Source organism: Virgisporangium aliadipatigenens, from assembly GCF_016863615.1.
GTDB classification, from domain to species: Bacteria; Actinomycetota; Actinomycetes; order Mycobacteriales; family Micromonosporaceae; genus Virgisporangium; species Virgisporangium aliadipatigenens.
In genome coordinates this window covers 169,033-399,718 of the sequence record NZ_BOPF01000004.1, presented here as the reverse complement: position 1 = coordinate 399,718, position 230,686 = coordinate 169,033, and the positions used below count along the sequence as shown (strand labels likewise).

Genomic DNA, 230,686 nt, shown 5'->3' with positions numbered 1-230,686 from the left:
CGCCGGCCCGAGGCCGTCAAGATCGCGGCGAATGCTACGCGTGCCACGTAACGCAGCGCGAAGTACGTGGCACGCGTAGCATTCCGCCAACCGATCACCTTCGGCGATTCCCGTAAGTACCCACAACCGGAATCGCGTTAACTTTCTCCGCGCTCAGGAGGTCCGGCATGATTCCGGTCGGACGGCGCCGGGGTGCACACACGATCACCTCGTCCGGCGTCACGACAAGGTCCACGCGGAAGTCATGCGCAGCCTCAGGCAACTCTTCGTCCGCGACCTGAAGAGGATGCACGGTCGTGGCGATGGCAGTCCCCGGCCCGATCAGTCCGGCCTCGATCAGCAGCGCGACCTCGATATCCGAGCGCCTCGGCGCCGGTGGGCTCGAACGCCTCGCTCAATACGGCCGGTTCGAGCATGTAGAACGGCTTCGCTTCGGCCAGTCTCGGCACCGCCATGTAAAGCAACTTGCGGTCACGTAACGCACGCACCCGCGCGGGAAGCTGCGCCATGTCGAGGTTTGACTCGACCGTCCGGGCCCGGCGCCGGACGTCGAGATCGGCAAGGCGCGCAGCGGCTCGACCGGCACCTTCGAAGTCGGGGATGTGGCCGTGGACGCCAGGCGGCGCCGCGTGGTGCCGCTCCAGAAGCGCCCAGATCTGGTCACGTGTCCTCTGCTTGGCACGGTCGATGTCAGGCGTCATCTCCGCCACTCCTAGGCGGCGGCCATCAGGGCCAACAACCGGTCGTCGACCTCCTGCACGATTCTCTCGTTCCGCCATGGGCGGAGCTCGCGAGCTGCCGAGAAGGCGATATTGAGACCGCCTCCGAGCGGTGGTCCTGCTCAGTCGGTCTCGGCGGCCCGGGCGCGGTCGATCCAGCGGAGCGTGGCCTCCCTCAGGAGGGCCTCGGCGTCTGCGCCCTGCTCGCGGAGGAGCGCGACGATGCCCAGCAGGCCGTCGCCGTCCACTGTGGACGGCGCGGGAACGGGTTCCGCGAGGCCGGCGCGTTCGGCTCGCTGGAGGGCTTTCGCCGCCAAGGAGAGCGCGGGCTGGGCGAGCACCATCCCGTCGAACGCGGACTTGCGCGACTTCTCCGCCTTCTTGATCTGCTCCCAGTTGGCGGTGATCTCGTCGATGCCCTCGACGGGCAAGCCGGCAAAGACGTGCGGGTTGCGCCGGATCAGCTTCTCCACCAGCCCGCCGGCGACGTCGTCGATGTTCCAGCCGCCGGCGTTCTCCGACAGGCCGGCGTGCAGAACGACCTGGAGCAGCACGTCGCCGAGTTCCTCGCGCAGGGCGTCGGGGTCGCCGGACAGGATGGCGTCGTAGGCCTCGTACGCCTCCTCCAGCAGGTACGGCGCCAGCGAACGCGGCGTCTGCGCACGCTTCCACGGGTCTCCGTCGGGCGCCACCAGGCGGGCCATCACGTCCACCGCCTCCAGCAGACGCGCACCGGGCGGATCCCAGGAGCCGTAGAGCAGTTCCAACTCGGCCAGATCCGGCTGGCGGGCGACCCGCATGCCGATCGCGCGGGCCAGGTCCTGATCGCCGTCGGGGCTAGCGAGCCACACGGCGGTGCCGTGCTCCCGCGCGGCCGCGAGGAGCTCCTCCGCGGAAGAACCCCCGACGCTGACGACGGCGCCGGCGAAGCGCAGGGCCGTCACCTGGGCGCTGTCGGCGGCCGTGTACACCGGGAACGCCCGCACGACGTCCCAGGCCTCCGCCGTCAGCAGGCCCGCTGGCAGCCGCGGCGAGGTGACCAGCAGCACCACCCGCGGGCGCTGGTCCTCAGCCGGCAACGGCAAGGTCGGCGACCGCGTCGGAGCCGGTGGCCAGCACCAGCGGAACGTCACTGAGGCTCGCGATCAGCGGCCGGTAACGCGGGTTGATGACGACGTCCCGCTCCTGCGCCACCTCGGCCAGCGAGTTGCGCACCGTCACGACCTTGAGCACCGACGGGTTGCGCCGCAGCGACGGGGCGACCTCCTCGAACGGCGTCCCCGGCGGCACCTGGCCGTTGCGCTGCAGGCCGAGGATGATCGCCCGCAGGTCCAGCTCGGTCGGGTTGGCCGTCGGCGCGGCCGCCTCGAACAGGGCGTTCATGGTCGTGTACCAGTCGCCGTAGACGTGCACCAGCTCGCTGCCGGCGGGCAGGCCCAGCGTGGCGGCCGCCCCGGCGTAGTCCGGCGCGGGGACTGTGGTGCCCTGCTTCGCGGCCGCCCGGCGGCCCAGGTCGACCATCACCAGCCAGCTGACCAGCGTCGCGCGGGTGACCACCGAACGGATCCGCGCGTCGGTCCCCTGAGCCTCCTTGAACAGGCTCTCCACCCGGTCCTCGGTGATCCGCGAACCGCCCACATAGGCCGCCGTCCCGGGCTGTGCCCGACCGCACGCGGTGAGCGCGACGGCGGCCGTCAGCGCGGCGACGGCGAGTAGGACGCTTCGGCGGGTACGCGGCATGGTGCTCACTTTCTCACGATCCCCCCAACCGGGACGGAACCGGGTGGGTCGCCGCGCCGACGAGCAGACCCGCATGCGCCACGATCAGCAGCCGCACGATGACGATCGTGTGCACCTCCGACCCGGCGAGCAGCGGCTGCACGAGCACACCCAGCGCCCACGCCGCCCCGACCGCCGTCCAGAACCGCCGCGGGTCCCGCGCCACGGGCGGCACCTCCGCGCCGGCGCGGATCAGGTCGTTCCGGCCCGCGTAGAGCATCGCCGCGAGCACCGCGAGCGCCCCCGCCGCCGTCGAACCGAAGAAGAGCCACGAGTACAGCGGGCGGCCGTCGACCGTGTGCCACAGGGTCTCGATGACGATCCGCCCGTCGTCGAACGACCGGTGCGTGACGATGTCCCACAGCCGGTGCGAGAGCGCGCCGACCCACGCGCAGCCGGCCGTCACGTACCAGCGCGGCCGGACGTTCCCCAGCACCGCGTAGTCGCGCAGCGCCAGCGGCCCCAGGGGCGGCAGGTGGGCGCAGACCGTGGGCGCCGCCCACCGGGTCAGGGCCGCCAGCGCCATCGTCACCGGCACGCAGAACCACACCAGCCCCCACCAGCTGTGCGCCTCGATGTCGACGTAGGGCGCCAGCGCGTACGGGAGATCCGGCGCCGTCGAACCGAGCACCAGCGCGACCCGGTCGCACCACCACACCCGTCGGCGACGCAGCATGAACGGGAGGACCGCCGCCGCGTGCGACGGGAACGTCAGCGGCATCCCCCCAGTCTCAACGGCCGGCGGCCGGCGCGGGCGGATCTCCGAGAACCGACGTCAGAAGTTCGGCGCACCAGTCGAGCAGAGCGGTGTCGCGCATCGGCTCGCCGCCGACCCGGCGCGTGCTCGGCCGGGGCAACGACACCTGGTCGGCCGCCGCCTTGTACACCGCGTCCGGGTAGAGCCGCTTGAGCCGCAGCTGCTTGGAGTCCGGCAGCGGCAGCGGCGCGAACCGGATGTGCTTGCCCTGCAACGACACGTCGGTGAGCCCGTACGCGCGGGCCTTCAGCCGGAAGCGCGCCACCGACACCAGGTTGGCCACCTCGGCCGGCGGTTCGCCGTAGCGGTCGCGCATCTCGGCGGCCACCTCGTCGAGCCGTTCGGTGTCCCGCGCACCGGCGATCTTGCGGTACATCTCCAGCCGGAGCCGCTCCGCCCCGATGTACTCCAGGGGCAGGTGCGCGTCGATCGGCAGGTCGACCTTGACCTCGGTCTCCTCCTCCGGCGCCTCGCCCTTGAACTGCGCCACGGCCTCGCCGACCATGCGCACGTACAGGTCGAAGCCGACGCCCTCGATGTGCCCGGACTGCTCGCCGCCGAGCAGGTTGCCGGCGCCGCGGATCTCCAGGTCCTTCATGGCGACGTACATGCCGGCGCCCAGTTCGGTGTGCTGGGCGATGGTGGCCAGCCGCTCGTGCGCCTGCTCGGTCAGCGGCTTCTCCGGCGGGTACAGGAAGTAGGCGTAGGCGCGTTCGCGGCCCCGGCCGACCCGGCCCCGGATCTGGTGCAGTTGCGACAGACCCAGCATGTCGGCGCGCTCGACGATCAGCGTGTTGGCGTTGGGGATGTCGATGCCGGACTCCACGATCGTCGTGCAGACCAGGACGTCGAACTCCTTCTCCCAGAAGCCGACCATGATGCGTTCGAGCGCCTCCTCGCCCATCTGGCCGTGCGCGACGGCCACCCGGGCCTCGGGGACCAGCTCGCGCAGCTTCCGCGCGGCGCGTTCGATCGACTCGACCCGGTTGTGCAGGTAGAAGACCTGGCCGTCGCGGAGCAGTTCGCGGTGGATGGAGGCGGCCACCTGCTTGTCGTCCTGCGCGCCGACGTACGTGAGGACGGGATGCCGCTCCTCCGGCGGGGTGGCGATGGTCGACATCTCCCGGATGCCGGTGATCGCCATCTCCAGCGTGCGCGGGATCGGCGTCGCCGACATGCTCAGCACGTCGACACTGGCCCGCAACGCCTTCAGGTACTCCTTGTGCTCGACGCCGAAGCGCTGCTCCTCGTCCACGATGATCAGACCCAGCTGCTTGAACCGGGTCGACTTCTGCAGCAGCCGGTGCGTGCCGATGACGATGTCGACGTTGCCCTCGAACAGCCCCTCGATCGTCTGCTCGCTCTCCTTCGGCGTCACGAACCGGGACAGCTGCTTGATGTTGATCGGGAACTGCGACATGCGTTCGGCGAAGGTGTTGTAGTGCTGCTGGGCCAGCAGGGTCGTCGGGACGAGCACGGCGACCTGCTTGCCGTCCTGCACCGCCTTGAACGCCGCGCGCACCGCGATCTCGGTCTTGCCGTAGCCCACGTCGCCGCAGATCAGCCGGTCCATCGGCACCTGCTTCTCCATGTCGCCCTTGACCTCGTCGATCGCGGCCAACTGATCCGGCGTCTCCGTGTACGGGAACGCGTCCTCCAACTCCCGCTGCCACGGCGTGTCCCGCCCGAACGCGTGCCCCTTGGCGGACTGCCGCGCCGCGTAGAGCTGGATGAGCTGCGCCGCGATCTCCCGAACGGCCTTGCGCGCCCGCGCCTTCGACTTCTGCCAGTCGGAGCCGCCCATCTTGTGCAGCGTCGGATTTTCCCCGCCGACGTAGCGGCTCAGCTGGTCCAGCGCGTCGGTCGGCACGAACAGCCGGTCGCCGGGCTGGTTCTTCTTGCTGGCCGCGTACTCGATCACCAGGTACTCGCGCCCGGCGCCGTTGACCGTGCGCTGCACCAGCTCCACGTACTTGCCGATGCCGTGCTGCTCGTGCACGACGAAGTCGCCGGCGCGCAGTTCGAGGGGGTCGATGGTGTTGCGCCGGCGGGCCGGCATCTTGCGCATGTCCTTGGTGGACGCGCCCCGGCCGCCGGAGATGTCGTTGCCGGTGAGCACGACCAGCCGCGCACCCTCGTCGACGAGGCCGTGGTTGAGCCCGCCGGTGCAGACGGTCACCACGCCCTCGGCCGGCGGCTCGCTGATCGTCTCGACCAGCGTGGTCCCGATGCCGGCGTCGCGGAACACCTCCGCGGCGCGCTGCGCCGGCCCGTGCCCCTCGAACACGACCGCGACCCGCCAGCCGTCGCCCGACCAGCGCTTGAGGTCGTCGACGACCCGGGCCGTCTCGCCGTGGTACAGCGGCACCGGCTGCGCGCCCAGGGTCAGGCCGACCGCGTCGTCATCGGTGATCGCCACCTCCTCCGCGGCGTCGAGCCACGGGGTGTCGTCGGCCGGCTTGCGCTCCGCCTCCACCAGACCGAAGGGGCTGAGCGTCCACCAGCGCTGACCCCGTGCCGCCACCTCCGTGCGCACGTCCGCGAGGCTCCTGAACGACGCCGCGCCCAGATCCACCGGCGCCCGACCCCCGGAGGCCGCGGCGGCCCAGCTCGCTTCGAGGAACTCGGCACTGGTGCGCACGAGGTCGTGTGCGCGCGTGCGGATCCGCTCCGGGTCGCAGAGCAGGACATGGGTGCCCCGCGGGAGGCAGTGCACCAGCAGTTCCAACGAATCACTGCCGTCGAGAAGGGCGGGGGCGAGACTCTCCATGCCCTCGACGGGGATCCCGGCGGCGATCCGGTCGAGCATCTCCGACAGCTGCGGATGCTCCGTGGTCAGCTCGTTGGCCCTGGCCCGCACGGCGTCGGTCAGCAGCAGCTCGCGGCACGGCGGCGCCACCATGGCCTCGCGCTTCTCCACGGTCCGCTGGTCGGCGACGGAGAACGTGCGGATCTCCTCGACCTCGTCGCCCCAGAACTCGATCCGGAACGGGTGCTCCTCCGTCGGCGGGAAGACGTCGAGGATGCCGCCGCGCACCGCGAACTCGCCCCGCTTCGTCACCAGGTCCACCCGCGCGTAGGCGACGTCCACCAGGTGGGCGACGACCTCGTCGAGGTCGGCGGTGGCACCGGTGGACAGCTCGATCGGTGTGAGGTCGCCCAGCCCCTTGAGCTGCGGCTGCAGCACGGCGCGCACCGGCGCCACCACGACCCGCGGCGGGTTGGGGTCGTGCGCCAGCCGCCGCAGCACGGCGAGGCGCCGCCCGACGGTGTCCGAACGCGGCGACAACCGCTCGTGCGGCAGCGTCTCCCACGACGGATACACCACCACGCTGTCCGGCGGCAGCAGGCAGCCGAGCGCGTCGGCGAGATCGTCGGCCTCCCGTCCGGTGGCCGTGACGGCCAGCACCGTCGCGTGCCGCGCGACAGCCGCCGTCACGAACGGCCGCAGCGCCGGCGGCGCCGTCACGTCGACGCGTTCGGACCCGGCATCCGCCGCCAACGAAGCGGTGCGGGCCAGGGCACGGTCGGCGAGGGCTGCGGGCAGGAGTCCGGCGAGTTTCACGGCGATGCCACCTTCACGAGCACGCGAACAGGCCCCCTAAGACGACGGCCCAGGGGGTTGTGTCCACCAGCCTAGCCCGCGGGTCGGACAATCCTGCGGTGTCGAACACGCGACGGGCCGCCACCGTCATCACCGAGGCGCTCGCGCCGGCCGTGCTCGTGGCGGTCATCTCGCCGATCATCGCCTGGCACGCCGGTTCGCCCGGGTGGGGTGTGGCCACCGCCGTCTTCACCGCGGGCGTGCCCATGGCGTACGTGCTGCGCGGGGTGCGGCGCGGCGAGTACGACGACCACCACGTGGGCGACCGGGCCAAGCGGCCGCTGATCCTGGCCTTCGCGGGCGGGTCGGTCGGCGTGCTGCTCGCGCTGATGGTGCTGCTCGACGCGCCGCGGGACATGATCGCGCTGGTCATCGCGATGCTCTGCGGGCTGGCGCTGACCCTCGCCGTCACCTACCTCGCCCGGTGGAAGGTGTCGCTGCACACGGCCGTCGCGTCGGGGACGGTGACGACGCTGGTGCTGACGTTCGGCCCGTGGCTGAACGTCGGCTGGGCGCTGGTCGGCGCCATCATGTGGTCGCGGGTGACGCTCCGGGCGCACACGCCGATGCAGACCGTCGTGGGGCTCCTGCTCGGCCTGCTCGCCGCCGGCGCCATCTACCCCGCCCTGCGCTAGCGGCACCACCAGTCGGGGTCGGTGGTCGCGAACGCACGGCGCAGGTAGTCCTCCAGATCGCGCGCCACCCACCAGCGCCCGTCGGTCTCGTGGTCCCACACGAACACGTCCGGCCGCACCGGCTGCCGCACGAACCCGAACTGGCTGGCGTCCGGCGCGTCCCCGAAGAACATGAGCGGCTCGAACGGCATGTACAGGGAGCGGTAGTCCGCGTCGGCGCGGAAGGAGCGGTTGTCCCGCAGGATCCGCGCCGCCGACCAGACGACCTCGGTGCCGTAGGAGTCCCGCACGCTGCCGACCTCGCACAGCAACGCCGTCAGGTCCTTCGGCACCGGCTGGCCCAGCCCGTCGACGATCGCCCGCACCTCGGCCCCGGTCGCCGGCTCGCCGAACGTCGCCTCCGGCAGCAGCCCGGCGACGAGCTCACGCCACCCGGTCATCGCTGCTGCATCAGGCCGATCTGGTGGCCGTCCGGATCCGTGAGGAAGACCATCCACAGCTCGCCCGCGTCGTCCCGGTGCACCACGTGCGGTGTGTCCAGGAACGTGACCCCGGCCTTCTGGAGGCGTTCGTACTCGGCGTCCAGGTCGTCGACGCGGAAGTACAGCACGCACTTGCTGGTGAACTCCGGGTGTTCCGGCGTGCCCAGGTACAGCCGCACCTCGCCGGCCTGGAAGAACGCCATCGGCTGCCCCGGCACCCGGAACAGGAACGGGATCTCCAGCACGTCCCGGTAGAACTCGACCGCCCGGTCGACGTCGCGCACGCTCACGTGGATCTGCCCGAGGGCTCCCAGTGCCATGCGGACCTTCATAACAGAAGCGGGGCGGCCGCGGTGTGCGCGGCCGCCCCTCGCCTGCGGTTTCTAGCAGCCGAGGCCTCTGCTGCGGAACGACGAGACGCTCAGCCCGCTCTGGCACAGGAACGGCGTGAAGCGGGTGTCGTCGTCCAGGTAGCGCTTGAACGTCGACACGATCGCCCGCGAGGCGACGGAGTTCGGCAGCTGCGGGAAGAAGTGGCTGCCGCCGGCGACCTCCACGTAGCCCTTCGCCGAGCTGCCCAGCGAGTTGTAGAACGGCACCGAGTGGATGGCCGGCGCCGCGATGGTGTCCAACTGCCCACCGACGATCATGACCGGCTGCCGCACGGAGCCCCACAGCGTGTTGAGGTTCCACGGCGCCAGCGGCACACCCGCCTTCAACGACGAGCGGGAGCGCAGCGCTTCGAGCGTTCCACCGCCACCCATGGAGTGGCCGGCGACGCCGAGGCGCGTCCGGTCGACGCGACCGGCGACGGAGCTGCGGCCGGTCAGGTAGTCGAGCGCGGCGAGCAACTGGTCCCCGCGCTGCCCGGGCTGGTCCAACGTGGTGTTGGTCTCGATGCCGATCACGACGATGCCCCACGACGCGAGGCGGGGACCCAGCCAGCTGATGCTGGACCAGTACGCCGTGAACCCGGGCGAGATCGCGACGGCCGGGTAGGGCCCGTCGGCGGTGCTGGTCGGGTAGTAGATCTCACCGCCGCCGAAACCGGTCACCGCGAGGCGGGAGACGTTGACGCTGGCGGTGCGGTAGCCGCCGTCGCCGGTGATGTTGAGCGACGTGGGGGCGATACCGCGTTCGGCGGCGAGGGCGTTGGGCGCCACGGCGACGCCGGCACCCAGCAGGACCGCCAGCGCGGCGGTGATGGACAGGATGCGGGCGCGGCGGGTGCGCCAGGGTCTGAACTGCACTTTCGGCTCCCTGCGGGGGGTCAGGAGATTGGTGCCGATGAGTCTGTTACTCCCGCGTAGCCGACGCATCGGCAGAATTACCGGCCAAAACGCGTCCGGTAGGTGGACTTCGTCGGCTGCGTCACATCCGGAGGAAACCTCGCGCCACTAGCATCCCGAGCGTGGACGCTGACTTCGACGCCGCTCTCCGATCCGACATCCGCCGCCTGGGAACGCTGCTCGGCGAGTGCCTGAGCCGCCAGGAAGGCCCGGCGATGCTCGAACTGGTGGAGCAGATCCGGGTCCTGGTCCGCACCGACGGCGACGCTGCCGCACATCGGCTCGCGGCCCTCGACGTGCCGACGGGGACTCTCCTCGCGCGCGCCTTCTCGACCTACTTCCACCTGGCGAACATCACCGAGCAGGTGCACCGCGCCCGGGACCTGCGCCGCGACCGCGGCCAGTCCGGCGGGTGGCTGGACCGCGCGGCGAAGCTCATCGCCGACCGGGGCGTCGGCGTGCGCGAGGTGAGCGCCGCCATCGGCCGCCTCGCCATCCGCCCCGTCTTCACCGCGCACCCGACCGAGGCGGCGCGGCGTTCGATCCTGACGAAGCTGCGTGCCGTGGCGGGTGTGCTGGAGAAGGAGGCCACCGCGCAGGCGGTCGACGGGTGGGCCGACCGCGCCCGGGCCGACCGGCGGCTCGCCGAGCTGATCGACCTCCTGTGGCAGACCGACGAGCTGCGCCTGGAACGCCCCGAGCCGACCGACGAGGCCCGCAACGCCGTCTACTACCTGGCCGACCTGGCCACCACGACGGCTCCCCGGGTGCTGACCGATCTCGCCGAGACCCTGGCCGACCTGGGAGTTCCGCTGTCGCCGACGGCGCGGCCGCTGACGTTCGGCACGTGGATCGGGGGCGACCGGGACGGCAACCCGTACGTGACGCCGGCCGTCACGCGGGACGTTCTGCTGATGGCGCACGAGCACGGGCTGCGCGCCGCCGAAGCCATGATCGACAAGATCATCGACGAGCTGTCCGTGTCCCGGCGCATCCGTGGCGTCTCGCTCGACCTCGCCGCCAGCCTCGCCGCCGACCTCGACAAGCTGCCCGAGATGAGCGAACGCTTCCGGCGGGTCAACGCCGAGGAGCCGTACCGCATGAAGGCCCGCTGCATCCGGCTCAAGCTGGAGAACACCCGCGAACGCCTCGCGAACGGCACCGAGCACAAGCCCGGCCGGGACTACCTCGGCACCCACGGCCTCATCGCCGACCTCGAACTGATGCGCGCCTCCCTGGCCCGCAACGGCGGCGCGCTCACCGCCACCGGACGGCTGGCGTCGGTGATCCGCACGCTCTCCGCGTTCGGGCTGCACCTGGCGACCCTCGACGTACGGGAGCACGCCGACGCGCACCACGAGGTGCTGTCCCAGATGTACCGCCGGGTCGGCGAGGTCGACTACGCCAAGCTCGACCGGGCCGGTCGCCTGGAGACCCTGACCCGCGAACTGGACAGCCGGCGGCCACTGTCCACGAGGGACACCCCGCTCTCGGCGGCCGCGTCGAAGACGTTCGAGGTGTTCCGCACGATCCGCCACGCGCAGGAGCGCTTCGGGCCGGAGGTGGTCGAGTCCTACATCGTCTCCATGACGCAGGGCGTCGACGACCTGCTCGCCCCGGTCGTGCTGGCCCGCGAGGCGGGGCTGGTCGACGTGGCGGCCGGGACGGCGCGGATCGGGTTCGTGCCGCTGCTGGAGACCGTCGCCGAGCTGAACGCCGCCGACTCCCTGCTCGATCACCTGCTGAACATCCCCGCCTACCGGGCGGTGGTGCGGGCGCGCGGCGACGTTCAGGAGGTGATGCTCGGCTACTCGGACTCCAACAAGGAGGCCGGGATCACCACCTCGCAGTGGTCGATCCACCGGGCCCAGCGGGCGCTGCGCGACGTCGCCGCCCGGCACGGCGTGCGACTGCGGCTCTTCCACGGCCGCGGCGGCACGGTCGGGCGCGGCGGCGGCCCCACCCACGAGGCGATCCTGGCGCAGCCGTGGGGCACCCTCGACGGCGCGATCAAGGTGACCGAGCAGGGCGAGGTGATCTCGGACAAGTACACGCTGCCGAGCCTCGCGCGGGACAACCTCGAACTGACCGTCGCGGCGGTCCTGCAGAGCGCGCTGCTGCACACCGAACCGCGCCTGCCGGCCGAGGCGCTGGAGCGCTGGGACGCGACGATGACCACCGTCTCCGACGCCGCCTACAAGCGCTACCGCTCACTCGTGGAGAACCCGGACCTGCCCGCCTACTTCTGGGCCTCCACGCCGACGGAGCTGCTCGGCGCGCTGAACATCGGCTCCCGGCCGGCGAAGCGGCCCGACACCGGCGCCGGCCTCGGCGGGCTGCGCGCCATTCCGTGGGTCTTCGGCTGGACGCAGACCCGGCAGATCATCCCCGGCTGGTTCGGGGTGGGCAGCGGGCTCGCCGCCGCGCGGGCCGCCGGGCTCACCGACCAGCTGGCCGAGATGCACGAGCGCTGGTTCTTCTTCCAGACCTTCGTGTCGAACGTCGAAATGATGCTCACGAAGACCGATCTCGACATCGCGGCGCGTTACGTCAGCGAGCTGGTACCCGAGCCGTTGCAGCCGATCTTCGACACGATCAAGGAGGAGTTCGAGCTGACCAAGCGCGAACTGCTCGCGGTCACCGGCGAGTCGGAGTTCCTCGAACGGCAGCCGGTGCTGGGGCGCACGCTCGCCGTCCGGGACAGCTACCTGCAGCCGTTGCACCATCTGCAGGTGGCGCTGCTGGCGAGGTACCGCGCCGAGCACGACCCGCGCGCCGACGGCGACCCCGCGTTGCAGCGCGCCCTGCTGACCACCGTGAACGGCATCGCCGCCGGGATGCGCAACACAGGGTAACGATGCTGTAAGGGTCGTCGGTGGTCCCGATCCGGTTCACTTGGCTTGTGTTGAGGAAGCCTCTGTTCTGGGTCGGGATCGCATCGGTGGCGGCTGTGGTCGTCGCGTTCGGGCTGTACTGGTTCCAGCCCTGGAAACTCGTGACGAACGAGACCGCGGACGATCCGCTGGCGGCCGTTCCGCCCGCGGCCACCGCGCCGGCGACGCCGGGGGCGCCGTCGGGAAGCGCCACCGCCGCCGCTCCGCCGGCCGGGCCGCGGGTACTCCTCAAGGGTGAGTTCATCACGCACGAGCACGACACCAGCGGATCGGCGCGGGTCGTGGTCCAGCCGGACGGCAGCCGCACCCTGGAGATCGCCGACCTCGACACCTCCAACGGGCCCGACCTGCGGGTATGGCTCAGTGACCAGCCGGTGAAGCAGGGCACCGCCGGGTGGACGGTGTTCGACGACGGCAAATGGGTCGAGCTGGGGAAGCTCAAGGGCAACAAGGGGAATCAGGTATACGACATCCCCGCCTCGGCCGACCTTGATTCACTGCGCAGCGTGACGATCTGGTGCAAGCGCTTCTCGGTCAGCTTCGGCGCCGCCGCCCTCGCCTGACGCCCGCCGCGTCCCCCGCTCAGTAGACGAACCTCGCCACCAGCCGCTGCAGGTCGCCGGAGAGTTCGGCCAGCTCGCGACTGGCGCGCTGACCGGCGTCGACGGTGCGACTGGTCTCCTCGGCCGCCGCGGCCACCTCCACGATCGTTCCGGCGATGCTGGTGGCGCCCTCGGCGGCCGAGGCCACGTTGCGGGTCATCTCGCCGGTCGTCGCCGTCTGCTGGTCGACGGCCGACGCGATCGACGTCTGGTAGTCGCTGATCCGCCCGATGATCTGACTGATCTCGCCGATCGCGGCGACCGCGCTGCCCGTGTCGGCCTGGATCGCCTGCACCCGCCGGGCGATGTCCTCGGTGGCGCGGGCGGTCTCCTGGGCCAGTTCCTTCACCTCGCCGGCCACCACGGCGAAGCCCTTGCCGGACTCCCCCGCCCGGGCCGCCTCGATGGTGGCGTTGAGGGCGAGCAGGTTGGTCTGCTCGGCGATCGAGGTGATCACCTTGATGACGTTGCCGATCTCCGCCGACGAGTCGCCGAGCTGCGCGACCGTCCGGTTGGTCGCGTTCACCATCGACACCGCCTGCTCGGCGACGCGCGCGCCGTCGCTGGCGTTGCGGGCGATCTCGCCGATCGACGCGGCCATCTCCTGGGACGCCGTCGCGACGGTCTGCACGTTCTCCGACACCTGCGAGGCGGTGCGATCCGCCGCGTCGGCCCGCCGGGAGACCGTCTGCGCGCTGGCGACGACGCCGGCGGTCACCGAGTCGAGCTGCGCGGAGCTGCGGGCCACCAGGTCGGCGCTGTGTTTCAGGGCGGCGACGGTCTCCCGCACGCCGGCCGTCGCGCGGTTCACCGCGGTGGCCATGGCGCCCACCTCGTCCCGGCCGCTCACGTCGGCACCGACCGACAGGTCGCCGGCCGCCATCGCGTCCATCGCGGCGATCACCGGACGCAGCCGGCCGGTGATCGAAGCGGCGATCAGCAGCGCCAGTCCGACGGCGGCCAGCAGCCCCAGCACCAGCGCCACCAGCACCTGGGTCCGCGCGGTGGCGTAATCGTCGTGCGCCTCGGCGACGGCGGCGTCCACCTCGGCCGCCTCCGCCCGCGAGAGGTTGGTGACGGCCTCCTCCATGCCCTCCATCACGGCGTTGAAGTCGATCCCGGGCGGGCGGCCCGCCGAGGCGTTCTGCACGCCGGTGTTGAACTGCTGCCACAGGGTCTTGAAGCGCTCGATCTCCCGCTGGATCTCCGGCGGTTCGGATTCGGCGGCGTACGTGTCGAGCAGGGCGTTGAGCTGCTTGACCGCGGCCGCCGCGCCCTGGTCGGCGGTGGCCTGCACGGCGGGGTCGGTCGGGGCGTTCAACCGCAGCGCGGCGAAGTGGTTGATCATCGACTGGGCGCCGCGGATGTCGCTGAGCAGCAGCACGTCCTGAACGTTCTCGGCGCGCAGTTCGGCCACCTCGCGGTCCATCGCGGCCATCCGGGTCAGCGCCAGCACGCCGGTGAACAGCGCGGAGAGCGCCATCACCCCGATCGTGAGCAGGATCTTGGTCCGGATCCGTCGGTCGGCCAGCCAGCCGGTCACGCCACACACCTCCATCAGGCAGCACCCTCGTCGCAACCGCCCATCGTCAGTGCGGCTGCCGGTAAAAGTGGAATCCGGGCGGCTCCGCGCCTTGGCCCTGAGATGACGCCCACACAGCGGGCTGGAAGACTTGCTCCCCATGACCAACGGCTGGGTGCTCCCCGAGGGCGTCCTGCGCGACGCGCCGACCTACACACCACGTCCCCACGAGCTCGCCGACCTGGAACTGCTGCTCTCCGGCGCCTACGCGCCGCTGACCGGGTTCCTCGGCAGAGCCGACCTGGCCAGCCTCGCCCGCACGGGACGGCTGGTCGACGGGTCGCCGTGGCCGGTGCCGGTGACCCTGGACGTGCCGCACACCGTCGTCGCCCAGCTGGACATCAACAACCCGTTACGCCGGGTGCTCGTGCTCACCGACCTCGAGGGCGCACCCGTGGCGGCGCTCGACGTCGTGGAGACGTGGCAGACCCGCGACGAGGGCGTGGGCGTCGGCGGGCGGGTGCGCCGGCTCGGCGACGGGGGGCACGGGGCGTTCCGCAAGCTGCGACGCAACCCGGAAGAGGTGCGCGAGCTGCTGCCGCCCGGCCGGGTCCTCGGGGTCTTCGCCGACCGGCCGCTGCACCGGCCGCAGTTGGCCCAGTTGGCGCACGCGGCGCGCACCCTCGCCGGCCACCTGCTCGTGATGATCCCGGTGGGCGGGCCGACCCAGGACGGCGTGTCGGCCGAGTCGCTGGTGCGCTGCGTGCTCGCCGCCCGCGACCGGATGCCCCCGGCCACGATCATCGCCGTGCCGGTCGTCCCGCACGGCGACGAGATCCGCGACGCGCTCCTGCGCGCCCGCGTCGCGGCCGCGTACGGGGTCACCCACCTGCTCGCGACCGGCGGTTCCATGCTGTCGGGGGGCGGCCTGCGTGTCCTCGTTCCCCGGGAACTGGCTTATGACTCGCGCGACGGACAGTGGCGATCCCGCGACGACATCCCCCCGCGGCACCGCCGCCTGCCGCTCACGCAGGCCGAGATGACCGACCTCCTCGACCGCGGCGCGCCGCTGCCGGAGTGGCACACGCCGCCGGCGGTCGCCCGCGAGCTGGCCCGCGAACGCCCACCGCGCCGCTCCCGCGGCCTCGTCGTCTTCTTCACCGGCCTTTCCGGCTCCGGCAAGTCGACGGTGGCCCGCGGGCTCGTGGCGTCGCTGCTGGAGAGCGGCGAGCGTTCGGTGACGCTGCTCGACGGCGACGTGGTGCGCCGCCACCTCTCCGCGGGGCTCGGCTTCTCGGCCGCCGACCGGGACACGAACGTGCGCCGCATCGGCTGGGTCGCCGCCGAGGTGGCCCGGCACGGCGGCCTCGCCGTCTGCTGCCCGATCGCGCCCTACGAGTCGGCCCGGCGCGCGGCGCGGGAGTTCGCGCGCGCCACGGGTGCCGGGTTCGTGCTGGTGTACGTGTCGACACCGCTCGCCGAGTGCGAACGCCGCGACCGCAAGGGCCTGTACGCGAAGGCCCGCGCCGGCCAGCTGACCGGGATGACCGGCATCGACGACCCGTACGAGGTACCCACCGACGCCGACCTGGTGCTCGACACGAGCCGCATCACCCCCACCGAGGCCGTGAACGCCGTGCTGCGCCACCTCGGCGCGAGCGGCTGGATCGAGCCGCGTCAACCCGCGGAAACACCCGTGGAGGTTTAACCCTCACAGTCTGTCCGTTACGTCCCTCCGCTGGACCGCGTTAGCCCTTCGGGGCGGCTGCCGGCCGCCCGCCGCGGACGGCCACCGCGCCGGCTGCGCCGAACGCGGAGGGGTGGCGGTGGACTCAACGACGTACGACGTGTCCGATCTTCTGGGCATGGTGCGCCGGCACTGGTGGATCGTCGTGCTGCTCACCGCCTTCGGGGTGATGGGCGGCTGGGAGTACACCGCGCAGCAGCCGAAGGTGTACGAGTCGAACACGTCGGTGCTGGTGCAGCCGACCGGTGCCGGACAGGACACGAACGTCTCCGGCGGGCGCACCAAGGGCGAGATCAACCTCGACACCGAGGCGCAGCTGGTGCGTTCGACCGCGGTCGCCACGGAGGCCGCGAAGGCGCTGCGCAGCACGGCTCCGCCGGACTCGCTGGCCGCGAACGTGGCCGTCGAGGTGCCGCCGAACACCAGCGTCCTGGTGATCACCTACCGGGCCGCGAACCCGCAGGTGGCCCAGGCCGGCTCGCACGCGTTCGCGGAGGCGTACCTGGCCAACCGGGAACAGACCGCAGAGGGCGAGCTCCAGGGCCAGATCGCCTCGGTCGACACCAAGCTGAAGCAGCTCAACGCGCAGCTGACGCCGATCAACCAGAAGCTCGCGACCCTGCCGGCCAACAGCGGCGAACGGCCGAGCCTGGAGAGCCAGCGTTCCAACCTGGCGGCGCAGGTCAACACGCTCGCCACGCGGCTGAACCAGCTCACCACGACGACCGTGAGCGCCGGCAAGATCATTCGTGACGCGAAGCTGCCGGACCGGCCGAGCAAGCCCGTTCTCCCGCTGAACCTGGGCAGCGGCGCCGCCGTCGGCCTCCTGCTCGGCGTCATCGCCGCCGTCGTGCGCGAACGCCTCGACCGGCGGGTGCGCCGCCCCGGCGACGTCACCCGGCGGTGCGACGTTCCGGTGCTCGCCGCGCTGCCGGTGAAGGTGCGGCCGCGCCTCGACGACGTCTTCCCGCCGTTCGGGCTCGGGGGGCGGCTGTTCAACCGGCTGCGCAACGAGGTGGTCGCCGGCGCCGGCATCGAACGCGGGCGCCAGGGCCGGGTCATCGTCGTCGCCGGGGCCAGCCGCGGCTCCGTGTCGACCGTGGTGGCGGCGAACCTCGCGGCGGCGTTCGCGCGCACCGGCGGGCAGACCGTGCTGGTCAGCGCGCACCTGCCGGACAGCGCGTCGGACCTGGCGCCGGTCACGAAGCTGCTCGGCGTCAAGGCCGACCCGGGCCTGTCGGACGTGCTCGCCGGCCGGGTCAGCCTCTCCCGCGCCGTGCAGCGCGCCCCGCGCCAGCCGCGCCTGACGGTCATCACCACCGGCGGCACGGCCAGCGCCGGCGGGCTCCTCCAGACCCAGACCCTCCGCGAGGTGCTCGCCGCCCTGCGCCGCGAGGCCGAGTACGTGGTCATCGAGGCGCCGGCCACCTCCGCCAGCGCCGACGCGCAGAGCGTCGCCAGCCTCGCCGATCTCGCCCTTGTGGCGGTCGAACTGCGCCGCACCCGCTACGCCGACGTCGCCGACGCCGCCGAGCAGCTGCGCCGGGTCGGCACCCCGCTGCTCGGTGCCGTCGTGCTGCCCCGCCTGACCCGCGGCCGCGACGAGCCGCCACCCGCGCCGGCCCAGCCGGTCGAGGACGAGTTCGACGAGGAACTCGACGAGGCGCCCGAATACGGCGAGTACGTCGACGAGCTGCCCGACACCCGGGACGCCGAGACGCTCATCCTGCCGCTGGCCGGCCGCTCCCGCGCGGGCGCCGAGACGGTCGAGGCGCCCACCACCCCACCGATCAAGACCGACGGGGTGGACACCGCCGTCCTCGCGCTGACCGGCATCGACATGAACGGCATCGAACGCCGGCGCGCGCGGCGCCCGCAGCGCCCCGTCCGCGGCGACAAGCCCGCCCGCGACACCGAGACGCCCGAGGCCCCCGTCCAGCGCGTCGAACGCCCGAAGGCCCAGCGGCTGCAGCTCGCCAAGGGCGTGCAGCGGCAGGAGAAGCCGCGCGGCACCGATCCCGCGCCGACCGAGCAGTGACCGCTATTCAGGTCGATCCCACCGCGCCCGCGAAGGCTCCGTCTTCGAAAGACAGGGTGCCCGACGGCAAGGGGCGGCTGCTGGCCGTCACCATGCTCGGCTACCCGGTCTGGTGGGCGCTCGGGCTCGGCGTGCTCATCTTCCCGCTCATCGCGCCGCTGATGATCGTCGCGCTGGTCCGCCAGCACCGGGCGGGCCGGCGGATCGAGCTGCCGCCCGGCTTCGCGCTGTGGCTGTGCTTCCTGGCGGTGGTGGTCGTCGGCGTCGCCGCGCTCGGCGCGGAACCCGAGGGTGCCGTGTCGAGTTCCGCCGCGAGCCGCATGGTCGCGGTCAGCTACCGGCTCGTGCAGTACGTCGCCATGACGATCCTCCTGGTCTACGCGGGGAACCAGCGCGGGCTCGTCGGGCGGCCGCTGGTGCGGCTGCTGTCGTGGCTGTTCGTGGTGACCGTCCTCGGTGGACTGTTGGGCACCTTCGCGGGGCACTTCGAGTTCACCTCGCCGGTGGAGATGCTGCTGCCGAAGCACGTCGCGAAGACCGGGTTCGTCAAGTCGCTGGTGCACCCGTCGGCGGCGCAGGTGATGGACCTGCTCGGCGACCCGATGCCGCGCCCGGCGGCCCCGTGGGGCTACACGAACACCTGGGGCAACAACTTCGTGCTGCTCGTCGTGTGGTTCGTCGCGTGGCACTGGGGCGGGCTGTCGCGCACCCGCCGTTCGCTCGCGGGTGTGGTGCTGGCGCTGAGCGCGATCCCGGTCGTGCACTCGCTCAACCGGGGGCTGTGGATCGGGCTCGGCGTCGTCGGCGTGTACGTGGCGCTGCGGCTGGCCGTGCGCGGCCGGTTCCTGGCCCTGGGGGCCGTGCTCGCCGCGACGCTGGCGCTCGCCGTCGCGCTCGTGGCGACCCCGCTCGGCGACGTCGTCAGCGCCCGGCTCGACAACGGCAAGTCCAACGGCGTGCGGATGTTCCTCACCGAACGGGCGCTCGCCGGCGCCGCCGAGTCGCCGCTCATCGGGTTCGGGTCGACCCGCAACACCATGGGCGGCCGGCAGTCCATCGCCGTCGGCGAGAGCGCGGGTTGCGAACGCTGCGGCAACTTCACCGTCGGCGGCAACGGCCAGCTGTGGCAGCTGCTGTTCGCCCACGGGCTGCTCGGGACGGCCACGTACCTCGGCTTCTTTCTGTACGGGCTGTGGCGGTTCCGGCGCGACCACAGCGCCATCGGGATCGCCGGATCGTCCGCGATCGTGGCCGGCCTGGTCGCGATGTTCTGGTACAACGCGCTGGTCACCCCGCTGGCCTGGACCTTCTGCGCGTACGCCCTGCTGTGGAGGAACTCCTTGAGGGGGAATGAATGAGCCCGCATCGTGGTGGCGCGGTGTCGCCTGGACCGAGGAGCGTCGGGAGCGCAGCGACCAGAGCGACGAGGGAAGGCGACGCCCGGAGCGGCGCCACGAGCCTGGGCGGGGGGCGGAGCTAATGCCGGTCAGGACCGCACCCGCGAGCCTGTCGTCGGCCGACGCCAACCTGCGCGCCGCCTACGTGCGGGAGGTGCTGGACCTGCTGTACCCGGGCGCGGATCCGGGCGGCGGCACGGAGTTCCTGATGATCCCGGACCGGCGGCGGCCCCGGCTGCTCGTGCCCTCCGCCGATCGGCGCATCGCCGCCGCCGCCGTGGCCCGCTACGCCGAACCGCAGTCCCGGCTGGCCCGCGTCAAGCGCGACGCGGTCGTCATGGCCCTGCGTTCCGGCGCGTCGAGCGCGCTGCTGCGCGACCGCGTGCGGGCGAACAACGGCACCGACACCATCGAGACGTACCTGCGGCAGGTGCTCGGCACCGACCTGTACCTGAGTGTCCACATCGGACCGGCGCGGGCCAACCGCAAGCCCATCGTGCAGGTGCTCGCCGCCGACGGGACCACGCTGGCGTTCGTGAAGCTCGGCACCAACGAGCTGACCCGCCGGCTGGTCCGCGACGAGGCGGCCGCGCTGCGCACGCTCGGCGCCACCACGCTGCGCGCGGTGCGAGTTCCGGACCTGCTGCACACCGGCACCTGGCGCAGGCACGAGGTGCTCGTCCAATGCGCGCTGCCGGTCTGGGAACCGCGCGTCGCCCTCGCGTCCGACGGCTGCGCCGAGGCCATGCGGGAGGTCGCCCTCTCCTGCGGCATCACCCGGGCGCGCCTCGCCGGCAGCGCCTACTGGGCCACGCTCGGCACCCGGCTGGCGGCCGTCACCGAACATCCCGAGGGGCACCAGCTCAGCCGCGCCGCACGCCGGATCGGCACCGCCGCCGGGGACGTCGGGCTGGAGTTCGGCTCCTGGCACGGCGACTGGGCGCCGTGGAACATGCGACCCGTCGCCGGCGAACTGCTCGTGTGGGACTGGGAACGGTTCACCACCGGCGTGCCGATGGGGTTCGACGCGCTGCACTACGACCTGCAGCAGCGCATCAGCACCCAGTCCGACGGGACGGCGGCCGTGCGGCAGACGCTGCTCGCGGCCTCTTCTCTCCTCGCGCCGTTCGGCGTGACGGCGCCGTCCGCCGTGCGCCTCACCGCCCTGCTGTACCTGATCGACCTGGCCGCGCGGTACCTGGCGGACCGGCAGGCCGAGGCGGGCGCGCGCCTCGGTGTGCTCGGCCGCTGGTTGCTGCCCGTGCTGCTGTCCACTGTGGAGGATCTATGAAGTCGAACGTTCCCGCTCCGGTCAAACGGATCGTCCACATAGGATCCCGGGGCTACGGCAAGCTGACGGCCGCCCGGCGGATCCTCCCGTCGTTCCTCATCTGCGGCGGGCAGCGCTGCGGCACCACCTCCATGTACCGGGCGCTCGCGGCGCACCCGACGATCCTCAAAGCGGTGCTGCACAAGGGTGTGCACTACTTCGACGTCGGCTACACCCGCGGGTTCCGCTGGTACCAGGCGCACTTCCCGAGCCAGCGCCAGGCCGCCAAGCTCGAACGCCGGCACAGCGTGCGGGTGCACACGTTCGAGTCGAGCCCGTACTACATGTACCACCCGCACGCGATCGGGCGGATCGCCACCGACCTGCCCGACGTCAAGCTCGTCGTGCTCGTCCGGGACCCGGTCGAACGGGCCTACTCGCACCACGCGCACGAGGTGGCGCGCGGCTTCGAGTCCCAGGTCGACTTCGCCAAGGCGCTCGCCCTCGAACCGGCCCGGCTGCGCGGCGTCAGCGAACGCATGCGCGACGACCCGCACCACTACAGCTTCGCCCACCAGCACCACGCCTACCGGGCCCGCGGCGAGTACGTGCGGTACCTGCGGCGCATGGCGCGTTACGTGGGGCGGGACCGGATCCACGTGGTGGACAGCGCCGCGTTCTTCGCCGATCCGAAGCCGGTCTACGACGGGGTGCTGGACTTCCTCGGCCTGCCCTACCCGGACGAACTGCAGAGCCCCTACCCCCTGTTCGAACAGCACAACGCCCGGCCCCGCGCACCCATGCGCGACGAGTTGCGGGCGGAGCTGACGGCACACTTCGCGCCGTTCGACGCCGAACTGGGGCAGTGGCTGGGGCGCACGCCGTCATGGCGGTTGTAACGCCGGGCGGCGCACCGCCCGCGCCCCGGCCGGCACCCTCGGGGGCCGCCCCGCCGGTGCCTTCGCCGGCCGGTCCCGCGGTCGGCAAGTCCGACCCGGACGCCCTACGCGGGGCCGCCCGCGGCGGTCTGGTCAACCTCGTCGGGGCCGGGGTCGCCGGGGCGGCCGGATTCGGCGCCACGTGGCTCGCCACGTGGGGCATCGGCGACCAGGCCCGGGTCGGCGCGTTCTTCACCGCCGTCGCGTCGTTCACGCTCGCGGTCGCCGTGGCGAAGCTCGGTTCGCAGACGTCGCTGGTGTACTGGCCGGCCCGGCTGCGCACGCTCGGCGCCCGGCAGGAGCTGCTCCGCTGCCTCCACTGCGGACTGTCGCCGGTGGCGGTGCTGTCGGTCGCCGGATCGGCGGTGCTCGGGATCGCCGCCGGCCACGCGCCGCACGACGTCGCGGGGCCGCTGCGCGTCATGGCCGTGTTCCTGCCGTTCGCCGTTCTGACGGACACGCTGCTGGCCGCGACGCGTGGCTATCGGGCGCTGCGGCCCACCGTCATGCTGGACCGGCTGCTGCGGCCCACCCTCCAGCTCCTCGTGCTCGGCGGGCTGACCCTCTCCGTCCACAGTGGAACGTCCGTGTTCGCCGCCGCGTGGGCCGCCCCGTACGTGCCCGCCGCGCTGCTCGCCGGCTACGCGCTGGCCCGCGTGCACCGCGCCGACACCTCCCCCGCGGGTGCGCACGTCTTCACGGCCGGCCGGTACTGGGCGTTCACCGCGCCGCGTGCCGTCGCCAGCGTGGCGCAGCTCGCCCTGCAGCGGGTCGACGTGCTCCTCGTCGCCGCGTGGGGCAGCCTCCCCGCCGCCGCCATGTACGCCGTCGCCGGCCGGTACGTGGTGCTCGGGCAGATCGTCAACAGCGGGCTGGCACAGGCCGTTCAGCCCCGGCTGGCCGAACGCCTCGCCGTGCACGACCTGCCCGGCGCGCGCCAGCTGTACCAGCACGCGACCGCCTGGCTGGTTTTGTGCACGTGGCCCATCCACCTGCTCGTCGCGGCGAACGCGGGCGCCTACCTCGCCCTGTTCGGCCCGTCCTATGTGGACGGACGGCCGGTCGTGTGGCTGCTCGCCGGCGCCATGCTCGTCGCCACGGCCTGCGGCACCGTCGACATGGTGCTGTCGATGGCCGGCCGCACCCGGTGGAACCTCACCAACGTGCTGCTCGCCCTGGGCACCATGATCGTCGTCGACTTCGCGCTGGTGCCGCGCTTCGGGGCGACCGGCGCCGCCGCGGGCCTCGCATCCGCCGTACTCGTGAACAACCTTGTGCCGTTGGCGCAGATCCGTCACCTGTTGGGGCTGCACCCGTTCGGGTCGGCCACGCGGTGTGCCTTTCTCCTGACAGCATGTACATGTGGCGTTCCCCCGTTGGTCGCCGACCTTCTCGGGGCGGGTCCCGTGGTAGTCGCGGCCGTCAGCGTCGCCGGGCTCGGCTGCCTCGGGATCGGCGCATACCTCCTGCGCCGGCCGCTCACATTGCACCTGTTGAAGGGAGTTCGCCGATGAGGGCAGATTATGCCCAGGTCTTCCAGAACGTCGACGCCGTCGCCAAGTACACCGACGTCGTGTACGCACCGGAGAGCTACTCCACCCACGTCAACGCGCGCCAGCGGGCGTTCCTGCGGGGGCTGGTGCACGAGTCGTTCAAGGGCCGGCGCCCGGTGCAGCACGACTTCGCCTGCGGCACCGGGCGCGCCATCCGGCTCCTGCACGGGCTGGTGCGCGAGTGCCACGGCTACGACACCTCCGAGGCGATGCTGGACAGTGCGCGTGAAGCGGGGGTCTACGCGACACTGCACACCGTCGCCGAGAACGGCCCCGTGCCGGCACCGGCCACAGTGGACGGTCCCGCGCTCGTGACGATGTTCCGCTTCCTGTTGAACGTTCCCCCGGAGGTGCGGGACCGGGGAATCGCCTTCGCGGCAAAGGCGTTGCCCGACCCCGACGCGGGCCTGCTCGTCATCGAGAACCACGGCAACCGTCAATCCCTGCGCCATCTCGCGGCGCGGCGGCACGCCGGCAAGGCGTGGTTCTCCGAACTGGCCCACACCGAGGTCGTCGAACACCTCGACGCGCACGGCTTCGACCTGGTCGACGCGCGGGCCTTCGCGCTCAGCCCGGACGGGGCGTACCGGCGGGGCTGGAGCCGGCCGGCGGCACGGGTTGTCGACGACGTGACCGCACGGGTGCCCGGCCTGTGGCGCTGGGGCACCGACGTCCTGTACGTGGCGCGGCGCCGCTGAGCTCCGTAGGTAGGGGCCGTGTCCACTGTGGACACGGCCCCTTCTTCGTTTCAGCGCGGGCGCGGGCGGGGCCTCGGACGTTCCCCCGGAGCGCGTCGGCGGGGCGCGGGCCCGGCGGGGACGAACGGCGGCGGCGCGTCGGCGGGCAGTGCCAGTCCGCTGCTCGGGGCCTGCCGCTTGCGCAGACCCGCACCCGACGCCGGCGCGAACGCCCCCGCCGCCGCGAAGTCGTCGTTGGTCGCGAAACCCGCGGACATCGAGATCCGGAACTTGGGCAGGGCGGAGTTGCGGGCGGCGAGTTCCTCGACGTTCTCGCGGGCGGCCACGACGCGCGGGTCCCGTTGGCTCTGCCTCTGGTTTTGCTGCTCGGCCTCCACTGGCGCCGCCGCCCCGGCCCGCGCGGGCTCGGCTCGGGCGGTCTCGGCCCGAGCCGGCGCGGCCTCCTTGATCGGGGCGAGTGGTACGTCAGGCACGCTATTCGGCTCGGGATAGGTGGCTGGTGTACCACTCATGGCCGTCGGGACCCACGGGAGGATGACGGTGTCCTCGTCGGCCCAGGCGGGCAGGGGGTCCGGGGTCAGGCTGACCACGGGGTTGGCGGCGCTGGGAGTCGCGGCCCAGGCCGGGCGCTCGCCCTCGGCCCACGTCCCGGGGCTCTCCTCCTCCGCCCAGGCCTCGTGCTCGCCCTCCACCCAGGCCCCGGGTCCGTCCTCCGGGCGGTCGTCGTCGGACTCGTCTTCCGCCCACGCCCTGTGTCCGTGCTCCGGCCGGGCCTTGGATCCGTGCTCGGTCCGGTCCTGGTGCCCGTCCTCCGACCACACCGTGGGGCCGTAGCCCGACCACGCCTCAAGTCGGTCCGGCAGCAGTGCCTCCGTCGGCCCGTCCGCGGATTCGGCCATCTCCGCGGGCTCGTCCTCCGACCACCCCGTGGGTCCGTCGCCCGACCACGCCTTACGTCCGTCCGGCAGCAGCGCCTCCGTCGGCCCGTCCGCGGATTCGGCCGACTCTCCGCGATCGTCGTCCGACCATGCCGAGGGTCCGTTTTCCGCCCAGGCGCCGGCGTCGCCCTCCGACACCGAACCCGGCTCCGTCGACCAGGCCGAACGCCCCGCCCGGAAGGTCACATCGACCCGCGCGCCGGGCCGATCACCGGACCACGCGGTGGGGCCGTCCTCCGTCCAGGCCTCGAACCCGTCCTCGTCGCCCGACGTCGAATAGGCGCCCGCCGACCAGGCCGAACCCCCCGACCGGGACCTCACATCCAACCGGGACTCTTCGTCCGACGACGCCGAAGGTCCGTCTTCCCTCCAGGCCCCGGACCCGTCCTCGTCGTCCTCCCCCGACACCGGACCCACTCCGGAGGACCAGGCCGAACGCCCCGCCCCGGACCTCGCGTCCACCCGAACCTCGGGCCGATCGTCCGACGACGCCAAGGTCCCGTCCTTCGCCCAGTCCGTGTACTCGTCCTCAGGCACCGAACCCAGGTCCGCCGACCAGCCCGAACGCCCGGCCCGGAACGTCACGTCCACCCGGGCCGCAGGCCGATCGCCCGACGACGAATCGTCCCGGGACCAGACCGACCGCCCGGCCGCGGACCGCGCCTCGGCCCGGGTGCCCGTTTCATCGCCGGACCGCTCCTCGGCCCACTCGTCCGACTCATCGGCCAACCGCTCCGAGCGCCCACTCCCCACCCGGAGTTCCTCCGGCCCGGCGACCCGAACCGCGGGCGCATCGGCAGACCGTCCGGCGCCGGTGCCCGCAGGCCGCCCCTCGGCCCCCTCGCCCGCCGACAGAAGACGCTCATCCTCGGCCCGGGCGGCGAGCGCGGACACCTCGCCGCCGATCCCGGACCCGGCGTCGGCCCAGCTCTCGGGCTCCTCCGCAGACCACGCGGCACGCGCGGACGCCACGCCCGTGCCGCCGATCCCGGACCCGGCGTCGACCCAGCTCTCGGACTCCTCCGCAGACCACTCCGAGGACCCGTCACCCGACCGGCCCGCGGCGTCCCGCGCCCCCTTCCCCGGCGGCGCGCCGATCGGCCAGCGCTCGTCCAGTTCGTCGATCCACGCCCCCGACTCCGCACCGGCCGGAGTTGCGGCGACAGCGGGCTCGGCCTCCTCCCGCGCACCGGGCTCCCGCCCGGCAACCGCCGCCGTGGCGAGGAGCCGCAGCGCGTAGGGCGCGTCGCGGCACAGGTAGCGGCCGGCGAGCCGGGTGGGCTCGTTGGCGAGCCGGTGCACCCACTCCAACCCGCCGCGCTGCATCCACAGTGGAGCGCGGGTCTGGTCGCCGGCGACGAAGTTGATCGCGGCACCGCAGCCGAGGAACCAGGTCGCGGGTAGTTCGGGCCGTAAGAGTCCGATGATGCGTTCCTGTTTGGGGAAGCCGAGCCCGACGAAGACCATGTCCGGCTCCGCGAGGATCACCCGTTGGAGGATGGCGCGGAACGTCTCCTCGTCGCGGTCGAAGCCGTGCGGCGGGCTGGCGTGGCCGGCGATGCGCAGCCCGGGGAAGCGGTCCACGAGGACCTCGGCCGCGCGTTCGGCGCCGGAGTAGCGCTCGTCGACGGGGCCGGGTTCGCCGCCGAGCAGGTACACGGAGCGGCCGTCGAGGGCAAGCCCCGCCGAGAGGGACCAGATGAGGCCCGATCCGGTGACGCGTTCCGGCAGGGGTTGACGGGCGAGGCGGGAGGCCCAGACGAGCGGCGTCCCGTCGGCCACCAGCAGGTCGGCGGTGTCGAGGTCCGCGCGGACCTGCGGATCTCGGGCCGCCTGGCGGAGGATGTCCACGTTGGGCGTGGCGATCCGGCCCCCTTCGCCCCGATCGAGCGCGGCGCGTACCCGGTCCACGACCTCGGTTTCGGATAACGCGGCGAAGTCCAACCCTGCGAGCGTGATCTTCGTGAATTCCGACATAACGTCTCTAAACCCCGCAATCCTCGTTATGTAACCAGAACGAGACAAGGAGGGTCCGTGGTACGCGTACTCTTCCTGGGCGGCTTAGGCCGCAGCGGGACGACACTGATGGAACGACTGCTCGGCCAACTACCCGGAGTCTGTCCGCTCGGTGAGGTTGTCCACCTGTGGCAACGGGACCTGCGACACGACGAACGGTGTGGCTGTGGGGACCGCTTCTCCGAGTGCGGCTTCTGGCAGAAGGTGGGCGTCGAGGCGTTCGGCGGATGGGAGAACATCGATCCCGACCGGCTCTCCACCCTCGCCGCCTCGACCGAGCGCACCCGGCACATCCCGCGACTCGCGTTCGGGCCCAAGCCGAAAGGGCTCGCCGAGTACAGCGGCTACTACAGCAAGGTCTACCGGGCCGCCGCGGCGGTCAGCGGCGCACAGGTCGTGGTCGACTCCTCCAAGCACAGCGCGCTCGCCTACTGCCTGCGCCACATCGAGGACATCGACCTGCGGGTGATCCACGTCGTGCGGGACAGCCGCGGCGTGGCGTACTCCTGGACGAAGAAGGTGCCGCGGCCGGAGTCCGACACCGACGAGCAGATGACCCGCTACACGCCCGCCCGTTCGGCGCTGCTGTGGAACGGGCACAACGCGTCGTTCAGCCTGCTCGGCCGGCTCGGCGTGAAGGTGCGCCGCGTGCGGTACGAAGAGCTGCTCACCGATCCCAAGGCGACGTTGCGGTCACTCGCCAGGTTCGCGGGGCTCGAGGAGTCCGCCACGGAACTGTCGTTCCTGCGCGCGGAGGGCGAGGGCTACGTGGCCGACCTCGGCCCCGGGCACAGCGCGGCCGGCAACCCGATGCGCTTCACGATCGGTTCGGTGCCGTTGCGGCGCGACGAGGCGTGGCGGCGTTCGCTGCCCGTCCGGCAGCGCCGGATCGTCGGGGCGCTCACCGCTCCGCTGCTCGCCTCGTACGGCTACCCGCTCGCCGGGAGGACCGCGTGACAGCGGAGTGGCCGTCCATCGGGGTGATCATCCCGACGCGGGACCGGCCCGCCATGCTCGCCCGCGCTATCGACTCGGTGTCCATCCAGGACTATCCGGGCCGTCTGCGGATGATCATCGTTTACGACCAGGCGGAACCCGACTACATGCTCGCCCGTTCCGGTGAGCGACCGCTCATGGTCCTGGTGAACTGGCGTACGCCCGGCCTCGCCGGTGCCCGCAACACCGGCATCCTCGCGCTCGACACCGAACTGGTGGCCTTCTGCGACGACGACGACACGTGGGCGCCGGACAAGCTGCGGCGTCAGGTGGAGACGCTCGGCGGCGCGGAGTTCGGCACCTGCGCCATGGAGGTCGAGTACGCCGATCGCATCACGCCCCGGCTCGCCGGGATCTCCCTCGTGGGCGTCACCGACCTGGTGCGCTCCCGCATGGCCATGCTGCACGCGTCAAGCTTCCTGATTCGGCGTTCCTCCCTCGTGAACGCCGACCAGCTCGGACTCGTCGCCGAGGACGCACCCGGCAGCCAGAACGAGGACTGGGATCTGCTCCTGCGCGCCGCGAAGCGGGGCGCGATCCGCCACCTCGACGAACCGCTCGTGCGGGTGGCATGGGGACGCACGTCGTACTTCGCCTACGAGTACGACACCAAGGTGGCCTCCCTGCGCTGGATGATGGAACGCCATCCCGAGATCGCGCGCAGCGACATCGGCGCGGCCCGCGTCTACGGCCAACTGGCCTGCTGGTCAGCGGCGAACGGCGACAAGGAGTCCGCGCTGCAGTACGCCCGTCAGGCGGTGCGTTCGAACTGGCGCGAGCCCAGGGCGGCCATCGCGCTCGCGGCGGCCACGGGCGTCGTCAAGGTCGAGAACGTCCTCAGCGCCCTGCACAAGCGCGGCCGCGGTATCTGAGGCGCTGCACGGTGGCGTTCGGGCTCACCCGAGCGTGAACGCCACCACCAGCACGATCACCAGGAGCAGCACCGCGCCGCCCACGATCGCGACCGGCACCAGGGGGAAGCTCTTCGGTCGTTGCACCGGCCCGATCGGCGGATACGCGCTCCGGATGGAACTCCCACCGTCCAGCGCGTCGTAGTTCCAGCCCGGTGAACCGGCCGGCACCGCCTGGTCCCAGCCACCACCCTGCTGCGGCTGCGGACCCCCCGACCCACCCGGCGCCTGATACGCCTGCGCCGCGGGCGCCTGAAACTGCTGCCCCGCCGGCGCCTGATACTGCTGCCCGGCGGGCGCCTGGACCTGATGGCCCGTCGGTGCCGCATAGGGCTGACCCGCCGGTGCCTGATACTGCTGCGCGAACGGCGCCGCGAACTGCTGTCCGGCCGCGCCCTGCGTCCCGGGCCCACCGCCGGCCGGGTACTGCGGCGCCGACCCCGCGTCCGGCGCCGTGGGGACGACCTGGGTCCACTCACCACCGGGCGGACCGGCCGGGGCGTCGGCCACCCACGGCGGGACGGGCCGCCCCTGGGCATCGGTGCCGCCACCCGCCCGGGCGCCCGGGTCGGAAGCGGGAGCCGCAGCCGTCCCTGCACGTTGCGCGTGCGGCGCACCGCCGGACGCGGGCGCAGGACCGTGCGCCCCGGGATGAGCCACCCCGGACACCGGCGCCACACCATGCCCAGCGGCAGGACCCGACGTCGGAGCCACCCCGGAAGCCGCACCCGGCCCCGGCGAATAAGCCGCCCCGGCGGAAGACGCCCCACCGGCCGCCGTGCCCGGAACCGGCGCCGACCCCCCGCCGGACGTACCGAATGTCGAAGCCGCCGCATGCCCCGCGGTCGGCACGGCGGCCGCCCCCGAGTTCACCCCACCGGGAGAAGCCGAGCCCACCCCACCGGACGCCTCGATCGGCACCCGCTGCGTAGCCTCGCCGAAACCGCCGGCCCCGCCGGTCCCGCCGATGACCTCGGTGGCCGGTTCGGCCCGCGGGAGGGACTCCACCGGAGGCGTGGTCGAGACGATCCGCATCGGCCCGGTGGGTTCGCTCAGCGCCTCGCGCAACTGGACCCGCTGGGTGGCGTCCGCCGCGTCGACCGGCTCCGGGCTGATCGGGTCGGCCGTGTACAGCAGCCCGAGCGACGCGAAGATCTGTGCCGCGCCCGGCCCGCCGTCGGCGACGCACGCGATCCACGCCACGGCCCCGTTGGGGTCGCCGGTGGCGATCTGGATCATCGAGCCGGCGTTGGGCGGCGCGAGTGCGAGGGCCGTCCCGCTGAACGCCTGGCGCCAGCGCGGGTCGGCGGCGACGACCGGTTCGAGGACGGCGATGCTGGCGTATCCGCCGGAGGCGTCCACGCCCCACCAGACCTGGCCGGCCGGGCAGGTACCCAGCCGACGGAGCACCTGATAAGGCCCGATCGCTTGCACCGGCGGAGTATCCACCAACGCGTACTGCCCTCACAAACTCAGACGCAAACGGGCCCCGGCCAGGTGCGGCCGGGGCCCGTCGACGGGAAAACTACGACAGCTTCTTGGCCAGGTTGTCGGTCAGCGCGTTGAGGAACTCGTCCGTGGTCAGCCACGGCGCGTCGCGGCTGATGAGCAGCGCGAGGTCCTTGGTCATCTGGCCGCTCTCGACCGTCTCGACGCAGACCTGCTCCAGCTTGTTGGCGAATTCGGTGACGGCCGGCGTGCCGTCGAGCTTGCCGCGGTGGGCGATGCCCCGGGTCCAGGCGAAGATCGAGGCGATCGGGTTGGTGCTGGTCTTCTCGCCCTTCTGCCACTGCCGGTAGTGCCGCGTCACCGTGCCGTGCGCCGCCTCGGCCTCGACGGTCTTGCCGTCGGGCGCCATGAGAACGGAGGTCATCAGGCCCAGCGAGCCGTAGCCCTGCGCCACGGTGTCGGACTGCACGTCACCGTCGTAGTTCTTGCAGGCCCACACGAAGCCGCCCTCCCACTTGAGCGCGGCGGCGACCATGTCGTCGATGAGCCGGTGCTCGTAGGTGATGCCCGCCTTGGCGAACTCCTCCTTGAACTCCGTCTCGAAGACCTCGGCGAACAGGTCCTTGAACCGCCCGTCGTAGGCCTTGAGGATGGTGTTCTTGGTGGACAGGTACACCGGGTAGCCACGGTCGAGGCCGTAGCGGAACGACGCCCGCGCGAAGTCGCGGATCGAGTCGTCGTAGTTGTACATGGCCATGCCCACGCCGCCGCCGGGGAACTTGGCGACCTCGAACTCCATCGGCGCGGAGCCGTCGTCCGGTGTGAACGTCACGGTCAGCGTGCCGGGGCCGGGCGCCACGAAGTCGGTGGCCTTGTACTGGTCGCCGTGTGCGTGACGGCCGATGATGATGGGCTTGGTCCAGCCGGGTACGAGCCGCGGCACGTTCGACATGATGATCGGCTCGCGGAAGACGACGCCGCCGAGAATGTTCCGGATGGTGCCGTTGGGCGAGCGCCACATCTTCTTGAGGCCGAACTCCTCGACCCGCGCCTCGTCCGGCGTGATGGTGGCGCACTTGACGCCGACCCCGTGGCGCTTGATCGCGTTCGCGGCGTCGACGGTCACCTGGTCGTCGGTCTCGTCGCGGTACTGGATCGACAGGTCGTAGTACTCCAGGTCGACGTCGAGGTACGGCAGGATCAGCTGCTCCCGGATCTGCTTCCAGATGATCCGGGTCATCTCGTCACCGTCGAGCTCGACGACCGGGTTCGCAACCTTGATCTTGGCCATCGGCGTGGCGCTCCTCTCGCGGGATCTCTAAGCAGTACGAGCGTACTGGATCGCTCGGCGGGGCCGCATCCCAGCCTGCCACGGCCGGCAGCGCGGTTCCGGCGTCCCGCCGAAATAGGAAAGAATTGATATAGCTCAAGCGCCGCCTAAATAAGTACGCGCACAATGCGATTCCCGTTCGCAGAGAAATAGCCTTCCCCTCACATTCGCCCGACGGAGGGAATCCGAAATGACGAGGGCAAAGCGCACACCGGCCGCTATCGCCGCGATGCTGGCGACATCCGTGCTGTTCATCGGCGTGATGAGCAGTCCCGCGGCGGCGGCCGACATCTGTGAGGGGGCGACCTGTAACGGAAAGGACCCGGCGGCCACCCATTGCAACGACGACGCCGTCACGGTCGACGACGTCACCACCGCCGCCGGAATTCGCCTGCGGCTGCGTTACAGCTCCAACTGCCGCGCGATCTGGGGCCGGGTCGACAATGCGCGAGCCGGTGACCGGGTACGCGTCCAGCGCCACCCGAACGACGTGAACCCCGACCTCAACTACGTCGCCACCGTGCCCAGCGGCGAGCGGTCGGTGTACACGCCGATGCTCAACGACAAGAACGTCCGCGGCAACGCCTGCGTCCGGGACGTCAGCAACGGCGCTCTCACCTGCACCGGCTACTTCTAGGAACGCGGCCGCACCAGTCCCAGGTCGTACGCCCGGATCGTGGCCTGCACCCGGTCCCGCACACCCAACTTGGCGAACAGCCCGTTGATGTACGTCTTCACCGTGCCGGTGGCGATGCCCAGTTCGGTGCCGATCTCGGAATTGGTGAGACCCCGCGCGACCAGCCGCAGCACCTGGGCCTCGCGCGGGGTCAACGCGTCGGGCACCGGCGACGGTTCGGTCCGCGGCGCGAGCGATCCGTCGACGAACGCCTCGATCAGCCGCCGCGTGACGGGCGGGGCGATGAGCCCTTCGCCGGCCGCGACGACCCGCACGGCGTGCACCAGTTCGGCGGGGTCGGCATCCTTGAGCAGGAACCCGGACGCGCCGGCGCGCAACGCCCGGTACACGTACTCGTCCAGGTCGAACGTCGTCAGCACCAGCACCCGCGGCCGTTGCCCCGCCTCGGTGAGCTTGGCGGTGGCGGTCAGCCCGTCCATCCCCGGCATGCGGATGTCCATCAGGACGACGTCGGGGTCGTGCGCGCCCACCCCGTCGAGTGCCTCCTGGCCGTCGGCCGCCGTCGCGACGACGGACAGGTCCTCCTCGGCGTCGAGGATGGCGGCGAACCCGGCCCGCACCACCGGCTGGTCGTCGACCACCATCACGCGGATGACGATGCCCGCACCCCCTCCCGGCCGATCGGCTCCCGAGATGCCGGAAGGTAGCACGTGACGGCGCCGGCCGGATCGAAGGTCGCCACGCCGCCGAGCGCACCGGTGCGGGCCCTGATCCGCGCGGCGACGACCCCGCCGGCGGCGGAGGGCACACCGGTCACGGAGACCACGAGCACCTCCTTCTCGTAGGTGACCCGCACCGCGCACGGCTGGGTGTCGTCGGTGTCGAGCGCGGTGTCCACGATCCGGTAGCCGGACAGGTCGACGGCCACCGGCAGCGGGCCCGGTACCGCGCCGACGCTCAGCTGGACGTCGCGGCCCTCGGAACGGTGTTCGGCGCAGAGCGAGTCGAGGTCGGCCATGCCGCGCGGGGGTGCGCTGCCGGCCGCCGGCTCGGGGTGCAGGGCGCCGAGCAGTTCCCGCATGGCGGCGAGCCCGGTGCGCGCCTCGGCGATCACGGCGTCGAGCGCGTCGATCCGCGCCGCGCCGTCCGGGTCGGGGCCGTCCGCGGGCGGGGACGACGACGGCGGGGCGGCCGCGGCGATAAGACGTTCCGCCGGATCGAGAACGGAGGCGCGAAGACCCGAGGCGAACCGCGCACGCTGCTCGTCCACGACGACGACGGCCCGGGCCGAGGCCCGGGCGAGGGCGGCCCGCTCGTCGGCGAGGGTCCGGTCGCGACGGCGACGCACCAGCAGCCCGGCGAGCCAGATCGGGCCGGTCATCGCCGCCATCGGCACCATCGACACCAGGCACACCGTGACGACCGCGGCCGGATAGGCGCGACCCGACTCCTCGATCTCGTCCGCCAGCACGATCGCGGTGGTGACGAGCAGCCCGAACGTCACCGAGACAACCGGCACCGCCGCCCAGCTCGCCCACGCCGGCCGCCCGTAGGTGGCGACGGCGTGCACGGCCACCATCTCGGTGCCCAGCCCCAGCAGGAGCAGCCACAGCGCGTCGGGCGGCAGCCCCACCGACACCACGGTCACCCCGTAGGTGACCGACCCGGCGGCCACGGCGCCGAGGGTGCGCCACGGGGCGCGGCGCCGCCACCAGATCGGCGCGCCGTGCAGGATCAGCAGCAGCGAGAGCAGAACGAGCACCGACGGCCGCCGCAGGTCCTGGAAGTCGGACTCGGCTTCGGGGTCGGCATAGAGGATCACCAGCGGAAATCCGGTGGTGGCGACGACGATGGCGGTGTCGAGGAGGCGTTCGTCGAGGTTGTGCCACCAGTCGGCGATCCGTGCCAAGACGCCGCGGGGCTCCTCCGCCGCGGTGGGTACGGCGGCCGCGGCGCCCAGCGGGAGGGAGACCGTCACCACCCAGCCCCCGTCGGCGGGGCCCGCGCTGAAGCCGCCGCCCAGTTCGCCGACGCGGGCCTCGAGGCCGGCGAGGCCGCGGCCGGAGCCGAGGCGTTCGCTGCCGGAGGTGGCCGCGTCCGGCGCCGCGTTGGCGACGCGCACCCGCACCTGCTCCTCGTCGCAGGAGACGGTCACGGTCACCTCGGTGCCGGGGGCGTGGCGCATGGCGTTGGTGGTGGCCTCGCGGGCGACGGCGTGCACCGCGTCGGCGACGTCGGGCGGGCAGCCGTCGATGCCGGCGCCGACGGTGTGCCGGACCACCTGCCCGGCCTGTGCGGCGGCGTCGACCAGGCGGTCGAGGCGTTCGGTGAGCGGCTCGGCCGGGGCCGCCCCGGGGGTGATCACGGCGACGAGCCGGTGCAGTGCGGCGAGCGTGCGGGTACCGGTCTCCCGGGCGAACTCCAGCGCCTCGGCCGCCAGTTCGGGCCGCTTCTCGGTGAGCCTACGGGCGGCGGTGGCGTGCACCAGGATGGCGGTCAGGTGGTGGGCGGTGACGTCGTGCAGCTCGCGGGCGAGGCGGTCGCGTTCGGCGACGGCGGCGCGGCGGCGTTCCTCCTCGGCGCGGGCGAGCTGCCGGGCGGCCTCCTCACGACCGTCCCGCCAGCGTCCCCGGGCCCGGCCGAGCCCGACGGTCAGCACGTAGATGAGCAGCCCCATCGCGAACGTCATCCCGCGCTGGGCCGGCGGCACCGCGGGCAGCTGAATGATCTGCGAGGTCAGCCCCAGGGCCGTGGCGCCCAGCAGAGCCCGCGGCGGCCGGCGGGCGGCGACGGAGTAGAGCGCGATCAGGTCGGCGAAGATGATCGGGATGATCGTCTCGTCCGGCAGCGAGTACACGGCGGTGGTGACCCCGACGATGCACACCACGTAGGACGCGAACGGCGCCCGCAGCCGCCAGGCGAGTGCGCCACCGAGCACGAGCGTGAGGATGACGTGCACGGCGGTGCGCACCGGGTCGAGCGGCCGGTGATCGATGAGGTTCCACCCGGGAAACACGGCAAACTGCCCGCTGACCAGCAGAACGGGCAACCACCAGGTACGCACGAGTGACATTTGCCTAGACCCTAAGCGGGGACGCCCGGATCGGTCGTCCCCGCGAGGTCTGATGCCCGACTCCACCCACAGATGGAGGCCGTCACAGGTTGGCGACGTCCGCCTGCTTGGCCCGGACGGCCTCGGCGGCCTCCTTGAGCCCGGCGAGTTCCCCGTCGGTGAGCGGCGTCTCGACGACCCTCTTGACGCCGCCGGCGCCCAGTTCGGCCTCGACGCCCAGGTAGACGCCGGAGATGCCGTACTCGCCGTCGACCCAGGCGCACGAGGGGATGACCGCGCCGCTGTCGGTGGCCACGGCGAGCGCCATCCGGGCGGCGGCGGCCGACGGCGCGTAGTACGCCGAACCGGTCTTCAACAGGCCGACGATCTCGGCGCCGCCGTTGCGGGTGCGCTTGACCAGTTCGTCGACCTTGTCGGCGGGCAGCACGTCGGTGAGCGGCCGGCCGTCGACGGTGCACCGGGACGGCACCGGCACCATGGTGTCGCCGTGCGACCCGAGCGTGAGCGTGCGCACCGAGCCGACCGGCTTGCCGGTGGCCTCGGCGACGAAGTGGGCGAACCGGGCCGAGTCGAGCACGCCGGCCTGGCCGACGACGCGGTTCTTGGGGAAGCCGGTGGCGAGCTGGGCGAGGGCGGTCATCTCGTCGAGCGGGTTGGAGACCACGATGACCACGGCGCCGGGCGCGTACTTGGCGACGTTCTCCGCGACGCCGCGCACGATCTTGGCGTTGACCTCGAGCAGGTCCATGCGGCTCATGCCCGGCTTGCGCGGCAGGCCGGCCGTGATCACCACGACGTCGGAGCCCTCGATCGCCTCGTAGCCCTCCCCGTTGGGCCCGGTGGTGGCGCCGACCACCAGCGTCTCGAACCCCTCGATCGGGCGGGACTGGCTGATGTCGAGCGCGATCCCGGCGGGCCTGCCCTCGATGATGTCGGTGAGCACGACGGTTTCGAAGACGTTGTACTCGGCGAGGCGCTGCGCGGTCGTGGACCCGTAGAAGCCGGCGCCGACGACGGTCACCTTCTTGCCCATGTCTGATCCTTCCGATTCGGCCGGGCCGCCGGTCGGATGGCGGCTGAACGACGCCCAGGCTCTCCGTTCCCGCACCATAACGCCTTGCGTGTGGCAATTTGCCGGCTGGGGCATCCTGTGTCCCGTGGACCGCCGTTGGATCAGCGTGCTGATCGCGCTTCGTCATGCCGTGCGCCCGACCGGGCCGGCGTTCGTGGTGGTGGGTGCCGTCATGACGGTCGCCGCGCTGCTCGGGCCGTGGTCGTGGCGGCAGGGCGAGGCGCACGGCAAGCCGGACGTGGCGGTGCTGCTGGCGATCGCGCTGCTCGGGCCGGCGCTGTCCGCGCTCCGCCCGGCGGCGCTGCGGGTGGGCATCCCGCCGCTGGTGTCCGCGCTGGTCGCGGCGGGCGGTGCGGTCGGGGCGGCGCTGTTGGCGGCGCGCACCGCCGCGGGCGAGGCGACGTTCGACGGGCTCGCCCCGGGCGGCCCGATCTGCGTCCTCGGCTGCGTGATCACCGCCGTGGGTTGGCTGATCGTCGCCGGCACGGTGCGCCTCACCGCTCCGGTCACGCGCCGCGCCTATGCCGCGGCCGGCGTCGTGGTCCTCGTGATCGTTCTTATGTTGAACGGCTTCACGGCCTGGATCGGCACCAGAAACCTCGACGCGCGCGTGCTCCCCGCGGGCACGAGATCCCCGGAGGCACTCCCGTCGTCGATCGCCACGGAACGCTGGCGCGCCACCGTCAGCGGCACTCCCGTCGGCACGGCGGCCGGCCTGCTGGTGCTCCGCGACCGGACGGGGATCTTCGCTCTGGACGCCTCGACGGGCACACCCGGCTGGCACTTCCGCCGCTCCGACGCGACCCTCTCGGCGGCCGGCCTCTCCGCGGACGGCACCACAGCCCTCGCCTCCTGGGTAACCGGCACCGAGCGCACCGTCGCTGCCTTCGACGCCGCCACCGGCGAACGCCTCTGGCAACGCATCGTCCCCCCGGGCTCACCCGCCCCCGGCGCGGCTCCGGGCGGCCCGGCCAGCAGCACCGGCCCCGGCGGCGCGGCCAACTCCGGCGGCGGCGCACCCGGCGGCCCCGGCCCCGCAGCCACGGCCGGCCCAGGCGGCTCCGCACCCGGCGGCTCCGGTCCCGCGGCCACGGCCGGCCCGGGCGGCGGCGCGACCGGCGGCGGCCCCGGCGCGGCGTCGGCCCTGGTCGCGAGCGGCCCCTCGTGGGGCGGCGCACCGGCGGGCGGCGGCGCGAGCGCGACCGGCACCGGCGACCTCGTGGCCGTCGGCCCCCGGCCCGGCGCCACCGCCGGCAACAGGCCCGGCGACCGGCCCGGCACCAGGCCCGACGGCGACGGCGCGGCGACCGCCCGCAGCGACAGCGGCGTCGCCGTGATCCGCCCCGCCCGGGGCCGTCCGCTGCTCGCGCTGGACCTGTCGACCGGCCTGCCCCGCTGGGAGTGGCTGCCGGGCGACCCCTCCTGCACCATCGCCGATCTGGTGCCGGTCGCCGACGACGTGCTCGCCACGCTGCTGGAGTGCCCCGGCGGCTTTCGGGTCGCCGGCCTGACCACGTCGGGAGCGGCCCCGGCGATCCGCTGGACGTGGGTGCCGCCCGAGCAGTCGACCCGCCCGGTGCTGGTCCGCACGGACGGCGGCGTGCTGGTGCGTTCAGGGGCGGGCGGGGTCGTGCTCGCGGCGGGTACCGGCACGCCGGGGGCGACGCATGCCGCGCCACCGGGTGGGCTGGTCGCGTCGGTCGGGGCGCGGGCCGTGTACGTGGACGCGGCGAGCAGCGTCGTCGACCTGGCGTTCGGGCGTCCACTGTGGACGGTGGAGGCGCCCGGGCCGGGGCAGGTCGGCGTGGCGCTGGCCGGCCGCGACACCGCGGCGTACGTGCTGACCCGCGCGTGGGACAACCCGCTGGCCGCGCGCATCCTCCGCGTCGACCTGAACACCGGCCGGGTCACCGAGGACCGCGCCGTCCCGGCCCCCACCCAGCTGCTGTACGTCGGCCCCGGCGTCCTCATCGCGGCGACCCCGTCCCCCGCGGGACCGACCACCCTGACGGCCCTCGGCTGACCCGGGCTGCGCCGATCTTGCAGTTGTGGCGGGGACACCGTGGGGCGAAACCGGGCACCCCGGGCACCACAACTGCAAGATCGGCGGGGTCAGCGAGCGGGCTAGGCGCGTTCGGCGGCCTCTACCACGTTGGTCAGGAGCATGGCCCGCGTCATCGGGCCCACGCCGCCGGGCATCGGGGCGAGGTACCCGGCCACGTCGCGGACCTCGGGGTGCACGTCGCCGACCATCCGCGCCTTGCCGTCCGCGCCGACCACCCGCGTGGAGCCCACGTCCAGCACCGCCGCGCCCGGGCGGACCATGTCGGGCGTGAGCAGGGCCGGGACCCCGACCGCCACGACCACGATGTCCGCCGCCCGGGTGTGTGCGGCCAGGTCGACGGTGCCGGTGTGGCACGAGGTGACGGTGGCGTTCTCGCTGCGGCGGGTGAGCAGGAGACCGAGCGGCCGTCCCGCCGTGACACCACGGCCCACCACGACGACCTCCTTGCCGGCGATCTCCACGTCGTAGCGGCGGAGCAGTTCGACGATGCCGCGCGGGGTGCAGGGCAGGGCGCCGGGCTTCTGCAGCACCAGCCGGCCGAGGCTCACCGGGTGCAGGCCGTCGGCGTCCTTGTCGGGCAGCATGCGTTCGAGCACGCGCTGCTCGTCGAGGTGCTTCGGCAGCGGCAGCTGAACGATGTAGCCGGTGCAGGCGGGGTCGGCGTTCAGCGCGTCGACGACCGCGTCGACGTCGGCCTGGGTCGCGTCGCCGGGGAGTTCCCGCTGGATGGAGGCGATACCGACCTCGGCGCAGTCCCGGTGCTTGCCGGCGACGTAGGTGTGCGAGGCGGGGTCGTCCCCCACGAGCACGGTGCCCAGCCCCGGCACGCGGCCCCGGTCGGCGAGCACCTTGACGCGTGCCCGCAGTTCCTCCTTGATCGCCGCCGCCGTCGCCTTGCCGTCCAGAATCGTCGCCGTCACGCCAGCCAGATTAAAAGACCGCTAACGGGCGGCCGCACGGAGTGCGGCAAGGCGAGGGGCTCTCGACTTCGGCGAGTCCAGGGAGAAGCTGCGCGCGTCACCGACCTGCGTGCGCAGGTACTCCTCGGTGCGGGCCACCGCCTCGTGCACCGCGTCCCCCGCCGGCCCGAACGTCCACCACACGACCTCGCCCTCACCCGGGTCGAACTGCCACAGCCCGATCAGTCGCCCCCGGTCCACGATCGCGTGGTCCGGCAGGTCGGCCAGGGTGCCCAACCGCTCACCCGTGCGCCCTCCCGGCAGGGGGCGGATCATGTCCGGCGCGTCCAGCAGTGTGCCGAGGTCCCGGCGCAGCAACAGCAGCCCGTCGATCCCGGCCAGGAGGGAGATCCGTGGAGCCGGTGCCCGTTCGAACGAGTCGTAGGAGGAGTCGGCGGGCCGGAAGAGGCCTCCACCGAGGTCGACCAGGTCGAGCGCCGCCATCGCCTGTCGCGCGACCGCGGCGCCGAACCCGCTGAACCAGCGGAAGTGCGCGAGCGTCGCGGCCCCGGTCCAGTCGAAGTAGCGACGGGCCAGCTCCACGCGCGCGGCCGCGTCGTCGAGGCCGGTGCTCGGTGCGCTCCACCTGCGGTAGGCGTACCGCTGGCGGTCCAGCCGCCCGTCCACCGGCACCCGCCGGATCTCCCCGGCGGCCTGCAACATGCCGAGAACGGCCGGAAGCGTGGTGCTCTGCCCGCGCCGCCGCCCGTCCTCGCCGAGGTGCCGGACGGCCTCGCCCAGCTCCTCCCGCAGCGCGAGCGGGTCGAGCGCCCGGTCGGCGCCCAGCACCTCCAGCACGGCGTCGGCCAGTTTCGTCAGCTCCGCCCGCTCCACGCCCAACTTCGCGAGCGTGCGCACGTCGGCCTCGGTGGCGTGCCGCCCGACCTGCAGCGCCAGCGCGTAGTCGGCGGCCGGCACCACGTACGTGCACCCGCGGGCGGCCGGCAGCTCGTGGATCTCCACGGCGGCGACGTCGGCGTCGACGGCCTCCCGGCCGGCGCCTGCCCGGGAGAAGAGCGTCAGGTAGGGGTTGACGCCACCGACCGAACGGGCCCAGCCGGTGCGCGCCAGCACCTCGGCCGGCGCCGCACCGGTGAACGCCCCGTCGAGGCCCTGGCGGTGCCACCACCACGCGCGGAGCTTGTCGAGGTCCATTCCGCACATTCAAGCGGCCCGGCGCCACCGGAACGGCGAACTTTCGTCTCACTCTCCGCGGCCCTGATCCGGCATTGCGGCCGGGAGGGGCGGCTAGCGCTCGCTGTCCAGGTGCGCCATGTACGGCGTCGCGTACCGGGTGCCGGCGGCCGAGTCCTTCGGCACCGCGGCCTCGATCTCCCGGCGCCGGCGGTCTCCTCGATCGGCACCGCCGGGTCGACCTAGTGGAAGAAGTGCCGCGTCCCGGTGAGGTACATGGTGACCCCGGCCTTCGTGGCGGCCTCGATCACCTCGTTGTCCCGCACGGAACCACCGGGCTGCACGACCGCCTTGACGCCGGCCGCGAAGAGCACCTCCGGCCCGTCCGCGAACGGGAAGAACGCGTCCGACGCCGCCACCGAACCGACGGCCCGCTCACCGGCCCGCGAGACGGCCAGCCGGCAGGAGTCCACCCGGTTGACCTGACCCATCCCGACGCCCACCGAGGCGCCGCCGGAGGCGAGCAGGATCGCGTTCGACTTGACCGAACGCAGCGACCGCCACGCGAACACCAGATCGGCGAGGTCGGCGTCGCCCAGCGGTTCGCCGGCGACGAGCTTCCACGCGGCGGGGTCGTCGCCCGGCGCGTCGACCCGGTCCCGCATCTGCACCAGCAGCCCGCCGCCGACCTGGCGGTACTCGGCCGCCGCCGGCCCGTACGCGGGCGCCTTCAGCAGCCGGATGTTCTTCTTGGCGGTCAGCACGCCCAGCGCGTCCTCGTCGAACGCCGGCGCCACCACCACCTCGGTGAAGATCTCCTTGATCTGCTCCGCCAGGACCAGATCGACCGGCCGGTTGACGGCGATGACGCCGCCGAACGCCGACACCGGATCGCACGCGTGCGCCTTGCGGTGCGCGTCGGCCGCATCCGTCCCGACGGCGATGCCGCACGGGTTGGCGTGCTTGATGATCGCCACGCAGGGTTCGGTGAAGTCGTGCGCGGAACGCCACGCGGCATCGGCGTCGACGTAGTTGTTGTACGACATCTCCTTGCCGTGCAGCTGCGTCGCCTGCGCCAGGCCGGCCGGCGCGGCGGGGTCGGCGTAGAGCGCGGCGGGCTGGTGCGGGTTCTCCCCGTAGCGCAGCACGGCCTGCTTGACGGCCCCGATCCCGGCGAACGCGGGCCAGCCGTCGGCGGGGTCCTCCTGCACGGCGAACCAGTTCGCCACGGCGATGTCGTACTCGGCGATCATCGTGAACGCGCGCGCCGCGAGTGAACGCCGCTCTTTCAACGTCAGGCCACCGTCGGCCAGAGCGCCGGTGACAAAGGCATAGTCGGCGGGCGAGGTGACAACGGCGACCGACGGGAAGTTCTTCGCCGCCGCCCGCACCATCGCCGGCCCGCCGATGTCGATCTGCTCCACGCACTCGTCCGGCGTGGCCCCCGACGCGACGGTCTGCGTGAACGGGTAGAGGTTGCTGACGAGCAGGTCGAACGGCGCCACACCCAGCTCGGCGAGCTGCTCGGCGTGCGACTCCTTGCGCAGGTCGGCGAGGAGCCCGGCGTGCACCTTCGGGTGCAGCGTCTTCACCCGCCCGTCGAGACACTCGGGGAACCCGGTCAGCTCCTCGACCGCCGTCACCGGCACACCCGCCGCGGCGATCTGCCCGGCCGTCGAACCGGTCGACACGATCTCCACGCCGGCGTCGTGCAGCGCGGCCACCAGCTCCGCGAGCCCGGTCTTGTCGTAGACGCTGACCAGCGCCCGCCGGATCGGACGTCGCGTGTCCGTGGTCTCCGCCATGCCGATGCGCACCTTCCGTCCCTCTACCGTCCAGCCGTCGCGGACCAGCCGGCCCACGTAGTCGACGAGCTGCTGCCGTTCCGCTTCCTTGATCCGCTCGGTGAGCGTCTCCTCGGTGTCGTCGTCGAGCACCGGGACCGTGACCTGGGCGATGATCGGACCGGTGTCCACGCCCGCGTCCACGAAGTGCAGCGTCGCGCCGGTCACCTTGACCCCGTAGGCCAGGGCGTCACGTGGTCCGTGCATTCCGGGGAACGCCGGCAGCAGCGCGTTGTGCGTGTTGACGTAGCGCCCGCCGTACTCCGCGAGGAACGCCGGCCCCACGAGCTTCAGGAAGCCCGCCGAGACGATCAGGTCGGGCGCGTGCTCGCGGCACATCGCGGTGAGCGCCGCATCCCACTCGTCGCGGCTCGCGTAGTCGCGCACGACCGCCTCGAACGTGGGAACTCCGCGCTCCGCGGCCCGTTGCACCCCGCGCGTGCCGGCCCGGTCGGCACCGACCGCCACCACTTCGGCACCGAACGCCGGATCGGCGCACGCATCGAGCAGGACCTGCAGATTCGTGCCCGAACCGGAGACGAGGACGACCAGTCGGGCCGGGGGGCCAGAGCGCACGCGTGCACCCTACCGACCTCGCAGAACGCCGGCCGCAGCGCACCGGGCGGGGTGGTGTGGACAGGGTATGGTACGGCTGACTTACTGAGCGCTCCGCACGGAAACCCATACAAGGAGATACTGATGCAGCCTGGCTACCCGCCCTCGGGACAGGACCCGTACGGCCAGCAGCCGGGCCAGCCGGATCCATACGGTCAGCAGCAGCCCCAGTACGGCCAGCAGCCGCAGTACGGGCAGCAGCCCGATCAGTACGGCCAGCAGCAGCCGCAGCAGTACGGACAGCCGCAGTACAACGACCCGTACGCGCAGCCCAACCCGACGTCCGGCACGCCGTACCCGACCTCGGGCAGCGGCGGATATCCGACGTCCGGCGGGGCCTACCCGCAGCCGACCTCCGGCGGGGCGTTCGTGCCGCCGACCTCGGCGGACCCGTACCAGCAGCAGGGGCAGCCGTTCGCGCAGCCCGGCCAGCCCTACGGGCAGCCCGCCTACGGCCAGCCCGGGTTCGGTGGCGGCTTCGGCGGTTCCGGCGAGACCAACACCCTGGGGATCATCTCCCTGGTCACCGGCATCCTGTCGGTGCTGTCGATGTGCTGCTGGATCGGCATCGGCATCTTCGCCACGGGTCTGGTGATCCTGCTCGGGGCGCCGGCCATCGTGACCGGTTACCTCGGCATGAAGAAGGCGCAGAACGGCGAGGTGGGCCAGAAGGGCCTCGCGATCGCGGGTATGGCCTGCGGCGCGGTCTCGATCGGCCTCACCGTGCTGATCACGGTTCTGCTGATCGCCGGCGTGGCCTTCTTCTCCACCCTCGGCACCAGCTGACCGTTCCACCTCTCGCCGATCTTGCAGTTGTGGCTGGGACACCGCGGGGCGAACCCGGGCACGCCGGGCGCCACAACTGCAAGATCGCGCCGCCCACCGGTCTGAGGGCGGCGTACCGCTAGGGCTTGCGGCGCACGCGGGCGAGCATCTTCGTGGCCGCGGCGGCGATCACCGTTCCCGCCGCGACGACGACCGTCGTCACGCCGCCGAGCGGCCACGCGTCGGCGCCGATCTCGGCCATCCGTTCGGCGCCGATCGCGCCGCCGGAGATCGCCGCGGCGAGGGCGATCGCGAGCCCGGCGACGGGTCCGGCGAGCGCCGCGGAGCCGAGCAGCGCCGGCCAGTCCGGGTCCCCCTCCGCGCGCAGCTTGCGCCGCATGAGGAGCCAGCCCGCGACCATCCCGGCCGCGAGGGGCACCGCCAGGAGGAGGGCGCTCCAGGTCGGTAGAGCCTTCTCGGGAACGGCGGCCAGCAGCGGCACGGCGGGTACCTCGCCCAGGACGACGGCGGCGCTGCTGACCTTGGTGCCGACGCCGATGACGAACCCGGGCCCGACCAGGTAGCTGGCGGCCCACACGGCGGCGTTCGGCGCGTAGACCAGCGAGACCGCCACCAGCCCGGCCTGCCCGACCACTCCCGTGCGGTACTCGGCGATCATGTCGCCCGCGGCCCCGGCCGAGAACGCCAGCGCCAGCCCCGTGGCGGCGGCCCCGGCCCCGAGCACGAGCAGCGCCGCGACGCCCCCGGTGCGCAGCCCGTCCCGCAGCGGCAGCGGCAGCGTCGCCATCCACCGGCCCGGCCAGCCGCCCTCCCGCAGCGCACCCGCCAGCCCCGCCACCAGCCCGAACGCCGTCAGCGTCAGCGCCGCCCGCCACGCCGACACGCGCATCCCGTCGGTGGACACGGCGAGCCCGATGATCCCGCCGTACACCCCGTACGCGACACCCACGGCGACTCCCGCGCGCACCGCCGGCCCGACCGCGGCAGTGCGCCGAACGCCCACCGCCCGCGCGGCGTGCACGCCGGCCCGCATCACCCGCCAGGCGGCGAGCCCGGTCACCACCAGCGGCACGAGCGAGATCGGCCCCAGGTCGGTCGTGATCGGCACCCCGTGCCCGAGCAGCCACGCGGCGAACCCGGCCCGCAGCACGGCCTCGGAGTCGGTCGGGTTCGGCGAGATCAGCAACAGCGCACCCACCGCGAGCAGAACGGGCGTGACGGCCACGAGCACCGCCCACGCCGTGGTGACCGCGGCGGCCAGCGGCAACGGCGCGCCACTCGCGGCGCTCGGACGGCTTCGTACGCTCGACGGCGAACGCCGCTGCGCGGGAGCCGTCGTCCGGCGCGGAGCCGCACCGTCGGCCCGGCGCGCGGCCGCACCATCGGCGCGCCGCGGTCGCGACTGCGGGCGCGGTTCGGGGCGCGGAGAGGCCTCGGACTCCGCCTCGTCCGGGCGGGCCGGCGGCTGGTCGGAGTTGCCGGACATCGCGAACACTCTCCCAAAACGGCGACGGCCGGTCATCTCGACCGGCCGTCGCGTGAAGCAGTTTCCTGACGCCTAGGCGCCGGTCACCACCTGGCGCATCAGGTTGGCGGTCTCGGTCGGCGTCTTGCCGACCTTCACACCGGCCGCCTCCAGCGCCACCTTCTTGGCCTCAGCCGTGCCGGACGAGCCGGAGATGATCGCACCGGCGTGCCCCATCGTCTTCCCGGGCGGCGCGGTGAAGCCGGCGATGTAGCCGACCACCGGCTTGGTGACGTTGGCCTTGATGAAGTCCGCGGCCCGCTCCTCGGCGTCGCCACCGATCTCGCCGATCATCACGATCGCCTCGGTCTCCGGGTCGTCCTGGAACGCCGCGAGCGCGTCGATGTGCGTCGTCCCGATGACCGGGTCGCCACCGATGCCGATGCAGGTGGAGAACCCGATGTCGCTCAGCTCGTACATCATCTGGTAGGTCAGCGTGCCGGACTTGCTGACCAGGCCGATCTTGCCCTGGCCCGCGATGTCGGCCGGGATGATGCCCGCGTTGGAACGCCCCGGCGTGATGATGCCCGGGCAGTTCGGCCCGATGATGCGCGTCTTGTTGCCGGTCGCACACGCGTGCGCCCAGAACTGCGTGCTGTCGTGCACCGGGATGCCCTCGGTGATGACGACGGCGAGCCCGATCTCCGCGTCGATCGCCTCGAGCACGGCGCCCTTGGTGTGCCCCGGCGGCACGAACACGACCGTGGTGTCGGCGCCCGTCTCCTTGATCGCGTCGCCCACGGAGGCGAAGACCGGCAGCTTCGTACCGTCGAAGTCGACCTGCTGGCCGGCCTTGCGCGGGTTGACGCCGCCGACGATGTTCGTGCCGGCGGCGAGCATCCGCCGGGTGTGCTTCGTGCCCTCGGAACCGGTCATCCCCTGCACGATGACCTTGCTGTTCTCGGTCAGCCACACCGCCATGTCAGGCCCCCTGCGCCGCGAGCTCGGCGGCACGACGCGCCGCACCGTCCATTGTGTCCACCCGCGTGACGAGCGGGTTGGCAGCCGTGTCGAGGATCCGACGGCCCTCCTCGGCGTTGTTGCCGTCGAGGCGCACGACCAGCGGCTTGGTGACCGCCTCGCCGCGCTGCGCCAGCAGGTCGAACGCCGACGTGATGCCGCGCGCCACCTCGTCGCAGGCGGTGATGCCGCCGAAGACGTTCACGAAGACGCTCTTGACCGCGGGGTCGGAGAGCACGATCTCGAGGCCGTTGGCCATGACCGCGGCGCTGGCGCCACCACCGATGTCGAGGAAGTTGGCCGGCTTCACGCCGCCGAACTCCGCACCGGCGTAGGCGACGACGTCCAGGGTGGACATCACCAGGCCGGCGCCGTTGCCGATGATGCCGACCTCGCCGTCGAGCTTGACGTAGTTGAGGTCCTTCTCCTTGGCCCGCTGCTCCAGCGGGTCCACGGCCGCCACGTCGGCGAACTCGGCGTGCTCCGGGTGCCGGAACTCGGCGTTGGCGTCCAGCGTGACCTTCGCGTCGAGGCAGAGCACGCGCCCCTCGGGGGTCTTCGCCAGCGGGTTCACCTCGACCAGCGTGGCGTCCTCGGCGACGAACGCCTGCCACAGCTTCACCGCGATGTCGACCACCTGGTCGGCGACGTCGGCCGGGAACTTCGCCTCGGTCACGATCTCCCGGGCGAGCGCCTCGTCGACGCCCTTCACCGCGTCGATCGGCTTCTTCACGACCTTCTCGGGAGCCTCGTGCGCGACCTGCTCGATCTCCATGCCGCCGGCCACGCTGGCGATGCACAGGAACGTGCGGTTCGCCCGGTCCAGCAGATAGGAGAAGTAGTACTCCTCGGCGATGTCGGCGGTGGTCGTGAGCATCACCTTGTGAACGGTGTGCCCCTTGATGTCCATGCCGAGGATGTTGGTGGCGTGGGTGACGGCCTCGTCGGCGCCCTCGGCGAGCTTGACGCCGCCGGCCTTCCCGCGACCGCCCACCTTCACCTGGGCCTTGACGACCACCCGTCCGCCGAGCCGGTCGGCGATCTCGCGGGCCTCCTGCGTAGTGGTGGCGACCCCGCCGTCCAGCACCGGCAACCCGTGCCGGGCGAACAGCGCGCGCCCCTGGTACTCGTACAGGTCCACAGCTACCTCTGATTCTGCCTCTTCGGCTCCGCGCTGAGTCCGCGAGAGCGACGCATTCAGGCGCAGCCTAGCGAGCCGCGTTCGGGTCGTTACGGCGTGGGTGCGAGCTGTGCAAGGGCCCACACCACTTGTCCCACTCCGGCCACTCGCACCCCGTTCGGGGGGCACGCGTAACCGCCCGGAGCAGGCGTCGTTGAGATCAGTGCCGGTCCGCCAGCGGGTCGGCACCAGAGGCGGCCGATGCCCTGTCGGTCGAGGGGTGGCGGCGGGGCATCGTGCATAGAGGGGCCGGGCGCGTGAGGGGTGCGTCCGGCCCCTCCCTATTGCCCGCATCTGTTTCCCGCGCAAGCGCTGGGGGCGCCCTGTTTCCCGCGCAAGCGCTCGGGGCGCCTTTCGGCGCCGTCTTCCCTCGTCGCTCCGGCCGCTGCGCGACCTGCGCTCCTCAGTCCAGACGGCGCCGCGCCCCTCCCGCGCGCTCGGCCTGGCGGGTCAGGCGTTGGCGCCGGCCACGTTGGACCGGACCCACTCCACGATGGACTCCATCGTCGCGCCCGGCGTGAAGACCGCGGCGACGCCGAGGCGTTCCAGTTCCGGGATGTCGGGGTCGGGGATGATCCCGCCGCCGAACACCACGATGTCGTCGGCCCCGCGCTCGGCGAGCAGCGCCAGCACCCGGGGGAACAGGGTCATGTGCGCCCCCGAGAGAACGGAGAGCCCGACCGCGTCGGCGTCCTCCTGGATGGCCGTCTCCACGATCTGCTCCGGCGTCTGGTGGAGTCCGGTGTAGATGACTTCAAATCCCGCATCGCGCAAAGCGCGGGCCACGACCTTCACGCCGCGGTCGTGCCCGTCGAGTCCGGGCTTGGCAATGACAATGCGGATGCGAGACGAAGCTGTCTGTATATCCACCCCGAGTCCTTCCTGCTGAACGGCCTATCGCGAAACCTACCCCCGATTTCAGTGAGCTGCGCAACAGTCACAGTCGGTTGCGAAGAGGGGCGGTTTGCGGGTAACGAATCCCCTAGTGGTCGGTGACGCGATTTCACTAGTAGACGGACAATCGCACTGCGTAGCCAGACGTATTCACCGCTTGGCTTGTGGCAGTAATACGTTCACCGCTACCGTGTCTCGGGGCAACCGCGCGAACGGTTCTCCGGGACATGGTGTCAAGCGCTTTAAGACAGGTCTCAACCTGGCTCAACGCATGTGTCCCGACCGCCGACCAAGGAGATTGGGTGGAGGAGCTCCGGGAGCAGCGAGGCCGCTATCGCGGCCGGAGGCGCGTCCCGTGCGCACCGCGGAGCAGGTATGCCGCGGTGATGACCACCGCTTTCGTCGGCGCCGGCGTGGTGGCTCTGGTCTCCGGCACGATGATGCCGGAGTCGCAGCAGCCCAGCGATCTGGCATTGGTTGACGCAAATGCTGCCGTCGACGCCGATCGCGCCAAGACACTGGCCGGCGATCGCGCCAGCCGCGACAACGGCCGTCAGGGAGCGGGGGTCGGGGCTTCCGCCGACCAGGCGAACTCCAATCGCTATGTGCTCCCGCTCGCCCCCGGCCAGTACGTCGTGACGTCGCAGTACGGCCACACCGAGATGGCCGGCGCCAAGGGCATCGACCTCGACGCCCGGCACGGCACCACCTACCACGCGGTCGCCGGCGGCACCGTCAAGCTGGCGCGGTGGAACGGCGGCCTCGGCTACTGCATCATCATCGACCACGGCAACGGCGTTCAGTCCGTCTACGGCCACTCCTCCGAGCTGCTCGTCACCGAGGGGCAGATCGTCGAGGCCGGCCAGGCGATTGGCAAGGTCGGCAACAGCGGCTACGCCTTCACCCCGCACCTGCGCCTGGAGATCCGGGTCAACGAGAAGCAGGTCGACCCGCTGGCCTGGCTCAAGGACAAGGAAGCCGACGCCACCGGTCAGAAGGACCCGCTGGCCGCCTGATAGATATTTCCCGCGCAAGCGCGGGACGGCGCGGCGCGCTCAGGCTCCCGCGCCTACAGCTTTTCGATCGGCGCGTGCCGCAGCACGAGCCATACCACCTGGTCGCCGAAGTCGATCTGGGCCTGCGCCCGCGCGCCGCTCCCCTCGATCGCGACCACGCGCCCCATCCCGTAGCGCTGGTGCGTGACCCGGTCCCCGGCCTGCAGCGAGGGAACGTCCCGGCGCTGCAACTCGCTCGCGGTGGACAGGTTGCGCGGATCGAGCCCCAGCCGCTGCGCCAACTGGGCCGCCTTCGGCGTGTTGCCGACGAACGTCGACGAGGGGCGCACCGCGTCGCTGCGCCCACCGACACCGCCGCGCCCCGACCAGCTCGTGTACGACGCCTCCGTGCGCTCCCAGCGCACCAGCTCCGGCGGCAGCTCCTCCAGGAAGCGCGACGCCGGGTTGTACTGCGGCTGCCCCCACGCCGAACGGGTCACCGCGCGCGAGATGTACAGCCGCTGCCGGGCGCGGGTGATGCCGACGTAGGCGAGGCGGCGTTCCTCCTCCAGCTCACGCTTGTCGCCGAGGGCCCGCAGGTGCGGGAAGACCCCGTCCTCCAGCCCGGTCAGGAACACCACCGGGAACTCCAGCCCCTTGGCGGTGTGCAACGTCATCAGCGTAACGACGCCCTGGTGGTCGGGGTCGTCCTCGGGGATCTCGTCGGCGTCGGCGACCAGCGACACCTGCTCCAGGAAGCCGGCGAGCGTGGGCAGCGGCAGCTGCGCGCCCTCCTCGTCGTCCTCGGCGGCGGCCGCGGTCGCCTCGATCCGCTCGGTGTACTCCCGGGCGACGCTCACCAGCTCCTGGAGGTTTTCCACCCGGCCCGCGTCCTGCGGGTCGAGGCTCTCCTCCAGCTCGGTCAGGTAGCCGCTGCGCTGGAGAACGACCTCCAGCACCTCCTCGGGCGGCGCCGTCAGCGCCATCTCGCGGGCGTCGTCGAGCAGCTGCACGAACTCCGCGACGGCGTTGGCCGCCCTGGTCGAGATGCCGGTCGCCTCCTTGGCCCGCCGGCACGCCGCCCCGAACGAGATACGGTCCCGGCTCGCCAACGCCTCGATGCACGCCTCGGCGCGCTCCCCGATCCCCCGCCGGGGCGTGTTGAGCACCCGCCGCACGCTGACCGTGTCGTCCTCGTTGGCCACCGCGCGCAGGTACGCCAGCGCGTCGCGAACCTCCTTGCGCTCGTAGAAGCGCACCCCGCCGACCACCTTGTACGGCAGCCCGAAGCGGATGAACACCTCCTCGAACACGCGGGACTGTGCGTTGGTGCGGTAGAAGACCGCCACGTCGGCCGGGCGCACGCCGTGGTTGTCGCAGAGCCGGTCGATCTCCCGGCCCACCCAGTCGGCCTCGGCGTGCTCGCTGTCGGCGACGTACCCGACGATCCGCTCGCCGTCGCCCTCCTCGCTCCACAGCCGCTTCGGCTTCCGCTCGGTGTTGCGGTCGATCACCGCGTTGGCCGCCGAGAGGATGGTCTGGGTGGAGCGGTAGTTCTGCTCCAGGAGGATGGTCGTGGCCTGCGGGTAGTCCCGCTCGAACTCCATGATGTTGCGGATGGTGGCGCCGCGGAACGCGTAGATCGACTGGTCCGCGTCGCCGACCACGCACAGCTCGCCGGTGTCCCCGACGATCTCCTTCACCAGCACGTACTGCGCGTGGTTGGTGTCCTGGTACTCGTCGACCAGCACGTGGCGGAACCGGCGCCGGTACTTGTCGGTCACCTCGGGATGCCGCTTCAGCAGCTCCACGGTCGACATGATGATGTCGTCGAAGTCCAGCGCGTGCGCCTCGCGCAGCCGCTGCTGGTACAGCTCGTAGGCCTCCGCAAGGGCCCGCTCCAGCGGCCCCGACGCCTTCGCCGCGAACTCCGCCGGCCCCACCAGCTCGTTCTTCAGGTTGGAGACCTGGGCCGCCAGCGCCCGCGCGGGATGGCGCTTCGGGTCGAGGTCCAGCTCCCGCGCCACCAACGTCATGAGTCGCCGCGAGTCGTCGGCGTCGTAGATCGAGAAGCTGGACTTGAGGCCCGCGTGCTCGTGCTCCGCGCGCAGGATGCGCACACACGCCGAGTGGAACGTCGACACCCACATCAGCCGCGCCCGCCCGCCGACGAGCTGGGTGACCCGCTCCTTCATCTCCCCGGCGGCCTTGTTGGTGAACGTGATCGCCAACACCTCGCCGGGATGCACGTCGCGCGCCGCCAGCAGGTAGGCGATCCGGTTGGTGAGCACGCGCGTCTTGCCGGAACCGGCACCCGCCACGATGAGCAACGGGCCGCCGGCGTGCACGACAGCCGCCCGCTGCTGGTCGTTGAGCCCCGTGAGCAGGGCGGACGGGTCCTGACCGCGGGGCCTGGGACGCGGCGGCGTGGCGGCCACGGCAGGCATGTCGAGGGGCAGGGCCGTCTGATTTTCCGGGGAAGCACGCATGGCACCGGCGAGTCTATGCCCGGGGTGAGACAGTTTCCGTCCGCCGCACCCGATCCCATTCTTCGGATGACCCCTGGCGGGTTTGCCGTCCCGTGGCATACTCGTCCTCGTGATCCAGAGGGCGCGATTTTTTTACTACGGCACCGGAAGTCCGGCAGCCGTAGGTCGCGCCTGAGCACAAGACCTACCGACCCCGGGCCTCCACAAGAGCCCGGGGTTTTGACGTTCCCGGGCAAAGAAGGCCAAGACCCGAAGGACGTTGACATGAGCGCCACCACCGTCACCACGACGAGCACCGGCACCGAAGAGCCCGTAGCCGCCACGCACATCAGCGGTCTGCGAGAACGCCTCGACGAGATCGACGCGCAGATCATCGCGCTGTGGCAGGAGCGCGCGGCGATCTCCCGCGAGGTCGGTGCCACCCGCGTCGCCTCCGGCGGCACCCGCCTCGTCCTCTCCCGCGAGGGCGAGATCCTCGACCGCTACCGGCAGGAGCTCGGCCCCGACGGAACGCAGCTCGCCCTCTTGATCCTCCGGGCGGGGCGCGGGCCGCTGTAGGTTGATCACGTGACCTTCGCGCCCTCACCGCCCCCACTGGACGACGTCAGCCGCGTGCTTTGCGTCCTCGCGCACCCGGACGACGTCGACTTCGGTGCCGCCGGCACCGTCGCCCAGTGGGTCGACCAGGGGCTGGAGGTGTCCTACCTCCTGGTCACCCGGGGCGACGCGGGCGGCTTCGACGAGGCCGTTCCGCGGGAACAGATGCCGATCATCCGCGAGGCGGAGCAGCGCGCCGCCGCCGCGGCCCTCGGCGTCAAGCAGGTGGACTTCCTCGACGGGTACGCCGACGGCACCGTCACGCCCACCCTCGGACTGCGGCGCGACATCGCGGCCGCGATCCGGCGTGCCCGTCCCGACCGCGTGCTCACCAATGCGCCGCTGCGCCGGTGGGACCGCCTCACCGGGCCGTCCCACCCGGATCACCTCGCCACGGGCGAGGCCGTCACGTGCGCGGTCTACCCGGACGCGCGCAACCCGTTCGCGTTTCCGGAGCTGCTGCGCGACCACGGGCTCGCCGCCTGGACGGTGCGCGAGATCTGGTTCGCCGGCGGGCCGGCACCGGATCACGTCGTGGACATCACCGACACGGTCGACCGCAAGATCGCCGCGCTGCGGGCACACGAGTCGCAGACGTCCCACTTCGACATCGGCGAGCGCATCCGCCCCTGGAACGGGGCCACGGCACGGGCCGCCGGCCTGCCCGAGGGCCACCTGGCCGAGGCGTTCACGATCGTCCGGACCACCTGAGGGTCACACCAGCCGGCGGTCGGCCGCCCAGCGGGACAGCTCGTAGCGGTTGGACATCTGGAGCTTGCGCAGCACGTTCGACACGTGCGTCTCGACCGTCTTGATCGAGATGTACAGCTCCTTCGCGATCTCCTTGTACGCGTAGCCGCGGGCCAGCAGCCGCAGCACCTCGCGCTCCCGGTTGGTCAGCTGGTCCAGCTCCGGGTCGGCGACCGGTGCGTCCGGCCGCGCCGCGAACGCGTCGAGCACGAACCCCGCCAGCCGCGGGCTGAACACCGCGTCGCCGTCGGCGACCCGCCGGATCGCGTCGGCCAGCTCGTCCGGGGAGATCGTCTTGGTGACGTAGCCGCGCGCACCGGCCCGGATCAGGCCGATCACGTCCTCGGCCGCGTCGGACACCGACAGCGCGAGGAACTTCACCTGCGGATGGCTGCGCCGCATCGTCTCCAGCACGGCCCGGCCCCCGCCGTCCGGCATGTGCACGTCGAGGAGCACGACGTCGGGCAGCGCCGCCGCGATGCGGCTCACCGCCTCGGCCACGGTGCTCGCCTCGCCGACCACGTCGACGTGCACGCCCAGTTCGGCCCGCACGCCGGCCCGGAACATCGCGTGGTCGTCCACCAGGAACACCCGCAGGCGCTGCTCAACGACAGGCTCAGACATGTCGCTCATCCTTTCTCCGCGGCCTGCCGCGCCGGCACGCGGGGTGCCTCGCCGCTGCCGAGCCAATCGCTCCCGTTGCTCTTGCGTGGCATGTGCAGCCGCACCTCCGTCCCGTCGCCCGGTTCACTGCGGATTTCGGCCTTGCCGCCGTGGCGTTCCATGCGGCCCAGGATCGAACCTCGCACGCCGTGGCGCATCTCGTCCACAGCGGACAGCTCGAATCCCTTGCCCCGGTCGCGCACGAACACGCTCGCCTGGTCGTCCTCCACCTCGGCGTAGAGCGAGACGGTGGCGACCCCGGCGTGCCGGCCGGCGTTGACCAGCGCCTCGCGGGCCGCCTGCACCAGCGCGCGCATGCGGTCGTCGACGTCGCAGTCGCCGACCACCACCGTCTCGACGGCGATCGCGTAGGTGTCCTCGACCTCGGCCGCGGCCGCCTCCAGCGCGGCGGAGAAGCGTTCGTCCGGGGAGGCGGTCTCCTTGTAGAGCCAGTTGCGCAGGGTGCGCTCCTGCCCGCGGGCGAGCCGCAGGACGGCGGTCGTGTCGCCGGAGTTGCGCTGGATCAGCGCGAGCGTGTGCAGCACCTGGTCGTGGATCATGGCGGCCAGTTCGGCGCGCTCCTGCTCGCGGATCCGGCCTTCCCGTTCCATCCGCAGCTGGCTGAACATCCGCCACAGCACCGGTGCCAGCGCCAGCCCCACACCGGCGAGCCCGACCACCGCGAAGATCATGCCGTTGACGATCGCCCGGAACCCGTCCTGCGACAGCGGCTCCGCGAAGAACGCGAAGATGCCGATCAGCCCCAGCGCCACCAGGACGGAACCGCCGGCGATGCGCACGATGGCGCCGCGGCGGTCGTTGTCCAGGATCGCCCCGACCCACGGCAGGCCCGGCATGGTGTCGCTCCACCGCTTGCGCCGGCTCGGGCTGGCCTGGTGCCAGATGAGGCCGGCACCCAACGCCACCACGGCCGCCAGCCAGCCCAGCACGCTGCTCGCCAGCGGGACGCCCCGCACCTGGAAGTCCGCGAGCGCGATGCCCACCGCCAACGCCAGGAACGGCACCAGCTGCTTGAGGTTGCGCCGCCCCTCGCTGGCGTCCGCCGGCAGCACCGCCCAGAAGACGGCGTACATGATCGCGCCCATCCCGTCGAGGAACGCGAGCAGGAAGAACCCGATCCGGAAGGCCAGCACGGGCGCGCCCAGATGCCGGGCCAACCCGGCCGCGACGCCGCCGACGACCCGGCTGGTGGGGTCGCGCAGTAGTCGCTTGGCCGGTTGCACCTGTTGCAGTGGCACGGTCATCGATGCGGTCCGTCCTGGGATACTCGGGCGGGATTGGCAAACCCGTCCCAGCGATCGTCACACGGCGGAGCACCTCCGGACCACAAGCCGCATCCCCGAACCGGCATTTCAGGGTCGGCTCAGGGTCGTTTCCTGAGGTGTGTCGGCCGGAGCAAAGGACACCATCAACACCATGACGAACGAGCCTGCCGACACCCCGCGCCGGCCACCGCTTTCGGGTGAGAACGAATCGGTGGACGAGTTCGCCCCGGAAACCTCATCGCCCGCCGCAAACGCTGACAGCCAGGTCGACGCCGCGCCACCGGCCGACGCCTGGCCCACGCTCGACCTGCCCGCCGACGCCCGGCCCGGCACCAACCCGGCCCGCGACGGCCACACCGCCGAACTCCCGGCCACGCCCGACCCGGCCGTCACGGATCCGCCGGTCGGACCCGCGAACGCCGAGACCGCCCGGCCCGCCGAGACCGCCGAGGCCGACCGCGTAGCCGCCGCGCCCGAGGCAGCGACGGCCCGGGCCGACGAGCGCGACGCCGCGCCCGCCGACCTCGCGGCCGCCGCCGCGGACCGGTCGGACGACCCCGAGCCGGTCGCCCTCGTCAAGCCCGGCGACCCGCCGCTCGCCCCGCCGACCCCACCGCCCGGCCCGCTGTGGCCGGACGCCGACCGCCTCGCCGCCGCCCAGGCGTCCGACCCCGCCGAGGATCTCGCCGCCGCCGCGGCCGCCGGAGCGGGCGCCGCACCCTCCGCAGCCGAAGCGGGCGTAGCTGCCGGAGCAGGCGTAGGTGCCGGCAGCGCGGGCAGGGGCGCCGAAGCCGGCGCGGGGACCGGCGTCCGCACCGACTGGCCCCCGACAGCCGACCCGTCCTGGGCGAACGGCGCGTACCCCGGGGCCGTCCCGGGCGCCGGCCCCGCGTGGCCCCCGTCCGACGCCACCTGGCCCCCGACCGGCTCCGTCTCCGGGCTCACCGCCCGGTTCGGCCTGGCCCGCCCGCTGACCGGCCGCTACCTCGCCGGCGTCTGCGCCGCCGTGGCCCGCGCGACCAACACCGATCCGGTGCTGTGGCGGGTGATGTTCGCCGTGTTGACCGTGTTCGGGGGGATCGGGCTGCTGGCGTACCTGGTCGGCTGGCTGCTGATCCCGGCCGACGGGGACACCGCCTCGCCGGCCGAGGCCGTCCTGGGCAAGGGGCGTTCGCGCACCTCCGGCCCGGTCGCGGTGATCGGGGCGGCCGCCACGCTGCTGATGTTCCTCGCGGTGGCGAGTGCGGGGCTGCGTCCGGCCGTGATCGGCGCGCTCATCATCCTCGGCGTCGCCGTGCTGCTCAGCCGCGGTTCGCGGCAGCGCACGAGCGCCGGTGGGCAGATGCCGGAGTTCCCGCCGCCGGTGCCGCCGTCGGCGGACATGCCGGCCGGAGCGGGGCCGACGGCGGGACACCCGTACCCGGGGACGCCGGTGACGCCGCCGCGCGTGCCCGAGACGCCGCCCGCGCCGCCGCAGACCGCACGGCCGCCGCTGGCGCCGCACGGGCCGTTCGCGCCGCTGGGGCCGATGCCGCCGCTGGGGCCGACCGCCGTTCCGCCGTGGACGCCGGCCGGGGCGACCCGCCCGCCGTTCGCGCCGCACGGGCCCTACGGGGGCTACGCGGGGTACGGCACGCCGGTGTCGGGCGGGCCCGTTCTGGCCTACCCGGGGCTGCCGCACTCGGCGCCGCCCGCGTCCGCACCGCCGAAGAAGAAGCCGAAGCGGCCGCGTTCGCGCCTCGGTCGGGCGACGATCTCGCTGGCGCTGCTGGCCGTGGGTGTCCTGGCCGTCTTCGACGTGACCGCGGTCGACCCGGACCCGTCGGTGTACCCGGCCGTCATCCTGACCGTGCTCGGCCTGGGACTGGTCGCCGGTGCCTGGGTGGGGCGGGCGCGGTGGCTCATCCCGTTCGCCGTGATCACCTCTCTGGTCCTCGCGGGAACGACGGCCGACGAGATGGACGGGCCCGGATACGGCGGCAACGAGGAGACCTGGCGGGTGACCTCGGTCGCGACGCTGCAGCAGGAGTACGTGTTCCGGCAGGGTGAGACGCGGCTGGACCTGTCCGAGATCGACTTCACCGCCACGACCCCGAACACGCCGCCGGCCCAGACGTACACGGTGCGCGTCTCGAAGCAGTACGGCGATTTGCGGATCACGCTCCCGGAGGACGTCGACGTGGAGATCACCGTGGAGCTGCGCTACGGCGAGGCGCACGTCTTCGACAACCGCTGGTCGGCGATCGGCAGCGACACGCCGAAGGTCATCCAGGACGTGGGCGACGACGGCCCGGGCGGGCCGAAGCTCATCATGACCATCGACATGCAGGGCGGCGAACTGGGAGTGGAACGATGAACATCCACCGCACCGACAACGTCTCCCTGGGCTTCGGCCTGACCTTCCTGGCGATCGCGCTCTGGTGGTTCCTCTCCGCCCAGCTGAACGTCGTCCTGCCCACGGCCAACTGGTTCGTGGCGGGCGGACTGATCCTGTTCGGCGTGCTCGGCCTGGTCTCCTCGCTGCGTCGCAAGGAGATCGCACCGGCCGAGGAGCCGGAGGCACTCGACGGCCCGGACCCCTGGTAACCGACAGCGACCACCGGCGGCCCTATCGGTCAGCGAATATGCTGGCCGATGGGGCCGTTTTCGGGTCCCGTGACACCCCGAGGAGCTGAGCGTCCCGATGAGTGAGTTTCCCGTGCTGCGCCGTCCCGTCCAGGTGGGAGCGCGTGCCGCCGCCACCCTGGTGGGCGAGCTGGCCCGGCACAACGGCCCGAAGACCGGCCTGCTGATCGGGGCCGCTACCGCGTCACCGGTGCTCGCCGCCGCGATTGACGCCCTGCTGCCGGAGGACCGGCTGGTCGTGGTGGGCGACGACGGCACGCGGGCACACGTGTCGGCCCAGGGCCGCTGGGTCGCCGAGCGGGTGCGCGTGGTCGACTCGGCCAACGCCGCCGACCCGGCCGACGTGGTGATCTACGCGGAGCCGCTGACCGGCACCGCCGACCAGACCCGTTCGACGGTCGAGGAGCTCGGCAAGCTGATCAACCCGGGTGGCGTCCTCACCGTGCTGGTGCCCGCGACGACCCGCCCGAGCGGCGCCGCCGACGAGATCGAACGGCAGGTGGCGCTCTACGGCGTCGGCAGCGACCTGGTGCTGCGCAACGTGCCGCCGGTCCGGGTGCACCGGCTGCGGTACACGGCCGTCGACCACTCGATCGCGACGCGGTTGGCGCCGGCGGTGCGCCCGTCGAGCGTTCCGCTGACCCGGGGGATGCACATCGACTCCAACGGTGTCGCGGCCGCCGGTATCGCGTTGGGCCTCGCGGCGCTGGCCAAGGCGGCCCGCCCGAAGTCGAAGCTGTGGATGGTGCCGGCCCTCGCGGCGGCGCCGGTGGCGGCGTTCTTCCGGGATCCCAACCGCGACGTGCCGGACGACCCGCGAGCCGTGGTGGCCGCGAGCGACGGCAAGGTGCTCGGGGTCGAACGCCTCAAGGAGGACCGCTTCGGCGACACCGAGTTCCTGCGGATCTCGGTCTTCCTCTCGGTGCTGGACGTGCACGTCAACCGTGCACCGGTGGCCGGCAAGGTGCTCGACTACTTCGTGGAGGACGGCGGCTACGCCAACGCCATGACGGCGGCGGCCGAGCACAACGTCGCGGCGTACACGGTCCTGGAGACGGCACACGGCAAGGTGGTCGTGGCGCAGCGGACCGGCCTGATCGCCCGCCGGATCGTGCAGCGCGCGCCCGTCGGCTCGCTGCTGGCGAAGGGCGAGCGGATGGGCCTGATCCGCTTCGGCTCGCGCACGGACGTCTACCTGCCGGCCGACCGGGCCGTCCCGAAGGTCTCCCCCGGCGAGCGCGTCATCGGCGGCGCCTCGGTCATCGCGAGCTGGACGAAGTAACGCGAAAGGCCCCCGCGAGAGCGGGGGCCAACTCGGCGATCTTGCGCTAGGCGGTGCGGCGTTCCTTCAGCCAGAGGAGCGGGCCACTTGCCAGGTACGCCACCACCACCAGCACGAACGTCGTCTGGTAGTCGATGAACACCCCGACGACCGGCACCACCAGCAGCCACGCGGGCAGGCGCAGCACGCGGCCGATCTTCACGTACGGGAAGCTCGACACCATCGCCAGCGCGAGCAGCACCACGGCGCCCACCTGCGCGGCGACCGGCACCTCCGGCGAGATCACCATGGCCAGCGCCAGAACGGCCGCCACGAGCGTGGTCGGCACGCCGCAGAAGAACCGCCCGTCCTTCGGCGAGACGTTGAACCGGGCGAGCCGGATCGCGGCACAGATCGCCACCAGCGCGCACGCGGGCACCACGAGGGCCGGCGACGCGGAGCCGGAGAGCCCGGCGTAGACGACGACGGGCGCGGCGACGCCGAAGGAGCACATGTCGGCGAGCGAGTCCATCTGCGCACCGAACGGCGAGGCGACCCCGAGCTTGCGCGCGAGCGCACCGTCGAGCCCGTCGAAGACGACGCAGGCGATGAGGCAGAGGGCGGCGAGCCGCACGTCGTCGCCCTGCATCGCGATGAAGATCGCGGAGACGCCGAGCAGCAGGCTCATGATGGTGCAGCCGTTGACCAGGGCGAACCGGATCCGTCGGCCGGTGGTCCGCTCGCCGGGCAGCAGCGGGATGGCCATCGCGGCCGCGACGGGGGCACCGCCGGCGGGCGCGGGGATCTCGATCGTGTCCGCGGTGTCGGGCTCGACGACGTCGGACGTCACGGGATCGACCTTGGTGCTGAGTCGCGGCCGCCGGAGCGGGAAACGCCCGCGCGGCGCGTCGGGGTGCACCAGTGCCGTCTCACCCTGCCTGCGGCCGACGCTGCGGACCAGCACCTGGCGGGCTAGCGAGCCGCTGCGGCGCAGCCCGGCCCAACGGCGCCCTCCCGGGCGCGGACTGTCGGTGACACGACGCCGTTGCCAAGGGGCTCTCGGCACGTAATCCTCCATGAAGGAAACGGGTTCCCACCCTGTCGCGGCATACACCATCGCACATCATCGACTCGCTTGGCGATGGCCGACTGGGTTCACTTTTTAGTGAAAACTGGACAAAACTGTGAAATTACCCGCAACTCAGGGTAACGAACTCGGCGCTATAAGTCCACTCGGCTAACCTACGCCCGCCTCTGCCAGCGCAGACCCGGCAAAGTCGGTCAACTCCGACGTCGGAATGTCCTCCGGCCGGAACCACGCCGCCGACGCCGTCGACCCGCCCTTCCCCTCGGTCACCCTAGGGTCCGTCGGATGCGGCACGTGCACGCGGTAGATCACCCGCACGGTGTGCCAGTCGATCGGGTAGCCCTCCCGGCCCTGCGCCGTCGGGTTGTGCCGGTGCGAGACGCTGACCAGGCCGCGCACCTCGCCGACCTGGTCGGACTCCTCGCGCACCTCGCGCAGCAGGGCCTCCGTCGGCGACTCGCCGAAGTCGGTCCCGCCGCCCGGCAGGTGCAGGTGCCCCGCGCCGGGGAAGCCTCGGGCGATCCGGGTCAGCAGCACCCGTCCCGCCGGATCGGTCGCCACGGCGTACGTCGAGAAGCGCTGCACCCGGGCCCGCCCGCCGGAGCGGTCGAGCGCCATGCCGCGCTCGATGGGCCAGCCCTCGTCGCGTTCCAGCAGCGCGCCGCCGTCACTCTCCGTGCCTGCCACCACCATCCGGGTGAACGGCGTCAGCTCCACACCCTCGAGTGCCGACACGTCCCACCACTTCGACGGTGCGGTCGGCTCACCCGTGGCGTTCACCTCGAAGACGAGGCGATCGTGGTGCACGAGCGTGCGCCCGGGCAGTTCCACCCGATCGGCGAGCACGTCGTAAGGCGTTCGCACGGAGAATCGAAGGCCCGCCTGGACGAGCCCGAGGCGGACGACGGTCGCCTGCGGACTCTCACCGTGCTCGACGGTCCCACCCGGAAGGCTCCAGCCGGGACCGTCCGCGACCAGCAGCACCCGGTCGTCGACGCGCAGCAGTCCGTAGGCGGCGACGCGGCGACGGCGGGTCATGCCCCATCTCACGGCAAGAGGCCGGCGGCGCGCAACGCCTCCTCGGTCACCTCGGTGAGGGTGAGCGACGGCAGCGCGGACGCCGACACCCACTGGCAGTCGTCGGTGGAGCCGCCGGCGTCGATCACCGCGAGCGGCCCCGGCTTCGCCACCTCGACCCGGTAGAACGCCCGCACCCCGTGCCAGTCGATCGGGTAGCCCTCCGGCCCCAGCGACGCGGCGTCGCGGTGGCTGGCCACGCCCAGCAGGCCGACCATCCGCCCCTCCTGGCCGGTCTCCTCGACCAGCTCGCGCAGCAGGGCGATCCCCGGCTGCTCCCCGAAGTCGGTGCCGCCGCCCGGCAGGTGCCAGCAGCCGCCGCCGGGGTAGCCGGCCGCGACGCGCGTGAGGAGCACACGGCCGTCGGGGTCGGTCGCGACCGCGTACGCCGCGAAGCGCTGCGCGCGGTGCAGCCCGTCCTTGCCCGGCACCACGTGGAACGACGGCACCTCCGGCGCCGCGTCGGGACGCAGGTCCACCGGCGCCGCCGGGATCCCGAGCGCGTCGGCGGTGAACGGCCGCAGCGGCAGCGTCCGCGCCTCGTCGACGGTGAACCAGCGGGCCAGGTCGGTCGGCTGCCCGATCCGGTCCCGCAGCCCGCCGCCCCGGACGGTGACCGTGTAGATCAAGCGATCGGTGTGGATGGTCACGCCACGCGTGGGTAGTGCGCGCATGTCGGCGAGCACCTCCCGCAGCTTGTTGATGGCGACCGAGAGTCCGGTCTCGGCCGCCGTCTCGCGGACCACGGTGTCGTGCGGATGTTCGCCGTGGTCGACGGCGCCGCCCGGCAGGGACCACACGCCGGGTGTCCCGGTGCCGGGCGCCGCCCGAACCAGAAGTACCCGCCCATCCTCGTTTCGGCACACTCCGTAGGCCGCGATGCGGCGCACGGGTTCCAGTGCAGGGGTCAAGGTGCCTCCCGGTGACTGTCCGGTAACTACCTGTCCAGTGTGCCGCGTCCGGATCGAAATGGGCTAGATGATCTCACCCCGTGGAGTGAGAATCATTTCATTCCCACTCAATCGTCCCCGGGGGCTTGCTGGTCACGTCGAGAACGACCCGGTTGACGTCCGGGACCTCGTTGGTGATCCGCGTCGAGATGCGCGCGATCAGGTCGTACGGCAGCCGCGACCAGTCCGCCGTCATCGCGTCGCCGCTTTCGACCGGCCGCAGCACCACCGGATGCCCGTAGGTGCGCCCGTCCCCCTGCACGCCCACGCTGCGCACGTCCGCCAGCAGCACCACCGGGAACTGCCACACGTCCCGGTCCAGCCCGGCCGAGGTCAGCTCCTCGCGGGCGATCAGGTCGGCGGCGCGCAGCACGTCGAGGCGTTCGCGGTCGACGGCGCCGATGATCCGGATCGCCAGCCCCGGCCCCGGGAACGGGTGCCGCCACACGATCTCCTCGGGCAGGCCGAGCGCCAGACCCAGCGCGCGCACCTCGTCCTTGAACAGCGTGCGCAGCGGCTCCACCAGCGTGAACTTGAGGTCGTCGGGCAGCCCGCCGACGTTGTGGTGGCTCTTGATGTTGGCCGTGCCCGTGCCGCCGCCCGACTCCACCACGTCCGGGTAGAGGGTGCCCTGGACCAGGAAGTCGACGTGCCGCTCGGCGTCGAGCTCGCGGGCCGCCTGCTCGAAGACCCGGATGAACTCCCGCCCGATGATCTTCCGCTTCTGCTCGGGGTCGGTGACGCCGGCGAGGGCGTTCAGGAAGCGCTCCTGCGCGTCGACCACCTTCAGCCGGATGCCGGTCGCCTGGACGTAGTCCTTCTCGACCTGCTCCGCCTCCCCCGCGCGCAACAGCCCGTGGTCCACGAACACGCAGGTCAGCTGGTCCCCGACGGCCTTGTGCACGAGGGCCGCCGCCACGGCCGAGTCCACCCCGCCGCTGAGCCCGCAGATCACCTGTCCGTCGCCGACCTGCTCGCGGATCAGCGCCACCTGCTCGTCGATGATGTTGCCGGTGTTCCACGAGCGGTCGGTCTTCGCGATGTCGTACAGGAACCGCTTCAGCACGTCCTGCCCGCCGACCGTGTGCGCCACCTCCGGATGGAACTGCACACCGGCGTAGCCGCGCTCCGGCGCCTCGAAGCCCGCCACCGGTGAACCGGCCGACTCCGCCGTGACGGTGAACCCGGGCGGCGCCGCCGTCACGCAGTCGCCGTGGCTCATCCAGACGTTCTGCTCGGCCGGCAGGTCCTGCAGGAGCACACCCTTCTCGGTGACCCGCACCTGCGTCCCGCCGAACTCGCGCAGCCCGGTCTTCGTCACCTCGCCGCCGAGCGCCTTCGCCATCGCCTGGAACCCGTAGCAGATCCCGAAGACCGGCACGCCCGCCTCGAACAGCGCCGGGTCGACCTGTGGGGCACCCTCGGCGTACACGCTCGACGGGCCACCGGACAGGATGACGGCGACCGGGTTGCGGGCCATCATCTCGGCGACCGGCATCGAGTGCGGAACGAGCTCCGAGTAGACGTCGGCCTCCCGCACGCGGCGGGCGATGAGCTGGGCATACTGCGCGCCGAAGTCGACGACGAGCACGGGGCGGGGAGTACTCACCCCGGTACCTTATCGGCCGCGGTGTTTCCGTCGGATGACACCAACTGTTCGAGTGACCTGACCCTCCCCACCGGCGACAGGAAGATCACCAACGGTGCGGCGGCGAACAGGAGCAGCGTCGCCGCGAGCGCCACGCGCGCGCCGACGACGCCGACCAGCGCCCCGCCGGCGAGCGCACCTAGCGGCCACGCACCCCGCGAGAACATCCGGATCGAGGCCACCACCCGGCCCAGCACGTGGCCGGGGACGTTCGACTGGACGGCGGCCCGCACGCACACGTTGAACGTCCCGAGCCCCGCGCCGAGCCCGACCGCCCCGACGGCGAAGCACACCAGCCACCCGCCCGGCCGGGCCAGCGGGGCCAGCAGCGCCACGGCCGCCCCGATCGCCGGCGCCACCCAGATCACCCGCGCGTCCCCGAACCGCCGCACCAGCGGCCCGGCCGCCACCGAGCCCGCGATGGCGCCGACGGCCCCGGCCGCGATCAGCGGGGTCACGGCCGCCGCCGGCAGCCCCACCGCCCGGTAGAGGAAGAGCAGGCCGAGGGTGGACCAGGCACCGAGCGTGAAGTTGCCGATGACCCCCGCCACGAGCAGGACCCGGGTGAACGGCACCCGCAGCACGAAGCGCAGCCCCTCGAGAAGTTCGGTGCGCAGCCGGCGCTTCGCCACCACTGCCGGCGGCGGCTCCGGCACCCGCACGAACGCCAGGCAGAACGCCGAGACGAGGAAGCTCACCGCGTCGAGCACCACGGTCAGCGCCGCGCCGAGCGCCGAGATCAGCGGCCCGGCGAGCCCCTGCCCGCCCGTGGCGGCCGCGTTCTCCGTGGCGGCCAGGGCCCCGTTGGCGCCCACCAGCCGCTCCTTCGGCACCACCACCGGCAGGAACGCCGGCCACGCCACGTCGAACAGCGTGCCGAACGCGCCCACCAGCAGCGCCACGACGACCACCTGCGCCAGCGTCAGCACACCGGCGAGCGCCGCCACCGGAACGGTCACCAGCAACGCGGCGCGCGCCAGGTCAGCGGCGATCAGCAGCGGCCGGCGCCGGCGCCGGTCCACCCACACGCCCAACGGCAACCCGATGAACAGCCACGCCGCGTTGGACGCCGCCGTGACGACGCCGACCTCGAACGCCGACGCCCCCAATTCGGTGACCGCGAGAAACGGCAACGCAAGGCGCGTGACCGCCGACCCGAATTGCGAAACCGTCTGCCCCACGAACAAATAAACGAAGTCCCGGCTCCGTTTATCCCGCCCCAATTTTTCTCCTCCCCGTGAACAGCGAAAACGCGAAAGAATTCGAATTCGGGTCAGCGAATCGGAATTGCCGCGCTTATGGCCTGTGCCCATGACCGCACAACCGCTTACGCTGGACTACATGACGGAGTCCGTGGAAGCACCCGCACCGACCTGGATCCGACGCCCTGACGAGCGCGGCTTCACCGTGGCGGACCTCCACGCGCTGCCCGACGACGGCCTGCGGTACGAGCTGATCGACGGGAGCCTCGCAGTGTCACCTTCCGCCACCGGTGGACACAACCTGATCACGCGCTGGATCGCCAACGCCGTCGAGCAGGTCAACCCGACGGAAGAGTGGTACGTGACCACCGACGTATCCACCGCCATCAACGATCGCAACGAGCCTCGGCCCGATCTGGTGGTGGCACGGTACGTGCACGTCAACACCACGCCTTTCCCGATCAAGGACACACTCCTCGTGGCCGAGATCGTTTCGCCCACGTCCGTCCTGCGGGACACCGAGGTGAAACGCAAGCTGTACGCCAGGGCCGGAGTACCGGCGTACTGGATCGTCACCACGGATGAGGACAGCGGCGAAATCGCGCTGGCGGAGCTTCGCCTCAAGGGCAAGGCATACGAGTACCGCACCCACTACACCACCGCCGTCTTTGCGACCGACCACCCATGGCCACTGGCGATCGACCTCCCCGGACTCTCCCGTCGGTGGGCCAAGACGATGAGGCCGCACGCCGCCGACGAGCCGGTGGCGGATTAGCGTCCGGGGTACGGGGGCTTGGTCTGGGTGTAGAGCCACTGCTGGAAAAGCGTGTCGAGCTCCTTCCCCGACAGCTTCTCCGCCAGCGCCTGGAATTCCGTGATGAGCCCCGTCGAACCCTTCTTGGTCGACGTCCACTCCTTCAGGAGTTTGAAGAAGACGTCGTCCCCGATCGTCATCCGCAGCGCGTGCACCGACATCGCGCCGCGCACGTACACCGACTCGGCGAAGACGTCGTCCGCGCCCGGATCACCCGGCGCCGGCCGCCAGATCTCGTCCGTCTCCGGGGTGGCGTAGGTCCGGTCGAACTGCGCCTGCGCGGTGATGCCGTCGTCCTTCTCCTCCCACAGCCACTGCGCGTAGGTGGCGAAGCCCTCGTTCAGCCAGATGTCGCGCCACTGCCCCACCGAGACGCTGTCGCCGAACCACTGGTGCGCCAACTCGTGCGCGACGATCGAGGTGCCCGCCGGTTCGCCCGCGGTGAAGAAGCTGGGCGGGTAGATCGGCCGGGTCTGATTTTCCAGCGCGAACCCGAGTGTGCCCAGTGAGACGACGATCCCGCCGGTGATGTCGAACGGATACGGCCCGAACTGCGTCGCCAGGAACGCCGCCACCTCCGGCGAGCGCCGGACGCACTGCTCGGCGACGCCTCCGGCGGGCTGCGCCTCGTCGACCGCGGTGTAATAGCGCAGCCCGTCCGACGTTCCCTCAAAAATCCTGAACTTGCCGATGGCCATCATGGCGAGATAGCTCGCCATCGGCGCGGACTGGCTCCATTTCCACGTGCGCCAACCGTCGCCACCGAGCGTGCTCCCACCGGGAACGCCGTTGCTGACGGCGGTGAGCCCGTCCGGCACGGTGATCTCGATCTCGTACGCGGCCTTGTCCTTGGGATGGTCGTTGGACGGGTACCACTCCGTCGCCGACTCGGGCTCGCCCAGCACGATCGCACCTGTGGCGGTGTGGTTGAACGCCTCCCCGATCGGCGTGCCGGTGTAGGCCATGTCCACGGTGAACGTCCGCCCGGCGACGAGCGGCGCGGCGGGGATGACGGTCAGCTCGGTCTTGTTGTCGTGCTCGGAGGTGGCGTCGGCGTTGTCGACCTTGAGGCTGCTGATGGAGAGCCGGCCGAAGTCGAAGTTGAAGCGGGACAGTGCCTGGGTGGCCTTGGCCGTCACGCGGGCGACCCCGCTGAGGCGGTCCGTCGCCGGGTCGTAACGCAGTTTCAGGTCGTAGCGCTCGACGTCGTAGCCGCCGTTGCCGTAGCCGGGGAAGTAGAGGTCGCCGCCGCCGGGGTCGCCCGGGGCGGCCGGGACGGAGTCGCCGGACGGGCCGGTCGAGGCCCCGCCGAGCGCGCGGGCGAACCCGCCACCGGGCGGCCCGGCGATCAGCCGGATACCGGCCACGGCGCCGAGCGCGAGGACCACCACCATCACCGCGAGCACGGCGACGAGCACATTGCGGTTACGGCTGGGGCTCACGGAGGTCCTTCCCTTTGGGTCCGTTCCACGCTAACGGTCGTGGTGCACTCCCAGCCGACCCCGGCGGCCCGTATCCTGCCCTGAAGTCGACGGACATCAACGTGCGACGGGTACAGATCGGACGAAGCGAAGGGTGATGCGGGTGTCGGCGTCTCCACCTCCGCCGGCGACGCAGTCCAGCCGCCGGCGCAGCCTGCGTGGCTGGCGGGTGCGGACGAAACTGGCCGCTCTTCTGGTCGTCCCGGCGCTGGCGTTCACGGTCGTCGCGGGCGTGCAGATCGTCTCCTCGGTGCGGGCCGGCTCGCAGCTGTCGGCGTCGGCGGAGCACATGGCGTTGGCGCCGAAGATGGTGACGCTGCTGCACGCCGTGCAGGACGAGCGGGACCGGGTGGCCGGTGAGAGCGCGACCGGGGTGCTCGGCGACCAGTTCGACGCGGCGCTCGCCGGCAGCCAGCGCACCGTCGACGAGGCATACACCCGCCTGGAGCAGAGCGTGGCGCGGTCCGCGGAGCCGTTGCGCCGCGAGTTCGGTCAGGTCTCGGTCGCTTTTCTGGAACTTCGTGACACCCGCCGCGCGGCCCGTGCCGGCAGCCTCCGCCCGCAGGCGGTCTTCGACTCGTACAGCCGCGCGGCGAACACCCTCGTCGACATGCTGCCCGACCCGTCCGGCGCGCCCGACCCGAAGCTGTCCATGGCGGCGCACGCGCTGGCGAGCGCGACCGGGGCCGAACGCAGTGCCTCCCAGCTGCGCGGCCTGGTGTTCGCGGCGACGCGTTCGAAGGTGGTGCAGCCGGGCGACCATCAGCAGTTCACGTTCCTGGTCGCGGAACAGCGCTCGGCGTTGGACCGGGTGCGCGAGTGGCTGCCGCCGGCAACCACGGCACCGCTGTCCAACCCGTCGATCGCCGTCCCGATGACGACCCTGCGCGACCAGGTGCTGGAGGAGGCGCGGCTGGGCACGATCACGGTCGACCCGGACGCCTGGTGGAGCACCTCGACGGCGGAACTGGACGCGTTCCGCTCGGTGCAGCTGACCGCCGTGCGGGACGCGACCCTGACGGCCGCGAAGCTGCGCGACGGCCAGCACCGCCGCACGATGTGGCTGGTCGGGCTGATCCTGCTGGTGCTGTGTGTGACGAGCCTCAGTTCGGTGCACGTGGGGCGCTCGATCATCCGTTCGCTGCGGGAACTGCGGGCACAGGCGCTGGACGTCGCCCATCAGCGGCTGCCGGAGGCCATCTCGCTGCTGCGCGAGGTCGAACGCCCGGACGACCTGCAGCACGTGCCGACCGCCGCTTTCACCAGCCTGGGCGGCGGCGAGGAGGACGGCGACGAGATCAGCGAGGTGGCGGACGCGTTCGCGGCGGTGCACGCCAGCGCACTGGCCCTCGCGATGGAACAGGCGACGCTGCGCCGCGACGTCAACGCGGTGATCACCAGCCTGGCCCGGCGAAGTCAGGCCCTGGTCGACCGCCAGCTGCGGCTGCTCGACGAGATCGAGGCGGCCGAGGAGGACCCGGACCAGCTGGCCAACCTGTTCCGCCTGGATCACCTGGCCACCCGGATGCGTCGCAACGGCGAGAACCTGCTGGTGCTCACGGCGGCGGACACCCGGCGGCAGCGCCCCGAGCCGGTTCCGCTGGCGGCCGTGGTGCTGGCGGCGATGGCCGAGATCGAGCACTACGAACGGGTCCGCTCCGACATCGACCGGGGCGGCTACATCGTCGGGCACGCGGTCGTCGACGTCGTGCACCTCATCTCCGAACTGCTCGACAACGCCACGCAGTTCTCGCCGCCGGACACGGAGGTGACGGTGCTGGGCCGCATCTCCGGCGACGGCACGGAGGCGACGCTGCTCATCGAGGACAGCGGCCTCGGGATGGGCGAGGCCGAGCTGGCGCTGGCCAACCAGCGGGTGTGCCAGTCGGCCCGGGTCGACGCGAGCACCGCCGAACGCATGGGCCTGCTGGTGGTGGGCCGCCTGGCGACGCGGCACGACATCCGGGTGCGCCTGCGCGCGTTGAGCACCGGCGTGGAAGCGAAGATCACGCTGCCGGCGCACCTGCTGGCGGCCCCGCCGGCCCGCCCGTACGCCGCGCTGGCCAACTCGGTGGTGCGGCGTTCGATGGCGCACCTGCTGGGCCTGCCGCCGGCGCCGCCCGAGCCGGAGCCGACGCATCCGCGCAGCACGCCGACGCGGGCCGAGGACGTGCTGGACAAGGACGGTTCCTACGGGTGGTGGTCTCCCCAGACAAAAGCGACACCTCGGGTCGCAGAGGAGCCATCCACCGAAAACCCGGACGATCATGTGGACGAGCCCGCAGCACCCGTCGAGGAACCCGCACCCATCGAGGAGAACGAAGGAACCCCGGCACCCGCATCGGACGTATCGATGAGGAAGAAGGAGTCGAACGTCCGACGGCTGCCGACCCGGGTCCCCATGGCGCATCTGCCGAAGACCCCGGCCACCTCCCCGGACGCGCCCACCGTCGAGATCACCCCGAAGGACCTGTCCAATGTGCTGGTCAAGTTCTACAACGGGGTGCACCGCGCTTCGGCGGAACATCCCGAAGAGACCTGAGGAGCGGCAGCCTTGGCAAACCCGGAAACGCCGGACCTGAACTGGCTGGTGACGGCGTTCTGCGACCGCGTCGCGGGGGTGTCGCACGCGGTGATCGTGTCGCCCGACGGCTGGCTGATCGCCGCGTCCGAGCACCTGCCGCAGGAGCGCGCCGACGAACTGGCCGCGATCACGTCGGGCCTCGCCGGGATCACCACGGGCGCCGCGCAGGTGCTGGAGTGCGCCGGCATGCGGCAGACCGTGGTGGAGATGGCCCGCGGATACTTCCTCGTCAAGACGCTCAAGGACGGCTCGGTGCTGGCCGTCCTCGCGGCCCGCGACGCCGACGTGGGCGTCGTGGGCTACGAGATGGCGCGCCTGGCCCGCCGCAGCGGCGAGTCCCTCACCGGCGACTCCCCCACCGGCGAGCTGCAGGACTCAGCGATCTAGATCTGCTTACCGATCAAGATCTGCTTACCGATCGAGTACCAGGCCGACCTTCTGGAACTCCTTCAGGTTCTGGTAGCCGCACTTGGCCATCGCCCGGCGCAGGCCGCCGAAGAGGTTGAGCGCGCCGGTCGGGTCGTCGGACGGCCCGTGCAGCAGGTGCTCCAGGGTCCCGAGCTGCGGGCCGGCCGGCGCGTAGACGCCACGCGGCAGCTTCGGGTGGCTGGCGGCGGAGTGCCACCACGCGCCACCGGCCGGGGCACCCTCGCAGTGCGCGAGCGGCTCGCCGAGCATCACGGCGTCGGCGCCGCAGCCGAGCGCCTTGGCCACGTCGGCGGAGGTGGCGATGTCGCCGTCGGCGATCAGGTGGACATAGCGGCCACCGGTCTCGTCGAGGTAGTCGCGCCGCGCGGCCGCCGCGTCGGCGATCGCTGTCGCCATGGGAACGCGGATGCCGAGCACGCGATCGGTCGTGGACCACCCGTCGGCACCGACCCCGACGATGACGCCCGCGGCGCCGGTGCGCATGAGGTGCAGCGCCGTCTGGTAGTTGGTGCACCCGCCGACGATCACCGGCAGATCCAGGTCGGCGATGAACTCCTTGAGGTTCAGCGGCTGGTCGACCGTGGACACGTGCTCGGCGGAGACCACGGTCCCCTGGATCACCAGCAGGTCGACGCCGGCGTCGAGGATGACCGGCGCCAGCGCGATCGTGTGCTGAGGAGAAACCCGCACCGCGACGGTGACACCGCCGCCCCGGATCTCCTTGACCCGTTCGACGATCAGCTCGGGGCGGATCGGCTCGGCGTACACCTTCTGCAGCCGCCGCGTCCCCTCCTCGGCGGGCAGCGCGGCCAGCTCGGCGAGCACCGGCGTCGGGTCCTCGTACCGGCACCAGAGCCCTTCGACGTTGAGCACGCCGAGCCCGCCCAACCGCCCGAGGGCCACGGCGGTCTGCGGGCTCATCGTCGCGTCCGACGGGTGCGCCACACACGGGATCTTGAACGGGTACGCGTCGAGCTGCCACGCGGTGGAGACGTCGTCGACGTCGCGGGTGCGCCGGGTCGGGACGATCGCGACGTCGTCCAGGTGGTAGCCGCGCTGGGCCGTCTTGCCTAGCCCGATCTCGACGACGTCACGCATGTGTAGATGTCCTTCCGCGGTGGTGCAGGGGGTTATTTATCTGGCCGAGTAGTTCGGCGCTTCGATGGTCATCTGGATGTCGTGCGGGTGGCTCTCCTTGAGCCCCGCCGCGGTGATCCGGATCAGCTTGCCGCGCTTGTGCAGCTCCTCGATGGTGGCCGCACCGGTGTAGCCCATGCCGGAACGCAGCCCGCCGACGAGCTGCTCGGCGACGGCGGCGAGCGGGCCCCGGTAGGGCACCTGGCCCTCGATGCCTTCGGGCACCAGCTTCTCGTCGGAGGCGACGTCGTGCTGGAAGTAGCGGTCCTTCGAGTACGAACGCGCCTGCCCACGGGTCTGCATGGCGCCGAGGGAGCCCATCCCCCGGTACGACTTGTACTGCTTGCCGTTGATGAAGATCAGCTCACCGGGGCTCTCCTCGCAACCGGCCAGCAGCGAGCCCAGCATGACGGTGTCGGCACCCGCGACGATGGCCTTGACGATGTCGCCGGAGTACTGGAGCCCACCGTCGCCGATGACCGGAACGCCCGCCGGCCGGCACGCCCGCGCCGCCTCCATGATCGCCGTGACCTGCGGCACGCCCACGCCCGCGACCACCCGGGTGGTGCAGATCGAACCGGGCCCCACGCCCACCTTCACGCCGTCGGCACCCGCTTCGACCAGCGCCTTCGCGCCCTCGTAGGTGGCCACGTTGCCGCCGACGACGTCGACCCGGGTCTCCCGCTTGAGCAGCGCCACCATCTCCAGCACCTGCCGGTTGTGGCCGTGCGCGGTGTCCACCATGACCACGTCGACACCGGCGTCGATGAGCGTGCGGGCGCGCTTGTAGGAGTCGTCGCCGACCCCGACCGCCGCCGCGACGCGCAGCCGCCCGGCGTCGTCCTTGCTGGCGAACGGGTACTGCTCGCTCTTGGTGAAGTCCTTCACGGTGATGAGGCCGCACAGCTTGCCCGCGTCGTCGATCAGCGGCAGCTTCTCCACCTTGTGCTGGCGCAGCAGGTCGAGCGCCTCCGCCTTGCTCACGCCCTGCTTCGCGGTGACCAGCGGCATCTTCGTCATGATGTCGCGCACCTTGGTCGTGCGGTCGGTCACGAAGCGCATGTCGCGGTTGGTCACGATGCCGACCAGGTAGCCCTCGGCGTCGGTGACCGGGGCACCGGAGATGCGGTAGCGCCCGCACAGCGCGTCGACCTGGAGCACGGTGTCCTCCGGCGAGCAGGTCACCGGGTTGGTCACCATGCCGGCCTCGGAGCGCTTGACCAGGTCGACCTGCAGGGCCTGCTCGTCGATGCCGAGGTTGCGGTGCAGCACGCCGATGCCGCCCTGGCGGGCCATGGCGATCGCCATCCGCGCCTCGGTGACCGTGTCCATCGCGCTCGACACGAGCGGGATGTGCAGGCGCACGTTGCGGCTCAGGGGCGTGCCCGTGTCCGCCTCGCTCGGGATCACCTCCGACTCCGCGGGCAGGAGCAGAACGTCGTCGAACGTCAGACCGAGCGGGAGGGAATCCATGGAGCAACCAGCCTTTTCGCGGGAGACGGGCGGTCGACCCATCGTAGAAGACCCGCGGGGTGCACCGGGGCGCGGCCCGCAGGCAGGACGGCTACCGTAAGGGGCGTGCAGGACGAGCCGATCGACCCGTTCGCCGGAGACCCGGCGGATCCGGCGATGCCATTGGGCGAGACCGACGACGACAACGACCCGTTGACCGTCGACGAACGGCAGGACGTCCTGGAGGATCTCGCCGATCTGGCGATCTACCAGGCGTTGCTGACCCCGCTCGGCATCCGCGGCCTGGTGATCGAGTGTGAGGACTGCCACGAGCCGCACTACTTCGACTGGGATCTGCTGCGGGGCAACCTGCGACACCTGCTCGACTCGGGTCGCCCGCGGGTGCACGAGCCGGCGTTCAACCCGGATCCGGATCACTACGTCACGTGGGAGTACGCCCGCGGATACGCCGACGGCATCCACGACGCGCTGGCGGACTCCAGCGACGACGAGGATGCCGGCGATGACAAGTCGTAGACGTTCGGTGGCTCTCCGGTAGCAGGAGGTCGATCGCCGAGCGGGTCGCCCCGTTCGGTGCGAGAATGTTCGGCCGCGCTGTTTAGTCCCCGGGGGCCTGGGGTACCGGCCCCGGCATGCGCACGCCGCGGCCGGCCTCCCACCGGTCCACCCGTCCTACGAGACGAGCCCTGCCCGGAACGCCGATGCGACGGCGTGGGCCCGGTCGCGCGCACCCAGCTTGCGGAACAGCCGCCGGGCGTGCGTCTTGACCGTGTCCTCCGAAACGAACAGCTCGCGACCGATCTCCGCGTTGCTCTTGCCGTCGGCCATGCCGCGCAGCACCTGCAGCTCACGCTCGGTCAGCTCCACCCGTCGCCGCGGCGGCTCCGGTGGGGCCACGTCACCGCGCTGCAACGGCACGGACGACATGGCCGTGCGCGTGGCACGGGCGGCGGCGAGCGCACCCACCGGCGACCCGACCGGACCGGCGGGGCCGGCCGGACTCGGGACGGCGACGCCGTTGCCGTTCTTCTGTACGCCCGGACGGACGGCGGCAGGCTCGCCGGCCGGGCTCAACACCAGCAGCAGCGCCTTGGCCACCACTGTCACCGGGTCCGTGGCGTCGGCGCGGATGACCCCACGGGCACCCGCCTGGACCGCCGCCGCGGAGATCCGCGCGTCTTCGACGCCGAATAAGACCGTCGTCGCACCGGGCGCCGCGGCCACGATCCGACGGGTGAACTCGACACTGTCCGGCCGGGACAGCGCGGTGTCGACCAGGATCAGGTCGGCCGGCTGCTCCGCCAGTCGGGCGAGCGCTTCCGTGACCGAGACCGCGGTCCGAACCGCCGCTCCCACCCCGAGCCGCGCCGCGCAGGTGACGATCGCCTGCGCTGCTATCGGAGTTCGTACACACACCAGGACCGTACGCACCGTGACTCCCCTCTCTACGGAGCAGGAGATCACAAATCGGTCAGATCATTATTGATTTCTCCCAAATTCAAACGACAGAAACCCGTCAGTTCGCTCAAAAGTGATCTTGACGGTACGCGCGACTGGAGGGTATGCATGTCGAACGTCACTCGGCTGCCCGGCCCCATCTCGGAGCTGTGGGACTGGCAGCGTCTCGGGTCTTGTCGCGGTCGCGACAGCGCCCAGTTCTTCCACCCGGACGGGGAACGCGGAGCGTCACGGGGTCGCCGGGAAGCGGCCGCCAAGTCGGTCTGCGGATCCTGCCCGGTCCGGGCAGAATGCGCCGCCCACGCCCTCGCCGCGCGCGAGCCCTACGGGGTGTGGGGTGGATTCACCGAGGCCGAACGCCTCCGCCTCCTCGCCACCGGCTGGGAGGACCTCGTCGACAAGCGCGGCTGCGGCCGGGCCGACGTGGTGCGCCTCGAACGCCGCCTCGGCATCCGCCCGGTGGCGCCCACCCGCACGATCCCGGCCCAGCGCCCCGCCGCCACGCCGATCCCTCCGCACAACGCCGCGGCCCGCTGACCCGGCACACCCTCCACGCGCAACACCCCGCCGATCTCGCGACTGCGAGATCGGCGGGTTCTACGTGACGGTGACCTCGACCCGGTGGTGGCCGGTGGCGCCGTCGGGCAGGACGTCCTGGATCGCGTCGGTCTGGACGTTCCCGCTCGCGTCGTAGGCGCGCACCTCCAGCCAGTGCTTCCCGGGCGGGGCGTCCCAGGCCCAGGTCCACTGGCACCAGGTGTCCACCGACGGAACGGTGGACAGCCGCGCCCGCTGCCAGGCCCCGTCGCCGACCCGCACCTCCACGCCCGACACGCCCACGTGCTGCGCCCACGCCACCCCGGCCACCGGCACCTGGCCGGCGCTCACCTTGCCGCCGTCGATCGGGGTGTCGATCCGTGACTGGAGCTTGATCGGCGCCTTCGCCGCCCAGCCGCGTTTGATCCAGTAGGCGTCGAAGTCGGCGAAGCTGGTCAGCTCCAGTTCGGCGAGCCACTTGGTGGCCGACACGTAGCCGTACAGCCCGGGCACCACCATCCGCACCGGGAACCCGTGCTCGATCGGCAGCGGGACGCCGTTCATGCCGACGGCGAGCATCGCGTCGCGGCCGTCGCGCAGCACCTCGGTCGGTGTCCCGGCGGTGAACCCGTCCACGGAACGGCTCACCACCTGGTCGGCGCCGGGCTCCGGGTCGGCCTCGGCCAGCAGGTCGGCCACCCGCACCCCGAGCCACTTCGCGTTGCCGATCAGGCCGTCGCCCACCTCGTTCGAGACACAGGCGAGCGTGACGTAGCGCTCGATCATCGGCCGGGCGAGGAGCTGTTCGTAGGTGAGCGTCAACGGCTTGCGCACCCGCCCGTGGATCTTCAGCCGCCACTGGGACGGCGACACCTGCGGCACCACCAGAGCCGTATCGATCAGGTAGAACTTGTCGTTGGGCGTCACGAACGGCGCCAGCCGGGGGATGTTCAGCTCGGCCTCGGCGGGCAGGACCGGCGCGGGCTCCGCCGGAACGGGCAACGTGACGGCCGCGCGGTCCGCGTCGACCGTCCGCCGCAGCCCGTACCACCTGCCGAACGCCGCCGTCGCGACACCGGCCCCCAGCAACGACCCCGCCGTGATCAGGAACCGCCGCCGGTCGGACGCCGGAACGGGATCGGGATCGGCGGCGGATTCGACGGGAACGAGCCTGCTCCGGAAGTTCCACAGGATCGCGGCACCCGCGGCTGCGGCGAAGAGGGACGGGATCACGCTGACCCAGTCAGCGTCGTGTCTGGTGACCGCGGCGGCGGCGCCGACCAGACCGAAAACCGCGACCCCCGCGAACGCCCACCGCGGACGGCCGATCGCCAGCACCCCGAGCCCGGCCCCGACGGCGGCCAGGATGACCACGGTCCCCACCTGCAGCGCGATCTTGTCGTACGTGCCGAACAGCGAGATCGCGAATTCCTTGAGCGCCTCGGGAACGTGATCGACGATCACGCCGCCGACGGCGACCACCGGGGAACTCAACGGCCCGACGGCGAGGGCGAGCAGCTCTCCCACCGCCAGGGCGACGGCGACGGCGGCGAGCCCCGCGAGGGCGGAGATCCGCCGATCAGGTGTCATGCGCTCCAGTCTGGACGCGCGCCGCCACAGACTGCCAAGACTGTCATCAGTCCATAACCTCTGTTGGCCGAAAAGCAGCGGGGCCGGCAGATCGCCGACCCCGCTTTTACGAGCGAACGCTCAGAAACCCGGCCCGTGGGAGTGGCCGTGACCGTGCCCGTGGGAGTGGCCGTGGCCACCGCCCGCCGGCTCCGGCTCGGCCGGCTTGTCCACGATCAGCGTCTCCGTGGTGAGCAGGAGGCCCGCGATCGAGGCGGCGTTGGCCACCGCGCTGCGGGTCACCTTCACCGGGTCGACGATGCCGGCCTCGACGAGGTTCTTGTACTCGTCCTTGGCGGCGTCGAGCCCGTGCCCGAACTCCAGCTCGCGCACCTTGGCCACGACGATCCGGCCGTCGAGGCCCGCGTTCTCGGCGATCCAGCGCAGCGGCTCGTCGAGCGCCTTGCGGACCAGCCGCACGCCGACGGCCTCGTCGCCGGTGAGCCCGAGGTTGTCGTCGAGAACGGTGGCGACCTGGACGAGCGAGACGCCGCCGCCCGGGATGATGCCCTCCTCGACCGCCGCCTTGGTGGCCGCGATCGCGTCCTCGACGCGGTGCTTGCGCTCCTTGACCTCGACCTCGGTCGCGGCACCGACCTTGACGACCGCCACGCCGCCGGAGAGCTTCGCCAGCCGCTCCTGCAGCTTCTCGCGGTCCCAGTCGGAGTCCGACGCCTCGATCTCCTTGCGGATCTGCGAGATGCGGTCCTGGACCTCGGAGGCGATGCCGCCGCCGTCGACGATCGTCGTGTTGTCCTTGTCGACGACCACGCGGCGGGCCTTGCCGAGCTGCTCGAGCCCGACCAGGTCCAGCTTGTAGCCGAGTTCCGGCGCGATGACCTCGCCGCCGGTCAGGATGGCCAGGTCCTGCAGCATCGCCTTGCGGCGGTCGCCGAACCCGGGGGCCTTGATCGCGCAGACCTTGATGGTCTTGCGCATCGCGTTGACCACGAGGGTCGACAGCGCCTGGCCCTCGACGTCCTCGGCCACGATGAGCAGCGGCTTGCTGGCGCCGACGACCTTCTCCAGCAGCGGGAGCAGCTCCTCGATGGCGCTGATCTTCTGCGTGGTGACGAGGATGTAGGCGTCCTCGAGGACGGCCTCGTTGGCCTCGGCGTCGGTGACGAACTGCGGGGAGATGTACCCCTTGTCGAACTGCATGCCCTCGGTGACGTCGAGGTCGATGGAGAGCGTGGAGCCCTCCTCGACGGTGATGACACCGTCGCGGCCGACCGTCTCCATCGCGCGGGCGATGAGGTCGCCGATCGAGGACTCCCGGGCCGACACGGTGGCGACCGAGGCGATCTCGCTCTGGCTGGCGACCGGGGTGGCCTTCTCCTTCAGCGCCTTCACGACGGCGGCGACGGCCGCGTCGATGCCGCGCTTGAGGCCGGCCGGGTTGACGCCGGCCGAGAGGTTCTTCAGGCCCTCACGGACCATCGCCTGGGCGAGCACGGTCGCGGTGGTGGTGCCGTCGCCGGCCACGTCGGCCGTCTTGGACGCCACCTCCTTGACGAGCTGGGCGCCGAGGTTCTCGTACGGGTTGACGAGTTCGATCTCCTTGGCGATCGTGACCCCGTCGTTGGTGATCAGAGGCGCACCGAACTTCTTGTCCAGCAGGACGGTGCGACCGCGCGGGCCGAGGGTGACCTTGACGGTGTCGGCGAGCGCGTTGACGCCGTGCTCCAGGCGGTGCCGGGCGTCGTCCGAGAAGCTGAGGATCTTGGGCATCTCTCTCCTTCACGAGCACCGCCCCGAGCCCGATGTAGCCGGCCCGGGGCGGTGCACTCGCGTCAGTTGATTACTTCTCGATGACCGCGAGGACGTCGCGCGCGGAGAGCACCAGGTACTCCTCGCCGCCGTACTTCACCTCGGTGCCGCCGTACTTGGAGTAGAGGACCGTGTCGCCGACCTTGACGTCGATCGGCACGCGGTTGCCCTTGTCGTCGATGCGACCCGGACCCACAGCGAGGACGGTGCCCTCCTGCGGCTTCTCCTTGGCGGTGTCGGGGATGACGATGCCCGACGCCGTGGTGGTCTCCGCTTCGTTCGCCTGGACCACGATGCGGTCCTCGAGCGGCTTGATCGCAACCTTGGTCGCGGTAGTCACGGGCATACCCTCCTGGGGTATCTGGTTTTCGTGTCTCAGGCCGCCAGGCGGGCGCCGTCGTCGCGGGTGCCGACGCCGCCGGGCACTAGCACCCTCATGGTGAGAGTGCTAACCGGAGGTTATTCCGCGAGCTAGCACTCCGTCAACCAGAGTGCCAACGTCCACCCGGGATTACCCGTTCGGTTCATGCGCAAGTAGTAGTGTTTCAGTCACTAAGTGTTACTTGCGACAGCTCTGGGTGATCATCTTGTCACGTTGCAGAATTGTTACCGGCCCGAACAAAACCGCACCCTGCGACATCTTGTGGAAACACACGGGGCGGGCATACGTTGCCGGGCACAACAATCGCGTGTGACCGGACCCACCCTTCCGGTCGCAGTAGGTCTTTTCCACCAACTCACCCCGAACCTTTTCCACCCGAAGAAGGGACCGTTCATGCGCAGAGGGATCGTTGCCCTCGCCGCCTTCGGCCTTGTCGCCGCCGGTGGTCTGACCGCCTGTGGCGACGACGACAGCGGCAGCAAAAGCGACAAGCCGAAGATCGGCGTGATCCTGCCGGACAGCAAGTCGTCCGCCCGTTGGGAGACAGCCGACCGGGTCTACCTCGAGGCCGCGTTCAAGGCCGCCGGGGTGGACTACACCATCCAGAACGCCCAGAACGACAAGAACGCCTTCCAGACCATCGCCGACACGATGCTGGCCGACGGCGTGACCGCCCTGATGATCGTCAACCTGGACAGCGGCTCCGGTAAGGCGGTGCTGGACAAGGCGAAGCAGCAGGGCGTTCCGACGATCGACTACGACCGCCTCACGCTGGGCGGCAGCGCGTCGTACTACGTGAGCTTCGACAACGTGGCGGTCGGCAAGCTGCAGGGCGAGGGCCTGGTGAAGTGCCTCCAGGGCAAGACGAAGCCGGTCGTCGCCTACCTCAACGGCTCGCCGACGGACAACAACGCCACGCTGTTCAAGCAGGGCTACGACAGCGTCCTGAAGCCGAAGTTCGAGTCGGGCGAGTACACCAAGGGCCCGGAGCAGTCCGTGCCGGACTGGGACAACGCCCAGGGCGCGACGCTGTTCGAGCAGATGATGACCCAGACCAACGGCAAGATCGACGGCGTCCTCTCCGCCAACGACGGCCTGGGCAACGCCGCTCTCACCGTGCTGAAGAAGCAGCAGCTCAACGGCAAGGTGCCGTTCACCGGTCAGGACGCCACCGTCCAGGGCCTGCAGAACATCCTCAACGGTGACCAGTGCATGACCGTGTACAAGGCGGTCAAGAAGGAGGCCGACGCGGCCGCCGGTCTGGCCATCGGGCTCGCCAAGGGCGAGAAGAAGGACACCGGCAAGACCGTGAAGGACACCGAGGGCAACCGCGACGTCCCGGCCGTGCTGCTCGACCCGGTGGCCATCACCAAGGCGAACGTCAAGGACGTCGTCGCCGACGGCTACGTGAAGAAGGAAGAGCTGTGCACCGCGGCCTTCGCCGCCAAGTGCACCGAAGCCGGCATCTGACCGGATGCGGTCCCGTGGTCCCCGGCGCGCGTAGGTGCGCCGGGGATCCGGGCTTCGACCCCCCTCAAGGAGCAGCGTGAGCGCGACACCCCTTTTGGAACTGCGCCGGCTCAACAAGAGCTTCGGCCCGGTGCAGGTCCTGCGCGACGTGGACTTCGCGGCGTATCCCGGTGAGGTGACCGCCCTCATCGGCGACAACGGCGCCGGCAAGTCCACCCTGGTCAAATGCATCGGTGGGATCTACCCCATCGACTCCGGCGACTACCTCTTCGAGGGCAACCCGGTGACGGTGCACGGTCCCCGTGACGCGGCCGCGCACGGCGTCGAGATCGTGTACCAGGATCTCGCGCTCTGCGACAACCTGGACATCGTCCAGAACATGTTCCTCGGCCGGGAACGCAAGCACGGCATCGTGCTCGACGAGACCTCGATGGAGCAGCTGGCGGCCGAGACGCTCGCCGGCCTGTCGGTGCGAACGGTCAAGTCGGTGCGCCAGCTGGTGTCGAGCCTCTCCGGCGGCCAGCGCCAGACGGTGGCCATCGCCAAGGCCGTGCTGTGGAACAGCAAGCTCGTCGTGCTGGACGAGCCGACGGCGGCACTCGGCGTGGCGCAGACCGCGCAGGTGCTGGAGCTGGTGCGCCGGCTCGCCGACGCCGGGCTGGGCGTGGTGATCATCTCGCACAACATGAACGACGTGTTCGCCGTCGCCGACCGCATCGCGGCCATGTACCTCGGCCGGATGGCGGCCCAGGTGCGCGCCTCAGACGTGACCCACCAGCAGGTGGTCGAACTGATCACGGCCGGCCGCAGCGGCGACCTCGGCATCCGTGACGGCGACGCCGCCGCTGCCCCCGTCAGGACGGTGAAAGAGCTGTGAGCACTCAACAGGCTGTCGTGACGGCCAAGACGGAGGGCGGGGTCCCGGCCGTCGACCCGACGCTCAAGGGCCACGTCCGCCAGTACGTGCAGCGGCTGCGCGGCGGCGAGATGGGCGCACTGCCGGCCGTCATCGGCCTCGCGGTGCTGTGCGTGGTGTTCTCGGTCATGCGGCCGACGTTCACGTCCGAGCAGAACTTCGCGAACCTGTTCACGCAGGGCGCCGCGGTGATCGTGATCGCCATGGGCCTGGTGTTCGTTCTGCTGCTGGGCGAGATCGACCTGTCGGCGGGCTTCACCAGCGGCGTCTGCGCGGCGGTCATGGCCGTCACGCTCACCTCGTGGGGCTGGCCGTGGTACGTCTCGGTGCTGCTCGCGCTGGTGACCGGCACGGTGATCGGGCTCTTCCTGGGGACGCTGGTCTCCAAGGTGGGGATCCCGTCGTTCGTGGTGACGCTGGCGGCGTTCCTGGCGTTCCAGGGCGTCGTGCTCATCATGATCAGCGGCGGCAAGATCATCTCGGTTACCGACCCGGTGATCATCGCCGTCGCGAACAAGAACCTGCCGCCGTGGCTCGGCTGGCTGCTGCTCGTCGTCGGCGTCGGCGGGTACGCCGCACTCCAGGTCAACCGCGCGCTCGGGCGCAAGAAGCGGGGCCTCGCGGCGGAGCCGTTCAGCGTCATCGGCGCGCGGGTCGGCGCCCTGGCCCTCATCGGCGGTGCGGCCGTCTTCGTGCTCAACCTCGAACGCAGCCGCAACACGCTGATCACCTCGCTCAAGGGCGTGCCGATCGTGGTGCCGATCGTCGTGGTGCTGCTCCTGCTGTGGACGTTCGTGCTGCAGCGCACGGCGTTCGGGCGGCACCTGTACGCCGTCGGCGGCAACGCCGAAGCCGCCCGTCGCGCCGGTATCAGCGTGGACCGGATCAGGATCACCGCGTTCATGATCTCCTCCACCATGGCGGCGGTCGGCGGCATCGTCGCGGCGTCGCGCCTGCAGTCCGTCGACCCGAACACCGGCGGCAGCAACGTTCTCCTCTACGCCGTCGGCGCGGCCGTCATCGGCGGCACCAGCCTCTTCGGCGGGAAGGGGCGGGTCCTCGACGCCGTTCTCGGTGGTGCCGTCATCGCGGTCATCGACAACGGTATGGGCCTGCTCGGCTACTCTGCCGGCGTCAAGTACGTGGTCACCGGTGCGGTGCTGCTGCTCGCCGCCGGGATCGACGCGCTGTCCCGCAAGCGGGCCGCCGCCGCCGGTCTGAGGTAGAGCGGGCGCGGATAACTGATGCGGGCAGGTCCCAGTCAGGAGGAGATCCGGCGACAGAACCTGGGTGCGCTGCTGCGGTACGTGCACGTGCGGGGCCCCACCTCACGCGCGGCGCTAACGGCGCACCTGGGTCTGAACCGGAGCACCATCGGCGCGTTGACCGCTGATCTCACGGCCGCCGGGCTGGTCTCCGAGGGGCTTCCCCAGGACCAGTCCGGCCGGGCCGGGCGCCCCTCGCTGGTCGTCCGGCCGGAGGCCGAGGTCTACGTGTTCGCGCTGGTGATCGAGGTCGACCGGCTCGTCGCCGCCCGCATCGGGCTCGGCGGGGCGGTTCTCGACCGGCGCGAGGCCCGGCGACCACGCGGCGTTCGTGACCCGGCCGATGTGGTCGCCCCGCTCGCCGACTTCGTACGCGAGATGCAACGCGCGGCATCCCCGTCCGCGCGTTACGTGGGAAGCGGCGCCGCCGTCTCGGCGATGGTCCGGGCCGAGGACGGGCTGGTGCGCCTCGGGCCGCAGTTCGGCTGGATCGACGAACCGCTGGGCGAGGCGCTGGCGAAGGTGCTCAGCGACGAGGTGCAGGGCGGCGACCGTGCCGTTCCGGTGCGCAACAACGCCGACCTGAGCGCCCTCGCCGAACACGTGCGGGGCGTGGCCGTCGACACCGACAACATCGTGTACGTCACCGGCGACGCGGGCATCGGCGGCGGGATCATCGCGGGCGGGCGGCTGGTCAGCGGCCACGGCGGCTACGGCGGGGAGGTCGGCCACATGGTCGTCAACCCGAACGGCAAGCCGTGCAACTGCGGTTCCCGCGGCTGTTGGGAGACCGAGATCGGCGAGTACGCGCTGCTGCACGCGGCCGGGCGGGACGCGGACTCGGGCACCGGCCGCGCGGCCGTCGAGACGCTCGTCGACGCGGCCGGGCGCGGCGACGCGCAGGCGCAGGCCGCGATCCGGCAGGTCGGCGACTGGCTCGGCTTCGGCGTGGCCAACCTGGTCAACATCTTCAACCCGGAGATGGTGATCTTCGGCGGCAACCTCCGCGAGGTGTACATCGCCGCCGCCGCGCAGGTCCGCAGCCGGCTCAACCGCAACGGGCTGCCCGCCTGCCGCGAGCACGTCCGGCTGCGCACGCCGGCGCTCGGGGACGACGCGGCGCTGCTCGGCGCCGCCGAGTTGGCGTTCGGGCCGCTGCTCGCGGACCCCCTGGAAGCGGCGGCCGATAATCCCTGACGTGTTTCCCGATGGTTTTGCCGCCGCGCTCGATGCGGCCGTCGCGCTCGGCGACCGCGATCCGGTGCAGGCGGTAACGGCGTTGCGGGCGCAGGGGTTCGCGCCGGAGGTCGCGGCCGCGGCCCTTACCCAGGCGTCCCTGCGCCGCCGGGCCGTGGGCAAGTTCGGCCCGCTCGCCGCTTCGCTCTTCTTCACGAGAACGGCGCTGGAACAGGCGACCCGCTGGATCGTGGCCCGGCACCGGGCGGCCCGGCTCTCGTCCGCGGGTGCGCACACGGTCGCCGATCTCGGCTGCGGCATCGGAGCCGATTCGTTGGCCTTCGCGCGGGCCGGGCTCGCGGTGCACGCGGTGGAGGCCGATCCGGAGACGGCCGCTCTGGCCAGGGCCAATCTGCGCGGGCTGCCGGCGACCGTGGTCGTCGGCGACGCCGCCGGCTTCGATCTGTCCACTGTGGACGCCGTGTTCGCGGATCCGGCGCGGCGCACGGCCGGCGGCCGGCGGGTCTTCTCCACGGAGGGCCTGTCGCCGTCGTGGGACTTCGTGATCTCCCTGCACGAACGGGTCCCGCGCACCGTGCTGAAGCTGGCGCCGGGGCTGGACCACGGGGTGATCCCGCCGGGCTTCGAGGCGCAGTGGGTGTCGGTGGGCCGGGACCTGGTGGAGGCGTGCCTGTGGGCGCCCGCGCTGGCGCGGGTCCCCCGCCGGGCCACGATCCACACCGCGGACGACGGCGTCGCGGAACTGACCGGCACCGGCCTGATCGCCGCCCCGGTGGGAGCCGTGCGCCGGTACGTCTTCGACCCCGACGGCGCCGTCACCAGAGCCGGCCTGGTGGCGGAGTTCGCCGCGACGGTCGGCGGCACCATCGCGGACCCGACGATCGCGTTCGTCTACGCGGACGCGCCGGTGGACACTCCGTTCGCGCGGTGCCTGGAGGTCGTCGAGACGCTGCCGCTGCACGTCAAGCGGCTGCGCGCCGCGCTCCGCGAACGCGGCATCGGCCGGCTGGAGATCCGCAAGCGGGGTTCCGCCCAGGACGTCGAACGCCTGCGCAAGGAGCTGAAGCTCGCCGGCCCCGACGGCGGTGTGCTGCTGCTGACGAAGGTCGCCGGGGCCGGCACGGCGGTGCTCTGCAAGCCTGTTGGATGATGTTCGCGTGGCGGGTCAGGGAACGCCGGCGACGGCGCTGTTGAAGAAGCAGAAGGTCACGCACCGGGTGCACGAGTACCGGCACGACCCACGCGCAGAGTCCTACGGCACCGAGGCCGCCGAGGCGCTCGGCATCCCCGCCGAACGGATCTTCAAGACGCTGGTCGCCGAGGTCGACGGCGCGCTCGTGGTCGGCGTGGTGCCGGTGACCGGTTCCCTGGACCTGAAGGCCCTCGCCGCGGCGGTCGGCGGGAAGCGGGCCGCGATGGCCGACCCGGTCGCCGCCGAACGCGCCACCGGCTACGTCCGGGGCGGGATCAGCCCGCTCGGCCAGCGCAAGCGGCTGCCGGTGGTGCTCGACGCGTCGGCGGAGGGGTTCGACACCGTGTACGTCTCGGCGGGTCGGCGCGGCCTGGAGGTCGAACTCGCGGCGGCCGACCTGTTGCGCCTCACCGGCGGCAGCAGCGCGCCCATCAGGGGCTAGAAACGGTGCCGGACCCAGATGTTCGGCTCTACGTAGATCCCCAGGTCGAGGGCGGTGGACACGAACACCGGCACGAGCCCGCCGCCCACGCAGACCGGCCCTTCCACGTCGAACGGCAGTCCCGTCCAGGCCCGCCAGTCGGCGAGCGGGGCGCAGACCGTTCCCGAGTGGGAGGCGATCCCGACGACCTCGCCGCCGAGGCGCACGTGGACCCGCAGCCACGGATCGGCCGGCAGCCCGTCCGCCCGCAGCCGGGCGACGTACTCCGCGATCGGCACCTCCGGCTCCAGCGCCTTGGCCGGCGGCCGCACCGGCACGATCAGATCGCCGAACCCGAGCCGCGAAGCGTTGTCCCGCAGGGCGATGAGTGTACGGCCGGCGAGGTTGCGCCCGCGCACCTCCGGATGAACGGCCACCTCCAGCGCGCACAGCGTCTCCCCGACCCGCCCGTCGAGCGCGTCCTCGGCCGCCCAGACCGCCACCTGGTCCCACCCGCCGGACGGGTACCGCGTGCGGCCCGGCGCCGTCGCCGCGAACGGCACGCTCACCCCGCGCGCCACCGGTGTCCCGTCCCCGTCGAGCACGGCCACCACGTACTGCGGCCAGCGCGCCGCCAGTCGGGTGCGGCGCATCAGGGCGGCGGCCAGGTTTCCCGCCATGAAGCGGCCGTCGGCCTCCGCGTACGGGATCGCGAACACCCGGTCGGCCAGATCCGGCCGGTCCGCGAGACTGATCGTGGTCACTTCCACGCCGAAGAGGTTACGGTGTCAGCCGTGCAGGTACGGGCCTCCGACGCGGACCGCGAACGGACCATGGACGCGCTGCGTGAGCACACCGCCGCGGGCCGGTTGACCCTCGACGAGTTCGCCGACCGGGCGGCCGTGGTCGTCGAGGCGCGCACGCTCGACGAGCTGCGCGCCACCGTCGCCGACCTACCCCGACACGAGCCCACCCCGGACACGCGCCCACTGGTCGTGGCCTTTTGCGTGGCCCTTGCCGTGGTGATCCTCTTCGCCGTCCTGTACTCCCTGGCGCGGTAGGTCCGCCTGCCAGGAACGCCACAGGTCGGCGTACGCGCCGCCGGCGGCGACCAGGTCGTCGTGGCTGCCCAGTTCGGTGATGTGGCCGTCGATCACCACGGCGACGCGGTCGGCGTCGTGCGCGGAGAAGAGCCGGTGCGCGATCGCGATCACGGTGCGGCCGTGCAGCACGGCGGCGAGCGAACGTTCGAGGTGCCGGGCGGCGCGCGGGTCGATCAGCGAGGTCGCCTCGTCCAGGACGAGCGTGTGCGGGTCGGCCAGCACCAGCCGGGCCAGCGCCACCTGCTGCGCCTGCGCCGGGGAGAGCTGGCGGCCGCCGGAGCCCACCACCGTGTCGAGCCCCTGCGGCAGCGCCTCCACCCAGCGCAGCGCGTCGACCGCGCGCAGCGCGGCGCGGATCTGCACGGCGTTGGCGTCGGGTCTGGCCAGCGAGACGTTGTCTCTGAGCGTTCCCGCGAAAACGTGGTGCTCCTGGGTGACCAGGGCAACCGAACCGCGCAGCTCCGGCAGGGGCAGGCCGACCAGCGGGACGCCGCCGACGGCGACCGACCCGACGCGCGGCGGCGCGACCCCGGCGAGGAGCCGGCCGAGCGTGGACTTGCCGGCGCCCGACGGGCCCACCACGGCCAGCCGCTCGCCGGGGCGCACCACCAGGTCGATGCCGTGCAGCACGTCCCGACCGTCCACATAGGAGTAGCGCACGCCGCACGCCGCGAGCTGCCGCCCGACCGGCTTCTCCGGCACCGGCACCCGATCGTCCGGAACGTGCGCCACCCCCAGGATCCGGGCCAGCGACGCGCCGCCGACCTGCAGCTCGTCCAGCCACGAGAGGAACCGGTCGAGCGGGTCGACGAGCTGCTGCACGTACAGGGTTCCGGCGGTGACCTGGCCCAGCGTCACCCAGCCGGCGAGGTACATCCAACCGCCGGCGAGCAGTGTGGCGACGGTCGGCAGCAGATAGGCCAGATCGGCGACCGGGAACCACACGGTGCGCAGGTACAGCGTGTACCGCTCGGTCCGGTACGAGCGGCGCAGGTCGACCTTGGTGCGGGCCTGCCGGCGACCGGCCGTCCGCAGCGCCTCCACGGTGCGCGCGCCCTCGACCGTCTCGGCGAGCCCGTCCATCAGGTCGGTGTAGGCGGCGTTCTCGCGCAGGTAGCCGGCCGGCGCCCGGCGCAGGTACCAGCGGGTGCCGAGAACCAGCACCGGCAGCGACACCACGGACAGCAGCGCCAGGAGCGGGGCCACCGCGATCAGGCCGGCGACGGTCAGCACCACGGTCACCGCGGCGATGAGGATCTCCGGAACGGCGTACCGCACGGAGTTCGACAGGGCGGCCACGTCGCGGGAGGAGCGGGTGATCAGGTCGCCGCTGCCGGCCCGCTCCACTGTGGACAGCGGCAGGGCGAGTACCCGTTCGACGAACTCCTCGCGCAGCTCGGCGAGCACCCGCTCACCCAGCCGGGCCGACGCGTACGTGGCCAGGTTGACCAGCACCGCCTGCACGACGACGAAGAACGCGATGGCGATCGCGATCCGGTCGACCGTCCAGCCGGTCGTGCCGGTGTGCACGCCCTGGACGAGTTCGCCCAACAGGCGCGGTGCGGCCAGTCCGCTCGCGGCGGCGAGCGCGTGCAACCCGAGCGCGGTGGCCAACCGCCCCGGATAGCGGGCGAGTAACTCACGGGCGTATCGACGGACACTGGGCGCGTCGGCGACCGGAAGCACGGGCGACCCCCTCTGATCTGGCGGTACTCGGTGGCGGCGCCCGCTTATGGCTGGCGGCCGACCGTCGCGCGGTAGGCGGGTGAGCGTTCGAGCAGCTCCCGGTGGCGTCCCTCGGCGGCCGCCCGGCCGGAGACCACGTGGACGACGTAGTCGGCGCGGTCGAGCAGGAGCGGGCTCGTGGTGCAGATGACGGTGGTCCGTCCCCTCCGGTGCCCGGCCAGGCGCGCGGCGATGCGCGCCTCCGTGTGCGCGTCGACCGCGCTGGTCGGCTCGACGAGAACGAGGACGGGCGGGTCGGCCTGGAGCGCCCGGGCCAGCCGCAGCCGCTGCTGCTGGCCCCCGGAGAACTCCCGGCCGCGTTCGACGATCGGCGTGTCGAGCCCCTTGGGCAGCGCGGTGATCACGTCGCCGGCACTGGCGGCGTGCAGCGCCCCGGGCAGGCGGTCGCGGGGGCCGCCCAGCTCGGCGTGCAGGGGTCCGTTGAAGAGGCGCGCGTCGTTGTCGGCGACGAGGATCCGCTCCCGGACCGCCGCCACCGGCAGCTTGCTCAGGGGAACGCCACCGAGCAGCACCCGGCTGTCGGGGTCGTAGCGACCGAGGCGGTCGGCGATGCGCTGCGCGTCGGCGGGGTTGTCGGCGGCGATCGCGGTGACGCCGCCGGCGCGCACGTGCACCCCGGACTCGGGATCGTGCAGGTCGCCGTCGGGCGGCATCGGCAGGGGCTGTTCGGGGTCGGTCACCTCCGGGGTGAGCTGCAGCAGCCGCACGACCCGCCGGGCGGCCACGTGTCCGCGGATGAGCCGGTCGGCGGCCTCGGTGAGATTGCGCAGCGGCATGATCAGGAACGTCGCGTACCCGTAGAACGCGACCAGTTCGCCGACGCTGATCCGCCCGTCGAGCGCGAACCGCGCACCGAGCCAGGTCACCAGCATCACGAACAGGCCGGGCACGAGGATCTGGGCCGCCTTGAGCACGGAGTCGACGCGGGCGACGTTGACGCCGGCGGCGCGGACCTCCTGAGAGCGCTCCCGGTACCGGGCCGCGAAAACCGACTCGCCGCCGACGCCGCGCAGCACCCGCAGGCCGGCGACGATGTCCCCGGCCCGGTTGGTCAGGTCGCCGGTGAGCTCGCGGTACTCCTGCGAACGCCGGTGCAGCGGCCGCAGCAGCACGGCCACGATGCCCATCAGCACCGGCACCCCGACGACGACCACGAGCCCGAGCGGCAGCGAGACGGACAGCAGCAGCACGGTAACCACGACGATCGCGAAGATCGCCCCGGCGGCGCGGGCGGTCACGTCCATGGCGTTGCCGAGCTGCCCGATGTCGGAGGTGCCGATGGCGACGACCTCGCCGGCGGCGACCCGCTGGGTGAGCGTCGCACCGAGCCGGGTGGCGTGCCGGACGGTCACCTGGACGGTGCGGTACGCGGCACTGAGCCAGTTGGTCACGGCGAACCGGTGGCGCATGATGCCGGCGACCGCCTGCAGGCAGCCGAGGCCGATCAGCACGGCGGTGGCTTCCGAGAGGTCCCCCTGGTCGCCGGCCGCGATGGCGTCGACGGCGCGCCCGATGACCGCCGGCATGAACGCCGGTGCGGCCATCCACGCGATGCCGAAAGCCACCCCGCCGGCCAGAGTGGCCGCCTGGGTGCGCGCCAGCCAGATCAAATAGCGGGTCGCGTTGCGATGATCAGGCTCGCCGGGGTCGGCGACGGGCAGATCCTTCATAAGCCGCCGACGTTACGGTGTGAAACGTGTCGATCGCACTATGTTTCCACAAGGTGGATCTGCCATTTCACCTGTCAAGAACCGATGATCATCGATCGACCTTGGTGAATTCCCAAATATGCGGACTACTGCGCACAAGGTGCTTCGGCGGCTCGGGAAGATCCAGCGGATCGCGGTGCCAACGACTAATGATCACAATCCGGTGATCCGTCGAGGAGAAGATCTCACTCTCCACATGCGACGGATGACCTTCGACACCCGTCAACGCGTGATCACACACCCAGGAGAGCAATTCCGGGAACGCCTCCGAATGGGCGCGCACCTCCCACATCCGCACGATCATGTTCCGCTCCATCGACGCAAGTCCCCTGTTACGTCGTGACCATAGTGATCGGCATCGCGGAGTCGGCGGGCAGGTCCAGCTTCCCGGGAGCGATACCCGCCGAGACCAGTCTCGATCCGAGCGCCGCCACCATCGCGCCGTTGTCGGTGCACAGCTTCGGCCGGGGAACCCGCACCGTGATCCCCGCCTTCGCGGCCCGTTCCTCGGCGAGTGCGCGCAGCCGGCTGTTGGCCGCCACGCCGCCGCCGACCACCAGGGTCTGCACGCCGTGCTCCTGGCAGGCGGCCACCGCCTTGGCGGTCAGCACGTCGCAGACCGCCTCCTGGAAGCTCGCCGCCACGTCGTTGACCGGCACCGGTTCGCCCGCGCGCTCGCGCGCCTCGACCCAGCGGGCCACCGCCGTCTTGAGCCCGGAGAACGAGAAGTCGAACCGGTGCTCGGCCAGGTCCCGCGGCCCGGTCAGCCCGCGCGGGAACGGGATCGTGATCGACCCCTCCCGCGCCGCCCGGTCGATCGGCGGCCCGCCCGGGAACGGCAGCCCCAGCACGCGCGCCACCTTGTCGAACGCCTCCCCGGCCGCGTCGTCGATCGTCGCGCCCAGCGGCACCACGCCGCCCGTGAGGTCGTCGACCCGCAGCAGCGACGAGTGGCCGCCGGAGACCAGCAGCGCCACGGCCGGCTCCGGCAGCGGCCCGTGTTCCAGCGTGTCGACGGCGACGTGGGCGGCGAGATGGTTGACGCCGTACAGCGGCTTGCCGGCCGCCAGCGCGTACGCCTTGGCCGCCGCCACACCCACGAGCAGGGCGCCGGCGAGCCCGGGACCGGCCGTCACGGCGATCGCGTCCACATCGGACAGGGTCACGCCGGCGTCGGCCAGCGCCCGGTCCACCGTGGGCGCCATCGCCTCCAGGTGGGCGCGGCTGGCCACCTCGGGCACCACGCCGCCGTAGCGGGCGTGTTCGTCCACACTGGACGCCAGCGCGTCGGCGAGCAGGGTGTACCCCCGCACGATGCCGACCCCTGTCTCGTCGCACGAGGTCTCGATGCCGAGAACCAAGGGTTCAGTCTTCACGAAGCATCACCAATGCGTCCGTATTGCTCGGTTGGTAGTAGCCCTTGCGCACGCCGATCCCCTCGAACCCGTGCCGGGCGTAGAGCTTCTGCGCGGGCGCGTTGTCGACGGCGACCTCCAGCAGCACCCGCGGGATCCCCCGACGGGCGGCCTCGCCCAGCAGGTCCCGCAGCAGCGCGGTGCCGATCCCCCCGCGCTGAACGTCCCGGCGCACGGCGATGTTCTGCACCCACGCCTCGTCGGGTGGGACGACGGCCAGGCCACCGTACCCGTCCACGCCGCCGTCGGGACCGCGCACCACCCGGTAGTAGTGGCCGTTGGCCAGCTCATTCCAGAACATGCCCGCCGACCACTTCTCGGGGCCGAACAGGTCCTCCTCGATCGGCAGCAGCGCCGGAATGTCCCACCAGCGCAGGCGTTCGACGGCGGTCATCGCAGGGCGGGCTTGCGCTCACCCGGGATCACCGCGTCCGGGCGGCGCAGGTACAGCGGCGTCAACGCCTCACCCGGTGCCTTCATCCGGACTCGCCGCGCGGCCCTCGCCGCCAGGGCCGCAGGCGAGGGATAGCGCGGCTCCTCGTCGACCGGCAGACCCAGCACGTCGGCGTAGCGCAGCGCGCCGTCCCCGACCGCGCGGTCGACGGAGACGGAGAGGTCCGCGGGCTTCGCGACGCCCGGCCCTTCGACCCGCGTCCCGTCGGCGTACACCGCCCAGTAGACCTCTTTGCGCCGCGCGTCGGTGGCCACCAGCACCCGCCCGGAGGTGCCGCGCCCCAGCCCGTCCAGCGAGCACACCCCGTACGCCGGAATCCCGAGCGCCTGCGTCATGGCCACGGCGGTCACCAGCCCCACCCGCAACCCGGTGAACGGCCCCGGCCCCACCCCGGCGACCACGGCCGCGAGGTCGGAAGGCCCGGCACCCGCTTGATCCAGCACGGCCGACACGGCGGGCGCCAACAATTCCCCGTGCGCCCGCCCGTCCACGGTCACCCGCGAGGCGAGCACGGAGACCCCGGAAGCGACATCAGCAATGGCGGCCGTCACCGCAGGCGTGGAGGTATCCAGCACAAGCACAAGCACCGGCCAACATTAGTCCGCCAGGTAGCGGCCCCGAACGCCCGCCCACCCGAGCCACATCGCGGGACGCGGACAGAGGTAACAGAAGCCCGACTGCACGCGGACGGGACAGCGTAGGCCCGCAGGGCCCAGCGGTGCGGCCCGGGAGGCAACGGTCACGCCCCCGACGGGCCTGCGAAATCAAAGCCTTCAAATACGAGAAGACCAATCGCCCCCGTGCGGGATCAGGGTGACGATGCGCGTTTCATCGGAGTCGGAGGAGCGCGAGATACGGATCTCCAGATAGCTGTCGGAGGAGAGCTGCTCCGCGACCCCCTCCCCCCACTCGACCAGGGTGACCGAGTCCTCGACGGAGGCATCGAGGTCGAGATCGTCCAACTCCAGCCGCCCACCGAGCCGGTACGCGTCGACATGCACGAGCGGCACCCGCCCGTCGCGATGCACCCGCGAGATGACGAACGTCGGCGAGGTGACGCCGGAGACGCCGAGCCCGGCACCGATCCCCTGGGCGAGGGCGGTCTTCCCGGCCCCGAGCGGCCCGGCGAGCAGCACCAGGTCCCCGGCCTTCAACACCTCGGAGAGCCGGAGACCGAAGGCGCGGGTCTCCTCCACAGTGGACAGTCGCATCAGGTGATTCTCTCAAGGAACGCTTTCATCGCGTCGTTGACCGCCGCCGGGTGCTCGAGGAGAGCGACGTGGCCGCCGCCCTCGACGACGACCAGCTCCGCGTCGGGCAGCTCCCGCACGATCTCCTCGGAGTAGGCCAGCGGCAGCAGCAGGTCTGTGTCGCCGCAGACCACCAGCACCGGAACGCTGCGCAGCGCCGCCAGCGCCGGCACCCGCGAGTGCGTGTACAGCGTGTGCACGTAGCGCGCGATCACCTCGGTCGAGGTGGTGGAGTTCATCTTCTCGACGTACGACACCACGGCCGGGCTGGGCTTCTCGGTCCCGAACCCGTACCGGCGGGTCAGCAGCCAGGCCAGGTCGCTGGAGGCGCGCCGCGCCGCGTCGGCCATCGACGTGGTGAGCCGGCCCGCGCTGCGCACCACCGGCAGCAGCGGCTTGCTGAACCGGCTGAACACCGCCGGCAGCCCGAACGTCACCTCGTTGATCCGGCCCGCCGACGACGAGATGAGCACGACGCCCGCGACCCGGTCCTCGAACAGCTCCGGCGACTGCTCGGCCAGCGCCATGATGGTCATGCCGCCCATCGAGTGCCCGACGAGCACCACCTTGCCCGACGGCGCCGCCTTGTCCAGCACGGCGCGCAGCCCCGCACCCAGCGCGTCCAGCGTGTACTCGCCCTTGGGCAGCCGTCCCGAACGCCCGTGCCCCGGCTGGTCGTACAGCACCTCCCGGTAGACGCCCTCGAAGGCGCGCCGCTGGAAGTGGAACGTGCCCATGTCGAGGCAGAACCCGTGGACGAACAGCAGCGTCGGCCCGGGCCCGTCGATCACCTCGACGTACAGGTCGACGCCGTCGGAGGTGGTGACGCCGTACTGCTCGTCGGACTGCAACGCGCCGAACGGCTCCTGCGCGTGGGGATCGTCGGCGGCCGTGCGACGGCGGCGGACGTACCGGTCGGCGGCCACACCCGCGGCCACACCGCCGGCGGCCAGCCCCACCGCGGCCACCGCGCCGATGATGCCGGCGTTGCGGCTGAAGAAGTCTTTAACTGCCACGCTCTCCCTCATAGACCCGGGGCACCCGCGCGGAGCCCATGCGGGCGACGATCTCATGGTTGATGGTGTCGCAGACCGCCGCCCACTCGTCGGCGTGCGGGTCGCCGGCGTTGCCGCCGAAGAGGACGGCCACGTCGCCGGGCTGCACCGGCAGGTCCCCGACGTCGAGCACGAACTGGTCCATGCACACCCGCCCGGCGATCGTGTGCGTGCGGCCGCCGAGCGCCACCGGCCCGACCCCGCTGGCCGCCCGCGGAACGCCGTCCGCGTAGCCGATCGGGATCAGGGCCACGGTCGTCTCGCGCGGCGTGACGTACGTCTGCCCGTAGGAGACGCCCTGCCCGGCCGGCACCCGCTTGACGAGCGCGACCCGGGCCCGCACCGACATGGCGGGCCGCAGGTCGAAGGTGTTGCCGGCGATCGGGCTCAGCCCGTAGACCGCGAGGCCGGGGCGCACCAGGTCGAAGTGCGTGTCGGGGCGGGCCAGGAGGGCAGCGGAGTTGGCCAGGTGCCGCAGTTGCGGGGTGACGCCGAGCCGGGCGGCCGCGTCGAGCCCGTCGGTGAAGGCGGCCAGCTGGCGGTCGACCGAGCTCGGGTCGGGGTCGTCGGCGCTGGCCAGGTGGCTCCACACCCCGATGATCTCGACGTGCCCGTCGGCCTGGGCCTTGGCGGCCGCCTCGACCAGCGCGGCCCAGTCGGCCGGTGCCGCGCCGCCGCGCCCCATCCCACTGTCGATCTTCAGGTGGATCCGGGCCGGACGGTCCACGATCGTGGCGGCCGCGACGATTTCGTCGAGGGAACGGCGTGAGCTGACCGACAGGTCGACGTTCGCGGTGATCCCCGCGGCGAAGTCGAGGCCCGGCGCGTGCAGCCAGGAGAGCATCGGCGCGGTGATGCCGGCGGCGCGCACCGCCAGCGCCTCACCGAGCGTGGCCACGCCGAGCCAGGTGGCGCCCGCCTCCAGGGCGGCCCGGGCGCAGGGCACCATCCCGTGCCCGTAGCCGTCGGACTTGACGACGGCCATGATCTGAGCGGCGGTGCGGGTGCGCAGCAGGGCCACATTCGCCCGCACCGCGTCGAGGTCGACGCGCACCTCCGACTGCCACATGGAGCGAGCCTAACCGGCGGGTAGCCATCAGGTGATACGGAAGACCACCCGCCGACTCAGCTCACATTTTCCCTACCTGTTCGCGATCACAGATCGTCATACTCCGAGGCGGGGAACTCCGTCACGGTCGACGGCGCCGGCTGCGCCACGGTGGCGGTCCCGCCGATCTCCTGGATCTTCAGCTCCCAGGGCATGTCCTTGCCGTCGTCGGCGCCCGGGAACGTGGTGGTGAACGAGGCGAGCCGCCCCTGCGCGTCCACCGTGGCGGTGAACGGGATCGCGGTCGCCTTGGCACCGGCGTCCTTGGCGAGGACGTCGGCGGCCTGCTTGGCGGCGCCGGTGACCTTGGTCAGGTCGAGGGTGCCGGAGTACGCGCCCGCGGCGTCGGCCTTCACATCGGTGGCCGTGGCCAGGAACGACCGCGCGAACAGCGGGTCCTCGAGCACCCTGAAGTCGGAGGTCGCCTTCACCTTCGACATGTCAATCTTGAAGAACTTGCCGCTGGTGAGGATGTTCTTCATGTAGATCGTGCCGGGGAAGAAGAGGAACTCGAACTTCTCGTCACCGGTACCGGCCGTGATCGAGGTGCCCTTGCTCGTGGCGTCGTGCACGCAGTCGGCGGTCTCGCCCTCGAACTTCAGCGTGAACTTCAGGTTCTTGCCCTCGGTCGCGGCGGCCGCCTTGGCCAGCACCTCGGCCGGCTTCGGCGAGGGCGACGGGCTCGGCGACGCCGCCGCACCCGTGCCGTTACCGCCGCCGGCCTTCTCGCCGCACGCGGCGACGGGCAGGGTGAACGCGACCAGGGTCGCACCGAACGCGAGAATGCGCTTCATCAGGATGTTTCCTTCATCGGGAACTACGACAGGGTCGCTCCCACCCCGGGGGAACAGAACCGGTCACAGAAAGAAGGCGTCCCCGCGGCACACGACCGCGGGGGACAATACCGTTCGATCTATGAATTTGTTGACCTGTTCAACTGTCAAAAAGACGTCGAAGATCACACGTCCGCGTAACCGCTCGACGGCAGGTCCTTGACCTTGGCCGCCGCCGGCGCGGCAACCGTGACGGCGCCGCCGATCTCGCTGATCCGCATCACCCACGGCAGGTCCTTGCCCTGGTCCGCGGCGGGGAACGTGGCCTTGAACTCGGCCAGCTTGCCGTCGGCCACCCGCGCGGTGAACGGCACGGCGGTCGCCTTGTCCCCGGCCGCCTTCGCGAACTGGTCCGCGAGCGCCTTCGGGTGCCCGGCCGACGCCGCCACCCTGGTCAGGTCGAGCGTGCCGCTGTACGTGCCGGACGCCTCCTGCTTGACGGCCGTGGCCGTCGACAGGAACGGCACGGCGAACGCCGGCGAGGCCAGCAGGCGCAGGCTCGACTGCTCGCGCAGCTTCGTCACGTCGATCTTGAGGTACGTGCCGTCGGCGGCGACCGGGTTCGGCATGTACACCGCGCCCGGGAAGATCACGAAGTCGAACGCGTCCTCCCCGGCGCCGCCCTTGAGGGTGTAACCGCCGGAGGCGGCGTCGAACGTGCCCTCCACCGGGTCGGAGCCCTCGTCCAACTGGAACTTCAGGTTCTGCTTCTCGGTCTTGCCGACCGCCGCGGCGAGGACCTCCGCCGGCTGCGGGCTGGGAGAGGCGGACGGGGCCGCGGCGGAGGTGCCGCCGTTTTCCGCCTTGTCGCCACAGGCCGCCATCGGAGCCACGAGGGCGGCGAGCAAGACGGGGTACAGCAGGGCGCGCTTCATGGTTTTCCTTGGTCGAGCCGCTTGAAGTGGGCCGGTCGCGGACGCGTGAAACGCGCGGCGGCAAGGAACCCCCGTGGCGGCCGGCCGTCGGCAGCCTACGACTTGATGATCACGTTCGAGAGAGTTTCGCGTAACGCCTCGGCGACGTGCAGGGCGTTCGGGGGGCCGTCCGCCGCGGCCCGCCGACCGGCCAGCCCGTGCACGTAGGCGGCCGCCATCGCCGCCAACTCGGCCGCCAGCCCCGCCGCGAGCAGCGAACCCAGCAGGCCGGCGAGCACGTCCCCGGTGCCGGCCGTGGCCAGGGCCGCGGAGCCCGTCGGGTTGGCGTAGGCGAAGCCACCCGGCGTCGCCACCACGGTGCGGTCGCCCTTCAGCAGGACGACGGCGTTCATGCGGGCGGCGAGCTGCAGCGCCGACTCCACCCGGTCCGGCCCCGGATCGGCCCCCGCCAGCCGGGCGAACTCCCGATCGTGCGGCGTCACCACCGTCGGCGCCCGGCGGTCCCGCAACTGGCCGGCGAGGGAGCCGTCGACCAGGAGGTTCAGGGCGTCGGCGTCGAGGCACACCGGCACCGGCGCGGCCAGAACGGCGCGCAGTTCGGCCTGGGCGCGCCCGTCGGTGCCGAGGCCGCTGCCGCAGACCCAGGCCTGCACGCGCCCGGCGTCGCCGACCCGTTCGGCGCAGACCACGGTCGGGAACCGGTCCCGGATCGCCTGCGCGGCCGACCCCGCGTAGCGCACGTAGCCCGTCGGGCCGGCCAGCGCACCGGCCACCCCTAGGACCGCCGCACCCGGGTAGTCCGCCGAACCGGTGGCCAGCCCGACGACGCCCCGGCGGTACTTGTCGTCCTGCGGGCCGGTGCGCGGCCACCAGGCGGCGACGTCGACGCGTTCGGGCACCCGCAGGGCGGCCGTGCCGGTCAGGTAGGGGCGCAGGCCGATGTCGACCAGTTCGACGATGCCGGCGTGCACCGCGGCCGGCCCCACCAGCAGCGCCGGCTTGTACGCCCCGAACGTCACCGTCACGTCGGCGCGCACCGCGTCGCCCTCGACGGCACCGGTGTCGACCGACACCCCAGACGGAACGTCCACCGCCACCACGGCCGGCCTCGCCCGGTCGCCGGCCCGCGCCTGCCGCACCGACTTCACGGCCGCCGCCGCATTCGCCCGCAGGCCGCCCTTGGCGCCGATGCCGACGATCCCGTCCAGCACCACGTCGACGGTCCTCGGCACCGCCGCCACGGAACGCCCCCCGGCGGCGAGCAGCAGCGCCCAGCCCTCCTCGTGCACCCGATCGGCCAGCCGCAGCGCCGACACGGCCGCCCCGCGGCGAGCCAGGGCCGCACCGGCCAGCAGCGTGTCGCCGCCGTTGTCGCCGGCCCCGACGAGGAGGAGCACCCGCCGCCCGTAGACGCCGCCGAAGCGGTCGGTCAGCAGCGACACGACCCGCTTGGTGAGGCCGGCGGCGGCGCGCTTCATGAGCGTGCCCGGCGGCAGCGTCGCCATGAGCGCCGCCTCGGCCGAACGGATGTCGGAGACCCGCCACGCGCCCTTCATCGTGTTTCCCGCGCAAGCGCTCGGGGCGCCTTCCGGCGCCGTCTTCCCTCGTCGCTCCGCTCCCTGCGCTCCTCAGTCCAGACGCCGCCGCGCCCCGACCGCGCGCTCATGAGCCGCCCTCGGCCACCACCATCGCCGAGGCGATGCCGCCGTCGTGGGACAGGGACAGATGCCATCGGGAAACCCCGCGTTCGGCCGCCACGGCCGCGACCGTACCGGAAACGGTGAGCCACGGCCGCCCGTCCGGGTCGGTGACGATCTCGCAGTCGTGCCAGTGCAGGCCGCCCGGCGCACCGAGCGCCTTCGCGACGGCCTCCTTCGCGGCGAACCGCGCCGCGAGCGACTCCGCCGAGCGCGGGTTGCCCGAGGTGGTCTGCCGCTCGTCGGCGGTGAACAGCCGGTCCACCAGCAGCGGGGTGCGTTCCATCGCCTTGGCGAACCGGTCGACGAGCACGACGTCGATCCCGACTGACACGATCACGCGCTAAAGCCTAGGAGTAGCGACTCATTCCACGGTGACCGACTTGGCCAGGTTGCGCGGCTGGTCGACGTCGTGCCCCCGCGCGGAGGCGATCTCGCACGCCAGCACCTGCAGCGGAACGGTCGTGACCAGCGGCGCGAGCAGCGTCGGCGTCGGCGGCACGAAGATCACGTGATCCGCGAACGGCACCACGGCCTCGTCGCCCTCCTCGGCGATGACGATCGTGCGCGCGCCGCGGGCGCGGACCTCCTGGATGTTCGAGACGAGCTTGTCGCGCAGAACGCTGCGGCCCCGCGGCGACGGGACGACGCACACCACCGGCGTCCCCGGCTCGATCAGCGAGATCGGCCCGTGCTTCAGTTCCCCCGCGGCGAACCCCTCGGCGTGCATGTACGCCAGTTCCTTGAGCTTCAGCGCGCCCTCCAGCGCCACCGGGTAGCCGACGTGCCGCCCGATGAACAGCACGCTCTTGGCGGCGGCCAGATCGACGGCCAGCTCCCGGACCGGTCCCATCGCGTCCAGCACGGCCCGGATCTTGGCGGGCATCTGGTTGAGCCGCTCGAGCACCGCCCCGACCTCGTCGGCGAACATCACGCCGCGCACCTGCGCCAGGTGCAGCCCCACCAGGTAGCACGCGGTGAGCTGGGTGAGGAACGCCTTCGTCGACGCGACCGCGATCTCCGGCCCGCCGTGCGTGTAAAGAACCGCGTCGGACTCGCGCGGGATGGTGGAGCCGTTGGTGTTGCAGATCGCGAGGACACGCGCCTTCTGCTCCTTGGCGTGCCGCAACGCCATCAGGGTGTCCATCGTCTCGCCGGACTGCGAGATCGCGACGACCAGCGTCGAGCGGTCCAGCACCGGGTCCCGGTACCGGAACTCGCTGGCCAGCTCCACCTCGCACGGGATGCGCGTCCAGTGCTCGATGGCGTACTTGGCGACCTGGCCGGCGTGGTAGGAGGTGCCGCACGCCACGATGAACACCTTGTCGACGTCGCGCAGGTCCTGGTCGGTGAGGCGCACCTCGTCGAGGGTCATCTCGCCGGTCTCGGAGTGCCGGCCGAGGAGGGTGTCGGCGACGGCGCGCGGCTGCTCGTCGATCTCCTTGGCCATGAAGTACTCGTAGCCGCCCTTCTCGGCGGCGCTGGCGTCCCAGTCGATGTGGAACTTCTTGCCCTCGACCGGGTTGCCGTCGAAGTCGGTAATCGTGATCGCGCCGGTGGTGATCAGGACGACCTGGTCCTGCCCCAGCTCGATCGCGTCGCGGGTGTGCTCGATGAACGCGCTCACGTCGGAGGCGAGGTAGTTCTCCCCCGTGCCGACGCCGACGACGAGCGGGGAGTTGCGCCGGGCACCGACGACCGCACCGGGTGCGTGGGTGTCGACCGCGAGCAGCGTGAACGCCCCCTCCAGCCGCTGGCACACCCGCCGCATCGCCTCGGCGAGGCGGGCCGGTGCCGGGCCGTGGTCGACGTCGGCGGCCTCCATCGCGGCGAGCTCGACCGCGAGCAGGTGGGCTGCGCACTCGGTGTCGGTGTCGCTCAGGAACTCGACGCCCTGCGCCTCCAGCTCGACCCGCAGGCGCGCGAAGTTTTCGATGATGCCGTTGTGGATGACGGCGACGCGGCCGTCCTTCGACCGGTGCGGGTGCGCGTTGCGGTCGGTCGGCCCGCCGTGGGTGGCCCACCGGGTGTGGCCGATGCCGGTGGTGCCGTCGGCGAGACCGGTGTGCTCCGCCAGCGCCTTCTCCAGGTTGGCGAGCTTGCCGGCGCGCTTCTCGATCTGCAGCGCGTCCGCCGGATCCAGGATGGCGACCCCGGCCGAGTCATATCCGCGGTACTCCAGGCGGCGCAGGCCGTCCAGCACGATACTCAGAGCCGGGCGACCTCCGGCGTACCCCACGATCCCACACATGCCCGGCACGCTATCACGAGATTCAAACATGAGTGATGCGCGCAAGGGGTAGTTTTGCGCACCACCTATGCTCACTTCTCGTTGACGGCCTTAAAGATCAAGAGCTTTATGTCGTGCGTCCGTCGTGGGCGCGACCGCTGCTCCCGCCGCACCGCTCCGGGTCGAGCCGCCTGCGGCGTGCTCGACCGCTCCGCTGCCGCCTCCGTGTGCAGGGATTTGGCGTAGCGTGATCGCATGGACACGCTGTCGGTTGACGGGGGCCGCATCCACGCTGAAACCGTCGGCGACGGTGAGGCCGTGTTGCTGTTGCACGCCGGGGTTGCCGATCGGCGGGTGTGGGATCTCGTTGTCCCGGCGCTCGTCTCGGCGGGGTACCGGGCGGTTCGCTACGACTCGCCGGGGTTTGGGTTGTCGCCGGCGCCCGCCGCGGCGCACTCGCTGGTCGGGGATGCGCTGGCCGTGCTCGACGCGGCCGGGGTTTCCGCGGCGCACTTCGTGGGGTTGTCGCAGGGGGCCGCGACCAGCATCGACGTGGCGCTTGCGCAGCCGGGGCGGGTGTCGTCGTTGACGCTCGTGGCGCCGGGGCTCACCGGGTACGCGTGGCCGCCGCTGCCGGGCAGCGCGCGGCGGATGGCGGCCGCCGAAGCCGGCGACGCGCACCGGCTCGCCATGGAGATCGCGCGGCTCTGGGCGCCGCTGTCGTTCAACGGCGGGGAGTGTCCGACCGACGACGTCGCGCGGATCATCGTGGACCAGGCGGCCCAGTTCATGCGGGACGAACTGGAGGTGGAGGAGCCCCCGGCCGTCGACCGGCTCGGCGAGATCGCGCGGCCGACCCTGGTGGTGCTCGGCGATCAGGACCTGGACGCCGTCGCGGCGATCGGAGCGCACATAGCCCACGGCATCCCGGGGGCCCGCCTCGTCACCCTCGACAAAGCGGACCACATGCTCCCGCTACGCGTGCCCGACCGCCTCGCGGACCTCCTGCGCGAGCAGCTCAGGTCAGTCCGAACTTGACCTGCGCCCCGCCGTCGACCACCAGGGTCTGCCCGGTCAGCCACCGCGCACCCTCCCCGGCCAGGAACGTGATCACGCCGGCGATGTCGTCCGGCTCGCCGATCCGCCGCAGCGGCAACGCGCCGGCGATGAACTCCTCGTGGTTCTCCCACAGCCCCTTGGCCAGATGGGTACGCACCACGCCCGGCGCCACGCCGTTGACCCGCACGCCCGGGGCCAACTCGGCGGCCAACTGCCGGGTCAGGTGGATCAGGGCGGCTTTGGTGGCGTTGTAGTACCCGATGCCGGGCTCGGTGAGCACGCCGCCGACCGAGGCGACGTTGACGATCGCGCCGCCGTTCTGCTCCATGGAGGCCCGCCAGACCTGCTGCGCCCACACCACCGGCGCGTACTGGTTGAGGCGCACGGTCTTCTCGGCGCGCACCGGGTCGATCTCCAGCAGCGGCCCGAAGTACGGGTTGGTGCCGGCGTTGTTGACCAGAACGTCGATGGCGCCGAAGCGTTCCATCGTGGCGGCGACGACCGCGGCGATCTGCTCCGGCTCGGCGGCGTGCGCGGCGACCGGCAGCACCCCCACGTCCGGACTGGCGGCCGAGATCTTCGCCGCGACGGCGTCGAGGGCCTCCTGCTTGCGCGAGGTCAGCACCACGTTGCACCCCTGCGCCGCGAACGCCTCCGCGGTCGCCTGCCCGATCCCCCGGGACGCCCCGGTCACCACAACGGTCCGCATGACCCCGAACACTAGTTGAGCGGCGGCAGCTCGGTGAACCGGCGTTCGACGTCCTCCTTCAGGACGCGATCGACCGGGTCGTCCTTCGTGGCGGCGTAACGCAGCCGGGACGGGAAGATGTTCTCGACGTCGGCCTGGCGGGCCGGCCCGTCCGCGGGCCGCTGCACCCGGACGGTCGCACCCAGGTGCATCGCGATCGGCACCAGGATCGTCACGCCGGCCTGGTTGTCCGGCTTCACCTCGACGCAGTACGTGCGCGCGTAGACGACGTCCACGTCGACCACCTTCACCGCGGTCGCCGGCTCGATGCCGAAAACCCGCGCCGCGCACAGCACCCGGTCGACCGGCAGCACGACCCGACCCGCCTTGCCGTCGATCTCCAGCGTGCGCACCACGCGGTCGACCAGTTCGCGGCGCATCAGCGGCGACATCACCTGGGTGGCCGGCTGCGGCTCCTGGATCAGCGCGCGGTTCGCGACGTACCCGGCGCCGATCGCCAGCAGAACGACGACGACCAGGCCGACGAAACGCCGCATCCCCGTCACCTCCAGCCACGACCGGTCAAATCGACGCGAGCGTATGCGGATCGGAGGCGACACATCAACCGCCGCCGCTACATCCGAGCGCGATGTCTCACTTCTGAACGGGGCTCGCGACCCGCACGACCGCCGCGATCCGTTCGGCGGCGTCCCGCGCGGTCTCCTCGGTGGCGGCCTCGACCATCACCCTGACCAGAGGCTCCGTGCCGGACGGGCGGAGCAGGACGCGGCCGGTGCCGCCCAACTCCGCCTCGACGCCCTTCACCGCGTCCAGCACCTCCGGGGCGGAGGCGCCCTTGGCGCGGTCCCCGACGGTCACGTTGATCAGCACCTGCGGCAACCGCTGGACGACCGACGCCAGATCCGCCAGCGTCCGGCCGGTCTGCGCCACCCGGGCCATCAGCAGCAGCGCGGTCAGCACACCGTCGCCGGTGGTCGCGTGCGCCGGCAGCACCACGTGCCCGCTCTGCTCGCCCCCGAGGGCGAACCCGTTGGCGCGCAGTTCGTCCAGCACGTAGCGGTCGCCGACCCGGGTCTCGACCAGCCGGATGCCGGCGGCCGACATCGCCAGGCGCAGCCCCAGGTTGCTCATCACGGTCGCGACGAGCGTCTCCTCGGTGAGCGTGCCCGCCTCGCGCATCGCCAGCGCGAGAACGGCCATGATCTGGTCCCCGTCGACGTCCGAACCGTCGCCCGAAACGGCCAGGCAGCGGTCGGCGTCGCCGTCGAGCGCCACGCCGAGGTGCGCACCGTGCTCCAGCACCGCCGCGCGCACCACGTCCAGGTGGGTCGAACCGCAGCCGGCGTTGATGTTCAGGCCGTCCGGCTCGGCGCAGACCGCGACCACCTCGGCACCCGCGCGCCGGTACACCTCGGGCGCGACGGTCGACGCGGCGCCGTGCGCGCAGTCGACGACGACCTTCAGCCCGTCGAGCCGGTGCGGGGCGGCCGCCACGAGATGCTCGACGTAGCGGGCCACGCCGTCGCTGAGGTCGTTCACCCGGCCGATCTTGGCACCGGTCGGCCGCGACCACGGGGCGGAGAGCGACCGCTCGATCTGGTCCTCGACCTCGTCGGGAAGCTTGTGGCCGCCGGCCGCGAAGAGCTTGACCCCGTTGTCCGGCATCGGGTTGTGCGACGCGGAGAGCATCACGCCGAAGTCCGCGCCGAGCTCGCCCACCAGGAAGGCGACGCCGGGAGTCGGCAGCACGCCGACCCGTACCACGTCGGCGCCGGCGCTGGTCAGTCCGGCGACGACGGCCGCCTCCAGCATCTCGCCGCTGGCCCGCGGGTCCCGCCCGACGACCGCCACCGGCCGGTGCGAACGGTCCAGGTCCGCGAGCACGCGGGCCGCGGCCGCTGCCACCGACATGGCCAGCTCCGGGGTGAGGTCGCCGTTGGCGAGCCCACGGACACCGTCGGTGCCGAAGAGACGACCCACTTTCACAAACCTCCCGCAGCTGGATACGGCGAACGGCCGGGTCCCATCGGGGAATCCCGGCCGCTGCTGAGTGTAGTTACCGCTTGCTGTACTGCGGGGCCTTACGCGCCTTCTTCAGACCGTACTTCTTGCGCTCGGTGGCGCGGGCGTCACGGGTGAGGAAGCCGGCCTTCTTGAGGACCGGACGGTGCTCGATGTCGAGCTCGACCAGGGCCCGGGCGATCGCCAGCCGCAGGCCGCCGGCCTGGCCGGTGATGCCGCCACCGCGCAGGTTGGCGAAGACGTCGAACTGCTCGGCCCGCTCGGTCAGCACGAGCGGCTCCTTGACGAGCTGCTGGTGCACCTTGCTGGGGAAGTAGTTCTCCAGCTCGCGACCGTTGAGCGAGAACTTGCCGCTCCCCGGGACGAGGCGGACCCGGACGATGGCCTCCTTGCGGCGGCCGACGGTCTGGATCAGACCACCGCGACGGTTACGCGCCGGCGTGGTGGGAGCGGTAGCGGTGGCGGTGGCCGTCGGAGCGGTCTCGGCCGGGGCGAACGCCGCCGGGCTCGGGGCAAGGGCTTCGGTCACGGTGTCTTCCTCTGCGCTCACTGCGCGATCTGCTTGATCTCGAACGGCTGCGGCATCTGCGCCTGGTGGGGGTGCTCCGGACCGGCGTACACCTTGAGCTTCTTGATCAGGCGGTTGCCGAGGCGGTTGTGCGGCAGCATGCCCTTGACCGCCTTCTCGATGGCCCGCTCGGGGTGCTTCGTCAGCAGCTCCTCGTAGCCGACCTTCTTCAGGCCGCCCGGGTAACCGGAGTGCCGGTAGGCGATCTTGGTCTGACGCTTGTTGCCGGTGAGGGCGACCTTGCCGGCGTTGATGACGATCACGAAGTCGCCGGTGTCGACGTGCGGGGCGAACGTCGGCTTGTGCTTACCGCGCAGGAGGGTGGCGGCGTGGGTCGCCAGGCGACCGAGAACGATGTCCGAGGCGTCGATCACGTGCCACTGACGATCGATCTCACCCGGCTTCGGGCTGTACGTGCGCACAGGTCTACCTATTCCTTCGAAGATGGGCGCTGCGGGGCGAGAGCTGTAACGCCACCGGGAAAAGCAGCGGCCTCAAGCGTAGCGCGCGGCTCCGCTCGTCAACTTCGCACAACAGCCGACCACGATACTCGCCTTACCTTCCAGGGGTCAAAACGGGTCCCCCCGGGGATCTCACCACGGGTGTTTCGGCGGTGTGCGCGGAAGGTGACGCTGCGGGTACGTCGGTAACACGCTCCCGCAAACGCCGGTTCCTACGTTGCCCGTATGACCATCACCGCACCCCCCACGCCGGCCGCATCGGCCGGGCAGCCCGCAGCGCGGCGCGGCTGGATCACCGACTGGGATCCCGAGAACGAGGAGTTCTGGGCCGCGACGGGCAAGCGTGTCGCCAACCGGAACCTCGCCTTCTCCGTCCTCGCCGAGCACCTCGGCTTCTCCACGTGGCTGCTGTGGAGCGTCGTCGTCGTGGCCCTGCCCGCGAGCTTCGCGTACACCGTGGACCAGAAGTTCTGGCTGGTGGCGCTGCCCAACCTGGTCGGCGCGCTGATGCGTCTTCCTTATACCTTCGCGGTCACCTTCTTCGGCGGTCGCAACTGGACGGTGATCAGCGCGCTGCTGCTGCTGATCCCGCTCGGCGGCCTCATGTACGTCGTCACCCACCCGGGCACGCCTTATGAACTGGCGCTCCTGCTGGCGGCCACGGCCGGCCTGGGCGGCGGCAACTTCGCCTCCTCGATGACGAACATCTCCTTCTTCTACCCGGAGCGGGCCAAGGGCACGGCACTCGGCCTGAACGCCGCCGGCGGCAACCTCGGCACCAGCGTCGTGCAGTTCTCCGTGCCCATCGTGGTGAGCGCCGGGCTGGTCTACGCGGGGCTCATGTGGGTGCCGTTCGTGCTCCTCGCCGCCGTGTGCGCCTACCTGTTCATGAACAACCTGCGGGTGGCCCAGGCACCGGTGCGCCAGCAGCTGACCACGCTCAAGCGGACCCACACGTGGGTGATGTCGTTCCTGTACATCGGCACGTTCGGGTCGTTCATCGGCTACTCGGCGGCGTTCCCGCTGCTGCTGAAGACGCAGTTCCCGGACGCGTCGGCGAAGGTGGCGTTCACCGGGGCGCTGGCGGGCTCGCTGGCCCGGCCGATCGGCGGGTGGCTGTCGGACCGGATCGGCGGGGCGCGCGTGACGGCCGCGATGTACGTGATCATGGGGCTGGGTTCGCTCGGCGTGATCTACGCGGTCGACCACCGCAGCTTCGCCGGGTTCCTCGGCGCCTTCCTGGTGCTGTTCGCGGCGGCGGGTGCCGGCAACGGTTCGACGTACCGCATGATCCCGGCGATCTTCACGGCGAAGGCGGCCGAGGCGCACAAGGCCGGCAAGATCGGCGACAACTGGCTCGCCCAGGCGAAGCGGGAGAGCGCCGCCACCCTGGGGATCGCCGGCGCGATCGGCGCCATGGGCGGCTTCTACCTCCCCCGGGCGATCGGCGACTCGATCAAGGCGACCGGCGGGGTATCGACGGCGTTCACGGTCTTCTTCGGGCTCTACGTCGCCTGCCTGGTCGTCACCTGGTGGTGCTACCTGCGCAAGCGGGTGCTGAACGAGCGCGTCCCCAGCCTGGCGTATGCCGGAGTGTGACAAACCCTTCGCTGTGAGGGGCTCTTAAAAGGTCCGAAACATTTGGGTCGCGATCGCGAAACCGCACGCCGTCAGCCTCGACCCATTCTCTTATTGCCGACGGCGACTTTCCCGGGAGGTAGTGGGCATGAAGTTGGTCGTCGTCGGGCACGGCATGGTCGGTCAGCGGCTATTGGAATCACTGGCTGCCCGTGCGGCCACCCGGGACTGGGAGATCACGGTTCTCGCCGAGGAGACCCGGCGGGCCTACGACCGGGTGCGGCTGTCGGCCTACTTCGACGGCGTCAGCGCCGAGGAACTGAGCTACGACGTTCCGGCCGGGGTCGATCTGCGGCTCGGCGAGCCCGCGCTCGCGATCGACCCCGGTTCGCGCAAGGTGACGACCGCCCGCGAGATGCTCACCTACGACGCACTGGTGCTCGCGACGGGCTCGTACCCGTTCGTGCCGCCGGTGGAGGGGGCCGACCGGCCGGGCGTCTTCGTCTACCGGACCCTCGACGACCTCGAACGCATCCGCGAGTACGCGGCCGGCAAGCGGGTCGGCGCCGTGATCGGGGGCGGGCTGCTCGGCCTGGAGGCCGCCAACGCGCTGCGGCTGCTCGGGCTGGCCACGCACGTCGTGGAGTTCGCGCCGCGGCTGATGCCGTTGCAGGTCGACGAGGCCGGTGGCGCCGTTCTCAAGCAATACGTGGAGGAGCTCGGCGTCGTCACCCACCTCGGCGCGGCGACCACCGCGATCCGGGGGGAACGCCCCGGCTCCCCCGCGAACGGCCTGGTGCTGAGCACCGGTGCCTGGGTGCCGGCCGACATCGTGGTGATCGCGGCCGGCGTGCGCCCGCGCGACGACCTGGCCCGCGGGGCCGGGCTGCCGGTGGGCGCCCGCGGCGGCGTGATCGTCGACGACGGCTGCCGCACCGCCGACCCGGCCGTGTACGCGATCGGCGAAGTGGCCGAGATCGGCGGCCGCTGCTACGGCCTGGTCGCGCCCGGGTACGCGATGGCGGAGGTGGTGGCCGACCGGCTGCTCGGCGGGGCGGCGACGTTCCCCGGCGCGGACACCTCCACCAAGCTGAAGCTGCTCGGCGTCGACGTGGCGAGCTTCGGCGACGCCCTGACCCCGGACAAAGCGGCCACCGATCGACTGGACGTCGTCTACCTCGACCCGGCCAACAAGGTCTACGCCAAGCTGGTCCTCTCCGACGACGCGCGCACGCTGCTCGGCGGCGTTCTCGTCGGGGACGCATCGGCGTATCCCACGCTGCGGGCGAGCCTCGGCGGCGAACTGCCGGCGGCGCCGCTGACGCTGCTGGCCCCGGCCGGCGAGCAGGCCGACATCAGCCTCCCCGGCACCGCGCAGGTCTGCACCTGCAACGCCGTCACCAAGGACCAGGTGCTCGGCGCCATCGCGGAGGGCTGCTGCGACGTTCCGGCGATCAAGTCGTGCACCCGCGCCGGCACCTCCTGCGGCTCCTGTGTGCCGCTGCTCAAGCAGCTGCTCGCCGAGGCGGGAGTGGTCGCCGACAAGTCGCTGTGCGAGCACTTCAGCTACTCGCGCGCGGAGCTGTTCGACATCGTCAAGGTGCGCGGGCTGCGGACGTTCTCCCAGGTCATCACCGAACACGGGACCGGCGGCCGGGGCTGCGACATATGCAAGCCGGTGGTCGCCTCGATCCTGGCGTCGCTGCACAACGAGTACATCCTCGACGGCGAGCAGGCCGCGCTGCAGGACACCAACGACCACTTCCTGGCCAACATGCAGCGCAACGGCACCTACAGCGTCGTCCCGCGGATCCCCGGCGGTGAGATCACCCCGGAGAAGCTCATCGCGATCGGCGAGGTGGCGCGCGACTTCGACCTGTACACGAAGATCACCGGCGGTCAGCGGATCGACCTCTTCGGCGCCCGGGTGGAGCAGCTGCCGCAGATCTGGCAGCGGCTGATCGACGCCGGGTTCGAGTCGGGGCACGCCTACGGCAAGGCGCTGCGCACCATCAAGTCCTGCGTCGGCTCCACCTGGTGCCGGTACGGCGTGCAGGACTCGGTGGGGCTGGCGATCGCGCTGGAGCTGCGCTACCGGGGGCTGCGCGCACCGCACAAGATCAAGTCGGCCGTCTCCGGGTGCGCCCGCGAGTGCGCCGAGGCCAAGGGCAAGGACTTCGGGATCATCGCCACCGAGGCCGGCTGGAACCTCTACGTCGGCGGCAACGGCGGCTTCCGCCCGCGCCACGCGGACCTGCTGGCGAGCGACCTCACCACCGAGGAGCTGATCCGGTACGTCGACCGGTTCCTCATGTTCTACATCCGCACCGCCGACCGGCTGCAGCGCACCTCCGCGTGGATCGAGGCGGTCGGCCTCGACTACGTGCGCGAGGTGATCGTCGCGGACTCGCTCGGCATCGCCGGGGAGCTGGACGCCATGATGGCCCAGCACATCGGCTCCTACCACGACGAGTGGAAGGCCACGCTCGACGACCCGGTCCGGCTGTCGCGCTTCGTGTCGTTCGTCAACGCGCCGGAGACGCCGGACCCCACGATCCAGTTCACGAGGGAACGCGGCCAGATCGTGCCGCTACAGATCGGGACCGTGACACCAACCGGGAGCGTGACATGAGGTGCGAGGCATGGCGATGAAGTGGGAGACGGTCTGCCCCTACGGGCGGCTGGAGACCGAACGCGGCATCGCCGCGCTGATCGGCCGGGAGACGCAGGTCGCGCTCTTCCGCCTCTTCGACGGGGCGGTGCACGCGATCGGCAACGTCGACCCGATCACCGGCGCGGCCGTGCTGTCGCGCGGGATCGTCGGCACCCGGGGAGCCGCTCCGACGGTCGCCTCGCCGCTGTACAAGGAGGTGTACGACCTGCGCACCGGCGAGTGCCTCGACAAGCCCGGCGTCGCCGTGCCGGTGTACCCGGTGCGGGTGCGCGACGGGCTGGTCGAAGTGGGCGTGGGATGACGATGGCCGCTACCGCGCTCCCGATCTCCGAGGCGGAACCGCTGGCCGGGTTCACCGTGGCCGTCACCGCCGACCGCCGCCGGGACGAGCTGGCGACCCTGCTCGAACGGCGGGGCGCCCGCGTGGTGGTCGCGCCGGCGCTGCGGATCATGCCGCTGCCCGACGACCTCGAACTGCGCGCGGCCACGGTCTCCTGCGTGGACAAGCCGTTGGACGTGGTGGTCGCCACGACCGGGATCGGGCTGCGGGGCTGGCTGGAGGCGGCCGAGGGGTGGGGCCTCGCGGAGGCGCTGCGCACCCGGCTCGCCGCGTCCCATCTGGTGGCGCGGGGGCCGAAGGCGAAGGGCGCGGCCCGCGCGGCCGGGCTGGTCGAGGACTGGGCGCCGGTGTCGGAGAGCTCCGACGAGGTGCTCGACTACCTGCTCGGCATGGGCGTGGCAGGAAAACGAATCGCCGTTCAGTTGCACGGGGAGCCGCAGCCGGACTTCTGCGCGGCGCTGCGCACGGCCGGGGCGGACGTGCTCGAGGTGCCGGTGTACCGGTGGGGCCCGCCGACCGACCCGGCGCCGCTGCGCCGGCTGGTGGACCTGGTCAACGGCCGCCTGGTGGACGCGGTGACGTTCACCTCGGCGCCCGCCGTCACCTCGCTGTTGGACATCGGCGGTCCGGATCTGTTGGAACGCCTCAGGGGCGACGTCACCGCCGCGTGCGTGGGTCTGGTGACGGCCGCGCCGCTGGTGTCCCGCGGCATCCCGGTGGTGGCCCCGGAGCGCGCGCGCCTCGGCGCACTGGTGCGTGCCCTGGTGGAGGAGCTGCCCAGGCGCGCTCCCACCCTGGCCGTGGCCGGCACGACGGTGACGCTGCGCGGCCACGCGGCGGTCGTCAACGGCACGCTCAAGCCGCTGGCCCCGGGGCCGATGGCGGTCCTGAAGGCGCTGGCCGAGGCGCAGGGCAAGGTGCTCAGCCGCGCCGCCCTGCTCCGCGTCCTGCCGCGCGGCGCCGACGAACACGCGGTCGAGATGGCCGTGGCACGGCTGCGGGCCGCACTGGGCGGCCCCAGCTACGTCCAAACGGTCGTGAAGCGCGGCTATCGCCTAGCCCTGGACTGACCCGCCGATCTTGCAGTTATGGCGCCCGGCGCCCACCGTTTTGCCCCGCGGCGTCCCAGCCACAACTGCAAGATCGACGAGCGGGGGTCATTCCTCCTCGCGGGCCCGCTGCGGGAGCAGGAAGCTCACGGCCACGGCCAGCGCCAGCAGGGCGATCGCGACCGCCACGGTGCGCGTCAGGGCGTCGCGGAAGCCGGTGCGGGCCGCGTCCCGCGCGTACGTCTCGATCGCCGGGCCGATCGCGGGATCGCCGCCGCCCGGGCCGGATCCGCTGAGCGCGGTGCAGGTTGCCGGTTCCCGCGAAGGGTCGTCGGAATCGGCGCGGTCCCGCAGGCAGGCGCGGACCCCGGCCACGATCCGGTCCTGGTCGCCGGCCGGGACACCCGCGGCCGCGAGCCGCGCGCGGAGCGGGGGCGCGGCGGCGTCGGCGCGGTCGGCCACGGCGCCCGGCAGCAGGCCGAAGAGCACGGTGCCGAGGACCGCGATCCCGAGCGCCCCGCCGAGCTGCTGCACGGAGGTGAGCGTCCCGGACGCCGAACCGGACTCGTGCGGCTCCACCCCGGCGAGCACGATGTCGAAGAACGGCGCCATGAACAGCCCCATCCCGATCCCGGTCACGGCCAGCGCCGGCGCGAGGTGCCACGGCGTGACGTCGTCGACGTGCTGCACGCTCCACCACAGCCCACCGGCGCCGAGGGCCATCACGACGCCGCCGACCTGCAGCAGCCTGCGGCCGAGCCGGGCGGTCAGCCCCGCACCTGCGGCGATGAACCCGACCACCGCGCCGAGCGCGTTGGGCAGCCCGGTGAGGCCGGCCTTGAGCGGCGACCAGCCCAGCCCGAGCTGGTAGTAGATCGAGGTGGCGAGCGAGAGGCCGATCAGCGCGGCGAAGAAGACCACCCCGGCGATGAGCCCGCCGGTGAACGCCCGCTTGCGGAACAGCCCCGGCACGACGAGCGGGTCGGCGCCGGCCCGTTCGCGGCGCACCTCGTACCACCCGAAGAGCGCGAACACGACGACGGCGCCGCCCAGCATGGCGAACGTCCACGCCGGCCAGTCCAGCTCGCGCCCCTGCACCAGCGGGTAGACCAGCAGGAACGACCCGGCGGCGGCGAGCACCGTGCCGGGGAGGTCCCAGCCGGGCCGCCGCGGAAGAACCCCGTCGGCCGGGATGAAGCGCAGCCCGCCGAGCACGGCGAGCAGCCCCAGCGGCAGGTTGATCAGGAAGATCATCCGCCACCCGTGCCCGAACCAGTCCGCGTCGACCAGCCAGCCCGCGAGCACCGGCCCGCCCACGCTCGACATGCCCATGACCGGCCCGAAGATGCCGAACGCGGCGGCCGTCTCCCGCGGCGGGAAGATCTGCTTGATGATGCCCAGCCCCTGCGGGATCATCACCGCCCCGAACAGCCCCTGGACGACGCGCGCGCCGATGAGCACGCCGCCGCTCGGGGCCAGTCCGCAGACGGCCGAGGCGGCGGTGAAGCCCACGGCCCCCACCACGAACATCCGCCGCCGCCCGAACATGTCGCCGAGCCGCCCGCCGGTGAGCAGGCCCACGGCCATCGCCAGCGTGTAGGCGGCGCCGAGCCACTGGATCAGGCTGAGCGACCCGCCCAGATCCGCCCGGATGGCGGGCGACGCGATGGTGGTGACCAGCGCGTCCAGCAGGTCCATCACCTCGGCGGCGAGGATCACGAAGAGCGCGACCCACCGCCACCGGTAGGGCGTTCGCTCCGGCGCTTCGACCAGTGACACCATGACTCTCCCCGTTTTGAACAGTGTTCGTTTGACGAACACTGTTCTACGCTCGAACGGTGTTCGCCGTCAAGTAAGCTTTCCGACGATGGCCGACGACACCCTGCCCACGCCGCCGTGGCGCACCCCCGCCAAGACCCGCCCCGTCCGCCCCGTGCTCAGCCAGGACGGCATCGTCGACGTCGCCCTGCGCATCGTCGCCACCGACGGTGTCGAGGGCGTGAGCATGCGGCGCGTCGCGCAGGAGTTCGGGACCGGGCCGTCGAGCCTCTACGCCCACGTGGCCAACAAGGAGGAGCTGCTCGCGCTCATGCTCGACCGGGTCTCCGCCGGCGTCGAGCTGCCCGAGCCCGACCCCGCCCGCTGGAAGGAGCAGCTACGCGAACTGGCGTTCGGCCTCTTCCACACGCTGCGCCGCTACAACGACCTCGCCGGCGCCTCGTTCGCCAACGTGCCCACCAGCCACAGCGCGCTGCGCATCTCCGAGTGGATGATGGCGCTCATGACCGGCGCCGGGCTCGCCCCGCGCACCGCCGGCTGGGCGCTCGACCGGCTGTTCCTCTACATCACCGCCGACGTCTACGAGGGCTCGATCTACCTGACCCGGGTGCGGCGCGCCGGCACCACCCCGGACGAGTTCGCGAAGGCGTACTTCGGACAGCTGCACGACTACATGGCGAGCCTGCCCGCCGACCGGTTCCCGATGATGAGCGCCCACGCCGGCGCGATGACCGAGGGGGACGGCGACGTCCGGTTCGCGTTCGGGCTCGACCTGATCCTCGACGGCCTCGACCGCCACCTCGACTCAGCCGGCTGACCACCCGAAGACGTCGAGCGGCCCGCGCCCGACCCCGAGACGCCATCCCGCCGCGTCGCTGATCGCGCGCGCCACCAGTCCCTTGGCGAACGCCAACGCGTCCAGCAGCCCGTCCCCGAGCGCCAGCCGGGCGGCCACCGCCGTGGCGAACACGTCGCCGCTGCCCCTGGTGTTGCGCGCGGCCACCCGCGGCGCACTCATGTACCGGAACTCCCCACCGGCCCACACCGCGTCCAACGCCTCGGTGCCGGTCACCAGGTCGCCACCGGTCACCACGACGCACTTCGGCCCGCGCGCCGCCAGTTCCTCGGCCGCGCGCGCCATGTCCCCCGGCGTCGCCACCTGCCAGCCGAGCAGCGCCGACGCCTCGTCCCGGTTGGGCGTCGCCACCAGCGCGTACGGCAGCAGCCGGTCCAGCGCGGCGGCGACCGCCCGGCGCGACACGCCCTGCCCCTCGTCCGGCAGCACCGGATCCACCACGAGATTGGGCAGCCCGCCCGAACGCGCCCGCCCGGTAACCACCGCCACCGCGTCGGCCGACGGGAAGAGGCCCGTCTTCACGGCCAGCACCGGCAGGTCGTCCAGCACCGCCGTCAACTGCCCGGCCAGCACCTCCGCCGGCACCGCGTAGAGGGTGGCGGCGGCGCGGGTGTTCTGCACGCCGACGGTGGTGACCGCGCTCGCCCCGTACACCCGCAGGGCCAGCAGAGTCTTGAGGTCCGCCTGGACACCGGATCCGCCGCTGCAGTCGGAACCGCCGACCGTCAGCACCACCGGAGGGGTCACCACCGAAAGCTAATCCCAGATGGGCTCCGGCGTCTCAGAAACCTCACCATCACCGTGCAGAACGACGAACCGGTCGAACGAACGGGCGAACCACCGGTCGTGCGTGACGGCGACGACCGTGCCGTCGAAGCCGCGCAGCCCCTCCTCCAGGGCCTCGGCGCTGGCCAGATCGAGGTTGTCCGTCGGCTCGTCCAGCAGCAGCAGCGTGGCACCGGACAGTTCGAGCAGCAGCACCATGAACCGTGCCTGCTGGCCGCCCGAGAGCGTCTCGAACCGCTGGTCGGCCTGCGCGGCCAGTTCGTAGCGGGACAGCGCGGGCATCGCCTCCGACCGCGGCAGGCCCTTGCGGTGCCCGTCGCCCCGCCACAGAACCTCCACCAGCGTGCGCCCGACGAGGTCCGGCCGGTCGTGCGTCTGCGAGAAGTGGCCGGGCCGCACCCGCGCACCCAGCTTCGCCGTGCCGTCGTGCCGCACCGGCGCCAGCTCCCGGCCGTCGACCGGCAGGTGCTCCACGTCCGGATCGGTGCCACCCCGGGCCAGCAGGCGCAGCAGGTGCGACTTGCCCGTGCCGTTGCCGCCGAGCACCGCCACCCGGTCGCCGTACCAGACCTCCAGGTCGAACGGGAACGTCAGGTCCTCCAGTTCGAGCCGTTCGCAGACGATGGCCCGCTTGGCGGTGCGCCCGCCGCCCAGCCGCATCCGCACGTCCTGGTCCTTCGGCGGCAACGGCGGCGCCCCGGCCTCCTCGAACCTCCGCAGCCGGGTCTGCGCCGCCCGGTACTGCGAGGCCATGTCGTCGTTGCTGGCCGCCTTCACCTTCAGGTTGAAGACCAGCGTCTTGAGCTTCTCGTGCTCCTCGTCCCAGCGGCGGCGGGTCTCCTCGAGGCGTTCGTGGCGGGACCTGCGGGCCTCGTGCCAGGAGGCGAAGCCGCTCGGGTGCACCCACGCGGAGCCGCCCTCGACGGCCACGATCCGATCGGCCGTGCGCGCCAGCAGTTCCCGATCGTGGGAGACATACAACACACTCTTGCGGGACTCGCGGAGACGTTCCTCCAGCCAGCGCTTGCCCGGCACGTCGAGGTAGTTGTCCGGCTCGTCGAGCAGCAGCACCTCGTCCGGCCCGCGCAGGAGGATCTCCAGGGCGAACCGCTTCTGCTGACCGCCGCTGAGCGTGTCGACCGGCCGCTGCTTCACCGCCTCCCAGGGCAGTTTCAGCGCGGCGGTGCTGGCGGTGTCGAAGAGGACCTCGGCGTCGTATCCGCCGGCCTCGCCCCACGCCGCGAGCGCGTCCGCGTAGGCCACCTGCGCCTTGCCCGCGGAGGTGCTGTATTTGCCGCGCGCCTCGGCCGCGTGCATGGCTTTCTCCGCCGTGGCGAGCCGCTCACCCGCCGCGCGGACCGCGGGCGCCGCGAGCGAGAGTGCCATTTTTTCGAGGGAACTTCCTTCGGCGAACTGCTGGCGCATGATCCCCAGTCCGCCGGCGCGCGCAATGGCGCCGATACGCATCGGAATATCGCCCGCGACCATCCTCAACAGGGTGGTTTTACCGGCACCGTTCGGCCCGACGAGTGCCACTTTCGCACCCTCGCCCACCCGGAACGAGACGTCGGAGAATAAGACCCGCCCGTCCGGCAGCGTGTGCTCGGCACCGGCCACGTCGACATATCCCATGAGACGGCATTCTCACTGCTCAATAGCGCTTCTGACGAGGAATTTTCGCCCTGTCAAGACCCTCTCGAAACACTAAGGCATAACTCAGTCACGTTGCGCATTGTGCCCGGTTGGCGGACAACCGAGCAGTGTGTACGAGTGATACGTCCGTTAACCTGTCGTGCATGACGAACGGGACCGGACCGAGGCGGCGCCGATGGGCAGAGCCGCCGGCGACCGACCCCGCCGAGGACGATTGGCTGGCCGGCCTGCGCCCTTCCGACGAGGAGCCGGATGACGGCCTCGCGTCGCCGCGCGGCCGATTCGGTGGCGGCTCCGACGACATGGACGACGACTTCGCCGCGCCGCCGCGCGCACGCCGTTCCGCCCCGGTCTCGCCCGCGCCCACCGGTGCCGGCCGCTGGGGCCGCCCGGCCGAGCCCGACGACGACCCGCTGCCGAGCGCGGCGGCCCGGTTCGGCGCCGACCCGGCGCGCGGCGGAGAGCCCACCGCCAACCTGCCCAGGATCGCCGACGGGCCCACCCGCGGCCGCGTCAACGGCAACGGCAACGGCGCCACCCCGCCCCCCGCCGGCGGCGGCTTCGGCGGGCCGCCCGGCCCCCGCCCGCCCGCGTCACCGCCCGGCGGCTTCGGCGGTACCCCGGCACAGAGCGGCCCCCGCCCGCCCGCGTCGCCGCCCGGCGGCTTCGGTGGCGCACCGGCACCGGGCGCCCGCCCGCCGGCGGCACCGCCCGGCAGCTTCGGTGGCGCCGCCGCCCAGCCCCGCACCGCGCCCCCCTCGTCGGGTGGTTTCGGCGGCGCTCCGGCCCAGCCGCGCAGCACGCCGCCCGCGGGCCGACCCGCGGCCATGCCGAGCCGGTCGGCCAACCCGGCTCCCCCGCCCGGCGGGTTCGGCACGTCGTCGTCCCTGCCCACCCGCACCAGCGGCGCCACGGCCCCGCCCGGCGGCTATCCCGACCCCGGCGCCCCGCCCGGCGGCAGCTTCAACGGCTTCGCCGCCGCCAACATGCCGAGCGCCTCCCCGACGGCGCCGCCGAGCGGACCGGACCTCGACGAGACCTCGCGCGGCATCCCGCGCCGTCCCTCGGTCCCCGCGCCGCTCCCGGACGAGCAGCCGATCTTCCAGCGCATCGAGCCCCTGGCCCCCGGTGAGGCGCCGCCGCCGCCGACCGAGGAGCCGATCCTCCGCTTCATCGACCCGAGCGAGCGGGACGCCCGCACCCAGCGCCGCGCCGCCGCCGGCGGTGGCCGCCGCCGCGCGCCCGAGCCGCCGGAGCAGGTCCGCCCCGTTCCGGGCGGTGCCGTACCCGGTGTCGGCGCCCCCGGTGGTGCCCTGCCCGGCGGCGAGCCGAGCGAGCAGACCGGTGGCTTCAGCCGCCCGCGCAATCGCGAGGCCGCGTCGTTCACGCCCGGGTTCGAGGACGCCACCGCCGTCTACGCCCCCGTCGAGGGGCCCGGCCGCCGGTACCGCGACGAGGACGAGCAGGGTCCGGCCTGGCAGGGCGGCGACCCCCGGTTCAACGAGACCCGCTACGACGACGAGCCGCGCACGGCCACGCTGCCCCGCGTCGCCCCGGAGCCGCGCTACGACGACGAGCCCCGGTTCGACGAGCCGGCGTTCAACGACCGCTACAACGAGCCCCGCGTCTACGGCGACCTGCCGCGCGGCGGCGACCGGCTCGACGAGCGGCCCCGCTTCGACGACCCGCGCTTCGACGAGCCCGACCCGCGCGACCCGCGCGGCGGCGATCCGCGCTTCGACGACCGGCCGCGCAGCGAGCCGCCCCGCGCGGCGGCGGCCGGCACCGGCACCCGCGCGCGCAAGGAGGAGGCGCCGGGCAACGCCATGCGCACCGTCCGGCCCGACACCACCGGCGGCATCCCGCGCATCACCGGCCCGACGACCGGCAGCATCCCGCGCGTCGGGGGCGGCGGAGGAGGCGGCACCGGCCCGATCCGGGTCGACCCGGTCACGCCCGGCAAGAAGCAGCGTTCGCGCTGGCTCGCGGCGCTCAGCACCATCGGCGTGCTGGTCCTGCTCGCCGTCTGCGGGCTGAGCACCTACTTCGTCTACAACGAGAGTTCCGACAGCGGCAACGAGTCGCAGGCTCCCGGGATCACCACCCCGGAGGCCGGCGACGGCCGCGACATCTCCTCCCGCGACGTCGACCCGGCGCCGCTCACCGAGGACGAGGTCTTCCCCGGGACCCAGGTCGCCGCCACCACCGGCGGCGGGGGCTACGAGGTGCTGAAGAAGGAAGCCAGCACCGACTGCGGCAAGGCCGCCAGCGAGGATCTCGGCAAGCTGCTGATCGCCCAGGGGTGCAACCAGGTCGTCCGCGCCACGCTCAAGACCGGCGACGGCGCTTACCTGATCACCGCCGGCATCTTCAACCTCAAGGACGCCGCCAGCGCGGTCAACGCCCACGAGAACATCAAGCCCACGATCGACGCCCAGAAGGGCCGGTTCAACGGGCTGCTGGCCGGCACCGGCACCGATGCGCTGGTGCGGGCACCGATGATCCTGGGCTGGCACGCCAAGGGCCACTTCCTGGCGTACTGCATCATCGCGCGGACCGACGCGAAGGCGTTCGAGGCCAACGACGCCAACCCGCCGGCGATCCAGAACGACATCCTGACGGCCCACCTGCGCGACGGGATCATCGGCGGCCGCGCCACCAACAAGGGCACCCCGGCCCCCGCCTCGTCCTGAACGTCAGGCCCGCAGGCGTCGGGTCTGCTCGGCGCGGTCGGCGTGCCCGTGTTCGGGATAGCCCACCGCGACCAGGGTCAGCCCGTGCGCCGGCACCACGGTCACCTCGTTCGCGCGTTCGCGCCTGGTGAGCAGGCCCCCCGGCCACTCCACCGGCCGCCGGCCGTCGCCGGTCACCAGCAGGGCCCCCACCAGACTGCGCACCATCGACCAGCAGAACGCGTCCGCCTGCACCGTCGCCACGAGCGTGCCGTCCGGGTCGCGCCGCCACTCCAGCCGCTGCACCGCCCGCACGGTCGTCGCGTGTTCCTTGCGCCGGCAGAACGCCGCGAAGTCGTGCTCGCCCAGCAGTGCCGCCGCGGCGGCGTTCAGGGCGGTCAGGGAGAGCTGGCGGGGCCAGCCCAGGGTGTCGTGGCGGCGCAGCGGCAGCGGTCCCCACGGCGCGTCCGTCACCCGGTACTCGTACCGCCGCCACAGCGCGGAGAAGCGGGCGTCGAACCCCTCCGGCGCCGGCGCCACGGACAGCACCCGCACATCGCCCGGAAGCAGGCCGCTCAGCCGCCGCAGGAGGCTGTCGCGGAGGCGTTCCCACGCCTCGTCGGCCACGTCGATGTGGCACACCTGACCGGTCGCGTGGACCCCGGCGTCGGTGCGCCCCGCGACGGTCAGCCCGTCCACGCTCCCGAACAGCCGGGTCAGCTCCGCGGCGAGCACGCCGGCAACGGTGCGCCGCCCGGGTTGCGCCGCCCAGCCGGAGAAGTCCGTGCCGTCGTAGGCCACGTCGAGGCGGAGCCTCATGGCGTTCCCCCAGATAGTCGCGGGCCCGGCACCCCGAGAAAGGATGCCGGGCCCGCGGACCGTGCGTAAGAACTACTTGTCGTCGTCGCCCTCGGCCTGGGTACCAGGCCCGTCGGCGTCGACGTCGCCGGATGCCGAGGCGGAACCGCCGTCGGTGTCCGCGTCGACCGGCTCGGTGTCCTTCTTCGAGGTGAACACCTCGTCGTCGGTCTCACCGGCGAGCGCGGCGACCGCGTCCGCCTTGGCGGCCTTGCGAGCGGTCTTCTTGGCGGCCGGCTTGGCCGGGGCGGCCTCCACCAGCTCCTCGACCAGCTCGATGATCGCCATGGGGGCGTTGTCACCCTTGCGCGGACCGGTCTTCACGATCCGGGTGTAGCCGCCGTCCCGGTTGGCGAACCGCGGAGCGATCTCGCTGAACAGCGAGTACACCACGTCCTTGTCGCGCACGGTGGTCAGCACCAGGCGGCGCGAGGCGAGGTCGCCACGCTTGGCCTTGGTGATGAGCCGCTCGGCGACCGGGCGCAACCGCTTGGCCTTGGTCTCGGTGGTCTGGATCCGACCGTGCTTGAAAAGCGAGGTGGCGAGGTTCGCCAGCATCAGCTTCTCGTGCGCGGGGCTGCCGCCGAGGCGGGGACCCCTGGTGGGCGTGGGCATTTCGGCTCCTTGGTTCTACTACTGTCCCGACGCTGCTGTGGTTAGAGCTGCTCGGTCTCGCGGAAATCGTCGGCGTCGTAGTCCACGTCCGCGAACGAGTCGACGACGTGCGCCGGGTCGAACGTCGGGGCCGAGTCCTTCAGCCCGAGGCCCATGCCCGCGAGCTTCATCTTGACCTCGTCGATGCTCTTCTGACCGAAATTCCTTATATCGAGCAGGTCCGCTTCGGTACGGCTGATCAACTCCCCGACCGAGTTGATGCCCTCGCGCTTGAGGCAGTTGTAGGAACGGACGGTCAGGTCCAGCTCCTCGATCGGCAGCGCCAGGTCGGCAGCGAGCTGCGCGTCCTGCGGCGACGGGCCGATGTCGATGCCCTCGGCGGTCTCGTCCAGCTCCCGGCACAGGCCGAAGAGCTCGACCAGCGTGGAACCGGCCGACGCGAGCGCGGTGCGGGGGGTGATCGACGCCTTGGTCTCGACGTCGATGATCAGGCGGTCGAAGTCGGTGCGCTGCTCGACACGGGTGGCCTCCACCCGGTACGTCACCTTGAGCACCGGCGAGTAGATCGAGTCGATCGGGATGCGCCCGATCTCCTGACCCGCCTGCTTGTTCTGCGCCGCCGTCACGTAGCCGCGGCCACGCTCGACGGTCAGCTCCATGTCCAGCCGGCCCTTGCCGTTGAGGGTGGCGAGCTTGAGGTCGGGGTTGTGCACGGTCGCGCCGGCCGGGGGCTGGATGTCGCCCGCGGTCACGTCGCCCGGGCCCTGCTTGCGCAGGTACAGGGAGACCGGCTCGTCGTGCTCGGAGCTGACGGTCAGCTCCTTGATGTTCATGACCAGCTCGACCACGTCCTCCTTGACCCCGGGGATCGTGGTGAACTCGTGCAGCACGCCGTCGATCTTGATGCTGGTCACCGCCGCGCCCGGGATGGACGACAGCAGGGTCCGGCGCAGCGAGTTGCCGAGCGTGTAGCCGAAACCGGGCTCCAGCGGTTCGATGGTGAACTTGGAACGGTTCTCGGACAGCGACTCCTCGGTGAGAGTCGGCCGCTGGGAAATGAGCACTTACTTTCTCCTTTGGAAGGGGCGCCCGCTATATGACGCCCAACCAACAAACCTTTACTTCGAGTAGAGCTCGACGATCAGCTGTTCCTGCACCTGGGTGTCGATCGTCTGCCGCGCGGGCAGCGAGTGCACCAGGACCTTCAGCTGGTTCGGGATCGCCTCCAGCCACGCCGGAACGGTCCGGCTGCCGGCGAGCCCCTGCGCCACGATGAACGGCGTCAGCTCCTTCGACTTCTCCCGCACCTCGATCACGTCGTGCTCGCGCACCCGGTACGAGGGGATGTCGACCTTCTTGCCGTTGACCAGGAAGTGGCCGTGGCGCACCAGCTGACGGGCGGAGTCACGCGAGGGCGCGTAGCCCGCGCGGAACACCACGTTGTCGAGCCGGGACTCCAGGATCTGGAGGAGGACCTCACCGGTCTTGCCCTGCTTGCGCACGGCCTCCTCGTAGTACCCGTGGAACTGGCGCTCGAGGATGCCGTAGATCCGGCGGGCCTTCTGCTTCTCGCGCAGCTGCAGCAGGTACTCGGTCTCCTTCGGACGACCGCGGCCGTGCTGGCCGGGCGGGAAGGGACGCGACTCGAACGGGCACTTCGGCCCGTCGCACTTGCTGCCCTTGAGGAACAGCTTCATCTTCTCGCGCCGGCAGCGACGGCAGTCAGCGCCTGTGTAACGTGCCATGTTCTCTATCGATCCTTATCAGACGCGGCGGCGCTTGGGCGGACGGCAGCCGTTGTGCGGCTGCGGCGTGACGTCACTGATCTGTCCGACCTCGAGGCCGACGGCCGTGAGCGAACGGATCGCGGTCTCCCGGCCGGAGCCGGGCCCCTTGACGAACACGTCGACCTTGCGCATCCCGTGCTCCATCGCTCGGCGGGCAGCCGCCTCGGCGGCGAGCTGCGCGGCGAACGGCGTCGACTTGCGCGACCCCTTGAAGCCCACCTGACCGGCGGACGCCCAGGAGATCACCGCACCGGTCGGGTCCGTGATCGACACAATCGTGTTGTTGAACGTGCTCTTGATGTGCGCCTGCCCGTGGGAGACGTTCTTGCGCTCCTTGCGGCGGACCTTCTTCGCGGCCGCCGCACCGGTACGAGCCTTCGGTGGCATAAGTTGATGCGCTCCTAAAACTGCTGTCCTCTAACCGGACCCGTGGGCCCGGGCTGGCTGCTACTTCTTGCCCGGCTTCTTCTTGCCGGCCACGGTGCGCTTCGGGCCCTTGCGGGTGCGCGCGTTGGTGCGGGTGCGCTGACCGCGCACGGGAAGACCGCGGCGGTGCCGGATGCCGGCGTAGCAGCCGATCTCGACCTTGCGACGGATGTCGGCCTGGATCTCGCGGCGCAGGTCACCCTCGACCTTGAAGTTGGCCTCGATGTAGTCCCGCAGCGCGACGAGTTCCTCGTCGGTCAGATCCTTGGCGCGCTTGTCCGGGCTGATGCCGGTAGCGGCGAGTGCCTCGAGGGAACGGGTACGCCCGACCCCGAAGATGTACGTGAGCGCGATCTCCATCCGCTTGTCGCGGGGAAGGTCGACGCCGACCAGACGTGCCATTAGCTGGCGTACTCCTGTCGTGGTGCACGGAGGTCTGTGCCCGTCCGTCCCGGATCCATGATCCAGGCCCCGGCCTCCGACCGAGGGTTGCCGCAGAAGTACGCCCGCGGCTGGACGGGCTTGTAGGAAAACTGTGTCGCGCTGGTGCTAACTAGCTACTGCTCAGCCCTGGCGCTGCTTGTGACGCGGGTCAGTGCAGATGATCATGACCCGGCCGTGCCGCCGGATGACCCGGCACTTGTTGCAGATCTTCTTGACGCTCGGCTTGACCTTCACGGCTATGCCTTACTTTCCCGTTGCGTCGGGGCACACGTGAACCGCGCACCACGACCGTGAAATTGACCAGGACCGCCAGTGGCGATCAAACGGTCACTTGTAGCGGTAGACGATCCGCCCGCGGGTGAGGTCGTACGGGGAAAGCTCCACCACGACCCGGTCCTCGGGCAGGATGCGGATGTAGTGCTGCCGCATCTTGCCGCTGATGTGAGCCAGAACCTTGTGGCCATTGGCGAGTTCGACCCGGAACATAGCGTTCGGGAGCGGCTCGATGACCCGGCCCTCCATCTCGATGGCTCCGTCTTTTTTGGGCATATCCTCCGCTACCTGACGTCTGATCGTTTCGGCTGGCTCACAGGCCCGTCACGGGTGGTAGAGGGCCACCCGCGCCAGCCGCGGCTCTGCCAGCCGCGAAGCGCAGGACGGGCATGACAGAGTGGACGCTGTGCGCCGATAGACGAGTCTACGCGCGCAACCAGCGCAGCACCAAACCGGGGCCTAATCCGCCGAGGGCTTCGTCTGATTGCCGAAGAGCGTGAGCCCCAACAGCACCACGCCCCACGGGCCGGCGACCCACAGCGGCCACGGGTAGATGAAGTCCATCGTGGTCACGGAGACGATCAGCCAGATCACGACATTGATGCCGACCGCGATGAACCAGGCCCGCCAGGCGTGTCGCAGCCAGTTCCAGTCGTTGGCGGGCTTGCTCTCCGACGAACTGGCGAATCCGGAGCGCGGCAGCGGGGTGGACGCCGTGGACGGCATCAGGTGCGCGTTGCGCGGCGGCTTGGGCAGATCCGTCAGCAGCTTGTCGAGGTCGCCGTAGGTGCGGGCGGCGTACGTCTGCTGGAGCCGCTCGTCGTACTCCCCCAGGTCCAGCCGGCCCTCGTCCAGTGCGCGCTTGAGAAGGTCCGCCACGTACTTGCGATCCACGTCGGCGGCCCGCAACTGGTCGCGTCGGGAGCTCACGCCCGGAACCCGTTCATGCGCCTGACCTACCTTCGAGTCCACGTGTGGAGCCCCATTGTGGCCCATCGCCGTCGCCGTGCGCGCCCGGTGACCCACCTACGGGCCTCCCCGAGTACGCCGTCCCTCAAGGGTAGCCGCGCCACACGTGCCCCACCGGTGCTCACGACACCTTGATCGCGGCCCGATTCGGTGCGGGTCGGCCCAGCCTCAGGCCGGCGGGGCGACCTCGGCCTCGGCGGTCATGCAGCAGATGCCCAGGCGGCACACGCACACCCGTCGAAGATTCAGGCCGGCGGCGCGACCTCGGCCTCGGCGGTGATCAGCTCGCCCAGGCGGCTGCGCCCACCGTCCTCGGCGGTCAGCACCCAGACGCCGTCCTGCATCAGCGCCACCGAGTGCTCGACGTGCACCGCCGTGGAACCGTCCACGGTCACCACCGTCCAGCCGTCGTCCAGCTCGGCGGTCTTCGGCTTGCCCAGCGTCAGCATCGGCTCGATCGCGATGCACAGCCCCGGCACGAGTGGCACACCCGAGCCCGGACGCCCGTGGTTGAGCACGAACGGGTCCTGATGCATCTCCGTGCCGATCCCGTGGCCGCCGTACCCGCGCACGATGCCGTAGCGGCCGGCGCCCCGGATCGCCGTCTCGATCGCGAACGACACATCGCCCAACCGCCCGCGCCCGGAACGCACGCCGCGCGCCGCCGCCGCGATGCCGGCCCACAGCGCGTCCTCGGCGGCCGTGGTCAACCGGCGCAGCCGCCCGTCGTCGAACGCGGAGCCCACCGGCACCGTGATCGCCGCGTCGCCGTGCCAGCCGTTCAGCACCGCGCCGCAGTCGATCGAGATGAGGTCGCCGTCCTTGAGTACCTGACCGGCGCTCGGGATGCCGTGCACCACCTGGTCGTTGACCGAGGCGCAGATCGTCGCCGGATAGCCGTGGTACCCCAGGAACGAGGGCACGGCCCCCGCCTCCTCGATCACCCGCGCCGCGATCGCGTCCAGGTCGCCCGTGCTGACTCCGGGTGCGACGGCTTCCCGCATGGCCGCGAGCGCCCGCGCGACGACCAGCCCGGCGGCCCGCATCAGCCGGATCTGCTCGGGTGACTTGTACTCGATCTCCAGGTCGTGCCGAGCCACGTTCAGCCGCCGTACGAGCGCAGGGCGTCGATCGCCCGCACCGTGATGTCCTCCACCGGCCCGGTGGCGTCGATCCCGACCAGGACGCCGCGCGCGCCGTAGTAGTCCACCAGCGGGGCGGTGTCCCGCGAGTAGACCTTGAGGCGTTCGGCGATGGTCTCCGGCTTGTCGTCGTCGCGCTGGAACAGGTCGGCGCCGCAACGGTCGCAGATGCCTTCGCTCTTCGTGGCGTCGAACTCGACGTGCCAGATCTTGCCGCAGCCCCGGCAGGTGCGCCGGCCGGAGAGCCGCCGGATCACCTCTTCGTTCTCGACGACGAGTTCCATGACGACGTCGAGGCCGGAACCGAGCTCGATCAGCATCTTGTCGAGCGCGATGGCCTGCGGCACCGTGCGCGGGAAGCCGTCGAGCAGGAAGCCGTCGGCCGCGTCGGGCTCGGACAGCCGGTCGGCGACCATGTTGATGGTCACCTCGTCCGGCACGAGCTGCCCCGCGTCCATGTACCGCTTGGCCTCTACGCCGAGCGGAGTGCCCTGGGCCACGTTGGCGCGGAAGATGTCACCCGTCGAGATCTTCGGCACGGCGAGGTGCGCCGCGATGAACTCGGCCTGGGTACCCTTGCCCGCCCCTGGCGGACCCACCAGAACGAGCCTCATGCGGCCGTTCCCGCGAACGGGGCGACCGCATGGGCGCGTGGGAGAGCTGCGATCACTTGCGCAGGAACCCTTCGTAGTTTCGCTGCATCAGTTGACTCTCGATCTGCTTCACCGTTTCCAGGCCCACACCCACCATGATGAGCACCGCGGTGCCACCGAAGGGGAAGTTCTGCAACGCCTGGTTGCCACCCATCAGGCCGATGAACAGGTTGGGCAGGATCGAGATGATGCCGAGGTACAGCGCGCCGGGAAGGGTGATCCGGCTCAGGATGAAGTCCAGGTACTCGGCAGTCGGCTTGCCCGGACGGATCCCGTGGACAAAGCCGCCGTACTTCCGCATGTTGTCGGCCACCTCTGTGGGGTTGAAGGTGATCGAGACGTAGAAGTACGTGAAGAAGACGATCATCAGGAAGTACGTCGCGATGTGCACCCAGTTGTCCTGCGGCACCAGGTACCGGTTGATCCAGGTGACCACCGGGTTGGTGCTGCTGTCGCCGGCGAGCTGGGTCGCCAACTGCGGCAGGTACATCAACGACGAGGCGAAGATGACCGGGATGACACCGGCCTGGTTGACCTTCAGGGGGATGTAGGTCGACGTCCCGCCGTACATGCGGCGGCCGATCATGCGCTTCGCGTACTGCACCGGGACCCGGCGCTGCGCCTGCTCGATGAAGACCACGGCCGTGATGACGAGAACGCCCACGCCGATCGCGACGGTGAAGGTGGTCTTGCTCTTCTGCCAGATCTGGAAGCCCTCGTACGGCAGGCGGGCCGCGATCGAGGAGAAGATCAGGACGGACATGCCGTTGCCGACACCGCGGTCGGTGATCATCTCACCGAGCCACATGACCACGCCGGTACCGGCCGTCATCGCGACCACGATCACGCCGACCGTGAGCCAGATGTTGAGCCCGGTGTCCTCGGGGATGATCGGGGTGTCGTTGCACTGGTTGTTGAAGAGCTGCCCGGAGCGGGCCAGCGCGACGAACGCCGAAGCCTGGAGCACGGCCAGCCCGAGAGTCAGGTAGCGCGTGTACTGCGTGATCTTCGCCTGACCGGCCTGGCCCTCCTTCTTCAGCTGCTCGAGCCGCGGGATCACCACGGTGAGGAGCTGAAGAATGATGCTGGCGGTGATGTAGGGCATGATGCCCAGCGCGAAGACCGACAGCTGCAGGAGCGCGCCACCGGAGAAGAGGTTGAGCAGCGTGAATACGCCGTCCTGATCCTCACCCTGGAGGCGGTCGATGCAGGTCTGCACGTTTCCGTAGGAGACGCCGGGGCTCGGGAGGGTCGCACCCACCCGGTAGACGGCGATCATCGCTAACGTGAACAGCAGCTTCTTGCGCAGGTCAGGCGTCTTGAACGCACTGAGAAAGGCGGAGAGCAACTTCATCCTCCTGCGCGACGCGGCCGCCGAGAGGTGGCGGGGGTTGTCACCGCTCGGTCATCCCGAACGGGACGTGAGTTGAAAACAGACTGCGAACGGACTCTAACAGGGAGCTGGTTGGTCCAAGTAGCCGTGTGGCGCCTGCCGCCTCATGAGATACGACAGACGCCACTCCGACAACTGACTAGGCCGCTTCCCCGGCGCCGAAAACGGTGGTCGAGCCACCGGCCGCGGCGATCTTCTCCTTGGCGGACTCGCTGAACGCGTGTGCCGTCACGTTGAGCTTGACGCCCCCGAGGTCACCGGTGCCGAGCACCTTGACCTGCTGGTTCTTGCGCACGGCGCCGGCCTCGACCAGCTCGGCCGGCCCGACCGAGCCGCCCTGCGGGAAGAGCTCGGCGAGGCGGTCCAGGTTGACGACCTGTAACACGACCTTGTTCCGGTTGCGGAAACCTTTCATCTTGGGCAGCTGCATGTGGATCGGGATGCTGCCACCCTCGAACCACGCGGGCGTGTTCTTCCGCGCCCCGGTGCCCTTCGTACCGCGACCTGCGGTCTTGCCCTTGGAACCCTCACCGCGACCCACGCGGGTCTTGGCGGTCTTGGCTCCGGGAGCGGGCCGCAAGTGATGCAGTTTGATAACCATCTACTCCACCTCCTCGACGCGCACGAGGTGGGTCACGGTCTGGATCATCCCGCGGATCTCGGGACGGTCCTCCTTGACCACGGCGTCGTTGATCCGCTTCAGGCCGAGCGTCCGCAGCGTGTCGCGCTGGTTCTGCTTCCTACCGATGGCGGACCGGACCTGGGTCACCTTCAGACGGGCCATGACGTCACGCACCCGCCCCGGCACGGGCCGCCAGCATCGCGGCCGGCGCCACGTCCTCGACCGGCAGGCCACGGCGCGCGGCAACGGCCTCCGGCGACTCGAGCCCCTTCAGGGCCGCGACGGTGGCGTGCACGATGTTGATGGCGTTCGAGGAGCCGAGGCTCTTCGACAGCACGTCGTGGATGCCGGCGCACTCCAGCACGGCGCGCACCGGGCCACCGGCGATAACACCGGTACCGGCGCTCGCCGGCTTCAGCAGCACCACGCCGGCGGCGTCCTCACCCGTGATCGGGTGCGGAATCGTCGCGCCGATCCGCGGCACCTTGAAGAAGTGCTTCTTGGCCTCCTCGACGCCCTTGGCGATCGCCGCGGGCACCTCCTTGGCCTTTCCGTAGCCGACGCCGACGGTGCCGTCGCCGTCGCCCACCACGACCAGCGCGGTGAAGCTGAAGCGGCGGCCGCCCTTGACGACCTTGGCGACGCGGTTGATCGCCACTACCCGCTCGAGATGCGGGCTCTTCTCCTGCGGCGAGTTGCCCCGGCCGCCGTCACGACGGTTCTCGCGCCGACCACCGCCGCCACCTTCGGTGTTCCCACCGGACCCGCCGCCCCTGCGCTGAGGACCAGGCATTGAGCATTCCTCCTTAGAACTTGAGTCCGGCTTCGCGGGCCGCGTCGGCCAGAGCGGCGATGCGCCCGGCGTAACGGTTCCCACCGCGGTCGAACACGACGGCCGAGATGCCGGCCGCCTGGGCCCGCTCGGCGAGCAGCGCGCCGACCTTGCGGGCGGTCGCGCTCTTGTCGCCGTCGCCGCCCCGGATCGAGGTGTCCAGCGAGGACGCCGACGCGAGGGTGTGGCCCTTGAGGTCGTCGACCACCTGGGCGGTGATGTGCCGCAGGCTGCGGGTGACCACCAGGCGGGGACGCTCGGCGGTGCCGCGCAGGTTCTTGCGGATCCGGAAGTGCCGGCGCGCCCGTCCGACGCGGCGCGCGGCAGCGGTCCCGCCGCCGTTGCGGCGCTTGAGGAGAGTCGCGGTCACTTCTTGCCAGCCTTTCCAGCCTTACGCCGGATGACCTCGCCGACGTACTTCACGCCCTTGCCCTTGTACGGCTCCGGCGGACGGATCTTGCGGATGTTCGCGGCGACCTCGCCGACCAGCTGCTTGTCGATGCCGGCCACGTGGAAGAGCGTCGGGCGCTCCACCGTGAAGGTGATGCCGGCCGGCGGCCGCACGACGACCGGGTGCGAGAACCCGAGTGCGAACTCGAGGTCGCTGCCCTTGGCCGTGACGCGGTAACCGGTGCCGGCGATCTCCAGGCTCTTGCGGTAGCCCTCGGTCACACCGGTCACCATGTTGGCGATCAGCGTGCGGGACAGCCCGTGCAGTTCCTTGGAGCGGCGCTCGTCGTCCGGGCGCGCGATGACCAGCTGGCCGTCCTCGCCCTTCTCGACCGTGATCGGGTCGGCCACGGTGTGGCTGAGTTCGCCCTTGGGGCCCTTGACGGTCACCGTCGTGCCGTCGATCTTGATGTCGACGCCGTTCGGGACCGCGACCGGCTTACGTCCGATTCGTGACATTGGGAGCGCCTCCTACCAGACGTAGGCGAGGACTTCCCCGCCCACCCCACGCTTGCGGGCCTGCCGGTCGGTCAGCAACCCCTGGGACGTCGAGATGATGGCGACGCCCAGGCCGCCGAGCACGCGCGGCAGCTCCGGCGCCTTCGCGTACACCCGGAGACCGGGCTTCGACACGCGACGGATGCCGGCGAGGCTGCGCTCGCGGTTCTGGCCGTACTTGAGTTCGACGATCAGGCTCTTGCCGACCGCGCCCTCCTCGGGCTCCTTCATTTCCCACGACGAGACGTAACCCTCGGACTTGAGGACCTCGGCGATGTTCGCCTTGATCTTCGAGTAGGGCATCGTCACCTTGTCGTGGTACGCCTGGTTGGCGTTACGCAGACGGGTCAACATGTCTGCGATCGGATCGGTCATGGTCATGGGATGTCAGCCTTCTTTCCCGCCCCGGTTCCGCCGTCGCCGGCGGCCTGAGGCGAAGAGAATTACCAGGAAGCCTTCGACACGCCGGGCAGCTCGCCCCGGTGCGCCATCTCGCGGATGCAGACGCGGCACAGACCGAACTTCCGGTACACCGCCTTCGGCCGCCCGCAGCGCTGGCAACGGGTGTAGGCCCGCACCGCGAACTTCGGCTTCGCCGCTGCCTTGAGGATCAGCGCCTTCTTAGCCATCTCAGTTCTCCTTGAACGGGAAGCCGAGGAGCTTGAGCAGCGCTCGGCCCTCGTCGTCGGTCGGGGCCGTGGTCACCAGCGTGATGTCCATGCCGCGCGGCCGGTCGATCCGGTCCTGGTCGATCTCGTGGAACACCGACTGCTCGGTGAGCCCGAACGTGTAGTTGCCGTTGCCGTCGAGCTTGCGTCCGTCGAGACCGCGGAAGTCGCGGATACGGGGCAGCGCGATCGACAGCAGCCGGTCGAGGAACTCCCACATCCGGTCGCCGCGCAGCGTGACCTTGGCGCCGATCGGCATCCCCTCGCGCAGCTTGAACTGGGCGATGGACTTGGTGGCCCGGCGCACCTGCGGCTTCTGCCCGGTGATCGTGGTCAGGTCCTTCACGGCGCCGTCGATCAGCTTCGCGTCGCGCGCGGCCTCACCGACACCCATGTTGACGACGATCTTCACGAGCCGCGGCACCTGCATCGGGTTGCCGTAGCCGAACTGCTCACGCAGCTTCGCGACCAGTTCTTCCTGGTACTTGGTCTTGAGCCGCGGGGTGATCTTCTCAGTCGTGCTCGTCGTCATCACAGGTCCTTACCGGAACGCTTCGAGATGCGCACCTTCTGGCCGTCGTCCTCGATCCGCGAGCCCACGCGGGTCGGCTTGCCGTCGGAGTCCACGACCATCACGTTCGAGACGTGGATCGGGGCTTCCTGCGTGACGATGCCGCCGGTCTTGGCGCCCCGCTGAGTGGTGCGGATGCGGGTGTGCTTCTTGACCCGGTTCACGCCCTCGACCAGGACCTTGTCCTCGCGCGGGAAGGCCTGAATGACCTTGCCCCGAGCGCCCTTGTCCTTGCCGGCGATGACGAGAACCGTGTCGCCCTTCTTGACCTTCACGGTTACAGCACCTCCGGCGCGAGCGAGATGATCTTCATGAACCGCTTGTCGCGCAGCTCGCGGCCCACCGGCCCGAAGATGCGGGTCCCGCGGGGGTCGCCACCGTCCTTGATGATCACGGCGGCGTTCTCGTCGAAGCGGATGTACGACCCGTCGGGCCGGCGCCGCTCCTTGGCGGTGCGAACGACGACCGCCTTGACGACGTCGCCCTTCTTGACCCCGGCTCCCGGGATCGCGTCCTTCACCGTTGCCACGATGACGTCGCCGATGCTCGCGTAGCGCCGGCCCGAGCCACCGAGCACCCGGATGCACAAGATCTCTCGTGCACCCGTGTTGTCGGCCACCCGCAGCCGCGACTCCTGCTGAATCACGTGTGTCTCCTGTATGTCTGCCGGTTCTCAGGCCGAGCCCGAGCCTGGCGGAACGGATGTGCTACTTGGCGCGCTCGAGGATCTCCACCACACGCCAGCGCTTGGTGGCCGACAGCGGGCGGGTCTCCATCAACAGCACGCGGTCGCCGATGCCGCACTCTTTTTCGTCGTGCGCCTTCAGCTTGCTGGTGCGCCGCATGACCTTGCCGTAGAGCGGGTGCTTGACCCGGTCCTCGACCTCGACCACAACGGTCTTCTGCATCTTGTCGCTGACGACGATGCCCTCACGGACCTTGCGCCGCCCGCGGACCTCGGTCTCGGTGGTCTCTTCGCTCACTTGGTCACCTCAGCAGGCACTTCCTCGTCGGGCGCGGTGGACAGACCCAGCTCGCGCTCGCGCATGATCGTGTAGATCCGGGCGATGTCCTTGCGGATCACCTTCAGCCGACCGTGGTTGTCGAGCTGACCGGTGGCCGCCTGGACGCGCAGGTTGAACAGCTCCGCCTTGGACTCCCGGAGCCGGTTGACCAGCTCCTCGTCGGACTGTTCACGCAGCTCGGAGGCCGCGATCCCCTGGGCCATCAGACGTCACCCACTTCGCGCTTGACGATGCGGCACTTCATCGGGAGCTTGTGGATCGCACGGCGCATCGCCTCACGCGCGATCGCCTCATTGGCGAACGACATCTCGAACAGGATCCGGCCCGGCTTCACGTTGTAGATCCACCACTCCGGGGAGCCCTTACCGGAACCCATGCGGGTTTCCGCCGGCTTCTTGGTCAGCGCCCGGTCCGGGAAGACCGGGATGTAGACCTTTCCACCACGCTTGATGTGGCGGTTCATCGCGATACGCGCCGACTCGATCTGACGGTTGGTCAGGTAGCCCGACTCGACCGCCTGGATCCCGTAGTCGCCGAAGGTGACCTTCGTGCCGCCCTTGGCCGCGCCCCGACGGGTCGGGTGGTGCGGCTTACGGAACCCCTTCGGGGGCTTGCGTGGCATCAACATTGATCAGCCCTCCTGAGCTGTCTCTGCCGGAGCCGGCGCGGCCTCGACCGCGGTCGCGTCCACCGACTCACCGGTGGCGGCCGCCGCAGCGGCGCGCCCGGCCTCGGTGCCGCCCGCGGTCGTTCCGGACGAACCGGAACGGGTGCGACGCGGCCGCTCGGGCCGGTCACCGCGGTCGCGACGACCACGCGGGGCCTGCTCCTGCGGGGCCTCGCGGCCCGGCACGGCGTCACCCTTGTAGATCCAGACCTTCACGCCGATCCGGCCGAAGGTCGTGCGGCCCTCGAAGAAGCCGTACTCGATGTTGGCGCGCAGCGTGTGCAGCGGCACGCGCCCCTCGCGGTAGAACTCCGTGCGGCTCATCTCCGCGCCGCCGAGACGGCCGGAGACCTGCACCCGGATACCGCGCACGAGCGGGTTCTTCATCGCCGACTGCATGGCCTTGCGCATCGCCCGCCGGAAACTGACCCGGCTGGAGAGCTGCTCGGCGACGCCCTGCGCGACGAGCTGCGCGTCCGACTCGGGGCTCTTCACCTCGTGGATGTTCAGCTGCACCTGCTTGCCGGTGAGCTTCTCGAGGTTCGCCCGGATCTTGTCGGCCTCGGCGCCCTTGCGGCCGATGACGATGCCCGGCCGCGCGGTGTGGATGTCGACCTTCACCCGGTCGCGGGTCCGCTCGATGTCGACCTTGGCGATGCCGGCGCGCTCCAGGCCGGTCGACATCATCCGACGGATCTTGACGTCCTCGGCGATGTAGTCCTTGTAGAGCTTGTCGGCGTACCAGGTGGAACGCCATTCGGTGCTGACGCCGAGCCGGAACCCGTGCGGGTGGACTTTCTGACCCATTACTCGGTCTCCTCCTCGGCCTTGTCAGCCTCGTCGGCCTTGGCCTTCTTGGTCGAGGCCTTCGCGCTCGACTCCTCGGCGGGGGTCTCCTCGACCTCTGCCGACTCCTCGACCTCCGCCGGCTTCGCGGCCTTCTTGGCCGGAGCCGCGGTGACGTCGGCGGCCCGGCCGCGGGTGGCGGCACCCGGCCGCGCCGCGGCACCGCGACGGCCGCCGGCCGTCGGGACGCTCTCGACCACGATCGTGATGTGGCAGGTCCGCTTACGGATCCGGTAGGCACGCCCCTGGGCGCGCGGCCGGAACCGCTTCATGGTCGGGCCCTCGTCGACGTACGCCTCGGCCACCAGCAGCGAGTCGGGGTCCAGCCGCTCGTTGTTCTCGGCGTTGGCGATGGCGCTGGCGAGCACCTTGTAGATCGGCTCGCTGGCGGCCTGCGGCGCGAACTGGAGCACCGTGAGCGCCTCCTTCGCGGGCAGGCCGCGGACGAGGTTGATCACACGGCGGGCCTTCATCGGCGAGATGCGCACGTGCCGCGCAATCGCCCGGGCGCCCGGAAGCACCGGAGCGTCGCCCTTCGTTGGCATCGCTGTTCCCCTCAATAATCCGTGACTGTTCCCGCGCCCTAGCGGCGGCGGCTCTTCCGGTCGTCCTTCTCGTGACCCTTGAACGTGCGGGTCAGAGCGAACTCGCCGAGCTTGTGCCCGACCATCGCCTCACTGACGAACACCGGGACGTGCTTGCGTCCGTCGTGCACCGCGATGGTGTGGCCGATCATCTCGGGGATGATCGTGGAGCGCCGCGACCAGGTCTTGATGACGTTCTTGGAGTTCTTGGCGTTCGCCGCTTCCACCTTCTTGAGCAGGTGGTCGTCGATGAACGGGCCCTTCTTCAGGCTGCGTGGCATCTCTGTCTCCCCTAGCCGCGCTTACGGCTCGCGTACCGGCGGCGGACGATCAGCTTGTCGCTCGGGAGGCCCTTACGCCGGGTGCGGCCCTCCGGCTTGCCCTTCGGGTTGACCGGGTGGCGACCACCGGAGGTCTTGCCCTCACCACCACCGTGCGGGTGGTCGACCGGGTTCATGGCGACACCACGGACGGTCGGGCGCTTGCCCTTCCAGCGCATGCGGCCGGCCTTGCCCCAGTTGATGTTGGACTGGTCGGCGTTGCCGATCTCGCCAACGGTCGCGCGGCAGCGCACGTCCACGCGGCGGATTTCGCCCGAGGGCATCCGCAGCGTCGCGTAGGCGCCCTCACGGCCGAGGAGCTGGATGCCGACGCCGGCCGAGCGGGCCAGCTTGGCGCCGCCGCCCGGGCGCAGTTCCACCGCGTGCACGGTGGTACCGACCGGGATGTTGCGCAGCGGCAGGTTGTTGCCGGGCTTGATGTCGGCGCCGACCCCGGCCTCGACACGGTCGCCCTGCTTCAGGTCCTTCGGCGCGATGATGTAGCGCTTCTCGCCGTCGGCGAAGTGCAGCAGCGCGATCCGGGCCGTGCGGTTGGGGTCGTACTCGATGTGCGCGACCTTGGCCGGCACGCCGTCCTTGTCCGCCCGCTTGAAGTCGATGAGGCGGTACTGGCGCTTGTGGCCACCACCCTGGTGCCGGGCGGTGACCCGCCCGTGCGCGTTCCGCCCGCCCTTGCTGGACAGCGGACGCAGCAGCGACTTCTCCGGCGTGGACCGGGTGACCTCGGCGAAGTCCGCCACGCTCGAGCCACGACGGCCCGGCGAGGTCGGCTTGTACTTACGGATAGGCATGTCTCAACCCCTCAGCTGACCGGTCCGCCGAAGGCCTCGATCCGGTCCCCGTCGGCAAGCTTGACCATCGCGCGCTTGGTGTCCTTGCGCTTGCCCCAGCCGCTGCGGGTGCGCTTGCGCTTGCCCTCGCGGTTGAGCGTGTTGACGGTCAGCACAGTCACGTCGAAGATCTGCTGGATCGCGATCTTGATCTGCGTCTTGTTGGCGTCCGGGTGGACCAGGAACGTGTACCAGTTGCGGTTGAGCTCGGCGTAGCTCTTCTCCGAGACCACCGGCGCGATGATGACGTCGCGCGGATCAGCGACGGTAGCCATTACTCGGCCTTCCCTTCACTGTCAGCGTCGGCTTCGTCGGCGCTGTCGTCCTCGGCCGGCTTGGCCTTGGTCACGCCCTTGCCCTTCGGGCTCTTCTTGTCGGCCTTGGGCTCGTCCTCGTCGGCCTTCGCCGGCCGCTCGATCTCCGTGCGGGCCAGCGGTGTGCCGAGGAACTCGTCCAGCGCGGCCGACGTGAAGACGACGGCGTCGGCGTAGAGCACGTCGTACGTGTTGAGCTGCCCGGCCTCGAGCAGGTGCACGTGCGGCAGGTTCCGCAGCGAGATCCAGTTGACCTCGTCCTCGGCGGCCAGCACGACCAGCACCTTCTTGGCCTCGGTGACGGCGTTCAGGGCGGCGAGCGCGTCCTTGGTACGCGGCGTCTCACCGTCGACGAACGACTCGATCACGTGCAGCACACCGGCGCGGGCGCGGTCCGAGAGGGCCCCGCGCAGGGCGGCGACCTTCATCTTCTTGTTGACCCGCTGGGTGTAGTCGCGCGGCACCGGGCCGTGCACGACGCCACCACCGGTGAACTGCGGCGCGCGGATCGAACCCTGACGGGCCCGACCGGTGCCCTTCTGCTTGTAGGGCTTCTTGCCGCCGCCGGCGACCTCGCCCCGGGTCTTCGTCTTGTGCGTGCCCTGGCGGGCAGCGGCCTGCTGGGCCACGACGACCTGGTGCAGCAGCGGGATGCTGGCCTGGGTGTCGAACACCTCGGCCGGCAGCTCCACGGAAGCGGTCGCGACGCCGTCGTTGCCCTTGACCTCAACGGTGGTGCTCACTTGGCGACACCGCCCTTCCCGACCTTCGTCTTGGCGGCGGTGCGCACCAGCACGAGCGCGCCCTTCGGGCCCGGGATCGCGCCGCGGACCAGAATCAGGTTGTTCTCGGTGTCGATCGCCTGCACGCGCACGTTCTGCACGGTGTAGCGGACGCCACCCATGCGGCCGGCCATGCGCAGGCCCTTGAACACGCGACCCGGCGTGGCGCAGGCGCCGATCGAACCGGGCGAACGGTGCTTGCGCTCGACACCGTGGCTGGCCCGCAGACCGCCGAAGCCGTGGCGCTTCATGACACCGGCGAAGCCCTTGCCCTTGGTGCGGCCGGTCACGTCGATCACGGTGCCGGGAGCGAACTCCTCGACCGTCACCTCGGCACCCAACTCGTACTCGGACGCGTCGGTCGTGCGCAGCTCGACGATGTGCCGCCGGGGGGCGACGTCGGCCTTGGCGAAGTGCCCGCTCTGCGGCTTGTTGACCTTGCGCGGGTCGATGGCGCCGAACGCGAGCTGAATGGCCGAGTAGCCGTCCTTCTCCGCGTCGCGCACCTGGGTCACGACGCACGGGCCGGCCTGCACCACAGTGACCGGGACGACCTTGTTGTTGTCCCAGACCTGGGTCATGCCGAGCTTGGCGCCCAGGATGCCCTTAACTTGCCTGTCCATGTCAGTCAGGTCCTTACAGCTTGATCTCGATGTCGACGCCGGCCGGAAGGTCGAGCCGCATCAGCGAGTCGACGGTCTTCGGCGTGGGGTCGATGATGTCGATCAGACGCTTGTGCGTGCGCATCTCGAAGTGCTCGCGCGAGTCCTTGTACTTGTGCGGCGACCGGATGACGCAGTACCGGTTGATCTCCGTGGGCAGCGGCACCGGTCCGGCGACCTGCGCCCCGGTCCGCGTGACCGTCTCGACGATCTTCCGGGCCGAGGAGTCAACGACCTCGTGGTCGTACGCCTTGAGCCGGATGCGGATCTTCTGTCCCGCCATGGTCTTCCTCCCTGCGGGGGACCGTTCCCCCGCACACCCCCTGCGGCGCGCGCCCGGATCGCTCCGTGCTGCGCCCGAAGGGCCCGGAACCGGACGATGTCCGGCGCTGCCTTCAGGTCTTTCTCCTGCTTCGCAGGCCTGCCACCAGGGGTTTTACTCCCGATGACCGACCCCCGCGGTCGGGCGTGTCGCGTACGTGGGCCAGACTCCGCCGCAGTCCGATCTCTCGGATGCTTGGACGTTCTGATCCGTCTGGGATGACCCACGGGCGCGGCACGCCCACCAACGGAAGCGAGGCGCCGCGGCCCACGATGCCCTCAGAAGCAGAGCGTGGTCCTACTCAAGCGCCCGCACGAAGCGGTCGAGACTGCACGTGAAGCTCGCAGCCTCGACCGCTTCGCAACGCAACCTGTTCAGTATGCCGTATCGGATTTCGATCCCCAAATCGGGGCCGGCGTCCGAACCGGCGTCACTACTTCAGGATCTTGGTAACCCGGCCCGCGCCGACCGTACGGCCACCCTCGCGGATCGCGAAGCGGAGGTTCTCCTCCATCGCGATGGGCTGGATGAGCGACACGGTCATCGTGGTGTTGTCGCCGGGCATGACCATCTCGGTGCCCTCGGGGAGGGTCACCACGCCGGTCACGTCGGTGGTGCGGAAGTAGAACTGCGGCCGGTAGTTCTGGAAGAACGGGGTGTGCCGGCCACCCTCCTCCTTGGAGAGGATGTAGACGGTCGCCTCGAACTCGGTGTGCGGGGTGTTGGTCCCCGGCTTCACCACGACCATGCCGCGCTCGACGTCCTCGCGCTTGATACCACGCAGGAGCAGACCGACGTTCTCGCCGGCGCGCGCCTCGTCGAGGATCTTGCGGAACATCTCGATGGCGGTGCAGGTGGTCTTCATCGACTTCGGCTTGATGCCGACGATCTCGACCTCCTCGTTCGGCTTGAGCACACCGCGCTCGCACCGACCGGTCACCACGGTGCCACGACCGGTGATCGTGAAGACGTCCTCGATCGGCATCAGGAACGGCTTGTCGACCTCGCGCTCCGGCTGCGGGATCGCGGTGTCGACAGCGCTCATGAGCTCCATGAGGGCGTTGCCCCACTGCTCGTCACCCTCGAGGGCCTTGAGCGCGGAGACCCGCACGACCGGCAGGTCGTCACCCGGGTACTCCTGGCTCGAGAGCAGCTCGCGGACCTCGAGCTCGACGAGCTCCAGGAGCTCCTCGTCCTCGACCATGTCGCTCTTGTTGAGCGCCACGACGATGTACGGCACACCGACCTGACGGGCCAGCAGCACGTGCTCGCGGGTCTGCGGCATCGGGCCGTCGGTCGCCGCCACCACCAGGATCGCGCCGTCCATCTGCGCGGCACCGGTGATCATGTTCTTGATGTAGTCCGCGTGACCGGGGCAGTCGACGTGGGCGTAGTGCCGCGCCTCGGTCTGGTACTCGACGTGCGCGATGGAGATCGTGATACCACGAGCCTTCTCCTCGGGCGCCTTGTCGATCTCGTCGAACGGCGTGTACGGGTTGAGGTCCGGCATCTTGTCGTGCAGAACCTTGGTGATGGCCGCCGTCAGCGTCGTCTTACCGTGGTCGATGTGACCGATGGTGCCGATGTTGACGTGCGGCTTAGTCCGCTCGAACTTCGCCTTCGCCACTGGATGCCCTCCTCAGGGACTCTCTAGGTGGTTCTAACACGACTTACGGGGCGTACCGGGGACGTTACTCTCCGGTGGCCTTCGCGATGATCTCCTTGGCGACGTTCTGCGGAACCTCGTTGTAGGAGTCGAACTGCATGGAGTAACTCGCCCGGCCCGCGGTCTTGGACCGCAGGTCGCCGACGTAGCCGAACATCTCCGACAGCGGCACCAGGGCCCGGACCACGCGAGCGCCGCTGCGCTCCTCCATGGACTGGATGATTCCCCGGCGGGAGTTGAGGTCGCCGATCACGTCACCCATGTTCTCTTCCGGGGTGGTGACCTCGACGGCCATCATCGGCTCGAGGAGCACGGGGTTGGCCCGGCGGGCCGCTTCCTTCAGCACCATCGAACCGGCGATCTTGAAGGCCATTTCCGACGAGTCGACCTCGTGGTACTGGCCGTCGATGAGCGTCAGCTTGAGGCCCACCAGCGGGTAGCCCGCGAGGATGCCGTACTGCATGGCGTCCTGCGCGCCGGCGTCCACCGAAGGGATGTACTCCTTCGGGATACGACCACCGGTGACCGAGTTGACGAACTCGTACGTCGGGCCGTCCGCCGTCATGTCCAGCGGCTCCAGCGACACGATGACCTTCGCGTACTGCCCCGAGCCACCGGTCTGCTTCTTGTGGACGTAGTCGATCTTCTCGACCTTGGAGCGAATGGTCTCGCGGTAGGCCACCTGCGGCTTGCCGATGTTGGCCTCGACGTTGAACTCGCGGCGCATGCGGTCCACCAGGATGTCCAGGTGGAGCTCGCCCATGCCGGCGATGATCGTCTGGCCGGTCTCCTCGTCGTTCTTGACCCGGAAGGTCGGGTCCTCCTCGGCGAGGCGCTGGATCGCGGTGCCCAGCTTCTCCTGGTCGGCCTTGCTCTTCGGCTCGATGGCGACCTGGATGACCGGCTCCGGGAACGACATCGACTCGAGGATGACCGGGTGAGCCGGGTCGCAGAGCGTGTCACCGGTGGTGGTCTGCTTCAGACCCTGCACGGCGATGATGTCGCCGGCGTGCGCCTGCGAACGCTCTTCACGCTTGTTCGCGTGCATCTGGTAGATCTTGCCGATCCGCTCCTTGCGGTCCTTGGTGGAGTTGACCACCTGGGTGCCGGAGTCGAGCGTGCCGGAGTAGATGCGCACGTACGTGAGCTTGCCGAGGTGCTTGTCCGTCTGGATCTTGAACGCCAGCGCGGAGAAGGGCTCGTTGACCGAGGGCTGACGACGCATCGGCGTCTCGCCGTCGACCGCGGTGCCCTCGATGGCCGGGATGTCCAGCGGCGACGGCAGGAAGTCGACGACCGCGTCGAGCATGGGCTGCACGCCCTTGTTCTTGAACGCGGAGCCGCAGACGACCGGGTTGAGCTTGCCGGCGATCGTGGCGCGACGGATCGCGGTCTTGATCTCGGCGACCGACAGGTCCTCGCCGTCGAGGTACTTGACCATGATGTCGTCGTCGGCCTCGGACAGCGTCTCGAGGAGCTTCTCGCGCCACTCGGCGGCCTGCTCCGCGAGGTCGGCCGGGATCTCCTCGACCGCGTAGTCCTCGCCCTTCTTCGTCTCACCGCGCCAGGTGAGCGCGCGCATGCCGATCAGGTCGACGACGCCGATGTGGTCGCCTTCGAGCCCGATCGGGATCTGCAGCACCAGCGTGGTGGCGTTGAGCCGTTCCTTCATCATCTGCACGCAGCGGAAGAAGTCCGCGCCGGTGCGGTCGAGCTTGTTGACGAAGCACATGCGCGGGACGTTGTACTTGTCCGCCTGCCGCCACACGTTCTCGGTCTGCGGCTCGACGCCGGCGACGCCGTCGTACACCGCGACCGCGCCGTCGAGCACCCGGAGGGAGCGCTCGACCTCGACCGTGAAGTCGACGTGGCCGGGGGTGTCGATGATCTGGATGGTGTGGCCGTTCCACTCGCAGGTCGTCGCGGCGGACGTGATCGTGATGCCGCGCTCCTGCTCCTGCTCCATCCAGTCCATCGTGGCGGCGCCGTCGTGCACCTCACCGATCTTGTACGTGATACCGGTGTAGAACAGGATGCGCTCGGTGGTCGTGGTCTTGCCGGCATCGATGTGCGCCATGATGCCGATGTTGCGGAGCTTGGCGAGGGCGGCGTCTGCGGCAGCCACGGTAATCACCTTCCGGCTTGATCTCTAACGTCTTGCGGGGGCCCACGCCCTCGCATCTCTCCAGTAGAAGCGCTGCGAGGGCGGCAGGCCCGGTACTTCCGCCGGTCGCTACCAGCGGTAGTGGGCGAACGCCTTGTTGGACTCGGCCATCTTGTGCGTGTCCTCGCGGCGCTTCACCGCGGCGCCGAGGCCGTTGCTGGCGTCGAGCAGCTCGTTCATCAGGCGGTCGATCATGGTCTTCTCGCGGCGGGCCCGGGAGTACATGACCAGCCAACGCAGCCCGAGGGTGACGGCCCGGGGCGGGCGCACCTCGACGGGGACCTGGTAGGTCGCGCCACCGACACGGCGGCTCTTGACCTCCAGGGTCGGCTTCACGTTGTCCATCGCGCGCTTGAGCGTCACGACCGGGTCGGTGCCGGTCTTCTCGCGGCAGCCCTCGAGGGCGCCGTAGACGATGCGCTCGGCGAGCTGACGCTTGCCGGCCAGCAGGATCTTGTTCACCAGCTGGGTGACCAGCGGCGAGCCGTAAACCGGATCCGGGACCAGCGGTTGACGCGGAGCGGGGCCCTTACGCGGCATGTCAGCTCTTCTCCTTCTTCGCGCCGTAACGGCTGCGCGCCTGCTTGCGGTTGCGGACGCCCTGGGTGTCCAGCGAACCGCGAATAATCTTGTACCGGACGCCGGGGAGGTCCTTCACCCGGCCGCCACGCACGAGCACGATCGAGTGCTCCTGCAGGTTGTGACCGACGCCGGGGATGTACGCCGTCACCTCGAAACCGCTCATCAGCCGAACGCGGGCGACCTTGCGCAACGCCGAGTTGGGCTTCTTCGGAGTGGTGGTGTACACACGCGTGCACACGCCCCGCCGCTGCGGGCACCCCTTCAGGGCCGGCGTCTTGCTCTTGCTCACCTTCGCCTTGCGACCCTTGCGGACCAACTGCTGAATTGTGGGCACCGGGTCTGCCTCTCCCTTCGGCCTCGCGGCCGAGCCGTCCTACTACTGCTGCTTGCACGTACGTCTTCGCTCGTCCGCCGACCCCCGCGGTCGGGCGTGTCGCCCGGCGCACGGAAACCCGGCCCAAAATCGCTACCGGGGGTGGCGGGTGCGCGCTCCGCTGATCCGGCTACCGGATGCCCCGACGCACGCACAAGTCGCCCAGTCAAGCTGGGCACGAGGGAAAAGAGTACCCACCGTGTGTACCCGGGTCAAAATCGGGGGTACCCCCGGTCGGTAACCGTCGCCTTCCCCAGCCTACCCGGTCCCGGGCTCAGGTGGCGACGAGTGCCAATGCGAGCAGGACTCCCCCGCTGGTGAACAGGATCCCGACGGCCCCGCAGACCATGCCGGTGATCCCCATCCCACGCCCGCTGAACCGGCCACGGCCACTACGGATCTGCCTGGTGGACGCGTACCCCAGACCCAGCCCGGCGAAGCTCAGCAGCGCCGCCAGCACGGCGAACGCCCCCGCGAGGATCGGGATCGACTCGTTCTGCAGCCCGGCGACCCCGGCGCACCCGATGACGAACGCCACCAGGATCGACGCGATGCCGGCGATCATCGATCCGACGGCCAGCCCGGACACGGTCGGCGGCACCCGCAGGTACGCCACCCCGAACTCGGTGCCCGGCACCGCCTCCACCCGCATCGGCCCCGTAGCGGCCGGCTGCGGCGCGGTGTACTGCCGCGGCGGGAACGGGTGACCCCCCGGCAGCCCGCTCGCCGGCACGGCACTCACCGGCAACCCGACCGGATACCCTTGGGGCACCCCCGACGCGGGCCCGGCCGGATAGGACTGGGCGGCGGCGGGCGCCGACCAAGGCTGATAGGGCGCGGGCACCGGCGCGGCGGACTGCGGCGACGGAGCCCCGGGCATAGTCCACTGTGGATCCGACTGCGGCGGCCGCGGCTGCTCACTCAACAGAATCTCCTGTTCACAACAGCGGTCCTCGCGAGCTGCGGTCCTTGCATGCTCACGGACCCATTGTGCCCGCATGCCTCCGGACCCGTAGAGGTAAGGTCCGGGCCGAAGTAGTGCAGTCAGAACGAAGGGAACCGCGGGCGCCGATGAGCACCACGCCTACCGACACGGTTTCACCGGCGGCGGAACCCGTCGAGCCGGCCGAGGCCACCCCGGCACCCGCGAAAACGCGGCTGGCACTCTCCTGGCGCCCCTCCCGCCCGGACACGATCTCCGCGGCCGTGTACCTCCTGATCGCGCTCTGGACCTGCGGCGGCCTGTTCCTGGACCCGTACGACCGGGTCTCGGCGCACAACCCCAACGACCAGATCTGGTTCCAGTGGCTGCTGGAGCACGGCGCCTGGACGGTGCGGCACCTGTCGGACCCGCTGTTCTCGATGCGGCAGAACTACCCGCTCGGCGTGAACCTCATGGCGAACACGTCGGTGCTCGGCATCTCCATTCCGTTGGCGCCGCTGACGATGCTGTTCGGCTCGGAGATCACGTACTGGATCTTCCTGGTCGGCGGCCTGGCCGGCACCGCGTTCGCCAGTTACTGGGTCTTCTCCCGGCACGTGGTCGACTCGAAGGTCGCCGCGTGGCTGGGCGGTGCGGTGATCGGGTTCGCGCCCGGCATCATCCATCACGCCAACGGCCAGCCGAACTTCAGCACGCACTTCGTGGTGCCGTTCATCGTGCTGGTGTCGCTGCGGCTGGGCCGCGAGGGGCGCACCGTCCGGGACGGCGTGATCCTGGCGCTGCTGATCTTCTACCAGTTCTTCATCAACCAGGAGGTGCTGCTGATCGCGACGTGCGGGATCGCCGTCGTGACGCTGCTGCGCCTGAAGGAGATCGCCCCGGACTGGAAGCGGATCCTCGGTTCGCTCGGGATCACCGGCCTCATCGCCGGGGTGCTGCTGGCGTATCCGATGTGGTTCCAGTTCAACGGGCGCCAGTCCTACAGCGGGCTGCCGTTCGACTTCCACGCCTGGGGCGAGGACCTCACGGCGTACGTGACCTTCGCGCGGGACACGCTCGCCGGCGACGAGTACGTCGAGAAGACGATCGGCGGCACCGAGCAGAACACCTGGTTCGGGTGGCCGCTGGTGATCGTGCTCATCGTGGCGGCCGTCCTGCTGTGGAAGCGCAGCCGGCTCGCCCGCCTCGCCACGATCACCGGGGTCGTCTTCGTGCTCGCGGCCATCGGGCCGGAGGTGCGCGTCAAGGGTGAGTTCCGCGGGATCCCGGGGCCGTGGGCGCTGGTCAGCAGCGGGCACGTGCCGGTGCTCAACCTGCTGCAGCCGACCCGGCTCACGCTCGTCGTCGTGGGGATCGCCGGCCTGCTCGTCGCGCTGGCCTGGGAGCGGCTGCGGGACGTTCGGGTCGACCGGCGGCGCTGGGGCTACGCGGCCGTCGTGGTCGCGCTCATCCCGACCGCGCCGTGGATCATGCCGACGATGAACGCCCCCGAGGTGCCGGCGTTCATCACCGAGGGAACGTGGCGCCGGTACACCCCCGAGGGGTACACCGTCCTGCCCTCCCCGGTGCCGAACAACTCCGACGGCATCTACACGCTGCGCTACAACGTGCGGGCGCGTCAGGAGTTCCCCATCCCGCACGGCTACTTCATCGGCCCCGACGAGAACGGCCGCGGCTGGTACGGCCCGGTGTCGCGCAAGACGACGTTCTGGGTCAACCACGTGCAGCGCCACGGCGAGATCGACGGTCACGACGCGGCGCACAAGCTGGTGCCGAGCGAGCCGATGATCGCCGAGATGAAGCGGGACCTCGTCTACTGGAAGGTGGCCGTGGTGCTGATCGGCCAGACGCAGCACCGCGAGGAGCTGCGGATCCTGTGGACGCAGGTGCTCGGCAGCGAGCCGGAGACGGTCGACGGCGCCTACGTCTGGGACGTGAAGTGGCTGACCGCTCCGGGCGCCACCCGCTGACCCGGTAGCGGCGGCTGCCCGGCGGAACGTCGCCGGGCGGCCGGCCATCCGCGGACCCCCGCGATCGGCACCAGCACGAGCGTGCTGAGGAGCAGCGGCACGAACTCGCCACCCTCGTGGATCCGCACCGCGTTGCGCGCGCCCGCCTCCGCCACGAGCCGCGGCATCTCCTCTGCCGCCGCCTCGGCCGCAAGGATCATCGGGTACGTGTAAGCGACCGGGAACGCGACCGTGACCAGGGCCGCGATGCCCCGCCACCACTTCCCGAGACCGGGCAGGGCGATCACCAGCGGGGCGACCACCAGGACCAACGCGATCGACGCCCGTCCGAGTGGCAGCACGTGCGGCAGGATCAGCACGGCGACGCCCCACCACGCCAGGCCGTTGCCCTCGGTCGCACCGAGCGTGGACACCTCTTTCAACTGCTTCTCCGTCAGGGCCGGCAGTTGCTCGGCGATCCGCTGGTCCCCCAGCCGGCGCGCCTTGACGACGATCACCAGCAGGTCCGCCACGAGCAGCCCGGCTGACGCCGGCGCCACATCAGCGCGGCCAGCAGACCGAGTACCAGGATCAATCCGGCGATCATCGCCGCGTAGACCGCCGTCACTTCGCCCGCGGCGGGCTCCAACCCCGTGGAACGCACGCCCGGCAGGCTAGTTCACGTTGGAGTCGAAATCCGTCCCGCCGGTGCCGGCCCACAGGTACAGCCCCCGCACGATCGCCACCACGAGGGCCGCGACGGCGAAGACGATGCCGGTCCAGGCCAGGCGCACGCCGTTCTCATAACGGCTCGTCCCGATCAGATAGCCCTCGGCGGCATGGAGCTCCGCGCGGACCTCGCGGGCCAGCATCAGCGCGATCGTGGCCGGGATGAGCCCGCCCACGAAGGGTCCAGTCAGCACCGCGACGACCCCCAGCGCGTAGACGGCGTTGGCCTTCGTCGACCGCACCGGGTCCGGGTCCGCGGGATGCCGCTGCGCCACCACCTCGCTCATGTCGCCTACCCTATGCCGCCCCGGCGCAGCACGTTCTCGGCGCAGCGCCGCAGTGCCCAGTCCGGATCGCCGGCCACCCGCGCGGCGACGTCCGCGAGGCGCCCCAGGGCCGTGTCGTGCCGGGCATCTGTCGCCAGGAACGCCTCCCAGACGGCCGATCGCACCCGTGCGTCAGGACTCTCGGCGAGCAGCCCCAAGGCCGGGAACGCCAACCGCACGTCGGCGCCGTGCCAGGCCCGTTCCTTGATCACCTGAGCGGCCAGCACGCACACCTGCGGCTCCGGGTCGAACAGCGCGACGGCCACCGCCGGCTGCGCGGCCCGCAGGTCGACCATGTCGACGGCCAGCTCCGCCAGCAGCGTCAGCACGCGGCAGCGCACCTGCGGATCCCCGGTGGCGTACAGCGGCGCGACCAGGTCCCGCAGCACCGGTTCGGACTGGGCCGGCTTGCGCCGCAGCTTCGGCAGCACGGCGGCGAGATCCGGCACCTTCGGTGCGGCGGGCGCCGGTTCGTCGACGAACGGCAGCGCGTAGGACGCCGTGCCCTCCGCCGGGCCTCCGGTGCGCAGCCAGCGGCGCAGCGGCGCCGCGTCGGCCGCGTCGACGGCGCGCAGCACCTCCGCCGGATCCTCCGGAGACACCGGCCGGTCGCCGCACCACAGGGTGCCCACCACCAGCGGCAACGCGGCGGTCATCGGATCCCCGGCGCGCACGGCCCCGAGGATCGCCCGCAGCGCGGCGTTGCGCTCCTCGCTCGCCAGCGCGTCGAGCAGATTGCCCAGCCCGCGCCGGCTGCGCACCCGCATCCGCGACCGGTACCCCACCGGCACCGCCGGGAACGCCGTCGCCGGGTCGGCACCGGCCGCCACGACGGCGTTCATCGCGGCGTCGAGTGGGCCGCGCGCGTCGCTGAACGCCCACAGCGCGCTACTCAGCAGCTCGGGCCGCCCGGTCGCGGCCACCGCGCCCAGGGTGGCGGCCTGTCCGGGAGCGGCCGCCGCCGTACCGAGGCCGGACGCGGCCGCCTGGCGGCTCTGCTTCCGCTTCGCCGGGAGGCTCCGCCCCAGGGCGGCGACCGCCGCCGGGCCGCACGCGGGGTGCCACGCGGCGAGACCGAGCGTACGCGCGGCCAGCCAGGTCACCGTGGCGCCCTGCCACCAGGAGCCCACCCCTGGGGGCGGGGGAACGCGGCGATCGTCCGGCAGGAGCGATTCCAGCGGCGCCACGTGCGCGCTCAGGTCCGCGCCGGCCTCCGCGCAGACACCCAACAGGGCCGCGGTGACCGCCCGTACCGCCGGGTCGGCGTCGTTCAGCAGGGGAAGGACCGCGTCGGCGGTGGGCTGCGGGTCGCGTCGCCCCGGTGCGATGCGATACCAGCGCGCGGAGCCGTAGAGCGCCGCCACGACACCCGGGCGGTCGGCCGGTGCGATCGCGGCGATCTCGTCGCGCAGGGCGTCGGCGTCGCCGCGCAGCCACGCCAGGCGCCACGGCGGCTCGTTGGCGGCGACCTCGTCGAGGAACGTCAGGTCGCCGCCCTCGGCCAGCGTCACCGCGAACTCCCGCCGCACGTCCGGCGGGGTGTCCGCCGAGGACAGGAAGACCTGCGCCACGGTCGCCGCCGCGGCCGGCCGCTCGCGGACGAGACGGGTCAGGCGGCCGGTGATCGCCAGCCGGGCGGCCGCGACCACGCGGGCGTTGCGGTGCGACAGGAGCCGCAGCAGCTCCGGGGCCAGCGTCTGCGGGTCGTCGGCCAGAACGCCGCCGGCCCTGCTGATCGCGTTCCGCAGAAGGGGTATCTGCTTTGTGCGGAGATCCTCGATATCCATCCCGGCGGATCCTAGGGAACGCCCGCCACCGGAAACGCCGGAGGCGCCGTGGGGAACCCCCACGGCGCCTCCGGAACGCAATCGACCTAGCGGAACGAGCCCAGGTCGAAGTCGTCCAGCGGCACCGCGTGCCCACTGGCCGGCCCGAACCCGTAGTCCGTCTCCGGGTATCCGGTCATCGAGTACACCTTGGCCTTCGCCTCCTCGGTCGGCTCGACCCGGACCGCGCGGTACTTGTTGATGCCCGTACCGGCCGGGATGAGCTTACCGATGATGACGTTCTCCTTGAGACCGATCAGCGAGTCGCTGCGGGCGTGGATGGCCGCGTCCGTCAGCACCCGGGTCGTCTCCTGGAAGGAGGCCGCCGACAGCCACGAGTCCGTGGCCAGCGACGCCTTGGTGATACCCATGAGGACCGGGCGGCCGGCGGCCGGCTCCCCGCCCTCGGCGACGAGGCGACGGTTCTCCGCCTCGAACTGGGCACGGTCGACCAGCAGACCCGGCAGGAACTCGGTGGCCCCGGAGTCGATGACCGTGACCCGCTTGAGCATCTGCCGAATGATGATCTCGATGTGCTTGTCGTGGATGAGCACACCCTGCGAGCGGTAGACCTCCTGGACCTCCTGGGTCAGGTGGACCTGCACCGCACGCGGCCCCAGCACCCGCAGCAGCTCGTGCGGGTTGATGGTGCCCTCGGTGAGCTTCTCGCCGACGTTCACCGGGCCGCCGTCGTGCACCCGCAGACGGACGCGCTTGGAGATCTTGTCGTAGACGATCTCCTCGCTGCCGTCGTCCGGGATGACGACGATCTTGCGGGAACGCTCCGCGTCCTCGATCCGCACCCGACCGGTCATCTCCGCGATCGGCGCCATGCCCTTCGGCACACGCGCCTCGAAGATCTCCTGGACACGGGGCAGACCCTGGGTGATGTCCTCACCGGCGACACCACCGGTGTGGAACGTACGCATCGTCAGCTGCGTACCCGGCTCACCGATGGACTGGGCGGCGATGATGCCGACCGCCTCACCGACGTCGACCGTCTTACCCGTCGGCAGCGAACGCCCGTAGCAGGCACCGCAGACGCCGAGCTTCGACTCACAGGTGAGAACGCTGCGCACGCGCACGTTCTCCACGCCGGCGGCGACGATCTTCTCGACCAGGATCGAGTTGAGGTCGGTGCCCCGCTCGACGACCAGCCGGCCGTCCTGGTCGCGGATGTCGTCGGCGATGGTGCGGGCGTGCGTGCTGGTCTCGGCGTGCTCGTGCACGACCAGCGTTCCGTCGTCCAACCGCTGCGCGATCGGCATCGGGATGGCGCGCTCGGTGCCGCAGTCCTCCTCGCGGATGATCACGTCCTGCGACACGTCCACCAGACGACGGGTCAGGTAACCCGAGTCGGCGGTACGCAGCGCCGTGTCGGCGAGACCCTTACGCGCACCGTGCGTGGAGATGAAGTACTCCAGCACGGTCAGGCCCTCACGGAACGACGCCTTGATCGGCCGCGGGATGATCTCACCCTTGGGGTTGGCCACCAGACCACGGATCGCGGAGATCTGCCGGAGCTGGAGGAGGTTACCGCGGGCACCCGAGTGGATCATCTTCCACAGCGGGCCCTCCTGCGGCAGGGCCGTCTCCATCTCCTTGGCGACCTCGTTGGTCGCCTTGGTCCAGATCTCGATGAGCTCGCCGCGACGCTCCTCGGCGGTCATCAGACCACGCTGGTACTGCTTGTCGATCCGCTCGGCTTCCTTCTCGTAACGCTCCAGGATCGCCTTCTTGTTCGGCGGCTGGACGACGTCCTCGATGCCGATGGTCACGCCCGACCAGGTGGCCCAGTGGAAACCGGCCATCTTGAGCGCGTCCAGCGTCGCCGCGAGCGACACCTTCGGGAAGCGCTCGGCGAGGTCGTTGACGATCGCCGAGAGCTGACCCTTGCGGATCTCGTAGTTGACGAAGCGGTACCCGCGCGGCAGCGTCTCGTTGAAGAGCACCCGGCCGAGCGTGGTCTCGATGATGGCCGGCTGGCCGACCTCCCAGCCCTCCGGCGCCTCCCACGGGGCCTTGCCGGCACCGTTGTCGACCCCGATCAGATCGGGCAGGCGGATCTTCACCTTCGCCTGGAGGTGGATCTCCTTGTTGTCGAACGCCATCTGAGCCTCGGCGTAGGACGAGAACTCGCGCCCCTCACCGATGACGCCCTCGCGCATGTGCGAGAGGTGGTACAGGCCGATGACCATGTCCTGGGTGGGCATGGTGACCGGCTTGCCGTCGGCCGGCTTGAGGATGTTGTTGCTCGACAGCATCAGGATCCGCGCCTCGGCCTGCGCCTCCGCGGACAGCGGCACGTGCACGGCCATCTGGTCACCGTCGAAGTCCGCGTTGAACGCGGTGCAGACGAGCGGGTGGATCTGGATGGCCTTGCCCTCGACCAGCTGCGGCTCGAACGCCTGGATGCCCAGCCGGTGCAGGGTCGGCGCACGGTTCAGCAGCACCGGGTGCTCGGCGATGACCTCTTCCAGCACGTCCCACACCACCGGGCGCTGGCGCTCGACCATGCGCTTGGCGGACTTGATGTTCTGCGCGTGGTTGAGATCCACCAGCCGCTTCATCACGAACGGCTTGAACAGCTCCAGCGCCATCTGCTTCGGCAGGCCGCACTGGTGCAGCTTGAGCTGCGGGCCGACCACGATGACCGAACGGCCGGAGTAGTCGACGCGCTTGCCCAGCAGGTTCTGACGGAAGCGACCCTGCTTGCCCTTGAGCATGTCGGACAGCGACTTCAGCGGCCGGTTACCCGGGCCGGTGACCGGACGACCCCGGCGGCCGTTGTCGAACAGCGCGTCGACGGCCTCCTGGAGCATCCGCTTCTCGTTGTTGACGATGATCTCGGGCGCACCCAGGTCGATGAGGCGCTTGAGGCGGTTGTTCCGGTTGATGACCCGGCGGTACAGGTCGTTGAGGTCGCTCGTCGCGAACCGGCCACCGTCGAGCTGCACCATCGGGCGCAGGTCCGGCGGGATGACCGGCACGCAGTCGAGCACCATGCCCAGCGGCGAGTTCGACGTGTTGAGGAACGCCGCGACGACCTTCAGCCGCTTGAGGGCGCGGATCTTGCGCTGGCCCTTGCCGCTGCGGATGGTCTCGCGGAGCAGCTCCGCTTCCTCGTCGAGGTTGAGGTTCTCCAGGAGAGCCTTGATCGCCTCGGCGCCCATGCCGCCGGTGAAGATGTTGCCGAACCGGTCGCGCAGCTCGCGGTAGAGCAGTTCGTCGGTGACGAGCTGCTTCGGCTCCAGCTTCCGGAAGGTGTCGAGCACCTCGTCGAGACGGTCGATCTCGCGCTGCGCACGGTCGCGCATCTGGCGCATCTCGCGCTCGCCGGACTCCTTCACCTTGCGGCGGACGTCGGACTTGGCGCCCTCCGCCTCCAGCTCGGCGAGGTCGGCCTCCAGCCGGGTGGCCCGCTTCTCGATCTCGACGTCGCGGGCGTTCTCCGCCTGGCGCTTCTCCGCCGCGATCTCGCTCTCGATGGTGGGCATGTCGCGGTGCCGCGCCTCGGTGTCCACGCTGGTGACCACGTAGGACGCGAAGTAGATGATCTTTTCGAGGTCCTTCGGCGCCAGGTCGAGCAGGTAGCCCAGCCGGCTCGGCACACCCTTGAAGTACCAGATGTGCGTGACCGAGGCGGCCAGCTCGATGTGGCCCATCCGCTCACGGCGGACCTTGGCCCGGGTCACCTCGACGCCGCAGCGCTCACAGATGATGCCCTTGAACCGGACCCGCTTGTACTTGCCGCAGTAGCACTCCCAGTCCCGGGTCGGACCGAAGATCTTCTCGCAGAAGAGTCCGTCCTTCTCCGGCTTCAGGGTGCGGTAGTTGATCGTCTCGGGCTTCTTCACTTCCCCGTGCGACCACTGGCGGATGTCGTCAGCGGTAGCCAGGCCGATCCGCAGCTCGTCAAAGAAGTTGACGTCGAGCACGTTGTATATCCCTCACACATCGTGTGTTGCGCTACTAGCTGGTTCCGGAGCTGGGCGTGTGAGGAGCGGGGCCCCTCACACGCCCACGCGTCACACTTCCTCGACGCTGCTCGGCTCGCGCCGGGAAAGGTCGATGCCCAGTTCTTCCGCAGCCCGGAACACCTCGTCGTCGGTCTCGCGCATCTCCAGGGCGACACCGTCGCTGGAGAGCACCTCGACGTTGAGGCAGAGCGACTGGAGTTCCTTCAGCAGAACCTTGAAGGACTCCGGAATGCCCGGCTCCGGGATGTTCTCGCCCTTGACGATCGCCTCGTAGACCTTGACCCGGCCGAGAACGTCGTCGGACTTGATGGTCAGCAGCTCCTGCAGCGCGTACGCGGCGCCGTAGGCCTGCATGGCCCAGCACTCCATCTCACCGAAGCGCTGGCCACCGAACTGCGCCTTACCACCCAGCGGCTGCTGCGTGATCATCGAGTACGGGCCGGTCGACCGAGCGTGGATCTTGTCGTCGACCAGGTGGTTGAGCTTCAGGATGTAGATGTAGCCGACCGCGATCGGGTCCGGGAAAGGCTCCCCGGAACGACCGTCGAACAGCTGCGCCTTACCCGAGGCCTGCACCATCTTCTGACCGTCGCGGTTGGGCAGGGTGCTGCCGAGGAGACCGGTGATCTCCTCCTCCTTGGCGCCGTCGAAGACCGGCGTCGCCACGTTGGAGTCCGCCGGCGACGAGTCCGCACCGATGGCCTTCAGCGCCTGCTTCCACGGCTCGTCGTCGCCCTCGACCTGCCAGCCCCGCTTGGCGACCCACCCGAGGTGCGTCTCCAGGACCTGGCCGACGTTCATCCGGCTCGGCACGCCGAGCGGGTTGAGCACGATGTCGACCGGGGTGCCGTCCTCGAGGAACGGCATGTCCTCCGCGGGCAGGATCTTCGCGATGACACCCTTGTTGCCGTGCCGGCCGGCGAGCTTGTCGCCGTCCTGGATCTTCCGCTTCTGGGCCACGTAGACGCGGACCAGTTCGTTGACGCCCGGCGACAGCTCGTCGCCGTCCTCCCGGCTGAACGTGCGCACGCCGATGACCGTGCCGGTCTCACCGTGCGGCACCTTCAGGGAGGTGTCACGAACCTCGCGGGCCTTCTCACCGAAGATCGCGCGCAGCAGCCGCTCCTCCGGCGTCAGCTCGGTCTCGCCCTTGGGCGTGACCTTGCCGACCAGGATGTCGCCGGGGACGACCTCGGCACCGATCCGGATGATGCCCCGCTCGTCCAGATCCGCCAGCATCTCCTCGCTGACGTTCGGGATGTCGCGGGTGATCTCCTCGGGGCCGAGCTTGGTGTCCCGCGCGTCGACCTCGTGCTCCTCGATGTGGATCGAGGTGAGAACGTCGTTCTGGACCAGCCGCTGGCTGAGGATGATCGCGTCCTCGTAGTTGTGGCCCTCCCAGCACATGAACGCCACGAGCAGGTTGCGCCCGAGCGCCATCTCGCCCTCGTCCGTGCAGGGACCGTCGGCGATGACCTGACCGGCCTCGACGCGGTCGCCCTCGAAGACGACCGGCTTCTGGTTGACGCAGGAGCCGGCGTTGGAGCGGCGGAACTTGTGCAGCAGGTAGGTACGGCGGTGGCCGTCGTCCTGGTGCACCGTCACGTAGTCGGCGCACAGGTCCTCGACCACGCCACCGACCTCGGCGACCACCACGTCACCGGCGTCGACCGCGGCGCGGTACTCCATGCCGGTGCCGACCAGCGGAGCCTCGGCCTTGACCAGCGGCACCGCCTGGCGCTGCATGTTGGCGCCCATGAGGGCACGGTTGGCGTCGTCGTGCTCGAGGAACGGAATCATGGCGGTCGCGACCGACACCATCTGGCGCGGCGAGACGTCCATGTAGTCGACCTGGTCACCGGGGACGTTGTCGACCTCACCGCCCTTACGGCGAACGAGCACCCGGGCCTCGGCGAAGCTGCCGTCGCTCATCAGCGGCGCGTTTGCCTGCGCCTTGATGTAACGGTCCTCCTCGTCCGCGGTCAGGTAGTCGATCTGGTCGGTGACCTTGCCGTCGACGACCTTCCGGTACGGCGTCTCGATGAAGCCGAACGGGTTGACCCGCCCGAACGTCGACAGAGCGCCGATCAGGCCGATGTTCGGGCCTTCCGGGGTCTCGATCGGGCACATGCGTCCGTAGTGCGACGGGTGCACGTCCCGAACCTCGAAGCCGGCCCGCTCACGGGACAGACCACCCGGGCCCAGCGCCGACAGACGGCGGCGGTGGGTCAGGCCCGCGAGCGGGTTGGTCTGGTCCATGAACTGCGACAGCTGCGACGTCCCGAAGAACTCCTTGATCGCCGCCACCACCGGGCGGATGTTGATCAGGGTCTGCGGGGTGATCGCCTCGACGTCCTGGGTCGTCATGCGCTCGCGGACGACGCGCTCCATCCGGGACAGGCCGACACGGACCTGGTTCTGGATGAGCTCGCCGACCGTGCGCAGGCGCCGGTTGCCGAAGTGGTCGATGTCGTCGGCCTCGTAGCCGTCCTCACCGGCGTGCAGCCGGCACAGGTACTCCACGGTGGCGACGATGTCGTCCTCGGTCAGCACGCCCGTCGTGATCGGGACGTCGACTTCCAGCTTCTTGTTGACCTTGTAGCGGCCGACCTTCGCGACGTCGTACCGCTTCGGGTTGAAGAAGAGGTTGTCGAGCAGCGTCTGGGCGTTCTCCCGGGTCGGGGGCTCACCCGGACGCAGCTTGCGGTAAATGTCGAGCAGCGCCTCGTCCTGGCCGGCGATGTGGTCCTTCTCCAGGGTGGTCATCATCAGCTCGGACCAGCCGAACTTCTCGCGGATCCGCTCCGCGCTCCAGCCGATGGCCTTGAGCAGGACGGTGACCGCCTGGCGCCGCTTGCGGTCGACGCGAACGCCGACGGTGTCGCGCTTGTCGATATCGAATTCGAGCCACGCACCACGGCTGGGGATCACCCGGACGCTGGAGAGGTCACGGTCCGATGTCTTGTCGGGCTCCTTGGCGAAGTACACGCCCGGGGAACGGACGAGCTGGCTCACCACGACGCGCTCAGTGCCGTTGATGATGAAGGTGCCCTTGGGCGTCATCATCGGGAAGTCACCCATGAACACCGTCTGGCTCTTGATCTCGCCAGTGGTGTGGTTGGTGAACTCCGCGGTCACGAACAGCGGCGCGCAGTAGGTCAGATCCTTCTCCTTGCACTCCTCGATCGAGGCCTTGACCTCGTCGAAGCGCGGAGCGGAGAACGACAGCGACATGGTGCCGGAAAAGTCCTCGATAGGACTGATCTCGTCCAGGATCTCGGCAAGCCCGGAACGGGCGTGCGAATCACCGGCAGACCGGTTCTGCCACGCCTCGTTGCCCACCAACCAGTCGAACGACTCGGTTTGGATGGCGAGGAGATTGGGAACCTCAAGGTGCTCGGTGATCCTGCCGAAAGAGATCCGGCGGGGTGCGTATGCGCTCGACGAACTAGAGGTCTTCGCAGGGCGGGAAGCTGCCAAGATGCGTCCTTCCGAGGACCGGTGTTGCAACGGCCGTTTCGCGTGCAGCCCGACAAACCCTGGTCCAGATGCCTGTGAGGGCTGATGGTGGGCAGGGTGAAAGTCAGAAGACAGCGCAATCTAGCAGTGTAGCCGCAAGGCTAACCGCTGTCCAGCCGAACGGCACGGTGACTTTGCCGGGACCCTGAGAGGGGTCCACGGCGCCACCGGGAGCCATCGCCTCCGGGCCTCGCTCACTCCGCTCCGCCTGCCGCTTCAGATCGCGGCGGCTCCCTGGCAGGAGTAGCGCCCGGCGGCGCGGCTCAGCCGTTTGCAGGCCGTCGCATCCGCGGGAAGTGGTGCTGGTTCAGCGTGCCTGCCCCCTGGTCATCACGTCAAGGGTTACCCGCCGACCACACCGCGCGCATGGCGTCGACCTACCGACATTTGACCTTAAAGCCACAGTTCACATCGCGGCGGCCGAAGCCGCCCGGTGACCCAGATCACCCCAGCATAGGCCCCCGACGCAAACGGGGCGGCCACCGGGAAACCCCGGCGACCGCCCCGTTGAGGAGCGGAAACCCTTACTTGAGGGTGACCTTCGCGCCTTCGCCCTCGAGCTTGGCCTTGGCCTTCTCGGCGGTGTCCTTGTTGACCTTCTCGAGAACGGCCTTCGGCGCGGCCTCGACGAGGTCCTTCGCCTCCTTCAGGCCCAGGCTGGTCAGCTCGCGCACGACCTTGATGACCTGGATCTTCTTGCCGCCGTCGCCCTCGAGGATGACGTCGAACTCGTCCTTCTCCGGCTCGGCCTCGACGACGGCACCGCCGCCACCGCCGCCCTGCTGGATCGCGACCGGCGCGGCGGCCGTGACGTCGAAGACCTCTTCGAACTGCTTGATGAACTCGGACAGCTCGATCAGCGTCATTTCCTTGAACGCGTCGAGCAGCTCGGTCTGGCTCAGCTTCGCCATGTGACTGTCCTTTCAGAAATCAATGTCAGTGCGCCGAAGTGACTCCGGCGGTGAATCATTCGGCCGGAGCCTCGGCGGGCGCCTCGGCAGGCGCGCCACCCTGCTTGTCCTGCAGAGCCGCCGCCAGGCGGGCCATCTGCGCGAGCGGAGCCTGCAGCGTCGCCGCGGCCTTGCTCAGGTTCGCCTTCATCGCACCGGCGAGCTTCGCCAGCAGCACCTCACGGGACTCGAGGTCGGCCAGCTTGCGGACCTCGTCCGCACCGATGGCACGCCCCTCGAAGACGCCGCCCTTGATGACCAGGAGCGGGTGCGCCTTAGCGAACTCCCGCAGCCCCTTGGCCGCCTCGACGGGGTCCCCGCCGACGAAAGCGAGCGCGGTAGGACCGGAGAACAGTTCGTCGAGACCGGTGATGCCCGCGTCGGACGCCGCGCGCTTGGCGAGCGTGTTCTTCGCGACCGCGTACGTGGTCTCCCGCCCCAGCGAGCGCCGCAGCTCCTTGAGCTGAGCGACCGTCAGGCCGCGGTACTCGGTGAGCAGCGTCGCCGACGAGCCACGGAAGCTCTCGGTCAGCTCGGCAACGGCAGTGGCCTTGTCGGCCCGGACCGGCTTGTCCGCCATGTCCCTCCTCTCTCGTTACATCGTGCTGGTGGGCCCGAGAACGAGAGACGCCCCGGCGCAGGGCGCACGGGGCGGGACGCGGCACACGAGACGCGGCCGGAGACGCTTACCGTCCATCCTGCGCGGGCCGCCCGCATCAGCGGGACCTTCAACCGTGCGAACACGGTGACCAGCGGTCTTCGGGTGGAACTTCGGAAGGAACAGTACGCGACGAGGCGCCCGGTCTCCAAATCAGAAACGACCCACCCCTTGCGGGGCGGGTCGTTTCCGTGCGAAAGGGGTCAGGCCGAAGCCGACTCGTCTTCCTGCAGGTTGCGCGTGCGGTTGGGGTCGACCGGGATGCCCGGGCCCATCGTCGTGGTGACGAAGACCTTCTTCAGGTAACGGCCCTTGGCGGCCGACGGCTTGACCCGCAGCACCTCGTCGAGCACCGCGGCGTAGTTGTCGATCAGCTGCGCCTCGGTGAAGCTCGCCTTGCCGATGATCAGGTGCAGGTTGGCGTGCTTGTCCACCCGGAAGGTGATCTTGCCGCCCTTGATGTCGGACACCGCCTTGGTGACGTCCATCGTGACCGTGCCGGTCTTCGGGTTCGGCATCAGGCCGCGCGGGCCCAGGATCCGCGCGATCCGGCCGATCTTGGCCATCTGGTCCGGCGTCGCGATCGCGGCGTCGAAGTCGAGCCAACCCTCCTGGATCCGGGCCACGAGGTCCTCGCTGCCGACCGCGTCGGCACCCGCGGCCTCGGCCTCGGCGGCCTTGGCGCCGGCGGCGAAGACGATCACGCGGGCGGTCTTACCGGTGCCGTGCGGCAGGTTGACCACGCCACGGACCATCTGGTCCGCCTTGCGGGGGTCGACACCGAGGCGCATGGCCACCTCGACGGTCGGGTCGAACTTGGTGGTGCTGGTCGACTTCGCGAGCTTGACGGCCTCGGCCGGGCTGTAGAGCGCCGACCGGTCGATCTGCTCGGCGACCTTGCGGTAGTTCTTGCTGCGCTGCATTGCTCAGTACTCCTGTGGTAGCTGGCGGGCCCGCTCGGGCCCTCCCACGGCGAAAATCAGTCCTTGACGGTGATGCCCATGGAACGGGCGGTGCCGGAAATGATCTTCTCGGCGGCTTCGATGTCGTTGGCGTTCAGGTCGGCCATCTTCTTCTCCGCGATCTCGCGGAGCTGGGCCTTGCTGATGGCGCCGACCTTCTCCTTGTGCGGCACACCGGAGCCCTTGGGCACACCGGCCGCCTTGATGATCAGCTGGGCCGCCGGCGGGGTCTTGAGGATGAACGTGAACGTCCGGTCCTCGTACACGCTGATCTGAGCCGGCACGATGTCGCCGCGCATGGACTCGCTCGCCGCGTTGTACGACTTGACGAACTCCATGATGTTGACGCCGTGCTGACCCAGCGCCGGGCCGACCGGCGGAGCCGGGGTGGCCTGGCCCGCCGGGAGCTGAAGCGTGAAGGTCTTGACGAGCTTCTTCTTCGGAGGCATGGTCGTTTACTGCTTTCTTCCTGGGCATTACGGGCGCACGCGCGCCCCTAAAGGATCAGTGCGCACACGGGTGTCCCCCGGGCGCACAGCACCGGCAAGGCTACCGCGATCGACTCAGATCTTCGAAACCATGTTGAAGTTGAGCTCGACGGCGGTCTCCCGACCGAAGATCGAGACGAGCACCTTGAGCTTCTGCTGGTCGGCGTTGATCTCGGCGATGGTGCCGTGCAGCGACGCGAACGCGCCCTCGGTCACGGTCACCGAGTCCCCGACCTCGAAGTCGAGAACCTTGACCTCGGCCTTCTTGGTCTCCTTGACCGGAGCCGCCGGTGCCAGCCACTTCAGCACCTCGTCGAGCGACAACGGCGCGGGGCGGTCGGCCCGATCGGTGGCGCCGACGAACCCGGTGACCCCCGGCGTGTTGCGCACGCACGAGTAGGACTCCGGGGTCAGCTCCATGCGGACCAGGATGTAGCCGGGGAAGACCTTGTTCTGGACCTGCTGGCGCTTGCCGTTCTTGACCTCGACCTCTTCCCGGGTCGGCACCTCGACCTGGTAGATGTACTCCTCCATGTCGAGGCTGGTGATGCGGGTCTCGAGGTTGGTCTTGACCTTGTTCTCGTAACCGGCGTACGAGTGCACCACGAACCAGTCGCCGGGCGCGAAGCGCAGGGCCTGGCGCAGCTCGGCGACGGGGTCGCCGTCGGAGGTGGACACGACAGCGGGCGCCGGCGCGGCCGTCGACTCGTCGGGCGCGTCGACCTCGGTAGGGTCGGGCAGGTCGGCCGCCGTAGTCACGGAACCGTTGTCGTCGTACTCATTCACGTCTGTCACCTTGGCTACTCTGCCGGCGTCGAACCGTGCCCGAAGACCCACAAGACGCCCTTGGCCAACAACCAGTCGATGCCGCCGACGAACGTGAGCATGAGCGTCACGAACACCACCACGACGGCGGTGTAGGTCAGCAGCTCCTTGCGTGTGGGCCAGATGACCTTACGCAGCTCGGCGACCACTTCCCGGAAGAAGTTAGCAAACCGGGCGAAGATCCCGGGCTTGTCGCCGGTCTTCTTCTTGGTCGGGCGCTTCTCGGAGGGCTTCGCGGCACGACCACGGGGGCCGCGGCGGGATGCCGGGCGCTCCTCGTCGTCGTCCTCGTCGACGTCGTCCTTTTTCTTCAGCGCGGTACCGGACTTGCGGCCGTTGGCCGAACGCCGGGGAGCCTCGTCCTCGTCGTCATCCTCGACGTCGTCGTCCTCGAACTCTTCGTCCTCGAACTCGTCGTCAAGATCTTCATCGACCGCGGAGTCATCGTCGATCGCCTCGTCGAGGCGGTCGTCGACGTCCTCGCCGCGCCGCTTCCTCTCGGCCATGCGTCCTCTTCCGTGAACTCGCGGTGGATGGTTTCAACCGGCTCCGGAACTGCGGGTCAACGCGGGCGGTCCGGTGCGCGTTCCCCGCCCGGACCGGTACCACCACGTCCCGGACGGGCCATCGGCGCAGGGGCGACAGGACTTGAACCTGCAACCTGCGGTTTTGGAGACCGCTGCGCTGCCAATTGCGCCACACCCCTACGTGGGATGCGCTTACGGCACACCCACGGTGGCCCAGTGTACGGGTTACTCCGCCGGATCCAAAAGCCGCCCCGGCCGTACCGTGGCGCGAGCCTGGCCGAGCACCTTCTCGCCGGCGCTCACCGCGGTGACCATGACCTGCGCGGTCCCGTCCTCGGCGACCTCCTTGACCACGCCGGAGATCACCACCTCGACACCGCTGTCGTCGTCCGGCACGATCACCGGACGGGTGAACCGGACGCTGAAATCCGTCACCGCCGCCGGGTCGCCGGCCCACGTGGTCAGTGCCCGGGCGGCCAGCGCCATCGTGTACATGCCGTGCGCGATGACCCCGGGAAGGCCGTTCTTCACGGCGACCCGGTCGCTCCAGTGGATCGGGTTGAAGTCCAGCGAGGCACCGGCGTAGCGGATCAGGTCGGCACGGGTCACCACGAACGTCAGGGGCGCCAGTTCGGCACCCGTCGTGAACACCGCCATCTCAGGCCTCCGTCCGCGCCACGATCTTGGCCCACGAGGTCACCACGAGTTCGCCCTCGACGGTGACGATCTCGGTGCGCACGCTCACCGAGTCCAACCCGGCGCGGCTGGAGAGCTTCTCCAGCACGGGCCGGCAGACGAGCGCGTCGCCGGCGCGCACGGGGCGTTCGTAGGCGAACCGCTGGTCGCCGTGCACGATGCGGCTGAAGTCGATACCCACGTCGGGGTGCTCCGCGAAGAGCCGGGCCGCCAGCGGGATCGTCAGCACCGTGGGGAACGTCGGCGGGGCGATCACGTCCGGATGCCCGAGCGCGGCGGCGGCCTCCGGGTCGTGGTACGCCGCGTCGTCGGCGCCCACCGCCCGGGCGAACTCGCGGATCTTCTCCCGACCGACCAGATACGGCTCACCGGGCGGGAACGAGTGCCCCTCGTAGGAAAGGTTCAGCGGCATGGCGCAGACGCTACCGGCCGCCCCCGAGAACGGGAGCGGCCGGTAGCGAACGTCTACGGATATCTATTACCGCGTCTCGCGGTGAGCCGTGTGCTTGCCGCAACGCGGGCAGTGCTTCTTGAGCTCCATCCGGTCCGGGTCGTTACGGCGGTTCTTCTTCGTGATGTAGTTACGCGACTTGCAGTCGACGCACGCCATCGTGATCTTCGGACGGATGTCGGTCGCCTTGGCCACGGGGGTGCCTCTCTCTGCTTCTCAAGTGGAACGGTGTACGGGTAGCGGTGGCCGGACTTGAACCGGCGACACAGCGATTATGAGCCGCTTGCTCTGCCATCTGAGCTACACCGCCGAATCGGGCCCTGACTTGCGACCCGTGGAGCCCCCTTACGGAATCGAACCGTAGACCTTCTCCTTACCATGGAGACGCTCTGCCGACTGAGCTAAGGGGGCGTCGTGCGCTCTCTACGTGCACGCGCTCGATAAGAGTACACGGCGCTCGGCCGGGGATGAAATCGGCTTACCGATCTCGGGTCAGGTCACCGCGCGGAGCCAGCGAACGGCACCCGTGGCGCTCGGCGTGGGCTCCGTGCGGGCCGCCAGCCAGGCGTCGAGGCGTTCGTAGGGGATGGGGCGGCTGAAGAGGAAGCCCTGGCCGAAGTCGCAGCCGATCTCGGTGAGCCGGGCCAGTGTGAGTTCGCTCTCGACGCCCTCGGCCACCACGGAGAGGTTGAAGTGGCGGGACAGGTCCACCACCGCCCGCACGATCGCCAGGTCCCCGGCGTCGGTCGCCATCCCCTGCACGAACCCCTTGTCGATCTTCACCTCGGTCACCGGCAGCTTGCGCAGCAGCGCCAGCGAGGAGTAGCCGGTGCCGAAGTCGTCGACGGAGAGCCGGATCCCGATCGCGCGCAGCTTGCGCAGGTTGTCCAGCGCCCGGCCCGGATCGCCGAGCAGCGCCTCCTCCCCCACCTCCAGCGTCAGCTGGGACGGGGCGACGCCGTACTCGTCGAGCAGGTCGCCCACCTGGTCCGGCCAGTGCGGGTCGGCGAGGCTGCGGGCGGAGATGTTCACCGAGACCGAGAGCGGGCGCCGGGCGTCGGCCCAGCCGCGTGCCCGGCTCAGCCCTTCCCGCAGGACCAGCTCGGTCAGGCGGGCGATCTGGCCGGTGTGCTCCGCGACGGCCACGAAGTCCTCGGGCGTCACCGAGCCGTAGACCGGATGTTCCCAGCGGGCGAGGCACTCGACGCCGACCACCCGCCGGTCGGCGAGGGCCACCTTGGGCTGGAAGTAGACCTCGATCTGCCGGTTCTCCAGGGCGCGGCGCAGGTCCGCCGCGAGGCCGAGGCGGCGCACCGTGCGCGATTCGAGGCCGGCGTTGTAGCCCTGGATGCCGGCTCCCTGCTTGGCCGCGTGCGTCGCGACGTCCGCGCGCTGCAGCAGCGTCTCCGCGTCCTCGGCATGATCGGGGAACGTCGCCACGCCGACCGTGGTGTCCACATCCGTCGGCAACCCGCTGACCTGCATGGGTTCGCGCATGCCGAGCCGGATGCGGTCGGCGAGCGCCAGCGCGGAGTCGAGGTCCACGACCCGCAGCATCACGGCGAACTCGTCCTCGCCCACGCGGCCCACGAGCGCGGCGGCCGGCACCCGGCTGCGCAGGCGCTCGGCCACCTCGACCAGCACCTCGTTGCCGGCGCGGTGCCCGAGCGACTCGTTGACGCTGCGCAAACCCACCACGTCGAACTGGAGCACCGCGACGACCTCGTCGCTCTTGCGCGTGCGGACCGCCTCGGTGAGCGCCGCCAGCACCCGCCGCCGGTTGGGCAGGCCGGTGAGGGCGTCGTAGTTGGCGTCGTAGCGGAGCCGGTCGACGAGCCGGGAGTTCTCGATCGCGACACCGACGTGGGCGGCGAGCGTCTCGACCAGCTGAACGTCTTCCGACGTGAAGTGCGCCGTCTGCCCCAGCCGCCCGGCCACCTCGATGGTGCCGACGACCGCGTTGCCCGAGCGCAGCGGCACGACGATCGCGTCCTTGGTGCCGAGCCGCCGCAGCTGGTCCCGCAGGTCGACGGTGTCCTCGGCGGTGCTGAACCGGGCGCCCAGGGTGACCGGCTCGCCGGTCTCGAACGCCCGGCGGCGTAACGAGTCGGGCGACTTCGCCCGGTCCAGCAGTCCGGTGTAGTCGACGGAGGCGGTGAGCAGCACCTCGGGATGGCGTCCACGGGCGGGCAGCCAGAGCGTCGCCGACTCGGCCTGGAGCAGCTCGCGCAGCCGGCCGAGAACGACGTCGGCGAGGCGGCCCTCGGAGGTGCTCGCCGTGGTGGCCCGCGTGATCTCGTGGATCTCCGCGAGGCTGCGGTGCTGGCGCACGAACTGCGCGTAGGAGCGGTAGAAGAACCCGAGCACCACGCTCAGCCCGAGCAGCAGCACGAGCGCCCAGACCGTCTTCTCCAGCGCCAGCAGGGCGACCATGCCGACGGTGACGTTGATCAGCGTCACCATCTGGTTGATCAGCACGCCCTGGGCGTACTGCGGCAGATAGGACGGCCCCTGCATCAGGGCGATCAACGCGGCCATCGCGACGGCGGTCGAGAGCGAGGAGACGAAGACCGCGGCGGAGAGAACCAGCCAGGAGCGGGGATCCAGATCGCGGTCGAACCCGACGCCGAGCACCAGCGCGTTGGCGCACGCGGCACCGGTGGTCGCGCTCGCGATGTTGAACGCCGCCTTCACCGGCGCCGATCCCAGCCGCAGCTGGATGATCACCGCCGACACCACGCGCACCAGGATCACCGTCACCGGCGACAGGTAGAACAGCATCACGAGCAGCGGCAGATCGACCAGCGACACATGGAATGCCTGCCGGTGCACGGTGAACTGCATCTGGAACGACGACGCGGCCACGCAGGCCAACGTCAGCCCGGCCGTGATCAGCCAATCGACGCCGGTGCTCGGAAAGAGGTCAGCGGGGATCTGCTCGGCCCGCGCGATGGCCGGAAGCGTGAGAACGGTCGCGATGAGAATGAGCGGACCGGTGACGAGCCAAGCGCGTCGGTCGGAGCGCCGCACCGGCGTATGACGAGCCACCGACCCCCCAGCCGTTGTGCTTTAGCCGCAGCGGCTGGAAACAGCTACCGCAGGACGGATACCGATGCGCCACCGGTCCAATAGATGTCGCCTTCGGTCACGTGGTAGCTGTCGGACTGGGTCCCGGCCCCGACGACCACACCGAAAGCGATTCCCGCGAGGACCGCAGCGCTGGCCACCCACCGACGTACAGATTTCTTGCTCATCACGTCGCTCCTGTGCCACACGGCCCTTGGTGGGTAGATATCCCCGATGGTGCCACAGGCAAAACCGCAGGCATAACCCTTCTTCGCGCGCCGACCGCTCGATCCGCACGTTTCGGCCTTTCGGTCACTTCCACAGCACCGGAACGGCCGATCCTCACCGCCCGGAGATCACGACGGGATCACGAGAAGGTCCGGCCGCAGGCGCCGGAGGGACTCGCCGCGCTCGGTCAGCACGGGCCAGTTTCGCTCCGTCGCGAGCAGCACGACGAGCGCCGCGAGCCGGTCGCCGCCGGACCGGTCGACGAGCCGCTCGAAGAGGCGTCCGCGGGCGAGCCGACCGTCGACGGCGACGACCGCCGGGCCGTCGATCAGGTCGCGCAATCGCCGCTCGGAAACCGGGTCCGGGCGGCGGGCCGCGGCGACGGCCAGCGCCGGCAGCGGAACGAGCAGGATCCGGCCGTCCCGGTGCGCCATCGCGAGCACGCTGGCCGCATAGGTGGTGGCGTCGGCGAACGCGACGAGGGCGCTCACGTCGAGCACCCAGCCGCCGGCGGCGGTCGGGGCCGGCGGCTCGGGGTCGGGCACGGCGTGCAGGGCGGGACGCCGCTGCGGAACGGGACGCCGGCGGGCGGCGCGGTCAGCCGGGACGCGGGCGGGCAGCCCACCGAGGTGCATGTGCAGTACACGAGCTCCCGTCGAGGATTCCACGATCATTATTAGAACACATGTTCGATCACCTCGGCGCCCTTCCGGCCGATGGCAAGGGTGATGGGACAGACGCTGCGCGGGGTGCTGCGTTCGGTGGGTCGAGGGCTCACCGGGGCCGACCCGCTGCCCGAGGTGCTGGACGCCGTCGCGGAGGGCGTGTTCGTCGCGCGGCCGGACGGTCGGGTGGTGCTGTGCAACGCCGCCGCGGTGCGGCTGCTCGGGCTGCGGGGCGTTCCGCGGGATCTGCGCGACCTGCCGCTGCGGGAGTTCCGGACGGTGGAGGGGCTGGCGCTGGTGCCGCGCGAGCTGCCGATCGCGCACGCCGCGCGCGGCCGGCGCGCCGCCGCCGACCTGCGACTGCCCGACGATCGGGTGCTGCGCATGGACGCCCGACCGCTGCGGCGCCGGGTGGTCGCGGTCCTGCGGGAGGTCACGCTCGACGACGTTCTTGCGGTCGAACGGCATCAGCTCGAGCGGCTCAAGTCCGACCTCATCGCGACCGTCTCGCACGAGCTGCGCACACCGCTCACCAGCATCCAGGGCTACACCGAACTGCTGCTCGGCGGCGACGCCGGTGGCCTGGACGCGATGCAGCGGCGCATGGTCGACGCGATCGGCAACAACGGGGCCCGTTTGCTCACGCTCGTCGACGACCTGCTGGCGTTCGCTCGGGTGGACGCCGGGGAGTTCACCCCGTCGGCCGAACCGGTCCACCTCCCGGACGTGCTCGAACGGGTCGACAGCGCGATCCGGCCCGGGCTGCCGGAGGGGCTGCGCCTCGTGCGGGACGTGCCGGCCGACGTGCCGCTGGTGACCGGCGACCCGGTCCAGCTCGAACGGGCCCTGCGCAACCTGGTGGGCAATGCGGTCAAGTTCTCGCCGGGCGGCGGCACGGTGCTGCTGGCGTGCGCCCGCGACGGCGCCGAGGTGCGCGTCTCCGTGGCCGACACCGGGATGGGCATCCCCGAGGACGAGCAGGCGCGCCTCTTCGAACGCTTCTTCCGCGCGTCGCAGGCCCGCGAGCGGCACCTGCCGGGGGCGGGCCTCGGGCTCGCGCTGGTGAAGACGATCGCCGAGGGGCACAGCGGGCGGGTGTCACTGATCTCCGCCCCCGACGCCGGCACCACGGTCACGCTGCACCTGCCCGTGCGGAACGCTTGAAACTCCTTAACCCTTCAGTTAATAATTTTGTCTGTGGTTACGGACCTGGACAGCACTCTCGCCGCCCTCGCCGATCCGACCCGACGCCGCATCGTCGAGCTTCTCCGCGAGCGGCCCCGCCGGGCCGGTGAGCTGGCCGCCGAGTTCGCCGTCACCGCCCCGGCCGTCAGCCGGCACCTGCGGGTGCTGCGCCGTGCCGGACTGATCACCGATCAGGTCGTCGAGACCGACGCCCGGCTGCGGGTGTACCAGCTCCGCCGGGAGCCCCTCGTGGCACTGCAGGCCTGGGTGGACCAGGTGCAGGCGTTCTGGGCGGACCAGTTGGGTGCGTTCAAGGAACTCGCGGAGCAGCGGCCCGTCATCGAGCGGTACACAGAAGGAGGAAGTTCATGACCTCAACCGGCACCGCCACCGCCTCCATCGAGGTGGCGGTCGACCCGAAGACCGCGTTCGACGTGTTCACCGCCGACATCGGCATCTGGTGGAAGCGCGGCACCCACTACTGGGTCGACCCCGAGCGCGGGCAGGCGATGCGGTTCGAGCCGCACGTCGGCGGCCGGCTCGTCGAGGTGTACGACACCGCCACCGGCGAGGGGCACGACATCGGGCTGGTCACCGCGTGGGAGCCGGGATCGCGGCTGCACTTCACCTGGCGCATGCCCGATTGGCCGGCCGGCGTCAGCACCGACGTCGAGGTCGACTTCGAACCGGTCGGCGACAACACCCTCGTCACCGTCGTGCACCACGGCTGGGACCGCATCGGCGACGGCGTCGACCGGGCGAGCGGCTACGGCAGCGGCTGGTCGGAACTGCTGACGTTCTTCGCCGCGCGGGCGCGCTGATGTTCGCCCACATGGTGGTGCACCATCCGAAGCCCGAGCACCGCGACGACATGCTCGCCTCGATGAAGCGGGTCGACGCCGCCGCGCAGGGCTCCCCCGGGCTGATCCGGATCGGGCCGTGGACGGACGGGCGGACGGATCGGCTGGTGGGGCTGGCGCTCTGGGAGTCCCGCGAGGCGTGGGAGGCCTCGTACGAGCGGATCTTCGCCGCGATCGCCGACGACCCGATCCTGGAGTGGTCCACGCAACCACCCGAGGTCTACCACCTCGCGCCGGGCTGAGCGGCGCCCGCGACAGAACGGCCCCCGGAAGCTGTGAACCAGCCGGGGGCCGCGCTGTCTGCGTGGGGCGGGTACGGATCGTGACCGCACTGACCATCTTTGCGGGACGTACAGGCTTCCGGCTGGTCGCTATCTTGATGGGCACGACCGGTTCGTATGACCGGGGTCACGCTTCTGACCTGCGATGATCCCGACCGCGGCGGGCTACGGGGGCGGTTTGCCGCACACGCGGCGGCAGTACAGCGGCAGTTCGCCGGGTGCTGCGGGCAACCCGTTGGGGCAGGAGGAGCACCCGCCATCGTGACCGAGGACACCGTGTCGCTCGACGCCGCCGTCCGGGATTCCCGGATCCGGGCCGGCCTCACCCAGCACGAGCTGGCCCACCGGGCCGGGATCAGCGTGCGCGCGCTCCGCGACATCGAGCAGGGCCGGGTCAGCGAACCGCGCCCCGCCTCGCGCCGCCGCCTCGCCCAGGCCCTCGGCCTCACCGACCTCGCCCTACCGGTCCGCGGCGCGGCCGCGCCCACCTGGACCGTCGGCGTGCTCGGGCCGGTGGCCGTGCGCACCGACGGCCGGCTGCACAGCGTCGGTTCGGCGGCGCGGCGCACGCTCCTCGGGCTCCTGGCGCTGCGCCCCAACGCCGCCGTTCCGGTGGACGAGATCGTCGACGTGCTGTGGCCCGAGCATCCGCCCCGCACCAGCCGCAACCTCGTGCACGGGCACGTCACCGCCGTTCGCGGGTTGCTGCGCGCCGCCGGTGACGTCCGGGTCGAACGGGCCGGCGACGGGTACCGCCTGGACGCTCCCGCGCACGCCGTCGACGCCGCACTCTTCGAGGACCTGCTCGCCCGAGCCGCGACGGCGTTCGGCCGGGACGCCGCCGAGGACGCCCTGCGCTGCTACGGCGAGGCGCTCGACGTATGGCGCGGCAGGGCGGTCGCCGACGCCGGGGCCAGCCTCCGCCAGCACCCCACCGCCGTGGCACTCGTGCACCGGCGGCTCGACGCGGCGCTCCGGTTCGCCGATCTGGCGCTGCGGCTGGGCCGGCCCGCCGCGTCCGCCCTGCAGGCCCTGCTCGCCGAGGAACCCCTGCACGAGGCGCTCGCCGCCCGGCTCATGACGGCGCTGGCCGGCGCCGGTGAACAGTCCGCGGCACTGGCGACGTACGACACGATGCGGCGCCGGCTCGCCGACGAACTCGGCGTCGAACCCGGCCCCGACCTGCGCGCCGCCCACCTCAAGGTGCTGCGCCAGGAGGTGCCCCGCGCGGCGTCCGGACCGGTGGAGAGCAGGCGGCCCGACCCGGTCGCCGTCCGGCCCGCGCAGCTGCCGGCGCCCACGGCGCTTTTCGTGGGGCGCGACGGGCAGCTCGACGAACTGAACGCCGGCCTCGACGACGGAGTTCCGAGCGTCATCACCGGACCGGCCGGCGTCGGCAAGACCACGCTCGCGCTGCACTGGCTGCACGGGCTGGCCGAACGGTTCCCCGACGGGCAGCTCTACGTCAACCTGCGCGGGTTCGACCGGGCCGGGAAGCTGCGGCCGGAGCAGGCGGTGCGCGGGTTCCTGCAGGCGCTGGGTGTGCCGCCGGAGCGGGTGCCGGCCGACGCGGACGGGCAGGTGAACCTGTACCGGAGCCTGCTCGCCGGAAGACGAATGATCGTTCTCCTGGACAACGCCAGCGACGCCGAGCAGGTCAGGCCCCTCATGCCCGGCGCGCCGGGCTGCCTCGTGGCCGTCACGAGCAGGAACCGGCTGCCCAGCCTCGTCGCCGCAGAGGGCGCCCGGCCCGTCCCGGTCGACCTGCTCACCGTGGCGGAGTCCCGGCGGCTGCTGCGTCGCCGGCTCGGCGCCGCGCGGGCCGACGCCGAGCCGGACGCGCTCGATGAGATCGTCGACGTGGCCGCACGGCTGCCGCTCGCGCTCGGAATCGCCGCCGCCCTGGCTCGCCAGTTCCCCCAAAAAGCTTTGAGGGAACTGGTGGCCGAGATGCGGGCGGCCGGCAGCGGCCTGGACGCCTTACCGGGCTGGGACGACGCCACCGATCTGCGCGCGGTCTTCTCGTGGAGCTACCACGCGCTCAGCCCGGCCGCGGCGAACCTGTTTCGCCTGCTCGGCGCGCAACCCGCACGCGACCTCGGCGCCGACGCGGCGGCCGCCCTGGTCGGCGCCCCGCCGGAGACGGTCCGACCCGCCCTCGCCGAACTGGTCCGCGCCCACCTCGTCACCGAGGACCGGCCGGGCCGCTACGGCTTCCACGACCTGCTGCGCGCCTACGCCGCCGAGCTCTCCGCGGCCCTCGATCCGCCCGGGGCCGTCGTCCGGCTGCTCGATCATTACCTGGCCGCCGGCCGGTCGGCGGCGGAAGTGTTGTATCCGCGCGGGGCCGGGCCGGCGACCGGCCGTCCGGAGGAGGCGCTGGCCTGGTTCCGCGCCGAACATCACGCGTTGCTGGCGTTGCTCGATCATGTCGGACGTCATCGGCTCGACAGTTACGCCGGTGACCTGGCGCGCGCCTTCTTCGATTTCCTGGACCGGCAGGGGCACTGGCACGACCTGCTGTGGACCCACGAGATCGCGGCGGCCGCGGCCGGCCGGCTCGGCGACCTCTCCGCACAGGCCCGCGCGCATCGGAGCCGGGCCACGGCGTGGATCCGGCTCGGGCACTTCGAGGCGGCGGCGGAGTCGATGGCGCAGGCGCTGTCGCTGTTCACCGCGGCCGGGGACGACCTCGGGGTGGCGCAGACGCTGGTCAACCGCAGCGGGGTCGCGCACAACCAGGGGCGGTACGCGGACGCGCTGGACGACGCCCTGCGCGGGCTGGAGATCGTGCGGGCCGGCGGCCACCGCCGCGAGGAGGCCATCGCCCTGAACGCCGTCGGCTGGCACCAGACGAAACTCGGCCGCTTCGCGGACGCCGTCGAAAGCGGCACGGCGGCGCTGGAGTTGTACCGCCGCAACGGCGACAACTTCGGGGCGGGGAACGCGCTCGACAGCCTCGGCTACGCCCACCACAACCTCGGCGAGTACGCCCGGGCCGCCGACTGCTACACGGCCGCGCTGGAACTGTTCGCCCAGGTCGGCGACAGGTACGGCGGCGCCAACACGCGCACCCACCTCGGCGACACCTACCACGCCCGGGGGGACGTCGACGCGGCCCGCGAGTCCTGGGCGGCGGCGCTTTCCGTGCTCGAGGAGCTGGAGCATCCGGACGCCGCGCGGGTCCGGGCCCGGCTGGCACGGCCTGTTTGACTTCGGGCCTGCCGGGCTCGTCGTCTCGGGTGAGCCCGCCGGCCCGGCTTCACCATCGCGGCGTCGTGGTCCTGCGGCAGCCACTGCTGCCCGCCGGGCCACCCGGCCGGGCGGCGCCGGGATTCACAGCTCGGGGCGTCGGGCCCCGGGATACATCGCCCGCCCGAGCCCGGCCATCATTTGTCAGACAGGGCGAAGGGGGAGCCGACTCGTGACGACGATCGTGGTGCCGTACCACCTGGACGAGTACCTGCCCGGGCTGGACGGAGCCGGAAGCGTCAGCTCCGGCCCGCTTCCCGGCGCCGACCTCTGGGAACGCCTCGGCGGGCTGTACTCGACCGTCGCCTCGCGCGTCGCCGCGTCGCCCCTCCCGGCGGTCGTCGTCTCCGGAGACTGCACGGTCGCCCTCGGAACGGTCGCCGGCGTGCAGGCCGCCGGGATCTCGCCGGCGCTCGTGTGGTTCGACGCGCACGGCGACGTGCAGACCATCGAGACGTCGCACTCGGGATACATCGGCGGGATGCCGGTGCGCTTTCTCTGCGGGTACCGCCCCGATCTGATCTCCTCGGCCCTCGGGCTCTCCCCGCTACCGGAGTCGTCCGTGCTCCTCGTCGACGCGCGGGACCTGGATCCGCCGGAGGCGTCGTATCTGTCGTCGTCGGCCGTCCGGGTGTGTTCGGTCCCGGAGGTGTCGTCGTCCGTGCTGCCGGCCGGGCCGCTCGTGTTGCACCTCGATCTCGACGTCATCGACGGGTCGGAACTGCCGGGTCTTCGCTTCGCGGTTCCGGGTGGGGCCTCGGTGGCGGACGTGGTGGCAGCGGCGCGGCGGGTGGTGGCGACCGGGCGGGTCGTGGCCCTGGACATCGCCTGCACCTGGGATCCGGCCATCGCGGATCCGTCGGGGGCGCGCGAACGGGTGGTGGCGGAGCTGCTGGGGTTGATGGGAACCGCCGGAAGCTAGGTCGGCGCAGTTCCTGCTCGGCCACGCTTCCCGTCGCGAGTGCGATGATCAGCGGGTGAGTGCAACGAACGGCTGGCTGCGGCTGGTGGAGTCCAATCCCGGCCATTCGCAGTGGTACATCGACCGGTTCAAGGGGCTCGCCGACTCCGGCGCCGACCTGCACGGCGAGGGCCGCCTCATCGACGCGATGGTGCCGCGCCGTTCGCGCATCCTCGACGCGGGGTGCGGGTTCGGGCGCGTGGGCGCGTATCTGGCCGCCGCCGGTCATGAGGTCGTCGGCGTCGACCTCGATCCGGTGCTCATCGCGGCCGCCCGCGAACAGACCCCGGGAGCCCGCTGGATCCAGGCCGACCTGGCCGAACTCGACCTCGCCGCGCACGGCGTCACCGAAGGGTTCGACATCGTGGTGTGCGCGGGAAACGTGATGACGTTCCTCGCGCCGGACACGCGGCGGGCCGCGCTGCGGCGGATGGCCGACCAGCTCCGGGACGGCGGGCGGGTGGTGGTCGGGTTCGGCGCGGGGCGGGAGTACGAGTTCGACGCGTTTCTCGCCGATGCCGGGGAGTCGGGGCTCGTGCCGGATGTGCTGCTGTCGACGTGGGATCTGCGGCCGTTCGGGGAGGGGGCGGAGTTTCTCGTGGCGATTCTTCGCCGGGCGTAGCGGGCGTCACCGCATCCCGGCCCTCGACCCGCGCCCTGCCGAAGCCCTGGCCCGCGCGACCCGTGGCATCAATGGCCGACTGACATCCCGGCCATGTAACTCCACGAAAATAAGGTGGCTGGCGTACCGCCCGCGGTGATCTTGCAGCCCGCCCTGGCCCCGGGGCCAGGGCAAGGCGCCGGCACCCAGCAGGCCCGGAAAACGCGGGCCGGCATTCCGCGGACCCGGTCAGGGTTTGCTCGGCGCGGCGCTCAGCGGAAACGTGACGCCGGTCAGCTCCTCCGAGACCGTCCACAGCCTCCGGGCGACCGCGGCATCCTCCGCACTCTTGGCGCGTCCGACCAGCTTCGGCGCCCCGCGCCCCTGCAGGAACCCGCCCGGCCCGACATAACTCCCGCCCGGTACGTCCACCACCGCGGCGTACAGCGTCGGCAGCGCACCGTCCTCCGCGCTCTGCGCGAAGCGGCTGGTGACCGAGTCCCGGAGCCGGTACAGCACCGAACGGTCGCGTTCGAGGTGATCGAGGAGCCCGGTCGCGGCCATGCCGGGATGCGCGGCGGTCGCGAGCACCGGCGAGCCGGCCTCGGCGAGCCGGCGCTGCAGTTCGGCGGTGAAGAGCAGGTTTGCCAGCTTCGACTGGGCATACGCGGGGAACGCCCGATACGGCCGGCGTTCCCAGTTGAGGTCGCCGAAGTCGATCGCCCCGGCCCGGTGGCCGTTCGACGAGACGGTCACGATCCGCCGGTTGATCCGGGGCAGCAGCAGGTTGGTGAGGGCGAAGTGGCCCAGGTGGTTCGTGCCGAACTGCAGCTCGAACCCGTCGGCCGTGCGCCCGAGCGGCGGAATCATCAGCCCCGCGTTGTTGATCAGCACATCGATCGGCGCATCGGACCCCGCGGCGAACTCCCGCACCGACGCGAGGTCGGCGAGGTCGAGCCGGCGCGCCACGACATCGCCGGCCATGGCGGCGGCGGCCGCGTTCCCCTTGGCGAGATCCCGAACGGCGAGCACGACGCGCGCGCCCCGGTCGGCCAGCACCGCGGCGGCGGCGCGCCCGATGCCGCTGTTCCCGCCGGTGATCACGACGGTCCGACCGGTCATGTCGGGCACCTGCCCGGCAGTGAATGTTGTCATGAGCAACAATGTATGCACCGACAACAAAGCTGTCAACGACAACATCGTCGGCTAGAGTGCTCGGTGTGCCCCCGTACCACCACGGAAATCTCCGCACCACCCTGCTCGCCGCCGCCGAACGCAGCCTGCGCGAGCACGGCGCCGACCAGCTCTCCCTGCGCGAGCTGGCGCGCGAGGCCGGCGTCAGCCACGCCGCCCCGCGCCGACACTTCCCCGACCGGCAGGCGCTGCTCGACGCGCTGGCCGAGGCCGGGTTCGCCCGGCTGGACGTGGAGCTGCGCGCGGCCGTGGCCGACACCCCGGAGACCTTCGGCCCGCGGTTACACGCGACGGCGGCGGCGTATCTGCGGTTCGCCACGCGGGATGCGGCGCTGCTGGAGCTGATGTTCACCCGCAAGCACCGCGACGGCGCCGAGCGGCTGGTGGCGGCCGCGGCCGCGCCGTTCGGGTTCATGCACGAGCTGATCGTGCAGGGCCAGGCCGAGGGGGTCCTGGAGGCCGGAGATCCGCAGCGCGTGGGGATCGTGCTCTTCGCGACGCTGCAGGGGATCGCCACGCTGATCAACGGCAGCCTGGTGGCTCCGGAACTGCTCGACGGGATCGTCGAGACCGCGGTGGATCAGTTCATGCGCGGTTCGCGCAGGTCTTGAGACTTTCATTTTCGCGGGTCCGTCGTGGGCGCGACCGCTGCCTCCCGGGCCGCACCGCTTCGCTGCCGCGTCCGAGTGCAGGCGCCTGGCGGGTCACACGTCGGTAGGGCCACGCGCGATCAGCGGTCGCCCGTTCTCCCGGATAACGACGGTGGACCGCCACGGACCGTGCAGCACATGCGCGAGGCTGGCGTGCCCCGCGCTGAGCGCCTCGGTGACCTCCGCGCGGCCCTCGGTGAGCTCATCGAGCTCCGCGTAGTGCCGCGCCAGCGTCGGCCCGCGGGAACTGAGCCACAGCGTGATCTCCGCACCTCGCGTCAGCGCGGCGGCCAGGTCGTCGCGGGCCGGCCCCGGCTCGGCGGCGGCGATCAGCTTGTGCAGGCGTTCCTGGGCGGAGGGCTGGTCCCTGGTCGCGGCACGTGCGGCGCAGCGCGGACACGCCGCCCTCCGGTCCGCCACGAAGTGATGCAGATACAGAACGACATCGCGCACCGGTATGCCGCACAACGTCCGCTCGCCGTCGACCGCGTGTTCCACCCGATCCGCGGAGGTCCCGCTCCCGAACGCGGCCGGCTTCCGGGCGTTCGCAAAGGACCAGCCGGGGCGGTCCGGTCCGGCCTGACGACGCAGCGGGCGACGGACGAGCACCGGCCGCGCCCCGTGGGGCATGACCACTACGAACCGCCACGAGTCGCCCCGCACCTCGGCCTGGTCGACCCGACTCGCGTTCCGCAGCGCCTCGTCCGCCTCGGGACCGCCCTCGACCGCCTCGTGCAGCCGCAACTCCGGTCTCACCGAGTCGGCGGAACTCCCCATCGTCCACGGATGAACCGACGCACCCCGCCGCAGGGCGTCGAGCACCTCGTCCCGCAGCGTTCCCGGCTCCGCCGCCAGCACCTTGTCGTACAGCCGCTCCTGGACCGACCTCCGCGGCGGCGTCGCAGCGGCCTTTTCCGCACACGCATCGCACGTGGCGTCGCCGCCCGGCTCGAACGTGCCGCGCCCGAATGACACCTCCGGCAACGGGATGCCACAGAGGGTGGCCGAGCCGCTCGCGGCATGGATCACGTCGCCGGCCGGGCCGGAGGCGACACAGGCGTGGAATTCGGCCGGGCACCGCCGCCAGCCATCGTGTTCATCGAACAGCACGCGCAAACCGTAATGGCACGCACCAATTCAGGGCGACGAGGTTTCTCGGTCGGCCCGCGGGTCACACGCTTACGTCGCCGACGCAATCGGCCGGCGCTACGGCGTTCCCACATCAATGACCGCTCGTGGCTCGGGCCGCAACAATCGTCGCCAGATCGCCGGGCCGCCGTAAACCACCACCGCGTACGCGCCCAGCGGCCCCGGCAACGCCAGCAGTCCGACCAGCCACGCGACAACGGCGTCGGCGGCCGTCACGTCCGTGGCCACCGACACACCCGCCACATAAATTGCCGCGAACAACGCCGCCGCACCGGCCGTGACCGCGAACCGGCCCGCAGGACCGCCCCGGTCCGCCGCACCGAGCGCCATCGACGGCACGAACAACAGCGGGACCAGCACGGCGCCGACCACCGCCGCGATCAGCACCAGGAACGGCCCGGCCAGCGGGCCGCCGGTGCCGAGGTCCTCCCCGACGGCATACGCCAGCAACACCAGATAAACCACCAGACCCTGGACGGTGAACACCACCCAGGCGACCCCGGCACCGATCCCGTGCAGGGCGATTCTGCCGAACAAGCCGAGCCTCCCGACCCCCGTGTCGATCGTCGTCAGGAATCTACGCCCCGCCGGTCGCCTCAGTGCGCCCAGAACAGCTGATAATCCGAGGTGTTCCGCGGGAACGCCCGAAGCCCGTACGGGAAACTGTCGTCCATGAAACGCCCGGTCGACTGGCTACCGAAATGGATGTAGGTCATGGCCGGCAGGCGATTGTTGAAATTGAGCACCCAGCGCTGGTAGACCGAGCCGTTGCACGGGAACGCCCGAAGCCCATGCTGGATGCTGTCGTCGATGCACCGTCCGGTGTTCTGATTGACCAGATATCCGGTGAAGTCATAGCGCCAGCGCTGGTGGTCGGTGCCGTTGCAGGGGAACGTGCGCAGGCCGGCTCGGAAGCTGTCGTCGAGACACTTCTTTGTGGCCCTGTTCCGGAACGCGCACCAGGTGAAACAGCCGCCCCACTGAGTCGGTGCCGCGGACTGCTTACCGATCCGGACCGGGATCGGGGCGGCGTCGGCGGCCTGTGGGGTCGCGGCGGTCAGTGCGGCGGCGACGGTGATGGCGGCCACGGCGACGGCGAACATTCTTCGCATGCGCTTCTCCGTTCGGGTCGTCACGGTTGAGCGTCTGCGAGCGTTTCACCGCCTGTTCCAACGGTGGCTCGGGTGGCCGCAAGCGGTCAGCGCCGAGGGCCGGACCTGTGCGTGGTCGGAGAGGTCCTGGGTGCCGGGCTTCGGCACCTCGGCCCGATGGCCGCGGGGCCCGGCGGCGGGGCCTCGACACGCATACGACACGAGCCAGCGAGATCGCGCGAGTCAAAGCGGGACTCAGTGGGGACGCACGAAAACGCCCGCGGCCGGCATCTGCGCTGGTCACGGGCCTCTTTTGCTGAGTGTGGCGGGTAGAGGATTCGAACCTCTGCAGCTTTCGCGACGGACTTCAGCCCTGGTCACGCATGCCCTTCTAACTGCACAAACTACGCCCCGGCACCGGACCTGGGGTTAGCCCCGGGGGGTGGGGAGGCTTAGAAGAAACTTTCCATAATGTGCCGTCCGGCAACACCGGCGAACGTTGCTACCTCCCGGCCACCTATGCCGGCCGGCGTTTGCGCAGTGGCGTCCCGTCAGATCCGGTTGCGGACGGAAGTGGACAACTGGCGATTGGCGATGGTTGCGGTGCAGGTGAGCATCAGCGACTGCCGGACTGTCCCGACGTAGGAACCGGTCAGCGAGTAGCGGACAACGCCGTTCACTTCGTAGCCGTTCGAAATCTTGCGCGCTTCGTCAACGGTGATCTCTTCGACGGAGACCAGGATTGAGGAGCTGGAACCGGATCGTTCACGCCTCTGGAACTCGGCAGCGATCGCGGTAGTGCACTCACGTTTCGCGTCTTCCGCGGTCGGCCCCAGAAGGACAGAGCCGCCAGCGGTGCCGAATCCCACAACGAGCAGACCGACAGCAGCGACCACACCCAGGACTACCACGGCACTCACCACAACGACGGGCACGAGCCACGGTCGCTTCCTACGCGCGGGAGCATTCGCGACGGGCATTCCTGCCGGCATGACGTACACCGTCGGCGCCTGGTAGGCCAGCGGGGTGCCCGCCGGTCGGCCGGGGTCGCCGGTCGACGCGTCTTCCACAACCACGGTTGGCTCAAGCATTGACTACACCCCTATGCGTTCGGACCTGGCGAGTGCCGACGTCAACAGTTCGGCAACAGCGGTGCCAGCCGAGTGCCCGGCTAGGTTCAAATTGGTCGCGCCCCCAGCTTCACCACCACCCGACCTTCAGGAGCACGGCGACGCTGTGTCCGAGCCGGCGGGCAACCTCGGTCGGCGGCACGCCCGCCGGCCGAGCTGGCGGCGGCCGTCGAGTGGGCGGAGCAGAACACGGTCAAGCTAAGCGCGCTCGCCGATGCCGCTCTGGTCCGAAAGGCGCTCGACAGCCTCGCGTTGCTGTTGAAAGGTGGTAGGGCGGCGGCAGCCAGCACCGTTGCCCGGAAGCGGGCCGTGTTCAGTGGGGTACTCCGGTACGCGGTCCAGCTGGGGCACCTCCAGTCGCACCCGATGGAACGGGTGAGCTGGACCGCGCCGAAGAACACCGACGAGGTCGACCGTCGCGTGGTGGCGAGTCCGGCCCAGGTCCGAAAGCTGCTCGCGGCTGTGGACGAACGGACTCCGGAACTGACGGCGTTTTTCGGGTGCATGACTACGCCGCTCTACGGCCCGAGGAAGCGCTTCACATCCGCGAGGACGAATACGAACGGCCGACGCAAGATGGCGGGTGGGGATGGCTTCACCTCACCGGCGCCACCGTGGCGGTCGGCAACGGATGGGGCGATGGTGACGGCACGGTTGAACACCGGAGTCTCAAGCACCGTGGGCGGAACGCGACGCGCGACGTTCCGGCGACTTCGGCGCTCTGCGCGCTGCTCGACCGCCACATCAAGGAGTACCCATCGGGACCGAACGGCCGGCTGTTCGTCACCCGACGCGGCCCCGGTGGGTACTACGGGCCTACGGCTGGTCAACCGGTCACGAACAACGCCTATGGCACGGCCTGGCGCAAGGCGCGGGAAGCGGCGTTGACGCCAGTTCAGCAGCGGTCGCTGCTCGCGATGCGGCCGTACGACCTGCGACACGCGGCAGTGTCGCTCTGACTCAATGCCGGGGTGTCGGCTCCGCAGGTCGTGGAGTGGGCCGGGCACAGCGTCCACGTGCTGATGAAGGTGTACGCAAAGTGCATCGACGGCCAGCAGGAAGAGGCAATGAAACGGATTGAGGCTGTCCTGCAACCGTTCTCGGTGACACCGATCGACCACCGCAATCGTCCTAGCCGACAGCCCGGCTGAGCGGTTAAACCATTGACTCCCTAGCCGAAGCTTAGCAGTTGCCAGGTAGCCCGTTCATCTGCGTTCTCGCAAGTGGACGGGCTACGTGCGCTGTTTTCGAAGGACAAAGGCCCGCACTTTCAAGGTCCATAACGGTTCGTGAAGCCACGATGCAGCGCTTGACCAGAACGCAAGATCACTTGGCATACACGGCGTGGCGCGGCCAACCCGAAGCAGAAGGGCACGCCTTTGATCTACATAGCGCAAGGTCAATGTCACCTATCCGACGTAACGCCCGGTGATCAAACAGTTACAGCGATCCTTTAGCGGCACGGCAAGTGCGGCGGGCACAGGCTTAGCGGAACAAATCCGACAGGGGTGATGCGGCAATGCTACTTCCCGTTGATCTAAACGGTGTATCGGTGCTTGTCGAAACCACTTCCATCGGAGGCACAGAACCAACCTCTGGACGCAACCGGCGAACTGAGCGAGCGTCCGACATGTTCGCCGATGCACAGACTGTAATTGAGGAAATGGCTATCTCCGCACTAGAAACCGGCCGCCGCATTTGCTCCCGAGCGGGGAAGCCAGATCAGCTAGAGATTCAATTCGGCCTAAAATTTGCCACACAAGGAACGATAATTGTAGCTAGCGCGTCTGCCGAAGCATCGCTCGTTGTAAAGATCGTCTTCGGTGCAACGCCGAGCAATGACAGCGACACGGTCGACAGCACCACAGCTCCGGCGAGCGGACAGGACGAGCAATGACAGATATATTCCAAGGAACTAATCGCTTGCTGTTCCTGGGCAGAGTCGTCGGTGACGACCTTAGGCCGATCGGCACATGTTTTCAAGTCGCCAACGGTATTCTAGTAACTGCCCATCACGTCATTAAGGACGCAACCTGGAACCACGATACGTCGAAAGTCTGGGTCGAACCCATGCACGGAGCGGGCGGGGAAAGGTTTCAAGCAGTCGTTGTCGCTACCGACGAAATGCATGACCTCGCTGTTCTCAGATCAGAGCAATCGCTCGCGGGAAGTGCGCCTTACCTCGCATACTCTGACATGCAGCCGGCTGATACAAAGCTTGCCCTACTAGGGTTCGGTCGAATCCCTGATGGCACAACGGAGTCTGAGTACGGCTACCTCCCCTCGAATGGCCGGTGGGAGGGCCCAGCCGAGAAGTCGACAGGTTTGCTACTAGCAAGAGCCGAAGCGTCAGGTGTGGCACTCGGGATGAGCGGATGCCCAGTCCTTCGTGAGCTGGACCATGCGGTTATTGGTGTCCTAAGTGGCAGGTACAACTCGATGGATGCATGGCATCCCCATCGAATCTGGATCTCCCGAATCGAGGATCTAGAGCGGCTGCTCGACGGATTAGCCGACGTTCCCATCGACAGGCTGCCCAGCAAAAATCCCGCGCTGCGGTCCAATTGGCTAAATGGAACCTCGCTCGACAGGCAGAGCATTAAAGAAGACAAGTTTTTCGTACAAGGGCCGGAATGGTCGAAGCCCTGGGGATCAGCCATTGACCGACTCGCGAAACACGGCGTCCTAATTGTTGTTGCGGCACCTGGAGTCGGTGCTTCGACGTTCGCAAAACATCTATTGGCTGAAGCTGCGCCAGGTGACGCCAGGCTGGTTCAATTGGATCCAGGAGACTGGCAAGAGCCCATAGTTTCGGCGATACCAGTGGGCGCTAAGCAAGCTGCGGTCATCGATCTGCGCGACCCTCAGCACGACAAGCCATCAAGCTCATTTCTTGCAGGGCTCAGTGGTCTATCTTTACAAAACCTGAGCATGAAGTCGCGTTTGATCATTACTGTTCGAGAGGAGTTGTGGCAGAGGGCCAGGTCCAACGAAATCCGAGACGTGGGCATCGTCTATCTAAGCACGCCACCAGACTCTGAAAGCATAGTAGAACGCTATATCGAGTCGGAGGCGCCAAGCCTGCTCGCCGCCGTGCAAGGCGAGCAAGTGAAGCCAAAAATAACTGGACGGAATGCTATCCAAGCGATGGCTACTGTCGAGAAGATTCTGCAAGCCTACCAGCTAGCTAAAGAACGGCTAGGAGAGACAGCACAGCTCTCAGCCGACGACATAAAAGACGTGATAGACGACCACCTCGGAGAATTGGATGCCCTCTTCAGTGAACCCGGCTCGTCATCCCAAGCCGATCACAATGGCCGTGGATCTCAAGTGCAGGCTCTGTCGTTTGATGACAGGTGCCTGCTCATCACACTAGCAAGCCGCGGCAAAGCCACTCTGAGCCAATTAGAATCAGATGCGGAAAGCTTGAAAAAGGTTCTTCGGAACGATTCTGGCGGACAAGCTGCGCGACCGATAGAACCTCACACGGCGCTGTCGGGCGCTGGCCTACGCGGACGACTTTCTCGGATCCAAGCGTGCACTGATTTCGACGAATCAGTGCGGTTGCAACAGCCACACCTTGCAGAACCGGTAGTGCAGTATGTATGGGATAACTACCCGGCGGTTCGGTCTTCGCTAGTTCGTTGGCTTGTAACCATCGCTAAAGAGGGCGCCGATCAAGAGGCCATTGCCATCAAGCTGATATCAATGGTCGTTCGCCGACGTCAAGATGCGGACTTTCTTAGGACTGACCTAGCACGGATCTGCACAGGAAGTGATCAAAGGAGAATACTAACCGAGGTCCTTATTGCAGCACTCGAAGATTCCCATATGCAGCGACGCGCCGAGCGACTGCTATATGACTGGGCGATTCGAATCGATCTACAAGATGTAGTCGTCTTGTCCGCAACGAGAATGCTCAAGACAAATCGTCGCGACATCGCAGTGCGAAGGCTACAAAGAGTCGCCGACTTCGACAAGACTCCGCCGCAAGTCAAGCAAACCATCGCCGCCATTTTTAAGGATCTCGCCACTAGTACGCAGGTCAGCAATTGGTTCCAGACAACAAGTCGGACATGGTTCCACAATTCGCCTGACAGTACGGCTTCCCGACTTGCGCTCGCAGCGCTACTAGGAACAAGAATCGATGGCGTACCGTGGTTGTTGACTCCTGAGGCGGACGAGTCTGCCGTCGATTCCGTTCTCGGCGAGTTGGTTTCTGACATTGAGGTCAATGAGGCAATCGCAGCTCTTGTGCGCGATAGCAGCTCAGATGATTCAACCTATTGGCGCGTGATAGACAAGCTTGGCACAGCGGCGGTCCGCCGTGGCGCAATAGCACCAATAATCAATCTGGCAGATCGGCTTCGAGACGCTGGCCGTGCCGCTGGACGGGATCCCGTCTCCGACCTCAGTACTCGCTTGAAGATTCGGTCAATCATTCCGAGCGATCCGCACAGAACTACCGTTTCGTGAGATTTCAACTATTCAGCCGTAGCGTCGATTTTCAATTTCAGGAACCGTTGCGGGCGCCTTCGGCCACGGAAGGAGCCGGGTTCGAGGTCGATGTTCGCGGCAGATACTCTTGCGGATCCGCAAGGCACACGGACGTAGGCAGTTTGGTGCGAGCCACGCTGACCGCTAACGTTCTCAGCATTTGCGGACGGTGGGAGGCGGATGAGGCGTCGAGCGCATCGGACGCCATCAACGCCGAATTCGGCGCGCCCCGGAGTTGCTCGCAAGGATACTTTCGGGACCTTGTAGCCGAAGTAAGAATACGCACGAGTGCGGAAGCTCGCCAGGCAGCGGAGCGCAGCAGAGCTGACCGCGCCCGAGTCGCCAGACTTCAATACCTAAAGGCCGCGCTCTACTCTGACCCTACCCTTCTGGCGATCGAGTACTTAGACCGCAATCCCAGCGCAAAGATTGATACCTCAAGACTTGATGGTCTTCAAAAGTTCGCCGACGAGATTCGCCATCGAGAACAGTGGTGGTCACCGATAATGCGCGCGTGGGATGAATTGGCGGTCCGCACCATGTCCGCCGAATCGGCGGACATCGCAATTGAAGTGCTCATTGACGCAATAAGACGCCTTGACTTGAGCTTGGCGCGCCGCCATGGCGTGGACAGCAACACAGCCACGTTTTCACCTGATGCGCCCTGAGCTGAATTGACCGGTGCTTGTCTGACTTCGCATGAAGAGGCGCTCGCGGATGCCGTGGTGGTTACTAATCCTCGCCCTTGCCGCGTTGGCCACCATTCTCGGCGTAAGCCTGTCCGAAATCCGAGAAGATGGTTGTCACGTGCACCGCCTAACCATAGTAATCCTCATCGCAGGAGCACTGCTGCTTCTTGTGGGCGCAGGTCTCCTCAGTCTTGGCGTTCGCTAACAGCGAAACCGCCAAACAGCAGAGTCTTCTGGAAAAGGGCCGTCGCGATGCCGCCGCTCCGGAGGCGAGTGGCCGCACATCGCCGCGATAGCGCGACATGGCGAGTACCTGCGATCACTGACGGCCTTCGTGCGGAGTTGCTGGTGACCGAAGCCGTCAGGCTTCACCGAAAGTTTGTCCTGCGCAGTCGATGTCGAACGCTAAGTCACGGGAGAGGCATCCGGGGCTCCGCAGACGAAGGCAGGTGGCACATGCTTCGACCAGACAGCCCGACAGCACTGGCGGCCGAGATGGCTGACAGCGCGCAGCGGTCGAGCGGAAAGCAAACTTTGCCGCGCATTTGCCGCGACCCCTGAGCCCCACCCATCCCCGGTGCGACCCAGTCAGACCAACGAAGAAGGCCCCCGCCAGGCATATCGCCTGGTCAGGGGCCTTCTCGCCGGCAAGTGGCGGGTAGAGGATTCGAACCTCTGTAGCTTTCGCGACGGATTTACAGTCCGCTCCCATTGGCCGCTCGGGCAACCCGCCATGCCACCAACCCGGTAGGTCAGCGGCGACAGCAAGGATAACGGTACGCCCCCCGCCCCGCGCAAACGGGTACCCTCGCCAGAGCCGCCCGGCCTTCCGACCGGCCGAAGCGGAGCACAGGCCCCGGATCCGCAGACACAGGAGCACACACCGCCATGGCGTCCGCACCATCGTTCGACATCGTCAGCAAGGTCGACCACCAGGAGGTCGACAACGCGCTTCAGCAGGCCGCCAAGGAGTTGACCACCCGGTTCGACTTCCGGGGCACGGGCGCGGAGATCAAGTGGTCCGGCGAGGAGGGCGTGGCCCTGCAGGCCGAGACCGAGGATCGGGTGAAGGCCGCGCTCGAGGTGTTCAAGGAAAAGCTCGTGAAGCGGAACATCTCCCTCAAGTCGCTGGACGCCGGTGAGCCGCGCCAGTCGGGCAAGATCTACCGGCTCGACTGCAAGATCATCCAGGGCATCGACTCGGACAAGGCCAAGGCCATCAGCAAGAAGATCCGCGAGGAGGGGCCGAAGGGCGTCACGCCGCAGATCCAGGGTGACCAGCTTCGGGTCACCGGGAAGAAGCGGGACGACCTGCAGGCCGTGATCGCGCTGCTGAAGGCCGCCGACTTCGACGTCGCGCTGCAGTTCACGAACTACCGGTAGCACCCGGTGCCGATCGATCTCACGAAGCTTCAGGAGACCGCGCCCGGGCTGGTCAACCTCTACAAGACCGCCCGGGTCAGCCTCGACAAGCACCGGCTCGGCGGGGTGCGCGCGGCCGTGTACCTGGTCATCGACCACTCGCGTTCGATGAGCAGGTACTTCAAGGACGGTTCCGTGCAGGGGCTGGCCGAACGCGTGCTGGCCCTGGCGGCGCACTTCGACGACGACGGCACGGTGCCGGTGGTCTTCTTCGACTCGCACGCCCGCCAACCGGTGAACATCTCCGTGAGCGACTATGCCGGTTCGATCGATCGGATCAAGTCGACCGCCGGCGTGATGGGCAGCACCGACTACGCGTCGGCGATGCGGGCGATCATCGAGCTGCACGCCCGGCAGTCGGGGCCGGCGTTCGTCGTGTTCCAGACCGACGGCGCGCCGAACTCCAAGCGGGAGACCACCGAGGTCCTCTGCGAGGCGGCGCGGCTGCCGATCTTCTGGCAGTTCATCGGGTTCGGCGACGACGAGTTCGCTTACCTGCGGCGGCTGGACGATCTGCCGGTGCCGGCGAAGCGAGTCGTGGACAACGCCGGATTCTTCCCCGCGGGCAAGGATCCGCGCAGCATCCCCGACGACCGGCTGTACGACGAGCTGATGGCGGAGTTCCCGCAGTGGCTCGGCGCCGCCCGGGCCGCCGGGATTCTCCGTTAGAAAGAACAATCCCTTTGCCACGGTCCGTCGGGTGCGCTACCGCTGCTCCCGCGGCGGACCGCTCCGGGTCGATCCGCTTTCAGCGTGATCGACCACTGCGCTGCCAGGCCCGCGACACCAAGGACCGGCGCGGGGACGCTAGGACCAGACGACCAGGTCGAACACCAACTGTGGCGCGAACCCGGCCACGAGACCGGCGGCCGTGAGCAGCGTCAGCGCGGCCGCCACCGTCCACGATGGACGTTCCAGGCGGCCGCCGGACGGGCCGGTGAAGAGGATCCGCGCCGCGCGCACGTAGTACGCCAGGCCGATGACGGCGTTGATCGCGACGACCACCGCCAGCCACGTCGCGTCGCCGTCGACCAGCACCCGCACGACGGCGACCTTGGCGAACAGGCCGGCGATCCCCGGTGGCAGCCCGGCCAGCCCGGCGAGCGCGAGCCCGATCACGACCGCGCGGGCCGGTGCCCGACGGACCAGACCCGCGTAGTCGTCCAGGTTTCCGCCGTCCGCGCCGGGTCCGCGGGTTCCGATTATTCCGCCGAACGCCGCAAGCTCCAGAAGAACGAAGAACACCGTGTAGCCGAACGCGACGGCCAGCCCACCGGGGACGGCCAGCGCCGCGACGATGTAGCCGGCCTGCGCGATCGACGACCAGGCGAGCAGGCGCACCATCCTGGTCTGGCGCAACGCCACCAGGTTGCCCACGGTCATCGTGAGGACCGCCAGGACGGCCAGCGTCGGCCCGGTGACGTCGGTGGCGGCCGGCAACGCCTTCGTGACGACGTACCCGATCGCGATCACCCCGCCGAACTTCGACGCGGTCGACAGGTACGCGGCGACCGGCAGCGGTGCGCCGTCGTACGTCGTCGGCGCCCAGGCGTGCAGCGGCACCGCCGCCACCTTGAACGCCAGCCCGGCCAGCAGCAGCACCGTGCCGGCCGTGGCGATCGGCCGCAGCGCCGGGTCGACGACGGCGTTCGAGACCATGCGAACGGCCCCGAAGTGGATCGCACCGGTGGCGGCGTACACGAGGGCGGCCCCGAGCAGGCTGATCGCCGTGGAGATCACGCTCACCACGAGGAACGTCACCGCGGCCTGACCGGACTCGACCGCCCGCTCCGGTCTGCGGCGCAGGCCGACCAGCACGTACAGCGGCAGCGTCAACGTCTCCAGCGCGACGATGAGCGTGATCAGGTCGGCCGCGCCGGCCAGCACCACCCCGCCGGTCATCGACGCCACCAACAGGAACGCGTACTCCCCCGGCGGCGCGTCGACCCCCGCCGACAGCGCCAGCACGGCAAGGGTGATCAGCCCGAAGGCCGCCATGAGGGTGGTCGCGCGGGCATCCACCGCGAACGAGCAGTCCGGAGCCTCCGCGCCGCCGCAGAACGCCGTCCGCACCCGCCCGTCGAGCCCCAGACCCAGCCAGGCGGCGCTGACGGCCACGGCGAGCGCACCCACCGCTCCCACGATCAACGGCAGGCGCCGCCAGAAAAGGGCGACCCCGCCGGCATCCGCAGCCGGGCCGGCCGAACGCCCACCGGCCGACCCATCGGACGGAGCGGCGTCGGACGGAGCGGCGTCGGACGGAGCGGCGTCCACAGTGGACTGCGACGGCAGCGCCCGGCCCGTACCCGTGGCGGCGCCGACTCCGGCGAGCACGCCGCCCCGTACGGTCACCCGACGCGGCGTTTCCCGCACCGCCGGCGGCACCGGCTTCAGCAGATCGGCGACCAGCACCAGGACGGCCGTTCCCGCGGCGAGGTACGCGGGGAGAAGTGCCACGTGATCGATCACGACCCACCACCCGCCGTCGGCCGACGCCCGGACCCAGTGTTCATCGGCCCACCACCCCGTGCAGTGCGTCGACGGCAGCCGCACCCGGCCCCAGCACGAGCGCCGGCAGCAGGCCCAACGCCACGATCAAGAGCACCAGCGGCGCCCAGGCCACCAGTTCGGCGGCGGACAGCCGGGGGCCGTCCAGTGCCAGCACAGCCGGCGAGGCGGGCCCGTGCGTGGTCCGGCGCAGCAGCCGCAGCAGGTAGGCGGCCGCCAGCGCCGCGCCGAACGCCGCCACGACGCCGAGGACGTTCCAGTAGGCGCCGCCGGTGCGCAGCGCCGCCACGATCGCGAACGCCTCACCCCAGAACCCGGCCAGCCCCGGCAGCCCGAGCGAGGCCACGGCGGCGAAGCCGAGCAGGCCGGACAGCCCGGGTGCGGTTTCCCGCAGGCCGCCGAGCTTGGCCAGTTCGCCGGTGTGGGCGCGATCCTTGACGGCCCCCGCGAGGAAGAACAGCAGGCCGGTGATGAGTCCGTGGGCGACGTTGCCGACGAGCGCCGCCTGGAACCCGACGGGCTGCAACGTGGCGATCCCGAGCAGCACGAACCCCATGTGCCCCACGGACGAGTAGGCGATGAGCCGCTTCACCTCGTTCTGCGCGAGGCACACGAGTCCACCGACGATGATCGCCGCCGCGGCGAACCCGCCCAGGACCGGCGCGGCGCCCTGCGCGGCATCCGGCGCGACGCCGACGGCGACCCGCAGCAGCCCGTAGGTGCCCATCTTGAGCAGAACGCCCGCCAGGATCACCGAACCCACCGTGGGCGCCTCGGTGTGCGCGTCCGGCAGCCAGGTGTGCAGTGGCCACAGTGGACTCTTGACGGCGAACCCGATCGCCAACAGCACGAACGCCGCGTACTGCGTTCCGGTGCCGAGCCGCGTGCCGGTCAGCTGCACCAGGTCGGCGGTACCGGCGGCGCCGACCACCGTCACCAGGCCCACCAGCAGGAGCACCGATCCGAGCAGCGTGTACAGCACGAACATCCGGGCCGCCCGCCGACGCCCCGGCCCGCCCCAGCCGGCGATGACGGCGTACATCGGTAGGAGCACGAGTTCGAAGAAAACGAAGAAGAGGATGAGATCCAGGGCGAGGAAAACGCCGAGGATGCCCACCTCGATGATCAGTAGTAGTGCGACGAGCAACCGGCCGCGACCCGGATCGGGGACCCGCCAGAGCGTGTAGCCGCAGCACAGCAGCGTCAGCAGGGCGGTGAGCACCACCAGCGGGTACGAGATGCCGTCGACGCCGAGGTGGAACCGCAGGTCGAGGCTGGGCACCCAGGCGACGTCCACCTGGTGCCACGGCACCAGCGCCGGCCCGGTGTCGACACGCGTCCCACGCCCGATCGGCAGCGGCAGCGTCGCGAGGAACGCCACCGCCGCCGCCACCGTCCCGGCGATCCGCCCGGCGAGGTCATGCCGGACGAGGGCCGCAGTGACCGCCCCGACGGCCGGCACGACGAGCAGGACCACCAGCAGAGCACTCACGCCGCACCCCACTCACCGCACGACACCACGCGAGAACGCCCCGCCCCGACCGGACCCGCCCGAAGCGGGGCCGTCGGCAGGCCCACCACCGACGCACCCGCCGCCCCACGGAAGCCGACACCCCGGCCAGTGCCCGCCGGAACCCGAGCCACCGAGCGCCAGCCTTCCCGCAGCGCGGCCACCCGCAGCCATACGCCCGACGCACGCTCCGCCCGGACGCCGAAACTCTGATCGAGGCCCGCCGAAGCCCGCTCCGCCCGCGCGTTCACAGCACCGCCCTCAACACCACCGCACCGACCCCCAGCACCAGCGCCCCGGCCAGCGCCGCCGTGGCCGCCCGCGGCATCGGCGCCCGGTGCAGCAGGGCGAGCCGCCCGCCGGCGCCGCGACTCCCCCGCCCGATCCCGCGCACGGCTCCGCCGACCCCCGACTCGTCCGCCCGCAGCACCGCCGCGGAGACCGCCAGCACCGGCCGGGTGACCAGCGCGTCCTGCACCGCGTCCAGGTAGAAGGCCGACGCGAACGAGCCCCGCCCGGGCAGCCGCGCGGCCGGGTCGGCGGCCGGGTCGCGCCGCCACATCAGCCACGCCAGCGCCACCCCGAACGCCGAGGCCAGCAGCGGCACCAGCACGGCGGCGTCCAGGTGCCCGAGTTCCGGGGACGGGCCGGTGGTGGAGAGCGCGCCGAGCCGCGCGGAGAAGTCGGGGGCGAGGGCCACGAAGCCGAGCAGCGCCGCGGGCACCGCGAGGACCACGACCGGCCCGCGCATCAGCGCCGGCGGCTCGTGCGGGGACGACGCGCGGGGCGGGCCGAAGAAGAGCCCCAGCCACAGCCGCGTGGCGTACCAGCCGGTGACCGCGACGGTGACGACGCCGACCCCGTAGACGACCCACGCGATCCCGCTGCCCTCGTGCAGCGCCGCCGCCAGTACCGCTTCCTTGCTCCAGAACCCGGCGAACGGCGGCACCCCCACCAGCGCCGCCAACCCGATGGTCGTCACCACGAAGGTCACCGGCATCGACCGCCGCAGCCCACCGGCATCGGCGATGAGATTGCTCCCGATCGCGTGGATCACGGCCCCGGCGGCGAGGAACAGCAGCGCCTTGAACGCCGCGTGCGTCAGCAGGTGGAACAGCGCCGCCGACGGCACCCCGACGGCCAGCGCACCCGTCATGTACCCGAGCTGGCTCACGGTCGACCAGGCCAGCACCCGCTTCATGTCGGCCTGGGCGGTGGCGGCCAGCGCTCCCAGGAGCATGGTGACCACGGCCATGATCCCGAGCACCGTCAGCGCGACCGGCGTGGCGGCGAAGAGCGGATACAGCACCGCGACCACGTAGACGCCCGCGGCCACCATCGTGGCGGCGTGGATCAGCGCCGAGATCGGCGTGGGGCCAGCCATCGCGTCCGGCAGCCAGGTGTGCAGGGGGAACTGCGCGCTCTTGCCGGCGACCCCGGCGAGCAGCAGCAGGCAGACGGTCAGCCGCGTGCCGGCCGGCAGGTCAGCGGCCAGCACGGTGTCGATCCGGAACGACCCGACCCGCACCCCGAGCAGCGCGATGCCCAGCAGGAACCCCACGTCGCCGACCCGCGTCACCAGGAACGCCTTGACGGCCGCCCGCGGCGCCTCGGGCAGCCGGCGGTCGTGGCCGATCAGCAGGTACGAGCAGATGCCCATGACCTCCCAGCCGACCAGCAGCTGCACGAGGTCGGCCGACACCACGACCAGCAGCATCGCCGCCGTGAACAGGGAGACCTGCGCCGCGTAGGGCGCATAGCGTTCGTCGTCGTGGAGGTAGGCGACGGAGTACAACTGCACCGCCAGCGCCACGACCGCCACGGTCACCGCGACCCACACCGTGGCCGTGGTGGCTCGCACCCCGGCCGTCACCTCGATGTCCACGAAGTCGGCGACGACGGCGGTGCGCTCAAGCCGTTCCAGCGAAAGGAGAGAGAGCGCGACGACGAGGGTCGCGGCGGCCGAGACCACCGCGAGCGCCGCCGGAAGACGTCGACCGCGCAGCAACAACCCGACCAGCGCCGCACCGAACGGGATCAGCGGCAGCGAAGCCAGCAGCGCCGTCACGGCTCACGCTCCAGCGGGATCTCGTCGACGGCCACGGCGCGCCGCAACCGGTAGAGCTGCAGGACCAGCGCCAGCGCGACACCGATCTCGGCGGCGGCCAGCACGATCACGAACAGCGCGAACACCTGCCCGCCGGCCGGCAGCACGGCGCGCACGGTGGCGTCGGCGGTGACCAGGACGAGGTTGACCCCGCCGAGGATGAGTTCGACGGCCATGAGCAGCAGGATCGCGTTGCGCCGCACCAGAACGCCGTACGCGCCCAGCCCCACGAGCGCGGCCGCGATGACGTAGGGGATCACCGGGTGCATCAGCGACTCCCGATGTCCGGCCGGCTGACCACGATCGCGCCGATCAGGGCGGCGAGCAGCAGCACACCCACCACCTCGAACGGCAGCACCCACGCCGTGAAGATCTGCTCGCCCAGAGCGGTCGCCGTGCCGGGCGAAGGCAGGTCCACGCGGCTCCACCGGTATCCGCTCACGAACAGCGCGGCCAGGCCGAGACCGGCGCCGCCGCCGATCAACGCGCCCGGCCAGCGTGGTCGGTCGAGATCGTCGCTGGCGCCGATCGGGGCGCGGGTCAGCATCACGGCGAACAGCAGCAGCACCACCACGGCCCCGACGTAGAGGAGCACCTGCACCCAGGCCACGAGTTCGGCGGCGAGGACGAGGTAGCACCCGGCGACGGCCAGCAGGTTGACCACCAGCCAGAGGCCGGCGCGCACGATGTGCCTGGTGCTCACCACCAGAACGCCCGCGCCGACCGCCACCGCGCCGAGCGCGACGAGCAGAAGATCGGCCGTGGTCATGCGCGTCATCCTGCCAGTTGCGTCTTGCGGGCGGCGGTCTCCTCCTTGGCGGGCTCACCGTTGGTGTCGTGGGCCGGCGGCGGCGGGACGGTCTCCACCCAGTCGCCGAGGCGTTCCTTGTCGTGCAGCAGGTCCCGGATGTCGTACTCCGCGTACTCGAACTCCGGGCTCCAGTACAGCGCGTCGAACGGGCACACCTCGATGCAGATCCCGCAGTACATGCAGAGCGAGAAGTCGATGTCGAACTGGTCGAGGACGTTGCGCTGACGGGCCCGCGCCGCGCCGGGGACCTGCACCTCCTCCTTGTGGGAGTCGATGTAGATGCACCAGTCCGGGCACTCGCGGGCGCAGAGCATGCAGACGGTGCAGTTCTCCTCGACGAGGGCGATGACGCCGCGCGAGCGCGGCGGCAGGTCGGGCGGGGTGTCCGGATACTGCCGGGTGGTCGACCGCTTGGTCATCGTCTTGAGGGTCACGGCCAGACCCTTGGCCAGCCCTTTTCCGGGGAACTCACTCACAATGCCACCTTCACCGCGACCGTCAGCACCAGCTGGGCCAGTGCCAGGGGCACGAGCACCAGCCAGCACAACCGTTGGAGCTGATCCTCGCGCAGCCGTGGATACGCCACCCGGAACCAGATGATCACGAACGACACCGCGGCCACCTTGATCAGCGTCCACAGCCAACCCAGCTCGGCGTCGAGCCCGAACGGCCCCTTCCACCCGCCCAGGAACAGCACCGTCGTCAGCGCGCCGATCACCAGGATGCCCACGTACTCGGCGAGCACGAAGAAGGCGAACCGCAGCCCGGTGTACTCCGTCATGTAGCCGAAGACCAGTTCGGAGTCGGCGATCGGCATGTCGAACGGCGGCCGCCGGATCTCCGCCAGCCCCGCCACGAAAAAGATCACCATCGCCGGGAACTGCCACAGCAGCCACCAGGGCCGCCACGCCTCGACGATGCCCGGCAGGCTGAGCGTCCCCGCGGCCATCGCCACGCTCGCCGCCGCCAGGACGAACGGCAGCTCGTAGCCCAGCAGCTGCGCGGCCGCCCGCAACCCGCCGAGCAGCGCGTACTTGTTGGCCGATGCCCACGCCGCCATCAGCACCGACACGACGCCCACGCCGACGACCGACAGCACGAAGAACAGCCCGATGTCCAGCGGCTGCGCGACGAGCCCGCTCGGCCCGAGCGGGATGACCAGCAGCACGACGAGGTACGGCAGCAGCGCCACCACCGGCGCCAGCCGGAACACCGGCCGGTCCGCCTCGCGCGGCGTCACGTCCTCCTTCTGCACGAACTTCACACCATCGGCGATCAGCTGTGCCCACCCGTGGAACGCGCCCGCGTACATCGGCCCGAGGCGGCCCTGCATGTGGGCCATCACCTTGTGCTCGGTCTGCCCGATCAGCAACGGCAGCGTGAGGAACGCCGCCACGACGGCGAGAACGCGCAGGACCAGCTCCACCCAGACCGGCACGCCTACTCCCCCTCGCCCTCGGCATCGCGCGTCCCGTCCGCCGGCCGAACTCCGTCCGCCGCGGCCGAGCCGCCCCCGCCCGCTGCCGCCGGCCCATCGCCTGATGCCACCGACCCTGCCGCCCGACCGGAACCGGGGCGCGCCGCATCATCGCGCACGGCCTCGGCGTCGTGGTCGGGATCGCCTTCGCCGCCGGCCGACGCCGTCCGACCCGCACCGTCGCCGGCGGGTCCCGTTTCGGCGTCGCCGCCGGAGTCCCCGACGAGCCGCGCCCGGTCCTCGGGCCCGGCTTCGCCGCCCGCCACCGTAGACCCGCCGGCGCCGGTCGAACGCGCCGCTGACGCATCGCCCCTGGGTCCGGCCGCCGCATTCTCGCCGTCCGGGGCCGGCGCTGCCGTCCGGCCCGGAGCGTCCGCAGGCGCGGGCTCCGCGTCGGTGGGCACGGCCGGAACCTCCGCCGGTGCGACAGACGCCATCGTCGCCGCGGCAGCGGCCTCCGTCGGCACCGGCGCGCCGTCCGCCGTCGGCGCCTTCTCCGGCTCGCCCGCGGCCGGAGCGGCATCCCCGCGCGGCGCCCTGTCGGCCCGCGCCGGACGGACCGGCCGCTCGACGGCACCCTCGCGCCCGGCCCGCTCAGCAGCAGCCCCACCGGCGCCCTCGCCCGGCGGCACCTCCCGCCGGACCGGACGGACCGGACGCTCGACGGCACCCTCACCCCCGGCCGGCTCCGGCGCGGCGCCGGTAGCCCCGTCCCGTGCCGGCCGCGCCGCGGGACCCCGTGCGGCGGGCGCTCCCGCGCGCGCCCCTCGAGCCGGACGGGCCGGCGCCGCCGGTACCTGCCCCTTCAGCGGCCCCCACTCGTTGGGATCCGGCACGCCGGGCGGACGCATCGGCTGACGCTTGGCCGGCCCGGCGCCGCTCTCGCCGGGCTCCTTGGCCCCCGGCCACGGCTTGGCCACCCGCGTCGCCAGCACGAACTCTTTGCGGAGCGGATGCCCCTCGAACTCCTCCGGCAGCAGCAGCGGCGCCATCCCGGGATGGCCGGGAAAGTCGATCCCGAACATCTCGTGCGTCTCCCGCTCGTGCCACGCCGCGCCGGGGTAGACGTCCACGACGGACTCGATCGCCGGCGCCGCCCGATCGGTGATCCGGGTCCGCAGCAGCACCCCGTGCCGCGCGGCGCTCGACCACACGTGGGCCACGACGGTGAATCCCTCGGCCTCCTCGTCGACCGCGGAGAGCCAGTCGAAGAAGTCGAGTCGCAGCTCGCCGTCGTCCCGCCCGGCGACGGCCGCGTCCCGCCACCTACCCGGGGGAACGTCGATCGTCGCCCGCGCCCACTGCGAGCCGCCGGAGACCGTGGTCACCACGTCGGAGCCGTCCGCCAGCAGTGCGGCGAACCGGCTCCCGATCTCCTCCGGCGTCATGACGCAAATCGTACGGACCGGCGGACCGGCTCAGAGCCCCGGCAGCCGGCCGTTGCGGAACAGGTCCACGAAGGTCTGGTGATCCTCGCGCGCCTGCGCCCCGTACTCGTGCGCGAACTCGACCAGCATCCGCTCGAATCCGGCGGCGTCCTTGTCGACCCGCCGCACGATGGCCTCCTCCGTGGAGTAGTTGACCAGGTTGTGCTCGGACTCGTCGTCGGCGACCGAGTGCATCCGCGCGGTGGCGAGCCCGAGGTAGCGCACCACCTCGGAAAGCTCCTCCGGCTCGTTGACGTCGGACCAGTCGAGGTCGGCGGCGTAGGGCGAGACCTCGGCGACGAGCTGGCCGACACCACCCAGCTCGGTGTAGCCCAGCCACTGGTCGGCGTACGCCTGGAGCGCGCGCTGCGACTCGGCGGTGCGGTGCCCCTGGTGTCGGAAGTACGACCGGACCCGCTCGTCCTGCACGAAGCGCGACACGGCCGGGACCTGCGCCTGCTTCATGTAGACGATGATGTCGTTCTCCAGTGCCTGGGTGTGCCCCTCCAGCAGCAGGTTGTACGAGGGCAGCCCGGCCGAGCCGATGCCCACGCCCTTGCGCAGCACGACGTCCTTGACGTTGAACTCCTGCGGCCGGTCCAGCCGGTCCGGCGGCAGCGTGCCCAGGTAGTCCTGGAACGCCGCACAGACCCGCTCGTGCGTCTCCGCGTCGACCTCGTACACCCCGTCGCGCACCTGGAACTTGCGCTCGTAGTCCTCGATCGTGGTCTGCTCGTCCAGCATCGCGGCGCGGGTGTGCAGCCGGCTCTGCTGGAGGACCTGGTGGATCACCCCGTCGGTGTTGTCCAGGGTCAGCGAACCGATCGCCTCCTCGCCGCCGCGCACGACCGCCTGCAGCTCGGACAGGTAGGTGCGCGCGTAGGTGCCGACCAGGTCGCTGATCACGTCGTCGGAGAGCGCCTTCGCGTAGCCGATCAGCGCGATGCTGGCGGCGAAGCGCTTCAGGTCCCAGGTGAACGGCCCGACGTAGGCCTCGTCGAAGTCGTTGACGTTGAAGACGAGCACACCTTCGGAATTCATGTAGGTGCCGAAGTTTTCGGCGTGCAGGTCGCCGTGGATCCAGACCCGACTGGTGCGCTCGTCGAGGAACGGGTCCTCGGTCCCGTCGACATCGGAGTAGAACAGGCACGCGCTGCCCCGGTAGAACGCGAACGGCGACGCCGCCATCTTGCGGAACTTGCGCCGGAACGCGCCCGGGTCGAGCGCCATGAGCTCACCGAATTCGGCCGTCAGCACCTCGACGATGCGCTCGGCCCGCTGATCACTGGTCACCCGGGGAACGGTAATCCAGGGGTGCGACATTCGGGGGCCACCCCGTTATCCACAGGCTCGAAATGAGAGTTGACCCCCTACGAGCCCACCGAGCACTCTCGTCTCACATCCCTTCCGGGTGCCGCGGGTCGGGCCGTTCGACACCGCCGATCCCGGACTGCTCAGCGGCGATCTTTTCCTGAAGACGAAGGATTCCGTGCAACAACGCTTCCGGCCGTGGGGGACAGCCGGGCACATACACGTCGACCGGGATCAGTTGGTCGACGCCTTTGGTGACGGAATAGGAGTCCCAGTAGGGGCCTCCTGAGTTCGAACACGCTCCGAAGGAGATGACGTACTTGGGCTCGGGCATCTGGTCGTACAACCGCTTGATCGCCGGCGCCATCTTGTCGGTGACCGTTCCGGACACGACCATCAGGTCGGCCTGCCGGGGGCCGTGGGCGAAGGGGATCACCCCGAGCCGCATGAAGTCGTGGCGCCCCATCGAGGCCGCGATGAACTCGATCGCACAGCACGCCAGACCGAAGTTGAAGACCCAGAGGGAGTACCGGCGACCCCAGTTCAGCACGAAACGGATCGGCTCTCCGAGCACTCCGGGAAGTCCCGCCATGCCGTCAATCTACTGCCCGCATCCCGTACACCGCCCGCGCCCACGACGACCACCCCGCGCGCCCGGCGGCCGTCGCACCGCACGACGCCCGAGACGACCACCGGCGCGCGGCACCCGTCCCTGTCCACAGACCCCTGACCGGTCAGCCGGATCAGGCTCCCCGACCGACTGCTCAGCCACCAGGTGCCTCAGCTCCACCCCGGGCCCAGGCCTTCCGGCCCGGAAACTAGTCCGGCCACCATTCCGCGAGGTGAACGTCCACCCGGTCCCCCCGAAGCGGGGTGCCTTCCGAGCGCAGACGTTGCAATGCCTCTTCTTCGTGGCCCGGCACCACTCGACCGTTGGCGGCGACCACCCGATGCCATGGCACGCCACCGCCGTATCTGGCCATCACCGTGCCGACCTGACGGGGGCCGCCGCGCCCGAGGTACTCGGCGATGGCTCCGTAGGTCATGACGCGTCCCGGTGGGATCCGTTCCACCACCGTCAGTACCGACTCGACGTACTCCATGGCCGGCACAGCATAGGCCGCCCACCGCACCGGCGATCACCACGTTCGTCGTGCCGTGGACGGGCACCACCACATCCGCACGTTCACATAGAAAAAGGCGCTGAAGAGACAATGACGTCACCATCGGCCGTGCCCGGCAGCGAGCGTTCCCTCCGTTCCGACGCGCTGCGCAACCGGATCCGCATACTCGTCGCCGCCGAGTCGGTGTTCGCCGCGAAGGGCCTCGACGCGTCGACCGACGAGGTCGCCCGGCTCGCCGGCGTCGGCATCGGCACCCTGTACCGGCACTTCGCCACCAAGGACGCCCTGCTGGACGCGGTGTTCGCGGGTCGCATGCAGCGCCTCGTGGACCGGGCCGACGACCTGGCCCGCGAGTCGGACGCGGGACGGGCGTTCTTCGACTTCTTCGCGGGGCTGCTCGGCGAGAGCCCACGCGACCGGGTGTTCACCGACGCGCTCGCCCGGGCGGGCCTGGACGCGGAGGCCGCCGCCACCCGTCCCGACAACCCGCTGCACATCGCCATGGCGCAGCTCCTCGAACGGGCGCAGCGCTCCGGCCAGGTGCGCCCGGACGTCAGCGTCCCGGACCTCGTGTCCTCGATGTTCGGGCTGGTCCACGCGATGCGCCACGCCGGCACGGCGACGCGGGTACGCCTCCGGACGCTGACCATCGTCGTCGACGGCCTCCGCCCGCCGGCCGGCACCCAGCGCCGCGTCAAGGCTTCCGTGCCGGTGGGCAGGCGGCGCCGGTGAGGCGGGCGACACACCTCGGGCGGGCGCCACCCGAGGACTGGGAACCGATGCGTGCTTTGGGCGGCGGACCGGCCAGAATGGGCGGCGTGCGGGCACAGGTGACAACGGCACGCCGGATCGTGGTCAAGGTGGGGTCCTCCTCGCTGACCACAGCCGCCGGAGGACTCGACCGGGCGCGGGTCGACGCGCTGGTCGACGCGCTCTCCGGTGGGCGACCGTCGCCGCCCGAGGTCGTGCTCGTCTCCTCCGGCGCGATCGCCGCGGGGCTGGCACCGCTCGGCCTGGCCCGCCGCCCACGCGACCTCGCGACGCAGCAGGCCGCGGCGAGCGTCGGTCAGGGTCTGCTGATGCGGGCGTACACCGAGTCGTTCGGCCGCTTCGAGCGGGTCGTCGGGCAGGTGCTGCTGACCGTCGACGACGTGACCCGACGGGCGCACTACCGCAACGCGTACCGGACGCTGCGGCGCCTGCTCGACCTCGGCGCCGTCCCGATCGTCAACGAGAACGACACGGTCGCCACCGAGGAGATCCGCTTCGGCGACAACGACCGCCTCGCCGCCCTCGTGGCCGCGCTCGTGCACGCCGACCTGCTGGTACTGCTGTCCGATGTGGACGGTCTCTACACCGGCAATCCGGCGGCACCGGGCGTCACGAGGGTCGACGAGGTGCGCGACTTCGAGGCCGACCTCGCCGGTGTCTCCGTCGGACGGGCGGGGCGCGCGGGTGTCGGCACCGGTGGCATGGTGACGAAGGTCGAGGCCGCGCGGATCGCGGCGCACTCCGGCATCCCGGTCGTGCTGACGGCCGCGCCGCAGGCCGCCCGCGCGCTCGCCGGCGAGGAGGTCGGCACGCTGTTCCACGCCGTGCAGAAGCGGCCGGCGGCGCGGCTGTTCTGGCTGGCGCACGCGACCGCTCCGCGCGGCCGGCTGACCCTCGACGCCGGTGCCGTGCGCGCCGTCGTCGACCGCCGCGCGTCATTGCTGCCCGCCGGCATCGTTTCCGTGGACGGGCTCTTCACCGCCGGCGACCCGGTGGACCTGGTGGACGAGGTGGGCCGGGCCGTCGCCCGCGGCCTGGTCAACTACGACGCCGTCGAACTCCCCGACCTGCTCGGCCGCACGACGGTCGACCTCGCCGCCGAGCTGGGGCCGGGATACGAACGCGAGGTCGTCCACCGCGACGATCTCGTTCTTCTCTAACGGAGGTACGCACATGTCCGTCATCGAGCAGGCGCAGCGCGCCCGGGTCGCCGCCGCACGGCTGGCGGTCGCCTCCCGTAAGGAAAAGGACGCGGCGCTGCGGGCGCTGGCGGACGCGTTGGAGGCACGCGCGGCCGAGGTGCTGGCCGCCAACGCTCAGGACGTCGCCGCCGGCCGCGCAGCCGGCATGTCGGACGCCCTGGTCGACCGGCTCTCGCTCACCGAGGCGCGGATCCGCGGGATGGCGGGCGGGCTGCGGCAGGTCGCCGGGCTGCCCGACCCCGTCGGCGAGGTCCTGCGCGGGTACACGCTGCCCAACGGGTTGGAGCTGCGGCAGATCCGGGTGCCGATGGGCGTCGTCGGGATCGTGTACGAGGCACGGCCCAACGTGACCGCCGACGCGGCGGGGCTCTGCCTCAAGTCGGGCAACGCGGTGCTGCTGCGCGGTTCGGGCACGGCCGCGCACTCCAACGCCGCCATCGTCGCCGTGCTGCGCGAGGCGCTCGCCGCGAGCGGGCTGCCGGCGGACGCCGTTCAGCTGGTGGACGCGAGCACGCGCGAGAGCGTCAAGGAGCTGATGCGCGCCCGCGGGCTGGTCGACGTGCTGATCCCGCGCGGCGGGGCGGGGCTGATCCGTTCGGTCGTCGAGGAGTCGTCGGTGCCGGTGATCGAGACCGGGATCGGCAACTGCCACGTCTATGTGGACGCGGCCGCGGACCTGCCGACCGCGCTTGCCATTCTGTTGAACGCCAAGACGCACCGCCCCTCGGTCTGCAACGCCGCCGAGTCCGTGCTGGTGCACGCCGACGTGGCCGACGAATTCCTCGCGCTCGCCCTGCCGGCCCTGCGCGACGCCGGCGTGACGGTCCACGGCGACGCGCGCACGGTGCGGGCCGGGCAGGCTGTGGGCGTTCCCGTGGAAGAGGCGAACGACGACGACTACGCCGCGGAGTACCTGTCCCTGGACCTGTCGGCGGCGGTCGTGGAGTCGCTCGACGCGGCCGTGGCCCACATCGGCCGGTACGGGTCGGGGCACACGGAGGCGATCGTGACCGGGTCGCAGGCGGCGGCGCGGGAGTTCGTGGCGCGGGTGGACGCGGCGGCGGTGATGGTCAACGCCTCGACGCGCTTCACCGACGGCGAGGAATTCGGATTCGGCGCGGAAATCGGAATCTCGACGCAGAAGCTGCACGCGCGCGGACCGATGGGGCTTCCCGAGCTGACGTCAAGTAAGTATGTGGTTACCGGCGACGGTCAAATTCGTTTGTGAGCCCTTGCGCCGGGGTCCTAATGTGTGCCGGACGCCGGAGGTGAGCGCGATGACCAAGCTCAATCAGATTATTGCCGTGGAAAAGGGCATCAAGAGTCGTTCCTTTCAGGAGCTGACCGATGCCCACCAGGCCGTTCAGAAGCCGTCGCTGCTCTCGGGTATCGCGCGGACGTATCAGCCCAAGGACGAAGAGGGCGAGCAGTTGCCGCCGGAGTCGACGCGGGTGCAGATCCGCAGCGACGAGGTGCTGCGCGACATCGCCGTCTCGTTGACCCGGCTGTTCGACGTCACCGCGAGCAAGGACGCGACCAACTGTGTGGCCCGCGCCGACGTGAAGCTGGACGGCGAGGTGCTGCTGGCCGATGTTCCGGTGACGCACCTGCTGTTCCTGGAGAAGCAGCTCACCGACCTGCACACGTTCGTGAAGAAGCTGCCGGTGCTGGACGCGGCGGAGGCGTGGGGGTTCAACGAGTCGGCGGACTGCTACTCGACGGAGCCGGTGCGCACCATCCGGACCCGGAAGGTGCCGCGCAACCACGTGAAGGCGGAGGCCACCGAGAAGCACCCGGCGCAGGTCGAGGTGTACTACGAGGACGTGGCGGTGGGTTACTGGACCACCGTGAAGTTCTCCGGTGCGCTGCCGGCGAAGCGGGTGTCGGAGTTGCTCGGCCGGGTGGAGAAGCTGCAGCAGGCGGTGAAGTTCGCCCGCGAGGAGGCCAACAACGCATCCGTCGTGGACCGTAAGGTGGGTGACAAGATTTTCGGCTACCTCTTCGCGTAGCCGATTCAGGATCCTCCGTTCTGAGCAAACGGAGGTGCGCTATGGAGCGCAAGCTGAAACTGAACGATTCAGCCTGAACCGCGGTGACCAGTGAGGGTTCGAGTCCCTCCCCCGGCATACAGCGTCATGGAAGGCCCGGGCCGGGGTAGCCCAATTGGCAGAGGCTAAGCCGCATAAATCTCAAGCTATCGCTCCAGATTCAGCATTCTCCGTCGATCGCCGGATCGACCGGACGCGGACGGGAACATGAGGGCGCGGGCTCGTATCCCGCCGGCCGCTCTTCGTGCGGCCGTAGCTCAGTGGCAGAGCGCATGTTGTGACAACTGAACCGCGTTCTTTAAACGTGCCGGCGACGTGAATGGCGGAAAAACGAGGCCCGGGAGCTGGACAGGCTCCCGGGCTTCACCGAATCATGGCGCGCTAGCTCATCGCGCGGATGGCGGTCAGCGTGGTGTGCACGTCGAACGCCCGCCCGTCGTCGCTCTCCCACGCGCCGTCGGGCCGCTGCGTCTCGGTCAGCCGGCGCCGCGCCAGCTGCACCACCCAGTCGTCGTCGGCCACGCCCACCCGCCGCAGCGCGGCCGCGAGGGAGGCGGTGTCGCCGGGCGTCATGCCCGGCACCCGCTCGGCGAGGATCACCTGGATCTGCGCCGACTCGTAGTAGAGGCCGGAGTAGAAGAGCAGCGCGCATCCGAGCCAGCCGGCGGCCAGGTACGACGGCCATTCGCCGTGCGGCCCGAGGCTGGCCCGGAACGCCTCCGCCGCGAGCCGCACATTGCCGGCGTACGCATAGTCGGCCTGATCCCCGTAGTAGCGCGACGGCGGTGCGGCGACCGCCAGCCAGAACGCCGCGTTGACGGTCAGGTACACCGTCGCCTCGGGATCGCCGGGCTGCGCCCACTGCGGCGCCTGCGCGGCGAGGGACTCGTCCTCCTGCCAGGCGCCCTCGGGGCTCTGGCGGCTCGCGAGCCACCGCAGTGCGGCCTGGGCGACGGGCCGGTTGAGCGCGCCCAGGTCGACCAGCTCCGAGAGGCGGTAGCAGGTGGCGTCGACCGACGGGACGGCCGAACTGGCAAGCGCCGGCCAGCCGCCGTCGGGCAGGTCCCCGAACTCGGCCTTCTCCAGTACCTGCTCGGACGGCTCGGTGCCGGAGCGCAGGTAGCTCAGCCTGGCCCGATCCACCACGTCACCATGCGCGACGACGTATCCGATCGCGGCTTCCACGTCGACCATGAGGGGTACCCGCTCCTACTAGTAGACCGGGAGGGAGGGGTCGACCTGCTTCACCCAGGCGACCACGCCGCCCTGCACGTGAACGGCGTCCTTGAAGCCGGCGGCCTTGACCGCGGCGAGCGCCTCGGCGGAACGCACCCCCGACTTGCAGTGCAGGACGATCTGCTTGTCCTGGGGCAGGTCGGCAAGCGCGGAACCGTTGAGGATCTCGCCCTTGGGGATCAGCACCGAGCCGGGGATCTTGACGATCTCGTACTCGGCGGGCTCCCGTACGTCGATGATGGCGATCGACTTTCCGGCGTCGATCCACTCCTTCAGCTCGGGAGCGGTGATCGTGGAGCCGGTGGCGGCCTCGGTGGCCTCCTCGGAGATCGCGCCGCAGAAGTCGTCGTAGTCGATGAGCTCCGTGACGGTGGGCGCCTCGCCGCAGATGGCGCAGTTGGGGTCCTTGCGAACCTTGATCTTGCGGTACTCCATCTCCAGGGCGTCGTACACCGTGAGCCGGCCGAGCAGCGGCTCGCCGATCCCGGTCAGCAGCTTGATCGCCTCGGTGACCTGGATGGCGCCGATGGAGGCGCACAGCACGCCGAGCACGCCACCCTCGGCGCAGCTCGGCACCATGCCGGGCGGCGGCGGCTCCGGGTACAGGCAGCGGTAGCAGGGGCCGTGCTCGGCCCAGAACACGCTGGCCTGACCGTCGAACCGGTAGATCGAGCCCCACACGTACGGCTTCTTCAGGAAGACGGCCGCGTCGTTGACCATGTAGCGGGTCGCGAAGTTGTCGGTGCCGTCGACGATCAGGTCGTACTCGGCGAAGATCTCCATGACGTTGTCGTTGGAGAGCGCCTCGTTGTGGATCCGCACATTGACGTACGGGTTGATCTCGCGGATCTTCGCCGCCGCGGACTCCGCCTTGGGCCGGCCGATGTCGGACTGGCCGTGGATGATCTGCCGCTGGAGGTTGGACTCGTCGACGGTGTCGAACTCGACGATCCCGAGCGTGCCCACGCCGGCCGCGGCCAGGTACATCAGGGCCGGTGAGCCGAGTCCGCCGGCGCCGACGCAGAGCACGCGCGCGTTCTTGAGGCGCTTCTGTCCGGCGACCCCGACATCCGGGATGATCAAGTGGCGGGAATAGCGCCGGACCTCGTCAACGGACAGGTCGGCGGCGGGCTCGACCAGCGGCGGCAATGACATGCGACCCATTCTGCCCCGCGGATGCGTGATCGTGCGGTGACGTCCCACACCAGGCCTGCGGGAATTTATCGAGCTGAGGCCTGCTGTGTCAGCCGCCGAGGACGGTCGGGCCCCGGTAGCGCTTGCCGTCGACGTAGGGCCAGCCGTTGGCGACGCAACCGGAGAGTCCGTAGGTCTGCTGCTGCATCACCGGTGCCGGCTTTCCCGGGCCGGGGCAGCTCTCGTGGCCGTAGCCGAGTTCGTGGCCGACCTCGTGGTTGATCACGTAGTCGCGGTACACGCCCACGGGCGCCTTGTAGTTGGGCACCGAGCCGACCCAGCGCGCCAGATTGATGATCACCTTCCCGGAGAGCCGGCACGACGCGAACTGTTCCGTGCGCAGGCCGCCGGTGGCGCACATCCGTTCGGAGGTGACCGGGGTGGCGAGGTAGATCGTGAAGTCGGCGGACTCGCCGTCGGGAACGCGTTGCAGGCGCAGCTCGCCGCCCGCCGTCCAGCCGCGGTAGTCGGTGAGCGTGCGGTCGACCGCCTGGGCGAACTCCGCCAGGTCCTGCCCGCTGCCCTTCTCCACCGCGACCCGGTACTTCTCCAGGCGACCGGCCTCCCCGCGCACCGGCGTGCCGGCGTCGATCGTGGTGAAGCTGCCGGTGCCGGTGCGAGCCACGCTCGGCGTGACCCGTGGGGCGCCGGACGCCGGCCCCGGCCCGATCCGCCGCGGCAACGGCTCCTGCCGCACCTCCGGCGAACCGCCCGCGATCGGCGCGATCACCCCGGTCTCGTGGCCCGTGGAGCGGACGGCCACCCCGATCATGACCCCGATCCCGACGGCCACGGACAGCCAGAAGACGGACCTCGCGTTCATGACGCTCAGGCCGCCGCCGCGGCCGTGGACTCCAGCTCGTCGAGCATGCCGATGACGGCCCGCGCCACGACGGTGGGGCGTTCGAGCATGGCGACGTGGCCGACTCCGCCGAGCGTGAGCAGGCGACTGTCCGGAACGGCCCGCGCCACCTGGTACGGCACGCGGATGTCGACCAGCTTGTCGGCGTCGCCGCCGATGACCAGGGTCGGCGCGCTGATCCGTCGGGCAATCTGCCAGATGGAACCGGCGCCGGGCAGGTACGCCCGCACGAAACACGTGACGAGCCCGCGCAGGGTGCGCACGTAGGCGTCGGCGTACCACGGAACGGTGTACCGCAGCTCGATCTCCTCGCGCGCCTCGGCACGCCGCTGCTCCGGTATCCGCGAGACGTCGCCGACGCAGGCGGCGAGCACCATGCGGGCCATGTCGTCGGGCGGGATCATCCCCATCCGCCAGCCCACCAGCCGGTGCGCCTGCGGCAGCAGCGCGAACGGCACCACCGGCCCCTGCGCCGAGCGCCGCGGGTCGAGGAACGGCATCGCCGGCGAGATCAGCGTGAGCGTGCGCACCAGGTCGGGCCGGATGCCGGCGACCCGGACGGAGACGGCCCCGCCCATCGAGTTGCCGACCAGGTGAACGGCGCCCCGACCGGAGTGCTCGATCCACCGGATCACCCGGTTGGCCAGCGCCTCGATCGTGTAGCGGCGCGCCGGTGCGCTGTGCCCGAACCCGGGCAGGTCGATGGCCTCCCCGTCGAACCGGTGCGCCAGAAGATCGGCCAGGTCGGTCCAGTTGGCCGCCGAGCCCCCGAGCCCGTGCACGTAGAGCGCCGGTTCGGCCGACTTGCTCCGGGCCGGTGTCCGCCGCACGAACGTCTTGGCCCCGTCGAGCAGGACGGCCTCGCCGGGCCACGGCGGCGGAAGGGGCACGGACGGCGTGACGGCGTCATCGGGTGCAAGGCGAGCACGTTTCACCACACCAGTGTCGCCGATGCACCGCCCGATGAACGACGAGTTACGACAAAAGGGCTTCCAGGCGACGATTCACCGCATCGAGCGTGGCGCGGATGACCGCCTGCCGGCCGTCGCCGGTCACGATCGCCGAGCCGGAGAGTTGCTCCACCCAGCCGCCGCAGACCAGCAGCACCACCACGACACCGACCTCGACCCCGCCGAACGGCACCACGGCCGTGTGCTCCACGAAGCAGCGCCCCTCGGGAAGGCCGCTCGCCGAGTCGACCAGCAGGTCGTCGAGCGCCCGGGCGGTGGCCGCCGCGCAGAGCCGCAGGATGTAGCCGTCGACCGCCGGCCCGGCGACCGTCCCCTCGGCGGTGACGCCGTCGGCCTCCAGCTTGACCGTGACCGAGGCGTCGAGCCCGCGCGTCTCGGCGGAGAAGTTGACCAGCCGCACGCGCGGGAGCGACGCGGGCGTCGGCAGCGGCTGCGGCCCCGGGGACTCCACGGCGACGCGGGGCTTCTGCGGGGGGCGTTCGGCCTCGAAGCGGCGGTCGCGGGGGCGCCGGCCCTTGCCGTCGCGCGGGGTCGCCGGGCGCGGCACACTGCCGAACCGGACCGCGTCCGCCGGGCGGGGCGCCTCCCCCACCTTCGGAAGATCGGCGAACCGGCTCAGGTCCAGCTCCGGCTTCGGCGCCGTCCCGGAATCCCCGGGCTCGCGCCGGGCGTCGTCCGGGTCGGTGCGTTGCGGTGGGACCGTGTCGCGCACCGAGTCGTCGAACGCGATGGAGCCGTCGTAGTCGACCGGTGCCGGGCCGGCGGATCCGTTGAGCCCGGGTGCGTGTCCGGCCCCGTTGAGCCCACCGCCCCGGCCCGGCTCACCGAACCCCGGCTCGGAGAAGGCCGACGTGCGGTAGCCCGGCTCGACGAAGCTCGACTCGGAAGGCCTCGGCTCGGCGAAGGGCGGCTCGCCGGCGCCCGGCTCGGCGTAACTCTGCTCGGTGAAGGGCGGCGGCGTGGCCGGCACACCCCCTACCCGGTAGACGTGCGGGTTGGCGCCCCGCCCGGCCTCCGGCTCGTCGTCGTGCTCCGGGCCGGCACCCGCGACCGGTGCCATTCCCGCGGCGTCCGACTCCTCGGCCGGCTCACGCTCGGGGCGCCGCCCGGCGATCGGCCCGTCCGCGTCGGCGTCGACCGGTCCGGCCCCGAACGGCTCACGCGTCCCGGTGTCGCGCGCGGGCTCCTCCGGCGCGGCCTCGTCGGTGTCGCCGGTGGGCCGGCTCAGGTCGTCGCGCAGCACCCGTGCGGCGAACGGGTAGGGCTCGTCCTCACGCCGTTCGACCGGATCGTCGGCACCCACGACGGACGCCGGCTCGCGCGGCGGGTCCGGCCGCAACAGCGGCGGAACCGGCAACGGCGTCACGGTCGCCGACGGGCGCTCGTCCTCGGGGTCGCCCTGCGGCGCCCACGCGGCGTCCTCGTCCTCGACCGGCTCGGGCGCCGGCGCGACGGGTGCCGCCGTGCTCGGCTCGGCGGCGAGCCCCATCTGCTCCTTGAGCAGGCGGGCCACCTCGCGGCTGATCTGCGCCGGGTCGGCGTCGTCGGCGAGCTCCAGGCGGAGCGTCGGCACACCGGCCTCGTTGGTGCGGATGGCCGCGTCGCGGACCCCGGGCACCACCTTCACGGCGTCCACCACGCTCGGGAAGTGGAACCCGTCCGGCCGGTCGTGCTCGGCCTCCTCCTCGTCGCGGTCGTCGCGGAGGAACGTCGAGATGCGTTCGAGCGCGGGGGTCTCGGCCGGGCCGCCGTCACCCGCGAGGATCTCCTCGCCCGGCACCACGGGAACGTCCGGCTCGGACGGCGTGCGGCGGGGCAGCACGGCCGCGACCGGCTCCGCGGGCTCGGGCGACGGGGGCTCCGGCGGCTCGGGCGGCAGCGCGGCGGAGGCCCGCCAGGCGCTCTCCGACCAGGAACCCTCGGACCAGGAGTCGACCCACGCGTTGCTCGGCAGCGCGGGCTCCGGAACGATGTCGTCGGCCGGCCGGGCCGGCTCGGGCGCGACCGGCGGCGCCACGGGGACCAGCAGGTCGGGGCCGGTGCCGTTGGTGCCGTTGGCGGCGCGGCGCGGCGCGAACCCGTCGAACCCGCCCTCGGGCATCGGGCGCACGGCCGGCTCCGACTCGCCGGCCGGGCGGCGGTTGCGCCCACGCGAGTACAGGCGGTCGCCGGAGAGCCGCTCGCCCCGGCGGCCGTTGCCGTGCGGATCGTCGTGCGGCGGCAGGGCGGCCGGCGACGACCCGAAGCGCTCCGCCCCGAACGGCGGGTCCGGCGTGTAGGCGTCGCGGGAGGGCTGCTCCTGCTCGAAAATCTCGGGGCCGGTGGGCGTCGCGTCGGGGCGCACCGTGCTCGGCGGCGTCGTGGTGGCCCAGCTCTGCGCGACCCAGTCGGTGTCGGCGGGCGCGGGCGGAACGCTCCGGTCGGGGTCGGCCTGCTGCTGCGGCGGTGCGGGCGGAGCGGCCGGCGGGGCCGGGGCGACCGGCGTGTACCGCACCTCGGTGGTCCAGCGCTCGCCACCGGGGCCCTGGGGGTAGTGGTGCACGGGACGGCGGCCGCCGGACTCGTCCATCCGCGGCGGGTGGGCCAGGCCGGGAACCTCCGCGCGTCCTCTTGCGGCCGGTGGATCGGCCCGTCCCTCGTCCCCTCTGACCTCGCCGTACCGGTCGTCGGGTGCCTCGTCGGCAGGGATCGCGCCGTTCACGGGTTGTCGCCAGGACGGCACCAAAGCCTCCATCGTGGGGTCCGATCCGTGCTCCGGCCGGGGGCCGGCGGGCGGGCGGGAACGCTGGCGAGCATAATGACCGTCGTCAATCGACTGCCCTGTCCGCTCACCGTGCGCTCCTTGCGTCGCCTCCGGTGAGGCTACCGTGTGCACCGGAAACGGGTAAGTTGCTACAACGGCCAACCTCGACGTCCCCACCCCCGGGGGCACGGGCGGCCGATGTGGACCTTGGGGAGGATCGGAATGACCTCGGCTACGAGCGGTGCCCAGGCGACCGGTCGGCCGGTGCGTCTGCCCAGGTCAGCGCGGCGCAAGCAGCTCCTGGCCGCGGCCCAGCAGGTGTTCGTGCAGCACGGCTACCACGCCGCGGCGATGGACGAGATCGCCGAACGCGCGGGCGTGTCGAAGCCTGTCCTGTATCAGCATTTCCCGGGAAAGCTGGAGCTGTACCTGGCGCTGCTGGACACGCACTGTGACGCACTGAACGCCCGGATGCGGGACGCGATGGCCACCACGACGGACAACAAGCAGCGCGTGCGCAACACCACACAGGCCTACTTCGATTTCATCGACCACGAGTCGGAGGCGTTCCGGCTGGTGTTCGAGTCGGATCTGCGCAACGAGCCGGCCGTGCGGGAGCGCGTCGAACGCGTCGAGGCGCACAGCATCTCCGTCATCACCGACACGATCATGGCGGACACGGGGGTGAGCCGGGCCCGCGCCGAGATCCTCGCGGCCGGGCTGGTCGGTGCCGCCGAGACGGCCGCGCGGTTCTGGCTCGCGAGCGGTCGGCGGGTCGAGAAGGGCGAGGCCGAGCAGCTCATCTCCGCGCTCTCGTGGCGGGGCATCGCCAGTTTTCCGCTGCAAGGTGAACAGCAGGGCGACCAGGCCTGACCGCGTTAGCCTTTCCACGGCAGTAGGCTTTTCGACACAGCCCGCGTGTGTTGTTTCATAGGAGGAGGAGTCCGTGGAGGTCAAGATCGGCGTTCTGCACACCCCGCGGGAGCTGGTTATCGACAGCACCGCTACGCCGGCAGAGGTCGAGAAGGCCGTGACCGAGGCGCTCTCCGACGACGACGGTGTGCTCAGCCTGGTCGACGAGAAGGGCCGGCGGATCATCGTGCCGGTCGCCAAGGTGGCCTACGTCGAGATCGCCGAGGCGTCGCAGCGCAAGGTCGGGTTCACCGTCAGCTGACGTTTCGACACGTGTGTGACCGATGGGTCGTTCCTCGACGGGACGGCCCATCGGTCGTATCGGCGGTCAGTTGTTCAGGCCCACGGCGGTCATGCGGGCGGTGTGGTCGGTGGTGAGCCGCTTGAACAGCGCCATCAGCCCCGCCTGGTCGCCGACCTCGGCGGCGATGAGGCCGATGAGTTCGGCGCGGTCGGCGGCCACCCGCTGGGCCTGCGAGAGCGCCTCGCCGGTCAGCCGGCGGGCCCACATCGAGAGCCGGTTGGCCACCCGGGGATCCGCCGCGATCGCCGAGCGGATCTCCTCCGCCGCGAACTCGGAGAACCGGGACTCGTGCAGCACGTCGAGCACCAGTTCCCGATCGGGTGAACGCAGGAACGCGGCGATCTCCCGGTAGAAGTCGTCGGCGAGCCCGTCCCCCACGTACGCCTTGGTCAGCGCCTCCAGCCAATCCTTCGGGTCGGTCTGCTCGTGATATTCGTGCAGCGCCGGCACGAACGGCTGCATGGCGGCCTCCGGGTCGACGCCCAGCTGGCGCAGCCGTTCGGCCAGGCGGCAGTAGTTGTCGATCTCCCGGGCGGCCATCTCGCTGAGCATGGCGCGGCGGCGCAGGTCGGGAGCGAGGCGGGCGTCTGCCGCCATCCGGTCGAACGCGAGCAGTTCGGCATAGGCGAGAACACCGAGCAGGTCAACCACGGCGGGGGCGACGGATTCGGACACGAGCGCAGGCTACTCCCGCCGCCGTCGCGCTCGCTCTGCTGTCTGGCGTACCGTCAGGTAGGATGTAACGAAAAGCCGCACGATGACCTGCCTAAACCCGGGTCCCCGTGCCACGCGAGAGGCCCATCCGCGCGCCCCGCGTCACCCGAGAGATCGACCGCCAGGAGCACGAAGCACGCCTGGTAGCCGATGAAAACCGAGCGCACCCGCACCATCCGGGGCGCTCCCGCGAGGAAGACACCCCGATAACTCCATGACGATCGAAGAAATCGAGGGCGGAGCCGCATCCGAAGCGCTCGCGCCCACCGCTCCGGTTCGACCGGAAGCCCCGACATTCGCCGAGCTCGGCGCCCGCGAGGAGACCGTTCAGGCCCTGGCCGCCGCCGGCATCACACACGCCTTCGCCATCCAGGAGTACGCGCTGCCGATCGCGCTGCGCGGCGTCGACCTGATCGGCCAGGCCCCGACCGGCACCGGCAAGACGCTCGGTTTCGGTATCCCACTGCTCGAACGCGTCGCCTCGCCCGCCGAGGGCGCGGACGGCAAGCCGCAGGCCCTCGTCGTCGTTCCCACTCGCGAGCTGGGCATCCAGGTCGCGCGGGACATCGCGGCGGCCGGCAAGACCCGCGGCGTGCGGGTCATCGCGCTGTACGGCGGCGTGGCCTACGAGCCGCAGACCGCCGCGCTGACCAAGGGCGTCGAGATCGTGGTCGGCACGCCCGGCCGCCTGCTCGACCTGGCGAAGAGCAAGCAGCTGCGCCTGGACGGCGTGCGCGCGCTGGTCCTCGACGAGGCCGACCGGATGCTTGACCTCGGCTTCCTGGAGGACGTCGAGAAGATCCTCTCGATGCTTCCCGCCGAGCGGCAGACGATGCTCTTCTCCGCCACGATGCCCGACCCGATCGTGGCGCTGGCGCGGCGGTTCCAGCGGCAGCCGGTGACGGTGCACGCGGGCCACGACGTCAACACCGGCCCGTCGCCGCACACCAAACAGCTGTCGTACCGGACGCACTCGCTCAACAAGGTCGAGGTGGTGGCCCGCATCCTCCAGGCGGAGGGGCGCGGCCTCACGATGATCTTCACCCGGACCAAGCGGGCCGCCGACCGGCTGGCCGAGGACCTGGACTTCCGCGGGTTCGCGGTCGCCGCGGTCCACGGCGACCTCGGTCAGGGTGCGCGGGAACGCGCGCTGCGGGCGTTCCGCGCGGGGAAGATCGACATCCTGGTGGCGACCGACGTGGCGGCCCGCGGGCTCGACGTCACCGGCGTCACGCACGTCATCAACTACGACTGCCCCGAGGACGCCGACACCTACGTGCACCGCATCGGGCGCACCGGCCGGGCCGGCGCCACGGGTGTCGCGGTGACGTTCGTGGACTGGGAGGACATGCCGCGCTGGCAGCTGATCGACAAGACGCTGCAGCTCGACACGCCCGAGCCGCCGGAGACGTACCACACGTCGCCGTGGCTGCTGACCGACCTGGACATCCCGGAGAGCACCGGCGGCACGCTGCCGACCGCCGACCGTACCCGTAGCGGCCTCTCCACCGAGGTCCTCGAGGACGTCGAGGGCAAGCGTGGACGCGGCCGGGGCCGCAGCCGTGGGCGTTCGACCGGATCTGAGGAACGCGCCGCGACTCCGCGCACCCGACGGCGGCGCCGGGTGACCACGGACGGGGACGTCGTCGAACCGTCGACGGACGCACCCGAGGCGGTCGAGGGCACCGACACCGATGAGGCCGCGCCCGGCCGGCGCCGGTCCCGCTCGCGGCGCCGTCGCCGCACGTCGGCGGCCGAGGGCGGCGGGGCGGTGACGGACGCCCCGGACACCCGGGACACCTCCGACACGATCGACCTGTCGACGGTCGCCGTGACCCAGGCGGTCTTCTCCGACAGCGACGGGGAGTCCACGCCGCGGGCCCGCCGGCGTCGGCGTCGGCGGCCGGAGGGCGGCGCCGCGGAGGTCGCCGAAACGGGCGACAGCGAGTAGCCGCCGACACGTCGGGACGCCACACGGGCGCTGTGCGATCCGTGTGGCGTCTCTGTCTGCGGGTAACGTCGATCCGTGGCCGTCTTCGACCCCCGGCGGGTACGCAAACAGCTCGAACGCAACCGGCAGACGCACGGCGGCCGGGACTGGCCGGCGTCGTTCAAGGATCGGCTGACCGAGCCGCTGCCGGGGCTGCGCATGGTGCTGCGGATGATGCGCGAGCGCCGCAACAGCGGCCCCAGCCTCGCCGACGCCAGGAACATCCCGGTGCGCCGCGCCGACGCCCTGCCGCCCGTTCCCGCCGACCGGGCCGCGGTCACCTGGGTCGGGCACGCCTCGTACGTCGTGCGGATGGGCGGGCGCACGATCCTGACCGACCCGGTGTGGTCGCGACGGATCCCCGGGGTGCGCTCGCGGCTGACGCCGCCCGGCGTGCGGTGGGAGTCCCTCCCGGAGATCGACGCCGTGGTGATCAGCCACAACCACTTCGACCATCTCGACGCGCCGACGATCCGGCGACTGCCGCGCACCACGCCGATCTACGCGCCGGCGATGCTGGGCTGGTGGTTCCGGCGGCGGGGGTTCACCACGGTGCACGAACTGGACTGGTGGGAGGCGCTCGACCTGGGTCCGGTGCGGCTGGAGTTCGTGCCGGCGCACCACTGGAGCCGGCGGGGGGCGTTCGACACGTGCAAGAGCCTGTGGGGCGGCTGGGTGCTGTCCAGCGGGGAATTCAAGATCTACTTCGCCGGGGACACCGGGTACGGGCACTGGTTCGCCGAGATCGGTGCGCGCCATCCGGACATCGACCTGGCGCTGCTGCCGGTCGGGGCGTACGAGCCGCGCTGGTTCATGCGAGCGGTGCACACCAATCCGGCCGAGGCCGTGCGGGCGTGTCTCGACCTCGGTGCGCCGCGGATGGCGGCGATGCACTGGGGGACGTTCATCCTGTCGGCGGAGCCGCTGCTGGCGCCGGTCCAGGAGGCGATCAGGGAGTGGGAGTCGGCGGGGATGCCGAGGGACGACCTCTGGGACCTGGCCGTCGGCGAGACCCGGCTGCTGCCCGCCGGGCCCGACTCATGAGGGGGACCACGCGTGCCTGAACCGCTCTCCGATGCGCTCGATCGGCTTCGGACGCTGCTGCTGGATCAGGAGAAGCTGGTGCGGGCGGTGGCCTCCGGGCGGCGGCGCAACGCGGTGCCCGCCGTGGCGCGCGCCGAGCTGAAGCCCGTCGCGCTCAGGGGGCAGCGGCGCATCCAGCTCACCACCTCCGACGGCGTCCGGCCGACCGTGCGCAACCTCGACGGGGCGTACCTGTCCACAGTGGACGAACTGCTGGCCGAGCCGTTCGGCAACTGGCACGTGGAGACCGCCGACGAGACGGTGCAGCTGCGGGTCACCAAGCGCGGCGAGGCGCAGGTGCACCGTTCGGCGGTGGCGCGGGATCCGGCGGCGGGTGTGCACGACCGGCCGAAGGAACATCTGATCCCGCCGGACGACCCGCTGTTCGACGTGATCGGCGGCAACGCGGCCAAGCGCCGGCAGGTGGACGCGTTCCTGCGGGCGCTGGACGCGACCGTCGACCGGCCCGCGCACGTGGTGGACCTGGGCTGCGGCAACGCGTACCTGACGTTCGCGGCGTACCGGTACCTGAGCGAAAGAAACCCGGCCGTCACGGTCACCGGCGTGGACGTACGGGAGGACCAGCGCGACCGCAACACCGCCCTCGCACAGAAGTTGGGCTGGGACAACCTGCGCTTCACCGCGGCGAGCATCGCGTCGGTCCGGCCCGAACCGGAACCCGACCTGGTCCTCGCCCTGCACGCCTGCGACACGGCCACCGACGACGCCCTCGCGCGGGCCGTCGAGTGGAACGCCCGCTGGATCCTCGCCGCCCCCTGCTGCCACCACGACGTGGCGACCCAGCTGCGCAACCGCCCCGGCCCGCTCACCCGGCACGGCATCCTGCGCGAACGCTTCGCCGACGTCCTGACGGACGCGCTGCGCGCCGAGATCCTGGGCCGGCACGGCTACCGCGTGGAGGTGGTGGAGTTCATCGACTCGGCGCACACTCCCCGCAACGCGCTGATCAAGGCGACCTACGCGGGGACCGCGACGACCGGGGACCTCGCCGCAGAGTGGGCCGTCACGCCCTACCTGGAGACGCTGCTCACGCCACCTGCACCGTGAACGCCGCCGTGCGCACCACCCCGCCGGTGGAGAAGTCGAAGAACGCCCGGTAGCGCCCCGGCCCCGGCGCCGACACCCAGAAGCGCACGCCGTTGTCGACGAGCTGCTCGTCCGGGTGGACGTGCAGGTAGCCGAGGTCCGACTCGCGCACCACGACCAGGTGCCCGAACGCCCCCAGATACCGCTCCAGCTGCGCCGGCGCACCGCCCTTCGTCACCCGGGCCGTCATCGGTGCGGCGCTGCCGATCTTGGGCGCGCCGGTGAGCGTGACGGACAGGTCCTCGACGGTGGCCGCGGTCGCCGGCCCCGGCAGCGGTTCGGGCGCGAACGCCCCCGCCGCCGTCAGCTGCACGCCGAGCACGAGCGCGAGCTGGCGGCCGCTGTTCTCCGACATGGTGAAGTCGGCGTACATGCGGTAGCTGCCGGGCGCCCCGAGGGTCAGCGGCACCGTCCAGTACCCGTCGGTGCCCAGCTCCGGGTGCAGGTGCTGGAAGCCGCTGAGGTCGGCGCGCACCACGATCAGGTGCAACTTCTTGTCGTGCACGGTCTCGTAGCGCAGGACCGGGCCGTACGGGCCCTGCACGGCGAAGCGCATCGGCTGCGCCGTTCCCACGGGAAAGGTCGTGGTGTCCGGGACGAGCGTGTACTGACCGACGGTGGCCGAGAGCCCGGCGGCGGCCGCGTCCTCGGGGCCGTGCGAGTGCCCGGCGGCCGGCTGCTGGCCCTGGGCCCCGGGCAGCCGGCTCCCACCGGCGGGGACGCCGACCACGGGGTCGCCCGAGTCGGGGGCGGGCACCGACACCTTGCCGATCGAATATCCCGCCAGCAACGCGAGCACCACAGCGACCGCGAAGATCGCACCGCGCTTGGCCGCCGAGTCGAACAGGCCCGGCGCGCGGGCCGCCGCCGGCCGCGGCGGTGCGGCGGTCTCAGGCACCGGTCTCGACCAGCGCGTATCCGGCTTCATCGATGGCGGTGCGCACCTCGTCGATCGGGAGCGGCCCGCCGCTCTGCACGGTCACGACGCCGGTGGCGACCTCCACCCGCACGTCGTGCACCCCGGGCAGCCGGGTCAGCTCCTCGGTCACCGCGGACGCGCAGTGCCCGCAGGTCATCCCCGTCACGGTGTACGTCGCAGTCGTGGACACGGGTTCACGATACTCAGGTGACCGTGGCGAGCGTGAAGGGAAGCACCCCCGGCGCACCCGCGAGACGCAGCGCCCGCGCGGCGAGGGCCATCGTCCAGCCGGTGTCGACGAAGTCGTCCACGAGCAGCACCGGGCCGTCGAGGTCGGGCAGCGGCGGCGCGAGGAGGGCGTCGTGCAGGAGTCGGACGCGCTGGGCGCCGTTGGTCGCCGGAACCGCCGGCCCGACCGTCTCGACCTCGCCGAGCAGCGGGAGGCGGCCGACCGCCGCGATGCGTTCGCCCAGCGAGCGGACCAGCGCCGACCGCGACCGCGACGCGATCGTCACGACCCCCACGGGCCGCGCCGGCCACGGGTCGTCACCCTTGGCCCAGGCGGCGAGGGCTTCCACCACACCCTTCACCACCTCCTCGGGAACGGGCGAATCGACGGCCACGGCCTGCCGCAGCCGCTGCCCCCAGCCGAGGTCGCTGAGCCGGCCCAGGGCACGGCCGGGCAGCGCCTGCTCACCCGGCGGGATCTTCCCGGACAGCGGCACCCCGACGGCCGGCAGCCCGGTGGGCCACATCTTGCGCGGCGCGATGTCGACGCCGGTGCGCCCGAGGTGCCGTTGCGCGACGCGCAGCGCCTCGTCGGACACGCCCGTCGGGTACCAGGGGCCGGCGCACGCGTCGCACCGTCCACATGCGACAGCGCCCGGATCGTCCAAGCAGCGCCGTAGAAAAGCCATCCGGCAGTCCACCGTCTCCTGTGGATACTCGCGCATCGCGGCCTGCTCTGCGGTGCGGGCGGCGGCGATGCGTTCGTAGCGCTCGGCGTCGTGCCGCCAGGGCGCGCCGGTCGCCGTCCAGCCGCCCCGCACGCGGCGCACCGCGCCGTCGACATCGAGCACCTTCAGCATCAGTTCGAGGCGGCCGCGGCGCAGGTCGACCTTTGCCTCCAGGGCCGGTGTCGACAGTGGACGGTCGCTGTCCAGCAGCGCGTCGAGCACCGCGCGCACCTGCTCCTCCGGCGGGAACGCCAGCGACGCGAAGTACCGCCAGATGGCCTCGTCCTCGCTGCCCGGCAGCAGCAGCACGTCCGCGCGTTCCACCGCCCGGCCGGCGCGTCCCACCTGCTGGTAGTAGGCGATCGGCGAGGACGGCGCACCCAGGTGCACCACGAACCCGAGATCCGGCTTGTCGAACCCCATGCCGAGCGCCGACGTGGCGACCAGCGCCTTGATGCGGTTGTCCAGGAGATCCCGCTCGGCGGCACGGCGTTCGGCGTCGTCGGACTGTCCACTGTAGGCAGTCACCGGAAAGCCCTGCGCGGTGAGGAAAGCTGCGGTGTCGGCCGCACCGGCGACGGTCAGCGTGTAGATGATCCCCGAACCGGGCAGCGCCGCCAGGTGATCCGCGAGCCATGCGAGCCGGTGGGCGGGTGTCGGCAGCCGCAGCGCGCCCAGGCGCAACGACTCCCGGTCGAGCGAACCGCGCAGCACCAGCGCGTCGCCCAACTGCTCGGCGACGTCGGCGGTGACCCGTTCGTTGGCGGTGGCCGTGGTGGCCAGCACCGGCGTGCCCGGCGGCAGGTCGGCCAGGAACGTGCGCAGCCGCCGGTAGTCCGGCCGGAAGTCGTGGCCCCAGTCGGAGACGCAGTGCGCCTCGTCGACGACGAGCAGTCCCGTGGTGCCGGCCAGCTTCGGCAGCACGTTGTCGCGGAAATCGGGGTTGTTGAGGCGTTCCGGCGAGATGAGCAGGACGTCGACGGACCCGGCGGCGACTCCTGCCGCGACCTCGTCCCACTCCTCCAGGTTGGCGCTGTTGATCGTGCGGGCCCGGATGCCGGCGCGGGCCGCGGCGTCGACCTGGTTGCGCATCAGCGCGAGCAGCGGCGAGACGATCACGGTCGGGCCGGCGCCCGCCGCGCGCAGCAGCGCGGTGGCGACGAAGTAGACCGCCGACTTGCCCCAGCCGGTGCGCTGGACGCAGAGCACCCGCCGCTTCCCCGCGACGAGCGCCTCGATGGCGACCCACTGGTCCGGGCGCAGTTGCGCGCGGTCGCCGGCCAGCTGCCGGAGGACCGCCTCGGCGCGCTCTCTCACCTGTCGCGCGCGCGGAGGGCGACGGTCGGCGCGTCCACCAGGACGGAACGCACGTCGGACGCGACCACCGGCCCGCCGCCCACCACGCGGCGGTTGCCCGGCACCAGCTCGACGCCGGTGTACAGCTCCACGCTGTCGTGCGGCCCCAGCGTCGCCGAACGCCCCGGGTACAGCCGCGAACTCTCGGCCGCGCCGCCGGCCTCCTTGCGGCGCCACACCAGCATGCCGTTTGCTCCGTGGTCGGTGATCCGCAGCGCACCGTCGACGATGTCGAGGCGGGCGTGCCGCTTGGAGATCCAGTTGCTGGCGGCCTCGTGCAGCCACAGGTCGAGCGAGATGTCCTCGGGGTCGTCGAGCGAACGCCCCACCGTCACCGGGCGCGAGCCGGTCACCGGGAACCGCAGCCGCACCACGTCGTCGATGACCACGGCCACCGGGTACTCGGCGGGACGCACGCCCGCGTCCTTCAGCGGCTCCCCGTGCCGTGGGCAGGCCGCAACGCCCTTCAGCATGCGCGGCACCGGCTGCCCGATCCGGCGGAAGTCGCTGAACGAGGGGCAGTCCATCTCGGGGCAGCTCCACAGCCGGGCCAGCAACGAGGCACCGAGCCCGCTCGGCTTGGCGGCCGGCTCGATCGCCCGGGTGCTCACGCGCGTCTGCGCCTGCCGCGACCGCGCCGCGAACACCCGGTGCGGCCCGTCCTCCGGCGGCTCGGAGCGCCCCGGCGCGGCGAACGTCGCCCGCGCCCGCGTGCTCTCGGCCGGCATCGGCACACCGTCGATCCAGGGGGTCAGCACCGCCTTGCCCGGCCGGGGCGAGAGCCGCAGCAGCCGCTCGGGCTCCGTCGTCACCCAGCCGAACCGCTCGGCGAACTGCCGGTAGTCCCGGCACGCGATGATCGGCATTCCCGTGAAGTCGGCGATCTCGACGACCCGGTCACCGGTCATCGGGGTCGCCTCGATCCGGCCGTCGTCGATCCAGCGGCCGAGCACCATCCGCTCCTTGGAGGTGAACCCGGCGTCGGAGAGCAGCTCACGGCCCACCACGGGGTACAGCATGGCGTGGCCGTCCATCAGGTACTGCGCGAACGCGTCGAGCACCATGCCGATGCGCATCAGGCTGATGCCCTTGCCGCCGTCCAGGTCCTGGAACCGCGCGACGTCGGCGAGGTCGACAACCGCCTGCGCCAACGTGACGTCCGTGGTCAGTCGCTGTTCGATCGTGTCCAGAACCCGGCTGACCTCGAAGCGCACGGTGCCCTCCTCCCGTCGGTGGGCACCACCCTAGGTGGTGGAACCATCCACGCGGGAGTGGCGAAACCCAGGTTTCACTAATCCGCGCTCTTGCACGTGCGGATGCCCGCGCAACTTGCAGGTCAAGCCCTGTCCCGGTGGCCGTGGCCGGGTCGGCAGTGATCGGCGGGACAGGGCCTACGGTCGCGGGGGCTTCGGATCCTTGCCGTTCTTCTTCGGGGCGGGCGGTCCGCCGGCGGGCTGCTGCTGCCCCGGCTGTTGCTGGGCGGGCCGTTGGGCGCCCTGGGTCGGGCTGTTCGCGACGCCGACGAGCCGGCTGCCGCACACCTTGTCCCCGAGCGTGAACGCCGTCGGCAGCGGGTTCGCTGCGGCGTAGGTGCCGGTCAGCGTCACCGTCGCCGTCCCGCCGGCGGGCAGCTCACCGCCGCGCAGCCGGACGTCGGAACCCTCCTGGTGGTACTCGGCGCCGGTCAACTGCCGCACCTGCTGATCCCCCGGGTAGGCGAACTCCAGCTCCCACTCCGCGACGGCCTCGGTGCCGGTGTTGCGCAGGGTCAGCTCCACCACGAACTGCCCCGCCGTGTCCGAACGGGTCGCGTACTGCACCTGGCAGCCGCGGTCCGGCATGGCGACGCGGCCGTCGTTCCCGCCCGGGACGGGGCCGCTCGCCGCGGCGGGGCCGGCCGCGGAGCCGCCGGTGCCGGCGTTGGCGGGCGGGGTGGCGCCGTCGGAGCCGGTCCAACTCACGACGGTGATCGTGGCGGCGCAGAGCGCGGCGAGGGCGAGGCCCGGGCGCACAAGACGGCTGCGCGCCGTGCGCCCGGCCGCCGGCCGGTTGTCCGACGGTCCCGTGGCGTCCGTGCGGTTGATCGCGACGGTGGCGAGCGCCCGGGAACCGCGCACCACCGCCTGCGTGGCCCGCGCCGCCGCCTCCTTGGCCCGGGCGCCCACCGGTGCGGCGGCGACGGGGTCGACGACGGGCAGCCGGGCCGCGATGCCGGCGCCGAGAACGCGCGCGGCCTCGACGGCGTTCGGGCGGTCGGCGGGCTCCTTGGCCAGGCAGCGGTGCACCAGGTCGACCACCTCCGGCGGCAGTCCGGGCACCCGCGGCAGCGGCGCCGGCGGGAGGTAGCAGTGCGCCACCAGCATCTGCGTGGTGGTGTCGGCGTCCCACGGCAGCCGGCCGGTCAGCGTCTTGTACAGCAGCAGCCCCAGGGCGTACATGTCGCTGGCCGCGTCGGCCGGCCCGCCGTCGAGGCGTTCGGGGGCGAGGTAGGCGGGAGTGCCCATGACGCGGTCGACCGTGTCGGGGCTGTCCCCCGCGACGGCCGAGATGCCGAAGTCGACCACCTTGGCGCCGTCGGGCGTGAGCATGACGTTGGCGGGCTTCACGTCGCGGTGCACCAGCCCCCGCGCGTGAACGGCACCGAGCGCGGCCGCCACCTGACCGCACACCTCGACCGCGAACGCCGGCGACAGCCGCTCCCGGTCGAGCCGTTCGTCCAGGGGCTCACCCTCGACCAGTTCCATCACGACGAACGGGGTCGGCTCACCGCCGCCGGCCGTGCACTCGCCGTAGTCGTAGACGTTCGTGATGAACGGGTGGCTGAGTCGCGCGGCGACGCGGGCCTCGGCACGGATCCGTTCCCGGGAGGCCGGATCGGTGGCCGCCTTGACGGGGTCGAGCGTCTTCACCGCCACCAGCCGGCCGAGCACCTCGTCGTACGCGCGCCAAACGACGGACATGCCGCCCTGTCCGAGCCGTTCGACCAGCCGGTAGCGGCCGGCCAGGTATCGGGGTTCGTCCACGGACGCACCGTTCCCTAGGGGACCGGCAGGGAAACCAACAAATGGGTAACATCCGCTACCGGGCCGGCGTCCAGCGCGTCGAGCAAGCCTGCCACGGCGTCGAACCGCTCGTAGAGCAGCAGCACCACGTCACCCGCCCGGGCGACGGCGAGCGCGGCGGGCAGCGCCTCCTCGACGGTCCGCAGGACGGTCACCTCCGCGTCGGGCCGTCGGGCGGCGATGCCGTCGCGGACCAGCGCGGGCAGCTCGCCGGGTGCGCGCCCACGCGGGTCGGTGTCCTCGTACAGCACCACACGCCCGAACCGGTCGGCCACGGCGCGCGCGCAGTCCGCGATCAGTTCGTCGCTGCGGTCACCGGGCAGCGTCACCGCGGCCACGCAGCGCTCGGGTCCCCACACGCCGTGCAGCAGTTCGCCGACGGCGTCGATCGCGGCCGGGTTGTGCGCGTAGTCGACCAGCACGTATCGACCGTCCACCGTGTACAGCTGCCCGCGCCCGGGATTGCCGTCGGCCGGGTCGAACGCCGCCAGCCCCGCGGCGACCCGTTCGGCGGGCACGCCCAGTCCCCGGGCGGCGGCAGCGGCGGCGAGGGCGTTGGCGGCGGCGTACCGGGCCGCGCCGCCGAACGACCCGGGCAGCCGTTCCAGGGCGATCAGCGGCGTCTCCCGCCCGCGGGTGCGCTCGACCAGCATCCCGTCGACCAGCACGTAGGCGGTGCCGCCGTTCTCGACGTGCGTGTGCACCAGGGGCGACGGCGACAGCCCGAACCACAGCAGGCGCTTGTGCGCGGCCCGCACCCGGGGCCGGGAGATCAGGTCGCGCACCCGCGGGTCGTCGGCGTTGAGGACGAGCGCGCCGCCGTCGCGGACCCGTTCGGCCACGAGCGACTTGACGTGCACGAGGTCGTCGAGGGTGCGCACGCCGTCCTGGCCCAGGTGGTCGGCGGCCAGGTTGGTGACGACCCCGACGTCGGTCACGTCGTAGCCGAGGCCCTGCCGCAGGATCCCGCCCCGCGCCGTCTCCAGGACGGCGGCCTCGACGGTCGGGTCGCTCAGCACCACGTGCGCCGAACGCGGCCCGGTCGCGTCGGCGCGCTGCACCATCCGGCCGCCGACGTACACGCCGTCGGTGCTGGTAAGCCCCACCCGCAGCCCGGAACAGCCGAGCAGGTGCGCGATCAGCCGCGCGACGGTCGTCTTGCCGTTCGTGCCGGTGACGGCCACGGTCGGGATGCGCGTCGGCGCCCCCGGCGGGTACAGCGCACCCACCACCGCGCCGGCCACGTCGCGCGGCCGGCCCTCCGTGGGACTCAGGTGCATGCGCAGGCCGGGTGCGGCGTTCACCTCGATGACGCCGCCGTCGACCCGGGTGCCGCAGGGCGGCAGCGGCGCCGCGACGTCCGGCAGGCGCAGGTCGATCCCGGCGATGTCCAGCCCGACGATCTCAACCGTTCGCCGGCACAGGTCGATCACGTCGGGGTGCAGCCGCTCGGTGACGTCGCGGGCGGTGCCGCCGGTGGAAAGGTTCGCGTTGTCGCGCAGCCAGACGGTCTCGCCCGCGGCCGGCACCGAGGCCGGCGTGTGCCCCTGCCGCTCCAGCAGCGCGGCCGCCACCTCGTCAAGCCGCAGCCGGGTGAGCGCCCGGCCGTGTCCGCTGCCGCGCAGGGGGTCGGCGTTGGCGCGTTCGACCAGCTCGGCGAGTGTCGCGTCGCCGTCGCCGACCACGTGCGCGGGAAGCCGTTCCGCCGCGGCTATGACGTGACCACCGACCACCAGGACCCGATAGTCCCGCCCGGTGAGCTGGCGCTCGAGAACGACCTCGCCGTCGGCGGACGCCGCGTCGAAGGCCGCGCGGACCGCCTCCGCCGAGGTCAGCCCCAGGTAGACGTGGCTGCCCTGCCGCCCGTGCCGGGGCTTGACGACCACGGGTCCGCCGAGCGCGGCGTGGATCGCGAGCGCCTCCTCCACCGTCCGCGCCGTTCCTCCCTCGGGAACGGGCACCGCCGCGTCGCCCAGGATCCGGCGGGTCAGCTCCTTGTCGCCGGCGATGTCGACGCCCACGGCCGACGTGCCGTCCGTCATCGCGGCCCACACCAGGCGGCGGTGCCGCCCGTAGCCGAGCCGGAGCAGGCTGAGCGCGCCCACCCGTTCGACGGGGATGCCGCGGGCGCGGGCGGCGCGGGCGATGCCGTCGGTCGTCGGCCCCGGGCGCAGCCGCTCCCACCGCTCGGCGAGCCCGTCCAGGCGCGGCTCCCGCTGGCGGCCCGTCACGAGGTCGATCGCGACGCAGAGCAGATCCTCGGCGAGCTCCGAGTCGGGCGGCTCGTCGACCGGGCACTCGGTGATCACGTCGTAGACGCCGGGCGCGTCGGCGTAGACGGTCCGGCCGAAGTTCACCCGGCGGTCGATGCGCACCGACAACTCGATCGCCACGTGCTCGGCGATGTGCCCGAAGTAGGTGCCCTCGCGCAGGCGCCGCACGAAGCCGCCCGGCGCACCGCTCGCGCAGTGGTGCTCGGCCAGCCCGGGCAGGGTGGCGAGGAGGCGTTCGGCCAGGCCGGGCACGTCGGTGCTCTCCCGTTCGGTGAACCCGTCGAGGTTCACCCGGGCCACCATGACCGGCCGTTCGAGGTACACGTTGGGCCCGCGCAGGCGCCGGGTGTGCTCGATGCGCATGGGTCAGGTCCTCACGCTCTGTTGCGGGCGCCGTTCGGTCAGCGCGAACGTGTAGCCGGCCGGCAGGACGTGCAGCTGCACCCCGCACAGCGCGATCGGGCCCTCGCCCTCGGCCGGCGTGTCGAGATGGGTGGCGCGGCCCGCGTCGATCACCGTCACCGCGCCGCTGCCCAGCACCTCGAACCGGTCGCCGTGCACCTCGATGGCGGTGTCCTCGTCGATGCCGAGCCCCAGCTCGTGCGGGTACATGGCGATGGCGCTGAGCAGGCGGTTCAGGCGTCCGCGCTCGGCGAAGTGCATGTCGATCAGCACCCCGGGCAGGAACTCCAGGCCGGGTCCGGTGCGCACGCAGGCCGCCGCGACGCGCCCGTCCGAGTCCGAACCGCCGACGATCATCGTGCCGGACATCATGGCCGCTCCGGCGCTCGTGCCGGCCAGGACGATGCCGCCGTCGGAGCGGCCCAGCCGGGCGTGCAGCAGGCAGTCGACCCGGGAGCCGCCCAGGATGTTCGTGATGCGCCGCTGGTCCCCGCCGGTGAAGAAGACGCCGCTGACGGTGGCGAGCCGCGCGACGGCCTCGTCGGCGTTGGCCTCCTCGCGGGTGCTCAGCCGCACCGGCCCCACCTCGCCGGCGCCCAGCCGCAGGAACACCTCGCGGTACTCCGCCTCCCGCGCGGCCGGGTCGGCGGTGGCCGTCGCGATGACCGCGATCCGCGCCTCGGCGCCCCCTGCGAGGGAGACGAACCGCTGCAGGATGGTCTCCCGCCCCGGATTGAGCTGCTCCGCTCCCCCGATGACCAGTAACCGCCCGCCATCTCCTGGCATGATCGTCACCTTTTACGAAAAAGTGTCGTCTCGCGGCGGTTTTCCGTAAAAAGTCACGATCATGGCAGGTGACCCGCGGACGGATCCTGGGTATGGGGCCGGCATGGTCGACAACACCGCCGCCAAGGACCCCGACGACTGGACCACCGGGGACGAGCCGATGACCGGCGCCCAGGCCTCCTACCTGGGCACCCTCGCCCGCGAGGCCGGCGAGGAGCCGCCGCCCGAGGACCTTACGAAGGCCGAGGCCTCCCGCCGCATCGACGAACTCCAGGAGAAGACGGGCCGAGGGGCGTAACCGGGGTCCCCGACCCGATCACGCCCCTCGGCTTATATCCCCCTAGCGAGTGGAGATCAGTTCGCGCTCGTCCGGCGCGGGGATCGCCACGGGCGGCACCGCCGGCGGCTGTTCCGTCTTGCGCAGGAAGCGCGGGGCCCACCAGTTGGCGCGGCCCAGCAGGGTCATCAGCGACGGCAGCACCACCGCGCGGATGATCGTCGCGTCGATCAGGATCGCCGCGGCCAGCCCGACGCCGAGCTGCTTCATGTCGATCGTGCTGAGCGTTCCGAAGATCGAGAACACCGCCACCATGACGATGGCCGCGCTGGTCACCGTTCCGGCCGAGGTGGTGATCCCGTGCGCCACGGCCGACCGGGTCGGCATCCCCCGTAGCGCGGCCTCCCGGATCCGGCTCACCACGAACACGTGGTAATCCATCGACAGGCCGAACAGGACCACGAACAGGAACAGCGGCAGCCAGGTGACGATCGCCCCGATCGAACGGAAGTCGAGCACACCCTCGGCCCAGGTTCCCTGGAAGACCAGCACCAGCAGGCCGTAGGCGGCGCCGGCGGAGAGCAGGTTCAGGGCGATCGAGGTCAGCGCCACGACCACCGAGCGGAACGTCACCGCCATCACGATGAACGTCAACAGCAGCACGAAGCCCATCACCAGCGGCAGCTTCGAGCGCACGTGGTCGGCGTAGTCCACGCTGCCGGCCACGAACCCGCCGACCGCGTACTCGACGCCCGGCACGCCGTCGAGCGCCTGCGGCACCAGCGTCCCGCGCAGCTTCGCGAGGGAGTCGGCGGCCTGCTCGCTGCGGCCGGAGTACGGGGTGGGCACCTCCACGATGGAGACCCGGCCGTCGGCCGACACCTCGATCTCCGGCCGTTCGGCGGTGCTGAACAGCGGATCCGCGCCGGCCCTGTCGAGCATGGCGTGCAGGGCGGCGTCGACCTTCTCCCGCTGGTCCGCCGGTGCCTTGACGGCCACCATGTGGGTGGTGCCCTGACTTGGGAACGCCGCCGTCAACCGGTCGTACGCCTGCATCGCCGGTGTCGTGCGGGGCAGGTCCTCGGCGCCGGGCAGACGCAGTTCCATCGAAAGGGCCGGAACGGCCAGCGCGATCAGGATGCCGGCCGAGACCAGCAGCGTGGGGAGCGGGTACTTGAGGGCGGGGCGCAGCACCGCCGGCCAGAACCGCGGCGGCCCCTGGCGGGCGGTCAGCCGCCACAGCCCCGGGATGCGACCCCGGTCGATCCAGCGGCCCATCTTGGCCAGCATCGCCGGCAGTACCGTCAGCGAACCGAGCATCGCGACGGCCACGACCAGGATCGACCCGACCGCCAGCGACGAGAACGTCGTGTCGCTCGCCAGGAACAGCCCCGCCATCGAGATCATCACGGCGACGCCGGAGACCACGACGGCGTGCCCCGACGTGGCCGCGGCGATCTCCACCGCGTCCAGATGGGCCCGGCCGCGGGCCCGCTCCTCGCGTTCCCGGCGGATGTAGAAGAGCGAGTAGTCGACGCCGACGGCCATGCCGATCAGCAGGATCACGCTGTTGGTGGCGTCGCTCGCCGGGAACAGGTGCGAGGCCAGGGTCGACAGGCCGATCGCGCCCATCACCGAGGAGACGGCCAGCAGGATCGGCACGCCGGCCGCCAGCAGCGCCCCGAACGCCACCACCAGGATCAGCAGCGTCACCGGCAGGCTCAGGAACTCGGCCCGCTGGAAGTCCTTGCCCAGCGTCTCGTCGAGCGCGCGGTTGATCGAGGGGCCGCCGGTCTCCTCGACCCGCAGTTCCGGATGATCCGCTTGAACGGCGGCCGTCACGTCGCGCAGCCCTTGCACGCGGTCCGTGGCCGTGTCCGGGTCGCCGGCCATCGTGACGCGCACCAGGATCGCGGTGCCGTCCGGCGACGGGATCGGCCCGTCGACCTTCGCCACGTCCTTGTGGGTCCGCATCCGGCCCATCGCGTCGTTGGCCACGCTCTCGGCCGCCGCCTTGTCCAGGGCGCCGCTCCGGGCGGAGATCAGAATGCTCTCGACCGCCGGGTCGTCGAAGTGCGCCTCGTCGTAGATCGTGCTCGCCCGACCCGACTCGCCGATCGCGTCGTCGCCGTCGGATTCCTTGAGGCCGGCAGCGCTGCCGACCACGAAGCACAGGGCAACGAAGACGATCCACATCCCCATCGCCCGCCACGGGTGGGTGGCGCTCCACCGCGCCACCCGGACCGTCATCGGCCGCCTTGTATCCGTCACGTGCTGGACGCTATGGGCGCGGGCTGCCGAGAATCATCGGGAGCGATCCCGGTCAGCACCCTGAGAGCACTCCCCTAGGTGTTCTCGCCGGACCCCGGGACGCAATAAAGCGAGGGCGCAGGTCGGGGCCGAGCCGACCTGCACCCTCGCAGCTTGGACGCACCGTTTCGACAGGGCGGGACAGGGGGCGGAACCGGTGCGTCCGGTGGGAACAACGAGAACGTTAGTCGGGCATCCGACCCTTGGTCATCACCCTTAACCGGGACCTAATCCGGATTTGCCGCAGCCGTGACCAGGGTCGACGGAGCGTCACTTCGCGGCTTGCATTTCAGGACGGAATCCGCCAGAAATGCGGCCCCCACGTCACCCTCAGTCGCGGGCGCGCCTGCGGCGCCGGGGCTCCCGGGAGAGCCGGCCGACCAGACCGAAGCGCGTGCCCGTGGGCGGCGGCGGCGCCTCGGCGTCCGGCAGGAGCACCACCACGCTCGCCCCGCCGAAGCGGCTGCGGCCGATGTTCACCGCGCCGTTGGCTCCCGCCGCCAGCTTGTGCACGATGTCGAGGCCCAGGCCCGTCGACCCCTTGTTGCTCACGCCGCGCTTGAGCGCCGCGTCCGGGTCGGGGATGCCGGGGCCGCCGTCGTCGACGCGCACCGCCACCCAGCCGTCCCTACGGGTCACCGCGACCTCGATCGGGGTGGCCTGCGGGGTGTAGCGGAAGACGTTCCCCAGCAGGGCGTCGATGGCCGCGACCAGGTCGGCGCGCGCCACGTTGACCGGGGCGGGCAGCGAGGCACCGACCCGCTTGCAGGTGCGCCCCTGGTCCCCGGCGACCGCCGACCAGAAGACCATCCGCTCGCGGACGACATCCGCCGCGTCGGTCTTCACCTGGACCGGCTCGCCGTCGGCGTTGAGGCGGGTGATCTCCCCGGTGTTGGCCGGAGGCTGCCGCGCCGCCCGGATGATCGAGTCGACCTCCGCCTCCAGCGACGCGATCGAGTTGCGCACCCGTTCGCCGAGCGGGCCCTCGATCGGCTCGGTGTCCAGCCGCAGGCCGGTCAGCGGGGTCCGCAGCCGGTGCGAGAGGTCCGCGAGCAGTTCCCGTTCGCCCTTGAGGAGCGCCACGACGCGATCCGCCATGCTGTTGAACGCCAGACCGGCCTCCACCAGCTCCTGTGGACCGCTGGGCACGATGCGCACGCCGAGCTGCCCGTCGCCGAGCGACTTCGCGGCGTCGGCGAGCCCCTTGGCGGAACCCACCACCGTGGCGGCGAGCCGGTCGCCGACCCACACCGAGACGGCCACCAGCCCGATCGCGAGCGTGCACAGCGTGAGCCAGGCGACGCCCACGCCCTTGCTGCTCTCCTCCATCGGGATGAAGACCTCGACCACCACGACGGTGCCGTCGCCGAGGCGCGCCGGTTCGAGGAACGACTCACCGCCCGGCGCGTCCACCACGCTCGTGCGCGACTGGCGGCCGGCGGCGTCGATCTCGGCCTGCGCGGCGTGCCCGTCACCGATCCGCCCGCTGGGCAGGCCGTGCACAGCGACCCGCCCGATCGAACGTCCACTTGTGGTCGCGATGACGTTGTCGATCGCGACGACGTTGTCGGTCACGGTGAGCACGGCGACGACCGCGGCCGCCTGACGCTGGGCGTCGGCGAGCGCGCGTTCCTCGGCGATCTGCTGGACCACCATGCCGAGCGGGATGAGGAACGCCACGGCCACCATGGCCGTGACGGCAACCGCGACGTAGGCGAGCGCGGCCCTTAGGCCGGACCCGCCGTGAAGCGCACGCCGACCCCCCGCACGGTGTGCAGGTATTTCGGTGCCGCCGCGCTCTCGCCCAGCTTTCTCCGCAACCAGTACAGGTGCACGTCGATCGTCTGGTCCTCCCCCACCGAGGGCTGTCGCCATACCTCCTCCAGCAACTCCCGACGAGAGACCACCCGTCCCGGACGGGCGGCCAGGTAGGCCAGCAGGTCGAACTCCTTGCGCGTCAGCGTGAGGAGCGCGCCGTCAAGGTACGCCTGACGCTGCGCCAGGTCCACCTTGAGCCCGCCCGCCTCGATGATCGACGGAGGTTCGCGGGTCGCCCGTCCGGTGCGCCTCAGCACGGATGCCATCCGCGCGTCGAGATGCGCACTGGTGAACGGTTTGACCATGTAGTCGTCGGCACCGGCCTTGAGCAGCCGCACGATCTCGGCCTCATCGTCGCGAGCCGTCGCGATGATGATCGGCGTGTCGGACACCCCGCGGATCATCCGCAGGGCGTCGGACCCGTCGAGGTCGGGCAGACCGAGATCGAGAACGACGCAGTCAGGGGCATCGGACGCCACTCTCCGTAACGCCTCCAGGGCGGTACCGACCGCGTACACCGTGTGCCCCAGGTCGGTCAGGGAACGCAGCAGCGCACCACGGATGACGTGGTCGTCCTCGACTAGCAACACCGTTGCCATGCATGCACCGTACTGGGCTTTGAGACTTCCGGGGCCGCTGGGGCAGGATGAGTCCGTGCGACTTCGGGTTGCCTACCTACTTGCCTGGGCTCTCGCCACCGCGATTGTGGCGGGAGCCTCCTGGTTGAGCATCCATTCGATACTCTCCGCTCCTACGCAGACACGAAACGCCTCCAATTCGGTGCCCGGATATGTGAACGTGCCGAGTTCGCCGCGGCCCTCCGGGACCCGGCCGCCCGGGGTCACCCCGCCGGCGCCCAACCCGTCGTGGTCGCCGGTCTCCAACGGCGCGGGCGGGACGGCGTTCCGGCGGACGTTCCGCACGCTCGGCGGGGACGTGGCCGTCTGGGTCGAACCGGGGACCGCGCGCGTGCAGGAGACCGTGCCGAAGGACGGGTACCAGGTCGAGATCCGGCGGCTCAGCGACGAGGCCGTGGAGGTGACGTTCGTGAACGACCGGACCATCTCGCGGGTGTCGTTCCGCTGGTGGTCCACCGCGCCCTACGCCGAGGTGGCCGAATCGGTCGGTTGACCGGCGTCACTTGCGGCTGAGGATGCCGGAGGCGATCGGGTCCGCCTGGTAGCCCATCGACGTGTAGATCTGCACCAGGATCCGGTTCGCGTCCATCGGCCGGAACGCCACCAGCGTGGTGGCGACGCAGGTGCGCTTCGGGTCGTTCGTGATGGTCTCCTTCGCCCGCACCTCCTGGTCGGTGGCCGCCGTCAGGGTCCAGATGCCGGAGCAGTTCAGCGGGTCGTAGGCGACCTCGCCGATCACCGCGTTGACGGCGCCGCCCTTCAGCGTCACGTCGATGTCGTAGGACTGGCTGCCCTGCTTGATCGGGCCGGCCCAGCGGCCGATCCAGGGCGCCGAGGTCGGGGCGGCACCGGCGGTCGAACCGGGCGTGCCGGCGGGGCCACGGGTCGCGGCTCCCCGCGTCGCGCCCACGTCGCCGGCCCGGTCGCCCGTGGGGTCGTCGTCGCCGCCGAGGTTCATGAGGACGAACAGGCCCGACACGCACACCAGCACCACGACGAGAACGGCCACCAGGATCCACGGCCCGTTGGACGACCTCCGCCGCGGCGGGGCGGGGTAGGGGCCGCTCGGAGCCGGGCGCACCGGCCCCGTCATCGGGCCGGTCGTCATCGGGCCGGGCACCGGCGGGACGGAGAGCGGCACCACGGGCGGGCCGCCGGGCATCCCCGAGACGGGCTGCGGCACGCCGAACGAGCCCGACGTGGTGTGCGAACCGCTGGACGAGTGGGACCAACTCGAGGAGTGCGAGCCGCCGGTCGCCTGGGCGCCGGTGCGCGAGCCGCCCGACACCGGACCCGCGAAGCCGGTCGGCCCGCCGGACGCCGGCCCGCCCGACGCCGGTCCGGGAGCCGCGAAGCCCGACCCGCCGAAGGCGCCGCCGCCGGAAGCGGGAGCCGCCGGCCCGCCGGAGGTCGAGCCGGTCGGCCCGCCGGAAGCCGGCCCCAGGGGACCGCCCGAAGCGGCCGACGAGAAGCCCGACCCACCCGGCCCGGCGCCCGCCTGTCCTGGCCCGCCGGCCGGGAACCCCGCGCCGCCGCCGGAGAAGCCGGACCCGCCGACCGGAGATCCGCCCGGACCACCCGGGCCGCCCGTCGACTCGGACCAGCCGCCCGCCGGAAAGCCCGCCGGCGTCCCGGCTGTCCCGGGCCGCCCGCCCCCGCTCCCCGCGAATCCCGGCCCCTCGGCCGGTGGCCCCGACACCGGCCCCGCGACGGCCGGCCCCGCGACCGGCCGCGCGGAAGCCGCCGGATCCGGGATCGTCAGGCTTCCCCGGGCCACCACCAGCTCCGGCTGGTCGAGAATCGTCGGCGCCGTGCCGAACGCCTGGTGCAGCAGCGTCGCCACCAGGGGCATCCGGCTGGCCCCGCCGACCAGGAAGATCCCCGCCACCTCCGACATCGCGATCCCCGCGGTCGCGATGGCGGAACGGGTGGTGCGCACCGTGCGGTCCAGGATCGGCCGGGCCAGCTCGTCGAACTGCCCCCGCCCGAGCGGCGCGTCCTCCTCGATCAGCGGCAGGTGGATCACGGTCGACGAGGTGCGCGAGAGCATCTCCTTGCCGGTCCGCACGTCCTCCCACAGCAGCCGGTGCGCCCGCCGGTCGACCGGCGTCGCCGGTGCGGTGAGCCGCCGCCAGGCCGCTTCGTGCCGGGGTGCGAAGACCGTGCCGAAGTACTCGATGACGGCCGCGTCGACGTCGAGCCCGCCGGCCTCCTCCAGCCCCTCCGTGGAGAGCACCTCGAAGCCGCCCGGCCCGTGGCGCACGACGGAGGCGTCGAACGTTCCCCCGCCGAGGTCGTAGACCACGACACAGGCCCCGGGTCGGACGGCCGCGCCGGCGACGGCGAGGAACGAGGCGGCGCCGGCGACCGGTTCCGGGATCAGCGTGATGCCGGTGAGGCCGGCGCGTTCGGCGGCCGCGGCGAGCCGACCGCGCCGGGTCTGCGCCCACGCGGCCGGGTAGGTCAGGAAGGCCCGGCCCGGGGCGTGGCCGGTGACCCGGCGGGCCTCGGTCACGACGCGGCGCAGCACGGCGGCGATCATGTCGGCGACGGGGATCTCGCGGCCGCCGAGCAGCGCGACGTCCTCGTCGATG

At 71.2% G+C, this 230,686-nt stretch carries 212 protein-coding genes, 4 tRNA genes and 5 pseudogenes (2 of these 221 running past the window's edge); 68 read left to right on the top strand and 153 right to left on the bottom strand.

Translation table 11 applies throughout. The annotated features are described in order from the left end of the window. Positions 1-51, top strand: partial view of a DMT family transporter gene (locus tag Val02_RS08445; protein ID WP_203898340.1) — the end only. The gene continues 855 nt to the left of window position 1, outside the view; only the last 51 of its 906 coding nucleotides appear in the window; its start codon lies beyond the left edge, outside the window; the stop codon is at positions 49-51. 203 nt (positions 52-254) lie between these two features. Here Val02_RS08445 and Val02_RS08440 read toward each other — a convergent pair whose 3' ends face one another. The 5 genes from Val02_RS08440 to mfd form a co-directional block, all read right to left on the bottom strand. Then, a complete protein-coding gene (locus Val02_RS08440) occupies positions 255-701 on the bottom strand; it encodes a hypothetical protein (RefSeq protein ID WP_239152564.1) in 447 nt (148 codons plus the stop codon). A gap of 140 nt (positions 702-841) precedes the next feature. Beyond that, a complete protein-coding gene (locus Val02_RS08435) occupies positions 842-1,804 on the bottom strand; it encodes a nucleoside triphosphate pyrophosphohydrolase (RefSeq protein WP_239152563.1) in 963 nt (320 codons plus the stop codon). After that, positions 1,788-2,468, bottom strand: coding sequence for a hypothetical protein (locus tag Val02_RS08430; RefSeq protein WP_203898339.1), 681 nt, complete (start codon positions 2,466-2,468; stop codon positions 1,788-1,790). The genes Val02_RS08435 and Val02_RS08430 overlap by 17 nt, the downstream gene beginning before the upstream one ends. A gap of 4 nt (positions 2,469-2,472) precedes the next feature. Then, entirely contained in the window at positions 2,473-3,219 is a 747-nt protein-coding gene (locus tag Val02_RS08425) for a DUF4184 family protein (protein ID WP_203898338.1), read from the bottom strand. A 10-nt stretch (positions 3,220-3,229) separates the two neighbouring features. Further along, on the bottom strand, positions 3,230-6,820 hold the full coding sequence (gene mfd, locus Val02_RS08420; RefSeq protein ID WP_203898337.1) for a transcription-repair coupling factor: 3,591 nt from the start codon (positions 6,818-6,820) through the stop codon (positions 3,230-3,232). Positions 6,821-6,918: 98 nt separating this feature from the next. Here mfd and Val02_RS08415 point away from each other — a divergent pair, with 98 nt between their 5' ends. Then, complete coding sequence (locus Val02_RS08415) at positions 6,919-7,494, top strand: phosphatase PAP2 family protein (protein WP_203898336.1); 576 nt, start codon at positions 6,919-6,921, stop codon at positions 7,492-7,494. Here Val02_RS08415 and Val02_RS08410 read toward each other — a convergent pair. From Val02_RS08410 to Val02_RS08400, 3 genes are all read right to left on the bottom strand, one after another. Beyond that, entirely contained in the window at positions 7,491-7,934 is a 444-nt protein-coding gene (locus Val02_RS08410) for an SMI1/KNR4 family protein (protein ID WP_203898335.1), read from the bottom strand. The two genes, Val02_RS08415 and Val02_RS08410, sit on opposite strands and share 4 nt — an antisense overlap. Then, on the bottom strand, positions 7,931-8,296 hold the full coding sequence (locus Val02_RS08405) for a VOC family protein (protein ID WP_203898334.1): 366 nt from the start codon (positions 8,294-8,296) through the stop codon (positions 7,931-7,933). Before Val02_RS08405 ends, Val02_RS08410 begins: the two co-directional genes overlap by 4 nt. A 63-nt stretch (positions 8,297-8,359) precedes the next feature. Next, complete coding sequence (locus Val02_RS08400; protein WP_203898333.1) at positions 8,360-9,226, bottom strand: alpha/beta hydrolase family protein; 867 nt, start codon at positions 9,224-9,226, stop codon at positions 8,360-8,362. A 161-nt stretch (positions 9,227-9,387) separates the two neighbouring features. Here Val02_RS08400 and ppc point away from each other — a divergent pair, with 161 nt between their 5' ends. Together ppc and Val02_RS08390 are read left to right on the top strand one after the other, a co-directional pair. After that, complete coding sequence (ppc, locus tag Val02_RS08395; RefSeq protein ID WP_373317870.1) at positions 9,388-12,120, top strand: phosphoenolpyruvate carboxylase; 2,733 nt, start codon at positions 9,388-9,390, stop codon at positions 12,118-12,120. A 29-nt stretch (positions 12,121-12,149) separates the two neighbouring features. Continuing rightward, on the top strand, positions 12,150-12,722 hold the full coding sequence (locus Val02_RS08390; RefSeq protein ID WP_373317873.1) for a DM13 domain-containing protein: 573 nt from the start codon (positions 12,150-12,152) through the stop codon (positions 12,720-12,722). A 19-nt stretch (positions 12,723-12,741) separates the two neighbouring features. Here Val02_RS08390 and Val02_RS08385 read toward each other — a convergent pair whose 3' ends face one another. Further along, positions 12,742-14,304 carry a methyl-accepting chemotaxis protein gene (locus Val02_RS08385; RefSeq protein WP_203898331.1) on the bottom strand — a complete coding sequence of 521 codons (1,563 nt, stop codon included), beginning with the start codon at positions 14,302-14,304 and terminating at the stop codon, positions 12,742-12,744. Between the two features lie 139 nt (positions 14,305-14,443). Between Val02_RS08385 and cysC the strand changes: the two genes are divergently transcribed. From cysC to Val02_RS08350, 7 genes are all read left to right on the top strand, one after another. Continuing rightward, a complete protein-coding gene (gene cysC / locus Val02_RS08380) occupies positions 14,444-15,991 on the top strand; it encodes an adenylyl-sulfate kinase (protein ID WP_203898330.1) in 1,548 nt (515 codons plus the stop codon). 118 nt (positions 15,992-16,109) lie between these two features. Continuing rightward, complete coding sequence (locus Val02_RS08375) at positions 16,110-18,068, top strand: Wzz/FepE/Etk N-terminal domain-containing protein (protein ID WP_239152561.1); 1,959 nt, start codon at positions 16,110-16,112, stop codon at positions 18,066-18,068. Between the two features lie 56 nt (positions 18,069-18,124). Next, positions 18,125-19,426 (top strand): O-antigen ligase family protein, encoded by a 1,302-nt coding sequence (locus Val02_RS08370; RefSeq protein WP_239152559.1) that lies wholly within the window; start codon positions 18,125-18,127, stop codon positions 19,424-19,426. A 121-nt stretch (positions 19,427-19,547) separates the two neighbouring features. Beyond that, positions 19,548-20,756, top strand: a complete 1,209-nt coding sequence (locus Val02_RS08365) for a hypothetical protein (protein WP_203898329.1) — start codon at positions 19,548-19,550, stop codon at positions 20,754-20,756. Then, positions 20,753-21,634 (top strand): sulfotransferase family protein, encoded by an 882-nt coding sequence (locus Val02_RS08360; protein WP_203898328.1) that lies wholly within the window; start codon positions 20,753-20,755, stop codon positions 21,632-21,634. The genes Val02_RS08365 and Val02_RS08360 overlap by 4 nt, the downstream gene beginning before the upstream one ends. Beyond that, positions 21,622-23,187, top strand: a complete 1,566-nt coding sequence (locus Val02_RS08355; protein WP_203898327.1) for a lipopolysaccharide biosynthesis protein — start codon at positions 21,622-21,624, stop codon at positions 23,185-23,187. Before Val02_RS08360 ends, Val02_RS08355 begins: the two co-directional genes overlap by 13 nt. Then, positions 23,184-23,924 (top strand): class I SAM-dependent methyltransferase, encoded by a 741-nt coding sequence (locus Val02_RS08350; protein ID WP_203898326.1) that lies wholly within the window; start codon positions 23,184-23,186, stop codon positions 23,922-23,924. The genes Val02_RS08355 and Val02_RS08350 overlap by 4 nt, the downstream gene beginning before the upstream one ends. Positions 23,925-23,974: 50 nt before the next feature. Here Val02_RS08350 and Val02_RS08345 read toward each other — a convergent pair whose 3' ends face one another. Then, on the bottom strand, positions 23,975-26,839 hold the full coding sequence (locus Val02_RS08345; protein ID WP_203898325.1) for a WecB/TagA/CpsF family glycosyltransferase: 2,865 nt from the start codon (positions 26,837-26,839) through the stop codon (positions 23,975-23,977). Positions 26,840-26,896: 57 nt separating this feature from the next. Between Val02_RS08345 and Val02_RS47205 the strand changes: the two genes are divergently transcribed. Then, positions 26,897-27,835, top strand: a complete 939-nt coding sequence (locus Val02_RS47205; RefSeq protein ID WP_239152557.1) for a sulfotransferase family protein — start codon at positions 26,897-26,899, stop codon at positions 27,833-27,835. After that, positions 27,832-28,746, top strand: coding sequence for a glycosyltransferase family 2 protein (locus Val02_RS47200; protein WP_275415556.1), 915 nt, complete (start codon positions 27,832-27,834; stop codon positions 28,744-28,746). The genes Val02_RS47205 and Val02_RS47200 overlap by 4 nt, the downstream gene beginning before the upstream one ends. A 24-nt stretch (positions 28,747-28,770) precedes the next feature. Here the strand turns inward: Val02_RS47200 and Val02_RS08335 are convergent, their stop codons facing one another. Continuing rightward, a complete protein-coding gene (locus Val02_RS08335; RefSeq protein ID WP_203898323.1) occupies positions 28,771-30,219 on the bottom strand; it encodes a hypothetical protein in 1,449 nt (482 codons plus the stop codon). A gap of 91 nt (positions 30,220-30,310) precedes the next feature. Then, positions 30,311-31,525, bottom strand: a complete 1,215-nt coding sequence (locus Val02_RS08330) for an NADP-dependent isocitrate dehydrogenase (protein ID WP_203898322.1) — start codon at positions 31,523-31,525, stop codon at positions 30,311-30,313. A 229-nt stretch (positions 31,526-31,754) separates the two neighbouring features. Between Val02_RS08330 and Val02_RS08325 the strand changes: the two genes are divergently transcribed. After that, positions 31,755-32,201, top strand: coding sequence for a DUF2690 domain-containing protein (locus Val02_RS08325; RefSeq protein WP_203898321.1), 447 nt, complete (start codon positions 31,755-31,757; stop codon positions 32,199-32,201). On the opposite strand, the gene Val02_RS08320 is transcribed toward Val02_RS08325, so the two are convergent. The 3 genes from Val02_RS08320 to Val02_RS08310 all read right to left on the bottom strand — a co-directional run bounded on the left by Val02_RS08320 (position 32,198) and on the right by Val02_RS08310 (position 36,307). Next, entirely contained in the window at positions 32,198-32,845 is a 648-nt protein-coding gene (locus Val02_RS08320; protein WP_239152594.1) for a response regulator, read from the bottom strand. The genes Val02_RS08325 and Val02_RS08320 overlap by 4 nt on opposite strands. Beyond that, positions 32,845-35,274 (bottom strand): sensor histidine kinase, encoded by a 2,430-nt coding sequence (locus Val02_RS08315; RefSeq protein ID WP_203898320.1) that lies wholly within the window; start codon positions 35,272-35,274, stop codon positions 32,845-32,847. Before Val02_RS08315 ends, Val02_RS08320 begins: the two co-directional genes overlap by 1 nt. An 82-nt stretch (positions 35,275-35,356) precedes the next feature. Continuing rightward, on the bottom strand, positions 35,357-36,307 hold the full coding sequence (locus Val02_RS08310; protein WP_203898319.1) for a malate dehydrogenase: 951 nt from the start codon (positions 36,305-36,307) through the stop codon (positions 35,357-35,359). A gap of 124 nt (positions 36,308-36,431) precedes the next feature. Here Val02_RS08310 and Val02_RS08305 point away from each other — a divergent pair, with 124 nt between their 5' ends. Continuing rightward, on the top strand, positions 36,432-38,369 hold the full coding sequence (locus Val02_RS08305; protein ID WP_203898318.1) for an outer membrane protein assembly factor BamB family protein: 1,938 nt from the start codon (positions 36,432-36,434) through the stop codon (positions 38,367-38,369). Between the two features lie 101 nt (positions 38,370-38,470). On the opposite strand, the gene Val02_RS08300 is transcribed toward Val02_RS08305, so the two are convergent. From Val02_RS08300 to purN, 4 genes and pseudogenes are all read right to left on the bottom strand, one after another. Further along, the gene (locus Val02_RS08300) at positions 38,471-39,331 is read right to left on the bottom strand and encodes a bifunctional methylenetetrahydrofolate dehydrogenase/methenyltetrahydrofolate cyclohydrolase (RefSeq protein WP_203898317.1); all 861 of its coding nucleotides are present in this window, start codon (positions 39,329-39,331) and stop codon (positions 38,471-38,473) included. 21 nt (positions 39,332-39,352) lie between these two features. Next, positions 39,353-40,525: a DNA glycosylase AlkZ-like family protein gene (locus Val02_RS08295; RefSeq protein ID WP_203898316.1), complete on the bottom strand. Its 1,173-nt coding sequence runs from the start codon at positions 40,523-40,525 to the stop codon at positions 39,353-39,355. Between the two features lie 221 nt (positions 40,526-40,746). Next, the gene (gene purH / locus Val02_RS08290) at positions 40,747-42,309 is read right to left on the bottom strand and encodes a bifunctional phosphoribosylaminoimidazolecarboxamide formyltransferase/IMP cyclohydrolase (RefSeq protein ID WP_203898426.1); all 1,563 of its coding nucleotides are present in this window, start codon (positions 42,307-42,309) and stop codon (positions 40,747-40,749) included. A gap of 3 nt (positions 42,310-42,312) precedes the next feature. Then, positions 42,313-42,924, bottom strand: a pseudogene (gene purN, locus Val02_RS08285) (phosphoribosylglycinamide formyltransferase); the annotation flags it as partial. 123 nt (positions 42,925-43,047) lie between these two features. Here purN and Val02_RS08280 point away from each other — a divergent pair. Further along, positions 43,048-43,749 (top strand): DUF4190 domain-containing protein, encoded by a 702-nt coding sequence (locus Val02_RS08280; protein WP_203898315.1) that lies wholly within the window; start codon positions 43,048-43,050, stop codon positions 43,747-43,749. A gap of 118 nt (positions 43,750-43,867) precedes the next feature. Here the strand turns inward: Val02_RS08280 and Val02_RS08275 are convergent, their stop codons facing one another. The 4 genes from Val02_RS08275 to icmB all read right to left on the bottom strand — a co-directional run bounded on the left by Val02_RS08275 (position 43,868) and on the right by icmB (position 48,278). After that, positions 43,868-45,235 (bottom strand): cell division protein PerM, encoded by a 1,368-nt coding sequence (locus Val02_RS08275; protein ID WP_203898314.1) that lies wholly within the window; start codon positions 45,233-45,235, stop codon positions 43,868-43,870. A gap of 72 nt (positions 45,236-45,307) precedes the next feature. Next, the gene (gene sucD, locus Val02_RS08270; protein ID WP_203898313.1) at positions 45,308-46,195 is read right to left on the bottom strand and encodes a succinate--CoA ligase subunit alpha; all 888 of its coding nucleotides are present in this window, start codon (positions 46,193-46,195) and stop codon (positions 45,308-45,310) included. Between the two features lies 1 nt (position 46,196). After that, a complete protein-coding gene (sucC, locus tag Val02_RS08265) occupies positions 46,197-47,375 on the bottom strand; it encodes an ADP-forming succinate--CoA ligase subunit beta (protein ID WP_203898312.1) in 1,179 nt (392 codons plus the stop codon). 489 nt (positions 47,376-47,864) lie between these two features. Beyond that, a complete protein-coding gene (icmB, locus tag Val02_RS08260) occupies positions 47,865-48,278 on the bottom strand; it encodes a coenzyme B12-dependent isobutyryl CoA mutase small subunit (RefSeq protein WP_203898425.1) in 414 nt (137 codons plus the stop codon). A gap of 332 nt (positions 48,279-48,610) precedes the next feature. Here icmB and Val02_RS08255 point away from each other — a divergent pair, with 332 nt between their 5' ends. After that, positions 48,611-49,324: a M23 family metallopeptidase gene (locus Val02_RS08255; RefSeq protein ID WP_239152556.1), complete on the top strand. Its 714-nt coding sequence runs from the start codon at positions 48,611-48,613 to the stop codon at positions 49,322-49,324. Positions 49,325-49,377: 53 nt separating this feature from the next. On the opposite strand, the gene pcrA is transcribed toward Val02_RS08255, so the two are convergent. Continuing rightward, positions 49,378-51,792: a DNA helicase PcrA gene (pcrA, locus tag Val02_RS08250; RefSeq protein WP_203898310.1), complete on the bottom strand. Its 2,415-nt coding sequence runs from the start codon at positions 51,790-51,792 to the stop codon at positions 49,378-49,380. A 264-nt stretch (positions 51,793-52,056) separates the two neighbouring features. Between pcrA and Val02_RS08245 the strand changes: the two genes are divergently transcribed. Both Val02_RS08245 and Val02_RS08240 read left to right on the top strand, forming a co-directional pair. Then, entirely contained in the window at positions 52,057-52,350 is a 294-nt protein-coding gene (locus tag Val02_RS08245; RefSeq protein WP_203898309.1) for a chorismate mutase, read from the top strand. Between the two features lie 9 nt (positions 52,351-52,359). Next, on the top strand, positions 52,360-53,100 hold the full coding sequence (locus Val02_RS08240) for a PIG-L deacetylase family protein (protein ID WP_239152555.1): 741 nt from the start codon (positions 52,360-52,362) through the stop codon (positions 53,098-53,100). A 3-nt stretch (positions 53,101-53,103) separates the two neighbouring features. Here the strand turns inward: Val02_RS08240 and Val02_RS08235 are convergent, their stop codons facing one another. After that, complete coding sequence (locus tag Val02_RS08235) at positions 53,104-53,763, bottom strand: response regulator (protein ID WP_203898308.1); 660 nt, start codon at positions 53,761-53,763, stop codon at positions 53,104-53,106. Positions 53,764-53,768: 5 nt separating this feature from the next. Continuing rightward, a complete protein-coding gene (locus Val02_RS08230) occupies positions 53,769-55,067 on the bottom strand; it encodes an ATP-binding protein (RefSeq protein WP_203898307.1) in 1,299 nt (432 codons plus the stop codon). A 172-nt stretch (positions 55,068-55,239) separates the two neighbouring features. Here Val02_RS08230 and Val02_RS48155 point away from each other — a divergent pair, with 172 nt between their 5' ends. The 3 genes from Val02_RS48155 to Val02_RS08215 all read left to right on the top strand — a co-directional run bounded on the left by Val02_RS48155 (position 55,240) and on the right by Val02_RS08215 (position 58,995). After that, complete coding sequence (locus tag Val02_RS48155; RefSeq protein ID WP_203898306.1) at positions 55,240-57,444, top strand: PspC domain-containing protein; 2,205 nt, start codon at positions 55,240-55,242, stop codon at positions 57,442-57,444. Beyond that, positions 57,441-57,674, top strand: coding sequence for a hypothetical protein (locus Val02_RS08220; protein WP_203898305.1), 234 nt, complete (start codon positions 57,441-57,443; stop codon positions 57,672-57,674). Before Val02_RS48155 ends, Val02_RS08220 begins: the two co-directional genes overlap by 4 nt. A 97-nt stretch (positions 57,675-57,771) precedes the next feature. Continuing rightward, complete coding sequence (locus Val02_RS08215; protein ID WP_203898304.1) at positions 57,772-58,995, top strand: phosphatidylserine decarboxylase; 1,224 nt, start codon at positions 57,772-57,774, stop codon at positions 58,993-58,995. Positions 58,996-59,041: 46 nt separating this feature from the next. On the opposite strand, the gene Val02_RS08210 is transcribed toward Val02_RS08215, so the two are convergent. The 5 genes from Val02_RS08210 to Val02_RS08190 all read right to left on the bottom strand — a co-directional run bounded on the left by Val02_RS08210 (position 59,042) and on the right by Val02_RS08190 (position 65,049). Further along, a complete protein-coding gene (locus Val02_RS08210) occupies positions 59,042-59,968 on the bottom strand; it encodes a CDP-alcohol phosphatidyltransferase family protein (protein ID WP_239152590.1) in 927 nt (308 codons plus the stop codon). 243 nt (positions 59,969-60,211) lie between these two features. Further along, entirely contained in the window at positions 60,212-61,099 is an 888-nt protein-coding gene (locus tag Val02_RS08205; protein WP_203898302.1) for an NUDIX hydrolase, read from the bottom strand. 8 nt (positions 61,100-61,107) lie between these two features. Continuing rightward, positions 61,108-62,049 carry an NUDIX hydrolase gene (locus Val02_RS08200; RefSeq protein WP_203898301.1) on the bottom strand — a complete coding sequence of 314 codons (942 nt, stop codon included), beginning with the start codon at positions 62,047-62,049 and terminating at the stop codon, positions 61,108-61,110. Positions 62,050-62,146: 97 nt separating this feature from the next. Then, positions 62,147-63,697: a glutamine-hydrolyzing GMP synthase gene (gene guaA, locus Val02_RS08195; RefSeq protein WP_203898300.1), complete on the bottom strand. Its 1,551-nt coding sequence runs from the start codon at positions 63,695-63,697 to the stop codon at positions 62,147-62,149. Further along, positions 63,694-65,049, bottom strand: a complete 1,356-nt coding sequence (locus Val02_RS08190; RefSeq protein ID WP_239152551.1) for an MFS transporter — start codon at positions 65,047-65,049, stop codon at positions 63,694-63,696. Before Val02_RS08190 ends, guaA begins: the two co-directional genes overlap by 4 nt. A gap of 28 nt (positions 65,050-65,077) precedes the next feature. Between Val02_RS08190 and Val02_RS08185 the strand changes: the two genes are divergently transcribed. Next, a complete protein-coding gene (locus Val02_RS08185; protein WP_203898298.1) occupies positions 65,078-65,713 on the top strand; it encodes a Uma2 family endonuclease in 636 nt (211 codons plus the stop codon). Here Val02_RS08185 and Val02_RS08180 read toward each other — a convergent pair. Further along, complete coding sequence (locus Val02_RS08180; RefSeq protein WP_239152549.1) at positions 65,710-67,194, bottom strand: M1 family metallopeptidase; 1,485 nt, start codon at positions 67,192-67,194, stop codon at positions 65,710-65,712. The genes Val02_RS08185 and Val02_RS08180 overlap by 4 nt on opposite strands. Before the next feature lie 142 nt (positions 67,195-67,336). Here Val02_RS08180 and Val02_RS08175 point away from each other — a divergent pair, with 142 nt between their 5' ends. Together Val02_RS08175 and Val02_RS08170 are read left to right on the top strand one after the other, a co-directional pair. After that, positions 67,337-69,775, top strand: a complete 2,439-nt coding sequence (locus Val02_RS08175) for a sensor histidine kinase (RefSeq protein WP_203898297.1) — start codon at positions 67,337-67,339, stop codon at positions 69,773-69,775. Positions 69,776-69,787: 12 nt separating this feature from the next. Beyond that, positions 69,788-70,204, top strand: coding sequence for a roadblock/LC7 domain-containing protein (locus tag Val02_RS08170; RefSeq protein ID WP_203898296.1), 417 nt, complete (start codon positions 69,788-69,790; stop codon positions 70,202-70,204). Positions 70,205-70,228: 24 nt separating this feature from the next. Here the strand turns inward: Val02_RS08170 and Val02_RS08165 are convergent, their stop codons facing one another. After that, complete coding sequence (locus tag Val02_RS08165) at positions 70,229-71,344, bottom strand: GuaB3 family IMP dehydrogenase-related protein (RefSeq protein WP_203898295.1); 1,116 nt, start codon at positions 71,342-71,344, stop codon at positions 70,229-70,231. A gap of 36 nt (positions 71,345-71,380) precedes the next feature. After that, entirely contained in the window at positions 71,381-72,898 is a 1,518-nt protein-coding gene (gene guaB / locus Val02_RS08160; RefSeq protein ID WP_373317869.1) for an IMP dehydrogenase, read from the bottom strand. Positions 72,899-72,961: 63 nt separating this feature from the next. Here guaB and Val02_RS08155 point away from each other — a divergent pair, with 63 nt between their 5' ends. Then, the gene (locus tag Val02_RS08155; RefSeq protein ID WP_203898293.1) at positions 72,962-73,372 is read left to right on the top strand and encodes a DUF5319 domain-containing protein; all 411 of its coding nucleotides are present in this window, start codon (positions 72,962-72,964) and stop codon (positions 73,370-73,372) included. 156 nt (positions 73,373-73,528) lie between these two features. Here the strand turns inward: Val02_RS08155 and Val02_RS08150 are convergent, their stop codons facing one another. Continuing rightward, positions 73,529-74,287 (bottom strand): response regulator transcription factor, encoded by a 759-nt coding sequence (locus Val02_RS08150; protein ID WP_203898292.1) that lies wholly within the window; start codon positions 74,285-74,287, stop codon positions 73,529-73,531. A 135-nt stretch (positions 74,288-74,422) separates the two neighbouring features. Between Val02_RS08150 and Val02_RS08145 the strand changes: the two genes are divergently transcribed. Further along, positions 74,423-74,851, top strand: coding sequence for a WhiB family transcriptional regulator (locus tag Val02_RS08145; protein WP_203898291.1), 429 nt, complete (start codon positions 74,423-74,425; stop codon positions 74,849-74,851). Between the two features lie 60 nt (positions 74,852-74,911). On the opposite strand, the gene Val02_RS08140 is transcribed toward Val02_RS08145, so the two are convergent. From Val02_RS08140 to groES, 3 genes are all read right to left on the bottom strand, one after another. Then, positions 74,912-76,441, bottom strand: coding sequence for a molybdopterin-dependent oxidoreductase (locus Val02_RS08140; protein WP_203898290.1), 1,530 nt, complete (start codon positions 76,439-76,441; stop codon positions 74,912-74,914). A 120-nt stretch (positions 76,442-76,561) separates the two neighbouring features. Then, on the bottom strand, positions 76,562-78,211 hold the full coding sequence (gene groL, locus Val02_RS08135) for a chaperonin GroEL (RefSeq protein WP_203898289.1): 1,650 nt from the start codon (positions 78,209-78,211) through the stop codon (positions 76,562-76,564). A gap of 70 nt (positions 78,212-78,281) precedes the next feature. Beyond that, positions 78,282-78,590 (bottom strand): co-chaperone GroES, encoded by a 309-nt coding sequence (groES, locus tag Val02_RS08130; protein WP_506021970.1) that lies wholly within the window; start codon positions 78,588-78,590, stop codon positions 78,282-78,284. 435 nt (positions 78,591-79,025) lie between these two features. Between groES and Val02_RS08125 the strand changes: the two genes are divergently transcribed. From Val02_RS08125 to ybaK, 6 genes are all read left to right on the top strand, one after another. After that, complete coding sequence (locus tag Val02_RS08125) at positions 79,026-80,102, top strand: sugar ABC transporter substrate-binding protein (RefSeq protein ID WP_203898287.1); 1,077 nt, start codon at positions 79,026-79,028, stop codon at positions 80,100-80,102. A gap of 76 nt (positions 80,103-80,178) precedes the next feature. Beyond that, complete coding sequence (locus tag Val02_RS08120) at positions 80,179-80,979, top strand: ATP-binding cassette domain-containing protein (protein WP_203898286.1); 801 nt, start codon at positions 80,179-80,181, stop codon at positions 80,977-80,979. Continuing rightward, complete coding sequence (locus Val02_RS08115) at positions 80,976-82,244, top strand: sugar ABC transporter permease (protein WP_373317868.1); 1,269 nt, start codon at positions 80,976-80,978, stop codon at positions 82,242-82,244. The genes Val02_RS08120 and Val02_RS08115 overlap by 4 nt, the downstream gene beginning before the upstream one ends. A gap of 18 nt (positions 82,245-82,262) precedes the next feature. After that, positions 82,263-83,480, top strand: a complete 1,218-nt coding sequence (locus Val02_RS08110; protein WP_203898285.1) for an ROK family protein — start codon at positions 82,263-82,265, stop codon at positions 83,478-83,480. A 1-nt stretch (position 83,481) separates the two neighbouring features. Further along, positions 83,482-84,630 carry a class I SAM-dependent methyltransferase gene (locus Val02_RS08105; RefSeq protein ID WP_239152546.1) on the top strand — a complete coding sequence of 383 codons (1,149 nt, stop codon included), beginning with the start codon at positions 83,482-83,484 and terminating at the stop codon, positions 84,628-84,630. 7 nt (positions 84,631-84,637) lie between these two features. Next, entirely contained in the window at positions 84,638-85,114 is a 477-nt protein-coding gene (gene ybaK, locus Val02_RS08100; protein ID WP_203898284.1) for a Cys-tRNA(Pro) deacylase, read from the top strand. On the opposite strand, the gene Val02_RS47190 is transcribed toward ybaK, so the two are convergent. Further along, on the bottom strand, positions 85,111-85,863 hold the full coding sequence (locus Val02_RS47190; RefSeq protein ID WP_239152545.1) for an N-acetyltransferase: 753 nt from the start codon (positions 85,861-85,863) through the stop codon (positions 85,111-85,113). The genes ybaK and Val02_RS47190 overlap by 4 nt on opposite strands. 24 nt (positions 85,864-85,887) lie before the next feature. On the opposite strand from Val02_RS47190, the gene Val02_RS47185 reads away from it, so the two are divergent. Beyond that, positions 85,888-86,154, top strand: coding sequence for a DUF1707 SHOCT-like domain-containing protein (locus Val02_RS47185; RefSeq protein WP_239152543.1), 267 nt, complete (start codon positions 85,888-85,890; stop codon positions 86,152-86,154). Here the strand turns inward: Val02_RS47185 and Val02_RS08085 are convergent. The 14 genes from Val02_RS08085 to glmS form a co-directional block, all read right to left on the bottom strand. Then, a complete protein-coding gene (locus Val02_RS08085) occupies positions 86,047-87,882 on the bottom strand; it encodes an ABC transporter ATP-binding protein (RefSeq protein ID WP_203898281.1) in 1,836 nt (611 codons plus the stop codon). The genes Val02_RS47185 and Val02_RS08085 overlap by 108 nt on opposite strands. Positions 87,883-87,926: 44 nt before the next feature. Then, positions 87,927-89,612, bottom strand: a complete 1,686-nt coding sequence (locus tag Val02_RS08080) for an ABC transporter ATP-binding protein (RefSeq protein WP_203898280.1) — start codon at positions 89,610-89,612, stop codon at positions 87,927-87,929. An 88-nt stretch (positions 89,613-89,700) separates the two neighbouring features. Then, a complete protein-coding gene (locus Val02_RS08075) occupies positions 89,701-89,955 on the bottom strand; it encodes a hypothetical protein (protein ID WP_203898279.1) in 255 nt (84 codons plus the stop codon). 28 nt (positions 89,956-89,983) lie between these two features. Further along, the gene (gene tsaD / locus Val02_RS08070; RefSeq protein WP_203898278.1) at positions 89,984-91,027 is read right to left on the bottom strand and encodes a tRNA (adenosine(37)-N6)-threonylcarbamoyltransferase complex transferase subunit TsaD; all 1,044 of its coding nucleotides are present in this window, start codon (positions 91,025-91,027) and stop codon (positions 89,984-89,986) included. Beyond that, positions 91,017-91,460: a ribosomal protein S18-alanine N-acetyltransferase gene (gene rimI / locus Val02_RS08065; protein ID WP_203898277.1), complete on the bottom strand. Its 444-nt coding sequence runs from the start codon at positions 91,458-91,460 to the stop codon at positions 91,017-91,019. The genes tsaD and rimI overlap by 11 nt, the downstream gene beginning before the upstream one ends. Further along, on the bottom strand, positions 91,457-92,107 hold the full coding sequence (tsaB, locus tag Val02_RS08060; protein ID WP_203898276.1) for a tRNA (adenosine(37)-N6)-threonylcarbamoyltransferase complex dimerization subunit type 1 TsaB: 651 nt from the start codon (positions 92,105-92,107) through the stop codon (positions 91,457-91,459). Before tsaB ends, rimI begins: the two co-directional genes overlap by 4 nt. Before the next feature lie 186 nt (positions 92,108-92,293). Then, a complete protein-coding gene (tsaE, locus tag Val02_RS08055; protein WP_203898275.1) occupies positions 92,294-92,731 on the bottom strand; it encodes a tRNA (adenosine(37)-N6)-threonylcarbamoyltransferase complex ATPase subunit type 1 TsaE in 438 nt (145 codons plus the stop codon). Beyond that, complete coding sequence (locus Val02_RS08050; RefSeq protein WP_239152541.1) at positions 92,731-93,786, bottom strand: alpha/beta fold hydrolase; 1,056 nt, start codon at positions 93,784-93,786, stop codon at positions 92,731-92,733. Before Val02_RS08050 ends, tsaE begins: the two co-directional genes overlap by 1 nt. Next, the gene (gene alr, locus Val02_RS08045) at positions 93,776-94,894 is read right to left on the bottom strand and encodes an alanine racemase (protein WP_203898273.1); all 1,119 of its coding nucleotides are present in this window, start codon (positions 94,892-94,894) and stop codon (positions 93,776-93,778) included. The genes Val02_RS08050 and alr overlap by 11 nt, the downstream gene beginning before the upstream one ends. An 86-nt stretch (positions 94,895-94,980) precedes the next feature. Continuing rightward, a complete protein-coding gene (locus Val02_RS08040; RefSeq protein WP_203898272.1) occupies positions 94,981-95,727 on the bottom strand; it encodes a hypothetical protein in 747 nt (248 codons plus the stop codon). A gap of 164 nt (positions 95,728-95,891) precedes the next feature. After that, positions 95,892-96,641, bottom strand: a complete 750-nt coding sequence (locus Val02_RS08035; RefSeq protein ID WP_203898271.1) for a hypothetical protein — start codon at positions 96,639-96,641, stop codon at positions 95,892-95,894. Between the two features lie 95 nt (positions 96,642-96,736). Then, a complete protein-coding gene (locus tag Val02_RS08030) occupies positions 96,737-98,197 on the bottom strand; it encodes an NAD(P)H-hydrate dehydratase (protein WP_203898270.1) in 1,461 nt (486 codons plus the stop codon). Between the two features lie 106 nt (positions 98,198-98,303). Then, the gene (locus Val02_RS08025; protein ID WP_203898269.1) at positions 98,304-98,678 is read right to left on the bottom strand and encodes a holo-ACP synthase; all 375 of its coding nucleotides are present in this window, start codon (positions 98,676-98,678) and stop codon (positions 98,304-98,306) included. Positions 98,679-98,702: 24 nt separating this feature from the next. Further along, positions 98,703-100,589, bottom strand: coding sequence for a glutamine--fructose-6-phosphate transaminase (isomerizing) (gene glmS, locus Val02_RS08020; protein WP_203898268.1), 1,887 nt, complete (start codon positions 100,587-100,589; stop codon positions 98,703-98,705). A 234-nt stretch (positions 100,590-100,823) separates the two neighbouring features. Between glmS and Val02_RS08015 the strand changes: the two genes are divergently transcribed. Further along, a complete protein-coding gene (locus Val02_RS08015) occupies positions 100,824-101,606 on the top strand; it encodes an alpha/beta fold hydrolase (protein ID WP_203898267.1) in 783 nt (260 codons plus the stop codon). Here Val02_RS08015 and Val02_RS08010 read toward each other — a convergent pair. From Val02_RS08010 to rplM, 5 genes are all read right to left on the bottom strand, one after another. Beyond that, the gene (locus Val02_RS08010) at positions 101,587-102,336 is read right to left on the bottom strand and encodes an SDR family oxidoreductase (protein ID WP_203898266.1); all 750 of its coding nucleotides are present in this window, start codon (positions 102,334-102,336) and stop codon (positions 101,587-101,589) included. The genes Val02_RS08015 and Val02_RS08010 overlap by 20 nt on opposite strands. Before the next feature lie 11 nt (positions 102,337-102,347). Further along, positions 102,348-102,872, bottom strand: a complete 525-nt coding sequence (locus tag Val02_RS08005) for a hypothetical protein (RefSeq protein ID WP_203898265.1) — start codon at positions 102,870-102,872, stop codon at positions 102,348-102,350. Between the two features lie 97 nt (positions 102,873-102,969). Next, a complete protein-coding gene (gene glmM / locus Val02_RS08000; protein ID WP_203898264.1) occupies positions 102,970-104,316 on the bottom strand; it encodes a phosphoglucosamine mutase in 1,347 nt (448 codons plus the stop codon). 76 nt (positions 104,317-104,392) lie between these two features. Continuing rightward, a complete protein-coding gene (gene rpsI, locus Val02_RS07995) occupies positions 104,393-104,887 on the bottom strand; it encodes a 30S ribosomal protein S9 (RefSeq protein ID WP_203898263.1) in 495 nt (164 codons plus the stop codon). A gap of 17 nt (positions 104,888-104,904) precedes the next feature. Continuing rightward, positions 104,905-105,348: a 50S ribosomal protein L13 gene (gene rplM / locus Val02_RS07990; protein WP_203898262.1), complete on the bottom strand. Its 444-nt coding sequence runs from the start codon at positions 105,346-105,348 to the stop codon at positions 104,905-104,907. Between the two features lie 264 nt (positions 105,349-105,612). On the opposite strand from rplM, the gene Val02_RS07985 reads away from it, so the two are divergent. The 4 genes from Val02_RS07985 to Val02_RS07970 all read left to right on the top strand — a co-directional run bounded on the left by Val02_RS07985 (position 105,613) and on the right by Val02_RS07970 (position 111,049). Further along, the gene (locus tag Val02_RS07985; protein WP_203898261.1) at positions 105,613-106,986 is read left to right on the top strand and encodes an MFS transporter; all 1,374 of its coding nucleotides are present in this window, start codon (positions 105,613-105,615) and stop codon (positions 106,984-106,986) included. A gap of 127 nt (positions 106,987-107,113) precedes the next feature. After that, entirely contained in the window at positions 107,114-109,597 is a 2,484-nt protein-coding gene (nirB, locus tag Val02_RS07980; protein ID WP_203898260.1) for a nitrite reductase large subunit NirB, read from the top strand. A gap of 16 nt (positions 109,598-109,613) precedes the next feature. After that, entirely contained in the window at positions 109,614-109,940 is a 327-nt protein-coding gene (gene nirD, locus Val02_RS07975) for a nitrite reductase small subunit NirD (protein ID WP_203898420.1), read from the top strand. Positions 109,941-109,942: 2 nt separating this feature from the next. Next, complete coding sequence (locus Val02_RS07970; protein ID WP_203898419.1) at positions 109,943-111,049, top strand: uroporphyrinogen-III synthase; 1,107 nt, start codon at positions 109,943-109,945, stop codon at positions 111,047-111,049. An 87-nt stretch (positions 111,050-111,136) separates the two neighbouring features. On the opposite strand, the gene Val02_RS07965 is transcribed toward Val02_RS07970, so the two are convergent. Continuing rightward, positions 111,137-112,810, bottom strand: a complete 1,674-nt coding sequence (locus Val02_RS07965) for an MFS transporter (protein ID WP_203898259.1) — start codon at positions 112,808-112,810, stop codon at positions 111,137-111,139. A gap of 85 nt (positions 112,811-112,895) precedes the next feature. On the opposite strand from Val02_RS07965, the gene Val02_RS07960 reads away from it, so the two are divergent. Next, positions 112,896-113,624, top strand: coding sequence for a TetR/AcrR family transcriptional regulator (locus Val02_RS07960; protein ID WP_203898258.1), 729 nt, complete (start codon positions 112,896-112,898; stop codon positions 113,622-113,624). Here Val02_RS07960 and thiD read toward each other — a convergent pair. Together thiD and Val02_RS07950 are read right to left on the bottom strand one after the other, a co-directional pair. Further along, on the bottom strand, positions 113,613-114,410 hold the full coding sequence (gene thiD / locus Val02_RS07955; protein ID WP_203898257.1) for a bifunctional hydroxymethylpyrimidine kinase/phosphomethylpyrimidine kinase: 798 nt from the start codon (positions 114,408-114,410) through the stop codon (positions 113,613-113,615). The two genes, Val02_RS07960 and thiD, sit on opposite strands and share 12 nt — an antisense overlap. 9 nt (positions 114,411-114,419) lie before the next feature. Further along, positions 114,420-116,081 (bottom strand): ABC-F family ATP-binding cassette domain-containing protein, encoded by a 1,662-nt coding sequence (locus Val02_RS07950; protein WP_203898256.1) that lies wholly within the window; start codon positions 116,079-116,081, stop codon positions 114,420-114,422. A 164-nt stretch (positions 116,082-116,245) separates the two neighbouring features. On the opposite strand from Val02_RS07950, the gene Val02_RS07945 reads away from it, so the two are divergent. Continuing rightward, positions 116,246-118,795, top strand: coding sequence for a hypothetical protein (locus Val02_RS07945; RefSeq protein ID WP_203898255.1), 2,550 nt, complete (start codon positions 116,246-116,248; stop codon positions 118,793-118,795). Positions 118,796-118,798: 3 nt separating this feature from the next. On the opposite strand, the gene truA is transcribed toward Val02_RS07945, so the two are convergent. The 38 genes and pseudogenes from truA to Val02_RS47180 form a co-directional block, all read right to left on the bottom strand. Continuing rightward, positions 118,799-119,593 (bottom strand): tRNA pseudouridine(38-40) synthase TruA, encoded by a 795-nt coding sequence (gene truA / locus Val02_RS07940; protein WP_203898254.1) that lies wholly within the window; start codon positions 119,591-119,593, stop codon positions 118,799-118,801. 72 nt (positions 119,594-119,665) lie between these two features. Then, positions 119,666-120,247 carry a 50S ribosomal protein L17 gene (gene rplQ / locus Val02_RS07935; protein ID WP_203898253.1) on the bottom strand — a complete coding sequence of 194 codons (582 nt, stop codon included), beginning with the start codon at positions 120,245-120,247 and terminating at the stop codon, positions 119,666-119,668. 41 nt (positions 120,248-120,288) lie between these two features. Further along, a complete protein-coding gene (locus tag Val02_RS07930) occupies positions 120,289-121,311 on the bottom strand; it encodes a DNA-directed RNA polymerase subunit alpha (RefSeq protein ID WP_203898252.1) in 1,023 nt (340 codons plus the stop codon). 54 nt (positions 121,312-121,365) lie between these two features. After that, a complete protein-coding gene (gene rpsD / locus Val02_RS07925) occupies positions 121,366-121,992 on the bottom strand; it encodes a 30S ribosomal protein S4 (RefSeq protein ID WP_203898251.1) in 627 nt (208 codons plus the stop codon). An 18-nt stretch (positions 121,993-122,010) separates the two neighbouring features. Then, positions 122,011-122,421 carry a 30S ribosomal protein S11 gene (rpsK, locus tag Val02_RS07920; protein ID WP_203898250.1) on the bottom strand — a complete coding sequence of 137 codons (411 nt, stop codon included), beginning with the start codon at positions 122,419-122,421 and terminating at the stop codon, positions 122,011-122,013. A 60-nt stretch (positions 122,422-122,481) separates the two neighbouring features. Next, positions 122,482-122,862, bottom strand: a complete 381-nt coding sequence (rpsM, locus tag Val02_RS07915) for a 30S ribosomal protein S13 (protein ID WP_203898249.1) — start codon at positions 122,860-122,862, stop codon at positions 122,482-122,484. Positions 122,863-123,024: 162 nt separating this feature from the next. Further along, a complete protein-coding gene (gene rpmJ, locus Val02_RS07910; protein ID WP_203898248.1) occupies positions 123,025-123,138 on the bottom strand; it encodes a 50S ribosomal protein L36 in 114 nt (37 codons plus the stop codon). A 93-nt stretch (positions 123,139-123,231) separates the two neighbouring features. Beyond that, positions 123,232-123,453 (bottom strand): translation initiation factor IF-1, encoded by a 222-nt coding sequence (infA, locus tag Val02_RS07905; RefSeq protein ID WP_203898247.1) that lies wholly within the window; start codon positions 123,451-123,453, stop codon positions 123,232-123,234. A gap of 183 nt (positions 123,454-123,636) precedes the next feature. Next, on the bottom strand, positions 123,637-124,107 hold the full coding sequence (locus Val02_RS07900) for a DUF1707 SHOCT-like domain-containing protein (RefSeq protein ID WP_239152537.1): 471 nt from the start codon (positions 124,105-124,107) through the stop codon (positions 123,637-123,639). A gap of 284 nt (positions 124,108-124,391) precedes the next feature. Beyond that, complete coding sequence (gene map / locus Val02_RS07895) at positions 124,392-125,246, bottom strand: type I methionyl aminopeptidase (protein ID WP_203898246.1); 855 nt, start codon at positions 125,244-125,246, stop codon at positions 124,392-124,394. Positions 125,247-125,248: 2 nt separating this feature from the next. After that, entirely contained in the window at positions 125,249-125,902 is a 654-nt protein-coding gene (locus Val02_RS07890; protein ID WP_203898245.1) for an adenylate kinase, read from the bottom strand. A 52-nt stretch (positions 125,903-125,954) separates the two neighbouring features. Then, positions 125,955-127,220, bottom strand: coding sequence for a preprotein translocase subunit SecY (gene secY / locus Val02_RS07885; protein WP_373317871.1), 1,266 nt, complete (start codon positions 127,218-127,220; stop codon positions 125,955-125,957). Positions 127,221-127,473: 253 nt separating this feature from the next. Continuing rightward, the gene (gene rplO / locus Val02_RS07880) at positions 127,474-127,935 is read right to left on the bottom strand and encodes a 50S ribosomal protein L15 (protein WP_203898244.1); all 462 of its coding nucleotides are present in this window, start codon (positions 127,933-127,935) and stop codon (positions 127,474-127,476) included. Next, a complete protein-coding gene (gene rpmD, locus Val02_RS07875) occupies positions 127,936-128,118 on the bottom strand; it encodes a 50S ribosomal protein L30 (protein WP_203898243.1) in 183 nt (60 codons plus the stop codon). It abuts the gene before it with no gap. A gap of 4 nt (positions 128,119-128,122) precedes the next feature. Continuing rightward, positions 128,123-128,749 carry a 30S ribosomal protein S5 gene (rpsE, locus tag Val02_RS07870; RefSeq protein WP_203898242.1) on the bottom strand — a complete coding sequence of 209 codons (627 nt, stop codon included), beginning with the start codon at positions 128,747-128,749 and terminating at the stop codon, positions 128,123-128,125. 13 nt (positions 128,750-128,762) lie between these two features. Continuing rightward, on the bottom strand, positions 128,763-129,158 hold the full coding sequence (gene rplR, locus Val02_RS07865; RefSeq protein ID WP_203898241.1) for a 50S ribosomal protein L18: 396 nt from the start codon (positions 129,156-129,158) through the stop codon (positions 128,763-128,765). Continuing rightward, positions 129,155-129,697 (bottom strand): 50S ribosomal protein L6, encoded by a 543-nt coding sequence (gene rplF, locus Val02_RS07860; protein ID WP_203898240.1) that lies wholly within the window; start codon positions 129,695-129,697, stop codon positions 129,155-129,157. Before rplF ends, rplR begins: the two co-directional genes overlap by 4 nt. Positions 129,698-129,709: 12 nt before the next feature. Next, a complete protein-coding gene (gene rpsH, locus Val02_RS07855) occupies positions 129,710-130,117 on the bottom strand; it encodes a 30S ribosomal protein S8 (protein ID WP_203898239.1) in 408 nt (135 codons plus the stop codon). A gap of 62 nt (positions 130,118-130,179) precedes the next feature. Continuing rightward, a complete protein-coding gene (locus Val02_RS07850) occupies positions 130,180-130,365 on the bottom strand; it encodes a type Z 30S ribosomal protein S14 (protein WP_033342853.1) in 186 nt (61 codons plus the stop codon). Between the two features lies 1 nt (position 130,366). Continuing rightward, positions 130,367-130,936, bottom strand: coding sequence for a 50S ribosomal protein L5 (gene rplE / locus Val02_RS07845; protein ID WP_203898238.1), 570 nt, complete (start codon positions 130,934-130,936; stop codon positions 130,367-130,369). Then, positions 130,936-131,250 carry a 50S ribosomal protein L24 gene (gene rplX / locus Val02_RS07840; protein WP_203898237.1) on the bottom strand — a complete coding sequence of 105 codons (315 nt, stop codon included), beginning with the start codon at positions 131,248-131,250 and terminating at the stop codon, positions 130,936-130,938. The genes rplE and rplX overlap by 1 nt, the downstream gene beginning before the upstream one ends. A gap of 2 nt (positions 131,251-131,252) precedes the next feature. Next, on the bottom strand, positions 131,253-131,621 hold the full coding sequence (gene rplN / locus Val02_RS07835; RefSeq protein WP_007465279.1) for a 50S ribosomal protein L14: 369 nt from the start codon (positions 131,619-131,621) through the stop codon (positions 131,253-131,255). 61 nt (positions 131,622-131,682) lie between these two features. Further along, positions 131,683-131,958, bottom strand: a complete 276-nt coding sequence (rpsQ, locus tag Val02_RS07830; RefSeq protein WP_203898236.1) for a 30S ribosomal protein S17 — start codon at positions 131,956-131,958, stop codon at positions 131,683-131,685. After that, positions 131,955-132,203: a 50S ribosomal protein L29 gene (gene rpmC, locus Val02_RS07825; RefSeq protein WP_203898235.1), complete on the bottom strand. Its 249-nt coding sequence runs from the start codon at positions 132,201-132,203 to the stop codon at positions 131,955-131,957. Before rpmC ends, rpsQ begins: the two co-directional genes overlap by 4 nt. Next, positions 132,203-132,628 carry a 50S ribosomal protein L16 gene (rplP, locus tag Val02_RS07820; protein WP_203898234.1) on the bottom strand — a complete coding sequence of 142 codons (426 nt, stop codon included), beginning with the start codon at positions 132,626-132,628 and terminating at the stop codon, positions 132,203-132,205. The genes rpmC and rplP overlap by 1 nt, the downstream gene beginning before the upstream one ends. 3 nt (positions 132,629-132,631) lie before the next feature. Further along, a complete protein-coding gene (gene rpsC / locus Val02_RS07815) occupies positions 132,632-133,474 on the bottom strand; it encodes a 30S ribosomal protein S3 (RefSeq protein WP_203898233.1) in 843 nt (280 codons plus the stop codon). Between the two features lie 220 nt (positions 133,475-133,694). Continuing rightward, a pseudogene (gene rplV, locus Val02_RS07810) lies at positions 133,695-134,058 on the bottom strand (50S ribosomal protein L22); the annotation flags it as partial. 38 nt (positions 134,059-134,096) lie between these two features. Next, positions 134,097-134,378, bottom strand: a complete 282-nt coding sequence (gene rpsS / locus Val02_RS07805) for a 30S ribosomal protein S19 (RefSeq protein ID WP_203898231.1) — start codon at positions 134,376-134,378, stop codon at positions 134,097-134,099. An 11-nt stretch (positions 134,379-134,389) separates the two neighbouring features. Beyond that, positions 134,390-135,229 (bottom strand): 50S ribosomal protein L2, encoded by an 840-nt coding sequence (gene rplB, locus Val02_RS07800; RefSeq protein WP_203898230.1) that lies wholly within the window; start codon positions 135,227-135,229, stop codon positions 134,390-134,392. A gap of 11 nt (positions 135,230-135,240) precedes the next feature. Then, positions 135,241-135,543, bottom strand: a complete 303-nt coding sequence (gene rplW, locus Val02_RS07795) for a 50S ribosomal protein L23 (protein WP_203898229.1) — start codon at positions 135,541-135,543, stop codon at positions 135,241-135,243. A 143-nt stretch (positions 135,544-135,686) separates the two neighbouring features. Next, positions 135,687-136,325, bottom strand: a pseudogene (gene rplD, locus Val02_RS07790) (50S ribosomal protein L4); the annotation flags it as partial. After that, the gene (rplC, locus tag Val02_RS07785; RefSeq protein WP_203898227.1) at positions 136,322-136,987 is read right to left on the bottom strand and encodes a 50S ribosomal protein L3; all 666 of its coding nucleotides are present in this window, start codon (positions 136,985-136,987) and stop codon (positions 136,322-136,324) included. The pseudogene rplD and the gene rplC, both read right to left, overlap by 4 nt. A gap of 13 nt (positions 136,988-137,000) precedes the next feature. Next, on the bottom strand, positions 137,001-137,309 hold the full coding sequence (rpsJ, locus tag Val02_RS07780) for a 30S ribosomal protein S10 (protein ID WP_018347762.1): 309 nt from the start codon (positions 137,307-137,309) through the stop codon (positions 137,001-137,003). 472 nt (positions 137,310-137,781) lie between these two features. Next, positions 137,782-138,975, bottom strand: coding sequence for an elongation factor Tu (tuf, locus tag Val02_RS07775; RefSeq protein ID WP_203898226.1), 1,194 nt, complete (start codon positions 138,973-138,975; stop codon positions 137,782-137,784). Positions 138,976-139,039: 64 nt separating this feature from the next. After that, complete coding sequence (gene fusA, locus Val02_RS07770) at positions 139,040-141,139, bottom strand: elongation factor G (protein WP_203898225.1); 2,100 nt, start codon at positions 141,137-141,139, stop codon at positions 139,040-139,042. A gap of 108 nt (positions 141,140-141,247) precedes the next feature. After that, positions 141,248-141,718, bottom strand: coding sequence for a 30S ribosomal protein S7 (gene rpsG / locus Val02_RS07765; RefSeq protein ID WP_203898224.1), 471 nt, complete (start codon positions 141,716-141,718; stop codon positions 141,248-141,250). Position 141,719: 1 nt separating this feature from the next. Continuing rightward, a complete protein-coding gene (rpsL, locus tag Val02_RS07760; RefSeq protein ID WP_203898223.1) occupies positions 141,720-142,094 on the bottom strand; it encodes a 30S ribosomal protein S12 in 375 nt (124 codons plus the stop codon). Between the two features lie 313 nt (positions 142,095-142,407). Next, a complete protein-coding gene (locus tag Val02_RS47180; RefSeq protein ID WP_239152535.1) occupies positions 142,408-143,058 on the bottom strand; it encodes a phage holin family protein in 651 nt (216 codons plus the stop codon). 146 nt (positions 143,059-143,204) lie between these two features. Here Val02_RS47180 and Val02_RS07750 point away from each other — a divergent pair, with 146 nt between their 5' ends. Further along, a complete protein-coding gene (locus tag Val02_RS07750) occupies positions 143,205-145,046 on the top strand; it encodes a DUF6311 domain-containing protein (RefSeq protein ID WP_203898222.1) in 1,842 nt (613 codons plus the stop codon). Here the strand turns inward: Val02_RS07750 and Val02_RS07745 are convergent. From Val02_RS07745 to Val02_RS07650, 20 genes are all read right to left on the bottom strand, one after another. Continuing rightward, entirely contained in the window at positions 144,998-145,558 is a 561-nt protein-coding gene (locus Val02_RS07745; RefSeq protein WP_203898221.1) for a hypothetical protein, read from the bottom strand. The genes Val02_RS07750 and Val02_RS07745 overlap by 49 nt on opposite strands. Then, positions 145,540-145,689, bottom strand: a complete 150-nt coding sequence (locus Val02_RS07740; RefSeq protein ID WP_203898220.1) for an LPXTG cell wall anchor domain-containing protein — start codon at positions 145,687-145,689, stop codon at positions 145,540-145,542. Before Val02_RS07740 ends, Val02_RS07745 begins: the two co-directional genes overlap by 19 nt. 10 nt (positions 145,690-145,699) lie before the next feature. Next, positions 145,700-146,041 (bottom strand): hypothetical protein, encoded by a 342-nt coding sequence (locus Val02_RS07735; protein WP_203898219.1) that lies wholly within the window; start codon positions 146,039-146,041, stop codon positions 145,700-145,702. 5 nt (positions 146,042-146,046) lie between these two features. Further along, positions 146,047-147,867: a hypothetical protein gene (locus Val02_RS07730; RefSeq protein ID WP_203898218.1), complete on the bottom strand. Its 1,821-nt coding sequence runs from the start codon at positions 147,865-147,867 to the stop codon at positions 146,047-146,049. A gap of 86 nt (positions 147,868-147,953) precedes the next feature. Further along, positions 147,954-151,844 carry a DNA-directed RNA polymerase subunit beta' gene (locus tag Val02_RS07725; RefSeq protein ID WP_203898217.1) on the bottom strand — a complete coding sequence of 1,297 codons (3,891 nt, stop codon included), beginning with the start codon at positions 151,842-151,844 and terminating at the stop codon, positions 147,954-147,956. A gap of 90 nt (positions 151,845-151,934) precedes the next feature. Beyond that, positions 151,935-155,366, bottom strand: coding sequence for a DNA-directed RNA polymerase subunit beta (gene rpoB, locus Val02_RS07720; protein ID WP_203898216.1), 3,432 nt, complete (start codon positions 155,364-155,366; stop codon positions 151,935-151,937). Between the two features lie 563 nt (positions 155,367-155,929). Then, positions 155,930-156,316 (bottom strand): 50S ribosomal protein L7/L12, encoded by a 387-nt coding sequence (gene rplL, locus Val02_RS07715; RefSeq protein ID WP_203898215.1) that lies wholly within the window; start codon positions 156,314-156,316, stop codon positions 155,930-155,932. Positions 156,317-156,371: 55 nt separating this feature from the next. Then, positions 156,372-156,935, bottom strand: a complete 564-nt coding sequence (rplJ, locus tag Val02_RS07710) for a 50S ribosomal protein L10 (RefSeq protein WP_203898214.1) — start codon at positions 156,933-156,935, stop codon at positions 156,372-156,374. Positions 156,936-157,216: 281 nt separating this feature from the next. Continuing rightward, positions 157,217-157,936 (bottom strand): 50S ribosomal protein L1, encoded by a 720-nt coding sequence (gene rplA / locus Val02_RS07705; RefSeq protein WP_203898213.1) that lies wholly within the window; start codon positions 157,934-157,936, stop codon positions 157,217-157,219. 56 nt (positions 157,937-157,992) lie between these two features. Further along, positions 157,993-158,424, bottom strand: a complete 432-nt coding sequence (gene rplK, locus Val02_RS07700; protein ID WP_203898212.1) for a 50S ribosomal protein L11 — start codon at positions 158,422-158,424, stop codon at positions 157,993-157,995. Between the two features lie 114 nt (positions 158,425-158,538). Next, positions 158,539-159,249, bottom strand: a complete 711-nt coding sequence (gene nusG, locus Val02_RS07695) for a transcription termination/antitermination protein NusG (RefSeq protein ID WP_203898211.1) — start codon at positions 159,247-159,249, stop codon at positions 158,539-158,541. A 14-nt stretch (positions 159,250-159,263) separates the two neighbouring features. After that, positions 159,264-159,794, bottom strand: coding sequence for a preprotein translocase subunit SecE (gene secE, locus Val02_RS07690; RefSeq protein ID WP_203898210.1), 531 nt, complete (start codon positions 159,792-159,794; stop codon positions 159,264-159,266). Between the two features lie 127 nt (positions 159,795-159,921). After that, positions 159,922-159,994, bottom strand: a tRNA-Trp gene (locus Val02_RS07685). 46 nt (positions 159,995-160,040) lie between these two features. Continuing rightward, positions 160,041-160,472, bottom strand: a complete 432-nt coding sequence (locus Val02_RS07680) for a MaoC/PaaZ C-terminal domain-containing protein (RefSeq protein ID WP_203898209.1) — start codon at positions 160,470-160,472, stop codon at positions 160,041-160,043. A gap of 1 nt (position 160,473) precedes the next feature. Continuing rightward, on the bottom strand, positions 160,474-160,923 hold the full coding sequence (locus Val02_RS07675) for a MaoC family dehydratase N-terminal domain-containing protein (RefSeq protein WP_203898208.1): 450 nt from the start codon (positions 160,921-160,923) through the stop codon (positions 160,474-160,476). 66 nt (positions 160,924-160,989) lie between these two features. Next, the gene (gene rpmG, locus Val02_RS07670) at positions 160,990-161,157 is read right to left on the bottom strand and encodes a 50S ribosomal protein L33 (protein ID WP_203898207.1); all 168 of its coding nucleotides are present in this window, start codon (positions 161,155-161,157) and stop codon (positions 160,990-160,992) included. Between the two features lie 42 nt (positions 161,158-161,199). Further along, a tRNA-Met gene (locus tag Val02_RS07665) sits at positions 161,200-161,272 on the bottom strand. 25 nt (positions 161,273-161,297) lie between these two features. Further along, positions 161,298-161,373 (bottom strand) — tRNA-Thr (locus Val02_RS07660). Between the two features lie 81 nt (positions 161,374-161,454). Continuing rightward, positions 161,455-163,992, bottom strand: a complete 2,538-nt coding sequence (locus Val02_RS07655) for a putative bifunctional diguanylate cyclase/phosphodiesterase (protein ID WP_203898206.1) — start codon at positions 163,990-163,992, stop codon at positions 161,455-161,457. 392 nt (positions 163,993-164,384) lie between these two features. Next, on the bottom strand, positions 164,385-164,891 hold the full coding sequence (locus Val02_RS07650) for a hypothetical protein (protein ID WP_203898205.1): 507 nt from the start codon (positions 164,889-164,891) through the stop codon (positions 164,385-164,387). 81 nt (positions 164,892-164,972) lie between these two features. Between Val02_RS07650 and Val02_RS07645 the strand changes: the two genes are divergently transcribed. The 7 genes from Val02_RS07645 (at position 164,973) to Val02_RS07615 (ending at position 172,082) form a co-directional block, all read left to right on the top strand. After that, the gene (locus Val02_RS07645) at positions 164,973-166,085 is read left to right on the top strand and encodes a PAS domain-containing sensor histidine kinase (RefSeq protein WP_203898204.1); all 1,113 of its coding nucleotides are present in this window, start codon (positions 164,973-164,975) and stop codon (positions 166,083-166,085) included. A gap of 33 nt (positions 166,086-166,118) precedes the next feature. Beyond that, positions 166,119-166,478 (top strand): ArsR/SmtB family transcription factor, encoded by a 360-nt coding sequence (locus Val02_RS07640; RefSeq protein ID WP_239152533.1) that lies wholly within the window; start codon positions 166,119-166,121, stop codon positions 166,476-166,478. Then, on the top strand, positions 166,475-166,927 hold the full coding sequence (locus tag Val02_RS07635) for an SRPBCC domain-containing protein (protein WP_203898203.1): 453 nt from the start codon (positions 166,475-166,477) through the stop codon (positions 166,925-166,927). The genes Val02_RS07640 and Val02_RS07635 overlap by 4 nt, the downstream gene beginning before the upstream one ends. An 11-nt stretch (positions 166,928-166,938) precedes the next feature. Further along, positions 166,939-167,208: a putative quinol monooxygenase gene (locus Val02_RS07630; protein ID WP_203898202.1), complete on the top strand. Its 270-nt coding sequence runs from the start codon at positions 166,939-166,941 to the stop codon at positions 167,206-167,208. Positions 167,209-167,508: 300 nt separating this feature from the next. Next, on the top strand, positions 167,509-170,460 hold the full coding sequence (locus Val02_RS07625; RefSeq protein WP_203898201.1) for a BTAD domain-containing putative transcriptional regulator: 2,952 nt from the start codon (positions 167,509-167,511) through the stop codon (positions 170,458-170,460). 211 nt (positions 170,461-170,671) lie between these two features. After that, complete coding sequence (locus Val02_RS07620; RefSeq protein WP_203898200.1) at positions 170,672-171,421, top strand: arginase family protein; 750 nt, start codon at positions 170,672-170,674, stop codon at positions 171,419-171,421. Positions 171,422-171,476: 55 nt separating this feature from the next. Further along, positions 171,477-172,082, top strand: coding sequence for a class I SAM-dependent methyltransferase (locus Val02_RS07615; RefSeq protein WP_203898199.1), 606 nt, complete (start codon positions 171,477-171,479; stop codon positions 172,080-172,082). 228 nt (positions 172,083-172,310) lie between these two features. Here Val02_RS07615 and Val02_RS07610 read toward each other — a convergent pair whose 3' ends face one another. Then, entirely contained in the window at positions 172,311-173,216 is a 906-nt protein-coding gene (locus tag Val02_RS07610; protein ID WP_203898198.1) for an oxidoreductase, read from the bottom strand. 65 nt (positions 173,217-173,281) lie between these two features. Between Val02_RS07610 and Val02_RS07605 the strand changes: the two genes are divergently transcribed. After that, positions 173,282-173,866: a TetR/AcrR family transcriptional regulator gene (locus tag Val02_RS07605; protein ID WP_239152531.1), complete on the top strand. Its 585-nt coding sequence runs from the start codon at positions 173,282-173,284 to the stop codon at positions 173,864-173,866. 93 nt (positions 173,867-173,959) lie between these two features. On the opposite strand, the gene Val02_RS07600 is transcribed toward Val02_RS07605, so the two are convergent. The 4 genes from Val02_RS07600 to Val02_RS07585 all read right to left on the bottom strand — a co-directional run bounded on the left by Val02_RS07600 (position 173,960) and on the right by Val02_RS07585 (position 177,236). Continuing rightward, entirely contained in the window at positions 173,960-175,015 is a 1,056-nt protein-coding gene (locus tag Val02_RS07600) for a hypothetical protein (RefSeq protein WP_203898196.1), read from the bottom strand. A 96-nt stretch (positions 175,016-175,111) separates the two neighbouring features. Beyond that, entirely contained in the window at positions 175,112-175,591 is a 480-nt protein-coding gene (locus Val02_RS07595) for a hypothetical protein (RefSeq protein ID WP_203898195.1), read from the bottom strand. 59 nt (positions 175,592-175,650) lie between these two features. Further along, complete coding sequence (locus Val02_RS07590) at positions 175,651-176,157, bottom strand: RICIN domain-containing protein (protein ID WP_203898194.1); 507 nt, start codon at positions 176,155-176,157, stop codon at positions 175,651-175,653. Positions 176,158-176,696: 539 nt separating this feature from the next. Next, positions 176,697-177,236 carry a hypothetical protein gene (locus tag Val02_RS07585; RefSeq protein WP_203898193.1) on the bottom strand — a complete coding sequence of 180 codons (540 nt, stop codon included), beginning with the start codon at positions 177,234-177,236 and terminating at the stop codon, positions 176,697-176,699. Positions 177,237-177,775: 539 nt separating this feature from the next. Between Val02_RS07585 and Val02_RS47175 the strand changes: the two genes are divergently transcribed. From Val02_RS47175 to Val02_RS07565, 5 genes and pseudogenes are all read left to right on the top strand, one after another. Next, entirely contained in the window at positions 177,776-178,234 is a 459-nt protein-coding gene (locus tag Val02_RS47175) for a site-specific integrase (RefSeq protein WP_239152530.1), read from the top strand. A gap of 560 nt (positions 178,235-178,794) precedes the next feature. Next, positions 178,795-179,172: a CU044_2847 family protein gene (locus Val02_RS07575; protein WP_239152529.1), complete on the top strand. Its 378-nt coding sequence runs from the start codon at positions 178,795-178,797 to the stop codon at positions 179,170-179,172. Beyond that, positions 179,169-179,681 (top strand): annotated as a pseudogene (locus Val02_RS48645) (S1 family peptidase); the annotation flags it as partial. The gene Val02_RS07575 and the pseudogene Val02_RS48645, both read left to right, overlap by 4 nt. Before the next feature lie 33 nt (positions 179,682-179,714). Beyond that, positions 179,715-181,751 (top strand): nSTAND3 domain-containing NTPase, encoded by a 2,037-nt coding sequence (locus Val02_RS07570; RefSeq protein WP_239152527.1) that lies wholly within the window; start codon positions 179,715-179,717, stop codon positions 181,749-181,751. Positions 181,752-181,897: 146 nt separating this feature from the next. Next, a complete protein-coding gene (locus tag Val02_RS07565) occupies positions 181,898-182,440 on the top strand; it encodes a hypothetical protein (RefSeq protein ID WP_203898190.1) in 543 nt (180 codons plus the stop codon). Between the two features lie 673 nt (positions 182,441-183,113). On the opposite strand, the gene Val02_RS07560 is transcribed toward Val02_RS07565, so the two are convergent. Continuing rightward, positions 183,114-183,194 (bottom strand) — tRNA-Tyr (locus tag Val02_RS07560). Positions 183,195-183,349: 155 nt separating this feature from the next. Here Val02_RS07560 and Val02_RS07555 point away from each other — a divergent pair. Together Val02_RS07555 and Val02_RS07550 are read left to right on the top strand one after the other, a co-directional pair. After that, positions 183,350-183,844, top strand: a complete 495-nt coding sequence (locus tag Val02_RS07555) for a YajQ family cyclic di-GMP-binding protein (protein WP_203898189.1) — start codon at positions 183,350-183,352, stop codon at positions 183,842-183,844. A gap of 6 nt (positions 183,845-183,850) precedes the next feature. Further along, positions 183,851-184,552: a VWA domain-containing protein gene (locus Val02_RS07550; RefSeq protein ID WP_203898188.1), complete on the top strand. Its 702-nt coding sequence runs from the start codon at positions 183,851-183,853 to the stop codon at positions 184,550-184,552. A 138-nt stretch (positions 184,553-184,690) separates the two neighbouring features. On the opposite strand, the gene Val02_RS07545 is transcribed toward Val02_RS07550, so the two are convergent. The 11 genes and pseudogenes from Val02_RS07545 to Val02_RS07495 all read right to left on the bottom strand — a co-directional run bounded on the left by Val02_RS07545 (position 184,691) and on the right by Val02_RS07495 (position 196,137). Beyond that, a complete protein-coding gene (locus Val02_RS07545; RefSeq protein ID WP_239152525.1) occupies positions 184,691-186,352 on the bottom strand; it encodes an NADH-quinone oxidoreductase subunit N in 1,662 nt (553 codons plus the stop codon). A 40-nt stretch (positions 186,353-186,392) separates the two neighbouring features. Next, entirely contained in the window at positions 186,393-187,883 is a 1,491-nt protein-coding gene (locus Val02_RS07540) for a complex I subunit 4 family protein (protein ID WP_239152523.1), read from the bottom strand. 265 nt (positions 187,884-188,148) lie between these two features. Then, a complete protein-coding gene (locus tag Val02_RS07535) occupies positions 188,149-189,969 on the bottom strand; it encodes an NADH-quinone oxidoreductase subunit 5 family protein (protein WP_203898186.1) in 1,821 nt (606 codons plus the stop codon). Next, positions 189,966-190,277: an NADH-quinone oxidoreductase subunit NuoK gene (nuoK, locus tag Val02_RS07530; protein ID WP_203898185.1), complete on the bottom strand. Its 312-nt coding sequence runs from the start codon at positions 190,275-190,277 to the stop codon at positions 189,966-189,968. The genes Val02_RS07535 and nuoK overlap by 4 nt, the downstream gene beginning before the upstream one ends. Next, positions 190,277-190,777, bottom strand: a complete 501-nt coding sequence (locus Val02_RS07525) for an NADH-quinone oxidoreductase subunit J family protein (protein WP_203898184.1) — start codon at positions 190,775-190,777, stop codon at positions 190,277-190,279. The genes nuoK and Val02_RS07525 overlap by 1 nt, the downstream gene beginning before the upstream one ends. A gap of 5 nt (positions 190,778-190,782) precedes the next feature. Further along, positions 190,783-191,298, bottom strand: coding sequence for a NuoI/complex I 23 kDa subunit family protein (locus Val02_RS07520; RefSeq protein WP_239152581.1), 516 nt, complete (start codon positions 191,296-191,298; stop codon positions 190,783-190,785). Next, positions 191,292-192,257 carry a complex I subunit 1/NuoH family protein gene (locus Val02_RS07515; RefSeq protein WP_203898183.1) on the bottom strand — a complete coding sequence of 322 codons (966 nt, stop codon included), beginning with the start codon at positions 192,255-192,257 and terminating at the stop codon, positions 191,292-191,294. The genes Val02_RS07520 and Val02_RS07515 overlap by 7 nt, the downstream gene beginning before the upstream one ends. Before the next feature lie 794 nt (positions 192,258-193,051). Then, positions 193,052-193,684, bottom strand: a pseudogene (locus Val02_RS48545) (NADH-quinone oxidoreductase subunit C); the annotation flags it as partial. Between the two features lie 30 nt (positions 193,685-193,714). Then, a complete protein-coding gene (locus Val02_RS07505) occupies positions 193,715-195,046 on the bottom strand; it encodes a DUF2252 domain-containing protein (protein ID WP_373317867.1) in 1,332 nt (443 codons plus the stop codon). 73 nt (positions 195,047-195,119) lie between these two features. Continuing rightward, positions 195,120-195,626, bottom strand: coding sequence for an NADH-quinone oxidoreductase subunit B (locus tag Val02_RS07500; protein ID WP_203898180.1), 507 nt, complete (start codon positions 195,624-195,626; stop codon positions 195,120-195,122). Positions 195,627-195,852: 226 nt separating this feature from the next. Further along, positions 195,853-196,137: an MGMT family protein gene (locus Val02_RS07495; protein ID WP_373317866.1), complete on the bottom strand. Its 285-nt coding sequence runs from the start codon at positions 196,135-196,137 to the stop codon at positions 195,853-195,855. Positions 196,138-196,248: 111 nt separating this feature from the next. On the opposite strand from Val02_RS07495, the gene Val02_RS07490 reads away from it, so the two are divergent. From Val02_RS07490 to Val02_RS07475, 4 genes are all read left to right on the top strand, one after another. Next, positions 196,249-196,890 (top strand): TetR/AcrR family transcriptional regulator, encoded by a 642-nt coding sequence (locus tag Val02_RS07490; protein ID WP_203898179.1) that lies wholly within the window; start codon positions 196,249-196,251, stop codon positions 196,888-196,890. An 86-nt stretch (positions 196,891-196,976) separates the two neighbouring features. Continuing rightward, positions 196,977-198,089: a glutamate 5-kinase gene (proB, locus tag Val02_RS07485; protein ID WP_203898178.1), complete on the top strand. Its 1,113-nt coding sequence runs from the start codon at positions 196,977-196,979 to the stop codon at positions 198,087-198,089. A 13-nt stretch (positions 198,090-198,102) separates the two neighbouring features. Continuing rightward, the gene (locus Val02_RS07480; RefSeq protein WP_203898177.1) at positions 198,103-199,359 is read left to right on the top strand and encodes a glutamate-5-semialdehyde dehydrogenase; all 1,257 of its coding nucleotides are present in this window, start codon (positions 198,103-198,105) and stop codon (positions 199,357-199,359) included. Between the two features lie 49 nt (positions 199,360-199,408). Beyond that, positions 199,409-200,140, top strand: coding sequence for a DUF7873 family protein (locus tag Val02_RS07475; RefSeq protein ID WP_203898176.1), 732 nt, complete (start codon positions 199,409-199,411; stop codon positions 200,138-200,140). A gap of 420 nt (positions 200,141-200,560) precedes the next feature. On the opposite strand, the gene Val02_RS07470 is transcribed toward Val02_RS07475, so the two are convergent. The 5 genes from Val02_RS07470 to Val02_RS07450 form a co-directional block, all read right to left on the bottom strand. Continuing rightward, on the bottom strand, positions 200,561-201,373 hold the full coding sequence (locus Val02_RS07470; protein ID WP_203898175.1) for a prenyltransferase/squalene oxidase repeat-containing protein: 813 nt from the start codon (positions 201,371-201,373) through the stop codon (positions 200,561-200,563). A gap of 18 nt (positions 201,374-201,391) precedes the next feature. Further along, the gene (moeZ, locus tag Val02_RS07465) at positions 201,392-202,570 is read right to left on the bottom strand and encodes an adenylyltransferase/sulfurtransferase MoeZ (RefSeq protein ID WP_203898174.1); all 1,179 of its coding nucleotides are present in this window, start codon (positions 202,568-202,570) and stop codon (positions 201,392-201,394) included. A gap of 88 nt (positions 202,571-202,658) precedes the next feature. Then, positions 202,659-203,432, bottom strand: coding sequence for a DUF3152 domain-containing protein (locus tag Val02_RS07460; RefSeq protein WP_203898173.1), 774 nt, complete (start codon positions 203,430-203,432; stop codon positions 202,659-202,661). A 5-nt stretch (positions 203,433-203,437) separates the two neighbouring features. Continuing rightward, on the bottom strand, positions 203,438-204,406 hold the full coding sequence (locus tag Val02_RS07455; RefSeq protein ID WP_203898172.1) for an alpha/beta fold hydrolase: 969 nt from the start codon (positions 204,404-204,406) through the stop codon (positions 203,438-203,440). Between the two features lie 40 nt (positions 204,407-204,446). Further along, on the bottom strand, positions 204,447-207,164 hold the full coding sequence (locus Val02_RS07450; RefSeq protein ID WP_203898171.1) for a hypothetical protein: 2,718 nt from the start codon (positions 207,162-207,164) through the stop codon (positions 204,447-204,449). 243 nt (positions 207,165-207,407) lie between these two features. Here Val02_RS07450 and Val02_RS07445 point away from each other — a divergent pair, with 243 nt between their 5' ends. Together Val02_RS07445 and Val02_RS07440 are read left to right on the top strand one after the other, a co-directional pair. Then, complete coding sequence (locus Val02_RS07445; protein ID WP_203898170.1) at positions 207,408-208,058, top strand: TetR/AcrR family transcriptional regulator; 651 nt, start codon at positions 207,408-207,410, stop codon at positions 208,056-208,058. 73 nt (positions 208,059-208,131) lie between these two features. Then, positions 208,132-208,359 (top strand): DUF3107 domain-containing protein, encoded by a 228-nt coding sequence (locus tag Val02_RS07440; protein ID WP_203898169.1) that lies wholly within the window; start codon positions 208,132-208,134, stop codon positions 208,357-208,359. A 66-nt stretch (positions 208,360-208,425) separates the two neighbouring features. Here the strand turns inward: Val02_RS07440 and Val02_RS07435 are convergent, their stop codons facing one another. Continuing rightward, positions 208,426-209,076, bottom strand: coding sequence for a ferritin-like fold-containing protein (locus tag Val02_RS07435; protein WP_203898168.1), 651 nt, complete (start codon positions 209,074-209,076; stop codon positions 208,426-208,428). Between the two features lie 253 nt (positions 209,077-209,329). On the opposite strand from Val02_RS07435, the gene Val02_RS07430 reads away from it, so the two are divergent. The 3 genes from Val02_RS07430 to Val02_RS07420 all read left to right on the top strand — a co-directional run bounded on the left by Val02_RS07430 (position 209,330) and on the right by Val02_RS07420 (position 213,256). Next, positions 209,330-211,066 carry a DEAD/DEAH box helicase gene (locus tag Val02_RS07430; RefSeq protein ID WP_203898167.1) on the top strand — a complete coding sequence of 579 codons (1,737 nt, stop codon included), beginning with the start codon at positions 209,330-209,332 and terminating at the stop codon, positions 211,064-211,066. A gap of 75 nt (positions 211,067-211,141) precedes the next feature. Then, positions 211,142-212,149 carry an MBL fold metallo-hydrolase gene (locus tag Val02_RS07425; protein ID WP_239152521.1) on the top strand — a complete coding sequence of 336 codons (1,008 nt, stop codon included), beginning with the start codon at positions 211,142-211,144 and terminating at the stop codon, positions 212,147-212,149. Positions 212,150-212,161: 12 nt separating this feature from the next. Further along, the gene (locus Val02_RS07420) at positions 212,162-213,256 is read left to right on the top strand and encodes a class I SAM-dependent methyltransferase (RefSeq protein ID WP_203898166.1); all 1,095 of its coding nucleotides are present in this window, start codon (positions 212,162-212,164) and stop codon (positions 213,254-213,256) included. Here Val02_RS07420 and Val02_RS07415 read toward each other — a convergent pair. The 7 genes from Val02_RS07415 to Val02_RS07385 form a co-directional block, all read right to left on the bottom strand. Continuing rightward, on the bottom strand, positions 213,237-214,193 hold the full coding sequence (locus tag Val02_RS07415) for a DUF8832 domain-containing protein (RefSeq protein ID WP_239152520.1): 957 nt from the start codon (positions 214,191-214,193) through the stop codon (positions 213,237-213,239). The two genes, Val02_RS07420 and Val02_RS07415, sit on opposite strands and share 20 nt — an antisense overlap. Beyond that, positions 214,186-214,404: a heavy-metal-associated domain-containing protein gene (locus Val02_RS07410; RefSeq protein ID WP_203898165.1), complete on the bottom strand. Its 219-nt coding sequence runs from the start codon at positions 214,402-214,404 to the stop codon at positions 214,186-214,188. Before Val02_RS07410 ends, Val02_RS07415 begins: the two co-directional genes overlap by 8 nt. 13 nt (positions 214,405-214,417) lie before the next feature. Then, positions 214,418-216,487, bottom strand: coding sequence for a RecQ family ATP-dependent DNA helicase (locus Val02_RS07405; RefSeq protein WP_203898164.1), 2,070 nt, complete (start codon positions 216,485-216,487; stop codon positions 214,418-214,420). Continuing rightward, positions 216,484-217,740: an FHA domain-containing protein gene (locus Val02_RS07400; RefSeq protein WP_203898163.1), complete on the bottom strand. Its 1,257-nt coding sequence runs from the start codon at positions 217,738-217,740 to the stop codon at positions 216,484-216,486. The genes Val02_RS07405 and Val02_RS07400 overlap by 4 nt, the downstream gene beginning before the upstream one ends. 177 nt (positions 217,741-217,917) lie before the next feature. After that, entirely contained in the window at positions 217,918-219,549 is a 1,632-nt protein-coding gene (locus Val02_RS07395; RefSeq protein ID WP_239152517.1) for a serine/threonine-protein kinase, read from the bottom strand. Positions 219,550-219,563: 14 nt separating this feature from the next. Continuing rightward, positions 219,564-222,224 carry a cyanophycin synthetase gene (cphA, locus tag Val02_RS07390; protein WP_203898162.1) on the bottom strand — a complete coding sequence of 887 codons (2,661 nt, stop codon included), beginning with the start codon at positions 222,222-222,224 and terminating at the stop codon, positions 219,564-219,566. A gap of 3 nt (positions 222,225-222,227) precedes the next feature. Beyond that, positions 222,228-223,049 (bottom strand): cyanophycinase, encoded by an 822-nt coding sequence (locus Val02_RS07385; protein ID WP_203898161.1) that lies wholly within the window; start codon positions 223,047-223,049, stop codon positions 222,228-222,230. Positions 223,050-223,152: 103 nt separating this feature from the next. On the opposite strand from Val02_RS07385, the gene Val02_RS07380 reads away from it, so the two are divergent. Then, positions 223,153-223,347 (top strand): DUF3072 domain-containing protein, encoded by a 195-nt coding sequence (locus tag Val02_RS07380; RefSeq protein WP_203898160.1) that lies wholly within the window; start codon positions 223,153-223,155, stop codon positions 223,345-223,347. 42 nt (positions 223,348-223,389) lie between these two features. Here Val02_RS07380 and Val02_RS07375 read toward each other — a convergent pair whose 3' ends face one another. From Val02_RS07375 to Val02_RS07365, 3 genes are all read right to left on the bottom strand, one after another. After that, a complete protein-coding gene (locus tag Val02_RS07375; protein ID WP_203898408.1) occupies positions 223,390-225,576 on the bottom strand; it encodes an MMPL family transporter in 2,187 nt (728 codons plus the stop codon). A gap of 390 nt (positions 225,577-225,966) precedes the next feature. Continuing rightward, positions 225,967-227,325, bottom strand: coding sequence for a HAMP domain-containing sensor histidine kinase (locus tag Val02_RS07370; RefSeq protein WP_203898159.1), 1,359 nt, complete (start codon positions 227,323-227,325; stop codon positions 225,967-225,969). Positions 227,326-227,363: 38 nt separating this feature from the next. Continuing rightward, the gene (locus tag Val02_RS07365; protein ID WP_203898158.1) at positions 227,364-228,053 is read right to left on the bottom strand and encodes a response regulator transcription factor; all 690 of its coding nucleotides are present in this window, start codon (positions 228,051-228,053) and stop codon (positions 227,364-227,366) included. 199 nt (positions 228,054-228,252) lie between these two features. Between Val02_RS07365 and Val02_RS07360 the strand changes: the two genes are divergently transcribed. Further along, entirely contained in the window at positions 228,253-228,585 is a 333-nt protein-coding gene (locus Val02_RS07360) for a hypothetical protein (protein ID WP_203898157.1), read from the top strand. Between the two features lie 6 nt (positions 228,586-228,591). Here Val02_RS07360 and Val02_RS48150 read toward each other — a convergent pair whose 3' ends face one another. Beyond that, on the bottom strand, positions 228,592-230,686 hold the 3' portion of the coding sequence (locus tag Val02_RS48150) for an Hsp70 family protein (RefSeq protein ID WP_203898156.1). It continues 224 nt past the right edge of the window; the window shows 2,095 of its 2,319 coding nt (coding positions 225-2,319); its start codon lies beyond the right edge, outside the window; its stop codon occupies positions 228,592-228,594.

Coding starts and splice junctions, on each gene's coding strand:
- Val02_RS08440 (WP_239152564.1), bottom strand. CDS start 701: ATGACGCCTGACATCGACCGTGCCAAGCAGAGGACACGTGACCAGATC.
- Val02_RS08425 (WP_203898338.1), bottom strand. CDS start 3,219: ATGCCGCTGACGTTCCCGTCGCACGCGGCGGCGGTCCTCCCGTTCATG.
- Val02_RS08410 (WP_203898335.1), bottom strand. CDS start 7,934: ATGACCGGGTGGCGTGAGCTCGTCGCCGGGCTGCTGCCGGAGGCGACG.
- Val02_RS08405 (WP_203898334.1), bottom strand. CDS start 8,296: ATGGCACTGGGAGCCCTCGGGCAGATCCACGTGAGCGTGCGCGACGTC.
- cysC (WP_203898330.1), top strand. CDS start 14,444: ATGACCAACGGCTGGGTGCTCCCCGAGGGCGTCCTGCGCGACGCGCCG.
- Val02_RS08365 (WP_203898329.1), top strand. CDS start 19,548: ATGCCGGTCAGGACCGCACCCGCGAGCCTGTCGTCGGCCGACGCCAAC.
- Val02_RS08360 (WP_203898328.1), top strand. CDS start 20,753: ATGAAGTCGAACGTTCCCGCTCCGGTCAAACGGATCGTCCACATAGGA.
- Val02_RS08355 (WP_203898327.1), top strand. CDS start 21,622: ATGGCGGTTGTAACGCCGGGCGGCGCACCGCCCGCGCCCCGGCCGGCA.
- Val02_RS08350 (WP_203898326.1), top strand. CDS start 23,184: ATGAGGGCAGATTATGCCCAGGTCTTCCAGAACGTCGACGCCGTCGCC.
- Val02_RS08345 (WP_203898325.1), bottom strand. CDS start 26,839: ATGTCGGAATTCACGAAGATCACGCTCGCAGGGTTGGACTTCGCCGCG.
- Val02_RS08330 (WP_203898322.1), bottom strand. CDS start 31,525: ATGGCCAAGATCAAGGTTGCGAACCCGGTCGTCGAGCTCGACGGTGAC.
- Val02_RS08325 (WP_203898321.1), top strand. CDS start 31,755: ATGACGAGGGCAAAGCGCACACCGGCCGCTATCGCCGCGATGCTGGCG.
- Val02_RS08320 (WP_239152594.1), bottom strand. CDS start 32,845: ATGGTGGTCGACGACCAGCCGGTGGTGCGGGCCGGGTTCGCCGCCATC.
- Val02_RS08315 (WP_203898320.1), bottom strand. CDS start 35,274: ATGTCACTCGTGCGTACCTGGTGGTTGCCCGTTCTGCTGGTCAGCGGG.
- Val02_RS08310 (WP_203898319.1), bottom strand. CDS start 36,307: ATGGGCAAGAAGGTGACCGTCGTCGGCGCCGGCTTCTACGGGTCCACG.
- Val02_RS08295 (WP_203898316.1), bottom strand. CDS start 40,525: ATGGACCTCGACAAGCTCCGCGCGTGGTGGTGGCACCGCCAGGGCCTC.
- purH (WP_203898426.1), bottom strand. CDS start 42,309: ATGGCGGAGACCACGGACACGCGACGTCCGATCCGGCGGGCGCTGGTC.
- Val02_RS08280 (WP_203898315.1), top strand. CDS start 43,048: ATGCAGCCTGGCTACCCGCCCTCGGGACAGGACCCGTACGGCCAGCAG.
- Val02_RS08275 (WP_203898314.1), bottom strand. CDS start 45,235: ATGTCCGGCAACTCCGACCAGCCGCCGGCCCGCCCGGACGAGGCGGAG.
- sucD (WP_203898313.1), bottom strand. CDS start 46,195: ATGGCGGTGTGGCTGACCGAGAACAGCAAGGTCATCGTGCAGGGGATG.
- pcrA (WP_203898310.1), bottom strand. CDS start 51,792: ATGCGTGCTTCCCCGGAAAATCAGACGGCCCTGCCCCTCGACATGCCT.
- Val02_RS08245 (WP_203898309.1), top strand. CDS start 52,057: ATGAGCGCCACCACCGTCACCACGACGAGCACCGGCACCGAAGAGCCC.
- Val02_RS08235 (WP_203898308.1), bottom strand. CDS start 53,763: ATGTCTGAGCCTGTCGTTGAGCAGCGCCTGCGGGTGTTCCTGGTGGAC.
- Val02_RS08230 (WP_203898307.1), bottom strand. CDS start 55,067: ATGACCGTGCCACTGCAACAGGTGCAACCGGCCAAGCGACTACTGCGC.
- Val02_RS48155 (WP_203898306.1), top strand. CDS start 55,240: ATGACGAACGAGCCTGCCGACACCCCGCGCCGGCCACCGCTTTCGGGT.
- Val02_RS08220 (WP_203898305.1), top strand. CDS start 57,441: ATGAACATCCACCGCACCGACAACGTCTCCCTGGGCTTCGGCCTGACC.
- Val02_RS08215 (WP_203898304.1), top strand. CDS start 57,772: ATGAGTGAGTTTCCCGTGCTGCGCCGTCCCGTCCAGGTGGGAGCGCGT.
- Val02_RS08205 (WP_203898302.1), bottom strand. CDS start 61,099: ATGACCCGCCGTCGCCGCGTCGCCGCCTACGGACTGCTGCGCGTCGAC.
- Val02_RS08190 (WP_239152551.1), bottom strand. CDS start 65,049: ATGGGCACAGGCCATAAGCGCGGCAATTCCGATTCGCTGACCCGAATT.
- Val02_RS08185 (WP_203898298.1), top strand. CDS start 65,078: ATGACGGAGTCCGTGGAAGCACCCGCACCGACCTGGATCCGACGCCCT.
- Val02_RS08165 (WP_203898295.1), bottom strand. CDS start 71,344: ATGCGTGACGTCGTCGAGATCGGGCTAGGCAAGACGGCCCAGCGCGGC.
- guaB (WP_373317869.1), bottom strand. CDS start 72,898: ATGGGTCGACCGCCCGTCTCCCGCGAAAAGGCTGGTTGCTCCATGGAT.
- Val02_RS08145 (WP_203898291.1), top strand. CDS start 74,423: ATGTCGAACGTCACTCGGCTGCCCGGCCCCATCTCGGAGCTGTGGGAC.
- Val02_RS08140 (WP_203898290.1), bottom strand. CDS start 76,441: ATGACACCTGATCGGCGGATCTCCGCCCTCGCGGGGCTCGCCGCCGTC.
- groL (WP_203898289.1), bottom strand. CDS start 78,211: ATGCCCAAGATCCTCAGCTTCTCGGACGACGCCCGGCACCGCCTGGAG.
- Val02_RS08125 (WP_203898287.1), top strand. CDS start 79,026: ATGCGCAGAGGGATCGTTGCCCTCGCCGCCTTCGGCCTTGTCGCCGCC.
- Val02_RS08110 (WP_203898285.1), top strand. CDS start 82,263: ATGCGGGCAGGTCCCAGTCAGGAGGAGATCCGGCGACAGAACCTGGGT.
- Val02_RS08080 (WP_203898280.1), bottom strand. CDS start 89,612: ATGAAGGATCTGCCCGTCGCCGACCCCGGCGAGCCTGATCATCGCAAC.
- Val02_RS08075 (WP_203898279.1), bottom strand. CDS start 89,955: ATGATCGTGCGGATGTGGGAGGTGCGCGCCCATTCGGAGGCGTTCCCG.
- rimI (WP_203898277.1), bottom strand. CDS start 91,460: ATGACCGCCGTCGAACGCCTGCGCTGGTGGGACATTCCGGCGCTGCTG.
- tsaE (WP_203898275.1), bottom strand. CDS start 92,731: ATGCGACTGTCCACTGTGGAGGAGACCCGCGCCTTCGGTCTCCGGCTC.
- alr (WP_203898273.1), bottom strand. CDS start 94,894: ATGTGGCAGTCGGAGGTGCGCGTCGACCTCGACGCGGTGCGGGCGAAT.
- Val02_RS08040 (WP_203898272.1), bottom strand. CDS start 95,727: ATGAAGCGCATTCTCGCGTTCGGTGCGACCCTGGTCGCGTTCACCCTG.
- Val02_RS08035 (WP_203898271.1), bottom strand. CDS start 96,641: ATGAAGCGCGCCCTGCTGTACCCCGTCTTGCTCGCCGCCCTCGTGGCT.
- Val02_RS08030 (WP_203898270.1), bottom strand. CDS start 98,197: ATGAAGGGCGCGTGGCGGGTCTCCGACATCCGTTCGGCCGAGGCGGCG.
- glmS (WP_203898268.1), bottom strand. CDS start 100,589: ATGTGTGGGATCGTGGGGTACGCCGGAGGTCGCCCGGCTCTGAGTATC.
- Val02_RS08015 (WP_203898267.1), top strand. CDS start 100,824: ATGGACACGCTGTCGGTTGACGGGGGCCGCATCCACGCTGAAACCGTC.
- Val02_RS08010 (WP_203898266.1), bottom strand. CDS start 102,336: ATGCGGACCGTTGTGGTGACCGGGGCGTCCCGGGGGATCGGGCAGGCG.
- Val02_RS08005 (WP_203898265.1), bottom strand. CDS start 102,872: ATGCGGCGTTTCGTCGGCCTGGTCGTCGTCGTTCTGCTGGCGATCGGC.
- Val02_RS07985 (WP_203898261.1), top strand. CDS start 105,613: ATGACCATCACCGCACCCCCCACGCCGGCCGCATCGGCCGGGCAGCCC.
- nirB (WP_203898260.1), top strand. CDS start 107,114: ATGAAGTTGGTCGTCGTCGGGCACGGCATGGTCGGTCAGCGGCTATTG.
- nirD (WP_203898420.1), top strand. CDS start 109,614: ATGAAGTGGGAGACGGTCTGCCCCTACGGGCGGCTGGAGACCGAACGC.
- Val02_RS07970 (WP_203898419.1), top strand. CDS start 109,943: ATGGCCGCTACCGCGCTCCCGATCTCCGAGGCGGAACCGCTGGCCGGG.
- Val02_RS07965 (WP_203898259.1), bottom strand. CDS start 112,810: ATGGTGTCACTGGTCGAAGCGCCGGAGCGAACGCCCTACCGGTGGCGG.
- Val02_RS07960 (WP_203898258.1), top strand. CDS start 112,896: ATGGCCGACGACACCCTGCCCACGCCGCCGTGGCGCACCCCCGCCAAG.
- Val02_RS07950 (WP_203898256.1), bottom strand. CDS start 116,081: ATGGGATATGTCGACGTGGCCGGTGCCGAGCACACGCTGCCGGACGGG.
- Val02_RS07945 (WP_203898255.1), top strand. CDS start 116,246: ATGACGAACGGGACCGGACCGAGGCGGCGCCGATGGGCAGAGCCGCCG.
- truA (WP_203898254.1), bottom strand. CDS start 119,593: ATGAGGCTCCGCCTCGACGTGGCCTACGACGGCACGGACTTCTCCGGC.
- rplQ (WP_203898253.1), bottom strand. CDS start 120,247: ATGCCCACGCCCACCAGGGGTCCCCGCCTCGGCGGCAGCCCCGCGCAC.
- rpsD (WP_203898251.1), bottom strand. CDS start 121,992: ATGGCACGTTACACAGGCGCTGACTGCCGTCGCTGCCGGCGCGAGAAG.
- rpsK (WP_203898250.1), bottom strand. CDS start 122,421: ATGCCACCGAAGGCTCGTACCGGTGCGGCGGCCGCGAAGAAGGTCCGC.
- rpsM (WP_203898249.1), bottom strand. CDS start 122,862: ATGGCACGTCTGGTCGGCGTCGACCTTCCCCGCGACAAGCGGATGGAG.
- infA (WP_203898247.1), bottom strand. CDS start 123,453: ATGCCCAAAAAAGACGGAGCCATCGAGATGGAGGGCCGGGTCATCGAG.
- Val02_RS07890 (WP_203898245.1), bottom strand. CDS start 125,902: ATGAGGCTCGTTCTGGTGGGTCCGCCAGGGGCGGGCAAGGGTACCCAG.
- secY (WP_373317871.1), bottom strand. CDS start 127,220: ATGATCGCCGTCTACCGGGTGGGTGCGACCCTCCCGAGCCCCGGCGTC.
- rplO (WP_203898244.1), bottom strand. CDS start 127,935: ATGGTTATCAAACTGCATCACTTGCGGCCCGCTCCCGGAGCCAAGACC.
- rpmD (WP_203898243.1), bottom strand. CDS start 128,118: ATGGCCCGTCTGAAGGTGACCCAGGTCCGGTCCGCCATCGGTAGGAAG.
- rpsE (WP_203898242.1), bottom strand. CDS start 128,749: ATGCCTGGTCCTCAGCGCAGGGGCGGCGGGTCCGGTGGGAACACCGAA.
- rplF (WP_203898240.1), bottom strand. CDS start 129,697: ATGTCACGAATCGGACGTAAGCCGGTCGCGGTCCCGAACGGCGTCGAC.
- rpsH (WP_203898239.1), bottom strand. CDS start 130,117: ATGACCATGACCGATCCGATCGCAGACATGTTGACCCGTCTGCGTAAC.
- Val02_RS07850 (WP_033342853.1), bottom strand. CDS start 130,365: ATGGCTAAGAAGGCGCTGATCCTCAAGGCAGCGGCGAAGCCGAAGTTC.
- rplE (WP_203898238.1), bottom strand. CDS start 130,936: ATGACGACGAGCACGACTGAGAAGATCACCCCGCGGCTCAAGACCAAG.
- rpmC (WP_203898235.1), bottom strand. CDS start 132,203: ATGGCCCAGGGGATCGCGGCCTCCGAGCTGCGTGAACAGTCCGACGAG.
- rplP (WP_203898234.1), bottom strand. CDS start 132,628: ATGTTGATGCCACGCAAGCCCCCGAAGGGGTTCCGTAAGCCGCACCAC.
- rpsC (WP_203898233.1), bottom strand. CDS start 133,474: ATGGGTCAGAAAGTCCACCCGCACGGGTTCCGGCTCGGCGTCAGCACC.
- rpsS (WP_203898231.1), bottom strand. CDS start 134,378: ATGCCACGCAGCCTGAAGAAGGGCCCGTTCATCGACGACCACCTGCTC.
- rplB (WP_203898230.1), bottom strand. CDS start 135,229: ATGCCTATCCGTAAGTACAAGCCGACCTCGCCGGGCCGTCGTGGCTCG.
- rplW (WP_203898229.1), bottom strand. CDS start 135,543: ATGGCTACCGTCGCTGATCCGCGCGACGTCATCATCGCGCCGGTGGTC.
- rplC (WP_203898227.1), bottom strand. CDS start 136,987: ATGGACAGGCAAGTTAAGGGCATCCTGGGCGCCAAGCTCGGCATGACC.
- rpsJ (WP_018347762.1), bottom strand. CDS start 137,309: ATGGCGGGACAGAAGATCCGCATCCGGCTCAAGGCGTACGACCACGAG.
- rpsG (WP_203898224.1), bottom strand. CDS start 141,718: ATGCCGCGTAAGGGCCCCGCTCCGCGTCAACCGCTGGTCCCGGATCCG.
- Val02_RS07750 (WP_203898222.1), top strand. CDS start 143,205: ATGAGCACCACGCCTACCGACACGGTTTCACCGGCGGCGGAACCCGTC.
- Val02_RS07735 (WP_203898219.1), bottom strand. CDS start 146,041: ATGAGCGAGGTGGTGGCGCAGCGGCATCCCGCGGACCCGGACCCGGTG.
- Val02_RS07730 (WP_203898218.1), bottom strand. CDS start 147,867: ATGGATATCGAGGATCTCCGCACAAAGCAGATACCCCTTCTGCGGAAC.
- rplL (WP_203898215.1), bottom strand. CDS start 156,316: ATGGCGAAGCTGAGCCAGACCGAGCTGCTCGACGCGTTCAAGGAAATG.
- rplJ (WP_203898214.1), bottom strand. CDS start 156,935: ATGGCGGACAAGCCGGTCCGGGCCGACAAGGCCACTGCCGTTGCCGAG.
- rplA (WP_203898213.1), bottom strand. CDS start 157,936: ATGCAGCGCAGCAAGAACTACCGCAAGGTCGCCGAGCAGATCGACCGG.
- rplK (WP_203898212.1), bottom strand. CDS start 158,424: ATGCCTCCGAAGAAGAAGCTCGTCAAGACCTTCACGCTTCAGCTCCCG.
- secE (WP_203898210.1), bottom strand. CDS start 159,794: ATGGCCGAGAGGAAGCGGCGCGGCGAGGACGTCGACGACCGCCTCGAC.
- Val02_RS07680 (WP_203898209.1), bottom strand. CDS start 160,472: ATGGCGGTGTTCACGACGGGTGCCGAACTGGCGCCCCTGACGTTCGTG.
- Val02_RS07675 (WP_203898208.1), bottom strand. CDS start 160,923: ATGCCGCTGAACCTTTCCTACGAGGGGCACTCGTTCCCGCCCGGTGAG.
- Val02_RS07650 (WP_203898205.1), bottom strand. CDS start 164,891: ATGCACCTCGGTGGGCTGCCCGCCCGCGTCCCGGCTGACCGCGCCGCC.
- Val02_RS07645 (WP_203898204.1), top strand. CDS start 164,973: ATGGCAAGGGTGATGGGACAGACGCTGCGCGGGGTGCTGCGTTCGGTG.
- Val02_RS07635 (WP_203898203.1), top strand. CDS start 166,475: ATGACCTCAACCGGCACCGCCACCGCCTCCATCGAGGTGGCGGTCGAC.
- Val02_RS07630 (WP_203898202.1), top strand. CDS start 166,939: ATGGTGGTGCACCATCCGAAGCCCGAGCACCGCGACGACATGCTCGCC.
- Val02_RS07610 (WP_203898198.1), bottom strand. CDS start 173,216: ATGACAACATTCACTGCCGGGCAGGTGCCCGACATGACCGGTCGGACC.
- Val02_RS07590 (WP_203898194.1), bottom strand. CDS start 176,157: ATGTTCGCCGTCGCCGTGGCCGCCATCACCGTCGCCGCCGCACTGACC.
- Val02_RS07585 (WP_203898193.1), bottom strand. CDS start 177,236: ATGCTTGAGCCAACCGTGGTTGTGGAAGACGCGTCGACCGGCGACCCC.
- Val02_RS07575 (WP_239152529.1), top strand. CDS start 178,795: ATGCTACTTCCCGTTGATCTAAACGGTGTATCGGTGCTTGTCGAAACC.
- Val02_RS07570 (WP_239152527.1), top strand. CDS start 179,715: ATGGATGCATGGCATCCCCATCGAATCTGGATCTCCCGAATCGAGGAT.
- Val02_RS07555 (WP_203898189.1), top strand. CDS start 183,350: ATGGCGTCCGCACCATCGTTCGACATCGTCAGCAAGGTCGACCACCAG.
- nuoK (WP_203898185.1), bottom strand. CDS start 190,277: ATGCACCCGGTGATCCCCTACGTCATCGCGGCCGCGCTCGTGGGGCTG.
- Val02_RS07525 (WP_203898184.1), bottom strand. CDS start 190,777: ATGACCACGGCCGATCTTCTGCTCGTCGCGCTCGGCGCGGTGGCGGTC.
- Val02_RS07505 (WP_373317867.1), bottom strand. CDS start 195,046: ATGTCGCACCCCTGGATTACCGTTCCCCGGGTGACCAGTGATCAGCGG.
- Val02_RS07500 (WP_203898180.1), bottom strand. CDS start 195,626: ATGGCGGGACTTCCCGGAGTGCTCGGAGAGCCGATCCGTTTCGTGCTG.
- Val02_RS07495 (WP_373317866.1), bottom strand. CDS start 196,137: ATGGAGTACGTCGAGTCGGTACTGACGGTGGTGGAACGGATCCCACCG.
- Val02_RS07490 (WP_203898179.1), top strand. CDS start 196,249: ATGACGTCACCATCGGCCGTGCCCGGCAGCGAGCGTTCCCTCCGTTCC.
- Val02_RS07480 (WP_203898177.1), top strand. CDS start 198,103: ATGTCCGTCATCGAGCAGGCGCAGCGCGCCCGGGTCGCCGCCGCACGG.
- Val02_RS07475 (WP_203898176.1), top strand. CDS start 199,409: ATGACCAAGCTCAATCAGATTATTGCCGTGGAAAAGGGCATCAAGAGT.
- Val02_RS07470 (WP_203898175.1), bottom strand. CDS start 201,373: ATGGTCGACGTGGAAGCCGCGATCGGATACGTCGTCGCGCATGGTGAC.
- moeZ (WP_203898174.1), bottom strand. CDS start 202,570: ATGTCATTGCCGCCGCTGGTCGAGCCCGCCGCCGACCTGTCCGTTGAC.
- Val02_RS07460 (WP_203898173.1), bottom strand. CDS start 203,432: ATGAACGCGAGGTCCGTCTTCTGGCTGTCCGTGGCCGTCGGGATCGGG.
- Val02_RS07445 (WP_203898170.1), top strand. CDS start 207,408: ATGACCTCGGCTACGAGCGGTGCCCAGGCGACCGGTCGGCCGGTGCGT.
- Val02_RS07430 (WP_203898167.1), top strand. CDS start 209,330: ATGACGATCGAAGAAATCGAGGGCGGAGCCGCATCCGAAGCGCTCGCG.
- cphA (WP_203898162.1), bottom strand. CDS start 222,224: ATGCGCATCGAGCACACCCGGCGCCTGCGCGGGCCCAACGTGTACCTC.
- Val02_RS07385 (WP_203898161.1), bottom strand. CDS start 223,049: ATGCCAGGAGATGGCGGGCGGTTACTGGTCATCGGGGGAGCGGAGCAG.
- Val02_RS07380 (WP_203898160.1), top strand. CDS start 223,153: ATGGTCGACAACACCGCCGCCAAGGACCCCGACGACTGGACCACCGGG.
- Val02_RS07375 (WP_203898408.1), bottom strand. CDS start 225,576: ATGACGGTCCGGGTGGCGCGGTGGAGCGCCACCCACCCGTGGCGGGCG.
- Val02_RS07370 (WP_203898159.1), bottom strand. CDS start 227,325: ATGGTGGCCGTGGCGTTCCTCATCCCGCTCGGCATGGTGGTCCAGCAG.
- Val02_RS07365 (WP_203898158.1), bottom strand. CDS start 228,053: ATGGCAACGGTGTTGCTAGTCGAGGACGACCACGTCATCCGTGGTGCG.